This is a genomic window from Agromyces sp. NBRC 114283, from assembly GCF_030268405.1.
GTDB classification, from domain to species: domain Bacteria; phylum Actinomycetota; class Actinomycetes; order Actinomycetales; family Microbacteriaceae; genus Agromyces; species Agromyces mediolanus.
The window spans coordinates 3,074,491-3,296,851 of the sequence record NZ_BSQP01000001.1; the positions used below are offsets into that span (position 1 = coordinate 3,074,491).

The following is a 222,361-nucleotide window of genomic DNA, read 5'->3' on the forward strand; positions in this document are numbered from 1 at the left end:
CACGGTGAACTGCCGGCCGGTGCCGCCCGTGTAGCCGCCGGCGGGGGTGTTCGCGTCGGCCGGGGACACCTTCTTCTCGACCGTGAAGGTGCCGGTGTTCTGCTTCGTCGAGTTGGTGACCGTGATGGTGGTCTTCTGGTTGTCGACGATCGTCTTCGGCCCGTCGGTGGCGTACTGCACCCACTCGTAGGAGCCGTTCTTCAGGTTGCCGCTCGGCCCGTTCTCCGTCACGGTGCACTCGGCGCCGGCGGGGAGCGTGGTGCTCACGGTCTGCGCGGTGCCCGTCGAGACGGTGTAGTTGCCGCTCTGCACGACGCCCTGACCGGCGACGGTGCAGCTCCAGGTGCCGGTGAACGGCGTCGAGGCCGTGCCCGAGAAGCCCGAGGCATCCGTGATGACCTTCTTCACCTCGAGCGAACCGGTCTGGTAGCGGTTCGTGACGGTGCAGGTGACCGAGGCCTTGTCGACGAGGTCGACGCTGCCGTTGGTCACGGTCACGGCCGAGCCGTTGCCGTCGTTGGTGCAGACCCAGTTGCCCTGCTGCGTGTAGCCGCCCGGGCCGCCGGACTCGGCGAGCGCGTAGGTGCCGGCCGAGAGGTTCGCGTTGCTCACGCCCGTGCCCTGGTCGTTGCCGGAGAGCTCGGCGGCGCCGCCGCCGGTGTTCGCGGAGAGGGTCCACGCGTTCTTGTTCGCGGTGCCGGAGGCGACGACCTTCTTCAGCGTCAGCTTCGCCTTCGTGGCGTAGGTGTTCGTGAAGGTGCAGGTGATGTCGGAGTTCGCGCTCGCCGGGATGTTCGTGAGGGTCACGTTCCGGCTGCCGAGGTTCGGCGTGCCGATCGGCTGGTTCGCGCTGTCGACGCAGGCGACGCCCGTGAGCGACCACTGCGCGTCGGCGACCGCGTTCTCGGCGATCGTGATGGTCTCGCCCTGGACGGCGTCGGCCGTCTTGGACTGGCCGGCCTTCAGGGTGAAGCTGTCCTTCCACGGCGAGCCGTCGAGGTTGCTCGTGGGAGCGAAGTTGAACGTGGTGTCGGGGGCGCCGGCGCCGACGACGACCTTCTTGACCGTGAGCTTGCGGACCTGGGCGAGCTTGCCGTAGAGGCAGGCCTGGGTCTGCTGGCCTTCGTAGGTGAGCCACTCGTTGACCGCGCTGCCCGGGTCAGCGGGGCACGCCGCGCCGTTCGAGACGGTGCGGAAGCCGAGGATGACGAGCTTGTAGTCGACGCCGCCGACGGAGATCGTCGTGTCGGACGCCTGGTTCAGGAACTTGAACTGGTCGCGGTTCTGGTTGTCGTTGCCGGTGTTCGGCGTCTCCCACATCCACCAGTTGAAGTCGAACTGCTTCGACAGGCTCGGCAGCCGGTAGCTGACGGTGCCCTTGAAGTAGTCGCTCGACCCCGAGTAGTTGATGGGGTTGTTGTAGTGCGTGATCTTCCCGATGTTGAACGCCGCACCCGGCTCCGGCGCCAGCGAGCCGGCGGCCGGCTGCACGCCGATCGCGCTCTGGCTGGAGGTGCTCAGGTTGTTCGGACAGTTGCTGCCGCCACGACCGTGCGCGGTGAGGGCTTCGCTGCCGCTCGCCACCCAGTTCGACGGCCCCGTCTCGCTCGAGGAGTTCGGCGGACTGTACCGGATGCAGTAGCCGCTCGTGGTGCCCGCGTTCTGACCGGTGCTGCCGGCGTCGCCGCGGTGGTTCGAGACCTGCGCCTCCACCGTGCCGAGGTTCACGGGCGCGGCCTGGGCCGGCGCAGCGGCGAAGAGTGCGCCGCTCACCCCCATGCCGATGACGAGCGCACCGCTCGCGAGGACCGAGAGCGCCTTCTTCAGGCGGCCCTTGGGTAGGGTGTCGCGGTGCCGAGGGGTCGACGAAACACGGGTTCGGGTAAGCATGGCTGCACGCCTTCGGGTTCGACGCGGAATTTCGGGTTGCGCGTCATTCGGGTTTCGGGTTTGCAACCCACGCAGAACGTGAGTCCTTCGTAGCGTGGCAGAGATGAGGGTCGTTCGGAATACTGGCACCACCACCAAAACGGGGGTCAACTGACGGATGGCTGGCCCCCGTGCCGCCGGCAGGCTCCCCTTTCGGCGCCGCACCTGGGCATTCGCCCGGTTCTCGGCAAAAGTCGCGGCCCGATCGCCGGCACGGCGGATGCCCCAGCAGGCACGGCGGATGCCCCGGCGCGTACGCCGGGGCATCCGTTTCCAGGGTCGGCGCGGACCGGGGTCCCCCGACCCGGTCCGCCCCGACCGGGCGGGGCGCCGCCGCGCCGCTCACGGCGCGGCGGCGCGCGGGCTCAGCCCGCGTCGTCCCGTCGCTGACGGCGGGCGACGAACCAGACGCCGAGCGCGCCCACGGCGAGCAGGCCCGCCGCGAGCGGCAGCAGCCAGCCCTGGTCGAAGCCGGTCGAGGCCATGCCCGAGGGCGTCGGCTTCGGCGGCTTCGGCGAGTTCGTCGGCGCCGCGTTGCAGTCGGGCGTCGCCGGCGGGTACGCCGTGATCGTGTCCGTGGACGGGTTCACCCGGATCTCCACGACCGCCTCGTTGCGGAGGTCGTAGAACGGCGCGGACGGGTCGAGCACCCAGGTGCCGTTCGGCAGCAGGGTCCAGCCCGGCCAGTCCGTGGGGTTGCCCTCGGCGTCCACCTCGGCGCCTGGCCAAAGCTGGGCCCCCGAGATGGTGTCGCCCGGCTGCCAGCCGGGAGGCACGGTCACGTAGTCGACCTGGGAGGCTCCGTCGGCGAGGATCGCCGCTTGGTCACCGGCCGGGATCGACGGGTCGTGACCCGCGAAGGCGTCGACGGTCCACCAGATGAGCGCCACGTCGGGCAGCGTGTCGAGGTTCGACGGCGTGATCGCGTAGCTGAACCACGGGGTGTCGTTCAGGCACTGCGCGAAGCCGTCGAGGGCGATCGACTTCACCGGCGTCTCCACCTCGTCGCAGTCGGCGAGCGGGCCGTCCGGATCCGGCTCCTCGTCCGCGACCGCCGCGACGATCTCGGCGAGCGAGGCCGGGGCGAGCTCGAGCACGGGCTCCTCGGGCGGCGGCGGCACCTCGGCCGCCACGCAGGCGGTGTTGACGAGGTCCGGGATCGGCACCGTCGGGTCGGGCTGGGCGAGCTCGCCCACCTCGACGTCGAAGGTGATCGTCACTCCCGGGTAGGCCATGCTGCCGAACTCCCCCGTGTAGGAGAAGGTGAGCTCCCCCTCCACCGAGTCGTCGAGCGTCCAGCCGGCCGGCAGCACCTCGCTGCCCGGCACGAAGGTCACGCCCTCGGGCAGGGTGTCGGTCACCACCGGGTCCACGACCGCGTCGCCGTCGTTCCACACGTTGAGCGTGTAGCTGATGACGTCGGGCGGGGCGTCGCCGGAGTCGACGGGGTTCTCGCCCTCGTCGTGCGACCACAGCTTCTCGATCCGCACATCGGGCTCGGCCACCTCGTGGTCGGTCTCGCAGGAGGCGAGCACGAGCTCCTCGCCCTGTTCGAGCGGCGCGAGGTCGTCTCCACCCTCGGGCGGGCACTCCCCCACGCCGTCCGGCGTGACGACGTTGTGCAGCGTCTCGCCCCAGGCGTCGTCCGCGACGGTCACCGTGAAGGAGACCGCCGCCCCCTCACCGGGGGCGAGGTCGGGGATGGACCAGGTGAGGTCCGTGCCGTCGAGCTCCAGCTGCGGATCCAGCGGCTCCACGAGGCTCGCGTCGTCCAGCACGTCGGAGAGGTCGTCGACCGCGGTCGCGCCCGACACCTCCGCCTGCGAGAAGTTGTACGCGTGCAGCGTGTAGACCACGTCGTGACCCGGGTAGACCGTGCTGCCCGAGGCCGGGTCGGCGGTCTTCCACAGCTCCCAGCCGGGCGTCGGGTGCTCGGTGACGCACGGGCCGGGCTCGGCGTCCGGCACCGCGGCCACCGTCACCGGCGGCTGGGCGGGCGGGCAGTTCGTGAGCACGTGGTTGCGCAGCACCGCGCCGAGGTCGGCGTCGTCCCGCACCGTCACGCGGTACACGAGGTCGAGCGTCTCGCCGGGGTCGAGCTGGTCGACCTTGAGCCAGAGCTTGCCCGGCTCGTCGTCGTCCCAGCTGAACTCCGCCGGCTGCGTGCCGATGAAGCCCTCGAAGTCGACGTAGGGCGCGAGCTGCGAGATGTCGTCCTCGATCACGAGGTCGCTCACTCCGGGTCCGGAGACGTGCTGCACCGAGAGCGTGTAGTCGATCGTGTCGCCGCGCTCGACGGAGGTGCCGCTCGGCGGATCGCTCGACTTCGTCACCCCCCAGACCGGTTCGTTCTCCCGGTTCGCGACGCTGCAGTGCACGATCTCGAACTTGCCGACGTCGACGGTCCAGCCGTGGTCGCCGACGAGGGTGACCGGCCGGTCGTCCCCGCCGACCTCGCAGCTGACGGCCGCCATCTCCCAGTAGGGGCGGTCCTCCTCGGTGAAGGTGATCGCCCGGGTGTCCGCGTCGCCGTAGCCGGAGACGTCGTACGGGTCGGTCATGCCGTCGGCCGCGGTCTGCTGCGACGCCGGAGTGACGTCGGCGTCGCTCGTCGAGAACTCCCAGCCCTCGGCGGGCTGGCCGTTCACCGTCTTGTCGATGACCACCGAGCCGCCGCAGAGCGCGATCGCGACCTCCTTCAGGGAGTCCGCGAGGGTCGAGTAGTCGGTCGTGGTGAGGTAGTCGGCGGTCGTGATGTTCGTCCCGTCGAAGGCCTCCGGACCGGAGATCGCCTCGATCGGCTGGAGCGAGACGCTCCCGCCCACCGCGATCACCAGCACGTGCGATCCCGCCGCCTTGATGGCGTTCGCCTGGGCGATCGCCGGGTTCACCGCGTCGGGCGAGCCGTCGGGGAACTCGCCGCCGTCGGAGGGGTCGACTGTGTTCGGGTTGCCGTCGGTGATGACGATCGTGAGCTCGACCGGGCCGTCGGTGAAGCCGCCGAAGGTGCCGAGCCCGACTTCGAGACCGCGCTTCCAGTTCGTCCAGCCGTCGGAGCTCAGCCCGCTGTACGAGCCCTGCACCGTGCCCACGTTGCCGCTGCTGAGCTCGGTCGCGCCGAGCAGCACGGAGGCGTCCTGATCGAACGAGGTGACGGACACTTCTGAGCCCGTGTCGACGAGCGCGCCGGAGAAGGCGTCGGCCGCGTCCTTCAGGTTCGCGATGCCGCCGGCTCCGATCGAGCCCGACTTGTCGAGGATGAACGCCATGTCGAGGCCGCACACATCGGGCAGGTCGGGGTTCGCCGCCGGCTCGTCGTACGGCCAGGCGGCTGCCATCGTCCGCATCGACGACTGCTGCGAGGCGAGACACGCGTCCCGCTCGCTGCGGTCGTCATTGGCGATCGGGATCGCCATGCAGTCGATGGGTGCCGGAGGCGCGTCCGCCTCCGGCACCGTGGCCGGCGCCTGCGGGTCAGGCGCCGCCGGGGCATCCGTTTCGGGTTCTACGGCTGCGTCCGGGGGGTCTACTGGGGCGGGAGGGGGGACTTCCTCGGCCGGCGGAGCGGGCTCCTCGGCCGGTGGGACGGCGGGGTCGGGCGCCGGCGGCGTCGTCGCCGCGGCGTCGGTGCCCTCGTCGGCCGCCGGGTCGGCGACGAGCGTGTCGGCGCTCGCCGCCGAGTCGGGCAGCTCTTCGGCGGCGGCGAGCGTCGGCGCCCCGAGGAGGATGAGTGCGGGAATCGCGAGCATGGACACGAGCGCGACGGCGGGTCGCCGCCTCGGTCCGGATCGTGCGGGCGCGCTGAAGCGCCCACGACTGAGTGCGTGCATGACAGCTCCTGTGTTTCATCGGGTTGGAGCCGGCTCGAACTTCGGGTCAGCTGGCGCCAGTTCTGCCACACTTCAGCGCCATCCGCAAGGATTCCTCATCTTCGACCCCCCGAATGCGGGGTGTCCCCCGAGCGGGGTTCAGGGCGGCCACCGAGCGCGCCCCCGGGCGCGCCCGGGGTCAGCCGGGCGCCGCGCCCGATCGGGCGCCCCGCCGCGTGAGGCCCGTCGGTATGGTGAGAACGTGAGCGGACGGGATGCCTCGGGGCCGGCGCGGCGAGCGGGCGAGCCCGCGCCGAAGCTCACGCACGACGAGGCATCCGAATCGCCGCCCGCGGCGTCGCGGAGTGCGAGGATCCGCGCCGAGCTGTCGGCGGCCGGCCAGGAGGCGAAGCAGCGGATCGAGACCGCCGAGCAGCCCATCCGGCAGCGTTTCGACGAGCCGATCAAGCGGGTGACGGCGATCACCGAGCGCACGCTCGCGCTCTTCCCGGTGCGGGTCTGGCGTCGATTCCTCGACCGCAACGGCTTCATCCTCGCCGCGGGGCTCAGCTACCAGGCCCTCTTCGCGGTGTTCGCCGCGCTCTACGTCGTCTTCGCCATCGCAGGACTCTGGCTCACGAACAACCCGGACGCGCTGAACGCGCTGCTCGGACTCATCAACACCCTCGCCCCCGGGCTCGTCGGCGAGAACGGCAGCGCGGGCGTCATCTCCGAGCAGGACGTCACCGAGATCGCCCGCTCCAGCACGAGCCTCTTCGGCTGGACCGGCGCCGTCGCCCTCGCCGGCCTCATCTGGACCGCGATCGGCTGGATCACCTACACCCGCACCGCGGTGCGCTCGATCTTCGGCCTGCCCAAGGACACACGCGCCTACCTCCTCCTCAAGGCGCGCGACCTGCTGGCCGGACTCGGCTTCGGGCTGGTCCTCCTCCTCGCCTCGGTGCTCTCCCTCGCCGCGACCTCGTTCGTGAGCTGGGTCTTCTCCCTGCTCGGCTGGAGCAGCGAATCGGGCTGGTTCACCTTCTTCGTGCAGCTCGGATCGCTCGTGGCGGTCTTCCTCATCGACACGCTCGCCCTCGCGGTGCTGTTCCGCTTCCTGTCCGGGGCGGCGATGCCGTGGCGGCGGATGTGGATCGGCTCGCTGCTCGGCTCGGCGGGGCTCTCGGTGCTGCAGCTGTTCAGCAGCCTGCTGCTGTCGAGCACCTCGCGGAACCCGCTGCTCGCGACCTTCACCGTGTTCATCGGTCTGCTGCTGTGGTTCCGGCTGACGAGCATCGTGATCCTCGTCGCCTCGGCCTGGATCGCGGTCGAGGCCGGCGACGCGCACGAGTCGCTGCGGATGGTGACGCCCGAGCAGCTCGAGGCCGAGCGGCTCGCCGAGGAGCACCGGGCGCTCGTCACCGCGGCGCGGGTGCGGGTGCGCGAGGCGGAGCACGAGCTCGGCGAGGCGGGCTGGTTCGCCCGGTTCCCGGCCCGGCGCCGGCTCGAACGGGCGCGACTCGAGCTGGAGGAGATCGAGCAGGGCGGGCCGGGGCCGCACGAACGCCCGTGAGCCGCTCCGCCGAGCACGGCCGTGTCGGCGGCCTCCCGTAGGATCGTCTCCATGCCCGCTCAGCCCCTCCGCATCGCCAGTGTCAACGTCAACGGAGTGCGCGCCGCGTTCCGCAAGGGCATGGGCGACTGGCTCGCCGCCCGCGACGTCGACATCCTCGCGCTGCAAGAGGTTCGGGCCTCCACCGACGACCTCGTCGGCCTCCTCGGCGACGAGTGGGACGTGCTGCACGACCCCGCCACGGCGAAGGGCCGCGCGGGCGTCGCGCTCGCCAGCCGGCACCGTGCGAGCATCCACCGCGTCGAGCTGGGCCCGGCCGACTTCGACAGCGCGGGGCGCTGGCTCGAGGCCGACTACGAGGTCGGCGGCAAGGTGATCACCGTCGTCAGCACCTACGTGCACTCCGGCGAGGTCGACACCCCCAAGCAGGTCGAGAAGTACAAGTTCCTCGACGCGATGGTCGAGCGCCTCCCCCAGCTCGCCGCGCACTCCGAGTACGCCGTCATCATGGGCGACCTGAACGTGGGGCACCGCACCCTCGACATCAAGAACTGGAAGGGCAACGTCAAGCGCGCCGGCTTCCTGCCCGAAGAGCGCGCGTACTTCGACCGCTTCCTCGGCGCCGAGGGCGAGCCCGGCTACAACGACGGCGCCGGCCTCGGCTGGATCGACGTCGGCCGCCGGCACGCGGGCGAGGTCCCCGGGCCGTACACCTGGTGGTCGCAGCGCGGCAAGGCCTTCGACACCGACACGGGCTGGCGCATCGACTACCACCTGGCGACGCCGCAGCTCGCCGCGACCGTGCAGAACTACGTCGTCGACCGCGCCGCGGCCTACGACGAGCGATGGTCCGACCACGCCCCCGTCGTGGTCGACTACGCGATCTGACGCCCGCACCCGACCCTCGACCCGCTCCCCGCGAAACCGGCCTCCGGCCGCCCCACCGTGCGTCATCCGAACTTCATCGAGGACACCATGAGCACCGAACGACCCGTCGTCTTCTCCGGCATGCAGCCGTCGAGCGACTCCCTCCATCTCGGCAACTACCTCGGCGCGCTCGTCAACTGGGTCGCCCTGCAGGACACCGTCGACCCGATCTACTGCGTCGTCGACCTGCACGCCATCACCGTGTCGCAGGACCCGGCCAAGCTCCGCGAGAGCTCCCGACGCACCGCGGCGCAGTACCTCGCCGCCGGCATCGACCCCGAGCGCTCGACGCTCTTCGTGCAGTCGCAGGTGCCCGCCCACGCGGAGCTGGCCTGGGTGCTCGGCACCATCACCGGCTTCGGCGAGGCCGGGCGCATGACCCAGTTCAAGGACAAGTCGCAGCGCTACGGCGCCGAGTCGACCACGGTCGGGCTCTTCACCTACCCGGTGCTGATGGCGGCCGACATCCTGCTCTACGAGACGAACCTCGTGCCCGTCGGCGACGACCAGCGCCAGCACCTCGAGCTCACCCGCGACCTCGCCGGTCGCTTCAACTCCCGCTACGGCGAGACCTTCGTCATCCCCGAGGCGTACATCCCCGAGGCCTCCGCGCGCATCTACGACCTGCAGGACCCCTCGGCGAAGATGTCGAAGTCGGCCGCGTCCGAGGCCGGCCTCGTGAAGCTGCTCGACGACCCGAAGGTCACGGCGAAGAAGATCAAGAGCGCGGTCACCGACGCCGAGCGCGAGATCCGCTACGACCGGCAGGCGAAGCCCGGCATCTCGAACCTGCTCGACATCTACGCCGCGGCGAGCGGCGAGTCGATCGAGACGATCGCGGCGCGCTACGAGGGGCGTGGCTACGGCGACCTGAAGAAGGAGCTCGCCGAGCTCGTCGTCGAGCGGCTCGAGCCGTTCCGCGCGCGCACCTTCGAGCTGCTCGACGACCCGGCCGAGCTCGACCGCTTGCTCGCGATCGGCGCCGACAAGGCCTCCGAGCGCGCCGAGCGCGTGCTCGCCCAGGTGTACGAGCGTGTCGGCTTCCTCCGCCGCCGCTAGGCCGGGCGACGCCGCGGCCGGCTCGGCCGTGACGGCGGACCGGCCCGCGCCGGGCCACCCAGCGCCGAGCCACCCCGCGCCCGTCGTGCTCTTCGATCTCGACGACACCCTGATGGCGCACCGCGAGGCCGTGCGGCTCGGCATCGAGCAGCACATGCGCGTCCGGGCATACGACGCGGTCGCGGGGCTCGACGTGCCCGTGCTGTGGCACGAGTTGGAGGAGCGGCACTACCACGCCTACCTCGCGGGCGAGCTGACGTTCGAGGGCCAGCGGCGAGCGAGGGCGCGCGACTTCGCCCGCGCGCACGGCGAGTCCCTCGACGACCCGGCGGCCGGCGCCTGGTTCGACGAGTACTTCGCGCACTACCGCGCCTCGTGGAGCCTGCACGCCGACGTCGCCCCGAGCTTCGCCGCCCTCGAAGCGGGCCTGCCGGGCGTGCGCTTCGGCGTCATCACGAACGGCGAACTCGACTTCCAGGTCGCCAAGCTCGACCGGCTCGGGCTCACCGAGCGGTTCGAGCACGTCATCGCCTCCGGCGCGCTCGGCGTCGCCAAGCCCGACCCGGCGATCTTCCGTGCGGCCGTCCAGCGCTTCGCCGAGACCGGTCCGCTCGGGCCCGTCGCCTACGTCGGCGACCGGCTGCGCACCGACGCGATCGGCGCGGCCGAAGCCGGCCTCCTCGGCGTCTGGCTGAACCGCGTCGACGCCTCGCCCGAGCCCGCCGAGGCCGCCCTGGCCCAGGAGCTCGGCGTGCTCGAGGCGGCGACGCTCGACGAGGCATCCGCGCTCCTCATCGAGCGACTCGGCTGACTCGGGCAGCACCGACGCTGCTCGGCTGAAGACCACCGGGAACGCGGACGGGCCGGATGCCTCGGCATCCGGCCCGTCCTCCCCTTCGGGTCCTCCCCAGGACCCGGGTGCGCGAGATCGACGGGCGGGGCCACGGGCCCCGCCCCACCGATCAGCGCACGTCGTCGTCGACCCAGTCGAGGGTCTTCGTGACGGCCTTCTTCCAGTTGCGGTCGAGGCGTGCGCGCTCGTCCTCGTCCATGGACGGGGTCCAGCGCGTGTCCTCCTGCCAGTTGGCGCTGAGCTCGTCGAGGCCCGACCAGAAGCCGACCGCGAGGCCCGCGGCGTAGGCCGCGCCGAGCGCGGTCGTCTCCGCGACCACCGGCCGCACGACCGGCACACCGAGGATGTCGGCCTGGAACTGCAGCAGCGTGTCGTTCGCCGTCGCCCCGCCGTCGACGCGGAGCTCGGTGAGGTCCACCCCGGCGTCGGCGTTCACGGCCTCGATCACGTCGCGGGTCTGGAAGGCGATCGCCTCGAGCGCGGCGCGAGCGATGTGCCCCTTGTTGACATAGCGCGTGAGCCCGACGAGCGCACCACGGGCATCGGGACGCCAGTACGGCGCGAACAGGCCCGAGAACGCCGGCACGAAGTACGCGCCGCCGTTGTCCTCGACGCCCTTCGCGAGCTCCTCGACCTCCGCGGCGCTCGAGATGAGGCCGAGGTTGTCGCGCAGCCACTGGATGAGCGAACCGGTGACCGCGATCGAGCCCTCGAGCGCGTAGTGCACGGGGGCGTCGCCGAGCTTGTAGCCGACCGTCGTGAGCAGCCCGTTCTTCGAGTGCACGATGTCCGTGCCGGTGTTGAAGATCAGGAAGTTGCCCGTGCCGTAGGTGTTCTTCGCCTCGCCGGCCTCGAACGCGGCTTGACCGAAGGTTGCGGCCTGCTGGTCGCCAAGGATGCCCGCGATGGGCGTCTCGCGCAGCAGGCTGGATGCCTCGGCGGTGCCGTAGACCTCGGACGAGCTCTTGATCTCGGGGAGCATCGAGCGGGGCACGCCGAAGGCCGCGAGGATCTCGTCGTCCCAGGCGAGCGTCTCGAGGTCCATGAACATCGTGCGGCTCGCGTTGGTGACGTCGGTGGCGTGCACGCCGCCCTCGACGCCGCCGGTGAGGTTCCACAGCACCCAGCTGTCGGTGGTGCCGAACAGCAGATCCCCGGCCTCGGCCTTCTCGCGGGCGCCCTCGACGTTCTCCAGGATCCAGACGATCTTGGTGCCGGAGAAGTACGTCGCGAGGGGCAGGCCGACCTTGGCCTTGAAGCGCTCGACGCCGCCGTCCGCGGCGAGGCGGTCGACGATGTCCTGGGTGCGGGTGTCCTGCCAGACGATCGCGTTGTACACGGGCTCGCCGGTGGTCTTGTCCCAGACGACGGCGGTCTCGCGCTGGTTGGTGATGCCGACCGCGGCGATGTCGTGGCGGGTCAGGTCGGCCTTGGCGAGGGCCTGGCCGATGACCTCGCGGGTGTTGTTCCAGATCTCCTTCGGGTCGTGCTCGACCCAGCCGGCCTTGGGGAAGATCTGCTCGTGCTCGAGCTGCCCGGTCGAGACGATCGAGCCGGACTTGTCGAAGATGATCGCGCGCGACGAGGTCGTGCCCTGGTCGATCGCGAGGACGTAGTCAGCCATCTGAGAACTCCGTTGCTGTCAGTGCGGGTGGTGGGTGGGAATCGGTTCGGCTCAGCCGAGGATGGGGAGCAGCGGGATCGCGGCGAGGCCGGCGAGGACGCCGCCGATGATCGGGCCGAGCACGGGCACCCAGGAGTAGCTCCAGTCGCTCGAGCCCTTCCCCTTGATGGGCAGGATGGCGTGCGCGATGCGCGGGCCGAGGTCACGGGCCGGGTTGATCGCGTACCCGGTCGGGCCACCGAGCGAGGCGCCGATCCCGATCACGAGCAGCGCCACGGGCAGCGCGCCGAGCGCGGCGAGGCCGGAGGCGTCGCCGTTGCGGCCGAAGCCGATCACGACGAAGACGAGCACGAAGGTGCCGACGATCTCCGTCACGAGGTTCCAGCCGTAGGAGCGGATGGCCGGGCCGGTCGAGAAGACGCCGAGCTTGTTCGCGGCCTCGGGCTCAGCGTCGAAGTGCTGCTTGTACGCGAGCCAGGTGACGACCGCGCCGAGGAACGCGCCGAGCATCTGGGCGCCGAGGTAGGTGAGCACCGAGACGAACGACACGGCGACGGTGGTGCCCATCGCGGCGTTGCCGAACTCCTCCGCACCGTTCGCGACGAGGCCGAGCGTGACCGCCGGGTTCAGGTGCGCGCCGGAGGCGTACGAGACGACCACACCCGCGAAGACCGCGAGGCCCCAGCCGATGTTGACCATGAGGAAGCCGCCGTTGAAGCCCTTGTTGCGCACGAGCGCGACGTTGGCGACGACGCCCGTGCCGAGCAGCACGAGCAGGGCGGTACCGACGAGTTCCGAGAGGAACAGGACGCCGAGATTGTCCACGTTGACCTTCTTTCAATGGGTGGGGCGGCACGGGTCGCCGCCCCCGGTGTGACATCGGGCCGAGGGGCCCTGCTGCACGCTATCCGTCGAAGTGCCCGGTACGGGGCGTTTTCGGGTGCACATCCGTGCAGATCTGGCGCCGGCGTCCCTACTGGGCGCCGCTCACCTCGAGCGCCGGGAGCTGCACGCCGTGCCGCTCCGCGAGGAGCGCACGGGTCGCCTGCACTTCGGCGCTCTGCCGCTCCGCGTTCCAGCCGAGCACCTCGCCCGCGATGGCCGCGAGCTCCTCGAGGAGCGGCAGCGTCGCGGTGCCGGTGAAGGCGATGCTGGTGCGGCGCAGCACGAGGTCGTCGAGCCGCGCGACGCGCTCGTGCCGCACGAGCCAGGCGATCTCCTGACGGCTGTAGCCCGGGTGGTTCGCGAGCACGAGGTCCTCGGCTGGCTCGAGCTCGTCGATGAGCGCTTCGGCGCGCGTGCCGTAGCGCTCGAGCAGCTCCTCCGCCCGCGCGGCGCCGATCTCGTCGCCGTGCGAGACGAGCCAGACGCGGCGGGCGTCCGGCGTCGTCGGGTAGCCCGCGCCCCCGCCGATCGCGAGACCGGCGGTGCTACGGCTGCGCTCGGCGCCGAGGAGTTCGAGCACCTCGTTCGCGAGGTGCTCGGCGAGCGCGCGGAACGTGGTCCACTTGCCGCCGACGAGGCTCAGCACGGTCGTGCCGCGGCGGCCGGGCGCCTCGGCGCGCTCGATGCGGTAGTCGCGCGAGACGAAGCCCGGCTGGGTGTCGTCGTGGCGGGGCAGGGGGCGCACGCCCGAGAAGCGGTAGACGATCTGCGAGCGGTCGACCGCGATGTCCGGGAAAACGTGCGCGACGAGTTCGAAGAAGTAGTCGATCTCGGCCTCGGTGCACACGGCGGGCTCCCGCATGTCGTGCTCGAGGTCGGTGGTGCCGACCATCACCCGGCCCTTGAGCGGGTAGATCAGCACGATGCGGCCGTCCTCGTGCTCGAAGAAGATCTCGCGCCCGCCGGTGGCCTCGAGGAGTTCGGGGTGGTCGAGCACGATGTGCGAGCCCTTGGTGCCGCCCATGAAGCGGGTCTCCTGGCCGAGCGCCTCGTTCGTGAGATCGGTCCAGGGCCCCGAGGTGTTCACCACGACGTCGGCGGCGAGCTCGAACTCGGCCCCGCTCAGCCGGTCGCGCACGCGCACGCCGCCGGCGCCGAGGCCGACGGCCTCCAGGTGGTTCGCGGCGCGGGCGTGCGAGCCGGTGGCGAGTCCGTCGTGCAGCACGTCGAGGGCGAGCCGCTCGGGGTCGTGCATGCTCGCGTCGTAGTAGGTGGCGGTGTACTTCACGCCGGGGTTCAGCTTCGGCAGCTCGGCGAGGGTGCGCTTCCGGCCGAGGAAGCGGTGGCGCGGCACGCTGCCGCCGTCGCGGGAGAAGGAGTCGTAGATCGTGAGGCCGGTCTTGATGAGCAGCGCCCCGCGCTCCGTCGGCTTGCCGGAGCGGTGCGTGAGGAAGCGCAGCGGCGCGGAGAGGATGCCGGAGAAGGTCGAGAAGATCGGCACGGTCGTCTGCAGCGGCTTGACGTAGTGCGGCGCGAGGCGGATGAGCGCGTTCCGCTCGGTGACCGACTCCTGCACGAGGCGGAACTCGCCGTTCTCGAGGTAGCGGATGCCGCCGTGGATCATGTGCGAGGAGGCCGACGAGGCGCCGGAGACGAAGTCGTCGCGCTCGACGAGGACGACATCGACGCCCTGGAGCGCCAGATCGCGGAAGGTCGCGATGCCGTTGATGCCGCCGCCGATCACGACGACCTGCGCCGTCGGCCGGGCGCGCAGCTCGGCAATCTCGGGCCGCTCCGCGGCGGTCGGATGCGTCGACGTCGACGTGTGGCTCATCCCGGTCCTTTCGACGGTGCCGACGGGCTTGCCAGAAGCGTCCCGTCTGTGGATGAATACATCGTGAACGCGCGCGAACCTTCTTTCAACTCGCGTGCACAAACGTGCAAGGAGACCGGCGATGACCTGGACCCCGCAGGACGACCCCGACCGCAGCCCCGAGGTGCCCGCGGGCAAGACGCGCGACGCGCTGCGGGCGGCGCACCTGTACTACATGCAGGACCTCACGATGGACGCCATCGCGGCGGAGCTGCACACCTCCCGATCCTCGGTCTCGCGCCTGTTGAGCCACGCGAGGGCGAGCGGGCTCGTCGAGATCTCCATCCACTCCCCGCTCGATCTGCCGAGCCGGCTCGAGCAGGAGATCCTCGCCCGCCACGAGATCGCCGCGCACGTCGTGCCCGTTCCGGACCAGGCGAGCGACGTCGATCGACTCGACCGCGTCGCCCTCTCAGCTGCACGGATTCTCGGCCGCTTCATCGACTCGAATCAGCTCGTCGGGGTCGCCTGGGGCTCGACCATGAGCGCCGTGAGCCGGCACCTCGTGCCCAAGTCGACGCACAACAGCGAGATCGTGCAGCTGAACGGCGCGGGCAACCTCCGCACCACCGGCATCCTCTACGCGAGCGAACTGCTGCGCCGCTTCGGCGACGCCTTCGGCGCGAAGGTGCAGCAGTTCCCGGTGCCCGCTTTCTTCGACGACCCCGCCACGAAGGAGGCGTTCTGGCGCGAGCGCAGCACGAAGCGGCTGCTCGAGCTCCAGGGCCGACTCGACGTCGCCCTCTTCGGCGTCGGCTCGCCGTTCGCCGAGGTCGCGAGCCGCGTCTATCAGGGCGGCTACCTCGAGCGCGAGGACTACGCCGCGCTCAGTGCGGACGGCGTCGTCGGCGACGTCGCCACCGTCTTCTACCGGGCGGACGGCTCGAGCGAGGGCATCCCGCTGAACGAGCGGGCCACGGGTCCCGACTTCGGCGTGCTGCGCCGCGCCCCGCGCCGCATCTGCGTCGTGTCCGGTCGCGCGAAGCTGCCGAGCCTTCGCGGGGCGATCGCCGCGGGGCTCATCACCGACCTCATCACCGACGAGGGCACGGCCCGGGCGCTCGTCGAGCACGCGTAGCCGCGCGTGTCGCGGCGTGACCGCGGGAATAGTCCGGCGACCACCGCGTTGACCTAGAATCGAACACGACAACGTGCTCCGGGGTCGGTGCAATTCCGAACCGGCGGTGACAGTCCGCGAGCTGCGAGCGCCCTTCGGGGAGCGAGCGGTTGAACCGGTGGAACTCCGGTACCGACGGTGAAAGTCCGGATGGGAGGCGGCACGTGTCGGCCGAGGTGCGTTCGCGCATGCGGCCGAGATGCGGCGCGCCGCGCACCCCCGGAGCCTCGATCACGAGGACGGACATGACGGCAGGCCACGACGCGGAGCTCCGCGCGATGCGACGGGCGATCGAGCTCGCCCACCGCGGCCCCTCGACGGGAGCGAACCCGCAGGTCGGCTGCGTGCTGCTCTCCCCCGCGGGCGAGACGCTCGCCGAGGGCTGGCACCGCGGCGCCGGCACCGCGCACGCCGAGGTCGACGCCCTTGCGAAGCTGCCCGCGGGCGCCGCGCGCGGCGCGACCGCCGTCGTCACGCTCGAACCCTGCAATCACACCGGCCGCACCGGCCCCTGCGCCGAGGCCCTCATCGCGGCGGGCGTCGCCCGCGTCGTCTATGCCGTCGCCGACCCGGGCCGCGCCTCGAGCGGTGGCGCCGAGCGGCTGCGTGGCGCCGGCGTCGAGGTCGAGCGAGGGCTCCTCGCCGACGAGGTGGAGGCCGCGATCGGCGACTGGCTGTTCGCCGCCCGCGCCCGCCGCCCTCGGGTGACCGTGAAGTGGGCGTCGAGCCTCGACGGCCGCGCCGCCGCCGCCGACGGCACGAGCCAGTGGATCACGGGTCCGGCCGCCCGCGCCGATGTGCACCGCCGGCGCGCCGCCGCCGACGCGATCGCCGTCGGCACCGGCACCGTCATCGCCGACGACCCCGCGCTCACCGCGCGCGACGCCGACGGCGGGCTGCTCGAGCGGCAGCCGGTGCCCGTCGTGTTCGGCCGCCGCGAGGTGCCCGCAGGCGCTGCGCTGCGCCGCCACCCGCACGGCCTGCTGCAGTACGACGGCCACGAGCTCGCCGCGGCCCTCGAAGACCTCGCCGCGCGGGGCATCCGCTCGCTCTTCGTCGAGGGCGGCCCGACGCTCGCCTCCGCGTTCCTCGCCGCCGGCCTCGCCGACGAGCTCCTCGTCTACCTCGCGCCGACGGTGCTCGGCGGGCCCGGCCTCGCCCTCGGCGAGCTCGGCGTGCCCACGATCTCCGCGGCCCCGCGCTTCACGTTCTCCGCCGTCGAGCGTCTCGGCGACGACGTGCTCCTCGTCGCGCACCGGCCCGCACCGACCACCCCCACCGAAGGGAACTGACATGTTCACCGGCATCATCGAAGAGCTCGGCCGCATCGAGCGCATCGAGCGCGGGGCCGACGCCGCCAGGCTCACGGTCCGCGGGCCGCTCGCGGTCGAGGGCGTGGCGCACGGCGACTCCATCGCCGTCTCGGGGGTCTGCCTCACCGTCGTCGACTTCGACGCGGAGCGCTTCACCGCCGACGTCATGGGCCAGACGCTCGCCGTCTCCACCCTCGACGGCGCCCGCGAGGGCCTCGCCGTGAACCTCGAGCGCGCCGCCCGCGTCGGCGACCGCCTCGGCGGGCACATCGTGCAGGGCCACATCGACGGCACCGCGAAGGTGCTGGACGTGCGCCAGGAGGACGGCTGGCGCGTCGTGCGCTTCTCCCTCGACGACGCCCACGCCCCGCTCGTCGTCGACAAGGGCTCGATCGCCGTCGACGGCGTCTCGCTCACCGTGAGCGCGGTCGGCAGCACCGCCGCCGGACCCGACGCCGGGCACTGGTTCGAGGTGTCGCTCATCCCCGAGACGCTGCAGGCGACGACGCTGGGCGAGCGGCGGCCGGGCGAGCTCGTGAACATCGAGACCGACATCCTCGCGCGCCATGTCGCGAGGCTGCACCGCTTCGAGGGGCGCGAACTGCCGAGCTCCCTCGCCGACGAGCAGGAGGTGCGGGCATGAGCCTCGCCACCATCCCCGAAGTCCTCGACGCGCTGCGCGCGGGCAAGCCCGTGATCGTCGCCGACGACGAGGCCCGCGAGAACGAGGGCGACGCCATCATGGCGGCCGAGTTCGCGACGCAGGAGTGGATCGCCTGGATGGTGCGCCGCACGAGCGGCTTCCTCTGTGCGCCCATGCCGAACGCCTTCGCCGACCGGCTGCAGCTGCCGCCCATGGTGGCCCGCAACGAGGACGCGCGCGGCACCGCGTACACGATCTCGGTCGACGCCGCCGACCGCACCTCGACCGGCATCTCGGCGGCCGACCGGGCGCACACGCTGCGCGTGCTCGCCGACGCGGAGGCGACGCCCGAGCGGCTGATCCGGCCGGGGCACATCCTGCCGCTCCGCGCCGTCGACGGCGGCGTGCGCGAACGCGCGGGCCACACCGAGGCCGCGGTCGACCTGATGCGGCTCGCGGGGCTGTCCCCCGTCGGCGTGATCGGCGAGCTCGTGGCCGACGACGGCGAGATGATGCGCCTGCCCGGCCTCATCGAGCTCGGCGAGGAGGAGGGGCTGCCCGTCACGACCGTCGCCGCCCTCGTCGCCTGGCTCCGCGAGCACGGCGACGCCCCGGTCGGTGCGGACGCCACGGGCGGCGCGGCCCCCGCCGCCGCGATCGCCGAGTCGGCACGGGTCGACTTCGAGGTGGAGACGCTGCTGCCGACGAGCTTCGGCGAGTTCCGGGTGCGGGCGTACCGCGACCGCAAGACCGGTGCGGACCACCTCGCGATCCTGTCCGGCGACCCCGCCGCGGCCGAGGGCGGCGCCATCGTGCGGGTGCACTCCGAGTGCCTGACCGGCGAGGCGCTCGGCTCGCTGAAGTGCGAGTGCGGACCGCAGCTCGACGCGGCGCTCGAGATCGTCCAGCGCGAGGGCGGCGTCGTCGTCTACCTGCGCGGGCACGAGGGACGCGGCATCGGCCTCATCAACAAGCTGCGGGCGTACCGGCTGCAGGAGGACGGCCTCGACACCCTCGACGCGAACGTCGCGCTCGGCCTGCCGGCCGACGCCCGCGACTACGGCGCGGCGAGCGCCATCCTCGCCGAGCTCGGCGTCGCGCGCGTGCGCCTGCTGACGAACAACCCCGAGAAGGTGCGCCAGCTCGCCGAGCACGGCGTCGACGTCGCCGAGCGCCTGCCGCTCGTCGTCGGGGTCGGCCGCGGCAACCAGCGCTACCTCGAGACCAAGGCCGCCCGGATGGGCCACCAGATCGACGAACAGCAGCTCGCGGATGCCGCGGCTGAAGCACTCCTGGAAGGACACGCATCATGAGCGGAGCAGGCTCCCCCCTCGACCGCACGAACCTCGACCTCGACGGCTCCGGCCTCGAGGTGGTCGTCGTCGCCGGCAGCTGGCACGACGAGATCACCGACGGGCTGATCGCGGGCGCGACGCGCACCCTCGACGCGGCGGGCGCCGCGCACCGGCTGGTGCGGGTGCCGGGCAGCTTCGAGCTGCCGGTGGTGGCGAAGGCCGCGCTCGAGGCCGGCGCCGACGCGGTGGTCGCCCTCGGCGTCATCATCCGCGGCGGCACGCCGCACTTCGAGTACGTCTCGGCGGCCGCGACCGACGGCCTCACCCGGGTCGCGCTCGACACGGGCAAGCCCGTGGGCTTCGGCGTGCTCACCCTCGACGACGAGCCCCAGGGCCTCGACCGGGCCGGGCTCCCCGGCTCCAAGGAGGACAAGGGACGCGAGGCCGCCGAGGCCGTGATCGCCACCGCGCGCGTACTGCGCGGGCTCGCGGGCGCGTAGCCCGCGGCATCCGCCCTGCACCGCGAAGCGCCTCGGAACCGGTCGGTTCCGAGGCGCTTCGGCGTGAGCGGGCTGCCGCTACGGCTTCCAGACCATGAGCACGACGACGGCGACGAGGAGGAGCGAGACGATGCCGCTGCCCGCGGCGATCGCCGGGTAGCCGGACTTCTCGGCGGCCGCGGCGCCGCCGGCGCTCGCGGTCGCGCTCGCCTCGAGTGCGTCGGCGGCCTTGGTCATCGCGGGCACGACGACGAAGACGCTGAGGGCGAAGGCGACGACGTAGAGGATGATCGACCAGAGGATCCACGGCGTCGTGAACGTGAGGCCGTACTTCTCGTCGGCCATGCCCATGACGCCGAAGCCGAGCACGAAGACGATGAGCGAGAGCCAGCTGAAGATCGTGGTCGACTTCGCGAGCACGCGGACCTGCGCCGCGTTGCCCGCGCGCACCGCCCGCATCGCCGTCATCGGGATGATCGCCATCGGCCCGACGATGAAGACCGCGGTGACGACGTGCAGAACGGTGAAGATGGTGTCCATGGCCCCAGCCTAACGAGCCCCGCCCGACCTCGCTTCGAACCTTCGATTGACCGGCAGCCGCCGTTCGTCGCCCGGATGCGACCGCTCGTCGCAGCAGGGCCCCCCGTTCGCGGGCGACGCGCGTAAGGTTGGCGGGTTGCCACAAGCAGCAGATCATCCCGCCACCAGCGGAACCGACGCCAGACCGACGCCAGTCCGCCGGGGGCATCGAACCGCACGGAGTCTCTGCAGCATGTCAGCCCCATCGACCGCCCCCGCCGCGCCGGCCAATCCGCGCAGCCGAGTCATCCTCGCCAGCCTCATCGGCACCACGATCGAGTTCTACGACTTCTACGTCTACGCGACCGCGGCGGTCCTCGTCTTCCCGCACCTGTTCTTCCCGACCGGCGACGCGACGACCGCGCTGCTCTCCTCCTTCGCCGTCTTCGGCGCGGCGATGGTCGCCCGGCCGCTCGGCGCGGTCGTGTTCGGCCACCTCGGCGACAAGATCGGCCGCAAGGCGACGCTCGTCGGGGCGCTCCTCACGATGGGCATCGCGACGTTCCTCATCGGCGTGCTGCCGACCTACCTCGCGGTCGGCTGGTTCGCCCCGCTCCTCCTCGTGATCCTCCGCATCGCGCAGGGCTTCGCGCTCGGCGGCGAGTGGTCGGGCGCGGCGCTCGTCGCGACGGAGAACGCGCCGAAGGGCAAGCGCGCCTGGTACGGCACCTTCCCGCAGCTCGGCGCGCCGATCGGCTTCATCATCGCCAACGGGCTGTTCCTGATCATCGCGGCGGCGCTCCCCTCCGACGACCCGTCGATGCCCTCGCAGGCGTTCCTCGACTGGGGCTGGCGCATCCCGTTCCTGTTCTCGATCGTGATGGTGGCCGTCGGCCTCTGGGTGCGGCTGCGGCTCGTCGAGTCGGCCGCGTTCTCGAAGGCGGAGCAGCAGGGCCGCATCCAGCGCCTCCCGCTCGCGACGGTGTTCCGCTCGTACTGGAAGCAGCTGATCCTCGGCACTTTCTTCATGCTCGCGACCTATGTGCTCTTCTACCTGATGACGACGTTCTCGCTGAGCTACGGGCGGGCCCCGGTCGAGGCGGCCGACGGTGCGCTGCCCGGCCTCGGCTACTCGTACAACACCTTCGTGCTGATGCTCATCGGCGGCGTGCTCTTCTTCGGCGTCTTCACCCTGCTCTCCGGCCCCTGGGCCGACCGCTGGGGCCGGCGCCGCACGCTCATCTGGGTGACCCTCGGCATCATCGTGTTCGGCCTCGTCTGGGTGCCGCTGCTCTCCGCCGGCTTCGCCGGGGTGATGACCTGGCTCGTCGTCGGTTTCGCGCTCATGGGCATGACGTTCGGCCCGATGGGGGCGCTCCTGCCGGAGCTCTTCCCGACGAACGTGCGCTACACGGGCTCGGGGATCTCGTACAACGTGTCGTCGATCCTCGGCGCCGCCGTGGCCCCGTTCATCGCGGTGGCGCTCTGGCAGGCCGGCGGCGGCAGCCCGTTCTGGGTGGGCGTCTACCTCTCCGCGATGGGCGTGCTGACCCTCATCGCGCTCCTCGTCTCGAAGGAGACGCGCGACGTCGACTTCGACGAGGCGGGCCTCGAGTCCTCGGCGGTGCTCTGAGCGCGGGCGACGAGCGGCGCTCGCCGCCCGTCGCCCCGCGCTCGTCAACCCCGATTGACAACGTCCATGCCGTCAACGATGATTGACGGCATGGACGTGACCGGACTCTCCACCGCGATCGCCGCAGCCGACGGCGACGACCCCTACCGCGCGCTCCGCGAGCTGCACCGCGCCCGGGTCGAGCTCACCCGCGAGCTCGACCGGGCCGAAGCGCTCGCGGTTCGGCGCGCTCGGGCGCAGGGCGCGAGCTGGCAGCTCATCGCCCTCGCGCTCGAGGTCAGCAAGCAGGCCGTGCACAAGAAGTACGGCCGCGGCTGAGCCCGCGGAGCGCGCGGGCGCGCTCAGCGCGGGGCGAGCGCCCCCTCCCGGGAGACCCGCACCTGCGCCTCGCGCGGGACGAGCTTGACCCGCTCGCGCGGAAACCGGTCGACCTCGCCGAGCGCGCGTTCGTGCGCGTCGAGGGCGAGCCATCCCGCCCAGTCCGTGTGCTCGACCCCGCGTGCGTCGAGCAGGTCCAGCACTTCGGCCTCGGCATCCGCCACGACGGGTGCCGCGAGGCGACCCGCCGCCGCGTCCGCGACGAGGTTCGCGACGGTCTCCATCGCGTCGCTCTTGGTGTGGCCGATGAGGCCGATCGGACCGCGTTTGATCCAGCCCGTGGCGTAGAGCCCGGGCAGCGGCGCGCCGGCCCCGTCGAGCACCCGGCCCGCCTCGTTCGGCACGACGCCGCGCGCCTCGTCGAACGGCGCGCCCGCGATCGGCGAGCCGAAGTAGCCGACGGCGCGGTACACCGCCTGCACGGCGACATCGCGCTGCTCCCCGGTCGCCGCCACCACGCCGTCGCTGCGCACCTCGGTGCGTGCGAAGCGCACGCCCTCGACCCGCTCGGCGCCGAGCACCTCGAGCGGGGCGTGGTGGAAGTGCAGGTGCAGGCGGCGCGGCGCCCCGCTGCTGCGCCCGCGCCACGAATTCAGCGTGCGCAGCATGATCTTCACCTGGTTCGTGCGCCCCGCGGGGACCTCGCCGGCCGCGGCGAGCGCGTCCTCGGCGGCGAAGTCCGCCTCGTCGAGCACGATATCGACGCCCGGCACCTCGCCGAGCTCGCGGAGCTCGATCGGGGTGAACTTCACGTCGGCCGGGCCGCGCCGGCCGAAGACGTGCACGTCGGTGACGGGCGAGGCCTCGAGCCCGGCGAGCACGTTGTCCGGCACCTCGGTGCCGCGCAGGTCCACGGGATGCTTCGCGAGGATGCGGGCGACGTCGAGCGCGACGTTGCCGTTGCCGATCACTGCGACCTCGCGCGCCTCGAGCGGCCACTCGCGCGGCACGTCGGGGTGCCCGTCGTACCAGGCGACGAAGTCGGCTGCGCCGTAGGAGCCCGCCAGGCCGACGCCCGGCAGCTCGAGCGCGGCGTCGCGGATCGCCCCCGTCGCGAGGATCACCGCGTGGTACCGCGCATGCAGCTCGTCGAGGCCGAGGTCGCGGCCGATCTCGACGTTGCCGAGGAAGCGGATCCCCGGCTCGTCGAGCATCTCGTGCAGCGAGGCGACGATGCCCTTGATCCGCGGATGGTCCGGCGCGACGCCGTAGCGGATGAGGCCGTACGGCGCGGGGAGCGACTCGAAGAGGTCGATCGCGACCATGCCGCCGGCTTCGGCGACGGCCGAGCGCAGCAGGTTGCCCGCGTAGACGCCGGCCGGGCCGGCGCCGACGATCGCGACGCGGAGGGCGGGGAGGGTCATCTGGTGCCTTTCTCGGAGGGCGCGCCGGGCGACGCGGCCGGGTCGTGCGGCGCGCTCCGCGGCACGAAGGGGTCGTGCGCGACGGCGACGGCGTGGCCGTCCACGGCGAGCTCGGCGGGGGCGTAGGGGCTCAGCCGCACGACGTCGCCCACGACCACGACGGCCGGCGAGCGGACGCCGCGCCGCGCCGCCTGCGCGGCGATCGTGCCGAGGGTGCCGATCGTGACGCGCTGCCCCTCGCCGTAGCCGTCCTCGACGATCGCGACCGGGCAGCCGGCGCCGCGCTCGCCCCGGGCGAGGGTCGTCGCCGAGTTCGCGAGCGTGCCGACGCCCATCAGCAGCACGACCGTGTGGTCGCGGCCGCCGCCGAGCTCGGCGATCTGGTCGTGCCCGGTCGCGACGGTGAACGCGGTCGCGAGCCCGCGATGGGTGAGCGGGATGCCGGCGACGGCCGGCACCGAGATCGCGCTCGTGATGCCGGGCACCACCTCGACGTCGACGCCCGCGGCGCGGCACGCGGCGAGCTCCTCGCCGCCACGGCCGAAGACGTAGGGGTCGCCGCCCTTCAGCCGCACGACGCGGCGACCGGCGCGGCCGAGCTCGACGAGGAGCGCGATGATGCCCTCCTGCGGCACGGCGTGATGCCCGGGCTGCTTGCCGACGTCGACGATCTCGGCGTCGAGCGGGCGTCCGCGCTCCGTCTCGAGCTGGTCGAGCACGGCGCGGGCGCCGAGCCGGTCGGCGACGATCACCTCGGCCGCCTCGATGGCGCGCAGGCCGCGCACGGTCAGCAGGCCGAGCTCGCCGGGGCCCGCCCCGACGAGCTGCACGAGCCCCGTCCCGCCCACCGCGCGCCCGCCGCTCATCGCGCACCTCCCGCGGGGAGCAGCCCGCGCCGGCGCAGGAGCGCCCGCTCGAGCGGGGCGAAGACGGCGAGCTCCACGAGGATGCCGATAAAGAGGATGGCGAGGATCGCGACGAACACCGCCGAGAGGTCGGCGAGCTGCCGCCCCTGGTCGAGCAGCGCGCCGAGGCCGAAGCCGATGGAGCCGCCGGTCGCGATGATCTCCGCGGCCATGAGCGAGCGCCAGGAGAACGCCCAGCCCTGCTTGAGCCCGGCGAGGTACCCGGGCAGCGCGGCGGGCAGCACCACGAGCGCGGCGAGCTCGGCCCGGTTCGCGCCGAGCACCCGCCCGACGCGGCGCAGCTGCGGCGGCACCTGGCGGACGCCGGCGACGAGGCCGTTCACGATCGAGGGCACGGCGCCCATCAGGATGACGAAGTACACGGTCGCGTCCGAGAGCCCGAACCAGATGATCGCGGCGGGGACCCAGGCGACGGAGGGCAGCACCTGCAGCCCGGAGACGAACGGCCCGAAGGCGCGCTGCAACGGCCGGGACTCGGCGAGCAGCAGGCCGATCGGCGTGCCGATCGCCGCGGCGATGAGGAAGCCGAGGATGCCGCGCTCGAGGCTCGTGCCGACGGCGAGCTGCAGCCGCCCGGTGTCCCAGGCGCTGCCGATCGAGGCGAGCACGTCGAGCGGGCCGGGGTACAGGTCGGGCCGGGGCTGCGCGATGACGGTGTACGCCTGCCAGACGGCGAGCAGCACGACGAGCAGGATGATCGGGGGCAGGATGCCTCGGGCGGCCCGCCGCCACCAGGGCTCCCGCTCGGCGGGCGCGGTCTGCAGCCGGTCGAGGCCGGCCTCCAGGGCGCGCAGCTCGCCCGAGGTGGTCGAGGGCCGCGGCGCGGCCGACTCCACCGCCTCCCCCGCCGCGATCCGGCGTTCCTCCGCGATCCGGCGTTCCTCCGCGAGTGCGTCGCGCACGAGTTCAGGCGGCATTGCTCGCGATCTCCTTCCGCAGTCGCTCGGTGATCTCCCGGGCGACGGACTGGGCGTCGAGACCCGGGGCATCCGTGCGCCACTCCCCGGCGACGCGCCCCGGCCGGCTGGACAGCAGCACGATCCGCTGGGCGAGGCGCACCGCCTCGTGCACGTTGTGCGTGACGAAGAGGATGGTGCGGCCGGTCTCGCGCCAGACCCGTTCCAGCTCCTCGTGGAGCAGGTCGCGGGTGATGGCGTCGAGCGCGGCGAACGGCTCGTCCATGAGCAGCACGGTGCGGTCCTGCGCGAGCGCGCGGGCGAGCGCGACGCGCTGGCGCATGCCGCCGGAGAGCTCGTGCGGCCGCTGCTCGGCGGCGTCGGCGAGGTTCACGAGCTCGAGCAGCCGCTCGGCCTCGCCCCGGCGACCGGGCCTCGGCGCCCCGCGCAGCCGCAGGGCGAGCTCGACGTTGCGCCGGGCGGTGAGCCACGGCATCAGGGCCGACTCCTGGAACATCACCGCGGCCCCGTCGCCGGGGACCTCGATCAAGCCGGTGGTGGGCGCCTCGAGGCCCGCGACGAGGTTCAGCAGCGTCGACTTGCCGCAGCCGGAGGCGCCGAGCAGGCACACGAACTCGCCCTCGGCGACGTCGAGGTCGATGCCGTCGAGCACCAGCGGCGAGCGCGGGCCGCCGAAGCGCTTGCCCACGCCGGCCAGCCGGATCGCCGTCACGGTCAGTCCGTCCCGAGCCCGGCGGCCGAGACCGCGGGCTCGCCGCGGCCCTCGAGCACCTCGTTCAGGATGCCGAGCGCGAAGAGCCCGTCAATCGAGCCGTCCTTCGCGGTGCCTGCGGCGACGCCGTTCGCGAGCACCTCCTCGAAGGCTCCCGCGACGGGGTCGACGGTGAAGCGCACGTGCTCGAGCGCCCGGGCGAGCACGGCGTCGTCGAGCGGCTTGCCCGTGTCGGCGGCGAGCTTCGCATTGAGGTCGGCGGCGGCCCGCTGGGGCTCGTCGGCGAGGAATCGCACGGCCTCGGCGTGCCCCTCGACGAGCGCGCGCACGGTCTCGGGGTGCTCGTCGAGGAAGGTCTTCGAGACGAGCAGCACCGTCGTCGGGAAATCGCCGTCGGGCCAGAGCTCGGCCTCGTCGACGAGCACGTGCGCGCCGCCCTCGAGCACGAGCCGGGACACCCACGGCTCGGGGAGCCAGGCGCCGTCGAGCTGCCCCTGCTGGAACAAGGTGAGCGTCTGCGCGTTCTCGGTGGGGGTGATCTGCACCTCCCCGCCGCCCGTGGTGTCGGTCGCGAAGCCCTCCTCGGCGAGCCAGGTGCGCAGGGCCACGTCTTGCGTGTTGCCGAGCTGGGGCGTCGCGAGCGTCGTGCCGGCGAGGTCGGCGGGCTCGTCGATGCCGTCGCGGACGACGAGCGCCGCGCCGCCGGAGGCGGCTCCGGCGACGATCACCGCGGACTCGCCGCCGGACTTCACGAAGGTGTTGATCGCGGGGTTGGGACCGATGTAGGCGGCGTCGATCGCGCCGGCCGAGAGCGCCTCGACGGCGGCGGGCCCGGCGTTGAACACCTCGGTGCTGAGCTTCGTGTCGCCGAGCGCGTCGGCGAAGAAGGCCTCCTCGAGGCCGACGAGGGCGGGCGCGTGGGTGACGTTCGCGAAGTAGCCGAGCCGGAGCTCCGTGGCGGGGGCCGACGAGGCATCCGCTCCCCCGTCGGCGCTCGCGGTCGCGGCGCAGCCGCTCAGCAGCGCGGCCCCGGCCGCCATGATCGCGATCGCTCGGGTGATGCGGCTGGTTCGGATGGTGCGGTGGTGCATGGTGGTCGCCTCCTCGGGGATCGCGGTGGGTCGTGCTGAGTGGTCGGTGGGCCGTGGGCGGTCGGCCGTGTGCGGTCGGCGGTGGGCGGTCACGCGCTCGAGCGGGTGCCCGCGGCGAGGGTCGCGCCGTCCTGCTGGTGGATGACGAGGAAGCCGCCGGCCGCGCGGCTCGCCGCGTACTCCTCGACGGGCAGCGCCGCGCCGAGCCGCAGCACGGCCCGACCGATGTCGTTCGTCTCGAGGCGGTCGGCCGCTTCGGTGCGCAGGGTGTCGAGGTCGCGGCGGCCGGTGATCTTCGCGACGAGCGCGGGGACCGTCGCGGTGCCCGCCTTCACGAGCACCCGCGCGCCCGGCAGGAGCGGCCGGGCGTCGAGTTGGAACAGCTCCGCCTCGAGCTCGCGCACGGTCTCCGGCACCGCCGACGCGGCGACGACGACGGCGCCGCGCGCGGCATCCACCTCGTCGGCCAGTCGCAGCGCGACCGAGCGCGGCGCGCGCGCCTCGGCGAGCTCGCCGTCGGCCGTGTCGACGGCGACGACCGTGGTCGTGACGCCGGCCGGGAGCACGTGCACCCGGTCGCCGGGGCGCACGACGCCGGCCGTGATCCGGCCGGCGAAGGCACGGTAGTCGCGGTACTCGTCCTCGGCGCCCGGCACCGCCGCGAGCTCGGGCGCGAGGGCGCCCTGCGGCCGCAGCACGAGCTGCACGTCGAGGCGGAACGGTTCGCCCTCCTCCGCGGCCTCCGCCGCGAGCTCCTCGGCCGAGGGCAGCGCCTCAAGCAGCTCGAGGAGCGCCGGCCCCCGGTACCAGGGGGTGTTCGCGGAGCGCTCCACGACGTTGTCGCCGGCGAGCGCGGAGACCGGGATGACGTGTACCCCGTCGAGTCCGAGCTCGCGCGCGACCGCCGCGACCTCCTCGGCGACCCGGGCGAAGGGCTCGGCGTCGTAGCCGAGCAGGTCGATCTTGTTCACGGCGACGACGACGTGCGGCACGCGCAGCAGACGCACGACGGCGAGGTGCCGGCGGGTCTGCTCGAGCACGCCCTTCCGCGCGTCGACGAGCACGACCACCGCGTCGGCGGTCGTCGCACCGGTCACCATGTTGCGCGTGTACTGCACGTGGCCGGGGCAGTCGGCGAGGATGAACGAGCGGCGGTCGGTCGCGAAGTAGCGGTAGGCGACGTCGATCGTGATGCCCTGCTCGCGCTCGGCGCGCAGTCCGTCGGTGAGCAGGGCGAAGTCGAAGCCCCCGGCGTCGCCGCCGAAGCCGCGCGCGCGGCTCGCGGACTCGATCTGCGCGAACTGGTCGGCGAGGATCGCCTTCGCGTCGTGCAGCAGCCGCCCGACGAGGGTCGACTTGCCGTCGTCGACCGAGCCGGCGGTGGCGAAGCGCAGCAGCGTGCTCATCAGAAGTACCCGTCCTTCTTGCGGTCCTCCATGGCGGCCTCGGAGATCCGGTCGTCGGCGCGGGTCGCCCCGCGCTCGGTGAGCGTCGAGGCGGCGACCTCCGCGGTGACCGCGGCGAGGTCGGCCGCGTCGGACTCGACGGCGCCGGTGCAGCTCATGTCGCCGACGGTGCGGTAGCGCACCGTGCGCCGCTCGACGGGCTCGTCGGGGCGGGGCAGCGAGTGCTCGCCCACCGCCCGCCACATGCCGTCGCGGCGGAACACCTCGCGCTCGTGGGCGAAGTACAGCGGCGGCAGCTCGATCCGCTCCCGCTCGAGATAGCGCCACACGTCGAGCTCGGTCCAGTTCGAGATCGGGAACGCCCGCACGTGCTGCCCCGGGGTGTGCCGCCCGTTGTAGAGGCTCCACAGCTCGGGGCGCTGGTTGCGCGGATCCCACTGGCCGAACTCGTCTCGGAGGCTCAGGATGCGCTCCTTCGCCCGCGCCTTGTCCTCGTCGCGCCGCGCGCCGCCGAAGACGGCGTCGTGCCGGCCGGCGGCGATGGCGTCGAGGAGCGGCTGCGTCTGCAGCGGGTTGCGGGTGCCGTCGGCGCGCTCCTGCAGGCGGCCGTCGTCGAGGTAGTCCTGCACCCGGGCGACCTCGAGGCGGATGCCGAGACGCGCGACGGTCTCGTCGCGGAACGCCAGCACCTCGGGGAAGTTGTGCCCCGTGTCGACGTGCAGCACCGGGAACGGCACCCGGCCCGGCCAGAATGCCTTCCGCGCCAGGTGCAGCACGACGACGGAGTCCTTGCCGCCGGAGAACAGCAGCACGGGCCGTTCGAACTCCGCGACGACCTCGCGGATGATGTGGATCGCCTCGGCCTCGAGCTGGTCGAGCACCTCGAGCCGTGCCGGCGCTCCGGTCGTGGGCCGGGTTCCGGTCGCCGGCCGGGTCTCAGGCGTCGGCTCGGCCGTGAACAGTGTCGTCATCCGTGCAACCCGCATTCCGTCTTGGCGAGGCCGGCCCAGCGGCCGGACCTCGGGTCTGCGCCGGCGGCGACCGGCTTCGTGCAGGGCTCGCAGCCGATCGAGGGGTAGCCGCGACCGAGGAGCGGGTTCACCGGCACCCCGAACGCGCCCGCGTAGTCGCCGAGCTCCTCGAAGGTCCAGGCCGCGAGCGGGTTCACCTTCACGAGGCCGTTGCGTTCGTCCCAGGCGACGAGCGGCGTGCCGGTCCGGGTGGGCGCCTCGTCGCGGCGCACGCCCGTGAACCACAGCTCGTAGCCGGCGAGCGCCGCCCGCAGGGGCTCGACCTTGCGGCGCTGGCAGCAGAGGCCCGGTTCGCGGGCGAAGAGCTCGGCGCCGAACTCGGCGTCCTGCTCGCCGACGGTCTGCGCGGGGCGCACGTCGACCACGCGGACGTCGAGCCCCGCCGCCACGGCGTCGCGGGTCTCGTGCGTCTCGGCGAAGTGGTAGCCGGTGTCGAGGAAGAGCACGTCGACGCCCGGCAGCGACTGGGCGACGAGGTGCGGCAGCACGGCGTCGGCCATCGAGCAGGCGACGGCCGCGAGCTCGGCGTCGAAGTGGCGGGCGACCCAGGCGACGACGGCGTGCGCGCTCGCCTCGCGGCCGTCGCCGATGTCGGCCAGCTCCGCCGCGCCGGCCTCGGCGAGCGCGCGGAGCTCGTCGGCATCCCGCGTCCGCGCCCGCCTGGGCGCCAGCGTCGTCCCGGCTGCCGCGCTCATCGCAGCGCCTCCCCGGCGCTCGGATCCGTGTCCCGCGTCCGCGTGCGCCTGGGCGCGAGCGCCTCCCCAGCTGTCACGCTCATCGCAGCGCCTCCTCGTCGGCCCGGTGCGCCCACTCGGCGAAGGTCTCCGCCGCGGCCTCGTCGCGCTCGGCGAGGAAGCGGCGCACGATGCGCTCGACGTAGTCGGCGAGCCCGTCGGCGGTGACCTTGAGCCCGCGCACGGTGCGCCCGGTCCCGGCCTCCTCGCGGTGCGCGGAGGCGAGCCCGCCGCCGAGGTGCACCTGGAAGCCGGGCGTCTGGCCGCCGTCGCCGTCGGGCAGCAGCTGGCCCTTGAGGCCGATGTCGGCGGTCTGGATGCGCGCGCAGGAGTTCGGGCAGCCGTTCACGTGCAGGCTGATCGGGTGCGGCAGCTCGAGTCCGGCGAGCCGTTCCTCGAGCCGCACGACCGCGCGTGAGGCGGTCTCCTTCGTCTCGACGATCGCGAGCTTGCAGTACTCGATGCCGGTGCAGGCGATCGTGCCCCGCCGGATGAGGCTCGGCCGCACCTGCAGTCCGAGCCCGTCGAGCCCGGCGACGACCCGCTCGACGTCGCGCTCCTCGATGTCGAGCAGCACGAGCTTCTGGTGCGGGGTGGTCCGCAGGCGCCCCGAGCCGACGCTCTCGAGCAGCTCGGCGATCGCGGTGAGGGTCGAGCCGGAGAGCCGGCCGACGAGCGGGGTCGCGCCGAGGTAGAAGCGGCCGTCGCGCTGCCGGTGCACGCCGACGTGGTCGCCCTGGGCGATCGGCTTCGGCGCGGCGGGGCCGTCGGGCAGCGGCGTGGCGAGGTACTCGGTCTCGAGCACCTCGCGGAAGCGCTCGGCGCCCCAGTCGGCGACGAGGTACTTGAGGCGGGCGCGGTTGCGCAGCCGACGGTAGCCGTAGTCGCGGAAGATCGAGACGACGCCCTCCCACACCTCGGCGACCCGGTCCGGGGTCACGAAGGTGCCGGTGCGGACGGCGAGGTGCGCGGCCGTGGAGAGGCCGCCGCCGACCCAGAGGTCGTAGCCGACGCCGAGCTCGGGGTGCTCGACTGCGACGAAGGCGACGTCGTTGATCTCGTGCACGACGTCCTGGCTGGGATGGCCCGTGATGGCGCTCTTGAACTTGCGCGGCAGGTTCGCGAACTCGGGGTCGCCGAGGTAGCGCCGCTGGATCTCCTCGATCTGCGGCGTCGGGTCGATGAGCTCGTCGGCGGCGATGCCCGCGACGGGCGAGCCGAGGATGACCCGGGGCACGTCGCCGCACGCCTCGGTCGTGGACAGTCCGACGGATTCGAGGCGGCGCCAGATCTCGGGCACGTCCTCGACCCGCACCCAGTGCAGTTGCACGTTCTGGCGGTCGGTGAGATCGGCGGTGTCGCGGGCGAACTCGGTGGAGATACCGCCGATGGTGCGCAGCTGCTCGGTGGTGAGCTGCCCGCCGTCGATGCGCACCCGCAGCATGAAGTACTCGTCTTCGAGCTCGTGCGGTTCAAGGGTCGCGGTCTTGCCGCCGTCGATGCCGGGCTTGCGCTGCGTGTAGAGCCCCCACCAGCGGAAGCGTCCGTGCAGGTCGGTCGGGTCGATGCTGGCGAAGCCGCCGGCGGCGTACGTCTGCTCGATGCGCTCGCGCACGGCGAGCCCGCCGTCCTGCTGCTTCCACTCCTCGTTGGCGTTGAGGGGGGCGCGCCCGTCGACCTTCCACTGCCCATTGGGCTTGTTGGAGCCGCGCGCCGGGCGGACCTCGGCCGAGCGCCGGGGCGGCGCAGCCTGCTCGGCCGGCCTCGTCTCCGTCTCGCCCAGCGTCATGCCCGCTCCCTAGCTGCTCACCCCCGTCGGAGGGACGGCGGTGCTCGCCGTGGCTGCGACGCTAGGCGAGCCGGATTCGGGCGGCACGTTCGTGACGACGCGGTCGTCACGGGAGGAAACGGGATGTCTCGCTGCGCCGTTTTGCGTCACATGGTTGACATCCGGGCGGCCGCTGCGCCGAAGCGGTCGACGACGAGCTCGGCGAGTTCGTCGGGGGGCAGCACGCCCGCGCGGAGCAGCGGTTCGGTGACGGCCGCCGCCCCCGCCGCGCGGGCGGTCTCGACGGCGAGGTCCTGGAAGTACCCGGGGGCGAGCAGGTAGCTCGCGACGAGGACGCGGCGCCGGGCGCCGGCCGCTCCCCCTGCGGCGCCGGCCTCGGCGGCCGCCAGCCGGACGGCCGCCTCGAGCGTCGGCTCCGCGGCCGAGAGGTAGCCGGGCGAGACGGGGGCGCCGAGCTCGCGGGCGAGCCGCTCCGCCATCTCCGCGCAGTCGGCCACGGCGCGCGCGTCGCTCGACCCCGCGGCGGCGAGCACGACGACGTCGCCGGGCCGCCACTCCGCCTCGAGCAGGCGTCGCACGAGCACCCGCGCGAGCCGGTCGTCGGGGCCGAGGGCCGCGGCGAGCTCGACCGCCCGCGCTCCTTCCGCGGCGACCGCCTCGGCGAGGTCGACGTGCACGTGGTACCCGGCGGAGAGCAGCAGCGGCACGACGACCGCGGGCATTCCGGCGGGCAGGCTCGCGAGCGTGGCCGGTACGTCGGGCTGTTCGACGTCGACGTGGCCGAGGCGCAGCGCGGCCGCGCCCGACGCCGCGTGCCCGGCCGCGCCGGGGAGCATGCCGCCGCCCCGCATGAGCCGTGCGCCGACAGCCTTGACGAGGCCGCGGACGGCGGCGCTGCCGTCGGGCGAGGAGGTGCCGTGCGAGATCGCGACGAGCGCAGGACGGGTCATCCCTCCATCGTGCCGTACCCCGGCCGTCCCGCGGCCGCCCCTGAGCCTTCTCCGAGGCCGACGGCGTAGGCTGCTAGACCGATGAGCACCCCGACCTCTCCCGCCCGTTCCCGCTTCGGCCGCCGCGAGACGCCTCCCGGCCCGCGCGCCACCTTCCGGCAGCTGCTGCCCTTCGTGTTCGAGCACCGTCCCGTGCTCGTCTGGGTCGCGATCCTCTCCATCGTCGGCGCGCTCGCGAGCCTCGCGCAGCCGCTCCTCGTCAGCCAGGTCATCACCGTCGTCGAGGCGGGCGACCCGCTCGGCTGGATCGTGTGGGCGCTCATCGCGCTCGTCGTGGTCAGCGGCATCATCACCGGCTACCAGCACTACCTGCTGCAGCGCACGGGCGAGGGCGTCGTGCTGTCCAGCCGCAAGCAGCTCGTCGCGAAGCTGCTGCGCCTGCCGATCGCGGAGTTCGACACCCGCCGCACGGGCGACCTCGTCTCGCGCGTCGGCAGCGACACGACCATGCTGCGGGCGGTGCTCACCCAGGGCCTCGTCGAGGCCGTGGGCGGCGCGGTCACCTTCGTCGGCGCGCTCATCGCGATGCTCGTCATCGACCCGGTGCTGCTCGGGCTCACCGTGCTCGTCATCGCGGTCGCCGTCACGACGGTCACCCTGCTCTCGGCCCGCGTCCGCGAGGCGTCGCACGCCGCGCAGGCGAAGGTCGGCGACGTCGCCGCCTCCGTCGAGCGGGCGATCAGCTCTGTGCGCACCATCCGCGCGGCCGGCGCCACCGAGCGCGAGCTCGCCGATGTGCAGGCCGAGGCCGAGGGCGCCTGGCGGATGGGCGTGAAGGTCGCGAAGATCTCCGCGCTCATCGTGCCGATCGCCGGCATCGCGATGCAGGTGTCGTTCCTCGTCGTGCTCGGCGTCGGCGGCTTCCGGGTGGCGTCGGGCGCGATCACGGTCGCGAGCCTCGTCGCGTTCATCCTGTTCCTGTTCATGATGATCCTGCCGCTCGGCCAGGCCTTCGGCGCGATCACCTCCGTCAACCAGGCGCTCGGCGCACTGGGCCGCATCCAGGAGATCCTCGACCTGCCCGACGAGGACGCGCACGACCGCGAGCTCGCCCCGCTCGCCGTCGTCGTCGGCCCCGCGAACGAGGGCGTCCGCCCGGACGCCCCGGCGATCGAGTTCGACGACGTGCACTTCGCCTACGCGCAGACCTCGCCGCAGGATCCCGCCGACCCGGGCAACGACTCGGCCGACGCGCACGATCCCGAGCCCTCCGTGACCGAGCGGCAGCCCGTGCTCCGCGGCGTCTCCTTCGCGGTGCCGCGCGGCCAGCGCGTCGCCCTCGTCGGGCCCTCGGGCGCCGGCAAGTCGACGATCCTCTCGCTCGTGGAGCGCTTCTACGACCCCTCGGTCGGCGCGGTGCGGATGGGCGGGCTCGACCTGCGCTCGATCGACCGCGCCGAGCTGCGCGCGCAGATCGGCTACGTCGAGCAGGATGCCCCGGTGCTGGCCGGCACCCTCCGCGACAACCTGCTGCTCGGCAACCCGACGGCGAGCGACGAGGAGTGCGAGCACGTGCTGCAGTCCGTGAACCTCGGCGGCGTCCTCGCGCGCGACCCCGCGGGGCTCGGCGCGCAGGTCGGCGAGGACGGCATCATGCTCTCCGGCGGCGAACGGCAGCGCCTCGCGATCGCCCGGGCCCTGCTCGCGGCGCCGCCGATCCTGCTGCTCGACGAGTCCACGTCCTCGCTCGACGGGGTGAACGAGCGGATGATGCGCGAGGCGATCGACGAGGTCGCCGCCGGCCGCACGCTCATCGTCATCGCGCATCGGCTCTCGACCGTCGTCGACTCGGACCGCATCGTCGTGCTCGACGGCGGGCGCATCATCGGCGAGGGCACCCACGCGGAGCTCGTCGCCACCGTGCCGCTCTACCGCGAGCTCGCCGAGCACCAGCTGCTCGTCTGAGCCCCGCCGGTGCGACGAACGGCCCGCTTCCGATCGGAAGCGGGCCGTTCGTCGCTCAGGAAGCGAGTTTGCCGCGGGCGGTGCGCCTTCCCGTGCCCACAACGCCCGCGGCGGGTCCGTAGACCCATGGATGCCGCGGGCGGTGCGCCTTCCCGTGCCCACAGCGCCCGCAGCATCCATCGGTCTGCGCATCCCATGATGACGCATCCCGCGCCGTTTCCCGTCATCGAGCCGATCGAGCGGACGAGGATCGCGCCAGACCTGGGACCCCGGCGCGATCCTCCTCCGCTCGATCGTGCGCCCCGGTGGCCGGGACGCACGATCGACGGGACCTCGTTCAGTCGGTCACGGGCACCTGCCCGTGCTCGAGGTGGTAGCGGAGGCTCGACAGCTCGGCGCGCAGGGCGGCGGGCACCCGGTCACCGAACTGGGCGAAGTACTCCTCGGTCAGCTCGCACTCGGCGAGCCACGAGGCGGGGTCGACGTGGAAGAGCTGCTCGAGTTCGTCATCCGTGATCTCGAGGCCGTCGAGGTTCAGCGCGCCATCGGCGGGCAGCAGGCCGATCGGCGTCTCCGCGGCGCCGGCCTCGCCCTCGAGCCGGCCGACGATCCACTCGATGACGCGCGAGTTCTCGCCGAACCCGGGCCAGAGGAAGGAGCCGTCGGTGCCCTTGCGGAACCAGTTGACCTGGAAGATCTGCGGCGCGCGGTCGCCCAGCACGCGGCCCATCTTCACCCAGTGGCCCCAGTAGTCGGCCATGTTGTAGCCGCAGAAGGGCAGCATCGCGAAGGGGTCGCGGCGCAGCTCGCCGACGGTGCCCTCGGCCGCGGCGGTCTTCTCGCTCGAGATCGTCGCGCCCATGAAGACGCCGTGCTTCCACGAGCGGGCCTGCGCCACGAGCGGCACGTTGGTCGCGCGGCGACCGCCGAACAGGATGGCGTCGATCGGCACGCCGTCGTGGGCGTCCCAGTCGTCCGAGATCTGCGGGCACTGCGCGGCCGCGACCGTGAAGCGCGAGTTGGGGTGCGCGGCGGGCCGGCCGGAGGCCGGGGTCCACGGCTGGCCCTGCCAGTCGGTGAGCTCCTCGGGCACCTCGTCGGTGAGCCCCTCCCACCAGACGTCGCCGTCGGGGCGGAGCGCGACGTTCGTGAAGATCGTGTTGCCCCAGAGGGTCTGCACGGCGGTCGGGTTCGTCGTCTCGCCGGTGCCCGGCGCGACGCCGAAGAAGCCGGCCTCGGGGTTGATCGCGTAGAGGCGGCCGTCGTCGCCGGGACGCATCCACGCGATGTCGTCGCCGATCGTCTCGACGGTCCAGCCGGGGATGGTCGGGCGGAGCATGGCGAGGTTCGTCTTGCCGCACGCCGAGGGGAACGCCGCGGCGATGTGGTAGACCTTGCCGGCCGGCGAGGTGACCTTGATGAGCAGCATGTGCTCGGCGAGCCAGCCCTCGTCGCGCGCCATCACCGAGGCGATGCGCAGCGCGAAGCACTTCTTCGCGAGGAGGGCGTTGCCGCCGTAGCCCGAGCCGAACGACCAGATCTCGCGCGAGTCCGGGAACTGCACGATGTACTTGGTGGGGTTCGACGGCCACTCGATCTCGTCGCGGCGCTGGCCGACGCCGTCGACCAGCGGGTAGCCGACCGAGTGCACGGTACGCACCCAGGGCTCGCCGGCCTCGATGAGGCGGTAGACCTGCTCGCCCATGCGGGTCATGATCCCCATCGAGAGCACGACGTAGGGCGAGTCGGTGATCTCGACGCCGAGCTGCGAGATGGGGCCGCCGAGCGGGCCCATCGAGAAGGGCACCACGTACATGGTGCGGCCCTTCATCGAGCCGTCGAAGACGTCGACGAGCTCTTCGCGCATCTCGCGCGGGTCGCGCCAGTTGTTCGTGGGGCCGGCGTCTTCCTCGTAGGTCGAGCAGATGAAGGTGCGGTCCTCGACCCGGGCAACGTCGGAGGCGTCGGTGCGGGCGAGGTAGCTGTTGGGGCGCCACTCGGGGTTCAGCTTGATCAGCTTGCCCTCGGCGACGAGCTGCTTCGTGAGGAGGTCGGCCTCCTGCTTGGAGCCGTCGCACCAGACGATCTCGTCGGGCTTGGTGAGGGCGGCGATCTCGTCGACCCAGGCGCGCAGGGCCGGGTCGGTGGTGCCGCGGGGGGTCTCGCGGGCGTCGGAGTCCGTTCCGATGGAGAACTCGGAGAGGGTCATCGTCGTCGCGCCTTCCTGCTGGGTGCCGGGCGGTGTCGCTCGGCCGGACCGGAATCGGTCTGTCCTTCAAGAATGCGGGAAGACCGTCCAGTCATCTGGACGAAACAGATGGAAAGAATTGCTGATCTTTCGATATCCTTAAGGCATGAAGGCCGGTACAGCAGACCTCGCGACGCTCGGGCACCGCATCCGACACTTCCGCGGCGAGCGCGGGCTCACGCTCGACCAGCTCGGCGAACTCGTCGACCTCGCCGGCAGCCAGCTCTCCCTCATCGAGAACGGCAAGCGCGAGCCGAAGCTCTCGACCCTCGACGCCCTCGCCGCCGCCCTCGGCGTCGAGCTCGCCGAGCTACTCTCCCGCGAGGCGCCGAGCCGGCGCGCGGCGCTCGAGCTCGAACTCGGCCGCGCCCAGGCGAGCCCGCTCTATGCGAGCCTGGGCCTGCCGCCGATCCGCGCGGGCCGCGGCATCAGCGACGAGACCCTCGAGTCGATCGTCGGCCTGCACCGCGAGCTGCAGCGCCGCGCGAGCGAGGCGATCGCCACGCCGGAGGAGGCCCGGCGCGCGAACACGGAGATGCGAGAGCGGATGCGCGAGCGCGCGAACTACCTGCCGGACATCGAGCGGCTCGCCGAGGAGCAGGTGCGCGCCTCCGGGCACCGTTCGGGCGCCCTCACCCACCGCGAGGTCAGCGTGATGGCCGAGCGGCTCGGCTTCAAGCTCATCTACGTCGACGACCTGCCCGACTCGACGCGCTCGATCACCGACCTCGAGAACGGCCGCATCTACCTGCCCCCGGCGTCGATCCCCGGCGGTCATGGCCTGCGCTCGATGGCGCTGCAGGCGATGGCGCACCGGCTGCTTGGCCACACCCCGCCGGCGAGCTACGACGAGTTCCTCTGGCAGCGCCTCGAGATCAACTACTTCGCGGCCGCGTGCCTGATGCCGCAGGAGGCGTCCGTCGCCTTCCTGCAGGAGGCGAAGAAGGAGCGTCGGCTCGCGATCGAGGACTTCCGCGACGCCTTCGGCGTCACCCACGAGGCCGCGGCGCTGCGCTTCACCAACCTCGCGACCTCGCACCTCGACATGACGCTGCACTTCCTCCGTGTGGCGGGCGATGGGGCGCTGCTGAAGGGCTACGAGAACGACGGCCTGCCGCTGCCGACGGATGTGACCGGCTCGATCGAGGGGCAGTGGGTCTGCAAGAAGTGGAGCGCCCGCACCGCCTTCGAGCACACGAACCGCACGACGGAGAACTACCAGTACACCGACACCCCGGCCGGCACCTTCTGGTGCGCGACGCAGACGGGGCGCACGGATGCCGCGGAGTTCTCGATCACGGTCGGCGTGCCGTTCAATCAGGCGAAGTGGTTCCGCGGCCGCGAGACGACGCTGCGGGCGACGTCGAGCTGCCCCGACGAGAACTGCTGCCGCCGGGCGCCCGACGGGCTCGCGGAGCGCTGGGCTGGGCGGGCCTGGCCGAGCGCGCGGCTGCACGCGCACGTGCTCTCGCCACTGCCCTCCGGCACGTTCCCCGGCGTCGACGACGCGGAGGTCTACGCCTTCCTCGAGGCGCACGCCGAGCAGTGAGCCGGCACAGTGCGCACGCCGAGCAGTGAGCGGCGCGGGGCGCCACTCGCCTCCCGCGCAGCCTAGAAGCTGCCGCCCATCTCCTCGAGGCGCTTCACGCGCTCGGGGATCGGCGGGTGCGTGGCGAAGAGGCGGTCGACGATGCCGGGCTTCAGCGGGTCGGCGATCCACAGGTGCGCCATCGAGGTGTTCTGGCGTTGCATGGGCCGGCCGTACGCCTCGAGCTTGAGCAGCGCCCGAGCGAGCGCGTCGGGGTGCCGGGTGGTCATCGCACCGGTAGCGTCGGCGAGGTACTCCCGCTGACGCGACACCGCGAGCTGCACGAGCGTCGCGACGAGCGGGGCGACGAGCATCGCGACGATGCCGAAGATCATGACGATCGGGTTGCCGTTGTTGTTGCCCCGGCCGCCGAAGAACGCCATGCGCACGAGCATGTCGGAGATGAAGCCGACGGCGACGACGAGCCCGAACACGATCATCGAGAGCCGGATGTCGTAGTTGCGCACGTGCCCGAGCTCGTGCGCCATGACGCCCTCGAGCTCCGCGTCGTCCATGAGCTCGAGGAGCCCGGTGGTCGCGGCGACGGAGGCGTGCTGCGGGTCGCGGCCGGTCGCGAAGGCGTTCGGCGCCGGGTCGGAGACGACGTAGACGCGCGGCATCGGCGTGCCGGTCGTGATCGACAGGTTCTCGACGACGCGCCAGAGCCTCGGGTGCTCGGCCTTCGAGGTGATCTCGACGGCGCCGGACATGGCGAGCGCCTGCCGGTCGGCCGTGAAGTACTGGATGAGGGCGTAGCCGATCGCCACCACCAGCGTGATGATGACGATCGTCAGGTTGCCGTAGATGGCGGCCGCGAGCCAGCCGAGCCCGCCGATGATCAGCAGGAACAGCAGGATCGTGAAGACGGTGTTGCGTTTGTTCTTGGCGATTGCGCGATACATCGGGTGGCGTCAGCGCTCCACTCGCGTCAGAACTGCACGCGCGGCGGCTCGGCGATCGCCGCCGGCTCCGCGACCTCGAAGAACTCGCGCTCGTGGAAGCCGAGGCCCCGCACGAAGAGGGTGTTCGGGAAGACCTTGATCTTCGTGTTCAGCTCGCGCACGCCGCCGTTGTAGAAGCGGCGCGAGGCCTGGATCTTGTCTTCCGTGTCGACGAGCTCGGACTGCAGCTGGAGGAAGTTCTGGCTCGCCTGCAGCTGCGGGTACGCCTCGGCGACCGCGAAGATCGACTTCAGCGCCTGCTGCATGTGGTTCTCGGCGGCTCCAGCCTCGACCGGGCCCTGCGCCTGCAGGGTCTCGGCGCGGGCCTGGGTGACCGACTCGAACACGGACTTCTCGTGCGCAGCGTAGCCCTTGACGGCCTCGATGAGGTTCGGGATCAGGTCGGCACGACGCTTCAGCTGCACCGTGATGTCGCTCCACGCCTCGTCGACGCGCACGTTGAGCGTGACGAGGGAGTTGTACGTGGCCCACAGGTAGATGCCGATGATGAGGACCAGCGCGACGACGATGATGACGGGAATGAGCCATTCCATGGCTGATCAGCTCCTAGCCTGCGGGAATCGGGGTGCCGTCTCATCTTATCCGCGAGCCCCGGTGGCGGCCCGGTTTCCCATGAGACTCGAAGGCTTCTCACTCCGGCTCACCCGCGACGTGCCGCGCACGCGCAGCCGGGGCGTAGGCTCTCGCTCGTGGAGCAGGAGGGCACTCGGGTCCCCAGTCGCCGCCGCGGCCGCCCGCGGGCCGCGGAGGTCGGCGCGGCACGCGGCCGCATCGTCGCCGCCGCGACGCAGGAGTTCGCCGAGCGCGGCTACGAGGCGGCGTCGATCCGTTCGATCGCGCGGCGCGCGGAGGTCGACCCGGCGCTGATCCGGCACTACTTCGAGGACAAGCAGGCCCTCGTCGCCGCGGTGGTCGAGGTGCCGCTCCGGCCCGACCGCATCGTCCAGGGCGCGCTCGAGGGGCCGCTCGACGCCGTCGGCGCGGGGCTCGTCGCCGGCGTTCTGCGCGCCTGGGACTCCCCTGCTGTGCGTCCGGCCGCCCTCGCCGCGCTCCGCGGCGCGGTCGGGCACGGCCCCGTGTCGCGGATGCTGCGGGAGTTCCTCCGCCGCGAGCTCATGCACCGCATCGCGGCCCGGCTCGTCGAGGCCGGCGTCGACGAGGGCGAGGCGGAGCTGCGCGCCGAGCTCGCCGTCTCCCAGATCGTCGGGCTCATCATGGTGCGCTACGTGCTCGTCGCCGAGCCGCTCGCGAGCCTCGATCCCGGCGAGATCGTGCGCCGGCTCGCACCCGTCGTGCAGTTCCACCTCGACGGCGGCGCGGGTCTTGACAGCTCCGGTCTCGCGGCGAAGAATTCCCCGCATGATGAATAACGCGGATGCCTCGAGCGGCGCCGCCGTCGTCGTCCGCGGGCTGCACGTCCGCCGCGGGCGGAACGAGGTGCTCGACGGGCTCTCGCTCGCCGTGCCGCGCGGCCGCATCGTCGGGCTCCTCGGCCCGAGCGGCAGCGGCAAGACGACGCTGATGCGCGCGATCGTCGGCGTGCAGGTCGTCCGCTCGGGCGAGATCGAGGTGCTCGGGCTGCCGGCCGGCAGTGCCGCGCTGCGCACCCGCGTCGCCTACGTCACCCAGCAGCCGAGCGTGTACGACGACCTCACCGTGCGGCAGAACCTGCGCTACTTCCGCCGCGTGCTCGGCGCCCCGGCCTCCGACGTCGAGCGAGTGATCGACCGCACCGAGCTCGGCCCCGTCGCCGAGCGGCTCGTCGGCACCCTCTCCGGCGGCCAGCGCGGCCGCGTCTCCCTCGCCGCGGCCCTGCTCGGCTCCCCGGAGCTGCTCGTGCTCGACGAGCCGACGGTCGGTCTCGACCCGGTCCTGCGCGTCGAGCTCTGGGCGCTATTCCGCGCCCTCGCCGACGACGGGGTCACGGTGCTCGTGTCGAGTCATGTCATGGACGAGGCGAAGCGCTGCGACCGTCTGCTGCTCATGCGCGACGGAGAACTGCTCGCCGACGACACCGTCGACGGGGTGCTCGAGGTCACCGGCACCGACGACGTCGAGGCGGCCTTCCTCCGACTGATCGAGCGCGGCGAACCGGACCTCCGCTCCCCCGCCGAATCCGCGGAGCCCGCCGAGGCCGCCGAGGCCGCCGGCGCGGGCGGGCACGGCCGCCACGCGGCATCCGCCGGCCGAGCGGCCGAGCACGCACCGGAGGAGCCGCGATGACCCTCACCCGCACGTTCGCGACTGCGGGCCGGGTGCTCGCGCAGATCCGGCACGATCCGCGCACCATCGGCCTGCTCGTCGTGGTGCCGAGCCTGCTGATCGGCCTCGTCGCCTGGATCTTCACCGACACCGACGTCTTCAGCGGCATCGGTCCCGCGATGATCGCGCTGTTCCCCTTCATCGTGATGTTCCTCGTGACGAGCATCGCGACCCTCCGCGAGCGGCGCAGCGGCACGCTCGAGCGGTTGCTGTCGATGCCGCTCGGCAAGGGCGACTTCATCCTCGGCTACGCGCTCGCCTTCGGGCTGCTCGCCGTCGTGCAGACGGCCGTCGCGGTCTCGTTCGCCGTCTGGGTGTGCGGGCTCGAGATCTCGGGCTCGATCTGGCTGCTGTTCGCGGTGGCGGTGGCCGATGCGCTGCTCGGCACGGCGCTCGGGCTCCTCGCGAGCGCCTTCGCGCGCACCGAGTTCCAGGTCGTGCAGTTCATGCCCGTGCTGGTGTTCCCGCAGATCCTGCTCGGCGGCATCTTCATCCCCCGCGACCAGCTGCCCGCCGTGCTCGAGGCGATCAGCGAGTGGCTGCCGCTCAGCTACGCGATCGATGCGCTCCAGGCGGTCGCCGCCGACTCCGAGTCGACTGCCTGGGTCGTCGGCAAGCTGCTCGTCATCGGCGCGTGGATCGTGGGCTCCATCGTCGTCGGCTCCGTCACCCTCCGTCGCCGCACGCCCTAGCCCGGCCCCGCCTGCCCGCCGCCGCATCCCCGAGCCGCGCGGCCCGTCTACGCGCCGAGCACTCGGTCGAGGTAGTCGTTTCGGAAGCGCCGCTCCGGGTCGAGCTCCTCGCGCACGGCGAGGAAGTCGTCGAAGCGCGGGTAGCGCTCGCGCAGCGCGTCGGAGTCGAGCGTGTGCATCTTGCCCCAGTGCGGACGCCCCTCGTGGGCGAGCATGATCGCCTCGACCGCGCGGAAGTACTCCGTCGGGTCCTCGCGGAAGTAGCGGTGCACCGCGAGGTAGCCCGTCTCCCGGCCGTGCGCCGTCGACAGCCAGTTCTCGTCGGCCGCGGCCGCGCGCACCTCCACCGGGAAGCTGATCCGCCAGCCGCGGCGCTCGATGAGCCGCTGCACCTCGCGCAGCGCCTCGGGCACGGCGGCGAGCGGCACGGCGTACTCCATCTCGCGGAAGCGCACGGTGCGGTTCGTGACGAACACCTTCGGCGAGAAGTCGGCGAAGTCACGGCTGCCCTGCAGCCGCTCCACCTGGCGGGCGAAGAACGGCACCACGGGCGGCACCGCGGTGCCGAGCGCGCAGACGCCGCGGTAGACGCCGTTCGCGAGCAGCTCGTCGTCGAGGTAGCGCGACAGCCGGCCGAGCGGCTTGCGGGGCGCGTCGCCCGGCAGCCGGGTGTTCGTCTTCGTCATCGCGATCTCGGTGTGCGGGAACCAGTAGAACTCGAAGTGGTCGGCGCCGCGCACGCGCTGCTCCCAGCCGTCCAGCACCTCGGTGAGCGGCTCCGGGTGCTCGTCGGCGTGCAGCACGTACCGCGGCACGAGCTGGAGCGTGAGCTCGACGAGCACGCCGAGGGCGCCGAGGCCGAGGCGCACGGCCGGCAGGAGCTCCGGACGGGATGTCTCGTCGACGGTGAGCAGCTCCCCCGTGCCGGTGACGAGCTTCGCGCCGACGATCTGGGTCGCGAGGCCGCCGAAGCCGAGGCCGGTCCCGTGCGTACCGGTCGAGGTGGCGCCGGCGATCGACTGCCGGTCGATGTCGCCCATGTTCGGCAGCGCGAGCCCGTAGGGCGCGAGCAAGGCGGGCAGTCGGTGGAGGCGCGTGCCCGCGCCGAGCGTCACCCGGCCGCGCTCGACGTCGACATCGAGGACGCCCTCGATCGCATCGAGGTCGAGCTGCACGCCCGGGGCCACGGCGATGCCGGTGAAGCTGTGTCCGGCGCCGACGGGCTTGATCGCGAGCCCCGCGGCGGCGGCGGCGGTCACCGCGCGCTGCACCGCCTCCGCGCTCGCGGGCCGCTCGACCCGCACCGGCCGCGCCTGCTCGGTGCGCCCCCAGTTGCGCCAGATCGCGCCCGTCGCCGCCACGGCATCCCGTCCTCTCGTCACCGCTCCGCGCTCCCGCGCGCTGTCCGTCGTCGTCCCGCTCATCGCCGTCCCGGCCTCACAGGAACGCCCAGCCCTCGCCTCGGTACGTCGGCAGCTCGCCGACGACCGCGTCGCCGTCGACGACCGCGAAGGCGTTCAGGTGCTCCGCGAGCTCGCCGGACTTGGTGTGCCGGAGCCAGACCCGCTCGCCCACCCGGAGCCGCCTCGCGGCGCGGCCGGTGACGGGCGACTGCACTTCGCCGGCCATCTCGCGGGGCAGGAGCTCGAGCCCCTCGGGCCAGACGATGCGCGGCAGGCGGTCGGGACCGGGCGGGCCGGAGGCGATCCAGCCGCCGCCGAGGATCGTCGCGTGCTCGGCGCTCGGCCGGCGCACGACGTCGAGCGCGAAGGCGGCCGCAGGGGCCGGGGCGAACTGCGTGTAGCCGTCGAAGAGATGGCCGGCGAGGATGCCGGAGCCGGCGGCGATCTCGGTGATCGACGGGTCGGCGCTCGTCGCCTCGAGGGAGCCGGTGCCGCCGCCGTTCACGAACTCCAGCTCGGCGTGCTCGCGGATGCGGGCGATCGCCCTGGCGCGGCGCTCCAGCAGCTCCGGCATCGAGCGCGACTGCATCCAGCGGTTGAGGGCGCCGTCGACGGGCTTGCCGGGCGGCGCGGTCTGCACGCCGGCGATCTGCGCCTCGTACGACATGACGCCGACGAGCGCGAAGCCCGGCCGGGCCGCGAGGTAGGCCGCGAAGGCCCCGGCGTCGTCGGGCTCGTGGATCGGCGAGCGCCGGACGCCGAGGTGGCCGAGCACGGGCGCCTGCCAGGAGGCGTCGAGCTCGAGGCACACGCGAATCGTCTCGCGCTCGCCCGGCGGCAGCACCGCGTCGACGAGGTCGAGCTGGGCGGGCGAGTCGACCATGAGGGTGATCCTCGCGGCGAGCTCGGGATCGGTGGCGAGGCGCCGGATGCTGCCGCGCTCGGCCGTCGGATAGCCGACGACGACGTCGTCGACGGTGTCGGCGAGCCGGATCGCCTCGGCGAGCGTGTAGGCGAGCACGCCCCGGTACCCGGGCATCCGCAGCAGCGCCTCGATGACGCCGCGCACCCGGATCGACTTCGAGGCGACCCGGATCGGCGTGCCCTGCGCCCGGCGCACCATGTCGGCGGCGTTGTGCCGCAGCGCCCCGAGATGCAGCGCGCCGACGGGCGCGTCGAGGTGGGCGGTCGCCGCCGTCATCCGGGTCCAGTACTCCGCGGGGTCGTGCCAGACCGCGGCATCCGCCGTCGGCCGGCCGGTGAGCCGGAGATCGATGGCCGTCACGCCGGGGGCCTCCTTCGTCGTCGTGGTCTTCTTGGTCGTCATGCGGCTCGCCGTGCCGCGCGTCGCGGCCGGCCGCTTCGCGGCGCTCATGCCACGCTCCGCACCCTGGCGACCGCGAACGCGCCCGCCGCGGCGAAGGCGGCGGACAGCACGAACACGAGCACGAAGGAGCCGGTGAGCACGACCGCGGCGGCCCCGATGAGCGGCGCGATCGCCTGCGGCACGGCGGAGGCGATGTTCATGATGCCGAGGTCCTTGCCGCGGCTCGCCGCGTCCGGCAGCACCTGCGTCGCGAGCGCCTGATCGACCGAGAGGAAGCAGCCGTAGCCGGCGCCGAGAAGCCCAGCGGCGACCATCGCGACGGTGAGGTCGGGCACGAGGGCGAGCAGCAGCGCGGCGAGCGCCTGCAGCCCGGAGGCGACGAAGACGAACACCCGGCGCTTGCCGGTGCGGTCCGACCAGCGGCCGAGGCCGAGCGAGGCGAGCACGACGAACACCATGTAGATGAGCGTGAGCACGATGAGGTCGTCCTCGGCGTGCTCGTCCTTCAGCCCGAACATCAGGAAGTACAGCAACAGGCTCGTGCCGAGCGCGTTGCCGACCGAGACGAGCACGCGGCTGAGCAGCGTCCAGCCGAAGTCGGGGTAGCGCCGGGGGCTGATCCACAGGGAGGAGAGGATGCCTCGCGCGGTCACCCGCGCGCGGTCGGCGGCGAGCAGGGGCTGGTCACGGCGCAGCAGGAACGGCACGGCGAGCAGCACGAGGAGGAGCGCGAGCACCGCGTAGCCGGCCACCTGGCCCGCGACGAGCTCGGTGACGAGCAGCAGTCCCGCGATGATGCCGACCGCCTGCGGGGCCGACATCCAGCCGGACACGAAGCCGCGCTGGCCGACCGGTACCTGGTCGGAGATCGTCGCCGTGAGCGCGGCGGTCATGATGCAGAAGCCGACGGATGCCGCCACCCACGCCGCGCCGATCGCCCAGATCTCCGACTGGAAGCCGAGCAGCACGAGCGAGAGGGCGAAGACGAGCGCGCCGATCGCGATCCACGGCCGCCGCCGGCCGAAACGGCTCGTGGTGCGGTCGCTCATGGCGCCGGTGAGCGGGTAGGCGATGATCGTCGCGACGGCCGCGATGCCGGAGATGACGCCGAAGGCGAGGACCGAGTCGACCCAGTTCTCCGGGTGCAGCTCGGCGTCGATCTGGGCGGGCAGCAGCAGCTGCACGGGCGTCAGCTGCGCCATCCACACGCCGAACCAGACGGTGGCGAAGGCCGCGATCCAGCCCGCCGAGACGCGGCGGACCGGTTCGGCGAAGGCGCCGACCGCGCCGCTCGCGGTGCCCACGCCGATGCCGTGCGGGCCGGGCGCGGAGCCGGGCCCGGCGCCGGGCTCGGGCGCGCCGGGGTCGATTCGGGTCATCGGGGGTCCGCCATTCTCGAGAGGGCGTCGGCCGCGGCGGCGACGACGCGGGCGGCGGCCGCGTCGTCGCGGTCGACCAGCCAGGTGATGGTGAGGCCGTCGGTGAAGGCGACGAGCACCCGGGCGACGTGCTCGACGGGCAGCCGCCAGCGCGCGCCGGTGAGCTCGGCCGCGGCCTCGAGGGCCTCGACGACGAGCTCGGTGTAGCGGGCGTACTGCGCGACGGCGAGGGGATGCCGCTCCGGCGAGCGGAGCGCGTACTGGGTGAGCTCGAGCATGGCCTGCTCGTGCTCTGGATCGGCGCGGAGGTGCTCGAAGTAGCGCAGCAGCCCGGCCTCGACGAGCTCGGCGAGCGTCGCGCCCTCGCCCGCCGCGGCCACAAGCTCCTCTGGGGCGACGGCCTTGCGTTCGCGCGCCACGACGGTGCCGATGAGCTCGTCGACGAGCTCGTCCCGCGACTCGAAGGCGTAGTGGAAGCTCGCGAGGCTCATCCCGGCCTCGGCCACGATCGCGCGCGTCGTCGCCTGCGCGAGGCCCTCCCGGGACACGACCCGCAGCGCAGCCTCGATGAGCGCCGAGCGGCGGTCGGCGGCGGACATCCGTGCCATCGCGTCCTCCTCGCCGTCGAGTCATCACGACGACCGCGTCGCGACGAACTGGGACAGTTGACCCAGTCGCCTCAGTATGCAGCATCCGGCCTCGGATCGCTACGCTCGCTTCATGCGCCTCGGTGTTCTCGATGTCGGTTCCAACACCGTCCACCTCCTCGTGGTCGACGCCCACCCCGGCGCCCGCCCCATCCCCACGGCCTCCAACAAGTCGGTGCTGCGCCTCATGCGCTACCTCGAGCCCGACGGGGCGATCAGCTCGGAGGGCGTCCAGGCGGTGCTCTCGGCCGTCGGCGAGGCGGCGAGGGCCGCGCGGGAGGCCGGCATCGAGGAGTTGCTGGCGTTCGCCACCTCGGCGATCCGGGAGGCCGCGAACGGCGAGCATCTGCTCGACCTCGTGGAGCGCGAGACCGGCATCCGCCTCGACGTGCTCTCCGGCGAGGACGAGGCCCGGCTCACCTTCCTCGCGGTGCGCCGCTGGTACGGCTGGTCGGCCGACCGCATCCTGCTCTTCGACATCGGCGGCGGCTCGCTGGAGATCGCGCTCGGCGGCGACGAGGTGCCCGACGTGGCCCGCTCGCTCCCGCTCGGCGCGGGGCGTTCCACGATCGCCTTCCTGCCCGACGACCCGCCCTCGGTCGAGCAGGTCGGCCGGCTGCGCGAGCACGCGCGGCGCGTCATCGAGGGCGCCCTCGGCGACTTCCGCGCCTATGTCGGCCCCGACCACGTCGTCGGCTCCTCGAAGACGATCCGGTCGCTCGCCCGGCTCGCGGGCTGGACCGAGGACGGCGTGGGGTCGTCGGGCCGCGCGATGCTGAAGCGCAAGGGCCTCGACGACTGGATCCCCCGGCTCGCCCGCATCCCCGCCGACGCCCGGCCCGCGCTGCCCGGCATCACGGCCGACCGCACCTTCCAGATCGTCGCCGGCGCCGTCGTGCTCTCGGAGGCGATGCGGGTGTTCGACGTCGACGAGCTCGACGTCTCCCCCTGGGCGCTGCGCGAGGGCCTCATCCTGCGCCGGCTCGACCACCTCGACTGAGCGCGGTGGCGTGGGTCGCCGCGCCGCCTGCCCGCCCGCCGCGCCGCCTGCCCGGTGCCCAGGGGTGCCCCCACTGGGATTCGAACCCAGACTTGAGCGGGTTTAAGCCGCCTGCCTCTGCCGGTTGGGCTATGGGGGCGCGGCGGCCGGGCGCACTCGCCCGAGACGCCGAACGCGGCGCCGCCCGAGGGGCGACGCCGCGTCACAGTGTAGTCAGCTGCCGGACCGCCTACTTGGCGGCGACGACCTCCTCAGCCTTGGCCTCGGTGGCGGGCGCCTCGGCCGCGGGCTCGGCCGGAGCGGCCTTCTTCGCGGTCGTGCGCTTGGCCGGGGCCTTCTTGGGCGCGGCCTCGCCGGCCTCGGCCTTTGCGGCCGGAGCCTTCTTCGCCGCGGCCTTCGGCGCCGCCTTGGCGGGCGCGGCCTTCGACTCCGCCTTCGCGGGCGCAGCGGGCGTCGTCGGCGCGGCGTCGGCGGCCGGCTTCGGACGGGCGGCGAACTCCTCGAAGGCGGCGCGCGGGCGCTGCACGGCCGACAGCGACACGATGTCGCGGCCGAGCCAGAAGTTGTTCCACCAGCCCCAGAACACGCGGAACTTGCGCTCCCAGCTGGGCATCGCGAGACCGTGGTAGCCGCGGTGCGCGAACCAGGCGAGCAGGCCCTTGATGGCCAGCTTGCCGGACTGGAACACGCCCGAGCCGAGACCGAGGCCCGCGACCGCGCCGAGGTTCTTGTGCACGTAGTTCTTGGGCTCCTCGCCGCGGAGCACCGCGACGACGTTCTTCGCGAGCAGCTTGCCCTGACGGACGGCGTGCTGGGCGTTCGGCACGCAGTAGCCGCCGACGCCGCCACCGCTGAGGTCGGGCACGGCCGAGATGTCGCCGGCCGCCCAGGCGTCGGCCACGATGTCGTCGTCGTCGCCGACGCGGAGGTCGGCACGGGTCTTGATGCGGCCGCGCTCCTCGACGGGGAGGTCGCTCGTGCGCACGATGGCGGGGTTGGCCATGACGCCGGCGGTCCAGACGATGAGGTCGGACTCGAAGCTCTCGCCCGTGGACAGCTCGATCTTGCCGTCGACCGCGCTCGTGAGCTGCGTGTCGAGGTGGATCTGCGCGCCGCGCTGGTCGAGGTGCTTGATCACCCAGTGGCTGGTGGGGAGCGACACCTCGGGCATGATGCGGCCCATCGCCTCGATGAGGTGGAAGTGGGTGTCCTCGAAGCTGAGCTGCGGGTAGTACTCGAGCAGCGCGCTCGCGAAGGAGCGCAGTTCGGCGAACACCTCGATGCCGGCGAAGCCGCCGCCGACCACCGTGACGGTGAGCAGGCGGTCGCGCTCGGGACCGGCGGGCAGGTTGGACGCCTTGTCGAAGTTCGAGAGCAGGCGGTCGCGGATCGCGACGGCCTCTTCGATGGTCTTCAGACCGATCGCGTTCTCGGCGATGCCGGGGATCGGGAACGTGCGCGAGACGGCGCCGCCGGTGACCACGACGACGTCGTAGTCGAACTGCCACGGCTCACCCTCGGCCGGGGTGATCGTCGCGGTCTTGGCCGCGTGGTCGATCTTCGTGACCTTGGCCGTGACGACGTTCGTCTTCTTCAGGTGGCGGCGCTGCGCGACGACCGCGTGGCGGGCCTCGATCGAGCCGGCCGCGACCTCGGGCAGGAACGGCTGGTACGTCATGTAGGGCAGCGGGTCGACCACGGTGACCTCGGCTTCGCCGGGACGCAGCCACTTCTCGAGCTTCCACGCGGTGTAGAAACCTGCATACCCGCCACCGACGATGAGAATCTTGGGCACGGTGAATGGACTCCTTGATTTGTGGGGATGGGCGGTCAGTCCCCGCCGCCGCGGGTGCTCCGCCTGATATGCCGAGTGGCGCCGATGCCCAACAGCGCTGCTAGCGTACCAAATCCCGCGACCAGTGAGAGCGGGATCGTGATATATGCGAGCGTCCATGAGGTGGGCAGCAGAGTCTGGGTGCTCGCCGACTCGGGCAGCGGCGGGTCGGCGATCGGCACGATCTGCTCGTCGGGCGCCTCCGTCGCGGGCGCCTCGCCGCTCGCCCGGCGGTGCAGCCGGATCCAGTCGGAGAGGCTGCCGAGCGGGTTCGCCTCGACCTTCGGCACGTCCTCGGTGAGCGCGGCGACGGGATCGATGATGCCGTAGCCGTAGAGCGGACCGCCGACCGGGTGGCCCTTGGGATCGGCCGTGGAGATCACGCGGTTGATGACGTTCGCCGCGTCGAGCTCGGGGTACTGGGCGCGCACGAGCGCCACGAGCCCGGAGACGATAGGCGCGGCGGCGCTCGTGCCGCTCCACTGCACGTAGGAGCCGTCGGGGCGCACGCCGACGAGGTCCTCGCTGGGCGCCGCGACCGCGATCGTGATGCCCTGGGAGCTCGCGTCGAAGCTCGCGTTGCCCTCGCGGTCGACGCCGGCGACGGTGAGCACGCCCGGGATCGTCGCGGGGGCGCCGACCTCGGTGGTGCCGCTGCCCCGGTTGCCCGCCGCCGCGACGATCACGACGTCGTGCTCGAAGGCGTGCATGAACGCGGCGTCCCAGCTCTCGGGCCAGTCGCGCGTGTTGCGCGTGAGCGACATGTTGATGACGTCGGCGCCGTTGTCGACCGCCCAGACGACGGCCTCGGCGATCTGCTCGTCGTTCGAGGCGGCGGCGCCGGTGTCCTCGCCGAAGGCGACGGACGCGGTGAGGATGGATGCCTCGGGCGCGACGCCGATGACGCCGTTCCCGGGCGTCGAGCCGCGGCCGGCCAGGAGCGAGGCGACCATGGTGCCGTGCTCGGGCTTCTCCCCCACCGGGGTCTGCCCGTCGGGCGAGCCGAGGCCCGAGACATCCGTGCCGCCGGTGATCGCGCCCTTCAGCTCGACGACGGTGCCCGCGACGCCCGTGTCGATCACCGCCACCGTCACCCCCTTGCCCTTCGTCGTGTTCCAGGCGGTCGAGAAGCCGTACTCGCTGAGCCAGTACTCGAGGTCGCGCACGGTGTCCGCGTGCGCCGGGGCCGCGCCGACGCCGACGAGCGCCGCGGTCGCGGCCGCGAGCGCGAGCCCGCGCACGATCCGCGACGCGCGCCCCCCGCGCCGGCGGCCCGTCATCGGCCGGGCTCCTCGGCGGGCGGCGCGCCGCCCGCGGCAGCGGCGTCGTCCACGCCGTAGTCGGCGCACTGGCAGACCTCGGGCGTCCAGCTCGAGCGGGCGAGCGCGAGGTCGCCGATCGGGTTCGCCCCCGGCCCCGCGGCGAGCGCGTGCGCGGCGACGGCGTGCAGGCACTTCACACGCGTGGGCATGCCGCCGGCCGAGACGCCCGCGATCTCCGGCACCTCGCCGAACTGCGCGCGGTCGGCCAGGTAGTCCTCGTGGGCGCGGGCGTAGCCGGCGGCCACCTCGGCGTCGGCGTGCAACAGCTCGTTGCACTCGACCATGAGCTGCGCGGCCTCGAGGAAGCTCATCGCGGCCGTCGCGGCGGGATGGCTCAGGTAGTAGAACGTGGGGAAGGGCGTGCCGTCGGCGAGGCGGGGGGCGGTCGCGACGACCGTCGGCGCACCGCACACGCAGCGGGCGGCGATGCCGACGACGTTGCGCGCCTCACGGCCGAGCTGCGCCGAGACGATGCGGAGGTCGCGCTCGGCGACGGGCTCGAACGGGGGGCGGGTCATCGGGTACCTCCGGGGGTGGCCGCGGCGGGCGGCGTGGTCGCTGCTGGGTCGGCGGGCGGTGCGCTCGGGTCGGTCGCGCCGGGCGCGAGGCCGGCGGTCATGACGGAGTCGAGCAGGCTGGAGAGCCAGTCGTGCTCCGCCTCGGACACGTCGGCGGAGACCGCGTGCTCGGCCTCGGTCTTGTCGGCGTCGCTGCGGTCGTCGATGACGAGGTAGCTCACCTCGCCGGGCAGCACGTAGTAGAGCCGCTCGCGCGCCTGGGTGACGATGAACGTCTCGTCGCTCCAGCGCTCGCGCTCGGTGCGGAGCTTCGTGAGCTCGGCCTCCTGCTGGGAGACCTCGGCGCGCAGCTCGGCGATCTGCTGCCGCTGCGCGGCGAAGGAGGAGACGGTGGGCGCGAGCACGACGACGGCGAGCACGAGCAGGCCCATCATGATGAGCGAGAACCCCGAGAAGCGGATGCCGCCGAGCCATCCCTGCCGCACGGCTCCGGCCTCGGGCGCCTGAGCGGCCGACGAGGCGGCGCGCCGGGCGCTGCGCGGCTGGCGCTCGGGGCGGGGCTCTCGCGTTCGCTCGGGCCGGGGCTCGGCCTGCGGCTCCTGGGCCGCCGGGGTACCGGCGTCCGCCCGCTTCGCCGGCTTCGGCCGGCCGGGGCGCTGGGGGCGCTTCGGTCCGCTCATCGCGCCTCCTTCCCGGCCGATCGCCCGGGGAACGCAGCAGGGGGCGGCCGCCTGGCCACCCCCTGCTGTCGCGGCTCGCGCCGCGATCGTCTTACGCCGTGAAGCGCGGGAACGCCGTGCGGCCGGCGTACACCGCGGCCTCACCGAGCTCTTCTTCGATCCTCAGAAGCTGATTGTACTTGGCGACCCGCTCGGAGCGGGCGGGCGCGCCCGTCTTGATCTGGCCGCAGTCGGTCGCGACCGCGAGGTCGGCGATCGTCGTGTCCTCGGTCTCGCCCGAACGATGCGAGAGCACCGCGGTGTAGCCGGCGCGCTGCGCGAGCTTCACGGCGTCGAGGGTCTCGGTGAGGGTGCCGATCTGGTTCACCTTCACGAGGATCGAGTTGCCGGCGTGCTTCGCGATGCCGTCGGCGAGACGCTTCGGGTTCGTGACGAACAGGTCGTCGCCGACGAGCTGGAGCTTCTGCCCGAGCGAGGCGGTGAGCTCGGCCCAGCCGGCCCAGTCGTCCTCGGCCAGCGGGTCCTCGATCGAGACGAGCGGGTACGCCTCGGCGAGCTCGGCGTAGTACGCGTTCATCTCGGCCGCGCTGCGGTCCTTGCCCTCGAAGCGGTAGACGCCGTTCTCGAAGAACTCGGTCGACGCGACGTCGAGGCCGAGCGCGATGTCGGTGCCGAGCGTGAAGCCCGCCTTCTGCACGGCCTCGGAGATGAAGTCGAGCGCGGCGCGGTTGTGCGCGAAGTCGGGGGCGAAGCCGCCCTCGTCGCCGAGGCCGGTCGAGAGGCCGTTGGCCTTCAGCAGGCTCTTCAGCGCGTGGTAGGTCTCGACGCCCCAGCGGAGGCCCTCGGAGAAGGTCGGCGCACCGACCGGGAGGATCATGAACTCCTGGATGTCGACGCCGGTGTCGGCGTGCGCGCCGCCGTTGATGATGTTCATCATCGGCACGGGCAGCACGTGCGCGTTCGGGCCGCCGAGGTAGCGGAACAGGGGCAGGTCGGCGGCGTCGGCAGCGGCCTTCGCGACGGCGAGCGAGACGCCGAGGATGGCGTTCGCGCCGAGGCGGCTCTTGTTGTCGGTGCCGTCGGCCTCGATGAGGGCGGCGTCGACGAGGCGCTGGTCGCTCGCGTCGAGGTCCTCGATGGCCGGGCCGAGCACGTCGAGCACGGCGTCGACGGCCTTCTGCACGCCCTTGCCGAGGTAGCGGTCGGCGTCGCCGTCCCGCAGCTCGTACGCCTCGAACGCCCCGGTCGACGCCCCCGAGGGCACGGCCGCCCGGGCGAGCGATCCGTCGTCGAGGAGGACCTCGACCTCAACGGTGGGGTTGCCGCGCGAGTCGAGAATCTCGCGCGCGCCGACTGCTTCGATGAATGCCACAGTGGACTCCTCTGATGGGGGCTTCGTGGGGTTGGGAAGGTGTGGACGACGCCATCGTGATCCGCCGCCCAGTCTAGGGGCGTCGGCGGGAGCCACAACTCCGCGGGGCGCCGGCGCCGCGGGGCACCGGTTACTCGCCGAGCTCCCGGAACTCGAGCGCCGAGGCATCCGCCGTCTCGGCCGTCACGCTCGCGAAGGCGTCGAAGCCGTCGGCGGTGACCCGGTCGAGCAGCGCGCGGAAGTTCTTCACCCGGCGCTCCAGCCGGACGCGGACGCCGGAGGCGACGAGCTCGCGCTTGATCGCGAGCAGCCGTTCGGCCGGCACCGCGCCGTCGTGCACGAGGACGACGGCCCGGGGGCGGCCCGCGTCGCGGAGCTCCAGCAGGTCGACGATGCGCTCGAAGCCGATGGAGAAGCCGCAGGCCGGCACCTCCTGCCCGAGGAAGCGGCCGATCATGCCGTCGTAGCGTCCGCCGCCGCCGAGCGAGTAGCCGAACTCGGGGTGCGCGATCTCGAAGATCGTGCCCGTGTAGTAGCCCATGCCGCGCACGAGCGTCGGGTCGAACTCGATGGCTGCGCCCGGCAGCGCCTCGCGGAGGGCGCGGAGCTCGGCGTAGGCGTCGAGGTCGAGCCAGGCGGGCGGCGGGGCGACGCCGTCGTGCAGGTGCCAGTCGGCGGTGGTGAGGCCGTGCAGCGCCTCGACGACGGCGTCGGGCGAGACGACCGCGCCGGTCTCGACGAGCTCGGCGGCGACCCCGTCGACCCCGATCTTGTCGAGCTTGTCGACGGTGATGAGCGCGCGCTCGCGGAGCTCGGCGGGCACGCCCCAGGCGCCGAGGATGCCGGCGAGGATGCGCCGGTCGTTCAGGCGGATGGTGCAGCCAGCGAGGCCGAGCGCGTCGAGCGTCGCGACCGTGGCCGTCAGCAGCTCGAGCTCGGCGAGCGGGGTGGCGTCGCCGATGATGTCGATGTCGCACTGCACGAACTGGCGGTAGCGCCCCTTCTGCGGGCGCTCGGCCCGCCAGACCGGGGCGATCTGGATGGAGCGGAACACGGGCGGCAGGGCCGCGCGGTGCGTCGCGTAGAAGCGGGCGAGCGGCACCGTGAGGTCGTAGCGCAGGCCGAGGTCGGCGAGCGAGAGCGGGTCGCCCGCCGCGGCCGCGGCGCTGAGCTCGGCCTCGCCGAGGCCGCGCTTCATCACCGCGAAGGCGAGCTTCTCGTTGTCGCCGCCGAGGCCGGCGTGGAGCCTCGAGCTGTCCTCCATGACCGGCGTCTCGATCTCGTCGAAGCCGTGCGCGGCGTAGACCCCGCGGATGACGCCGAGCGCGTGCTCGCGACGGGCCTTCTCGGCGGGCAGGAAGTCGCGCATGCCGCGCGGAGGCGTGACGGTCTGGGCCATGCGCCCATTCTTCCAGGCGCCGGCCGGTGCCCGCGTCGCCGGCTTCCAGCCGCGCCGGGGCGGCTAGCGCGGCTCGCGCTGCGCGGATGCCTCGGCGGCCCGCACCTCGGCGCTGAAGCCCCGGACGGCGCCGCGCAGCGCGCGCTCGGCGTCGAGGCCCCGGTCGCGGGCCTCGGCGACGAGCCGGAGCAGCGCCTCGCCGAGCTCGGCCTCGTCCGCCGGGAAGGAGTCGCTCGGCAACGGCGCGCCCGGGAGCGTGACCCCTGGGCCATCCGCCCGCGGGCTCGGCGCGACGCCGGCCTTCTCGGCCTTCGTCAGCACCTTCGCGGCGAGCGCGAGCGCCGGCATGCCCATCGGCACGCCGTCGAGCACGCTCGTGCGGTGCGGCTTCTCGTCGGCCTTCAGCTCGTCCCAGAAGCCCACGACGTCCTCGGCGGTCTCCGCCTCGCGGTCGCCGAAGACGTGCGGATGCCGCGCCACCATCTTGGCCGTCATGTGCCGGGCGACGTCCTCGAGGTCGAAGTCCTCGCCCGGCGTGTGCGCGGCGAGATCGGCGTGGAAGAGCACCTGGTACAGCACGTCGCCGAGCTCCTCGATCATCTCGGCGCGGTCGCCGGACTCGATCGCGTCGATGAGCTCCCAGCACTCCTCGACGAGGTACTGCACAAGCGAGGCGTGCGTCTGCTCGGCGTCCCAGGGGCAGCCGCCCGGGGCGCGCAGCAGCGCGACCGTGGCGATGAGCTCGTCGAGGGCGGGGTGAGCGGCGGCGGTCATGCGCCCAGCCTAGGCGCGCGGCCGGCAGCGGGTGGGCTAGTGCACGACCGCGAGCAGCACGCCGACGCCGATGAACAGGCTGCCGAAGATGCGGTTCACGATCCGCTGCCCCCGCGCCGACGTGGTCAGCCGCCGCAGGCCCTGCGCCGCGACCGCGAAGAAGCCCCACATCACGACGACGTCGACGATCACCACGGTCGCCCCGACGACGAGGTACTGCGGCAGCAGCGGCAGGCCGGGGCGGATGAACTGCGGCAGGAAGGCGAGGAAGAAGACGATCGCCTTCGGGTTCAGCAGGTTCACCCAGAGTCCGCGGCGGAACATCGACCAGCGCGACTCGCCGCGTGCGACGGCGGCCGGCGAGGCATCCGCGTCCGTTTCCGCCGGCTCCGGCGCGACGCTCGGCTCCGGCGCGACGCTCGGCTTCGCGAGGATCTGGCGGATGCCGAGATACACGAGGTAAGCGGCGCCGGCGTAGCGGATGATCTCGAAGACGAGCGGCGAGGAGGCGACGAGCACGCCGACGCCCGCCGCGACGATCACGATGTGCACGACGAGCGCGGCCTGCTGACCGAGGATGCCCCAGACCGAGCGGCGGAAGCCGACCGCGAGCGAGTTACCCATGGTGTTGATCGCCCCGGCGCCCGGCGTGAAGCTGATCACGAAGCAGGCGGCGAGGAGCGTCGCCCAGAGCGAGAGGGTCACCGCCCCAGCGTAGGGGCCGCACAGCCCCTGCACGGTAGGATCGTTCGCGGAGTGCCGGGAAGTCTGGTCGGCGAACGAGATCGAAGACCGTACGAAAGGCTCGCATGAACCTCCTCCGATCCGAGCGCTGGGCCGCCGTGCTCCTGCTCGTCGCCGCCGCCCTCGGCCTCCTGCTCGCGAACACCTCGGCCGGCCCGGGCCTGCTCGCGCTGAAGACCGAGCACCTCGAACTGCCGTGGCTCGGCCTCGACCTCTCGATCGGCCACTGGATCAGCGACGGTCTGCTCGCGATCTTCTTCTTCATCGTCGCCGTCGAGCTCAAGCGCGAGCTCGTCATCGGCGAGCTGAACAGCCTCTCGAAGGCGCTGCTACCCGCGATCGCCGCGGTCGGCGGCGTCGTGGTGCCCGCCCTCATCTACCTGGCGTTCACCGCCGGCACGGCCACCGTCGACGGCTGGCCGATCCCGACGGCGACCGACATCGCCTTCGCGCTCGGCGTGCTCGCGGTGTTCGGCACCTGGATCCCGACCCGCGTGCGGGTGTTCCTGCTCGCGCTCGCGGTGCTCGACGACCTCATCGCGATCCTCATCATCGCGTTCTTCTTCACGAGCGACGCCGACCTCGCCTCGCTCGGCTTCGCCGGCATCGCGATCGCCCTGTTCGGCGCGGTCAGCCGCATGATGAAGCCCCGTTCGGCGTGGATCCTCTCGCGCCGCCCGCAGTGGCCCATCGTGGGCGTGCTGATCCTGCTCGGGGTGCTCGCCTGGTACTTCGTGTACCAGTCGGGGGTGCACGCGACGATCGCGGGCGTCGCCCTCGGCCTCGTCATGGCCCGTCGCCCCGGCGGCCGCGCCGTACACGCGCTCGAGCCCTGGTCGAACGGCGTGGTGCTGCCGCTCTTCGCGCTCTCCGCGGCGATGGTCGCGGTGCCGCAGCTCAGCCCCTCGCAGCTCGACCCGGCGTTCTGGGGCATCCTCATCGGCCTCCCGGTCGGCAAGATCGTCGGCATCCTGATCGGCGGCGGCATCGGCGCGCTCGTGGCGCGGCGGCGCGACAGCACGCCGCTCACCTGGGGCGATCTGCTCGTGGTCGGCGCCCTCGGCGGCATCGGCTTCACGGTGTCGCTGCTGATGAACGAGCTCGCCTTCGCCGGGCTGCCGGAGGTCGCCGACGAGGGCACGCTCGCGGTGCTGCTCGGCTCGGGCGTCGCGATCGTCGTGTCCGCCGTCGCGGTGTCGCTGCGCTCGGCGCAGTACCGCCGCCGTGGGGCGAAGGCCGGCGTGGGCGGGGCGTTCTCCCGATGAGCGCGGCCGACGTGCCGAACGACGGCCCGCCCGGCGACGGCCTGCCCGACGGCGCCGAGCCCGCGAGCGCGCACCTGCGCGCGGAGCTCCGGCCGCGTCGACTCCGGGGCCTCGGCAAGCTCGTGCACACGGCGCTCGTCGTCGCGGGCGAGGCGACGAGCCTCGGCGGCCCCTCCGTCGCCGAGCTCGTCGTGGTGCGCGCCGACACGGCGGCCCCCGTCATCCGCACGAAGGCCGGTTCGCTCGTCGAGGCCGACGTGCTGCTGCAGCAGATCCGGCTCGACCTCGAGACGATGACGGTCGCCGAGTTCCTCGCCGAGTGGGGCCATCTGAAGCCCTAGCCCCGCTCAGCCCTGCTCGGCGGGCGCCGCGGGCGCCTGCTCGAAGATGTTCGCCACGAGCCTGGACACCCACTCGATGAGGTCGCCGTCGCCCGGCGCTTCGCCGCCCGGCGTCGGGAAGGGCACGAGGATCACGTCGTTCTGGGCGAAGTGCTTCGCCCCCGGGTACAGCCGCTCGAGCCGCACCCGCTTGGAGTCGGGGATCTTCGCGGGGGCGATGCGCAGCTTCGAGCCGGTCGCGATGACCTCGGCGAGCCCGGCGAGCTGCGCCTGGCGGCGCAGCCGCGACACGGCGACGAGGTGCTCGACCGACTCGGGCGGGGTGCCGTAGCGGTCGACGAGCTCCTCGAGCACCTGGTCGATCTGGCCCTCCTTCGAGGCCGGCCCGCTCGCGGCCGAGAGCTTCTGGTACGCCTCGAGCCGCAGCCGCTCGCTGTCGACGTAGTCGTCGGGGATGTGCGCGTCGACGGGGAGTTCGAGCCGCAGCTCCGTCTGCCCCTCGGCGACCTCCCCGCGGAACGCCGACACGGCCTCGCCGATCATGCGCAGGTACAGGTCGAAGCCGACGCCCGCGATGTGCCCGGCCTGCTCGGCGCCGAGCAGATTGCCGGCCCCGCGGATCTCGAGGTCCTTCAGCGCGATCTGCATGCCGCCGCCGAGCTCGTTGTTCGCGGCGATCGTGGAGAGCCGGTCGTGCGCGGTCTCGCTGAGCGGCTTCGACGGGTCGTACAGGAAGTACGCGTACGCCCGCTCGCGGCCTCGGCCCACCCGACCGCGCAGCTGGTGCAGCTGGGAGAGGCCGTACTTGTCGGCGCGGTCGATGATGATCGTGTTCGCGTTCGAGATGTCGAGGCCGGTCTCGATGATCGTCGTCGAGACGAGCACGTCGAACTTGCGCTCCCAGAAGTCGCTCACGATCTGGTCGAGCGTGTGCTCGGGCAGCTGACCGTGCGCGACGGCGATGCGCGCCTCGGGCACGAGCTCGGCGAGCTGCGCGGCGACGCGGTTGATCGACGAGACCCGGTTGTGCACGAAGAACACCTGGCCCTCGCGCAGCAGTTCGCGGCGGATGGCCGCGGCCACCTGCTGCTCGGAGTACGGCCCGACGAAGGTGAGGATCGGGTGGCGGTCCTCGGGCGGCGTCGCGAGCGTCGACATCTCGCGGATGCCGGTGACCGCCATCTCGAGCGAGCGCGGGATGGGCGTGGCGCTCATCGCGAGGATGTCGACGTTGGTCTTCAGCTTCTTCAGCGCGTCCTTGTGCTCGACGCCGAAGCGCTGCTCCTCGTCGATGATCATGAGCCCGAGGTCTTTGAACCGCACCTTCTCGGTGAGGATGCGGTGGGTGCCGATGACGAGGTCGACGGTGCCGTCGGCGAGGCCCGCGATGGTCTCGCGCGCCTCCTTGTCGGTCTGGAAGCGGCTGAGAGCGCGCACGTGCACCGGGAAGCCGGCGAAGCGCTCTGTGAAGGTCTCGAAGTGCTGCTTCACGAGCAGCGTCGTCGGCACGAGCATCGCCGCCTGCTTGCCGTCCTGGATCGCCTTGAACGCCGCGCGCACCGCGACCTCGGTCTTGCCGAAGCCGACGTCGCCCGCGAGCAGGCGGTCCATCGGGATCGGCCGCTCCATGTCGGCCTTCACCTCGTCGATGGTCTGCAGCTGGTCGTTCGTCTCGGTGTAGGGGAACGCCTCCTCGAGCTCGTGCTGCCACGGCGTGTCGGGGCCGAAGGCGTGACCCTTGGCCGCCATCCGCGCCGAGTAGAGCTTCACGAGCTCGACGGCGATGTCGCGGACCGCCTTGCGCGCGCGGCCCTTCGCCTGCGCCCAGTCGCTGCCGCCCATCTTCGAGAGCGACGGCGCCTCGCCGCCGACGTAGCGGCTCAGCAGGTCGAGCTGGTCCATCGGCACGAACAGCCGGTCGCCGGCCTGCCCGCGCTTGGACGGCGCGTATTCGAGCACGAGGTACTCGCGCACCGTGGTCGGCTGCTGGGCGATGCCCGCCGTGCGGCTCGGCCCCTTCGGCCGGGTGCCCGTGGCGACCTCGCGCTGCACGAGCTCGACGAAGCGGCCGATGCCGTGCGTCGCGTGCACGACGTGGTCGCCGGGCTTCAGCTGGATCGGGTCGACGACGTTGCGGCGGCGCGTGGCGAGCTTCTTGCCGGCGCGCTGGTCGTACGCGGCCGAACGCCCGTAGAACTCGGCCTCGGCGAGCAGCCCGAGCTTCGCCTCGGGGACCTCGAAGCCGCGCGCGGCCTCGGCCTGCACGAGCAGGACGACGCCTGGCTCGGGCTCGGCCGGCACCTCGTCGACGAGCCGGGCGGCGAGCCCCGCCTCGGCGAGCACGTCGCGGGCGCGCTCGACGAGGCCCTGCCCGGCGGCGGCCACGACGAGCGACCAGCCCTCGCGCATGCGCTCGGCGACGTGCTCGACGGCACCGGTCACGTTGCCCTGGAAGCTCGGCACGGCGTTCGCCGCGATGCGCACGTAGCTCGCGTCGTGCTCGACGTCGTCGGCGGCCTCGCCGGCGTCGAAGGGCGACAGCGTCCACCAGACGCGCTTGAGGTCGGCCTCGCCCGGCCTGCTCAGCATGGCGGCGTCGCGCAGCTCCCGCAGGGTCAGGAAGTCGCCCGCGTCGAGGTCGATGGGCGCGCCGGCGCCGACGGTGGCGGCGCTCCATGCCGCGGCGAGGAACTCCCGGTTGGTCTCGGCGAGGCTCGCGGCCCGGCCGGCGACGCGCTCGGGCGCGATGACGGCGATCGCCGACTGCGCGGGCAGGTAGTGCGTGAGCGGCACGAGCCGTTCGGTCAGGGCCGGGGCGAGCGACTCCATGCCCTCGACGGGGATGCCCTCGGCGATCTTCTCGAGCATCTGCGACAGGCTCGGGAACTCGTGCACCATCTCGCGCGCCCGTTGGCGGACGGCGGGGGTGAGCAGCAGCTCGCGACTCGGCGCGAGCTGCACGCGCTCGACGGGCTCGGGCAGCGAGCGCTGGTCGGCGACGGAGAAGGCCCGCAGCTCCTCGACCTCGTCGCCGAAGAACTCGACGCGCACCGGGTGGTCGGCCGTCGGCGGGAAGACGTCGAGGATGCCGCCGCGCACGGCGAACTCGCCGCGGCGGGCCACCATGTCGACGCGCGCGTAGGCGAGGTCGACGAGCCGCAGCGCGAGCTCGGAGAGGTCGTGGCCGCGCGCGCCGGCGACGAGCTCGATCGGCGCGAGCGCGGCGAGGTTGTCGGCGATGGGCTGGAGGGCGGCGCGCACCGAGGCGACGACGACGAGCGGATGCCGCTCGCCCGAGGCGGCGCCCCACTCGTGCAGCCGGCGGATGGCGTGCAGCCGTCGCCCGACCGTCTCGGCGCTCGGCGAGAGCCGCTCGTGCGGCAGGGTCTCCCACGCCGGGAACTCGAGCAGCTCGGCGTCGGCCGGCAGGTAGGGCGCGAGGGAGCCGCGCAGCGACTCGCCCTCGCGGCTCGTGGCGGTCACGACGAGGAGCACGGGGGCCAGTCCGGCCGCCCTGCGGCGTTCGAGGAGCCCGGCGAGCAGCGGCGCGTCGAGGCCGGCCGGGGCCGAGAAGTCCGCGCTGTGCTGGGCCTCGCCGAGGGCGCGTTCGATCGTGGAGGCGCGCGAGAGCGCCGTGTTCAGACCCTGCAGACTCACCGGAGAAGTCTACGTCGCCCCGCCGACACGACGGCCGGGCGAGGCATCCGCCGTCCGCCGCCCGCGGTGGCTCCGGATACGATTGGCGCGGCCCGACGGAAGGACCCCACGCATGATCATCGCCGCCGCAGACGGCTCCGCTCTCGGCAACCCCGGCCCGGCCGGCTGGGCCTGGTACGTCGCCGACGATTGCTGGGCGGCGGGCGGCTGGAAGCACGCCACGAACAATCAGGGCGAGCTCACCGCCGTGCTCGAGCTGTTCCGCGCGACCGCGCACCTCGACGAGGAGCTGCTCGTGCAGTGCGACAGCCAGTACGTCATCAACTCGGTGACGAAGTGGATGCCGAACTGGAAGCGCAAGGGCTGGCGCAAGTCCGACGGCAAGCCCGTGTTGAACGTCGAGCTCCTGAAGCAGCTCGACGAGGCCATCGCCGGCCGCCGCTACCGCTTCGAGTGGGTGAAGGGCCACGTCGGGCATCCCATGAACGAGGCCGCCGACGCCCGGGCCCGCGCGGTCGCCGAGGCGTACCGGCGCGGTTCGGCGGTGCCGTCGGGGCCCGGCTGGTCGGGTGCGTGCGAGGCGGACGCCGCGGCGGCCGCGCAGGTGCTGGCGACGACCGAGCCGATCGGCGCGGCCGAGCTCTTCGAGGACGAAGCCCCCTCGCTCCACGACGACCGCTCCCCCGCCGACACCGCCCTCTTCGACTTCGACGACCCGGCGGCCGACTGGCTGGCGATGACGCTCGAGCTGACGACCGACGAGCACGCGAGGCTCGTCGAGCGCGCACGGGCCGCGGGCACGAGCCCCGAGGAGTTCCTCCGCGGGCTGATCTAGCGGGCGAGGCGGGCGGCCGCCGCGCCCGGCTCAGCTCGGCGCGTGGAAGCGCTGCTGCGCGGCGAGCAGGCCGTCGTCGGCGATGGCCTCGACCGCGTCGGCCGCGTCGGCGAGCAGGTTCGGCAGGCTCTGCCGCTCGGTGCCGGAGAAGTCCTTCAGCACGAAGTCGGCCGGGTCCTGCCGGCCGGGCGGCCGGCCGATGCCGACGCGCACGCGCAGGTAGTCGGCGCCGAGCGCCTTCGAGATGTCGCGCAGCCCGTTGTGTCCGCCGTGGCCGCCGCCCTGCTTGAGCCGCACCGTGTCGAACGGCAGATCGAGCTCGTCGTGCACGACGATGAGCCGCTCGGCGGGAACGTCGTAGAACTTCGCGAGCGCCGAGACCGGGCCGCCCGAGGTGTTCATGTAGCTGTTCGGCTTCGCGAGCACGAGCTTCGGCCCGCCGGGGCGCAGGAAGCCCTCGGCGACGCGCGACGGCGTCTTGTGGCTCTTGAAGGGCGCGCCGAGCCGGCCGGCGAGTTCGTCGAGCACCATCTGGCCCACGTTGTGCCGATTGCCCGCGTACTGCGCGCCGGGGTTGCCGAGGCCGACCACCAGCCAGGTGTTCTGCGCCACCTCGGGATCCTCTCGTCGCCGCCGCCGGAACCACGCCATGCCGCGCTCCGATCCGGTCCATCGGGCCGATCGGCCCGATGTCCGAGCGTACCGGACGACGACCGCCCGTCCCGGCCCTGCCGAACGGAGCGGACCCGGGAACGACGAGGGCCCGCCGCGATCCGGGGATCGGGGCGGGCCCTCGTGCGCTGGGCGCGGAGCTTACTCCGCGGCCGCCTCCTCGGCGGGGGCCTCGGCGGCCTCCTCGCCCTCGGCGGTCTCCTCGACGTCCGCGACCTTCTGCGGCACGTGCACGTTCACGACGAGCGCGTCGGCGTCGCTGATGAGCGAGGCGCCCTTCGGCAGGGTGACGTCCTTCGCGTGGATCTGGGTGCCCTCCTCGAGGCCCTCGACCGAGACGACGACGTTCTCGGGGATGTGGGTGGCCTCGACCTCGAGGGTCAGGGTGTGCGAGTCGAGGTCGGCGACGGTGCCCGCAGCCGACTCGCCCTCGAGGTGCACCGGCACCTCGACCTGGACCTTCTCGCCCTTCTTCACGACGATGAGGTCGAGGTGCTCGATGATCTGCAGCACCGGGTCCTTCTGCACGTCCTTGACGAGCGCGAGCTGGCTCTTGCCCGAGATCTGCAGGTCGAGCACGGCGTTCGCCTTGCGCACGATCAGGCCGATCTGGTGGGCGGGCAGGCTCACGTGCACCGGCTGGGTGCCGTGGCCGTACACGACGGCGGGGATGCGGCCGGCGGCGCGGAGCTTGCGCGCCGCACCCTTGCCGAACGAGTCGCGCTCGAGCGCTTCGACCTTGTTGTCTTCGTCCATGGTGGTTCTCCTTGCGGGCTCACGCTGCTGCGCTCCGGGATGGTGCGCTCTGCCGGCCCAGATCTGGGGTCTGTTCTCTTCAACTCGAACGCGCGGCACCCGAGGGGTGCGCGTGAGGAATCGCCGTGAGTCGCATTCGACCGCGTCGATCACGGATGCCTCGAGCCGGCTCTCGCCCGCCCGCGGCCTCCCTCGCCGAAGTTCAATCGCCCAGTCTACCCGATCGCCGGGCTACCCGATCGCCGCTTCCCGCCGAACCGCTGCGGCGGCGGACGTCGCGCGGAACACCGCGCCCGCTCCGCGCACTACGCTGAGAAGACCCCACTTTCCCGTTCCGAGGAGAATGCCTTGCCTGAAGCCGTCGCGAACATCGGAGTCGTCGGACTCGCCGTCATGGGTTCGAACCTGGCCCGAAACCTGGCCAGCCGGGAGGGCAACACCGTCGCGGTGTTCAACCGCTCCCCCGAGCGCACCCGCACCCTCGTGACCGAGCACCCCGAGGCGGGCTTCGTGGCCGCCGAGAGCTACGACGAGTTCGTCGCCTCGCTCGCGACGCCGCGCACCGCGATCATCATGGTGCAGGCCGGCCGCGGCACCGACGCCGTCATCTCCGAGCTCGTGAGCCGCTTCGAGCCCGGCGACATCATCGTCGACGGCGGCAACGCGAACTTCCACGACACCATCCGCCGCGAGGGCGAGATCAGCCCCACCGGCATCCACTTCGTCGGCACCGGCATCTCCGGCGGCGAGGAGGGCGCGCTGAACGGTCCCTCGATCATGCCCGGCGGCACCGCCGAGTCGTACGAGACGCTCGGACCGATCCTCGAGACGATCGCCGCCCGCGCCCCCGAGGACGGCGCCCCCTGCGTCACCCACGTCGGCACCGACGGCGCCGGCCACTTCGTGAAGATGGTGCACAACGGCATCGAGTACGCCGACATGCAGCTCATCGCCGAGGCGTACGACCTGATCCGTCAGGGCACCGGCAAGTCGCCGGCGGAGATCGCCGACATCTTCGCCGAGTGGAACACCGGCGAGCTCGAGAGCTACCTCATCGAGATCACCGCCGAGGTGCTGCGCCAGGTCGACGCCGACACCGGTGCGCCGCTCGTGGACGTCATCCTCGACTCGGCCGGCGCGAAGGGCACCGGCGCCTGGACGGTGCAGAACGCGCTCGACCTCGGCGTCCCCGTCTCGGGCATCGCCGAGGCCGTCTTCGCCCGCAGCCTCTCCTCGCAGCGCGCCCAGCGCGAGGCCGCCGCCTCGCTGCCCGGCCCCGACGGCGGCTGGACCGTCGCCGACGCCGACGCCTTCATCGAGGACGTCCGCCAGGCGCTCTACGCCTCGAAGATCATCGCCTACTCGCAGGGCTTCGACGAGATCATCGCGGGCGCCGCCCAGTTCGGCTGGGACGTCAAGAAGGGCGACATCGCCCGCATCTGGCGCGCCGGCTGCATCATCCGCGCCCGCTTCCTGAACCGCATCGCCGACGCCTACGCCGAGGACCCCGAGCTCGTGGCCCTCGTCGTCGCGCCGTACTTCCGCGACGCCGTGGCCGGTGCGCAGCAGGCGTGGCGCCGCGTGGTCGTGGCGGCGGCGCAGGCCGGCATCCCCGCCCCCGCGTTCGCGTCCTCGCTCGCCTATTACGACGGGCTCCGCGCCGAGCGCCTGCCCGCCGCCCTGGTGCAGGGTCAGCGCGACTTCTTCGGCGCGCACACCTACCAGCGCGTCGACAAGCCCGGCGTCTTCCACACGCTCTGGTCGGGCGACCGCAGCGAGATCGAGACCACGCCCTCCTCGCACTGAGCTCAGGACGCCCCGGCGAGCCCGGCCCCGCTGCACGCGGGCCGGGCTCGCGGCCGTTAGGCTCGCGACGACCCACGACGCAGACCGCAGACACCGCCGAGGAGGCCGCGCATGCCGGAACCCCGCTGGAAGCAGGAGGGGCAGGACCCCGACTACCGCTTCTCCCTCGCGAACGAGCGCACCTTCCTCGCCTGGATCCGTACGGCGCTCGCCCTCATCGCGGGCGGCGTGCTGCTGCACGAGTTCGCCGCCGGCATCGGCCCGCGCGCGCTCGTCACGGTGCTCTCCGTCGGCCTCGGGGTCGCCGCCGCGGGGCTCGGGCTGCTCTCGTACTTCCGCTGGCGCAGCAACGAGATCGCGATGCGGCACGACCGGCCGCTGCGCTTCAGCTGGTCGCTCCCGGTGCTCGCGGGCGTCTGCCTCGTCACCTCCGTCGTGCTCACGGTGTTCCTGATCCTGCCGTGAGCGCCGTCATCCGCGATCCGGGGCTGCAGCCCGAGCGCACGGCGCTGTCGTGGACGCGCACCGCGCTCGTCGTCGCCGTGAACGCCCTGCTGGCGCTGCGCACCGGGCTCGTCGCGGGCGAGCCGTGGCTGATCGTGACGGGCACGGTGCTCTTCTTCGCGGCCGGCGCGGTCGGCGCGGTCGGCGGCATCCGCCGTCGCGAGCTCAGCGAGGGCCGCTACACGCCCGCCCCCTGGCTCATACTCGCCGTCTCGGTGGCGACGCTCGCCGCGGCCGCGGCCGGAATCGCCTCGGTGTTCGCCGGCCGCTGAGCGCGGCGGGCTTCGCTGCATCCGCGCCCGGCCGCGGATGCGAGACTGGATCCCATGGCCCCGCGCGACCTCGAACCCCGCCACCCCGCCGAGCCCGGCGAGCCGGGCCCCCGCGGCCCGCGCGACTGGGACGAGGTGCCGGCCGAGCTCGCCTTCGCCGACGACGGCTCCGCACCAGACGGGCCGTCCCGCTGGGAACGCCGCCGCCGGGTCATCCGCTTCACCGTCATCGTCGCGCTCGTCGCGATGCTCGCCCCAATCGTGCTCTCGACCGTTTCGGTCGCGCAGTCGAGCGCGGCGCGCAGCTGCGCCGTCATCGTCTCGGCGTACGACCGCGACGCGGCCGGCTCGCACGTCGCGCTCGAGCTCTTCGGCCCGGGCGGGGCGGGCTGGATCTGCTACGCGGATGCCTCGGGCGAACCCCGCCCGGTCGCGAACCTCGGCCTCCTGCCGGGCGCCCCGCCGCGCGTGCTCGGCCCCGACGAGGTGTCGAGCTAGGACGCTTCGCCCGTCTGCGACCATCGCTCAGCGGTGAGACGCATCGTGAGGACGCCCCGATGGATCGGCTCCGCCTCGAAGCGGAGCCGCTGCGCGAGCCGGATCGACCGCTCGTTCTGCGGATGGATCGCTGCGATCACCCAGCGGACTCCGAGTTCGGTGAACGCGACCTCGAGAAGCGCCGCTGCGGCCTCGGCCGCGAACCCCCGACCGGTCCACTCGCTTCCGAGGATCCAACCGATCTCCGCCCCCTCGGGCTCCGGACCGCGCCCGCGCAGATGCAGCGAGACGTCGCCGATGAGCTGGCCCGCATGGACGACGGCGAGAGCCAGGAAGTCGCCATCGAAACTGAGCACGGTATGCCGGGTGCGATGGCGGAGGTGCACCGCGGACTGCCTGCGGCTTCGAACTGGCCAACCGAGGTATTCGAGTACCTGCGGATCAGACTGGATGGAATACCACCCCTCCACATCGTGAGCGAGATAGGGCCGCAGGGTCAATCTGCTCGTAGCGATGACATGCGCCCGGTATATTGCGCGGATTCTTGGGCCGCGCCGCCGGGCTCGGCGCCGCAGACGCAGGCGACCGAACCACTCCATGAGTGGCCATGGAAACACATTTGGCATACCAGCACGGTAGAACGCGTTCCTGCACGAGCGCCGAACGCGGCGCGACGGCGCGGGAGCGCGCCGAGGCAGCGCCTGCCCGGACTCGCACGATGGCGCGGCTGGGCGCGACGTCTGCCCGAGTGCTCAGTCCTCCGGCGCGTCGCCGTCGGGGAAGACCCGCTTGTACTTTCGCCCGTCGGGCAGCTCGACCGTGCGCGAGGCGAGCTGGCCGCGGCTGACCCGCAGGTAGATCGCCTGCGCGGTGACGCCGAGCTTCGCCGCGGCCTCGGCCACGGAGAGGCCGGGCAGCTCGCTCGGGCGGCTCGACGGCCGCTCGCGCTTGCGCCTCCGGCTTGCCTCGCGCCGCTCGGCGATGGCCGCGTCGTCGCCGGCCCAGCGCTGCTTCGCCGCCCCCTCGCTCAGCCCGGCCGCCGCGGCGACCTCGGCCCAGTCCGCCCCGCCGTCCCGGGCCTCGCGCACCGCGGCGAGCACGGCGGGCTCGGCCTCGAGCGCGCGCAGCAGCCGGCGCACGGCCCGGACGCGGTCGAGCGCCGCCGGGGCATCCCCGTGCGCATCGAGGGCCGCGAGCGCGTCGAGCGCCGCCCTGGTCTCGCCGTCGAGGAACCCCATCGAGCGATCCCGCGTCAGCCCTGGCCGGCCTCGGCGTTGATGAGGCGCGTGCGCACCTCGCGCCGGATGACCTTGCCGATGAGCGAGCGCGGCAGCTCCTCGACCGCGACGACCCGCTTGGGCACCTTGTACGGCGTCAGTTGGTCGCGCGCCGCCTGGCGGATGCCGGCCTCGTCGAGCTGCTGCCCCGGCTTCAGCACGACGACGGCGACGACCTGTTCGCCCGAGTGCGCGTCCGGCAACCCGACCACGGCGACGTCGGCGACCGAGGGGTGCGTGCGCAGCGCCTCCTCGACCTCGCTCGGCGCGACGTTGAAGCCGCCCGTGATGATGAGCTCCTTGATGCGGTCGACGATGCGCACGAAGCCCTCGTCGTCGATCGAGACGATGTCGCCCGTGCGGAACCAGGGCGCGCCGCCCTCGGGGTCCTCGACGAAGACCGCGGCGGTCTCGTCGGGCTTCTTCCAGTAGCCGGAGAAGACCTGCGGACCGCGCACGACGAGCTCGCCCTCGGCGCCGGGCTCGACGTCGCGCGTCGGCTCCTCCGGGTCGACGACGCGGCACTCCGTGCCCGGCAGGGGCAGGCCCACGGTGCCGGCCTTGCGGTTCGGCGCGACGGGATTCGCCATCAGCACCGGCGAGCACTCCGAGAGCCCGTAGCCCTCGACGAGGTAGCCGCCGGTGGCAGCCTCCCACGGCTCGACGACGGCCGGCGAGAGCGGCATGGCGCCGGAGATGGCGATGCGGATGCCGGCGAGCGGCACGCCCTCGGCGGCCGCGGCGGCGGTGAGCCGTTCGTAGATCGGCGGCACCGCCGGCAGGAAGGTCGGCGGCCGGCGCTTCACGACCTTGAGCACGAGGTCGGGGTCGAACTTGGGGAAGAGCACGAGCCGGGCGCCCATGCTCATCGCGAAGGTGAGGCAGAGGGTGAGCCCGTAGGCGTGGAACATCGGCAGCACGGCGTAGACGACGGCGCTGCCGCGCGGGATCTCGGGCACCCAGCTGCGCGACTGCGCCGCGTTCGCGATGAGGTTCGCGTGGCTGAGCGTGGCGCCCTTCGGGCTGCCGGTCGTGCCGCTCGTGTACTGGATGAGGGCGACGTCGTCGACCTCGGGCGCGATGATGTGTGCGTCGATCGGCTGGGCCTCGACGAGTTCGGGCCACGGCACCGTGCCGCGCACCTTCGTCGTGAGCGCGGCGCGGGACTCGCGGGCCTTCGCGATCGGCAGTCGGAGCGCGAGGCGGGTGCCGAACGGCATCGCCCGGGTCGGGTCGACCGAGACGATGTGCGCGAGCTTCAGGTCGGCGGGGAACGCCTGCAGCGTGTCGACCACCTTGTCCCAGGCGACGACGACGCGGGCTCCGTGGTCCTCGAACTGGTGCCGCAGCTCGCGCGGCGTGTACAGGGGGTTGTGCTCGACGACGATGCCGCCGAGGCGGAGCACAGCGTAGAACGCGACGATGTGCTGCGGGCAGTTCGGCAGCACGATGGCGACGGGGTCGCCCTTCTGCACGCCGAGGAGGCGGAGCCCCTCGGCGGCCCGTTCGATCTCGGCGCCGAGCTCGGCGTACGTCGTCTCGCGTCCGAAGAACTCGAGCGCGACGTGCTCGGGGTACGTCTCGACCGAGTGCCGGATGAGGTCGTACAGCGAGCCCTCGACGGCCGGGAGGTCGTCGGGCACGCCCTCGGCGTAGCTCGCGACCCAGGGGCGGCCGGGCAGCGCGGGGCGCCCGGATGCCTGCTCGCCGGACGCCGCCTGCTCGCCGGACGCCGCCTGCTCGCCGGACGCCGCCTGCTCGCCGGGCTCGGCCATCAGGCCGCGCCGTCGAACATGCTCGTGACCGAGCCGTCCTCGAAGACCTCGTGGATGGCGCGGGCGAGCAGCGGCGCGATCGGCAGGATCGTGAGCCGGTCCCAGTGCTTCTCCGCCGGGATCGGCAGGGTGTCGGTGACGACGACGCGGTCGATGAAGTCGGACTGCAGGATCTCGACGGCCGGGTTCGAGAACACGGCGTGGGTCGCGGCGACGACGACGCCGATCGCGCCGTTCGCCTTGAGCGCCTCGGCCGCCTTCACGATCGTGCGGCCGGTGTCGATGAGGTCGTCGACGAGGAGGCAGACGCGGCCCTTCACGTCGCCGACGATCTCGTGCACCGAGACCTGGTTCGGCACGAGCGGGTCGCGGCGCTTGTGGATGATGGCGAGCGGGGCGCCGAGCTTGTCGCTCCAGATGTCGGCGACGCGCACCCGGCCCATGTCGGGCGAGACGACCGTGAGGGTCGCCGGGTCGAGGGAGTTCTTGAACTCCTCGAGCAGCACAGGCATGGCGAAGAGGTGGTCGACGGGGCCGTCGAAGAAGCCCTGGATCTGCGCCGCGTGCAGGTCGATCGACATGATGCGGTCGGCGCCGGCGGTCTTGAACAGGTCGGCGACGAGGCGGGCCGAGATCGGCTCGCGCCCGCGGCCCTTCTTGTCCTGCCGGGCGTAGGGGTAGAACGGCGCGACGACGGTGATGCGCTTGGCCGAGGCGCGCTTCAGCGCGTCCACCATGATGAGCTGCTCCATGAGCCACTCGTTGATCGGGGAGGTGTGGGACTGGATGACGAAGGCGTCGGACCCGCGCACGCTCTCGTCGTAGCGCGCGTAGATCTCGCCGTTCGCGAAGGTGCGGGCATCGGTCGGCACCAGCTCGGCGCCCAGCTCGCGGGCGATCTGCTCGGCGAGCTCCGGATGCGCGCGCCCCGACACCAGCACGAGGCGCTTGGATCCGGTGGTCTCGATACCCGACATGTGTTCGTCCTCTCAGCCGGTCCGGCCTCGTGTCACTCGGCGTCGGTCGCGGCGGCCGTGCCGGCGGCCTCGGCCGCCTGGGCGGCCGCAGTCCCGGCACGATGCGTCGTGACCCACCCCTCGATGTTGCGTTGCGGTGCGACGTTCACGGCGAGCGCTCCGGCAGGGACGTCCTTGCGGACGACCGTTCCGGCACCCGTGTAGACGCCGTCTCCAATGGTAACGGGCGCGACGAAGACCCCGTGCGAGCCGGTGCGCACGTGGGAGCCGATCTCGGTGCGGTGCTTGTTCACCCCGTCGTAGTTCGCAGTGATCGAACCGGCGCCCACGTTCGACTGCTCGCCGATTCGCGTGTCGCCGATGTAACTCAGGTGCGGCACCTTGCTGCCACGGCCGATCTCGGCGTTCTTCGTCTCGACGAAGGTGCCGATCTTGCCGCCGTCGCCGAGGACGGTGCCCGGGCGGAGGTACGCGAACGGCCCGACCTCGGCGCCCGCGCCGATCACGGCGAGCGTGCCGTCGGTGCGCTTGACGTGCGCGCCGGCGCCGATCTCGCAGTCGACGAGGGTGGTGTCGGGGCCGACGATCGCGCCGGTGGCGATCGTCGTCGCGCCCTTCAGCTGCGTGCCGGGCCGGATGGTGGTGTCTGGCTCGATCGTCACCGCGAGGTCGATCCAGGTGGTCGCCGGGTCCTCGATCGTGACGCCGTTCAGCTGCCAGCCGCGCACGATCAGTGCGTTCAGCCGGGCCGCCGTCTCGGAGAGCTGGGCGCGGTCGTTGATGCCGGCGACGAGCCACGGCTCGGCGACGGGCACGGCCTCGACCTCGCTGCCCGCCTCGCGGAGCAGCTGGATGACGTCGGTGAGGTACTTCTCGCCCTGCGCGTTCTCGGTGGTGAGGTTCGCGAGCTGGTCGCGGAGCGCGGCGGCGCCGAAGGCGTAGATGCCGGCGTTGATCTCGGGGATGGCCCGCTCGACCTCGCTCGCGTCCTTCTGCTCGACGATGCGGTCGAAGCCGCCGGCGGGGCCGCGGACGATGCGGCCGTAGCCGTGCGGCTCGTCGTAGATGGCCGAGAGCACGGAAGCGGCGGAACCGGTGTCGCGGTGCTGCGCGAGGAACGCGGCGAGCGTGTCGGCGTCGAGCAGCGGCACGTCGCCGTTCAGCACGAGCACCTCACCGGCGAAGTCGGCGGGCAGTGCGGCGACGGCCTGCTCGACGGCGCGGCCGGTGCCGGGGATCTCGTCCTGGTCGACGATGGTGGTGCCGGGCAGCTCCGCCTCGATCGTCTCCGCGACCCGGTCGCGCTCGTGCCGCACGACGGCGAGCACGTGCGCGGCGTCGAGCGCCCGCGCGGTGCGCAGCACGTGCCCGACGACCGGCGAGCCGGCGAGCGGGTGCAGCAGCTTCGGGGTCGCCGACTTCATGCGGGTGCCCTGTCCTGCCGCCAGGACGATGATCGCGAGGTTCTGATCGCTCATGCTCCGCCACCAGGATTCGAACCTGGGCCTCACAGCTCCAAAGGCTGTCGTGCTGCCGTTACACCATGGCGGACCGCGCCGCGGCATGCCGTTGCGCGCCATCAAGTCTGCCACGGCGCGCGCCGCGGCATGACGGTCGGCGACGCGGGGGCGCGAGCGGGGTCGCGCCCCGGGCGATAATGGCCGGATGACGCACGCGGACGAGGTGGATCGGATCGTCGCCGACTGGGAGCGGGAGCGGCCGGATCTCGACTTCTCCCCGCTGCAGGTGCTCTCCCGGGTGGCGCGGCTCTCGAAGCACCTCGACCGGGAGCGCAAGCAGGCCTTCGCGCGCTCGGAGCTCGAGTCGTGGGAGTTCGACGTGCTCTCCGCCCTCCGCCGGGCGGGTGCGCCCTACCGGCTGTCGCCGAAGGCCCTGCTGCAGCAGACGCTCGTCTCGAGCGGGGCGATGACGAACCGCATCGACCGGCTCGTCGCCCGCGGGCTCGTGAGCCGGCAGACCGATCCCCACGACGGTCGGGGCATCCTCGTCGAGATGAGCCAGGCCGGCCTCACCCGGGTGGATGCCGCGATCACGCGCCTCGTCGACGCAGAGGCCGAGCTGCTTGGCAGCCTGCCGCCCGCGGAGCAGAAGCGCCTCGCCGGACTGCTGCGCAAGCTCATCGTGAGCTTCGAGGAGCCCGCCTAGGCGTCGATCGCCGCCCTGGACGCCTCGGCGAGGATGACCTCCGCGAGGTCGCCCGCTCGGCTCCACATGGGCCAGTGCCCCGTGGGGAGGTCGACGACGTCGAAGCCGTCCAGCTTCGCGAGCTCGGCGAACATGGGATGCCCCGCCCGGACCAGCTCCCGCACCTGCTCGGCCGGGATCGAGCAGCACACCAGGGTCGTCGGGACGCCGTGCCGGGCCTCGTTCGCGAGCTCGACGGGCTGGCGGAGCACCGTGGCGGGCTCCGGGACGGACCGATCGCGGAATCGCGCGAGGTCCTCGGGGCTCAGCCCGTCGAGGCTCGCCTGCTGCCCGAGTTCCTCGAACGGCGGCAGCGGCAGCTCGCCGAGCGCGTCCGGGAGGTCGGGGGCGAAGACACTGCCGTCGGCCACGGGGCCTGAGTCGACCCAGACCACGCGTGCGACGAGTTCGGGATGACGGTCGAGCACGAGGCTCGCGGGGGCGTTGGCCCCGCTGTGGGCGACGAGGACGACCGGGCGGTCGCCGTGCTGCGCGATCACGTCCCGGATGGCCGCCGCCTGCTCGTCGAGGGACCTCGACGAGCGCTCTGGATCGGCTCGGTCGAGCCCGGGCAGCGTCAGCGCGACGGCGCGGTCGGGTCCGAGGTGGGCCAGGACGTCGTCCCACGCCCAGGCGCCCAGCCAGTGGCCGGCGATGAGGACGATGGTCGGATGGTTCGCAGTGGTGGTCATGCGACCACCCTCGCAGCCTCGGCGGACATCGGTGTGTCACTATTTCTGGCATGAATTCGATTCCCGCCGGACCCTGCTGAGGCCGGGCCCATGAAGCGCGCCGAACGACTGCACGCCCTGTCCGAGATGCTGCGCCGCAGCGGTGCTCGCGGCGTTTCCGCCGACCGCCTGGCCCGGGAGTTCGAGGTGTCGGTGCGCACGGTCAAGCGCGACCTCGACGCGCTGGAGCGCAGCGGCGCGCCGGTCTGGTCCAGGCCGGGCCCCGGCGGCGGATACGGGCTCGCCGAGTACGCCACACTTCCGCCCGTCACCCTCTCCCCCGCGCAGGCCGTGGCGCTCCTCGCGGCGGCGTCCGCGGCATCCGATGCGCCGTACGCCGATCTGGCGGCCGCCGGCATCCGCAAGATCCTCGACGTCCTCGACCCGAGGACGCGAGCGCGGGCCGAGGAGCTGGCCCACCGGATCTGGGTCGATGCGCCTCCGCCGTCCTCGCGTGCCGTCAGCTCGGCGCTCGAGCAGGCGCTGGCCGAGCAGCGGGTGGTTCGCCTCAACTACACCGCGGCGGACGGCACCACGACCACGCGCGACGTCGAGCCCGTGCTGTTCGCCTCCACGAACGGCCGCTGGTACCTGGTCGGGTGGTGCCGGCTGCGCGACGCCATGCGCTGGTTCGCCGTGTCGCGCGTCGAGCGGGCCAGCGTCACCGCGATCACCTGCAGCGGCCACACCGTCGAGGAGGTCGGCGAGCCCCCGGAGCACGCCAGGCCGGTGCACAGCCGGCTCGCCTGAACGGCCGGCTCACCTGACCCGCACCCCACCGAGTTGCCCGACTTTCATGAAAGTCGGGCAACTCGGATCCACCCCATGGCTTGCCCGACTTTCATGAAAGTCGGGCAACTCGCTGGCCCGTGATTCGGTTTTGAGAATGATTATCGTTAACGATAGCGTGACGGCCATGATCACACGCACCAGTCCCCCGCCTCGCCGTCGAGGCCTCCGCCTGACCGCCGCCGCGGCGCCCGCCCTGCTCCTCGCGCTCGCCGCCTGCGCCTCCCCCGGCGGCCAGACGCCCGCCGCGCAGCCCGACTCCGCGACCGAGCCCGCTGCGCGCGAGCTCGCCGCCCCGCGCCTGGTCGCGAGCTACGACGGCGGCCTGCTCGTGCTCGAGGGCGACACCCTCGAGGTCGCGGCCGAGCTCGAGCTGCCCGGCTTCCTCCGGGTGAACCCCGCCGGCGATGGCCGGCACGTGCTCGTCTCGACGGACGCCGGCTTCCGCGTGCTCGACACCGGCCTCGAGGCGGAGCAGCACGGCGACCACGCGCACTACTACGGCGAGACGCCGCAGCTCACGGAGCTCGTGTTCGAGGCCGACCACGCGGGCCACGTCACCACGAACGAGGGCGTCACCGCCCTCTTCGCCGACGGCACCGGCGAGGTGCAGCTGTTCGAGGCATCCGGGCTCGCCGACGCGGTCGCCGCAGGCGGACTCGACCCGCTCGAGCTCCGCACCCACGAGAGCGCGGCGGCGCATCACGGCGTCGCCGTCGCCCTGCCCGGCGACGCGCTCCTCTCGACGCTCGGCACCGAGGAAGCGCGCACGGGCGTCGCCGTCTTCGATGCCTCGGGCGCCGAACTCGCCCGCGACGAGCGCTGCCCCGGCGTGCACGGCGAAACGGTCGCGGCGGGCGGGGCGATCGTCGTCGGCTGCCAGGACGGCGCCCTCGTCTTCCGCGACGGCGCCTTCACGAAGGTCGCGTCGCCCGACGCCTACGGGCGCATCGGCACGCAGGCCGGCTCGCCGGAGTCCGCCGTCGTGCTGGGCGACTACAAGACGGATGCCGAGGCCGAACTCGAGCGGCCGACCCGGGTGAGCCTCATCGACACCGAGGCCGGCACGCTGCGACTCGTCGAGCTCGGCACGAGCTACACCTTCCGCTCGCTCGCCCGCGGCCCGCACGGTGAAGCGCTCGTGCTCGGCACCGACGGCGCCATCCACGTCATCGATCCGGCCGCGGGGACCGTCACGGCGACGATCCCGGTGCTCGAGGAGTGGACCGAGCCGCTCGACTGGCAGCAGGCCCGCCCCGCGCTCTGGGTCGACGGGCACCGCGCGTACGTGACGGACCCGGCCGCCTCGACCATCCACCTCGTCGACCTCGACGCCGGCGAACTCGTCGAGAGCGTGAAGCTGCCCGCCGCGCCGATCGAGCTCGCGACGGTCGCCGCCGCGCACTGATCACCCGAGTTGCCCGACTTTCATGAAAGTCGGGCAACTCGTTCATCGGGGCCGAGAGGCGCGGGCGGCGTCGGGTGGGGCTACCGCCGCAGCACCTTGCGGGCCAGCCAGTTGCCGAGGTACTGCACGATCTGCACGAACACGATGATGAGCAGCACCGCGGCCCAGGTCACGATCGGCTCGAACTGGCGGTAGCCGTAGAGCTGGGCGAAGTAGCCGAGGCCGCCGCCGCCGAGGAAGCCGGCCATCGCCGACATGTCGATCACCGCGACGATGATGAAGGTGTAGCCGAGGATCAGCGGCCCGAGCGCCTCGCCGATGACGACCGTGGTGAGGATGCGCCAGGGGCCCGCGCCCATCGAGCGGGCCGCCTCGATGACGCCCGGCTTCACGGTGAGCAGGTTCTGCTCGACGATGCGGCCGATCGCGAAGGACGCCGCGAGCGAGAGGGCGAACACGGCGGCGTTCGTGCCGATGCCGATGCCGATGACGGCCCGGGTGAGCGGCTGCACCGCGGCGATGAAGATGATGAACGGGATCGGCCGGAAGAAGTTGATCAGCACGTTCAGCACGTTATTCACGACGGTGTTCGGCAGCAGCCCGCCCTTGCGCGTGACGTAGAGGCCGATGCCGAGCACGAGACCCGCGAGCCCGCCGAACAGCATGGTGAAGAACACCATGTAGAGGGTCTCGCCGGCGGCGGTCCAGAACTCGGGCCCGAGGTCGATGAGCTTGTCCATCAGCGGACCTCCCCGTTCTGCGCGCCGTCTCCGATCGACGGTTCGGTGACCGCCACGAGCTCGCCGATGCGGGCGAGCGCCCGGTCGATCGCGGCTTCCTCACCGCGGATCGCGAGCGTGAGATGGCCGAAGGCGCGACCGCGGATGTCGTTGATACCCCCGTACACGAGCTCGAACTCGAGCCCGGCCTGGGCGAGCTCGACGAAGACTCGGGCCTGTGAGGCATCCCCGTCGCGGAACGAGAACGTCACGATCCGGCCCGGGTGCCGCTCGCGCAGCACCGCGAGCTCCGCCGGGGACGGCACGCCCTGCACGACGGTCGAGACGAACTTGCGGGAGGAGGCGTGCTGCGGGTCGGAGAAGACGTCGAAGACGTCGCCCTGCTCGATGACCCGGCCGCCGTCCATCACGGCGACCTTCGTCGCGATCGACTGGATGACGTCCATCTCGTGGGTGATCACGACCATGGTGACGCCGTACTCCTCGTTCACGCGCTTCAGCAGCGCGAGCACCTCCTGCGTCGTCTCGGGGTCGAGCGCGCTCGTCGCCTCATCGGCGAGCAGGATCCGCGGGCGGGTGGCGAGCGCCCGGGCGATGCCGACGCGCTGCTTCTGGCCGCCCGAGAGCTGGTCCGGGTAGGCGCGCGCCTTGTCAGCGAGGCCGACGAAGTCGAGCAGTTCCTGCACGCGTGCCGTGATCTCCGCCTTGCCCCAGCCGGCGACCTTCAACGGGTAGGCGACGTTCTGCGCCACGGTCTTCGCCTCGAAGAGGTTGAACTGCTGGAAGATCATGCCGATGCCGAGCCGTACGGCGCGGAGCTCCCGCTCCGGCAGCCCGGTGATCGCGCGGCCGTCGATCGTGACGGTGCCCTCGGTCGCGGGCTCGAGCGCGTTGATCAGCCGCACGAGCGTGGACTTGCCCGCGCCGGAGTAGCCGATGATGCCGGTGACCTCGCCGGCCTCGATCTCGAGGCTGACATCGTCGACGGCGACGATGCGCGGGGCGCCCCGCTCGGGCGACGGGTACGACTTGCTGACGTTCGCGAGGCTCACGATGGCCATGCGGTTCCTCCTCGGGTGCGGCGCGGGAACGCGCCGACGGCTCCCGGGCGACGCGGGGTGCGCGCCGCCCGGGAGCCGGACGGTGATGCGTCGATCAGCCCTGCTGGGCGGCCGTGTCGGCCTCGACGTCGGCGAGGGACTTCTCGAGATCGGCGACCGGGACCTGCAGCGAGACGCCGGTGCCGCCGGATGCCTCGTCGAGGCCGGCCTGGACCTTCGCGTTCGTCTGGAAGATCTCGACGAGCTTGGCGTAGGTCTTGTTGTCCTTGTCCTCGGCACGCGCCGCGAAGATGTTCACGTACGGCAGCGCGTTGGGGTCGGCCGGGTCGTCCTGCGCGATCGCGTCGGCGAAGGTGAGGCCGGCGTCCTCGACGAAGTCGTTGTTGATGATCGCGGCGGCGACGTCGGGCAGCGAGGTCGCGGTGATGGCGGCCTCGAGCGGGGTGACCTTGACCTTCGACTTCGCCTCGTCGATGTCGGCGATGGTCGAGAAGATCGAGCCGCCGTCCTTCAGCTCGATGAGCCCGGCCGACTGCAGCACGAGGAGCGCGCGGGCGAGGTTCGAGGGGTCGTCGGGCACGGCGACGGTCTCGCCCGCCGGGATCGACTTCACGTCGTCGTACTTCGTGGAGTACAGGCCGAGCGGGTAGATCTGCGTCGAGCCGATCGGGGTGAGGTCGGCGTCGGCGTTCACGTTGTAGTCCGCGAGGTAGACGATGTGCTGGAACTGGTTGAGGTCGAGCTCGCCCTCGGTGAGCGCGGGGTTCGGCTGGTTGTAGTCGCCGAAGTCGACGAGCTCGACCGTGATGCCCTCCTCGGCGGCGGCCTCGACGAACGGCGCCCACTGCGGGTCCGACTTGCCGACGACGCCGATCTTCACGGTCTCGCCGCCGTCGTCGGCCGCGCCGGTCGAGGCGCAGGCCGCGAGCGAGGCGACGAGGGGCACCGCGGCGAGCGCGGCGATGACGGAGGTGATGCGGGAACGTCGTGACATGGTGGGTCCTCTCTGGTGGGCGCGCGTTCGAGGGCCGCCTGGCTGTGGGTCGGCATGGCTCCGCCACGGAGGATGTCGGTGGGGGCGTCGATGCCGCGAACGCGGGTGCCCTCCAACGGTAAGCGAAGGTTCTTCGCGCTGTTGACCACCTGGTTACATGACGTCACAGCTTCTGCGAACGACGTCAAATATGACGACGGATGCTTCGGGATCGCCTCCCCGATCTGCGCGTCCGGCCCCGCCGATCACCGTGTCCAGCGCTGCAGGCACCGCACCATGATCTGGAACGGCAGCACCTGCGCCTGCGTCTGGTCGACCGTGCCGGCGAGGACGACGCCGAGTTCCGGGCAGCTGAACAGCCACGTGCCGGTCGAGCCGGAGTGGCCGACGAGCGTGACGGGGCCGCGCCGGGGCAGGTTGAGCCGGCTCACGCCGAAGCTCATCGTGCCGAGGCCGTAGTGCAGGCTCGGGGCGTTCCGCAGCCGGTTGCGCCGCTCGGTCAGCAGCGCGCTCGTAGCGGGGTCCGCGAACAGCTCGCCGCTGACGAGCGCCCGCTCGAAGGCGAGGAGCTCGGCCGTCGTGCTGAACAGGTCGTGGCTCGACGCGTACACGCCGTCGAGGCGCGCCGGGCGCCGCCGCACGTGCAGCGGGAGCGGCGCCGGCGTCGCCGGGTCGGCGGGCGCGCCGGCCGGGTGCCAGGTCCTGCGGAGCCCGAGCGGCTCGGCGATGCGTTCGGCGACGAGCTGCGCGAAGCTCAGCCCCGTCACGAGCTCGAGGATGCGGATGAGCAGCAGGAAGCCGGTGTCGGAGTACGAGGCGCGCTGCCTCGGCGCCGACAGGTCCTGCGGCGGGAAGTGCGGCCGCTGCTCGTCGCGCGCGATCGCGATGGCGTCGTCGAAGCCCCAGGCGAGGTCGTGGCCGGCGCGGAGCTGCCGGTAGAGGCTCGGCCCGCCGCGGCGCCGCTCGTAGAAGTCGGGCAGGCCGGAGGTGTGGCTCGCGAGGTGGCGCACCGTGATCTCCGGCGTGCGATCGACGCCCTTCCAGACGTGCAGCCTCGTCGCCACCTCGGCGGGGAGGTACGCCATGATCGCAGCGTCGAGGTCGAGCTCGCCGCGCTCGTGGGCCTGCAGCACGAGGGTCGCGATGAAGCGCTTCGTGATCGAGGCGATGAAGAAGGGCGTCTCGGGGCTCGCGCCGGGCCCGGCCGCGCCCGACCAGCTCCGCCCGCGATCGTCGGCGACGGCGAGGATGACGTGGTGCAGGCGGCGACGGGCGGCGAGACGGTCGACGAGGGCGGTGAGCTCGCGGTCGAGCTCGCTCGGGACGGATGCCGCGTCGGCGGCGGGAGCATGGGTCATCAGGGTCCAATCTCTCTCATAGACCTGTCTAGTAGACATGTCTACGCGAGTCAACCCGGGTAGGCTCGGCGCGTGGCACACGTGATCCTGGGGCTGCTCATGCTCGCCCCGCAGAGCCTCTACGACCTCGTGAAGAGCTTCGAGGCGGGCGTCGGGCTGGTCTACAGCGCGAGCTCGGGCAGCATCAAGCGGGCGCTCGACGGGCTGCTCGCGAACGGGCTCATCGAGGTCGAGAGCGTGCAGCCCGGCGGCCGGGGCCGCAAGGTGTACCGCACGACCGACGCCGGCCGCGCGGCGTTCCGGGACTGGATCGACGGGCCGATCGAGGGCCCCGACCTCGAGACGGCGGCGCTCTCCCGGCTGTTCTTCCTCGGCCTGCTCGACCCGGCCGAGCGGGCCGCAGTGCTCGAGCGCATCCGCGAGCGGGCGGCGGCGAACGTCGCCGAGCTCGAGGCCGTCGAGCGGCACCTCGCCGTCCTCGAGGTGCCGGAGGAGTTCCGCGAGGTGCTCGCCTACCAGCGCGCCACGCTCGACTACGGCCTCTCCTCCGGCCGGCACGCGCTCGCCTGGTTCACCGAGCGCGCCGCGCGGGAGGCATCCTCCTGAAACCGGACGCTGAGCGCGCCGCCGGACCCTGAGCGCGCCGCCGGACCTGAGCGCCGCGCCGCCGGGCGCTGAGCGTTCAGCCCAGCTGCTCGGTGAGCTCGAACCAGCGCTCCTCGAGCTCGGCGACCTCCTGCTCGGCGGCGGTCACCTTCGCCATCTCGGCGTTCAGCCGCTCGTAGTCGCTCTGGTCGAGCTCGGCGAAGCCGTCGCGGGCGGCGGCGATCTGCTGCTGCAGCTTCTCGATCCGCCGCTCGACGGAGGCGAGCTCCTTCTCGGCGGTGCGCCGCTCGGCGCCCGAGAGCCCGGGAGCAGCGCTCGCGGAGGCCGGGGCGGGCGAGGCATCCGTGCCGCTCGCGGCGACCCTGGCGGCCCCGCTCGCCGCGCCGCTCCCCGCGCCTCCGCGCTGCTGCGCGGCACGGAGTTCCAGGTACTGGTCGACGCCGCCCGGCAGGTGCCGCAGCTTCGCGTCGACGATGGCGAACTGCTGATCGGTGACCCGCTCGAGCAGGTAGCGGTCGTGGCTGACGACGAGGAGCGTGCCCGGCCACGAGTCGAGCAGGTCCTCGATCGCGGCGAGCATGTCGGTGTCGAGGTCGTTCGTCGGCTCGTCGAGGATCAGCACGTTCGGCTCGGTCAGCAGGATGAGCAGCAGCTGCAGCCGTCGCTTCTGCCCGCCCGAGAGGTCGCGCACGGGCGTCGCGAGCTGCTGGTTCGTGAAGCCGAGGCGCTCCAGGAGCTGGCCCGGCGTGAGCTCGACGGCCTTCGAGCCGCTGCCGATCGTGTAGCTCGTGCGCTGCGCTGCGACGACCGCGCTGACGCGCTCATCGGCCCACTCGGCCAGCTCGGCGAGCTCCTGGCTGAGGGTCGCGATGCGCACGGTCGTGCCGCGCTTCACCCGGCCGTGGGTGGGGCTGACGGCCCCGGTGACGAGGCCGAGGAGGGTCGACTTGCCGGCGCCGTTGACGCCCAGGATGCCGGTGCGCTCCCCCGGCGCGATGCGCCACTCGACGTCGCGGAGCACGGTGCGGGTGCCGCCGCCGGGCGCCGGGTAGTCGACACCGGCGTCGAGGAGGTCGACGACGTCCTTGCCGAGCCGGGCGACGGCGAGCCGGCTGAGCTCGACCCGGTCGCGCACGGGCGGCACGTCCTCGATGAGCTGGTTGGCGGCGTCGATGCGGAACTTCGGCTTCGAGGTGCGCGCGGGGGCGCCGCGGCGCAGCCAGGCGAGCTCCTTGCGCATCAGGTTCTGCCGCTTCGCCTCGCTCGCGGCCGCCATCCGGTCGCGCTCGACCCGCTGCAGCACGTACGCCGCATAGCCGCCCTCGAACGGTTCGACGATGCCGTCGTGCACCTCCCAGGTGCCGGTGCAGACCTCGTCGAGGAACCACCGGTCGTGCGTGACGACGACGAGCGCGCCGTCGCTGCGGCTCCACCGTTCGCGCAGGTGCCGGGCGAGCCAGGCGATGCCCTCGACGTCGAGGTGGTTCGTCGGCTCGTCGAGGAAGAGCACGTCCCAGTCGCCGACGAGCAGTGCCGCGAGCCCGACGCGACGGCGCTGGCCGCCGGAGAGGTCGCCGACCCGTCCGTCCCAGGGCACGTCGCCGAGCAGGCCGGCGATGACGTCGCGCACCTTCGGGTCGCCCGCCCAGACGTGCTCGTCGATGCCGCCGACGACGGCCTCGGCGACGGTCGCGTCCGGATCGACCGTGTCGGTCTGGTCGAGCATGCCGATGCGGACGCCGCGGCGCACCGTGACCCGCCCGGCATCCGGTTCGAGCCGACCGGCGAGGAGCTTCAGCAGGGTCGACTTGCCGTCGCCGTTGCGGCCGACGATGCCGATCCGGTCGCCCTCGTCGAGGCCGAGGGTGACCTCGTCGAAGACCGTGCGCGTCGGGAACTCGAGATGCAGGCGCTCGGCGCCGAGGAGGTGTGCCATGTCCCGTCGAGCCTAGTTGCTCTCGCCGTGCGCGAGCCGTGCACCGGTCGCGATCGGCCGGGCACGCTGCCGTTCAGCGCACGACGCGGGCGCCGTGCACCGGGCCGTGCACGTGCGCGGCGGTGTGCCCGGCCGATGACAGCGTGACGGCCAGCGAGATCGCCTCGTCGGCCCCCTCGGCGAGGAAGGCGAGCGTCGGGCCCGACCCCGAGACGAGCCCGGCGAGCGCACCGGCCGAGGCGCCCAGCCGGAGCACCTCGTCGAGCTCGGGGGCGAGCCCGATCGCCGCCGCGGCGAGGTCGTTGTGCAGCGCGCCGGCGAGGAGGCCGGGATCGCCCGCGCGGAGGGCCTGCAGCACCGCCGGGTCGACGGCGGGAGCGCCGGCCGGTGCGACGGAGTCCGGAGGCACCTGCCCCTCGCCCCGCAGCCGGTCGAGCTCGCCGTACACCGCGGGGGTCGAGAGGCCGAATTCAGCGAAGACGAGCACCCAGTGGAAGGACCCGGTCGCGAGCACGGGGCTCAGCCGGTCGCCGCGACCGGTGCCGATCGCGGTGCCGCCCGCGAGCGCGAACGGCACGTCGGCGCCGAGCAGGGCGGCGAGGCCGTGCAGCTCGTCCTTCGTGAGCCCGGTGCCCCAGAGGGCGTCGCAGGCGACGAGGGCGGCCGCGGCATCCGCCGATCCGCCGCCCATGCCGCCCGCGATGGGAACGTGCTTGTCGATCGCGAGGTGCACGCCCTCGGTGACGCCGGTCTCCTCCGCGAGGAGGCGGGCGGCGCGGATCGCGAGGTTCGAGTCGTCGACGGGCAGCCCGGACACGTCGACGCTGCCCGAGAAGGAGACCTCGAAGCCCGCGGCGGGCGTCGCGACGACGTCCTCGTAGAGCGAGACCGCCTGGTAGGCCGTGGCGACGTCGTGGTAGCCGTCGTCGCCCGGTTCGGCGACGCGCATGAAGAGGTTGATTTTGCCGGGCGCCCGCACGTGCACCGACGGCTGGGCTGCGGCGATCGTCATGCGTCCACGCTAGCCGAGCTCGGCTCCGCCCGCGTCGTCACCCGCCGCCCCGCGCGCCCGCGCGATCGCGAGGAACTCCGGCATGCCGAGCTGTTCACCGCGCGCCTGCGGGTCGACCCCGGCGCGCTCGAGCACGGCGGATGCCTCGGCGGCGCTGCCGCCGAGCACACCGGAGAGCGCCTGCCGCAGCATCTTGCGGCGCTGCTGGAACGCGGCGTCGACGAGCTCGAAGGTCGTCCGCCGTTCGGCCTCGGTGCCCGGCTCCCGGTCGCGCTCGAAGCCGACCAGCACGGAGTCGACGTTCGGCACCGGCCAGAACACCTGGCGCGGCACCTGCCCGGCGATGCGCCAGTCGCCGTACCAGGCGGCCTTCACGCTCGGCGCGCCGTAGACCTTCGAGCCTGGGCCCGCGGCGAGGCGGTGCCCGACCTCGGCCTGCACCATGACGATGCCGGCGCGGAGGGAGGGGAAGTGCTCGAGCAGGTGCAGCAGCACCGGCACCGAGACGTTGTACGGCAGGTTCGCGACGAGCCGCACGGGGTCGCCCGGCAGCTCGGTGACCCGCAGCGCGTCCTGGTGCACGACGCGGAGCCCGGCGCCGGGCTGCAGCAGCTCGGCGGTCTTCGGCAGCTGCTCGGCGAGCCGGCCGTCGATCTCGACGGCGATGACGTCCGCCCCGGCTTCGGTCAGGCCGAGGGTGAGCGAGCCGAGGCCGGGGCCGATCTCCAGCACGGTCTCGCCCGGCTGCACCCCGGCGAGCTGCACGATGCGCCGCACCGTGTTGCCGTCGTGCACGAAGTTCTGCCCGAGCTTCTTCGTCGGCGTCACGCCGAGGAGTTCGGCGAGGTCGCGGATCTCGGCGGGGCCGAGCAGCGCCTGACGGGGTGCGGTCATGCGAGCCCCTCCTGCCACGAGCCGTAGACGCGCTCGGTGTTCTCCGCGAGCTGGGCGCAGAGCCCGTCGAGCGGCAGCTCGAGCAGCTCGGCCATGAACCGCACCGTGAGCGGCACGAGGTACGGGGCGTTCGGCCGGCCGCGCAGCGGCACCGGAGTCAGGTACGGGGCATCCGTCTCGACGAGGAGCAGCTCCCGCGGCAGCACCCGCAGCGCCACGCGCAAGTTCTCGGCGTTCTTGAACGTGACGTTGCCGGCGAAGGAGCAGTACCAGCCGGCGTCGGCCGCGGTGCGGGCGAGCTCCTCGCCGCCCGAGAAGCAGTGGAACACGGTGCGCTCCGGCGCCCCGACCCGGCGCAGCGTCGCGACCACGTCGTCGTGCGCGTCGCGGTCGTGGATCTGCAGCGCGATGCCGTGCCGCTTGGCGATGTCGAGGTGCGCCTCGAAGGCGCGGTGCTGGGCGTCGCGCCCCTCCTCGCCGGTGCGGAAGTAGTCGAGCCCGGTCTCGCCGATCGCCCGCACCCGGGGCTGGGCCGCGAGCTCGTCGATGACGGCGATGGCGGCGTCGAGCTCGCCCGCGGCGTCGAGCTCGGGCGCCTCGTTGGGGTGCAGCGCGACGGCGGCGAGGAGGCGCGGCTCGCGCGCGGCGATCTCGGCCGACCAGCGGCTCGTGGCGACATCCGTGCCGACCTGCACGGCGCCGGCGATGCCGACCGCCGCGGCCCGCTCGAGGTGCTCGGCGGGCGACAGCGGCAGCGCGCCGTCGGCGATCTCGAGGTGGGTGTGGTTGTCGTAGACGGGCACCGGCAGCGGCTCGGGTGCCGGCGGGTACTCGGCCGCGCGGCCGCCGTCCGACCTCCGCCGCAGGTGCTCGCTCACGTGCGCGCCTACTCCGCGACCTCGACGCGCGGGAACAGCGCCTCGAGCGGCTGCACGCGCTCGCCGAGCTCGGCCTCGTCGGCGCGGTCGATGCGCTGCGCGGTGACCTCGCCGGGCGCGCCGAGCGCCGTCCAGAGCTTCGCGCTCGCCTTCGGTACGACCGGCGAGAGCAGCACGGCGAGCGTGCCGAGGCCCCGGTAGGCGGTGGCGAGCACGGCCTCGAGCCGGTCGCGCTGCTCGGGGTCCTTCGCGAGCGCCCAGGGCTCCTCGTTCGTGAGGTAGCCGTTCAGGGCGTCGACGAGCTGCCAGACCTCAGCGATCGCCTCGTGGATCGCGAGGCGCCCGATCGCGTCCCACGAACGCTCGGTGGCGCGGCGGGCGATCGTGGCGATCTCGGCGTCGGCGGGGCTCAGCACGCCCGCGGTCGGCACGACGCCGTCGCAGTAGCGGGTGATCATCGCCACCACGCGCGAGGCGAGGTTGCCGAAGCCGTTCGCGAGCTCGGCCTGGTACCTGGCGGCCAGGTCCTCCCAGGAGAACGAGCCGTCCTGTCCGAAGGAGATCGCCGACATGAAGTAGAAGCGGAACGCGTCGGAGCCGAAGACGTCGGTGATCTGCTCGGGCGCGATGCCCGTGAGCTTGGACTTCGACATCTTCTCGCCGCCGACGAGCAGCCAGCCGTGGCCGAAGACGCCGCGGGGCACGTCGAGTCCGGCGGCCATCAGCATCGCCGGCCAGATGACGGCGTGGAAGCGCAGGATGTCTTTTCCGACGATGTGCTGGGCGGGCCAGCGGCGTGCGAACTCGGCATCGTCCTCGCCGTAGCCGACGGCGGTGATGTAGTTCAGCAGGGCGTCGAACCAGACGTAGACGACGTGCGTCTCGTCCCACGGGACCTTCACGCCCCAGTCGAACGTCGAGCGCGAGATGGAGAGGTCGGCGAGGCCCTGGCGCACGAAGCTCACGACCTCGTTGCGCGCCGACTCGGGCTGCACGAAGTCGGGGCGCTCCTCGTAGAGCGCGAGGAGCCGGTCGGCGAAGGCCGACATGCGGAAGAAGTAGTTCTTCTCGTGCAGCAGCTCGACCGGCTTCGAGTGGATGGCGCAGACGGGCTGGCCCTCGTACTCGCCGGTGCCGTCGACGAGCTCGGACTGCTGCTTGTACTCCTCGCAGCCGACGCAGTAGTAGCCCTCGTACTCGCCCGTGTAGATGTGGCCCTCATCGTAGAGCTTCTGCAGGAAGCGCTGCACGTTGCGCTCGTGCCGCTCGTCGGTCGTGCGGATGAAGTCGTCGTTCGCGATGTCGATGGTCTCGAGCAGCGGCTTCCACGCCTCGGCGACGAGCTTGTCGGCCCACTGCTTCGGGGTGACGCCGTTCGCGGTCGCGGTGCGGAGGATCTTCTGGCCGTGCTCGTCGGTGCCGGTCAGCGACCAGGTGTCCTCGCCGGCCTGGCGGTGCCAGCGCGCAGCCACGTCCGCCGCCACCTCCGTGTAGGCGTGCCCGATGTGGGGCACGTCGTTGACGTAGAAGATGGGCGTGGTGATGTAGAACGAGGAGCCGTCGGCCATGCCGTCAATCCTACGGGCGTGGCGGATGCCCCGAGCGCGGGTTACGGGAGCGGCGCCCCGCCCGCCCGGTCCGGCTGATCCGTCCCGGCGTCCGCGGGAGTCGCGTCGGCCTCCGCCTGCTGGCGCGCCTCGCGGTGGCGACGCCGCACGCTGCCGTCGCCGATCGCCGCGGGCACCGCCTCGACGGCCTCGAGCCGCTCGTGCGGCGTCGGCACGCCGAGCGTGACGTCCTGCTCCTTGATGGCGGGCTCCTTGACCCGCTGTCCGGGGTACTCCACGGTGCGCAGACCGAGCACGATCTTGCCCGCGGCATCCCGTCGGTCGAGCGCGCGGTAGGCGGCGGCGACGTCCGCCATCGCGAAGACGTCGGCGATCGGCAGGCGCACCTGCTTCGCGGCGATCGCGGCGGACACCCGGCCGAGCGCGACCAGGTCGCCCGGCTCGACCCTGGCGATGCCGTGCTCGTCGACGGCCTCCTCGTCGAGCACGGTGAGCACGCGGCCCGCGGGCACCCCGAGCTCGACCGCCTCCTCGGCCCCGCCGCCCAGGAAATCGAGGAACGCGGTGATCGGCGCCGAGGTCGCGACGCGCACGCGGGCGGCGAGGCCCGGACCGTAGCCGAGCGGCTGGATGCCGAACTGGCGCAGGAAGTCGAAGCGCGCCTCCGCGCTCGTGCCGATGACCGCGGCGCCGTGGAGCCTCGCGAACTGCGCCGCGAGGCATCCGACGCCGCCGGCCGCCGCCGTGATCACGACGGTGTCGTTCGGGCCGAGCGCGAGTCCCTCGACGGCGTTCCAGGCCATGGTGCCCGCCGTGGCCAGGGAGCCGGCGACCTCCCACGGGATCCCGGCCGGCTTGAGCATCAGCTGCGTCTCCGGGACGACGACGTGGCTCGCCTGCGTGCCCTCGCCCCAGCCCATGACTTCGTCGCCGCGGGCGAAGCGTTCGACGCCGGGCCCGGTGGCGATGACCACGCCGGCGAGGTCGCGCCCCTGCCTCGCGGGCAGCTCCGCCGTGCGGCCGGCTCTGGCCTCGCCGCGCCGCAGCGCGCTCTCGGCCGGGTTGAGCCCGGTGGCGTAGACCTCGACGAGCACTTCGGCGGGCCGGGGAAGCGGCGCCTCGATCTCGACGACCTCGAGCACCTCGGGGCCGCCATAAGCGGTGAAACGCACTGCGTTCGACATGTCGCACCTCCACGCCCGAGCGCGTTGGGACCGCTGCCGCGGCTCGGCCGGGCTCACGTCAATTGTCGCGCGTTCCTGGCGGTTCGGCGGGGCCTTGCAGGAATCGGTCAGGGATGCTTCGATGCCTCGGCCTGCGCTTCGGCTCGTGACGGCTCAGGACCCGGCGCGTTCCCGGAGCGCCGCCTCGTACAGCTCGCGCTTGCCGAGGCCCGTCGCCGCGGCGACCTCCGCCGCGGCATCCTTCAGTCGTGCGCCGCCCGCCGTCAGCTCCAGCACCCGCGCGACCGCGTCGCCGGCGTCCGCCGGCCCCGGCTCCGGAGCGCCGCCCACGACGATGCAGATCTCCCCGCGAACCCCGGCTGTGGCCCAGTCGGCGAGCTCCGCGAGCGGTCCGCGGCGCACCTCCTCGTGGAGCTTCGTCAGCTCGCGGCAGACCGCGGCGGGGCGCTCCGCCCCGAACGCCTCGGCGAGCGCGGCCAGGCTCGCGGCGAGCCGCGTCGGGGCCTCGAAGAACACGAGCGTGCGACGGTCGGCGGCGAGTTCGGCGAGCCGGCGGGCGCGCTCGCCCGCCTTGCGCGGCAGGAAGCCCTCGAACGCGAAGCGGTCCGTCGGCAGACCCGAGAGCGCGAGCGCGGTCACCACGGCGCTCGGACCGGGGATGGCGGTCACCAGCACACCCGCGGCGGCGGCCGCGGCGACGAGCGGGAAGCCCGGGTCGGAGACGGTCGGCATCCCCGCGTCGCTCAGCACGAGCAGGTCCGCGTCGCGCGCGAGCTCGACGAGCTCGGCGGCCTTCTGCCGCTCGTTGTGCTCGTGCAGCGCGATGAGTCTGGGCCGGTTCTCGATGCCGAGCGCGGCGAGCAGCCGCTGGGTGACGCGGGTGTCCTCGGATGCCACGAGGCGCGCCTCGGCGAGCGCGGTGCGCAGGCGGGGCGAGGCGTCGCCGAGGTTGCCGATGGGCGTGGCGGCGAGGATGATCATGCCTCCAAGTCTCCCGCATCGACCGCCGGAGGAGTTCTCCACAGCTCGAGACCGGGCCTCGAGTTTCGAATGTGTGTTCGATAGACTGGCGGGCATGTGGGGAATCGGTGAGCGGGCGGTGCCGCCGGGCTGGCGGGCGAATGAGCGGGGCGAACCAGATTCGGAGTGGGCCTCCGCCGAGTGGGTCTCCGCCGACTGGGTCTCCGCCGAGCCGGTCTCCGCCGACTGGGTCTCTGGCGACCCGCCTTCCGCCGACCTGGCCTCTGCTCACTTGGCCTCTGCCTGCCTAGCCTCAGCCGCCCTAGCCTCCGCCGACTGGGCCTCCGCCGACTGGGAATCGCTGGATGCCTGGCGCGCCGCCTCCGCGGCCGGCGGCTCCCGCGCGGTGTTCGCCGAGCTGCAGGCGAACCTCGACGCGGCCGAGGGCGCGCAGCTCCAGAGCAACCGTCAGTTCGCCGCCCAGCTCGACGCATTCCGACGCGCGTTCGCGCTCGCCGACGCGCACCCCGAGCTGTACCTCACCGCAGAGACGATGGCGGCCGAGACGCTGACACCCCAGGCGAGCGGGCGGGCAGCTCGCGGGCCCCGACTCGACGTGGCCGAGCTCGCCGCCAGATCGGTGGCCGCCGAACTGTCGATGCGGCTGATGCTGCCGGCCGCGACGATCCGCAGTCGTGCCTTCGAGGCGGCGCGCTGCCACGACCTCCTCCCCCGGCTGTGGGGCCGGTTCCGCGACGGACTCGCCGGCTATGCGGAGGTGCGCATCGCGCTCGACGCGATCGCCGGCCTCCCGATCCCCGCAGATTTCCGCGGTGCGTCGGCCGAGCAGCGGGCGGCCGCGCAGACCGCCGCTGCGCGGCTCGCGACGCTCGACGATGAGCTGACGGAGCTCGCCGGAACGGTACCGCGCGCGAGGTTCCGTCGCCGAGCGCGCCTGCTGCGGGCGAAGCTCGATCAGCCCGACGAGACCGCGGCCCGCCATGCGCGCGCCCTCGCCCAGCGCCGCCTCACCGTCGAGTCGGCCGACGACGGCATGGCCTGGGTCACCCTCTACGTGTCGGCGGTCGATGCCGCCCGCATCCGCGCCCGCGTCGGCGCGACGGCGACCGAACGTTCGGGGCGGGCCGACGAGACGCGCACCCTCGACCAGCTCCGCGCCGACGTCGCGACGGCGCTGCTGACCGGCGAGGGCACGCCGACCGCCGTCCGCACCGAGATCCTCGTCACGATCCCCGCACTGACCCTCATCGGCGCCGGCCAGTCCGGCGGCGCCAGCGGAGCGCACGGCATCGACGGTGCGCACGGCCCCGACGGCGCGCACGGCACGCGGCCCTATCAGGCCGCCGAGCTCGAGGGGCACGGGCCGATCGACGACGACACCGCCCGGCGACTCTTCGCCGAGGCGCCGACGTTCCTCCGACTGGCCACCGACCCGTTCACGAGCGCACCCCTCGCCCTCGACCGCACGCGCTACCGGGTGACTGACGCTCAGCGCAGATGGCTCGCGAAGCAGTACGAGGGCTGCACCCGACCGGGATGCACGAGCCCGGTCACCACCACCGATCTCGACCATCTCACCGCCTGGGCCCAGGGCGGCGCGACCGATGTCGACAACCTCGCCCCCACGTGCCGCACCGACCACACCCTGAAGCATCGGGCCCGGTTCACCGTCACCCGTTCCGCCGACGGCACGATCAGCTGGCGCAGTCCGAGCGGTCACCTCGCCCGCACCGAGCCGCTCCCGGCTCGGAGCTACCCCGATCGTGCGCCGTTCTGATGTCTTAGGGTTGGGCGCATGAGTGTCGCCGAGCCGCCGGAGCCGCCCGCGCGCGGCGGCGGCAGCCGGGGCGCGCCCCTGCCCACCGGGGCCGCCGCATCCGCCAGCGCCGCCCCGCGGCTCCCCGGCGCCGACCTCTTCGCGGCCGACCCGTTCCCGCCGGAACACGTCAAGGACCCCTCCCCCGAGCCCACTGGGTCCCGGCACGACGAGTGGTGGGACCGCTTGCTCGCCACGCCGAAGCGCCGGGCGCTCTGGTACTGGGGCGGCCCGATCCTGGTCACGCTGCTCGCAGCCGTGCTGCGCTTCTGGAATCTCGGCCACCCGCAGGCGCTCGTCTTCGACGAGACCTACTACGTGAAGGACGCGTGGACCCTCCTCCACCACGGCTACGAATCCACCTGGCCCGACGGCGCCGACGCCGACTTCGCCGCCGGCGACACCGACGGGTACCGCGATCAGGCCTCATACGTCGTGCATCCACCCCTCGGCAAGTGGATGATCGCGCTCGGCATGGCGGCGTTCGGCGCGGACTCGGCCTTCTGGTGGCGGGCCTCGACGGCCGTCGCCGGCACGATCGCGGTGTTCCTGCTGACCCTCGCCGGGCGCCGCCTGTTCGGCTCGACGATGCTCGCGGTCATCGCGGGCCTCCTCTTCGCCGTCGACGGCAACGCGATCGTCATGTCGCGGGTCGCCCTGCTCGACAACTGGCTGATGCTGTTCGCGCTGCTCGGCTTCTGGTTCGTCCTCCTCGATCGCGAGTGGAGCGCACGGCGGCTCGAACGCCGGGTCGACGCCGCCCGGGCCGCAGGCAAAGACCCGCACTACGGCCCGGTGCTCTGGGCCCGCCCCTGGGTCTTCGCCGCGGGCGCCGCGTTCGGCGCGGCCGCCGCCGTCAAGTGGTCCGGCGCGTGGTTCCTCGCCGCGTTCGGCGTCTACCTCGTCATCGTCGACGCGCTCGCCAGACGCCGCGCCGGGCTGCCGCTGTGGGCGAGCGGTGCGGTGCTGAAGCAGGCGCCCGCGACGTTCCTCCTGCTCGTCCCCGTCGCGATCGGCGTCTATCTGGCGAGCTGGACCGGATGGTTCGTCACCTCGGGCGGATACGACCGGCAGTGGGCCGAGCAGGCGGGCAATGCGGCGAGCGGATGGCTCTCCTGGGTCCCGCTCCCCCTGCAGAGCCTCTGGCACTTCCACCAGAGCGCCTACACGTATCACGTCGGCGTGCACACACCGCATCCCTGGCAGGCGAACCCGCTGACCTGGCTGTTCATGATCCGGCCCACCAACATGTACTACGCCGATTCGGCGGGGTGCGGCGGCAGCTGCACCGAATCGATCATCGGCCTCGGCAACCCGCTCATCTGGTGGGCCGGCGCGATCGCCGCGGGGTATCTCGTCTACCGGCTGATCCGTCGCCGCGAGTGGGCCGTCGGAGCCATCCTCGTCGGCCTGGCCGCCGGCTACCTGCCCTGGCTCGCGTACCTCGACCGCACGGTGTTCCAGTTCTACTCGATCGCGTTCGAGCCGTTCCTGCTGCTCGCGCTGACCTTCGTCATCGGACTCGTGCTGGGCAAGCGAGGCGACCCGCGCTGGAGACGCGAACGCGGCATCCTGACCGTCGCGATCTTCCTGATCGCCGTCGTCCTCGTGTCCGCGTTCTTCCTGCCGATCTGGACGGCGCAGCCGATCCCGCCGCTGCTCCGCCAGCTGCATTTCTGGCTGCCGAGCTGGGGGTGAGCGGGCGCCGGTTCAGCTCCGAACCGTCGGAGGATGGCCCGGCCCAGTCTCGCCCCGCAGTTCGGCGAGCCGCACTTCGAGTTGGTCGAGCACGAGGTCCAGCCCGTAGCCGAACTCGTCGCCGTAGTCGTAGTCGCGGCCCGCGAGCATCACGGACATGAACTCGGTGAGGTAGGGGTATTCGTCGGCGGGCAGCGCCAGCCCGGCCGCGAACGCCTCCGCCCCCGTCCCCGGCTCCGCGTCCGGCGCGAACGGCAGATTCGACTCGGACAGCACGAACCCGTACACGTACGCGTCGACGGCCGAGAAGGCGTGACCGGCGAGCGGCACGTCGAAGCCGTTCGTGCGGAGTACGCCCAGCACACGGTCGTGCTGCCGAAGGACGGATGGCCCGGGGTTCACCCGCGACTCCAGCAGCACGAGCGCCCACGGATGCGCCGAGAGCACCGCCCGCGCGCCGACCGCACGCTCGGTGAGCGCCGCCCGCCAGGGTGCGCCGAGCTCGGCGAGCGGGAACCGGGAGAAGATCTCCTCGGCGATCGCGTCGAGCATCGCATCCTTGCCGTCGACATGGTGGTAGAGCGACATCGCCTCGACGCCGAGCTCGCGGGCCACCGTGCGCATGCTCACCGCGGAGAGCCCGCTCGCATCGGCGACCGCCATCGCAGCGGCGACGATCCGATCGCGGGTGAGCGGCGTGCGCGGCGTGCGCGCCCGGCTCCGCACTGCCTCGGCCATGACTTCTCGCTTTCCACCCTTGCGTCCTTACGAGTGTAAGGCTACCGTGGACGCCATCAGACTTACAGGCGTAAGGGAGCAGCATGCGTGCAGTCGTCGTCGAACGCTACGGCCCGCCAGAGGTGGCGAGGCTCGTCGAGCGGCCGGACCCCGTGCCCGGGCCCGGGCAGGTGCTCGTCCGCGTGGAAGCCAGCACGGTGAACTCGGGCGACGCCCGCATCCGCGCCGGCCGCTTCCCGGATGGCTTCGGGGCGGTCGCGCGCCTCGCCTTCGGATTCCGCGGGCCTCGGCGGCCGGTGCTCGGCAACGTGGTATCCGGCGTCGTCGTCGCCGTCGGCCCGGAGCCGCGCGGACGCGCCGCCGCACGGCTCGCCGGCGCCCCCGGCGCGCGACTCGCCATCGGCGACCGGGTCTGCGGCATGACCGGGGCCGCCATGGGCGCGCACGCCGAACTGGTCGCCATCGCCCGCGGCAAGCTCGCGCCCATCCCCGCCGACGTCTCGTTCGATGACGCCGCGGGCGTGCTCTTCGGCGGCAGCACCGCGCTGCACTACCTGACCGACAAGGGCGGCGTCCGCGCCGGGCACCGCGTGCTCGTCATCGGCGCCTCCGGGGCGGTCGGCACGAGCGCGGTGCAGCTCGCGAAGCACTTCGGCGCCCAGGTGACCGCGGTCACGAGCGCCCGCAACGCCGCGCTCGCGACCGAGCTCGGCGCCGATCGCGTCCTCAACTACCGGGAGGCCCCGCCCGAGGAGCTCGACGAGCGCTTCGACCTCGTGCTCGACACCGTCGGCGCGCTCTCCCCCGCCACCGGCCGGCCCCTGCTCGCCGACGGCGGCCGGCTGCTCCTCGTCGTCGCGAGCCTCGGCGAGACGATCACCGCCAGGGGCCCGGTGAAGACCGGTCCCGCTCCCGAGCGGGCCGAGAGCTTCGCGAGCCTGCTCGAGCTCGTCGCCGAGGGGCGGCTCCGGGTCGTGCACGAAGCCGCGCTGCCGCTCGATCGGATCGCGGAGGCCTACGCCCTGGTCGACAGCGGCCGCAAGGTCGGCAATCTCGTCGTGCATCCGCAGCCCGCGAGCATCCGCCCACGATCCGCGCAGCAGCGGCCGGAACGGACCCCGTCGTGAGCGCCGAGACGGCCGAAGCGGTCGGCACGGCGGCCGGTGCCGCGGCCGGCACCGTCGTCGGCATGGACCCCGTGCGCATCGTGCTCGCCGGCGCCTGGATCTCGCTCATGCTCATCTACCTGCTCGGCGACGTGCTGCGGATCTTCTCGGGCGACGCGACCCTCGGCCGCATCGACGGCACCGCGACCACGAGCGGCATGTGGCTCGCGGCGGCGCTCATCATGCTCGTGCCGATCGCGATGATCCTCGTCTCGCTGCTCACCCCGGCCGAGCCGCTGCGCTGGACCACGGTCGTCGTCTCGGCGGCGCTCGTCGTCTTCAACCTGTTCGGGATGCCCTATCCCGGGCTCTACGACAATGTGCTGCTCATCGTGAGCTTCGGGGTGAACGGCCTGCTCATCTGGCAGGCGCTCGCCTGGCGGCCGCTCGACTGACCGACCACGGGCGAGCGCAGCCCCGGCGAGCGCGGGCCTAGTGGCCCGAGCCGCACCGGCGAGCGCGGGCCTAGTGGCCCGAGCCGCCGTCGACGAACTTCAGGCCCACGACGCAGCCGACGAGTCCGACGAGGAGCGCGATCTTGATCCACGACACCTCGGTGTCGCCCGTGACCATCGCCCAGACCACGGTGAGCGCCGCGCCGATGCCGACCCACACGGCGTACGCCGTGCCCGTCGAGATGTCGCGCATGGCCCAGGCGAGGCCGCCCATCGAGAGCGCGAGCGCGCCGAAGAAGATGACCGAGGGCCAGAGCTTCGTGAAGCCCTCGGACTTGCCGAGCGCCGTCGCCCAGACGGCCTCGAGAACACCGGATGCGATGAGGATGACCCACGCCATGACGACACACTCCTGACTCGTTCGGCATCGATCGTACGGATGCCGTGCGCCAGTCGTCGTGTCCGGGTACTGGGTGCCCTCGTCCGGTGGCCGCCCCGATCGGGCGACCCGGACTTCAGCGTAGCAATCCTCGCTGATCAGGGGCTGTGCACCCCGCGGCGCCGCCGCCCACGGAAGCCGGTGTCAAGCCAGCGCGACCCCGGTGAAGTGCTCGACGACGGGGAACGGCGCGTAGAAGCCGTGCAGCAGCTCCCGCCATCGGCCGTACTGCGCCGAGCCTCGGAAGCCGGGATCGTGCGCCTCGACCGACTCCCAGCGCACGAGCAGCAGGTACTCGTTCGGCGTCTCGATCGAGCGGGAGAGCTCGAGCCCTCCGAACCCGGGCATCGCCGCGATGATCGCCTTCGCCTCGGCGAAGGCCGCCTCGCGGCCCGGGACGACGGGCAGGATGGCGTGCTCGAGGATCATCGCGCCAGCGTAGCGGCGGGCCGGACTCCGCGAGCAGCGCGACGCGCATTGCCCCGCGTTACGGCGGGGCCCCGGACGAGCGGATGGCCCGGCTAGCGTTACGGCATGGCAGACCGCGAATACGGCTTCAAGACCCGCGCCATCCACGCGGGCAACATCCCCGACCAGGTGACGGGCTCGCGGGCCCTGCCGATCTACCAGACGAGCGCCTACGTCTTCGACGACACGGCCGACGCCGCCGCCCGCTTCGCACTGCAGAAGTACGGCAACATCTACTCGCGCCTCGCCAACCCGACCGTCGCGAGCTTCGAGGAGCGCGTCGCGAGCCTCGAGGGCGGGCTCGGCGCGGTGGCGACCGCGAGCGGCCTGAGCGCGCAGTACATCACCTTCGCGAGCCTCGTCGGCGCCGGCGACCACCTCGTCGCCTCGGCGAACCTCTACGGCGGCTCCATCACCCAGCTCGACGTGACCCTCCGCCGTTTCGGCGTCGAGACGACGTTCGTGGCGAGCTCGGATGCCGAGGCCTACGCCGCGGAGATCCGGGACTCCACCAAGGCGATCTTCGTCGAGACGATCGCGAACCCCTCGGGCGAGATCGCCGACCTCGAGGCCCTCGCGGACGTCGCGCACGCCCACGGCATCCCGCTCATCGTCGACTCGACGATCGCGACGCCCTACCTGAACCGGCCGATCGAGTGGGGCGCCGACATCGTCACGCACTCGGCGACGAAGTTCCTCGGCGGGCACGGCACGACGCTCGGCGGCGTCGTCGTCGAGTCCGGCCGATTCCACTGGCACTCGGAGAAGTTCCCGCTTTTCGGCCAGCCGGTGCCGAGCTACGGCGGACTCGAGTGGAGCGGCAACTTCGGCGAGTACGCCTTCCTCACCCGGCTGCGCGCCGAGCAGCTGCGCGACATCGGCCCCTCGCTCGCTCCGCACTCGGCGTTCCTCCTCGCCCAGGGCGTCGAGACCCTGCCGTACCGGATCCAGGCGCACGTCGACAACGCGCGCACCGTCGCGAACTGGCTCGCCGAGGACCCCCGCATCGAGCGCGTCTTCTGGGCCGGACTCGAGGGGCACCCGCATCATGAGCGTGCGAAGAAGTACCTGCCGCTCGGCCCCGGCTCCGTGTTCAGCTTCGAGGTGAAGGGCGGCCGCCAGGTCGGCCAGCAGCTCATCGAGTCGGTGAACCTCGCGAGCCACCTGGCGAACATCGGCGACGCGAAGACCCTCATCATCCACCCTGCCTCGACGACGCACGCGCAGCTCACCGAGCAGCAGCTCCTCGACGCGGGCGTCGCGCCCGGCGTCATCCGCCTCTCCGTCGGCATCGAGGACGTCGACGACATCATCTACGATCTCGACCAGGCGCTCGCGGCCGCGACAGGGGGCACCCGATGACCGACACGACGACGGCGCCCGTCGCCGAGGAGCTCGAGACCGTCCGGCTCGTGAACGGCCTCAGCTGCGAGCTGCCGGCCGACTCGCCCCTCGCGAAGCTGCTGCGCTCGCAGCGCACCTGGACCGGCCCCGACGCGAAGGCGCGGCTGCGCATCCTGAACGCCGCGAAGTCGATCGCGATCGTCGGTGCCTCGCCGAAGCCGCAGCGCTCGAGCTACTTCGTGGGCACCTACCTGCAGCAGTCGAGCGACTACCGACTGTACTTCGTGAACCCGAACGAGACGGAGATCCTGGGCGAACCGGCGTACCCGAGCCTCGCCGCCCTGCCGGAGGTGCCCGACGTCGTCGTCGTGTTCCGCCGCGGCAGCGACATCCCCCAGGTGGTCGACGAGGTCGTCGCCGCGGGCGCGAAGACGATCTGGGTGCAGCTCGGCATCTGGAACGAGGAGGCCGCCTACTACGGCGAGGAGCAGGGCCTGACCGTCGTCATGGACCGCTGCATCAAGGTCGAGCACGCCCGCTTCCACGGCGGCCTGCACCTGCTGGGCTTCGACACCGGGCAGATCAGCGCGCGCAAGACCGCCCGCTGAGGCTGGTTCGCTGAGGCTGGTTCGCTGAGCTGGTCGAAGCGCCCCTCGACCAGCTCGGGCGACCGCACGGCCGCCGGCACTAGGCTCGACCGCGTGCTGAACGCCGATCGAACGGGCGAGGGTGCGCCGAGCGTCGGCGTGCTCGGCCCCGTCGTGGTCGCGGACGCGAGCGGATGCCTCGTCGAGCCGCCGGGCGCGCTCGCGAAGGCCCTCGTCGCGGTGCTCGTCGCGATCCCCCGCCGCCCGGGCGACGTGGTCGGCATCGACACGATCATCGACGAGCTGTGGGGCGACGCCCCGCCGCGGCATCCGCGCGCCGCACTGCAGACGCTCGTGAGCCGGGTGCGCCGGCTCGCCCCCGAGCTCATCCGCTCGTCCCCCGCCGGCTACGCGCTCGCCATCGAGCCGAGCACGGTCGACCTCACCGCGGCCGAGCTCGCCGCGGAGCCGGGCGGCCCCCGCAGTGAGGAGGCGGGCGACGCGGGCGCGGAGCTCCTGGTGGTCGACGCCGTCCTCGCCCGTTGGCGCGGCGAACCCGGCGAAGACCTCGGCGGGGCACCCGTCGCCGACGCGCTGGCCGCCCGGGCCGCGACCGCGCGGGAGCGCCTCCTGCGCCGCCGAGCGGAGCTCCTCGCCGCGGGCGGCACCGCCCACGACGAGACCGCCGAGGCGTACGCGGCGCTCTCGCAGCGGCATCCGCTGGACGAGGCCGCCGTCGCCGGACGCCTCGAGGCCTTGGCCGCAGCCGGCCGCCGCGCCGAGGCGCTCGCCGAGTTCGCCGCGTTCCGCGAACGGCTCGCCGAGGAGCTCGGCGTCGACCCCTCGCCGGCGCTCGTCGAGGTGCACGCACGACTGCTGCGGGAATCGCCCCGGGCCGGCGAAGCTGAGGCGGCGACCGGCGCCGCGGCGAGCGCGCCGGCACCGGCACCGGCACTCGGCGGGGGCATCCGCCTCGGCCTCCGCGCGGCGCCGAACCCGCTCCTCGGCCGCGACGACGACGTGCGCGAGGTCGAGCGACTGCTGCGCGAGCACCGCCTGGTGACGGTGCTCGGCGCGGGCGGGCTCGGCAAGACCCGGCTCGCCCAGGCGGTCGCGGCCCGGTTCCCGGCGCCGTCGGTCGTCGTCGTCGAACTCGCGGGCGTCCGCGACGACGACGACATCGAGCTCGCGCTCGGTTCGGCGCTCGCCCTGCGCGAGGCCCGCTCCGCCAGGTTGGCCGACGCCGCGAGCCGTCCGGAGCTCCGGCAGCGGATCGAGGCGCGCCTCGGCGAGGCGCCGACCCTGCTCGTCCTCGACAACTGCGAGCAGATCATCGACGGCGCCGCCGGCTGGGCCGCCGAGCTCCTCGCCTCGGCCCCGGAGCTGACGATCCTCGCGACGAGCCGCAGCCCGCTCGCGATCGGCGCCGAGCGCGTCGTGCCGCTGGCTCCGCTCGCGGTGCGCGAGGGGGCGGCGATCGGACCGGCGGGGCGGCTGTTCCGCGACCGCGCGCTCGCCGTCCGGCCCGACGCCGCCCTGCCCGACGACGTCGTCGACCGGCTCTGCGCGCGGCTCGACGGGCTGCCCCTCGCCATCGAGCTCGCCGCCGCCCGGGTCCGCTCCATGTCGGTCGCCGAGATCGAGGCCCGCCTCGACAACCGCTTCGCACTGCTCTCGAACGGGGATCGGAGCGCGCCCGAGCGGCAGCGCACCCTGGAGGCGGTCATCGAGTGGAGCTGGGCTCTGCTCGACGAGGCCGAGCAGCACGGCCTCGCGCGCCTGTCCTGGTTCGCCGACGGCTTCGGGGTGGACGCCGCCGAGCTCGTGCTCGGCGACGATGCGCTCCGCGTGCTCGACGGGCTCGTCGCCCATTCGCTCCTCACGGTGCAGGAATCGAGCGAGGGCGCCGTGCGGTACCGGATGCTCGAGACGGTGCGCGAGTTCGGTCAGCTCCGGCTCGAGCGCGAGGGGGCCACCGTCGAGGCGAGGGACGCCATGGCCCGCTGGGCCGAGCGCGTCTCCGAGCTCCCCTTCGTCGGCGGCGGGGAGGAGCAGCTGCGGGCGCTCCGCCGCCTGCGCCTCGAGGAGGAGAACCTCGTGGAGGTGCTGCGCCGCGCCATCGCCGAGGAGCGGGTGCCCACCGTGCTCCGGGTCTACGCCGCGCTGGCCTACTTCTGGAGCGTGCGCAGCGCGCACGCCGAGGTGATGACCTTCGGCCGGGCGGCGCTCGCGGCCACCCGGCACGGCGCGCGCGGGCCGGAGCTCGCGGTGCCCGCACTGCTCACCGCCGTCTTCGCGGCCTCCACGGCCATGGCCTACGACGCGGCGACCGCCGCGCGGGCCCTCGCCCGGCTGAAGGCGCACGCGCGCGACGGCTGGCCGGTGCCGGAGTGGCTGCGCGGCATCGCGGGCTTCCTGCAGGCCGGCGATCTCGAACGGGCGGTCGGGCAGCTCGTCGCCATGAGCGAGTCCGACGACCGATCGACCGCCCTGGTCGGAGCGCTCCTGCGCACTCAGTTCGAGGAGAACGCGGGCGACCCCGAGGCCGCGACGGAGCACGCGCACCACGCGCACGCGCTCGCCCGACGGGTCGGCGACGTCTGGGCCGAGTCGATGTCCGCGATGATGCTGGCCCAGCTCGCGAGCCAGACCGGGCATCCGGAGGCGGCGCTGCGCTGGGCCGAGTCCGCCGAGGCGGGCCTCCGGCTCCTCGATTCCGAGCCCGACCTCGTGCAGCTGGAGTGGATGCGGGCGGGCAATCTGCTCTCGGCGGGACGCCTCGAGGAGGCGCGGCCCCTCATCACGGAGTTCGCATCGAGCGAGCGGCGGACCGCTGACGGGCTCGGCCTGGCCACCGTGGGCGAGCTGGGCCTGTCCGAGCTCGCGCGCGCGGAGGGCCGGATGGCGGATGCCGCGAGCCACGCCCGCACCGCGCTCGACTCCTTCGGGGTCGCCGAACGCTCCTCCCCCTGGTACCTCATGGTGCTCGCGGACCTCGTCTCCGCTGCCGCGCACGACGAGCGGGATGCGGAGGACGCCGCGTTCTGGGCCGCCCGCATCCGGTACCGCACACTCGGGCTGCACCGCGCCTGGTCGAGCTACACCGACAAGCCGGTGCTCGGCACCGCCGCCCTCGGCTGGTCGGCGTGGGCCATCCGCCGCCCCGAGCTCCGCGAGCGCGGGCTGGAGCTCCTCGCCCTGGCCGAACGCCTCCGGGCGCGCCAGGACCTGCCCGGTCTACGCCTCGCGACCCACCTCGGCGACGCCGAGGGCCTCGTCGGCCGGGCTGCGGTCGAGCAGGCGCGCTCGGCGGCGGCAGCACTCGACCCCGAGGCCCGGGTGGCGCGGACGCGCGAGCTCCTCGCACGTCCGCTGCCGACCACGGGCCCCGGGGCCTGAGTCGCGCGCAGGCGGTTAAGCCTTCCGCATGTAGGCACGCACCGTGAGCGGGGCGAACACCGCGACCACGACCGCCGCGCCCAGGAGGGTGGCGAACAGGTCGCCCGTGACGTCGGTGCCCATCGTGAGGCCGCGGGCGGCGGTCACGAGGTGCGAGACGGGGTTGATGCCGACGAACCACTGCAGCCAGTCGGGCATGGTGTCGGCCGGCACGTACGCGTTCGAGAGGAACGTCAGCGGGAACAGCACGAGGAACGAGATGCCCTGCACCGAGCCGGCCGAGCGGGCGATGACGCCGAAGAACGCGAAGATCCAGCTGAGCGCCCACGCCGCCACGATGACCACGACGCTCGCCGCGAGGACGCCGCCGAAGCCGGCCTCGGGGCGGAAGCCCATCAGGTACCCGGTGACGAACGTGAGCGTCGTCGCGATGCCGTAGCGCACCGTGTCGGCGAGCAGCGCGCCGGCGAGCGGGGCGACGCGCGCGATCGGCAGCGAGCGGAAGCGGTCGAACACGCCCTTGTCCATGTCCTCGCGCAGCTGCACGCCGGTGACGACCGAGGTCGTGATGACGGTCTGCACGAGGATGCCGGGCAGGAAGAACGGCAGGTAGCTGAGCGCGTCGCCCGCGATCGCGCCGCCGAAGATGTACGTGAACATCAGGGTGAACAGAATCGGCTGCAGCGTCACGTCGACGAGCTGCTCGGGGGTGCGCTTGATCTTCAGCAGGCCGCGGTACGCCATGCTGAGCGAGTTCCGCACGGTCTGGCCGAGACTGACATGGTTCTTCAGGCTGCGCGCGGCGCCCGGGACGATGGTGGTGGTGGTCATGCGCGGCTCCCTTCGAGCTGCGGTTCGGCCGAGGCGTCGTCGGCGGAATCGTCCGCCTCGACGCCGTGGCCGGTGAGAGTGAGGAAGACCTCGTCGAGCGTCGGCTTCTGCACGCTCAGCTCGGTCAGGTGGATGCCGGCCTCCCGGAGCGTGACGAGCAGCTCCGTGACGCGGTCGGCGTCCCGCATGGGGGCGGTGAGCCGGCCCGCTTCCGGGCTCGTGGTGGCGCGCACGCCGAGCACGCGCTCGATCGCGGCCTGCGCGTCGCCGAGGTCGCGCGGATCGGCGACCCGAAGCTGCAGGCTCGAGGAGCCGACCGAGGCCTTCAGCTCGTCCGCCGTGCCCTCGGCGACGACCCGCCCGCGGTCGATGACCGCGATGCGGTCGGCGAGCTGGTCGGCCTCGTCGAGGTACTGGGTGGTGAGCAGCACGGTCGAGCCGCTCGAGACGAGCCGGCGGATCGTGTCCCACATCTGCGCGCGGGTGCGCGGGTCGAGGCCGGTGGTCGGCTCGTCGAGGAAGATGAGCGGAGGCTGCGCGATGAGGCTCGCGGCGAGGTCGAGCCGGCGCCGCATGCCGCCGGAGAACTGCTTCAGGGGGCGCTTCGCGGCATCCGTCAGGCCGAACTCCTCGAGGAGCTCGGCGGCCTTGCGCTTCGCCTCGGCGCGGCCGAGCCCGAGCAGTCGGGAGAACAGCACGAGGTTCTCGGTCGCCGAGAGCGTCTCGTCGACCGAGGCGTACTGGCCGGTGACGCCGATGAGCTGTCGCACGAGCTGCGGCTCCTTCACGACGTCGTGCCCGAAGATGCGGGCGGCGCCGGCGTCGGGGCGCAGCAGGGTCGCGAGCATGGAGATCGTGGTGGTCTTGCCGGCCCCGTTCGGGCCGAGGACGCCGTAGACCGTGCCGCTCGCGACGCGCAGGTCCACGCCGTCGACGGCGCGGTTGGCGCCGAAGGTCTTCACGAGGCCGTCGGCCTCGATCGCCCAGCTGGGATCAGTGAGGTTCATGCCCCCAAGGCTGCCGCGGCCCGCTTGCACGGCGCTGCCACGGCGCTGTCATGCCGCGGTCGCGGCGTGTGCGGCGGGCAGCACGCACGATTCTGCGATTTCTCGAGGCATCCGTGCGCGAGAACGCGCGTACCCTGGTGTGGTGACAGCGTTCGTCTCCGCCCTCGATCTCTTCTCGATCGGCATCGGGCCCTCGAGCTCCCACACCGTCGGGCCGATGCGGGCCGCGACGGCGTTCGTCGACCGGCTCGACGAGGCCGGCCTCACCGAGCGGGTCGCCCGCGTCAGCTGCTCGCTCTACGGCTCGCTCGGCGCCACCGGCCTCGGCCACGGCACCCCCGACGCCGTCGTCGCGGGCCTCGCCGGCCTCCGGCCGCACGACTGCGACCCCGACGAGGTGCGCGGCGCCTGGCAGCGACTCGACTCCGAGGGCTCGGAGCTCCGCCTCGGCGGGCGCCACCCGATCCGGCTGCGCCCGAGCGACATCACCCTCGAACCGCGCACCCGACTGCCCGGCCACCCGAACGCCCTCACCCTGCAGGCCTGGGACGCCGACGGCGCCCTGCCGATCGCCGAGGAGACCTACTACTCCGTCGGCGGCGGCTTCATCCGCCGCGACGGCGACCCCGCCACCGAGGCCGAGGCGCTGCGGCATCCGCTTCCCTATTCGACCGCCGCCGAGCTGCTCGAGCTCTGCGACGAGCACGGCGTCTCGCTCTGCGACGTGGCCCGGCACAACGAGGTCGCCGTGCACGGCGAGGCCGGCATCGACGAGGGCCTCGACGCGATCTGGGCGGCGATGGCCGAGTGCGTCTCGCACGGCCTCGCGACGGAGGGCGAGCTGCCCGGCGGGCTCCGGGTGAAGCGCCGCGCCTCCCAGGTGCGCCGGCAGCTCGAGGCGTACGACCGCGACGAGCTCGAGGCCGCCGCGCACCGCGACACCTCGACGGAGTGGCTGCACGCCTTCGCCCTCGCCGTGAACGAGGAGAACGCCTCGGGCGGTCGCGTCGTCACCGCGCCGACGAACGGCGCGGCCGGCATCCTGCCCGCCGTCGGCCACTACTACCTGCGTTTCGTCCCCGGCGCTGACCAGGCCGGCATCCGCCGCTTCCTGCTCACCGCCTCCGCGATCGCGAGCCTCGTGAAGAAGAACGCGTCCATCTCGGGCGCCGAGGGCGGCTGCCAGGCCGAGGTGGGCTCCGCGTGCGCGATGGCGGCCGGCGCGCTCTGCGCGGTGCTCGGCGGAACGCCGCGGCAGATCGAGAACGCCGCGGAGATCGCCATGGAGCACCACCTGGGCCTCACCTGCGACCCGGTCGCCGGCCTCGTGCAGGTGCCCTGCATCGAGCGGAACGCGATCGCCGCCTCGACCGCGGTCTCGGCGGCGCGGCTCGCGCTGCACGGCGACGGCACGCACCTCGTCTCGCTCGACACCGTCATCGAGACGATGCGGCAGACGGGCCTCGACATGATGACGAAGTACAAGGAGACGAGCGAGGGCGGCCTCGCGGTGAACGTCATCGAGTGCTGAGCCGCCCGAGTGGGTAACTCGGTCGGCGCAGATGTCGCGGTCGGCGCGGATGCCTCGGTCGGCGCGGATGCCTCGTGGGTCGGGCGGACGTCCCGCGGTGTCCCGGCCGGGGGACGCCCGCCCGGGCCGTCAGCAGGCGCAGGCGATTGCGCCCGGCGCGGCCGGGTCGCCGTCGAGCTCGCGCCCGGCGGTGACGTTCGTGAGCGGATCGGCGGGCCGCACGCGCAGGCCCTCGTCGGTCTCGAAGGCGAAGCCCTCGCGCACCCAGTACTCGAAGCCCCCGATCATCTCCTTGACCGGGTGGCCGAGCCGCGCGAACTCGAGCGCCGCCCGCTGCGCCCCGTTGCAGCCGGGCCCCCAGCAGTAGACGACGACGGGGGTGCCCGCCGGGAGCGTCGCCGCCGCGTCCGCGGCGATCCGGCGGGTGGGCAGGTGCACGGCGCCCGGCACCCGCCCCTGCTGCCAGGACGCCTCGCTGCGGGTGTCCACGAGCACGAAGGCGCTGGGCTCCTCGCGGAGCGCGACGGCGACATCGGAGACGTCCGTCTCGAACGCGAGCCGCGCGGCGAAGTGGCGGGCGGCGGCATCCGGTGCGGCGACGTGCGCGAAGAGCGCTGAACTCGTGGCGGCGGGGCTCGTGGCGGCGTCGGTCATGCCTCGAGCCTGGCAGGATCCCGGCGCCGCGCCCCCGACAGATTCCGCCGACGTGCCGCGAAATCCCGCCAGATGCCAGATGCGCCCCGGCTCAGCCGGCGAAGAAGGCGGTCACCGCCGCGCCGAGCGCGACGAGGTCGTCGACGTGGGCCAGCTCGCGCGCCGAGTGCATCGAGAGCAGCGGCACGCCGACGTCGACGGTGCGGATGCCGAGCCGGGTGGCCGAGATCGGGCCGATCGTGGAGCCGCACGGCACGGTGTTGTTCGAGACGAACGGCTGCGTCGGCACGCCGGCACGCTCGCAGGCGGCAGCCCACATGGCCGAGCCGAGGGCGTCGCTCGCGTAGCGCTGGTTCGCGTTGAGCTTCAGCAGCGGGCCGCCGCCGAGCACCGGCCGGTTGACGGGGTCGTGCCGCTCGGGGTGGTTCGGGTGCACGCCGTGCCCGGCGTCGGAGGACAGCAGCCAGGAGGCGGCCGCCGCGCGGCGCCGGTCCTCGGCGGTGGCGGCGAGACCGTCGCCGATGCGCGCGAGCACGTCCTCCAGGAACGGGCCGGCCGCGCCCGAGCGCGACTCCGAGCCGAGCTCCTCATGGTCGAAGGCGGCGAGCACGCTCAGGTGGCCGGCGTCCGACGGCGCCGCCAGCAGGGCCACGAGGCCCGCGTAGACGGAGCTGAGGTTGTCCATGCGGCCGGAGGCGAAGAACACGCCGTCGCGGCCGAAGCGCTGCGGCGGGGCGGTGTCGGCGAGCAGCACGTCGTAGCCGACGACGTCGGCCGCCGGCACCCCCGCGTCGGCGGCGAGCTCGGCGAGCACGTCGCCCTCCTCGCCCGCGCCCCAGACGGGCTGCACGTGCCGCTGCTTGTCGAGGGTGAGCGCCTTGTTCTGCTCGCGGTCGAGGTGGATCGCGAGCTGCGGGATGCGCAGCATCGGCCCGGTGCGGGCGAGGTGCTCGGCGCCGTCGCGCGTGACGAGGCGGCCGGCGAGCTCGAGCTCGCGGTCGAGCCAGGAGTTCAGCAGCGGACCGCCGTAGATCTCGACGCCCGCCTGGAGCAGGCCGGCCGAGGCCGTCGACGGGCTCGGCTTCAGCTTGAACGACGGCGAGTCGGTGTGCGCCCCGAGGATGCGCACCGGCGCGGTCGGCACGGCGCCGGCCGGCTCGACCCAGGCGATGACTGCGCCGTCGCGGACGACGACGCGGCGGCCCGGACCGCTCGGCCAGGCGTCCGCCTCGTCGAGCCGCTCGAAGCCGGCCGCCTCGAGCCGGCGGGCGACCTCGGCCGCGGCGTGGTACGAGGAGGGCGAGGCCTGCACGAAGGCGGCGAAGTCGTCGAGATAGGCGGTGGCGTCGATCGCGGGCATGCCTTCGACCCTACGCGAAGCGGATGACGGCCTGCAGCCGCGAGCGGACCTCCATCACGTCCGTACCGCCGAGGCTCGGCGACCCCGGGATCCCCTCGCGGATCGCGCTCAGGAGGCGCGAACGGCGCACGAGCGCCGTCGCCGCGCCGCGGATCGAGCCGCCGAGCTCGAGCGGCTCGGCCGCGTGCTCGTCGGGCACGACGACGAGGAGCGCCGTCGGCTTGACCTTCGCGGGCCGCGTGACGGCCTTCGCTCGGGCCGCGAGCGCCCGGAACGGCCGCTCCCCGTCGAGCCCCTCGCCGATGAGCTCGTTCCGGCGGAACCGCACCTCGCTGCCCCAGTCCTCCGACTGGACGGCGAACAGCCCAGTCGGGCCGAGCACGAGGTGGTCGAGCTTCGGGGGCAGCCCCGGCCCCGCGGCATCCGTCGCGACGTCGTGCCAGATCGTGTACGCGATGCCGAGCGTCGCGAGCGAGCGCGCGGTCGCCTCCTCGGCGAGCGCGTCGGCGAGCACGTGCCGGATGTCGCGGGGCGCGGCCCGCACGAGCGCGGGGTCGTAGGGGTCGGCGAGCTCCTGCCCCCGGCCGACCCACTCGCGGATGAGGGCGAGGTAGCGTTCGCGGTCGTAGCCGCCGGGATGCCCGTGCGAGCGGGCCTGCGGCCGCGAGTCCCGCCGAGGCCTCGGGGCCGCCGGCGCCCAGCTCTCCCGGGTGGGCGCGCTCGTGCCGGCGCCGCGGTCGAAGCGCGCGCGGGCCTCCGGGGTGCCGACGAGGGTCCAGGCCAGCTGCACCGCGTGGAAGCGGGCGGCGTCGCCGCCGGTGTCCGGGTGCGCCTCGCGCAGGGCGCGGCGGTAGGCGACGCGCAGGGCGGCGTCGTCGACGTCGACCGGGACGCCGAGCAGCTCGTACGGCGACGCGGACAGTGGACTCTCGGGCATGGGCTCGCTTTCGTGTGCGAGGTCGAGGATACCGCCGTCGGGCTGGACGGCGGCGGTGGGCGGTGCGCCGAGTCAGGCTGGGCCGGTGCCGGATCGGACTGGATCGGCCGGTCGCAGCAGCCCGCCCGCGACGAGCTCGCGGAGCGTCGGCGCGAGCTCGGCCCAGAGTTCCGCGCCGTCGGCCTCGAGCAGCTGCGCGATCGCGTCGGACAGCACGCCCGCGGGCAGCTCCCCGTCGGCGGCGCCGACGAAGGCGGCGAGCGCGGTGCCGGCGTCGACGACCCGGCCGAAGCCGCCACCCTGGCGCAGCAGGATGACGGTCGGCTGCTCGGCGCCCGGCCAGTGGTGGCGCTCCTCGGTGACGTCGGGCGCGACCTCCAGGCGGATGCCTCGCAGCGCCTCGTCGTCGAGCGGCGCGAGCGCGTCCATCGCGGCGAGCGCGCGCTCGAGGTGCGCCCCGAGCCCGCCGGATTCGGCGCCGAGCGGTCCGTGCAGGCGCTCCGCGCGGGCGATCCGGGCCGGAGCGTCGCCGGCGGGGCGGCGCAGCAGCACGTAGCCGAAGCCGACCGACTCGACCCCGCGCTCGGCGAAGTCTTCGAGCCAGGCGGCGTGCAAGCGCTCGAACTCGGCGGTGCCGGGGCGGGTGCCGCCGTCGCGGATCCAGGTCTCGGCGTACTCGCTCGGGTCCTGGCGCTCACGCTCGACGAGCCAGTACTCGAGCCCCGTGCCGTCGAGCCACGCGACGACGCGCTCGAGCCCGTCGGCGATGCCCTCGCCCGTCTCGGGATCGACGATGATCCGGTACTCCCAGTTCGCGAGCAGCTGGGCGATCCCGCCGGGCTCGAGATGCGCGGCCGCCCCGCGGATCACGGCTTCGACGAGCTCGTCGCCGGCGAGCCCGCCGTCGCGGTACTCGTAGCTCGGCACCTCCGGGCGGCGCGGGGTGATCACGAACGGCGGGTTCGACACGATGCGGTCGAAGCGCTCGCCGGCGACGGGCTCGTAGAGGCTGCCGAGGCGGAACTCGATCCCGGCCACTTCATTCAGCTCGGCGGCGAAGCGCGCGAACGCGAGCGCCCGCGCGGACACATCGGTCGCGACGACCCGCTCGCTGAAGCGGGCCGCGTGCAACGCCTGGATGCCGCTGCCGGTGCCGAGATCGAGGGCGGTGCGGGCGGGGCGTTGCAGGAGCAGCCCGCTGAGCGTGGTCGTCGCCCCGCCGATGCCGAGCACGTGGTCCTCGGCGAGCGCGGGCGCCGCGCCGGCGCCCGGCCCGGCCGCCGCTTCGCCGACGAGGGCGAGTTCGCCGAGGTCGGAAGCGAGCCACCACTCCCCCTCGCCTGCGGCGTCCGCGAAGCCGTACGGGCGCAGGTCGACGAGCGCCCGCACCGTCCCCGAGTCGGTGCGGGTGACGAGGCCGAGCCGCTCGGCGCCGTCGAACCCCAGCGCCGGGAGCGCGTGCGAGAGGGCGGCCGGCTGCGCGTCGGCGCCGAGGACGAAGAGCCGCACGAGCGCGGCGAGCGCCCGGATGCGGTCGGCCTCACCGTCGGGGTCCTCGTCGGGGCCGCCGTCGAGTCGGGCCAGCACGTGGTCGAGGGCGAGGAGGGCGGGCGCCCGGTGCCCGCGCTGGAGCGAGCGGCCGGGGTGGCTGCGGCCGTCGACCGCGGTGCGCTCCCAGAGCTCCTCGATCCGGGCGACCCGGAATCCCGCGGCGCCGAGGTCCGCCCGCAACGAGGCGACGAGCGCCCCGGTCTCGGCTTCGGGCGCCGCTCCGAAGCGTCGCACGAACACCGCCGCCCGGCCGCCGCCGAGCCGCGCCGAGGGATCGGGTTCGTTCGCTTCCGGCATCCTGGCCTCCTGGTCCTGCGCGCGGCGCGCGCGATCCATTCAAGCAGGCCTGCATCAATGCGAGCGGGCGGCAACCCACCACCGCGCCGTCACACGACCGAAACCTCACGGCCACCTCGTGCGTCGTCACGCCGAACCCACCGCACCGCGCCGTCATACGACCGAAACCTCACGGCCACCTCGTGCGTCGTCACGCCGAACCCACCGCACCGCGCCGTCATACGACCGAAACCTCACGGCCACCTCGTGCGTCGTCGTGTAACCGCGCCGTCACACGGGCGGCGTACCCTTGCTACATCGACACCGCGAGGGGAGGGTCGCCATGACCGAGCCGAGACCGCTCGATCGTCTGCGTCAGGACGCGCGCGACGAGCTCGCCGCGCTCATCGAGCTGCGCTGCCGGCTCGGCGAGGACCCTTGGGTGTTCCTGCCCGAGCTGCCCTCGGTCGACGAGCAGGTCGTGGCGACGCTCCGCGAGGACCGGCTGCAGGACGGCGGCTGGGCCGTGCAGCGCGCCCGCGCCTATCACCCGACGGCCCGCCCGGGCGACGTCGAGCGCTTCGAGTTCGAGCTGCTGCGCGGGATCGCGCTCGAGCACCCCGAGCTGAGCCAGGCGGCCTGGTCGATGCTCGACCGCGTGCCGAGCGCCTGGTAGCGCTCCCTCGGTTCAGGCCTCGGCGAGCTTCGCCCGGCGCTGCACGGCCATCCAGGCGAAGAAGCCGACGATGGTGAACGCGCCGTAGAACAGGTACAGCAGCGCCGAGGCGTAGTAGCCGGCGCTCACGAGCAGCGGCACGCCGACGGCGTCGACCGCGACCCAGATCAGCCAGAACTCGGTCCAGCCGCGCGCCATCCCCCAGGTCGCGAGCAGGGAGCCGACGAAGATCCAGGCGTCGGCCCAGACGGGCTCGAAGGAGCCGAGGGCGCGGAAGATCGGTGTCAGCACGAGGGTGCCGCCGAGCAGGGCGACGACGAGCAGGATGCGGATGCGCCATCCGGCCCAGCGGGGCTCGACCGCGGCGATCGCGGACCTCCGGTGCTGCGACCAGCGCACCCACCCGTAGACCGACACCGCGATGAACATGAGCTGCCGGCCGGCCTGACCGAGCAGGTTGACCGGATTGGGGGTGTCGAAGACGGCGCCGAGGAAGACCGTAAAGAGCAGCGCGTTGCCGATGATGCCGATGGGCCAGGCCCAGACCTTGCGCCGCATGCCGCCGAGGGCGCTCGCGAGTCCGAAGAGGTTGCCGACGATCTCGCGCCAGAGGATCACCTGGTCACCGATGACCAGCTGGGCGTCGAACAGCCACTCGATGGGGTTCATGCGTGCGGCGGTGCAGCGGTCACGAGGCGGTCCGCGGGGAGCGGAGCCGGGCGACGAGCGCGACGATCGCGCGCCAGCCGAGGAGGAACAGCGCGAGCGTGCCGGTGGCCACCAGGATGAAGGGCAGCTGCGTGCCCTGCCCGCTGGCGGTGCGCAGCAGCATGCCGCCGACGAGCGTCACCGCCCAGACGATGACGCCCGTCGGCCAGACGGCGAGCGGTCGCCGCCAGGCGAGGGAGACGAGCCAGCCCAGGAGGAGCGCCACCAGGAACGGCCACGCCGTCTGCCACAGCCCGGCGAGGTCGAGCCCTTCGGCGTGGCTGCGACGGCCGATGACGACGAAGAGCGCGACGAGCAGCACGTCCGCGACGGCGGCGGCCCAGACGGCCGACTGGCGATTCATCCCTCAATCGTAGGGCTCGCGAGCGCCGCCAGCGCGTCGGGCTCCTGCACCGGCAGCGCGCAGACGAAGTGCTCGCAACGGTACGCGGTGGCACGGCCGTCGAGCGCCTCGCGCGCCGCGAAGAGCTCGAAGCCGGACTCGGCGAACTCCTGCGCCTGCGCGGGGGTCACGATCGCGCGGACCGCGACGGGCTGTCGCCTCGCCTCCTCGACGAGCGACGCGGAGGCGGCGTCGGCGGAGGCCCCGTCTGCAGGTGCCACGACGACGAGCTGCACCTCGGGCGCGCGCAGCCGGGCCATGACGGCGAGCGCTCCGCCGAAGGCGATCGGGCGGCCGGGCGCGATGCCGGCGACCGAGGCCATCGCCCGTTCCGCCGCCTCGCGGTACCGCTCCCCCGCGCCGAGCTGCGCGAGCAGCAGCGCCGCATCGGCGCAGCTCGTGAGCCCGGACGGGGCGGCGCCCTCGGCGGGGTCGTCGGGCAGCGCGAGGCCGAGCGCCTCGAGGGTGGGGTCGAGCGCCGGCGGCGCGAACGGGATGCCTCGTGCCGCCGCGCCGCCGCTCTCGGCGTCGTGCAGCGCCCGGTCGATGAGCTCGCGCGCCCGGCTCGCCCAGCTGGGCTCGCCCGTGGCGAGTGCGAGGCGGATCAGCCCGCCCGCGAGCATGCCGACGTCCTCGAGCGTCGCCGGCGCTTCGGAGACCTCGCCGTCGAGCGACGCCCGACGGAGGACCCCGTCGAGCAGCTGCCGCTCGAGCACCACCGCTGCGGCCTCGCGTGCGGCCGTGAGCGCGGCCGCTGCGGCGGACTCCTCGAGGCCGCGCTCAGCGAACGTCGACAGCGCCCCGATCGCGAGCCCGTTCCAGCCGCTCAGCACCTTCTCGTCGAGCGCGGGCGGGCTCACCGCAGCGCGAGCCTCGGCGTCGAGCCGGTAGTAGCCGCCCTCGTCGCGTCGACCGTCGAGCTCGCTCTCGGAGTCCTGCGCGCTCGCGAAGCCGCCGCCCGGCAACGCCATCGTCGTCGTGAGGAATCGCGCCAGATCGTTCGCGAGGGGTGCCGCCCAGCCGATCGAGTCAGGCCGGCGCGTGGCCGCGACGGCGAGGCCGAGCAGCTGCGCATTGTCGGGCAGCATCCGCTCGTAGTGCGGGTCGCTCCAGTCGCGCTTCGTCGCGTAGCGGAAGAAGCCGCCGTCGACCGGGTCGAACAGCGGCGAGGCCGCCATCCGCTGCAGCGTCCGGTCAGCGAGCGCTCGAGCCTCGCCGGGCAGCTCGCCGAGCAAGCTCAGCACGGTCGGCACGGGGAACTTCGGCGCCGGACCGAAGCCGCCGTACTCCCGATCCTCCTCGGCGGCGAGCGAGCGGGCGGCCTCGCCCAGCTCGGCGTCCGACGGCAGCGCACCGCCGGTCGTGGCCGCCGCCGCGCCCGCGAGTGCGTTCGCCACCTCCTCGCCCATGGTGAGGAGCTCGCCGCGCCGGCTTCGCCACGCCTCCGCGACGGCGGCGAGCACCTCACCGAACGCGGGCGTCGCACCGACCGCCGTCGGCGGGAAGTAGGTGCCCGCGTAGAAGGTGCGCCCCTCGGGCGTCGTGAAGACCGTCAGGGGCCAGCCCAGCTCCCGGGTGAAGGCGGATGCAGCGGCGAGATAGCTGCCGTCGACGCCGGGATGCTCCTCGCGGTCGACTTTGACGGCGACGAAGTCGCGGTTCAGCTGCGCCGCGATAGCGGGATCGGAGAAGCTCTGCCTGGCCATGACGTGGCACCAGTGGCACGTCGCGTAGCCGATCGAGACGAGCACCGGCACATCGCGTTCGCGCGCCGCGGCGAAGGCCTCCGGGCCCCACGGGTACCAGTCGACCGGGTTCTCGGCATGGCCGCGGAGGTAGGGGCTCACGGCGCCCTGCAGTCGGTTCGCCATGCAGCCAGCTTAAATGCCGAAAGGCCACCCCGGGGTTCGGGGTGGCCTTTCGTGAATGGGTGTCCGGCGGTGTCCTACTCTCCCACAGGGTCCCCCCTGCAGTACCATCGGCGCTGTCAGTCTTAGCTTCCGGGTTCGGAATGTGTCCGGGCGTTTCCCTGACGCTATGGCCGCCGTAACTCTTGCCCCGACACCAACCCGTGTTGGGTGGGTTGGTGGGGAAATCGTTCGAGCGTTGCTCTGTTCAATTTGGTGTTTTTGGTTCGTCTGTCGGGAACCACACAGTGGACGCGAGTCATCGGGCTCTACATCGTGCCTTTTGCAAACGTTGATGTAGATAGTGATTATCAAGTTATCGGCGTATTAGTACCAGTCAGCTGCACACCTTGCGGTGCTTCCACATCTGGCCTATCAACCCAGTCGTCTGGCTGGGCGCCTCTCCCCCCGAAGGGGATGGAAATCTCATCTTGAGGCCGGCTTCCCGCTTAGATGCTTTCAGCGGTTATCCATCCCGAACGTAGCTAACCAGCGGTGCTCCTGGCGGAACAACTGGCACACCAGAGGTTCGTCCAACCCGGTCGTCTCGTACTAGGGTCAGATCCTCTCAAATTTCCTGCGCGCGCAGAGGATAGGGTCCGAACTGTCTCACGACGTTCTAAACCCAGCTCGCGTACCGCTTTAATGGGCGAACAGCCCAACCCTTGGGACCTACTCCAGCCCCAGGATGCGACGAGCCGACATCGAGGTGCCAAACCATGCCGTCGATATGGACTCTTGGGCAAGATCAGCCTGTTATCCCCGAGGTACCTTTTATCCGTTGAGCGACAGCGCTTCCACAAGCCACTGCCGGATCACTAGTCCCGACTTTCGTCCCTGCTCGACCTGTCAGTCTCGCAGTCAAGCTCCCTTGTGCACTTACACTCGCCACCTGATTGCCAACCAGGTTGAGGGAACCTTTGGGCGCCTCCGTTACTCTTTGGGAGGCAACCGCCCCAGTTAAACTACCCACCAGGCACTGTCCCTGAACCGGATCACGGTTCGAAGTTAGATATCCAGAGTGACCAGAGTGGTATTTCAACAATGACTCCACGAACACTGGCGTGCCCGCTTCAAAGTCTCCCACCTATCCTACACAAGCCACACCGAACACCAATACCAAGCTGTAGTAAAGGTCACGGGGTCTTTCCGTCCTTCTGCGCGTAACGAGCATCTTTACTCGTACTGCAATTTCGCCGAGTTCGCGGTTGAGACAGCTGGGAAGTCGTTACGCCATTCGTGCAGGTCGGAACTTACCCGACAAGGAATTTCGCTACCTTAGGATGGTTATAGTTACCACCGCCGTTTACTGGGGCTTAACTTCTCAGCTTCGCTCCGAAGAGCTAACCGTTCCGCTTAACCTTCCAGCACCGGGCAGGCGTCAGTCCGTATACATCGACTTGCGTCTTCGCACGGACCTGTGTTTTTAGTAAACAGTCGCTTCCCACTGGTCTCTGCGGCCTTCACGCCTTCGGCAGCAAGTGCCTACAACGATCCGGCCCCCCTTCTCCCGAAGTTACGGGGGCATTTTGCCGAGTTCCTTAACCACGATTCTCTCGATCTCCTCGGTATTCTCTACCTGACCACCTGAGTCGGTTTGGGGTACGGGCGGCTAGAACCTCGCGTCGATGCTTTTCTCGGCAGCATAGGATCACCCACTTTTTATCCGCATCACGTCTCAGCCGTAATGAGTCGCGGATTTGCCTACGACTCGGCCTACACGCTTGCCCCGGGACAACCATCGCCCGGGTTGGGCTACCTTCCTGCGTCACACCTGTTAATACGCTCACCGCACCAGACCGGGTCCCATGCTCCCCGCCACGGTGTCCCCCGAAGGGAACGATGTGACAGTTCGGATGGTTAGCATTACTGGATTGGTGTGGGCGGTTCTTCGCCGGTACGGGAATATCAACCCGTTGTCCATCGACTACGCCTGTCGGCCTCGCCTTAGGTCCCGACTTACCCAGGGCAGATTAGCTTGACCCTGGAACCCTTGGTCTTCCGGAGGACGGGTTTCTCACCCGTCTTTCGCTACTCATGCCTGCATTCTCACTCGTGTACCGTCCACGGCTGGTTTCCACCGCCGCTTCACCCGACACACGACGCTCTCCTACCCATCCACACGACTGGACCACGAAGGCCTATCGATTGTATGAATGCCACGACTTCGGTGGCGTGCTTGAGCCCCGTTACATTGTCGGCGCGGAATCACTTGACCAGTGAGCTATTACGCACTCTTTCAAGGGTGGCTGCTTCTAAGCCAACCTCCTGGTTGTCTGTGCAACTCCACATCCTTTCCCACTTAGCACGCGCTTAGGGACCTTAGTCGGTGGTCTGGGTTGTTTCCCTCTCGACGATGAAGCTTATCCCCCACCGTCTCACTGCTGCGCTCTCACTTACCGGCATTCGGAGTTTGGCTGACGTCAGTAACCTGTTGAGGCCCATCGGCCATCCAGTAGCTCTACCTCCGGCAAGAAACACGCAACGCTGCACCTAAATGCATTTCGGAGAGAACCAGCTATCACGAAGTTTGATTGGCCTTTCACCCCTATCCACAGCTCATCCCCTCAGTTTTCAACCTAAGTGGGTTCGGTCCTCCACGACGTCTTACCGTCGCTTCAACCTGGCCATGGATAGATCACTTCGCTTCGGGTCTAGGACCTGCGACTGAATCGCCCTATTCAGACTCGCTTTCGCTCCGGCTACCCCACACGGGTTAACCTCGCCACAGATCACTAACTCGCAGGCTCATTCTTCAAAAGGCACGCCGTCACCCCAACACGGGAGCTCCGACGGTTTGTAAGCAAACGGTTTCAGGTACTATTTCACTCCCCTCCCGGGGTACTTTTCACCTTTCCCTCACGGTACTTGTCCGCTATCGGTCATCTGGGAGTATTTAGGCTTATCAGGTGGTCCTGACAGATTCACACGGGATTTCTCGGGCCCCGTGCTACTTGGGATCCCTCTCCGGCCGGCCAGGCATTTCGACTACGGGACTCACACCCACTCCGGTCCGCCTTTCAATGCGGTTCGTCTATACCTGACGCGTCACCGTGGCTGTCCGGCAGAACAGCCCGAAAGGTCCCACAACCCCGACCATGCAACCCCTGCCGGGTATCACACATGACCGGTTTAGCCTCATCCGCGTTCGCTCGCCACTACTTACGGAATCACTGTTGTTTTCTCTTCCTGTGGGTACTGAGATGTTTCACTTCCCCACGTTCCCTCTACCCGCCCTATATATTCAGGCGGGAGTCACCAGGTCACCCAAAGGGCCTGGCGGGGTTTCCCCATTCGGAAATCCTCGGATCACAGCTCGTTTATCAGCTCCCCGAGGCTTATCGCAGATTACGACGTCCTTCTTCGGCTCCAGATGCCAAGGCATCCACCGTTTGCTCTTAGAAACTTGAAATCACATGAGTTCAGAAACCACCAACCCCAAAAGGGCCGGCGGTGACCAATGATTAGTCGAACGCACCCCCAAAAGGGCACGTCCTACGAATCTTTGTGATCGACACTCCCGAAAGAGCGTCAATCTAAGATGCTCGCGTCCACTATGTAGTTCTCAACAGACGAACAGCACCCCCACACCCGCCCACCACAGTGAGCATCGGCAGAGGCCTGCAAGAAACCAGCCACCCCCAATCGGGGGCTGCGCCCGGTCCCTCAGGACCCAACAGCGTGCACGTACCCGCCCGGCCAGCCCCAACCGTTCCAACCCTCCCAAAAGAAGGCGTACTAGATCTGAACCATTCAGACGAGCACCTATGTCAATGTTCCACCCATGAGCAACCAGTGAGAACGTTCGCCTCAATCTGGCTGACCTGGAACCAGCAAGCTGATCCAGTGCTCCTTAGAAAGGAGGTGATCCAGCCGCACCTTCCGGTACGGCTACCTTGTTACGACTTAGTCCTAATCACCGATCCCACCTTCGACGGCTCCCTCCACAAGGGTTAGGCCACCGGCTTCGGGTGTTACCGACTTTCATGACTTGACGGGCGGTGTGTACAAGGCCCGGGAACGTATTCACCGCAGCGTTGCTGATCTGCGATTACTAGCGACTCCGACTTCATGAGGTCGAGTTGCAGACCTCAATCCGAACTGAGACCGGCTTTTTGGGATTCGCTCCGCCTTACGACATCGCAGCCCTTTGTACCGGCCATTGTAGCATGCGTGAAGCCCAAGACATAAGGGGCATGATGATTTGACGTCATCCCCACCTTCCTCCGAGTTGACCCCGGCAGTCTCACATGAGTCCCCACCATAACGTGCTGGCAACATGCGACGAGGGTTGCGCTCGTTGCGGGACTTAACCCAACATCTCACGACACGAGCTGACGACAACCATGCACCACCTGTTCACGAGTGTCCAAAGAGTTGACCATTTCTGGCCCGTTCTCGTGTATGTCAAGCCTTGGTAAGGTTCTTCGCGTTGCATCGAATTAATCCGCATGCTCCGCCGCTTGTGCGGGCCCCCGTCAATTCCTTTGAGTTTTAGCCTTGCGGCCGTACTCCCCAGGCGGGGCGCTTAATGCGTTAGCTACGACACGGAAACCGTGGAAAGGTCCCCACATCTAGCGCCCAACGTTTACGGCGTGGACTACCAGGGTATCTAATCCTGTTCGCTCCCCACGCTTTCGCTCCTCAGCGTCAGTAAGTGCCCAGAGACCTGCCTTCGCCATCGGTGTTCCTCCTGATATCTGCGCATTCCACCGCTACACCAGGAATTCCAGTCTCCCCTACACCACTCAAGTCTGCCCGTACCCACTGCAGGCTAGAGGTTGAGCCTCTAGTTTTCACAGCAGACGCGACAAACCGCCTACGAGCTCTTTACGCCCAATAATTCCGGACAACGCTCGGACCCTACGTATTACCGCGGCTGCTGGCACGTAGTTAGCCGGTCCTTTTTCTGCAGGTACCGTCACCCGAAGGCTTCTTCCCTACTAAAAGCGGTTTACAACCCGAAGGCCGTCATCCCGCACGCGGCGTTGCTGCATCAGGCTTGCGCCCATTGTGCAATATTCCCCACTGCTGCCTCCCGTAGGAGTCTGGGCCGTGTCTCAGTCCCAGTGTGGCCGGTCACCCTCTCAGGCCGGCTACCCGTCGACGCCTTGGTGAGCCATTACCTCACCAACAAGCTGATAGGCCGCGAGTCCATCCCAAACCGAAAAACTTTCCACCCCACACCATGCGGTGCAAGGTCCTATCCGGTATTAGCTCCGATTTCTCGAAGTTATCCCAGAGTCCAGGGCAGGTTACTCACGTGTTACTCACCCGTTCGCCACTAATCCCCCAGAGCAAGCTCCAAGTTCATCGTTCGACTTGCATGTGTTAAGCACGCCGCCAGCGTTCGTCCTGAGCCAGGATCAAACTCTCCAAAAAAAATGATTCAGACCAGACCCGAAAGCCCGACCCAGAGTTTGTTCACTGACAGAGAAACAACTGACTCGAAAATCAAATTGTCCATCAATCAAAGGAATCCATACCCACTCCGAAAAGCAGGCTGGGGTTCAATAAATTGGCATTGAACATAGTGCACGCTGTTGAGTTCTCAAGAAACGGACGCACCTGAACTCCGGTCAATCAGACCTTCAATCAGGGCAACCTGTCTACCGTACCACCTCTGCGAGCCGGTTGAGACCGAGCGATTCGAACCAGAGAGATCTGGACCGAGATCACAGAGGAGGAGGTTTCATCTTAGGCTTGAAATCACCGAGTCGCAATGCTGCGCCTTCGAGGTTATTTGGCTAAGATCTTCGCCGTTCGGGGCCCGTTCGCTTCTCGCGTTTTCCGGCCGCCGTGGCGACATGGAATAACTTACGCGGCTCCGGCCGCCGCAGCAAAATCCGGCCTGCATCCCGGGCGTGTCGCCTGGATTTCCGCCACTCTCGCCCGAGACGGCGCCGGGGACGAGCAGAGGCCCGCCCATCCTCACGGATGAACGGGCCTCGCTGTGCTCGCCGGTGCCGGGTCTCGTTACTCGACCTCGTCGGGGTGCGCGCTCACGCGCCCCTCCCGCTCGAGCGCGGTGATCGCCTGCATCTCGGCCTCGTCGAGCGCGAAGTCGAAGACGTCGAAGTTCTCGGCCATGCGCTCGCGCCGGTTCGACTTGGGGAAGACGATGTTGCCGCGCTGCAGGTGCCAGCGGATGACGACTTGCGCCGGGGTCTTTCCGTGCGCCGACGCGGCGCTCGTCACCTCGGGAAGTTCGAGCAGCGGGTACTTGCCCTGCCCGAGCGGCCCCCAGGCCTCGATCGCGATGCCGTGCTCGCGAGCGAACGACGCGGTCGCCGGCTGCTGATGCGCGGGGTGGAGCTCGATCTGGTCGACGGCGGGAACCACGCTCGTCTCGGACAGCAGGCGCTCGAGATGCGGCACGAGGAAGTTCGAGACGCCGATGGACCGGGCGCGACCCGACTCGCGGATGCGCTCGAACGCCTGCCACGTCTCGACGTACCGGTCGCGCGCGGGCGAGGGCCAGTGGATCAGGTAGAGGTCGACCTCGTCGAGGCCGAGTCGCTCGAGGCTCGCCTCGAAGGCGTCGAACACGGACTGCGTACCCTGATCGTCGTTCCAGAGCTTCGTCGTGATGAAGAGCTCGTCGCGCGGGACGCCGGACGCGGCGATGGCCCGGCCCACCCCCGCCTCGTTGTCGTAGATGCGGGCGGTGTCGAGGTGGCGATAGCCGACCTCGAGCGCATCGCTCACGATGCGCTCGGTCTCGACGGGATCGACCTTGAACACCCCGAACCCGAGCTGGGGAATCGAACGGCCGTCGTTGAGCTGCACCACGGGAACCTGGGTCATGACTCCATCCCACCACGCGCCGCCGACACCGGGGAGGGTCGTTCGCTGCCCGCGATCATCGCCCGCGAACGGGGCGCCGCTCCGCGTCATACGATGGAGGGCTCATGTCTCGACTCGCCCCGGTGCCGCCCATCACCTACCCGCCCGAGCTCCCCGTCTCGGCGCAGCGGGAGGAGATCGCGCGCGCCCTGCGCGAGCACCAGGTCGTGATCGTCGCCGGCGCCACCGGCTCGGGCAAGACCACGCAGCTGCCGAAGCTCTGCCTCGAACTCGGCCGCGAGCAGATCGCGCACACCCAGCCCCGCCGCATCGCGGCCCGCACGATCGCCGAGCGCATCGCCGAGGAGACCGGCACCGAGCTCGGCGGCCTCGTCGGCTACCAGGTGCGGTTCACCGACCGGGCGAGCGAGTCCACCCGGGTGAAGGTGATGACCGACGGCATCCTGCTGAACGAGATCCATCGCGACCGCGAGCTCCGCCGCTACGACACGATCATCATCGACGAGGCGCACGAGCGCAGCCTGAACATCGACTTCCTGCTCGGCTACCTGAAGCAGCTGCTCCCCCGCCGCCCCGACCTCAAGCTCATCGTCACGAGCGCGACCATCGACCCCGAGAGCTTCGCGAAGCACTTCGCCGACGCCGATGGCACCCCGGCGCCGGTGATCGAGGTGTCCGGTCGCACCTACCCCGTCGAGATCCGGTACCGCCCGCTCGTGGGCGACGCGGCCGGCGACGACGACGAGGGCGCGGCCGCCGACGACCGCGATGTGCAGCAGGGCATCCTCGACGCGCTCGACGAGCTCGATCGCGAATCCTCGGGCGACGTGCTCGTCTTCCTCTCCGGGGAGAGCGAGATCCGCGACGCCGAGCAGGCGGTGCGCGCGCATGCGGAGCGCCACGGCGGGCGGGGCGGCGCCACCGAGGTGCTGCCTCTCTACGGCCGGCTCTCCTCGGCCGAGCAGCACCGGGTCTTCGAGCCCTCGGCCGTGGCCGGGCTCCGCCGGCGGGTGGTGCTCGCCACCAACGTGGCCGAGACGAGCCTGACGGTTCCCGGCATCCGCTACGTCGTCGACGCCGGGACGGCGCGAATCAGCCGGTACTCCGCGCGTTCCAAGGTGCAGCGGCTGCCGATCGAGCCGATCTCGCAGGCCTCCGCCAACCAGCGCTCCGGCCGCTCCGGCCGCACGAGCGACGGCATCGCCATCCGCCTCTACGGCGAGGACGACTTCGAGCGCCGCCCCGAGTTCACCGACCCCGAGATCCTGCGCACGAACCTCGCCGCCGTCATCCTGCAGATGGCCGCGCTCGGGCTCGGCCCGATCGAGGACTTCCCCTTCCTCACCCCGCCGGACACCCGTGGCGTCCGCGACGGCCTCGATCTGCTCGCGGAGCTCGGTGCGCTCGAGCCCGGCGGCCGCGACGATCCGCGCGGGCCTCGGCTCACCCGCATCGGGCGCCAGCTCTCCCGGCTGCCGATCGAGCCGCGCTACGCGCGGATGGTGCTGGAGTCGAAGGCGCACGGCGTCTCCCGCGAGGTGCTCGCGATCGTCGCGGGCCTCACGATCCAGGACCCGCGCGAGCGCCCGCTCGACCGACGCGAGGAGGCGAACCAGGCGCACGCCCGCTTCGTCGACCCGACGAGCGACTTCCTCACCCTGCTGAACCTCTGGAACCACCTCGAGCAGCAGCAGCGCGAGCTCTCCGGCAGCGCGTTCCGACGCCGCTGCAAGGCCGAGTTCCTGAACTCGCTGCGGGTGCGCGAGTGGCAGGACCTCTACCGCCAGCTCGTCCGGCTCGCGAAGCCGCTCGGCCTCGAGATCGCGGCCGGCCCCACGGGCGCGGGCGCCGCCGAGGCCGGGGCGAATGCCGACGGCATCCACCGCTCGCTCCTCGCGGGGCTGCTCTCCCAGCTCGGCCTGCGCGACGACGCGAAGACCTCCTCGGGCCGGGGCGGCGCCGGCCAGGCCCGGGAGGCGGAGCGCAAGGGACGCCGGCCGCAGGCCGAGTTCCTCGGCGCCCGGGGCGCGCGCTTCGCGATCTTCCCCGGCTCCGCGCTCGCGAAGAAGCCGCCCGCCGCCGTGATGAGCGCCGAGCTCGTCGAGACGAGCCGGCTGTTCGCCCGCACGAACGCGGCGATCGACCCCGCGTGGGCCGAGCTGCTCGCCGGCCCCCTCGCGAAGCGCAGCTACTCCGAGCCGCGCTGGGAACGCCGCCAGGGCGCGGCCGTCGCGGACGAGAAGGTCACGCTCTACGGGCTCGCCATCGTGCCGAAGCGGCGCATGCAGCTCGCCCGCGCCGACGCCGAACTCGCCCGCGAGCTCTTCATCCGCCACGCCCTCGTGCTCGAGGAGTGGGACTGGAACCGGCTCGACCGGCGCGTCTACGGCTTCATTCGCGCGAACCGGGAGCTCCGCCGGGAGCTCGGCGAGGTCGAGGAGCGCACCCGCCGCCGCGACCTGCTCCTCGGAGACGAGGCCGCGGTCGCCTTCTACGAGGCGCGCGTGCCCGCCGAGGTCGTCGACGCCCGCAGCTTCGAACGCTGGTGGCGCGCCGAGCACCGGGAGCGCCCGGAGCTGCTCACCATGTCCCGTGCGGACCTCCTCGGCGAGGAGGAGGCGGATGCCGCGGCCGACGGCTTCCCCGACGGCTGGGTGCAGGGCGACCAGCGTCTGCGACTCGCCTACCGCTTCGAGCCCGGCGCACCCGACGACGGCGTCACCGTGCTGGTCCCGCTCGTGCTGCTGCCCCGGCTCGAGCCGAGCGGATTCGACTGGCAGGTCCCCGGCCTCCGCGACGAGCTCATCACGGCGATGCTGCGCACGCTGCCGAAGGTGCTCAGGCGGCAGGTCGTCCCGGCCGCCGAGTGGGCGGCGAAGATCGCCGCCGAGCTCCCGACCGGTCCGGAGGCGGGCGAGGCGCGCCCGCCGTTCGCCGAGATCGTCGCGCAGACGATCAAGCGCCTCACCTACGCACCGGTCTCGGCCGAGGACTTCGAGCTCGACCGCATCCCGCCGCACCTGCGCGTCACGTACCGCGCGGTCGACGAACGCGGCCGCGGCCTCGGCGAGTCGAAGGAGCTCGCCGAACTGCAGTCGCGGCTGGCCGAGCGGGCCGGGCGCGCCGTCGCCGCGACGTTCGCCGGCGACGAGCAGGGCGGCCGACCGGCGCGCGGCGACCGGAACGGGAGGACCCGAAGCGGCGGCGCCGGCGAGCACCGCGGCCCCGCCGCCGTCGCGGCCGCCGCGCACGAGGGGCCGAAGCCCGAGCGCGGCATCACCCGTTGGGTGTGGGACGCGCTGCCCTCGCACGTCGACACGAGGCAGGGCGGCAACACGATCCGCGCCTACCCGGCGATCGTCGACGAGGGCGACAGCGTCGCCCTCGTGCTCGTCCCCACGGCGGAGGAGCGCGACCGGGCGTCGCGCCGGGGCATCCGCCGGCTCCTCATGCTGCAGACCCCCTCACCGTCGGCCTACGTGCAGGAGCACCTCTCCAACGAGGAGAAGCTCTCCCTCGGCCAGAGCGCCTACCAGGGGCCGCGCGCGCTGCTCGAGGACTGTCTCGCGGCGGTCGTCGACGAGGAGCTGCGGCGGCGGCATCCCGACGGCCTGCTCGCGAGCCGCGCGGAGTTCGACGCGGCGCTCGCCGCGATCGGCGCCGTCGTCGTCGAGCGCATGTTCGAGACCGCCGCGCTCGTCGCGAAGATCCTGAAGGCCGCGCGCGAGGCGGACCGCGCGATCGCGAAGGCGTCCAGCCTGCAGCTGATGTCGGCGCTCGCCGACGCCAGGGCGCAGCTCGAGGCGCTGACGCCCGCCGGATTCATCCAGGCGACGGGCCTGGCGAGGCTCCGGCACCTGCCCCGCTACCTCGAGGCGATCACCGTGCGGGTGCGCCGGATGCAGGAGAACCCTGGCCGGGACCGCCAGCTCATGACCGAGTTCGCGCAGGCCGCCGAGGCCTACGCGAAGGCGGGCGGCACCGTGCCGATCGACCCGGAGGCCGATCCCGCGCTCGTGCGCGTGCGCTGGCTGCTCGAAGAGCTCCGCGTGGGCCTGTTCGCGCAGGAGCTCCGCACGGCCGAGACCGTGTCGGTCCAGCGGATCCGGAAGGCGCTCGCCGGCTGAGCCGAGCGAGCGCCCTCCGTCGCGGCACGCCGTTCGGGCGTCGCGCGGACCGCGGCTACAGGACCTTCGAGAGGAAGGCCTTGGTGCGCTGGTGCTGCGGGTTGGCGAGCACCTCGCGCGGGTCGCCGGTCTCGACGACGACGCCGCCGTCCATGAAGACGAGGGTGTCCGCGACCTCGCGCGCGAAGCCCATCTCGTGCGTCACGACGACCATGGTCATGCCGGTCTTCGCGAGCTCCTTCATGACGTCGAGCACCTCGCCGACGAGCTCGGGGTCGAGCGCGGAGGTCGGCTCGTCGAAGAGCATCAGCTTCGGGTCCATCGCGAGCGCCCGTGCGATCGCGACCCGCTGCTGCTGCCCGCCGGAGAGGTGCGCCGGGTAGTAGTCGGCGCGCTCGGCGAGCCCGACCCGGGCGAGGAGTTCCAGCGCCCTGGCCTTCGCCTTCGCCTTGGAGAGCCCCTTCACTTGCGTCGGCGCCTCCATGACGTTCTCGAGCGCCGTCATGTGCGGGAACAGGTTGAAGCGCTGGAACACCATGCCGATGTCACGGCGCTGCTTCGCGATCTCCTTCGGGTGCATCTCGTGCAGCCGGCCGCCGGCCTCGCGGTAGCCGACGAGCTGGCCGTCGACCGCGAGCCGGCCGGAGCTGACCTGCTCGAGATGATTGATGCAGCGCAGGAAGGTCGACTTGCCCGAACCGGACGGGCCGACGAGGCAGAGCACCTCGCCGCGCTTCACCTCGAGCGAGATGTCCTTCAGGACCTCGTTCGAGCCGAAGCTCTTCGACACGTGCTCGGCGCGCACCATCGGCACCGAGGCGTCCCGGGCGGCCGGGGCGCCCGCGGGCGCCGTCGTCTGCTCGCTCATCGTGCGTCTCCTCCGTGCTTGGCGGCGATGGCCGCGTCGGCGGCCGCGCTCTCGTCGAGCTCGACGGCCGACATCGAGGCCGTCACCGGACCGGGTCCGGCGTCGGGCCGGGCGCCGACGCCGCGGGCGAAGCGCTTCTCGAGGAAGAACTGGCCGACCATCAGCACCGAGGTGATGGCGAGGTACCAGATCGAGGCGACGATGAGCAGCGGGATCGGATTGAAGATCTCGACCGAGATATCCCGGGTGCGGGTGTACAGCTCGAGCGTGAACGGCACGGCTGTGGCCAGCGAGGTCGTCTTCAGCATGGAGATGACCTCGTTGCCCGTCGGCGGGATGATCACCCGCATCGCCTGCGGCAGCACGACGCGGCGCATGGTCTTGCCCCAGCCCATGCCGAGCGCCGTGGCCGCCTCGTGCTGTCCCGGGTCCACCGAGAGCAGGCCCGCGCGCACGATCTCGGCCATGTAGGCCGACTCGTTAAGACCGAGGCCGATGACCGTCAACCAGAAGGCGTTGAACAGCACCTTCGTCGGGAACGACACCCACGGTTCCATGAACGGGACACCGAGGTCGATCGAGGAGTAGATCGTGGCGAGCAGGCCCCAGAAGACGAGCTGCACGTAGACCGGGGTGCCGCGGAAGATCCAGAGGTACACCCACGCGACCGACTTCAGCACGGGGTTCGGCGACTGCCGCATCACCGCGAGGATGATGCCGAGCACGACGCCGATGATCATCGACAGGACGGTCAGCAGCAGGGTGAATCCGGCGGCCTGGGTGACGCGCTTGTCGAAGACGTACTTGCCGACGGAGGCCCAGTCGAAGGCCTCCCGCTGCGCGGCGTCGATCACGAAGACCGCGACGACGGCGAGCAGCAGCACCGCGACGACGATGCGCCAGGGGTGCCGGAGCTTCACGACCTTCTCCGGGGCGCGGGACGGGGCGGGCGCCCCGCCCGCCGGCGCGGGCGGGGCTGCCCGGCCGGCCGACGAGTCGCTCATCGTCAGGTGCCCGCGTTGATGTCGATCGTCTTCACGGCGCCGGACTCGACGCCCCATTCGGCGAGGATGTCGCCGTAGGTGCCGTCGTCGATCAGCGACTGCATCGCAGCCTGCACGGCCTTCGCGAGCTCGGAGCCCTTCTTCACGGGGAAGCCGTAGGGCGCCGAGTCGAACACCTCGCCGGCCTGCTCGAGCTTGCCGTCGGTCTGGGCGATCGCGTAGCCCGTGACCGGCGAGTCGGCGCTCATCGCGTCGGCCTGGCCGAGGACGACGGCGTTCGCCGCGGCCTCCTGGGTGTCGAAGGGCGTGATCTCGATCGCGGGCTTGCCTGCGTCGACGCAGGCCTGGCTCTTCGCCGGGAGTTCGTCGGTGTGCTCGTAGGTGGTGGCCTGCACGGCGACCTTCAGGCCGCAGGCGTCGTCGGGGTCGACGGTGCTGCCGGTGGGCGCGGCCCACAGGATGCCCGCGCTGTAGTAGTCGACGAAGTCGACCTGCTTCTGCCGCTCGGCATTGTCGGTGAAGGAGGACATGCCCATATCCATGGTGCCGCCCGTGATGGAGGGGATGATCTTGTCGAAGCTCGCGATCTCGTACTTGATCTCGAGCCCGAGCTTGGCGCCGAGCGCGTCGACGAGGTCGACGTCCCAGCCGATGGGGTTGCCATCGGCGTCCTTGTACTCGTTGGGCGGGTACGCGGCGTCGGTACCGACGACGAGCACGCCCGCGCTCTTGATCTCCTCGGGGAGGAGCGCGACCGCGGCCTCGTCCACGGCGATGGATGCGCCGGTGTCGCCGCCGGGGGCGGCGCTCGGCGGGGTGCTGTTGTCGACGCAGCCGGTGAACAGCAGCGCGGCCGCCGATGCGATGGCGGCCGGGAGGAGCAGACGTCGGGTGTTCATGATGGGACCTCTGTCGTCACGAAGTGATTGGGGACACGTACGACGACGTAGCGTATCTCCAGGGCTCCGTCGCCGTGGCCCGAGCATAGCCCGCCCGATCGCACAGACCCGAGCCCACGAACGAATACGCCGCGATTTGGCGCTTGAACGCAATGATCGAGCGCCGTTGCCAAAACGAACGCAGCGAATCGCCCATCTCGCGGGGACTTCCGCCGCCCGCCGCGCTCGCTAGGCTTGTGCAACTGTGGGGAGCTACTCGGAACTGTTGAAGACCAGGGGCGTCGCCCGCATCATCGCGGCGCAGCTGACGGCCCGATTCCCCTCCGGCATGCTCTCGCTCGCCTTCCTCCTGCACGTCGAGCAGCAGACCGGCTCGTACGGCTCCGCCGGCCTCGTGCTCGCCGCGACCTCGATCGGCCAGGCCGTCGCGGGCCCGCTCACGAGCCGGATGATGGGGCGCTTCGGCATGCGCCCCGTGCTCGTCACGACGCTCACCATCTGCGTCGCCGCGATCGTCGCCATCGGCGTCATCCCGCCGATCATGCCCCTCTACCTCGGCATCGGCCTGCTCGCCGGGCTCTCGACGCCGCCCGTCCAGCCCGCCGTGCGCACCATCTATCCGAAGATGGTGAACTCGCGCCAGCTCACGCCGCTGTTCTCGCTGGACGCCTCGGCGCAGGAGATCATCTGGGTCGTCGGCCCCGTGGTGACGACCTTCGTGTCCACGCAGATCGGCACCATCTGGGGCATCCTGCTCGCGGCGGCGCTCATGGTCGTCGGCGGCGCCTGGTTCATCTCCTCCCCCGAGCTCGGCCGGGTGCGCATCCCGCGCTCGAAGCGCCGCTTCGGGGTCGTGCTCGCCCGCCCGCCGGTGCTGCTCGCGACCGTCGTGGGGTTCCTCCTCGTGGGGGCGTGCGCCGCCATCGAAGCGGGCGTCGTCGCCGTCTTCGGCCACGGCGGCCCGGAGGCCGGCATCGTCCTCGCCATCTTCTCGATCGGCAGCCTCGCGGGCGGCCTCTTCCTCGGGCACGCACCGATCAGCCCGTGGTCGACCGCCCGGCGCATGTTCATCGTCTTCGCCGGCACCGCGCTCGCCGCCGCGGCGATGGATTTCTGGTGGCTCGCGGCCACCCTGTTCGTCGCCGGCATCGGCATCGCGCCCGCGCTCGCCGTGCTCTTCGCGATCGTCTCGTCGAGCGTGAAGTTCTCCGACACCGCCGAGGCCTACGGCTGGGTCGGCACCGGCCAGCTCATCGGCGCCGCCCTCGGCTCGGCGCTCGCAGGCTTCCTCATCGACGGCAACGGCGCCCAGGGCGCGTTCTGGGCCGCCGCGGCGCTCGCGTTCCTCGGCACGCTCGTGCCGGCGCTCGCCAAACGCTGGCACCCCGACCTCCGCGGCCGCGACGCGAGCCCGATCCCGGACACCGAGCCGGTGCCGATCACCCCCAGTTGACCAGGAGGACCGAATGTCCGCTCACCTCGCGCCCCTGCTTCCGCTGGCCGACGGGGCCGAGATCCCGCAGCTCGGCTTCGGGCTCTACAAGGTGCCCGCCGAGGACGCCGCCCGGCTCGCGCTCGCCGCGATCGACGCCGGCTACCGTCACCTCGACACGGCCGCCTTCTACGCGAACGAGGCGGAGGTCGGCCGAGCGGTGCGTGAGGCCCCCGTCGCCCGCGAGGAGCTCTTCGTCACGAGCAAGGTCTGGAAGGACGACAACGGCTACGACGAGACCCTCCGCGCCTTCGACGCCTCGATGGAGCGCTTCGGGCTGGAGCGGATCGAGCTGTACCTCATCCACTGGCCGGTGCCCTCGACCGACCGCTACGTCGACAGCTGGCGCGCGCTGGTGCGGCTCCGCGAGGAGGGACGGGTGCGCTCCATCGGCGTCGCGAACTTCCACCCACACCACCTCGAGCGGCTCATCGGCGAGACCGGCGTGGCCCCGGTCGTGAACCAGGTCGAGTTGCACCCCTGGCTGCCGCAGGCGGAGCTCCGCGCGTACGACGGCGCGCACAGCATCCTGACCGAGGCCTGGTCGCCGCTCGCCCGCGGCCGAGTGCTCGACGACCCCGTGCTCGCGGGCATCGCCGCGAAGCACGGCCGCACCCCGGCGCAGATCGTGCTGCGCTGGCACGTGCAGCTCGGCAACGTCGTGATCCCGAAGGCCTCCTCGCCCGAGCGCATCCGGGAGAACCTCGACGTCTTCGGCTTCGCGCTCGACGCGGAGGACCTCGCCGCGATCGGCGGCCTCGAGTCGGGCGAGCGCACCGGTCGCGACCCCGACGGCGACTGAACCCGGCGAGCCCCGCCTGACGAACGAGCGGGGCCCGCGGTTGTGGCCGCCGAGCGACTCCCAGCAGACGGCAACCCGATCGTGACCGGACTCCCAGCGCCCGGTCAGCCACGGCCGCCGGCGCCCGCCCTAGCGTGTGGCCATGACCACGACGACGCGACTCGCACGGCCCCTCGCGGCCCTCGCCGCGGCGGCGTTCGCCGCCCTGCTCCTCGCCGGCTGCACCGCCCAGGGCGGGGGCGCCTCGTCCCCGGCCGTGCCGGCCGCACCCGGCGCTCCGCTCGCCGACGAGTCGGCGGGCGCGGAGGCCGCCCGAGACGCCGACGGCACGAGCGAGCGCAGCGTGGTGACCACCGGCTGGCTGCAGCTCACCGTCGACGACCCGGTCGCCACGGCGGCGGATGCCTCGGCCCTCGTCGAGCGCGCCGGCGGCCGGGTCGACCACCGCTCCGAGACGCCCGGCACCGAGACGCAGCCGGCGCGCGCCTCGGTCGTGCTCCGGATCCCGGTCGACGAGCTCGACGGCACGGTCGCCGCGCTCCGCGAGCTCGGGCGCGTCGACCAGGTGTCGCTGGACGCCTCGGACGTCACGGTCGAGCGGCAGGACCTTGAGGCGAGGATCGAGGCCCTCACCGCCTCCGTCGGCCGCCTGCAGCAGCTCCTCGCGAGCGCCGCGACGACCGCCGAGCTCATCGAGATCGAGTCCGAGCTCACCACGAGGCAGGCGGAGCTCGACGGGCTCACCGCGCAGCGCGAGCTGCTCGTCGACCAGATCGAATACGCCACGGTGAGCCTGGAGCTCGTCACCGATGGCGTCGCGCCGAGCGCCGGCCCCGGGGACTTCTGGTCGGGGCTCGTCGTCGGCTGGGACTCGCTCGTCGCCTTCACGGGGGCCGCGCTCGTCGCCCTCGGCGTCGCGCTGCCGTGGCTCGGCGTGCTCGTCGTCGTGGGCGCCCTCGTCGTCGGCATCGTGCTGCTCGCGACCCGGCGCCGGGGCGGCCGGGAGGCGTAGGCTTCGGGTGTGGGCCCTGAGACGCTGCTCGATGACACCCTGCTCGACCGCATCCGCGAGCGCGCGGCCGGCTACGACCGCGACAACGGCTTCTTCACCGAAGACCTCGAGGAGCTGCGGGAGCGCGGCTACCCGCGCGCCCTCGTGCCCGTCGAGTTCGGCGGGCTCGGCTGGAGCCTCGAGGACGCGGTGCGCGCGCAGATGCGCCTCGGCGGCGCCGCCCCGGCGACCGCGCTCGCCATCAACATGCACCTCGTGTGGACGGGCGTCGCGAAGGTGCTGCACGACCGCGGCGACGACACGCTCGACTTCCTGCTCCGCGAGGCCGGCGCGGGCGAGCTGTTCGGCTTCGGCATCAGCGAGGCCGGCAACGACCTGATGCTCTTCGGCTCCCGCTCGGAGGCCGATCCGCAGCCCGACGGCGGCTACCGCTTCACCGGGCGCAAGATCTTCACCTCGCTGTCCCCCGCCTGGACCCGGCTCGGCACCATGGGGCTCGACACCGCCTCCGCCGACGCGCCCAAGCTCGTCTACGCGTTCATCGACCGCGAGGACCCCGACGTCAAGATCCTCGACGACTGGAACACGCTCGGCATGCGCGCCAGCCAGAGCCGCACCACGGTGCTCGACGGCGCGTACGCCGCCGCCGACCGGGTCGTGCGCCGGCTCGACCCCGGCCCGAACGCCGACCCCTTCGTCTTCGGCATCTTCGCGAACTTCGAGCTGCTGCTCTCGGCGGTGTACACGGGCATCGGCGGCCGGGCGATCGAGCTCGCGGTCGCCGCGGCGCGCCGGCGCACCTCGATGAAGCACGGCGGCCGGCCGCTCTCGAACGATCCCGACATCCGCTGGCGCATCGCCGACGCCGCGATCGCGCACGACGCCATCGAGCCGCAGCTGCGCTCGCTCGCCCGGGACGTCGACGAGCTCGTCGACCACGGTGCGCAGTGGTACCCGAAGCTCTCCGGCGCGAAGGTGCGCGCGACCGAGACGGCGAAGCAGGTCGTCGACCAGGCCGTGCGCGTGGCCGGCGGCTCGAGCTACTTCGCCGGCAACGAGCTCGGCCGGCTGTACCGAGACGTACTCGCCGGCATCTTCCACCCCTCTGACGACGAGTCCGCGCACGGCACCGTCGCGAACGCGCTGCTCGGCCCGGCCGAGGACTGAGCGGCCGGTCGGGCGCCACTGCCCGGCCGCGACGCCGGTGCACGCCTGGCTAGACTGGAGGAGGCGGCATCCGCCCGCACTCGCATTCTGGAGGTCGTTGTGAACGTCGTCGCTTTCCTCATCGCCATGGGCCTGTTCGTGTTCGGCATGTGGCTCATGGGCACCGCGCCGCACCTCGCGGGCGTCGAGGCGATCGTCTTCTTCGCGGGCATCATCTGCGTCTCGCTCGCGATGGCGATCCCGATGAACCTGCTCGGCCGTCGCGACGGCGTCTGAGCCGGCGATGACGCTGCCCGGCACGCCGACCCGCGTCGACTACCCGGCCGGGGCCCTCGCGGGCACCGCCACGGTGCTGCACGTCGCCCCCGCCGCCGACGGCCTCGTCGCGGTCGTCACCGACGCCACGAGCTTCCACCCGGTCGACGCCGCCTGGCCCGACCAGCCGGCGGACCGCGGCGTGCTCCGGGCGAACGGCCGAGAGCTGCCGATCGTCGGCGCCGTCGTGGCGGCGACCGACGGCACCGAGCTGCACCTCGGCGACGCCGTCCCGGTGCGCAAGGGCACCGAGGGCTGGACCTTCCTCGTGGCGCACCTCGTCGACGCGGCCGACGCGCCGAGCGAGGGCGACGAGGTCGAGATCGCTGCGGACGCCGAGCTGCGCGCCGCGCTCAGTGTCGGCCACACCGCCTGCCACCTCGCCTCCCTCGCGCTGAACCGGGCGCTCGCCGGACGCTGGTCCAAGGAGCCCCGCGAGGACGCCCTCGGCGCCCCCGACTTCGACGGCACGGCCATCCAGAGCTCGCGCATCGAGGCGAACGGCTCGGTCGACCGCTACCGGCTGAACAAGTCGCTGCGCCGCGCCGGCTTCGACACGGCCTCGCTCGACGAGGCATCCCTCCCCGCGCTCGCCGCGGAGATCGAGGCGACGCTCGCCGAGTGGGTCGCGGCGGATGCCGCGGTCCGCATCGAGGCCGAAGGTCCGACGCTCACCGACCGGCGATCCTGGGTCTGCGAGCTCCCGGACGGCACCGCGCGGATCCCCTGCGGCGGCACGCACGCCCAGTCGACGGGCGCGCTCGGCGGCCTCGACGTGCAGCTCGAGCTCGGCGACGACGCGGGCACGCCCGTGCTCGTCATGACGACGCGCGCGACACCGCGCAGCTGACCTCGCGCACGAGCCCGCGAGCGCGGCCCGAGGCGACTCGGCCGCAGCTGCCGGACCACCCCGCCGGCGGGAGTACGATGTCGCACGTGGGAATTCGCATCGAGAAGGTCGACCTGCCGGGCATCGGTGTCCGGCACGACCTCGTGACCGAGCACGGTCGTCGGATCAGCGTCGTCTCGCACCGCGACGGCGAGCGCGATCTCGGCGTCTTCGACGAGGACGACCCCGACGCCTGCCGTAACTCCGTGCCCCTGAACGACGAGGAGGCGGCGGCCCTCGCCGACGTCCTCGGCGCCTCGGTCATGCTCTCCCGCTTGACGAGCCTCTCCGACGAGACCGCCGGGCTCTACACCGAGCAGATCGCCCTGCCGACGGACTCGCCGTTCCTGAACCGCACCCTGGGCGACACGAAGGCCCGCACCCGCACGCACGCCTCCATCGTGGCGATCGTGCGCGACGGCCAGGTCATCCCCTCGCCCACCCCGGCCGAATCGCTGCGGGCGGGCGACGTGATCGTCGCCGTCGGCACCCGCGAGGGCCTCGACGGCGTCTCGCGGCTGCTCGCCAACGGACCAGACTGAGTCCGCGCCCCGTATGCACGAGACCACGCTGCTCCTGATAGAAGTCGGCGCGCTGCTTCTCGGCATGAGTCTGCTCGGGCGCCTCGCCCTGCGCATCGGCCTCTCGCCGATCCCGTTCTACCTGCTGCTCGGCCTCGCCTTCGGCCAAGGCGGCGTCGTGCCGTTCGACGCGAGCATCGAGTTCCTGCAGACCGGCTCCGAGATCGGCGTCATCCTGCTGCTCGCGCTGCTCGGTCTCGAGTACACCGCGGGCGAGCTGTTCGAGAGCCTGAAGTCCGCGCGCGCCGCGGGCATCGTCGACGGGCTGTTGAACGCCCTGCCGGGCGCCGCGCTCGCCCTGCTGCTCGGCTGGGGGCCGATCGCCGCGGTCGCCCTCGCCGGAGTGACCTGGGTCTCCTCCTCCGGCGTGATCGCGAAGCTGCTGCGCGACCTCGGGCGCCTCTCGAACCGCGAGACCCCGGCGCTGCTCGGGGTGCTCGTGCTCGAGGACCTGGCGATGGCGTTCTACCTGCCGGTGCTCTCGGCGATCGTCATCGGGGTGAGCCTCTGGCAGGGCGCCATCGCCGTCGCGATCGCGGTGACGGTGGTCGTCGTCATCCTCTACATCGCGCTGCGGCACGGCAACATCGTCTCCAAGCTCTTCCCGGCCGACCACGCCGAGCCGCTGCTGCTCGGCGTGCTCGGGCTGACCATGCTCGTCGCGGGCGTCGCGCAGGAGGTCTCGGTCTCTGCCGCGGTCGGCGCGTTCCTCGTGGGCATCGCGCTCTCGGGCCGGGTCGCGGCGGCCGCGAGCCAGGTGCTCACCCCGCTGCGGGACCTGTTCGCGGCGACCTTCTTCGTGTTCTTCGGGCTCACCACCGACTCGTCGAACCTGCTGTCGATGCTGGTGCCCGCGCTCCTGCTCGTCGTGGTCACCTCGGCGACGAAGGTCGCCACCGGCGCGTTCGCGGCGCGGCGCGCGGGAGTCGCCGCGCTCGGCCAGTGGCGGGCGGGCTTCAGCCTGATCCCGCGCGGGGAGTTCTCGATCGTGATCGCGGGACTCGCGGTCACCGCCGGGGTGACCCCGGCGCTCGCCTCGCTCGCGACGGACTACGTGCTGCTCACGATCATCCTGGGCACCTTCCTCGCCCGGATGCCCGACGCCATGTGGTTCCGCCAGGCGGTGCGCCGGCGCCGGCTCGCGAAGGAGCCGGCGCCGAGCTGAGCCGCCGCGCGGGTCTGCCAGCCCTGCTCAGCTGCGCTCAGCCTCGGCGGCCGCGTCGGCGCGGTCGGCGCGTGCGAGCCGCTCGGCGTCGGTCTCGCTCGTCTGCTCGGCGGCGGCGAGCAGCTCGCGAACGCGCGGCACGACCTCGCTGCCGTAGCGCTCGATGCTGCCCATCATCGCCTCGTGCGGCAGCGTGCCGTTCGAGTACTTCAGATCGAAGCGGACGGCGCCGACGTTGCGCAGCGCGGCGGCGATCTTCTGCGCGACGGTCTCGGCCGAGCCGGCGAAGAGCGCGCCGTGCGCGGAGGCCTCGGCCTCGAAGTGCTCCCGGGTGACCGCGCCCCAGCCGCGCTCGCGGCCGATCCGGTCGATGATCACCTGGTAGTGCGGCCAGAGCACGTCGAGCGCCTCCTCGTCGCTGTCGGCGATGAAGCCGGGCGAGTGGATGGCGACGGGCTGCTCCGGCTTGCCGAACTGGGCGAGCGCCTTGCGGTAGAGATCCGCGAGCGGCGCGAAGCGGGCGGGGCTGCCGCCGATGATCGCGAGCACGAGGGGCAGGCCGTAGTGGGCCGCGCGCACGACGGACTCGGGGCTGCCGCCGACGCCGATCCAGGTCTTCAGCCGGCCGTGCTCGACGGGCGGGAAGACGCGCTGCTCGGTGAGCGGGGCGCGGAGCGCGCCCGACCAGGTGACGGGCTCCTGCTCGAGGAGGGCGGAGAACAGCTCGAGCTTCTCCTCGAAGAGCTCCTGGTACTGCGCCAGGTCGTAGCCGAAGAGCGGGAAGGACTCGATGAACGAACCCCGGCCGAGGATGACCTCGGCGCGCCCGCCGGAGAGCCCATCGAGCGTCGCGAAGCGCTGGAAGACGCGCACCGGGTCGTCGCTCGAGAGCACGGTGACGGCGGAGCCGAGGTGGATGCGCTCGGTGCGGCCGGCGATCGTGCCGAGCACGACCTCGGGCGCGGACACGGCGAACTCGTGCCGGTGGTGCTCGCCGATGCCGAAGAAGTCGAGCCCAAGCCGGTCGGCGAGCACGGCCTCCTCGACGATGTTCCGGAGCACCTGGGCGTGACTGAGCGTCGCACCGTCGGGGCCGACCGTGACGTCGCCGAAGGTGTCGAGCCCGAATTCATACGTCTGCATGTTCTGCGGAACCTCCCCCTCGCCGAGACTATTCCCGATCCCGCCGGAGGGGAATGGTCGGGGAACCCGGAACGGCCCGCGAGCGGCGGCGGGGAATGCGCCGCGGACCGGGGGCGTTGCACCGCATGGACGGACGGGCACGACGCGCCCGCCGCATCGAACAGGAGTGGAACGCACGTGGAGCAGCGGCCGAGCATCGGCATCTTCGGCGCCGGCAAGGTCGGCACGGCACTCGCACGCCTCCTCGTCGAGGCGGGGTACGAGGTGCGCATCGCCGGCTCGCCCCGCCAGACCGCGCTCGAGCTCCTCGTCGGCGTGGTCGCGCCCGGCGCCGTCGTCGCCTCCCCCGAGGAGCTCGTCGCGGCGTCCGACGTCGTCATCGTCGCCGTGCCGTTCGGCAAGGCCGGCACGGTGCCGTGGTCGAGCTTCGACGGCCGCATCGTCGTCGACGCCATGAACTACTGGCCGCCGATCGACGGGCAGCTGCCCGAGGTCGACGCCGACCCCCGCTCGACGAGCGAGCAGCACGAGTCGCGCAATCCGTCGATGCGGCTCGTCAAGTCGCTGAACCACCTCGGCTACCACGACATGGAGGACGACGCGCTGCCCGCGGGCGATCCGCTGCGCCGCGCCCTGGCGGTCGTCGGCGACGACCCCGACGCGCGCGCCGTGCTCGCCGGCATCATCGACGCGATCGGCTTCGACGCCGTCGATGGCGGCCCGCTCGCGAATGGACGGGTGCTCGAGCCCGGTCACCCCGCCTTCGGCCGGGAGCTCTCCGCTGCCGAGCTCGCCGGCATGTTCGCGGCCGCCCGCGCCGCGGCCTGAGGCGGTCGAGGACGCGCGATCGGCGCGGCCTAGCCGAGCGCGCTGCGCCGACGGCGCCGGGCGCCGAGGTCGACGAGGCCCACCGCGAGCGCGACGGCGAGCAGCACGGCGACCGCGAGCATCGCGAGCGCGTAGGCGTCGTGGTACACGTCGATGCCCGCGTCGCCGGCGCTGCCGTCGCCGCCGGACTCCCGATAGATGGTCGCGTAGAAGATCGACAGCGTGAGCGCCGTGCCGATGGCCGTGCCGATGCGCTGGCCGAGCTGCCCGACCGAGCCGGCGAGGCCGCCCTGCTTGACCGGCACGTCGGCGAGGGTGAGCGTCTGGTTCGGCGAGACGACGAAGCCGCCGCCCGCGCCGGCGAGCACCATGGCGGCCGCCATCGCCCACGGCGTCCACGCCTCCGGCGTCGCGACGGCGGCGAGCACGAGCAGCCCGACGCCCGCGAGGAGCAGCGCGATGCCCCAGACCACGAGCGGCCGGCCCAGCCGCTCGACGAGCCGCCCGCCGATCATCGAGGTCACGGCGCTGACGAGCGCGAAGCCGATGCCCACCATGCCCGCGAAGACGGCCTGCAGGCCGAGGCCGTGCTGCAGGTAGAGCGTCGTGAGCAGGAACATCGACGGCATCGCGGCGAAGTACACCGCCGCGAGCACCGTGCCGTTGCGGAACGAGCCGACCCGGAAGAGCGCGAGCGGCACGAGCGGATGCCGCCCACGCGCCGCGTAGCGCCGCTCCCAAGCGACGAAGGCGGTGAGGCCGAGCACGAAGACGACGAGCGTCCACCAGCGGGCGGGGTCGTCGTCGGGCGAGCCCGTCGTGAACAGGAACGGCCACATCAGCGCGAGCACCGTCACGGCGAAGAGCAGCACGCCGACGGGGTCGAGCTCCAGCCGCCCGGGCGAGGGGAGCCGGGTCTGCGGCAGCAGCCACACCGCGAGGGCGATCGCGACGAGGGTGAGCGGCACGTTCATCCAGAAGATCCAGCGCCAGCCGTCGCTCGGGCCGCCGACGGCGATCGCGAGGCCGCCGAGCGTCGGGCCGAACGCCGTGGCGAGCCCGATCGTGGCGCCGAAGAGGCCGAAGGCCTTGCCGCGCTCCGCCCCCTGGAACAGCTGCTGCACGAGGCCGATCACCTGCGGCATCTGGATGCCCGCCGCGACGCCCTGCAGCAGCCGGCCGACGAGCAGCACGGCGCCGTTCGGGGCGAGGGCGCAGATCGTGCTCGTCACGAGGAACAGCGAGAGCCCGATGAGGAACATCGCCTTGCGCGAGCGCTGGTCGCCGATGCGGCCGGCGGGCACGAGCGTGAGGCCGAAGGTGAGCACGTAGCCGGCGACGACGAGCTGCAGCTCGGTCGGGCTCGCGCCGAGCGCGGTCTCGATCGACGGCAGGCCGACGTTCACCTTCGAGAGGTCGAGGATCGTGAGCGCCGCGACCGAGACGCACACCCAGTACGCGCGCCAGCGCTTGTCGGGGGTGAGCGGGATCGACTGGGTCAGCGGTGGGTTCGACATCCGCTCCAGACTATGCCCGCCCGCGTCAGCGGAAACGGGCGATGTCCTCATAAATGAGGAATAGCGCGATCCGCGCGGCGGGCGGAGGATGTACGGGTTATGTCGAGGGCACCGGTGGATGAGGGGAGCGAAGGTGTTGGGGACCCATCCACCCTGCCTCCCGTGATCGACCGGGCGGGCCTGCGAGTGCGGACCCTGCGCCCCCGCCGCACGCTCGGCTGGTCGATCGGACTGCCGATCGCGACCCTTGCGCTGCCGCTCTTGTGCCTCGCGCTCTGGGTGCTCTACCGGCCGGGCAGCACGCGCCCGTTCCTGCTCGTCGGCGTGCTCGCGGTGCTGATCGCGGGCGCCGTGGCGCTCGCCTTCCTGCAGTACCGCCGCACCCGGGCCTCGGTCAGCGCGGCCGGCATCGTCGAGCGCGGCTTCTTCGGCGGCACCAAGACGATCGCGGCGCGCGACATCTCCGGCGTGCTGCGCGTGCAGCTGTACCGCGGCGCGAGCTCGGAGACGAGCTCCCAGCTCTTCGTCGTCGACCGCCGCGGGCACTCGGTGTTCCGCATGCGCGGCGGCTTCTGGGACGAGGAGACGATGAACCTCGTCGCGCCCGTGCTCGGCGTCGACGAGGTCGTGCGCGAGGAGCCGGTCACGATGGCGGAGCTCCGCCGCAGCGACCCGCGGCTGCTCTACTGGTTCGAGCGCCGGCCGAAGCTGCGCGCCGAGGACGATCAGTCGGTGTTGATGCCGAAGAGTGGCGCCGTCGGCGTGCTCGAGGGCAGCTCGACGAAGCCCAGCCGCTCGTAGAACGCGCGCGCCCCGGTATTCGCCGGGTCGAAGCCGAGGTGCACCCCGGGGACCCCGCGACCGCGGAGCGCCGCCCGCAGCACGTCGACGAGCCGACGGCCGAGCCCCTGCCCCTGCGCCTCGGGCAGCAGGTCGATATGCAGGTGCGCGGGGTACTCGTCGAGCTCGGCCACGAGCATGCGGTCGGGGTCTCGGCCCGCTTCGAGCAGGCGCGCTTCGGTGAACGCCGGCTCGCGCCCGGTGGGCGGGCCGGGGCGCGGATGCCTCGCCGCGAACCCGGGCGCCCACTCGCGCCGCCACCACTCGACGAAGTCGCGGGTGTCGGCGACGCCGAGCACGTAGCCCACGACCCGGTGCCCGTTCGTCACGACGAAGACGAGCGAGGGGTCGTAGGCGAGGTACGGCAGCGCGAACACCTCGGGCATGAGCGCGTCGTCGGAGTAGCGGCCGCTCGCGTCGCCGCCCGCGATCGCGGTGCGGAGGCAGACGTCGGCGATGTCGTCTCGGTCGGCCGGCTGGTACTGGCGTACGAGGAGGGTCATCGCGACGCGGTTTCGGCCATGCCGCGATCCTACCGGCGGCCGGTGACGCGGGTGGCCCGGGCGGTCAGGGCGGGAAGGGGCACTCAGGCCGGGAAAGGCAGGGCGCGGCCGGTCTCCACGTAGCTCTTGAAGCTCGACAGCACGTGCGGCCAGGTGTCCGCGGTCTCCTCGGCGGCCGGGTGCCCCTCGCTCCACTCGTCGTTCGTGAACGTCGCCTTCGTGAGCCCCTCGCCCGCGCGCTCGAGCCGCCAGGTCATCCGGCTGCGCAGCTCGGCGTGGTTCTCCCGGTAGCTCGGGCCGGGGTGCTCGCTGAGCCGCAGGAGCGTCGGCGGCTCGACCTCGAGCACCTCCCCGTAGACGTGCACGGTCTCCTCGCCGTCCTGGCCGGGGCCGATGTACTCGTAGCGGGAGCCGGGGACGAGCTCGCCGCGCAGCACGCTGCCCCACATCACCGCCCGGCTGCCGGCCTCGCCGGTGATCGCCTCCCAGACGGTCTCGGGCTCGGCGGCGATGTAGATCGTCATCTCGAAGTCCATGGCTTCGCTCCATCCTCGGTGCATTCGTTCTGCGGTCGTGATCGACGCTACGGAGCCGCCGCTGCCGACGATTGAACGAACGCGACAGGGGGCGAGGTCCGGACGGGCGGCGCGGATGTCGTCGGCGCGGGGCAGACTGGCGGGATGGCGGACGAGCGGGCCGAGGCGTACTGGCGCGCGCGCACCGGCGCGCCCCGCAGCCGTGGCGTGCTCGCGCCCGCAGCGGGCGAGCCCGCCCTCGGCGGCACCGCGTCCCCGATCGGGATGACCCGGCACGCCCCCTCCCCCGCGCTCACCGAGCTCGTGCGCCACTACTGGGTGCCGCGCTGGCGACTGCCGCCCGGCCGCACGGTGACGCAGCGCGTGCTCGAGTACCCGAGCGCGAACCTCGTCGTCGAAGGAGGCGAGGGCGGCGGGGCGGCGCTCTGGGGGCCGAGCCTCGGCCTCGGCTCCCGCACGCTCGCGGGCACCGGCTGGGCGTTCGGCGTGCTGCTGCAGCCCGGCGTCGCACCGCTCCTGCTCGGCCGGCCTGCCCGCTCGCTGCTCGACCCGGTGCGCGGCGTTACGCTCGACGGCGTCGCGGGCGCCGGCCCGGCCCTCGCCCGCGTCGCCGAGGCGACCGCCGCGCTCGAGGAGGAGCGCGCCGTGAGCGAGTTCGAGTCCTGGTTCGCGGGCCTCGGGCTCGAGCCGGGCGACGACGCCCGCACCGTTCGGCGGCTCGTCGAGCGCGCCGAGCACGACCGCACGCTGACGAGGGTCGTCCAGCTCGCCGAGACCGAGGGGCTCGGCGTCCGCAGGCTGGAACGGCTCGTGCGCGAGCAGCTCGGGCTCACCCCGCGCTGGCTGATCCGCCGCTACCGCTTGCAGGAGGCCGCCGAGCGGCTCGCGAGCGCGGACTCGCCGCCCCTCGCCGAACTCGCCGCCGAACTCGGCTACGCCGACCAGGCGCACTTCACCCGCGAGTTCCGCACCGTCGTCGGCGAGACGCCCGGCGGCTACGCCCGCGCGGCGCGGGCCGCGCGGTGAACGGCGCTCCGTTCAGCGCAGCAGCACGGGCGGCGCGCTCGCCCAGGCGCGGACGAGCTCCTCGCGCACCTCGACCCCCGTGCCCGGCCCCTGCGGCACCGCGAGCTGGCCGCGATGCTCGCCCGTGCCGAGCACGAACGGCTCCGTGAGGTCCTCGGCGTAGTAGCGGTCGGAGGCCGAGGTGTCGCCCGGCAGCAGGAAGCCGGGCAGCGCCGCGAGCGCCACATTCGCGGCACGCCCGAGCCCCGTCTCGAGCATGCCGCCGCACCAGACGGGGACCTCGAGCGCCAGGCACGCCTCGTGCACCCGCAGCGACTCGAGGTAGCCGCCCATCCGGCCCGGCTTGATGTTCACGATGCTCGTCGCCCCGCGCTCGATCGCGTCGAGCGCGGTGGTGCGGTCGAGGATCGACTCGTCGAGACACACCGGGGTGTCGCAGGCGGCGGCGAGCTGCACGTGGCTCGCGAGGTCCTCCTCCGCGAAGGGCTGCTCGACGAGCAGCAGCCCGAAGCGGTCGAGCTCGGCGAGCAGCGGGATGTCGCTCTGACGGTAGGCGGTGTTCGCGTCGACCTGCAGGAGCGCGGCCGGCCCGAGGAGCTCCCGCACCGCCCCGACGGGCACGAGGTCCCAGCCCGGCTTGATCTTCAGCTTGATGCGCCGATAGCCCTGCTCGACGTAGCCGGCGACCTCGTCGAGGAGCTCCTCCAGCGTCGGCGCGATGCCGACGGAGACGCCGCAGTCGACCCAGTCGCGCACCGCGCCGAAGGCCTCCGCCATCGAGCGGCCCTGGGCGCGCAGCTCGGCGTCGAGCACCGCCGCCTCGAGCGCGGCCTTCGCCATCCGATGGCTGGCGACGACGGCGAGCGCGGGGCCGACCGCCGCGGCGGCGGGCACCGAGGCGATCGCCGCGTCGGCGCCGCCCTCGGCGGTCGACCGATGGCCCACGCCCCCGCCGCGGCCGCCGAGCGCCCCGCCCGCCGAGGCCGCGAGCAGCGCCGGGGCGAGGTAGCGCTCGATGACGGCCGCCGCGCCGTCCACGTACTCGGAGGAGTAGAAGGGCTCGCGCCCGGCGACGCACTCGGCCCAGCCGTCGCCCGCGGCGGTGCGGACCCGGACGAGCAGTGCCTCGCGCACCGTCTCGCGTCCGAAGGAGGTCTCGAAGGGCCGCACGAGGGGCACCTCGATGCGGTGCAGCTCGATCGCCTCGAGCCCCAGCTCGGCGCTCGTCTGCTCGGTCATGCGGCCTCCCGGTCGGCGTCGTCCTCGGTGAACACGTAGTCGCCCGCGGCGTCGAGCTCCGGGCGCAGGCCCGCCCGGGCCATCCGGGTGAAGGCCTCGACCGAGGCGGTGCGCAGCGCGGCCGCGTCGGCGGGCGCCTCGCGTCGCAGCGCCTCGAAGTCGGGGACGAGCGCGAAGCCCGACGTCGCGCGCCACACGGGAGCCGGCTCCCCTGCGAGCGCCCGCAGCGCGCGCGGCGAACGGAGCCGCCAGCGCACCTCGAAGCGGTCGCTGCGGTCGCTGCCGGAGATCTCGTCGCCGAGCACGCCGTAGAACTCGGGGAGGTAGTCGGCGACCTCCGCACCGAGGCGCACGAGGTTCATCCGGGCGTTGCGGCGGATCAGCGGATCGAAGGTCCAGCGGATCTCCTCGACGCCGTGCGCAAGACAGAGCGCCCGCTGGCGGAGCTTGAGCGCGGCGCCGATGCCGCGGCCGCGCGCGGCGGGCGCGACGGCATTCATGTGCGAGTGCAGGTGCACGCCGCCCGACCAGCCGAGGAAGCCGAGGGTCGCGCCGAGCACCTCGCCCGGCGCGGCGAAGGGCGGGGTGCCCGAGGCATCCACTCCGCCGTCGTCGTCGGGCACCGCGACGAGCACCGTGCCGCCGGCGTGGGCGAGCGCGCGGATCGTCGAGTGGTCGAGGCCCCGACCCTCGCCCCAGGTGGCGTCGAAGCGGGCGAGGACGGCGCCGATCTCGTCCGCCGCGGCGGCCCGGGTGCGGATGCCGCTGCGCGCGTCGACCGCGTCGGCGAGGCGGCCGGCCTCCTGCGCGCCGTCGAGCTGGGTCATGCCTCGACGCTAGCCGCTCGCACGCCCGGCCGTCGAACCCGCGGCGGGCGGGCGAGCGGGCACGACGACGGGCGCCGCGCGAGTGCGCGGCGCCCGCAGCGCCAGTCGGCAGCCCGCGTCAGCAGAAGGCGCCGACGCTCTCCCAGGCACCCGGCGCGGGCTCGAGGCCCTCGCGCGTGACCGTCGCCTCGATGAGCCCGTACGAGCGATCGGAGGCGTAGAAGACCTCGTTCGGGTTGTCGAGGCCGAACGGCGAGAGGTCGACGACGAAGTGGTGCTTGTTCGGCATCGAGAAGCGGATCTCCGCGATCTCGGGGTGCCGCTCGAGCACGGCCTGCCCCATCTCGAAGAGCGTCGTCTGCAGCGCCGCCGAGTAGCGCTCGGTGAAGGTCTCCAGGAGGATCGCCTTCACGCTCGCGTACGTCGCGTTGTAGTCGACCTCCGCTCCCGGCCGGTAGCGCCAGCGCGTCGCGACGCTCGTCGCGAGGATGCGGTCGGTCGTCTCCTGCAGGGTCGTGTAGCGGTCCTTCGGGTAGCCGACGAAGCCCGACTGCGTCGTCTTGAGCACGACGAGGTCCTTGAGGCCCGCGATGACGTGACGCTCGTCGCCGTCGGCGACGACCGCGGCGGTGCGCACCTCCTGGCCGGATCGGACGAAGGCGTGGTCGTGCTCCTGGCCGTGGGCCAGGATGCGCTCCCAGGCGTAGCTCTCGGCGAGCCAGCGGCCGCCGGTGACCCAGTCGAAGGAACCGGTGAAGTGCTCGGCGAGGCGCAGCAGGAACGCCTCGGGCGAGCCGACGCCGTCGCGCGCGAAGGCGAAGATCGTGTTCTTCTGCGTGTCGGTCGCGACGACGTGCGAGTTGTCGCCCGCGAGGTGCGCGCCGGCGAAGTCGCCGCGCAGCTGCGAGGTGACGTTCAGGTCCTCGATCTCGTGGCGATCGGTGTCGCGGGTCACCTTGACGACGCGGACCTCGGCCTTGCCGTACTGGTTCGGGCCGAGCACGATGCGCCCGCCCTCCCCGGCGGCACTCGCGGCGGTCTCGGTGGCGGTGGTCAGGATGTCGGTCATGAGCTAGCTTCCTCGATAGGTCGAATAGGCGAAGGGGCTGAGCAGCAGCGGCACGTGGTAATGCCGGCCGTCGTCCGCGACGGTGAAGCCGATCAGCACCTCGGGGTAGAAGGTGTCGGTGCCGGAGGCGGCGAAGTACGCCCCGGTGTCGAAGCGCAGGCGGTACTCGCCGCCCGGCACGCGCTCCGGGCCGAGCTGCTTCGCTCGGCCGTCGGCGTCGGTCGTGCCACTCGCGACGGGCTCCCAGCCCTCCCCCGAGCGGCGGGACAGCTCGACGCCGACGCCGGGCGCCGGGACGCCGCGCTGCGCGTCGAGCACGTGCGTGGTGATCTGCGAGACGGTCATGTCAGGGTTCCCTCCGGTGGGGTGGACTCGGGCGTCGTGGGCTGTGGCGCGGTCATGCGGTCACCGCGCCTCCCAGCCGGAGGAGGGCGATCTCGCGCAGTTGCGCCGCGACGATCTCGTCCTCCTCGGCCTCGTCGTGGCCGAGCCGTTCGGTGAGGGCGGCGAGGATCTCCGCCGCGCTGCGCCCGGCCGCGCGGATGAGGAACACCCGGCCGAAGCGCTCCTCGTAGGCGAGGTTGCCCGCGGCGAGGCGCTCGGCGAGCTCGGCGTCGGCGGGGTCCACCCCCGCCTGCTCGGAGCGTGAGAGCGTCGCCTCCCGGCTGGCGCCCGCCGCGCGCTCGCCGATCCGCGGGTGGTGGCCGAGCGCCCGCTCGACCTCCTCAGCGGTGAACGGCGAGGCCGCCCGTTCGGCCTCGGCGAGGAGCGCGGCGACGGAGGCGTAGGGCCGCCCGTCGGCGAGCTCGTCGCACCATCTCGGCACGTCGATGCATGGTCGGAGGAGCTCGATCGCCTCGCGGCGATCGGCCCCGTTGAACTGTTCAAGCTTCATCGCTTGATCCGCTTCCTGGTCTGCTGGCATCCACGGTGTACGGAATACGAAAGCTAGCTTTCATATCGTGGAACTGTTATTTCAGCATGCGACAACTTTAGCAAGCGGATGCCGCGTCGGCAATGGCTGCGACGCCGTCGGCCCAGGGACGCCGATGCGGCATCCGCCGTCTCAGACCGCGAGCCGCTCGCGGAGCCGGGCGACGTGGCCCACCGGGTCCACGTTGTACTCGACGCTCGCCACCTGGCCGTCCTCGTCGACGACGACGGTCGAGCGGATGACGCCGTCGAAGGTGCGGCCGGCGACGGTCTTCTGCCCCCAGGCGCCCCACGCTCGCGCGGTCTCGGCCCCCTCGTCGGACAGCAGCGGGAAGCTCAGCCGCTCGGCATCGGCGAACTCGGCGAGCCGGGCAACGGGATCGGGCGAGATGCCGAGCACGGCGTAGCCCGCACCCTGCAGCGAGGCGAGGTTGTCGCGGAAGTCGCACGCCTCGGTCGTGCAGCCGGGCGTGAACGCCGCCGGGTAGAAGTACACGATGACGGGGCGGCCGCGCAGCTCGGCGAGGGTGCGCACGGCGCCCGTGGCGTCGGGCAGGGCGAAGTCGGGGGCCTCGCGGCCCGGCTCGAGCTCGTCGGATGAGGCGATCATGTCGGTGCTCCCTGTCGTGTTCGTGGGGATGGCGTGGTCGTGGGAATGGCGTGTTCGTGGGGGTGGCGTGTTCGTGGGGGTGGCGTGGTCGTGCAGGTGTTCAGGCTCGGGGCAGGCCGAGGCGGAGGCGGGGCCGGGGCGGCGGCCCCGGCCCCATCGGCGGCCGGCTACTCGTCGTTCCCCACCCGGAGCAGCCGGCCCTGCGCGAGCCCCCGGTCGATCTCCGCGCCCGCGAGATAGGCGGTGCGGACGACGCCGGTGAGCTCGCGCCCGTCATAGGGGGTGACCGGGTGGCGGTGCTCGAGGGCGCCCGCCTCCACGGTGAAGTGCTCGTCGGGGGCGAACACGGCGAAGTCGGCGGCGGCGCCGACCTGGATGCGGCCCTTGCCGCGCAGCCCCGCCCGGTCGGCGGGCCGCGACGACATCCACTCGACGACGCGCTCGAGCGGGATGCCTCGGCGGCGCGCCTCGCTCCAGACGAGCGGCAGTCCGAGCTGCAGCGAGGCGATGCCGCCCCAGGCCTGCTCGAAGTCCCCGTCGCCCGCGTACTTCAGCTCGGGCGTCGCCGGCGAGTGGTCGGACACGATGAAGTCGATCGTGCCGTCGAGGAGCCCCTGCCAGAGGGCGTCGCGGTTCGCCTCGCCGCGGATCGGCGGACAGCACTTGTACGCCGTCGCGCCTTCGGGCACCGCCTCGGCGACGAGGGTGAGGTAGTGCGGGCACGTCTCGACGGTGAGGTCGACCCCGGCCGCCTTGGCCGCGCGGATCTGCGGGAGCGAGTCGGCGCTGCTCAGGTGCAGCACGTGCGCCCGGGCGCCGGTCTTCGCCGCCCGGGCGATGACCTCGGCGATCGCGACGTCCTCGGCCTCGTGCGGCCGGGAGGCGAGGAAGTCAGCGTACGCCGGCCCGCCGCGGTGCGGCGCGGCATCGATGAGGTGCGCGTCCTCGGCGTGCACGAGCAGCAGCGAGCCGCGCGCGGCGACGACCGCCATCGCCTGCTCCATCTCCTCGGGCGTCACCTGCGGGAACTCGTCGACGCCCGAGTGCAGCAGGAAGCACTTGAAACCGAAGACGCCCTCGTCGACGAGCGGGCCGAGCTCGGCCAGGTTGCCCGGCACGACGCCGCCCCAGAAGCCAACGTCGACGACCGCCTGCCCGGCCGCGACCGCGCGCTTCTCCTCGAGCGCGGCGACCGAGACGGTCGGCGGGATGCTGTTGAGCGGCATGTCGACGATCGTCGTGACGCCGCCCGCGGCGGCGGCGCGGGTCGCGGAGGCGAAGCCCTCCCACTCGGTGCGGCCCGGCTCGTTCACGTGCACGTGGGTGTCGACGAGCCCGGGAAGCAGCACCTCGCCCGCGCCGAGCTCGACGAGGCGGGCGCCGGCGAGCCCCGCGCCGAGCGGCGATATCTGCACGATGCGGCCGTCGCGGACACCGATCTCGGCACCGCGCTCGACGGGGGCGCCGCCGTCGGCCGCGAGCAGCGCGCGGGACGCGCGCAGCACGAGGTCGAAGGCCGGGGCGGCGGATCCGACGTCGCCGGACGCGGCGCCGGCCGGCTCCGCGCCGGTGCCGGATGCGGTGATGAGCTCGGTCATGAGGTCCTCCGAGAGTCGGGTGAGCAGCTCGCCGGCGTTCGCCATCGAGACAGCCGGGTCGGGTTCGAGTTCGGCGAGCGCGCGCACCGAGGCGAAGCCGGAGTCGGCGAGCGCGGCGGCGTCGAGTTCGCTGCGCCCGCAGACGGCGTGCACGGGGATGCCGGCGCGCCGCGCGGCGCGCGCCACCCCGAGCGGGGTCTTGCCCATGAGGCTCTGCGCGTCGAGGCTGCCCTCCCCCGTGATCACGAGATCGGCGTCGGCGAGCCGGGCGTCGAGGCCGGTGAGTTCCAGGACGACGTCGATGCCGGGGCGGCGCACCGCGCCGAGCACCGCGAGCGCCGCGAAGCCGACCCCGCCCGCGGCCCCGGCGCCGGGGGCCTCGGCGGCCTCCCGGGCCGGCCGGGCGAGCCGTCCGTCGTGCTCGGACAGCACCACGACGAAGCGGGCGAGGGCCGCGTCGAGCGCGGCGATGCCGGCGGCATCGGCGCCCTTCTGCGCGGCGAAGACGGCTGCGGCGCCGTGCGGCCCGAGCAGCGGGTTGTCGACATCGCTCGCGAGCACGAACTCGGTGCCGGCGAGCCGCGGGTCGAGCCCGCCGAGCTCGATGCGGTCGAGCCCGGCGAGCGCGGCGCCGCCCTCGGGGAGGTCCCGTCCCGAGGCGTCGAGCAGGCGCGCGCCGAGCCCGCGGAGGAGCCCGGCCCCACCGTCGGTGGAGGCGCTGCCGCCGATCGCGAGCACGATGCGCCTCGCCCCGGCGTCGAGGGCGGCCACGATCAGCCGCCCCGTGCCGAGGCTCGTCGCGCGGCCGGCATCCCGCTCCCCCTCGGCCAGCAGCTCGAGCCCGGAGGCACGCGCCAGCTCGACGACCGCCTCCTCGCCGCGCAGGCCGAACTCGGCGTCGAGCTCCGCGCCGAGCGGCCCGGGCACCCGGGCGCTGCGCGCGGTGAAGCCCGCGGCGAGCGCGGCGTCGAGCGTGCCCTCACCGCCGTCGGCGACCGGCACCTCGACGAGTTCGATCGCGGGGTCGGCCCGGCGCACGCCCTCGGCGACCCGCCGGACCACCTCCGGGGCGGACAGTGATCCCTTGAACTTGTCGGGGGCGATCACGACGCGCATGCTCAATCCTGCAACGCGAGGATGGCCGTCGGGGCGTCTTCCGCGGATTCGGCGAGGTCTTCGAACTCGTTCACGGCGTCGAGCTCGGCGCCCATCGCGATGTTCGTCACACGCTCGAGGATCACCTCGACGACGACCGGCACCTGGAACTCCGCCATGAGCCGCTTCGCCTCGGCGAAGCCGGCGGCGAGGTCCTCGGGCCGCTCGATGCGGATGCCCTTGCAGCCGAGCCCCTCGGCGACCTTCACGTGGTCGACGCCGTAGCCGTGGGCGACGGAGCCTTCGTCCTGCGGGGTGTTCACGTTCTCGAAGGCGAGCGAGACCTGGAAGTCCATCTCGAAGGGGCGCTGGGACTGACGGATGAGGCCCAGGTAACTGTTGTTCACCACGACGTGGAGGTACGGCAGCTGGTGCTGCGCCCCCACGGCGAGCTCCTCGATCATGAACTGGAAGTCGTAGTCGCCCGAGAGCGCGACGACGGTCTCGCCCGGCTTGCCACGGACGACGCCGAGGGCGGCGGGGCCCGTCCAGCCGAGGGGGCCGGCCTGCGCGGCGTTGATCCACTTGCGCGGCCCGTAGACGTGCAGCAGCTGCGCACCCGCGATCTGCGAGAGGCCGATCGTGGTCACGTACGTGGTGTCGCGGCCGAAGGCGCGGTTCATCTCCTGGTAGACCCGCTGCGGCTTGATCGGCACCTCGACGAAGTTCGTCTTGCGCTGCAGGCGCGCCTTGCGGTCCTGCGCGTCCGCGGCCCAGGCGGAGTAGTCGGGCAGGGTGCCGGCGGCCTGCCGCTCGCGGGCGAGCTCGAGCAGTGCCTCGATCGCCGCGCCCGCGTCGGAGACGATGCCGTAGTCGGGCGCCAACACCCGGCCGATCTGCGTCGGCTCGATGTCGACGTGCACGAAGGTACGGCCGGCCCGATAGGTGTCGAGGCCGCCGGTGTGCCGGTTCGCCCAGCGGTTGCCGAGGCCGAGCACGAAGTCGCTCGCGAGCAGGGTCTGGTTGCCGTAGCGGTGCGAGGTCTGAATGCCGACCATGCCGGCGTTCAGCGGGTGGTCGTCGGCGATCGCGCCCCAGCCCATGAGGGTGGGTACGACGGGGACGCCGAGGAGCTCGGCGAGCTCGACCAGCTGCTCGGAGGCGCCCGCGTTGATCACGCCGCCGCCCGCGATGAGGATGGGCCGCTCGTGCGCGGTGAGCAGGTCGAGCGCCTTCTCGGCCTGGGCGCGCGTGGCGCGGGGCTTCACGACGGGCAGCGGCTCGTAGGTGTCGATGTCGAACTCGATCTCGGCGAGCTGCACGTCGATCGGCAGGTCGATGAGCACGGGGCCGGGTCGGCCGGAGCGCATCAGCTGGAAGGCCTGCTGGAAGACACCGGGCACCTGCGCGGGCTCCAGCACGGTCATCGCGAGCTTCGTCAGGGGCTTCGCGATCGAGGCGATGTCGACGGCCTGGAAGTCCTCCTTGTGCAGCTTCGCCACGGGGGCCTGGCCGGTGATGCAGAGGATGGGCAGCGAGTCGGCCCAGGCCGCGTAGAGCCCGGTGATCATGTCGGTGCCGGCGGGGCCGGAGGTGCCGACGCAGATGCCGATGTTACCGTCGGCCGCCCGGGTGTAGCCGTCGGCCATGTGGCTCGCGCCCTCGACGTGCCTGGCGAGGGTGTGCCGGATGCCGCCGTGGGCGCGCATCGCGGAGTAGAAGGGGTTGATCGCGGCGCCGGGCAGGCCGAACGCCTCGGTGGCGCCCTCCCGCTCGAGGATCAGGACGGCCGCGTCGACCGTGCGCATGCGGGTCATGGGAGTGCTCCTTCCGGAGACGGTGGAGGAAGAGAGGAGGAGGAAGAGAGGAAGAGGAAGCGGAGCGCGGCTCGCGCCGGCGCTAGTCGCGCCCGGCGAGCTCGGCCGTCAGCTTGAAGAGGCCGGAGTGGTCGAGGCCGCCGTCGCCGCGGGCGACGGTCGCCTGGACGAGCTGGGCCACGGCGGAGCCGAGCGGGACGGTGATGCCGGCCTGTCGTGCGGCGGCGGTGACGATGCCCAGGTCCTTGTTGTGGAGGGCGAGACGGAATCCGGGGGCGAAGTCGCGGTCGAGCATCTTGCGCCCCTTCTGGTCGAGGACCTTCGAGCCGGCGAGTCCGCCGCCGAGGACCGTCAACGCGGCGTCGGTGTCGACGCCGAAGGCTTCGAGGAAGACGACCGCCTCGGCGAGCGCCTGGATGTTGACCGCGACGATGAGCTGGTTCGCGGCCTTCACGGTCTGGCCGGCGCCGGAGGGGCCGACGTGCACGATGGTGCGGCCGACGGCCTCGAGCACCGGGCGGGCGCGCTCGAAGTCCTCGGGCGAGCCGCCGACCATGATCGAGAGCACGCCGTCGACGGCGCCCTGCTCGCCGCCGGATACGGGGGCGTCGATCGCGCCGAGCCCGGCGGCCGTGGCCTCCTCCGCGAGTTCCTTCGCCACGTCGGGCCGAATGGAGGAGGTGTCGATCCACAGCGCACCGGCCTTCGCGTTCGCGAACACGCCGTCGTCGCCGCGGACGAGGCCCGCCACGTCGGGCGAGTCGGGCACCATCGTGACGACGACGTCGGCGTCGCGCACGGCCTCCGCGACGCTGTCGGCGGCGCGTCCGCCCGCCTCGACGAGCGCGTCGACGGGGCCGCGGCTGCGGTTGTGGCCGGTGACGTCGAAGCCCGCCTCGACGAGGTTCTTGGCCATGGGCAGGCCCATGATGCCGAGTCCGATGATCGCGATGCTGGTCATGGTGTCGTCCTTCGGGGTCGCGGTGCGTGCGTCGGTGGTGTGGCCGGATCAGGCGTCGGCGGATGCCTCGGCGAGCCAGGCGAAGGCGTCGTCGAGCTGCGCCTTGTACTCGAGGCCGATGGGACCTGCGTAGCCGAGCTCGCGGCTGCGGGCGATCCACCGCTCGAGCGGGAGGGCGCCCGTGCCGGGGGCGCCGCGGCCGGGGTCGTCGGCGATCTGGATGTGCCCGAAGCGGGCGGCGTGCGCCTCAATGACTGCGGCGACGTCGTCGCCGTTCACGGCGAGGTGGTAGAAGTCGGCGAGGAGGGCGAGGTTCGAGGCATCCGGTACCCGTGCGATGGCGGCGAGCGCGTCGGCCGCCGTCAGCAGGGGGTAGCGCGGCGCGCCCGAGACGGGCTCGACGAGCACGGTGCCGCCGATGCGGGCGACGCCGGCGGCCGCAACGGCGAGGTTCTCGGCGGCGGTCTCGTCCTGCGCGGCCGGGTCGACGCCGTCGAGGCGGTTGCCGTAGAGCGCGTTGAACGCGGGGGTGCCGAGGGCCTCGCCGATCGCGGCGACGGCGTCGACGTTGTCGCGGAACTCGGCCTCGCGGCCGGTCCAGGAGACGAGGCCGCGGTCGCCGGCGGGCATGTCGCCGGCGAAGAAGTTCAGCCCGGTCAGCTGCACGCCGGCATCGCGGATCGCGGCGATGAAGGCGTCGGCGTCGCGGTCGGCCGGCACGGCGCCGCCGAACGGCCACCAGAACTCGACCGCGTCGAAGCCCGCGGCCTTGGCGGCGGCGGGGCGCTCGAGCAGCGGGAGCTCGGTGAGGAGGATCGAGCAGTTCACCGTGTACGTCATCGTCGCGAACCCTTCATGTTTCCACTATTCGGAAGAATACTTTTGCTGTGTGAAAGCGTAGGTGAGGGCTCCCGCGACGTCAACCCCTTCGCGAGCTCATGACGCGCGACCACGACGAAGCGCCCGGCGAAGGGAGTCTGCTTCGCCGGGCGCTCCGGACGCCCCGGCCGGGAGTCACCCGGCGCGGAGCTGGTCCCCGCTGCCCAGGGGGCGCGGGAGTCGGGTCAGGTGAGCCGGATCTGCCGGTTCACGTCCTTGTAGAGCAGGTAGCGGAACGGCCCGGGGCCGCCCGCGTAGCAGGCCTGCGGGCAGAACGCCCGCAGCCACATGAAGTCGCCGGCCTCGACCTCGACCCAGTCGTCGTTCAGCCGGTAGACCGCCTTGCCCTCGAGTACGAAGAGCCCGTGCTCCATGACGTGCGTCTCGGCGAAGGGGATCACCCCGCCCGGCTGGAACGTCACGATGTTCACGTGCATGTCGTGCGCGAGGTCGTCGGGGTCGACGAAGCGGGTCGTGGCCCAGGCGCCGTCGGTGTCCGGCATCGGGCGCGGCGCGACATCCTGATCCCGCGTGACGAAGGAGGCGGGCGCGGGGATGCCGTCGACCGGCTCGTACGCCTTGCGGATCCAGTGGAAGGAGACGAGCTCCGCGCCCTCGTTCGCGATCGACCACTCGGCGCCGGCCGCGAGGTAGGCGTAGCCGCCCGCGCCGAGCACGTGGCGCTCGCCGCCGAGCGTCAGCACGAGCTCGCCCGCGGTGACGAAGACGACGCCCTCGACGCCGGCCTCCGGCTCGGGCCGCTCGGCCCCGCCGCCGGGCGCGATCTCGACGATGAGCTGCGCGAAGGTCGTCGCGAAGCCCGCGATCGGGCGCGCGATGATCCACGAGCGGGTGCCGGTGAAGCCCGGCAGATTGCTCGTCACGATGTCGCGCAGCACCCCCTTCGGGATGACGGTGTACGCCTCCTTCACGACCGCGCGATCGGTGAGGAGCTCGGACTGCGCGGGCAGTCCGCCCGCCGGGGTGTAGTAGCTCATGCTGAGGCTCCCTGGGTCGAAGAGGCGGAGGCGGCGGCGAGCCGCGGGTGCGCGAGCGCGACGAGGCCCGCCCGCTGCACACCGGCGTCGGCGGCGGCCTCCTCGGCGGAGACCGCGCCGCACTCCACCCCGCGCAGCACGAAGTCGGCGAGCGCGCGAGCCGTCGCGGGCTCGTCGAGCACGGCGCCGGGGGTCTGCTCGAGGTAGGCGCGGAGGCGGGCGGCCGCGGCCGGGTAGCCCTCGCGGAAGAAGGCGTAGCTCGCGAGGTACCGCGTCGGCAGCTGGTGCGGGTGCAGGTCCCAGCCCTGGTAGTAGCCGCGCTCCAGCGAGCGCCGCACGAGCCGCGCGTGCAGCGCCCACGCCTCCGCGGTGCGCTCACCGAGGGGCAGCACGTTCGTGGAGCCGTCGGAGAGGCGGATGCCGGTGCCCGCGACGGCGAGCTGCATGACGCCCTTCGCGAGGTCGGCGGCGGGGTGCTCCATGGACTGGTAGCCGGCCGCGATCTGCAGCGAGGCGCTGTAGTCGTAGGTGCCGTAGTGCAGGCCCGTGATGCGGCCGGGCGCGGCGTGCGGCAGCTGCGCGACCGGCGAGCGGCCGTCGGCGCCGAGCACGAGCTGCGGCGTCTCGACCTGCACCTCGAAGCGGATCCGGCCCTCGGCGAGGCCGTGCACCCGCTCGAGCTCGGCGGCGAGCGCCGCCATCGTCTCGACCTGGGCGACGGTCGTCACCTTCGGCAGGGTGAGCACGAGCCCGTCGGGCATCCCGCCGCCCTCGACGAGGGCGGTGACGAAGAGGTCGAGGGTGCGGATGCCGCGAGCCCGCGTCGGCCGCTCGAAGCACTTGAAGCGGATGCCGAGGAAGGGCGGCGCCGTTCCGGCGGCGACGGCGTCGAGCACGCGCCGGGCGGCGAGCACGGCGTCGGCGTCCTCGGCCTCGTCACCGCGGTCGCCGTAGCCGTCCTCGAAGTCGAGGCGGAGATCCTCGATGGGCTCCCGCTCGAGCTTGCGGGCGACCCGGGGCGCGAGCTCCGCGGCGAGCGCGGCGTCGAGGCCCGCGACGACGGCGACGGCCTCGAGGCCGCCCGCCTCGTCGGCGGCGGCGAGGGCGGCGGCCCCCCACTCCGCCGGGAGCGCGGGGGTGAAGCGGTCGGCCGGCACGTAGACGGTGTGCACGGGCTGCCGGGACCCGTCGTCGCCGGGGTAGCCGCGGTCGAGCAGCTCGTCGGTGGCGGCGAGGCGGCGCTCGGCGTCGGCGAGCGCGGCGGCGCCGAGGGCGGTGCCCATCAGCCCTCCAGGAGTTCGTAGGCGGGCAGGGTGAGGAAGTCGACGAAGCCGTCGTCGAGGCAGAGCTCCTCGACGAGGCGGGCGGCGGGCTCGTAGAAGCGGGCGAAGCGCTCGGCGTCCACCTGCTCGCGCAGGGCGGCGACCTCCTCGGCGAGCACGGTGCGGACGAGCTCGGGCGTGACCTGCCGACCGGTGTCGGCGAGCTCGACGCCGTTGCGCAGCTGCTGCCACACCTGCGAGCGGGAGATCTCGGCGGTCGCGGCATCCTCCATCAGGTTGTGCAGCGCGACCGCGCCGTCGCCGGAGAGCCAGACCGCCGTGTACGCGACGGCGACCGAGAGGTTCAGCCGGAGCCCGGCCTCGGTCACCCGGCCGGGGGCGGATGCCGCGTCGAGCAGCTGCTCGGCGGTGACCGCGACCTCGGGGCGCTGCCGGTCGAGCTGGTTCGGGCGGCTGCCGAGCACGCCGTCGAACACCTCCCGGCAGACCGGGACGAGGTCGGGGTGGGCGACCCAGGAGCCGTCGAAGCCGTCCTCGGCCTCGCGGGTCTTGTCGGCGCGCACCTTCTCGAAGGCGGCGCGGGTGACCTCGAGGTCGTTGCGGTTCGGCACGAAGGCCGCCATGCCGCCCATGGCGAAGGCGCCGCGGCGGTGGCAGGTCTGCACGAGCAGCTCGGTGTAGGCGCGCATGAACGGAGCCGTCATCGAGACGTCGGCGCGGTCGGGCAGCCCGAAGGCGGGACCGGCGTCGCGGAACACCTTGATGAAGCTGAAGAGGTAGTCCCAGCGGCCGGCGTTCAGGCCGGAGGCGTGCTCGCGCAGTTCGTACAGGATCTCGTCCATCTCGAACGCGGCCGGGATCGTCTCGATGAGCACGGTCGCGCGCACGGTGCCGCGCGGCAGTCCGAGCTGCTCCTGGGCGAAGACGAAGACGTCGTTCCAGAGCCGGGCCTCGAGGTGGGACTCGAGCTTCGGCAGGTAGTAGTACGGGCCGTGGCCGTTTTCGAGCAGGGGCTTCGCGGTGTGGAAGAAGTGCAGCCCGAAGTCCACGAGCGAACCGCTCGCCCGCTCGCCGTCGATCAGCACGTGCCGCTCCGGGAGGTGCCAGCCGCGCGGGCGGGTGACGACCGTCGGCCGCTCGACGTCGTTGCGCAGGGCGTACTGCTTACCCTGCGGCGAGGTGTACGCGAGGGTGCCGCGGGCGGCGTCGAGGAGGTTCCGCACGCCGGCGACGACGTTGTGCCAGGTGGGGCTCGCAGCGTCTTCGAGGTCGGCGAGCCAGACCTTGGCGCCGGAGTTCAGCGCGTTGATCGCCATCTTCGGTGGGGCCGCGGGGCCGGTGATCTCGACCCGGCGGTCGAGGAGGGCGGGCGGCGCGGGGGCGACGCGCCACTCGGATTCGCGCACCTCGCGGGTCTCGGGGAGGAAATCGAGCCGCCCGCTCGCCGCGGCCCGCTCGCGTCGTTCGCCGCGGGCCGCGAGCAGCCCCAGCCGGCGCGCCGCGAAGCGGTGGTGCAGCGCCTCGACGAAGGCGAGGGCCTCGGCCGAGAGGATCTCGTCGCCCCCCTCGACGTCGGTGGGGGTGGTGATCTCGATGGTCATGCGGCTGCTGCTCCTTCGCGGCTCGACGCGGTCCGCTCATCATCGCGTATGCACCGAGCGTCCCAAAAGTTTTCGCATTATGGACGTTAATGTTTGCTTTACGGAAACACAAGCCTCCGATGGCCGTCGTGACGCCAGCGCCCGCCTCACGGCGCCCCGCTCACGGCGGGGCCGTGCGGTATCTTGTGTCCACCCGCGTTTTCCGCGATGCGGATACTCGCCCCCGAGATGCAGAACCGAGGAGCCCCGGCATGGCCGAAGCTGAAGGCGTCAAGTCCGTCGCGCGGGTCTTCGACCTGCTCGAACTCATCGCCGACGCGGGCGGCGACGTCACGCTGAGCGAGCTGTCGACGATGGCCGAGCTGCCGCTGCCGACCATCCACCGGCTGCTGCGCACCCTCGTCTCGCTCGGCTACGCCCGCCAGCTCGCGAACCGCCGGTACGCGCTCGGCCCGCGCCTCGTGCGCCTCGGCGAGGTCGCGAACCGCCAGTTCGGGCAGCTCGCCCGGCCCCAGCTCAAGGGCCTCGTCGAACGCCTCGGCGAGACCGCGAATCTCGCCACCCTCGACGGCGACCGCGTCATCTACGTCTCCCAGGCCCCCTCGCCGCACGCCATGCGCATGTTCACCGAGGTCGGCCGCCGCTCGTACCTGCACTCCACCGGCGTCGGCAAGGCCATCCTCGCCGAGCTCGACGACGAGCAGGTGCGCGAGATCGTGGGCCGCACGGGCCTGCCCGCCGAGACGGAGCGCTCCATCACCACCCTCGAGGCGCTGCTCGCCGACCTCGCCGAGATCCGCGCGCGCGGCTACGCCATCGACGACGGCGAGCAGGAGATCGGCGTGCGCTGCTACGCCATGGCCGTGCCCGGCGCGCCCGTGCCGACGGCCGTCTCGGTCTCCGGGCCGATCGCCCGGGTCGACGAGGACTTCGCCGCCCGGGCCATCCCCGTGCTCCGCGAAGCCGTGCGCGAGATCGGCGCGCTCGCCGCCGCGGCCTGAGCCGCCGCCCGGCTCTTCACCCTCGACCATCGCCCGGGCGTTCCTTCGGCGACCCCGCACGCACTGCCCCTGCCGGATCGCGCCCGAGTCGCGTAGTATCCATATCCGTTCTGCGAAAACCGGATTCCGGATCGCAAGAACTGCCGGCTCGGCGAGCGGTACCCTGGAGGTGCCTGCCGCTGCGCAGGCGCGGTGCGAGGTGGGGCCACCGGGGCCCCGGTGCCGCAGGCGTCGACGCTGACGCCGGACCCGAGGAGTTTCGACATGGAACACCACGCCGTGACCGTCAACGGGCGCTCCCGCCCGCTCGACGGCGTCCCCGCCCACGCGACCGCCCTCGACTGGCTGCGCGACACCGGCCTCACCGGCAGCAAGGAGGGCTGCGCCGAAGGCGAGTGCGGCGCCTGCGCGATGCTGCTCGCCGCCCCAGCCGACGACGGCGGCACCGCCTGGACCGCGGTGAACGCTTGCCTCGTGCCCGTGCACGCCCTCGCCGGCCAGGAGCTCGTCACCGCGGAGGGCCTCGGCTCCCCCGAAGCCCTGCACCCCGTGCAGGAGAAGCTCGCCGAGGCCGGCGGCTCCCAGTGCGGCTACTGCACCCCGGGCTTCGCCTGCAGCATGGCGGGCGAGTTCTACCGTGCGGATCGGGTCGCGCAGGATGCCTCCGCCGAGCCCTGCCCCGTGCACGACGGCGCTCCGAGCGCCGCCGCCCCGAACGACCCGGACAGCGCCGCCGACGCCGAGCACGGGCCGAACGGCTTCGACCTGCACTCGCTGAGCGGCAACCTCTGCCGCTGCACCGGCTACCGGCCGATCCGCGACGCGGCCTACACGCTCGGCTTCCCCGAAGCCGGCGACCCGCTCGCCGAGCGCCGCGAGCGGCCGGCCCCCGTCGCCGTCCCCACCGACTACGCCCATGAGGGCGCCCGCTTCGTGCGCCCCGCCTCGCTCGCCGAGACGCTGGCGATCCTCCGCGACGACTCCGACGCGCTCCTCGTGGCCGGCTCGACCGACTGGGGCGTCGAGGTGAACCTCCGCGGCCGCCGCGCGCCGCTCGTCGTCGCCATCGAGCAGCTCGAAGAGCTGCGCACGCTGCACCTCGGCGACGACGTCGTGGAGATCGGCGCGGCGCTGCCGCTCTCGGACGTCGAGCGCCGCCTCGACGGCCGGGTGCCCCTGCTCGCGCAGCTCTTCCCGCAGTTCGCCTCCCGGCTGATCCGCAACCGCGGCACGATCGGCGGCAACCTCGGCACCGGCTCGCCCATCGGCGACACCCCGCCGGCCCTCCTCGCCCTCGGCGCCCGCGTCGTGCTGGCGAAGGCGGACGAGGCCGGCGCGGTCGTCGAGCGCGAGGTCGAACTCGCCGAGTACTTCACCGGCTATCGCCAGACGGTGCGGGAGCCGGGCGAGCTCATCCGGGCCATCCGCATCCCGCTGCCGCTCGCCGGACTCACCGCGTTCCACAAGATCGCCAAGCGCCGATTCGACGACATCTCGAGCGTCGCCGTCGCGTTCGCGCTCGACGTGGACGACGCGGGAACCGTCGCCGCCGCGCGCATCGGCCTCGGCGGTGTCGCCGCCACGCCGCTCCGCGCCTACGAGGCCGAGCAGGCGCTCGTCGGCAAGCCCTGGGACCTCGCCACCGTGCGCGCCGCCTCCGCGGTGCTGCGCGAGACCGGCACGCCGATGAGCGACCATCGGGCGAGCGCCGACTACCGCAGCGCGATGCTCGGCACCGCCCTCTTGAAGCTGTACGCCACCTCCCGCGGCTCCAGTCGCGGCATCCGGACGGAGGTCCCGGCATGAGCGCCCTCGCCGACCGCCCCGCCGACCCGGTCGTCGGGCTCCGCGCCGCGCACGAGAGCGCCGCGCTGCACGTCACCGGCGCGGCGATGTACACCGACGACCTCGCCGCCCGCGACCACGGGGTGCTCACCGCCTGGCCGGTGCAGTCGACGAACGCGCACGCGCGCGTCACGGTCGATGTCGCCCCCGCCTACGAAGTGCCCGGCGTCGTGCGCGTGCTCACCGCCGCCGACGTGCCCGGACTGAACGACGCGGGCATCAAGCACGACGAGCCGCTGTTCCCGAGCGAGGCGATGTTCCTCGGCCACGCCCTCGTCTGGGTGCTCGGCGAGACGCCCGAGGCCGCCCGTCTCGGCGCCGCCGCCGTGCGGGTCGAGTATGAGCCGCTACCCTCGCTCATCACGGTGCGCGACGCCATCGCGGCGGAGTCGTACCAGGGCATCGCCCGCACCGTCGCCCGCGGCGACGCGGCCGCCGCCCTCGCCAAGGCCCCGCGCATCTTCTCGGGGGTCACCGAGTTCGGCGGGCAGGAGCACTTCTACCTCGAGACGCAGGCCTCCTACGCGATCCGCGACTCCGAGGGCCAGTACTTCGTGCAGTGCTCGACGCAGCACCCCTCCGAGACGCAGGAGATCGTCGCGCACGTGCTCGGCGTGCCCTCGAACGAGGTCACCGTGCAGCAGCTGCGCATGGGCGGCGGCTTCGGCGGCAAGGAGATGCAGCCGCACGGACTCGCCGCGATCGCCGCGCTCGGCGCGAAGCTCACCGGCCGGCCGGTGCGGCTGCGGCTGAACCGCACCCAGGACCTGACGATGACCGGCAAGCGCCACCCCTTCCACATCGAGTGGCGGGCGGGCTTCAGCGAGGACGGCTTCATCCAGGCGCTCGAGGCCACGCTCACCGCCGACGGCGGCTGGAGCCTCGACCTCTCCGAGCCCGTGCTCGGGCGTGCGCTCTGCCACCTCGACAACGCCTACTGGATCCCGAACGTGCACGCGCACGGCCGCATCGCGAAGACGAACAAGACCTCGCAGACCGCGTTCCGCGGCTTCGGCGGCCCGCAGGGCGTCTTCCTCATCGAGGACATCCTGGGCCGGGTCGCCCCCGAGCTCGGCATCGAGGCGGCGACCCTCCGCGAGCAGAACTTCTACCGGCCCGGCCAGGCCACCCCATACGGGCAGACGGTGAAGGACGCCGAGCGGATGCCCCGCATCTGGAGCGAACTCAAGGCCGAGAGCGAATTCGACGCCCGGCGCGCCGGGATCGCCGCGTTCAACGCCGCCCACGAAGACCGCAAGCGGGCGCTCGCGATCACCCCGATCAAGTTCGGCATCTCCTTCAACTTCGCGGCGTTCAACCAGGCGGGCGCGCTCGTGCACGTCTACAAGGACGGCTCGGTGCTGATCAACCACGGCGGCACCGAGATGGGCCAGGGCCTGCACACGAAGATGCTGCAGGTCGCCGCGACGGCGCTCGGCCTCGAGCTGCACCAGGTGCGGCTCGCGCCCACCCGCACCGACAAGGTGCCGAACACCTCCGCGACCGCGGCGAGCTCCGGCGCCGACCTGAACGGCGGCGCGGTGAAGAACGCGTGCGAGCAGATCCGCGAGCGGATGGCGAAGGTCGCCGGGCGCCTCCTCGGCGTCGACGAGCGCGACGTGCGCTTCTCTGGCGGAGTCGTCACCGGCCTGGGCAACCGCGAGCAGCGGCTGAGCTTCGCCGAGGTCGCCGAGGCGGCGTACCTGCAGCGGGTGCAGCTCTGGGCCGCCGGCTACTACCGCACCGAGGGGCTGCACTGGAACCCCGACGTCATGCAGGGCTCGCCGTTCAAGTACTTCGCCTACGGTGCGGCCGCGAGCGAGGTCGAGGTCGACGGCTTCACGGGCGCCTACCGCGTGCGCCGGGTCGACATCGTGCACGACGTGGGCGACTCGCTCTCTCCCATGCTCGACATCGGGCAGATCGAGGGCGCGTACGTGCAGGGTGTCGGCTGGCTGACGCTCGAGGAACTGCGCTGGGACGAGAGCGACGGCCCCGCGCGCGGCCGCCTGCTCACCCAGTCCGCGTCGACGTACAAGCTGCCGAGCTTCTCCGAGATGCCCGAGGTGTTCAACGTGCGGCTCTTCGAGGACGCCCGCGAGGAGGGTGCCGTCTACGGTTCGAAGGCCGTCGGCGAGCCGCCCTTCATGCTCGCCTTCAGCGCTCGGGAGGCGCTGCGCGAGGCCGTCGCCGCGTTCGGCCCCGGCGGCCGCGCGGTCGAGCTCGCCTCGCCCGCGACGCCGGAGGCCGTGTTCTGGGCGGTCGAAGCGGCGCGGGCGGCCGGTGCACCCGCCGCGGCCGTCGCGCAGACGGATGCCTCGCGCGAGCTCGTCGGCGCGGACTGACGGGACCCGGATGGATTGGCTCGACGCGCTGCAGCGGCTCCGCGAGGCGCGGACGCCCGGGGTCATCGTCACGATGGCGATGGTCCGCGGGCACGCGCCGCGGAACGGCGGCGCGAAGATGGTCGTCTCCGCCGACGGCCTCTTCGGCACCGTCGGCGGCGGCAACCTCGAGGCGACGGCCGTGCGCCGCGCGCGGGAGCTCCTCGCCGCGGGCGCGGCCGAGCCGGAGCTGCTCACGCTGACCCTGAGCGACAAGGCGAACGCGGAGTACGGCGTGCAGTGCTGCGGAGGAGAGGTCACGATGCTCTTGGAACCCGTGCGCACGGTGCCCGCGGTCGCCGTCTTCGGCGTCGGCCACGTCGGCCTCGAGCTCGCCCGCCTGCTGGCGAGGCATCCGCTCGAGCTCCACCTCGTCGACTCCCGCCCGGAGATGCTCGCCGCCGAGCGGCTCGGCGAACCGGGCCGCAGCGGCCCCCTCGGCGACGCCGTCGCGGAGGTCCGGGTGCACCACGCGCCCGTGCCCGAGGCCGCCCTCGCCGAGCTGCCGCCCGGCGCGCACGTGCTCGTCATGACCCACGACCACGTCGAGGACCTTGCGATCGTCGAGACCGCGCTGCGGACGCCCGGCATCGGCTCGATCGGGCTCATCGGCTCGCGCTCCAAGTGGGCGCGGTTCCGTGGCAAGTTGCACGAGCTCGGCCACGACGACGCGGCGCTCGCGCGGGTCACGACGCCCATCGGCATCGACGGCATCGGATCGAAGCTGCCCGCCGCGATCGCCGTGAGCGTCGCCGCGCGGATGCTGCAACTCATCGAGGCGGCGGAGGGATCGGACGACCTGGCGTCGACGGACGCGGCCGAGGAGCGCGCCGAGTGAGCGCCGCCCGCTCGGCCCTCGTCACCGGCGCAGGCAGCGGCATCGGCCGCGCCTGCGCCCGCGCGCTGCTCGGGGCGGGCTGGAACGTCACGCTCGCCGGGCGCCGCCGCGCGCCCCTCGAAGAGACCGCCGCCGGCTCCGGGACGGCGCTCGTCGTCCCCGCCGACGTCACCGAGCCCGGTGACGTCGAGCGGCTCTTCGCCCGGCACGACGAGCGCTTCGGCCGGCTGGACCTGCTCTTCAACAACGCGGGAACGTTCGGGCCGAGCGCCGACGTCGGCGGGCTTGACGAGGCCGAGTGGGCGGCGACCCTCGCGGTGAACGTGACGGCGGCGGTGCGCTGCGCGGGGGCCGCGTTCCGCCGGATGGCGGCGCAGCATCCTCCCGGCGGCCGCATCGTGAACAACGGCTCCGTCTCGGCGCAGGTGCCCCGGCCCCGCTCGGCCGCCTACACGACCACGAAGCACGCGATCGCGGGGCTCTCGAAGTCGATCGAGCTCGACGGCCGGGCGCACGGCATCACCTGCACCGAGCTCGACCTCGGCAACGCCCGCACCGAACTCGTCGCCGGCCTCGTCGGCGACGGGGCCCTCCAGGCCGACGGCCGCCGCCTCGTCGAGCCGACGATGGCCGCCGACGACGTCGCCCGGCTCGTGCTCGCCCTCGCCGAGCTGCCGCTCTCGGTGAGCGTGCCGCAGCTCACGGCGACCGCGGCGGGCATGCCATTCATCGGCCGCGGCTGAGCGCGCCGGCGCCGAGGCATCCGCCGTCAGCTCAGCCGGCGCCCCCGCATGATCGCGAGCGGGAGCGTCGCGAGCGACAGCGCCGCCGCGCAGAGGAACGCGACCGGGAACGAGAAGCCCGCCGCGATCGTGCCGACGAGCACGGCGCCGAAGCCGGTGCCCGCGTCGAAGCCGATGTTCCACACCATGCTCGCGAGCAGGGTGTCGCGCGGGCCGACGGCGGCGAACGCCTCGCCCAGCGTGAGGTTCTGCAGTCCCCCGTAGCCGAGGCCGACGAGGGCGGCGCCGACGAGCAGGGCCCAGTCCGCCGGTGCCGCGGCGTCCACGACGCCCCAGGCGGTGATCGCGAGGCCCGCGGTGGTGGCGAGCACGAGCGGCCAGAGCAGCGGCCGGGCGCCGAATCGGTCGGCCGGCCCGCCGATGAGCCAGCGCGAGAGCGCCGCGAGGCCCGTGAGCAGCAGCAGCGCGGCGGCCGCGAGCAGCTGGTCGCCGGCGAGCTGGGGCAGGAAGGTGATCAGTGCGCCGCCCGCCACGGTGACGGCGAGGAGCAGCGCGACCGGGCGGAACAGCACGGCGGCCGCGGCGAGCGGGCCGTGCGAGGCGTGCGCGTGCTCGGCCGGGTGCGGCGGCTTCGCGGCGAGGTGCTTGGCGAGGCGGAGCGCGGCGGGGATGCCGAGCACGGGCAGCACCGCCACGGCGAACACCGGGGCGTAGCCGAGGTGCTCCGCCACCCAGGGTGCGAGCGGCAGCAGCACGAGCTGGGGCCCGGCGATCGCGAGCCCCCACGCGCCGATGGCCCGGCCGCGACGGGCCGGCTCGATGAGCTCGGGTACGGCGCTGCCGCCGGCCACCGTGAGCACGGCGAAGCCGAGACCGCGCACCGCGGACCAGACGAGGATGACGGGCAGCTCGGTCGAGGCGAGCATCGCCGGGGCGGGGAGGCCGAGGAGGAGGAGCCCCACCACGAGCACGGGCGCCCAGCCGAAGCGGCGCAGTGCCGCCGGCACCATCGTCTGCCCGGCCACGGTCGCGAGCATCAGCACGCCCGTGACGAGCCCGGCGCCGGCCACGTCGGCGCCGCCCGCGACCGCCCAGAGCGGGGCGACCGGCATGAGCACGGCGAAGCCGGAGAAGCCGAGGGCCGTCATCGAGATGAGCGCGGGCATCCCGGGCGCCCGCCACACCGATCCTGCGCCCGGTCCGTTCGTGGTCAAATCCTCTTCACCGTTCCCTTCCGATCCATCCCACCACGACAGCGGGGCGTGTGACGGCGGCGGCGTGCGCTGCGCGGCGGACGCGAGCGCGCCCCGGCCGGGAGTGCCGGCCGGGGCGCGTCGAACGTCGGGCTCAGCCCGCGATGAGGCTCTCGATCGGCCCGCGCACGAAGTAGAGCGCGAAGCCGGCCGCGACGACCCACATCAGCCAGTGCACCTTGCGCGCCCGGCCCGACGCCGCGTTCACGAGCGCCCAGGAGATGAAGCCGACCCCGATGCCGTTCGCGATCGAGTAGGTGAGCGGCATCGTCACGATCGTGAGGAAGGCCGGCAGAGCGACCGCGAACTTGTCGAACTTGATCTCGCGGATCTGCCCCATCATCATCGCGCCGACCACGACGAGCGCGGCCGAGCCGACCTCGATCGGCACGACGAGGGTGAGCGGCGTGAGGAACATGGACAGCAGGAACAGCAGCCCGACGACGACCGAGGCGAGCCCGGTGCGCGCGCCCTCGCCGATGCCCGAGGCGCTGTCGACGTAGACCGTGTTCGAGGAGGTCGAGGTCGCGCCGCCCGCGATGGCGCCGGCACCCTCGACGATGAAGGCGGCCCGCAGCCGCGGGAAGGTGCCGTCCTTGTGGGCGAGCCCGGCGTTCTTCGCGAGCCCCGTCATCGTGCCCATCGCGTCAAAGAAGTTCGAGAACACGAGGGTGAAGACGAGCATCGTGGCCGAGAGCGCGCCGATCCGGCCGAAGGCGCCGAACACGTCGAACTGCCCGACGAGCCCGAAGTCGGGCACCGTGAACAGGGCGGTGGGCAGCTCGGGGATGGTCATGTGCCAGCCGTTCGGGTCCTCGAAGGAGGGACCGAGCTTCAGCAGTGCCTGGGCGATGATCGCGACGATGGTGGTGACCACGATGCCGATCAGGATGCCGCCCGGCACCCGGCGCGCGACGAGGATGCCGATCAGCACGAGGCCGAGCAGGAAGATGAGCGTCGGCACCGAGGTGATCGAGCCGGCGTCGCCGAGCTGCACGGGCGGGCCGCCCGGCGTGCGGTTGACGAAGCCCGAGTCCACGAAGCCGATGAAGGCGATGAACAGGCCGATGCCGACGGTGATCGCCGCCTTCAGCGCCTGCGGCACCGCCCGGAAGATCGCGGTCCGCGCGCCGGTCGCCCCGAGCAGCACGATGATGACGCCGTTGATCACGACGAGGCCCATCGCCTCCGGCCAGGTGACCTGCCCCACGACCGAGACCGCGAGGAAGGAGTTGATGCCGAGGCCGGCCGCGATGGCGAAGGGCAGCCGGGCGAAGACGCCGAAGAGGATGGTCATGAGGCCGGCGGTGAGGCCCGTCGCCGCGCCGACCTGGGCGGCGTCGAGTGCGTTGCCGGCGACGTCCTCCGAGCCGCCGAGGATGAGCGGGTTCAGGATGACGATGTACGCCATCGTGACGAAGGTGACGATGCCGCCGCGGATCTCGCGCCCGAAGGTGGAGCCGCGCCGGGTGATCTCGAAGAAGCGGTCGATCGCGTTCTTCGGCTCGCCGTCGACCGTGGTCGTCGCGCCCGTGGGCAGCGGGTCGGGGATCGGCGTGGCGGTGCTGTCGGTGTGCTGGGTCACGTTCGGCTCCGCTCAGTACTCGATGCGGGTGGCGGTGTGCTGCCACTCGGTGAAGGGGGCGACCCGCTCGGCGGGCGGCAGCTCGATGTCGGTGACCGGCATGACGGCGCGGTCGGCGTCGTCGCCCTCGAAGTAGCGGTAGAACACGGCGTCGTCGAAGCCGGCGTCGGCCGCGTCGTGGCGGCTGGCCGCGAAGTAGACGCGGTCGATGCGCGCCCACAGCGAGGAGGCGAGGCACATCGGGCAGGGCTCGCAGCTCGTGTAGAGCACGGCGCCGGAGAGGTCGAAGTCGCCGATGCTCTGGCAGGCGGCGCGGATGGCGGAGACCTCCGCGTGCGCGGTGGGATCGAGGTTCGCGGTGACCCGGTTGACGCCCTCGAAGACGCGGCCGTCGGCGGTGACGACGATGGCGCCGAACGGGCCGCCGGAGCGGCGCACGTTCTCGGTCGCGAGCGCGACGGCTCGGGCGAGGTACTGGGCGGGCGTCGGCGCGGCGCCCTGGGGGCCCGTGTCTGCCGGAGTGGTGGTACCGAGCGATTCCATGAAAAGCATCCTTGCTCTCGGAGTCCGACCGGTCGGCTCGGCCAGCGGCGCCGGTTCGGCGCCGTCGTGATCGTCGTCGATCCGTTCGGGTCTGCTGGGCTTTGGCACCGGGCGGCTTCGTGGCGGGCCCGGCGACTGGTCGAGGCTAACAGCCGCCCCTGCCCCGGTCTACACGTTTTTGGAAGTTTGATTCTGAAATACGGAAACCTTGCTTGCAGGTCCGCAGATGCGGAACTATGGTCACTGTTATGGCGCAGTATCGGATCAGTGAGGCCGCCGATCTTCTCGGCGTGAGCGACGACACCGTTCGGCGATGGGTGCAGGAGGGGCTGCTGAGCGTCTCGAAAGACGACGCCGGCCGCCAGGTCGTGCCCGGTCGCGAGCTCGCCGCGAGGGCGCAGGCCGTCGCGGCGACCATCACCGACCGGTCCCATGTGCGCCGCAGCGCCCGCAACCGCTTCGTCGGTCTCGTCACCAAGGTCGAGATCGCCGGGCTCATGGCCCAGGTCGAGCTGCAGTGCGGCCCGAACCGGGTCGTCTCCCTCATGTCGGCCGAGGCCGCGCGCGAGATGGAGCTCGAGATCGGCTCGCGCGGCGTGGCCGTGGTCAAGGCGACCACGGTCATCATCGAGACGGAAGAGGATCCCTCGTCGTGACTCTGCAGCACCGCACGTCCCGCAGCACCCGCAGCCCCCTCCCCGCCAGCCACCGCCGCTCGAGCCTCGCTCGAGCCGGGGTGGCCGTCGCCGCCGCGGCCCTCCTCGCCGGCTGCGCGAGCGGCGCCCCCACCGAGGCGAGCCCGACCGCGAGCGCGGGCGCCGGGGAGCGAGCGCTCACGGGCGAGCTCACGATCTACGCGGCCGCCTCGCTGAGCGGCGCCTTCGACGAGCTCGCCGCGCAGTTCGAGGCCGAGCACCCTGGCCTCGACGTCGTGCCCATCACCTACGACGGCTCCTCCGTGCTCGCCACACAGCTCATCGAGGGCGCGCCCGCCGACGTCTTCGCCTCGGCCGACGAGAAGAACATGACGAAGGTGCTCGACGCCGGCCTCGCCGAGTCCGCCGACGACTTCGCCACCAACGTGCTCCAGATCGCGGTCGCCCCCGGCAACCCGCTCGGCGTGGACGGCCTCGACGCCCTCGCCGACGGCGCCACGACGACGGCCGACGGCCGCCCCGCGACGGTCGTGCTCTGCGCCCCCGAGGTGCCCTGCGGCGCCGCCTCGCAGACCCTCATCGACGCCGCCGGCCTCAGGCTGACCCCCGCGAGCGAGGAGCAGAACGTCACCGCTGTGCTCACCAAGGTGAAGTCCGGCGAGGCCGACGCGGGGCTCGTCTACGTCACCGACGTCGAGGCCGCAGGCGACGCGGTCGAGGGCGTGCGGATCGCGAACGCCGCCGACGCGACGAACGTCTACCCGCTCACCGCGCTCACCGCCGCCCCCAACCCGGAGGCGGCCGCCGCCTTCGTCACCTTCGTCACCTCGAAGGCCGGGCAGCAGGTGCTCGCCTCCTTCGGCTTCGGAGCGCCGTGACCCGAGCCGCGCACGCGCCCCGCGACGGCACCGCCGCCGCGGGGCGCTTCCCCGGCTGGCTGTACCTGCCGGCCGGCCTCGGCGCCGCGGTGCTGCTGCTGCCGCTCGCGGCGCTGCTCGTGCGGCTCGACTGGGCGGGTGTGCCCGCCGCCATCACCTCCCCCGCGGCGCTGCAGGCGCTCGGGCTCTCCCTCGCGACCGCGAGCTGGGCGACGCTCGCGTGCATCGTGCTCGGCGTCCCGCTCGCCCTCGTCATCGCCCGGAGCCGGCCCGGAGTCGCCGCGGCGCTCCGCACCCTCGTGACGCTGCCCCTCGTGCTGCCGCCGCTCGTCGGCGGCATCGCCCTGCTCGCCCTCCTCGGCCGCACCGGGCTCTTCGGCGAGGTGCTCGCGGTCTGGGGCATCCGCATCCCCTTCACGACCGCCGCCGTCGTCATCGCCCAGGTCTTCGTCGCCCTGCCCTTCCTCGTGATCTCCGTCGAGGGCGCCCTGCGCACCGCCGGCACCCGCTTCGAGGGCGTCGCGGCCGGCCTCGGCGCCGGCCGGTTCACCGTCTTCCGCCGGATCACCCTTCCCCTCGTCGCTCCGGGCCTCCTCGCCGGCGCCGTGCTCTGCTTCGCCCGGGCGCTCGGCGAGTTCGGCGCGACCGCGCTGTTCGCCGGCAACGCCGCCGGCACGACCCGCACGATGCCGCTCGCGATCTACACGGCCTTCAACGGCGCCGGGGTCAGCGAGGACACCGCGATCGCGCTGTCGCTCATGCTCATCGCCGTGGCGATCGCGGTGCTCGTGCTGATGCGCGGCTGGCGAGCGGACGCCCCGCGATGAGCGCCGCACCGCAGCGCCGGGCGGATGCCTCGGACCGGCCGGCCGCCGGCGCCGGACTCGTCGCCGAGCTCGAGGTCGAGCGGGGCGGCTTCCGGCTCGACGCCGCCGTCGCGGTCGGCCCCGACGAGGTGCTCGCCGTGCTCGGGCCGAACGGCTCCGGCAAGTCGACGATGCTCGGCGCGATCGCGGGGCACGTCCCCCTCGACCGCGGCGAGGTCCGCATCGGCGGGCGCCTCCTCGGCGGCGCCGGCGCGCGCGAGGTCCCGCTCGCGGCCCGCCGCGTCGGCCTGCTCGGCCAGCAGGCGCTGCTGTTCCCGCACCTCAGCGCACTCGAGAACGTCGCCTTCGGCCCGCGGGCCCAGGGGGCCGGCCGCCGGGAGTCGCGCGCCGAGGCCGCCGCCTGGCTCGAGCGAGTCGGCCTCGCCGGCTTCGAGCACCATCGGCCGGCCGAGCTCTCCGGCGGGCAGCAGCAGCGCGTCGCGCTCGCACGCACGCTCGCGGCCAAGCCGGCGGCGCTGCTCCTCGACGAGCCGTTCGCGGCGCTCGACGTCGAGGCGGCGGCGGGCATGCGGCGGCTCGTCCGCGAGCATCGGGCGGCGCTCGGCATCCCCATGCTGCTCGTCACTCACGACCCGCTCGACGCGCTCGTGCTCGCCGGACATGCGGCGATCCTCCAGGCCGGCCGCCTCGTCGACGAGGGCCCGATCGCGCGCGTGCTCGGGCACCCCCGCACGCCGTTCATCGCCGCCCTCGCCGGGGTGGACCTCGTCGAGGGCGTCGCGCTCGACGCGGCGACGGTGCGGGCGAGCGGCGGCCTCGTGCTGCGCGCGGCGGAGCCGGCCGGGCTCGTGCCCGGCGCGCGCGCCTCCGCCGTGTTCGCCCCCGGTGCGGTGCACGTGGCACCGGGCGCGGCCCCCGCGAGAGGCGGGGACGCCGAGGCGAACCACTGGTCCGGCACCGTCGCGAGCCTCGAGCCCACGGGCGGCGGCGTGCGCATCGTCACCGCCGAACACCCCGGCGTCGCCGTCGACGTGCCGACCGCTGCGGCCGTCGCGCTCGACCTCGAAGCGGGCGCGGCCCTCGCCTTCCGGATCGAGGCCGCCGACGTGTCGCTGCGCCCGCTCGACTGACGGAGCCCTCCCGGGGCGGTGTTACGGTAGACGCCCACGAGGGGGTGACGATGACGATCACGACGCCGGCGCGAGCCGGGACGGGCGGAGCCAGGCGGCTGCCGGCCTCCGGCGAGCTGCCCGATCGGCTCGGCCGCCCCATGCGGGACCTGCGCATCTCGATCACCGACCGCTGCAACTTCCGCTGCGTCTACTGCATGCCGAAGGCCGTGTTCGGTCGCGACTACGCCTTCCTCGACCGCGACGAGCTGCTGAGCTTCGAGGAGATCGTGCGGATCGCCCGCGTGGCCGCCGCGCACGGCGTCGAGAAGCTGCGGCTCACCGGCGGCGAGCCGCTGCTGCGCCGCGGCGTCGAGGAGCTCGTGGCCCGGCTCGCCGAGCTGCGCACCCCCGACGGGCGTCCGCTCGAGCTCGCCCTGACCACGAACGGCGCCGCCCTCGCGGTGAAGGCCCGGGCCCTCCGGGACGCCGGACTCACCCGGGTCACGGTCTCGCTGGACTCGCTCGACGACGCCAAGTTCCAGGAGATGAACGACGTGCGCTTCCCGGTGGCTCGGGTGCTCGCCGGCATCGACGCCGCGCACGAGGCGGGGCTCGGCCCGATCAAGCTGAACATGGTCGTCAAGCGCGGGCTGAACGACGACGAGGTCGTCGCCATGGCCCGGCACTTCAAGGGCACGCCCTACACGCTGCGCTTCATCGAGTACATGGACGTCGGCACCTCGAACGGCTGGGACCTCGCCGAGGTCGTCCCCTCCGCCGAGATCGTCGAGCGCATCGGCACCGAGCTGCCCCTCCTGCCCGTCGGGCGCTCCGCCCCCGGCGAGACCGCGGCGCGCTGGCGCTACGCCGACGGCGAGGGCGAGATCGGCGTCATCTCGAGCGTGACGAACGCGTTCTGCGGCACCTGCAACCGCGCCAGGATCTCGACCGAGGGCCGGCTCTTCACCTGCCTCTTCGCGAGCGAGGGCCACGATCTGCGGGCGATCCTCCGCGGCGGCGCCGACGACGCCGAGCTCGCCAGGGCCATGGGGGCGATCTGGGGCGCGCGCGACGACCGGTACTCCGAACTGCGGGCGACGCTCACGCCCGAGCTGCGGGCCGCCCGGCCGAAGATCGAGATGAGCTACATCGGCGGCTGAGGCGGCGGCAGCCCGGTCGCCGGGGCCGCTCCTACAGGCCGACCCACTCCGAGACGCCGTCGTCGAAGTGCTGCCGCTTCCAGATCGGCACCTCCTGCTTCACCAGCTCGACGAGCCGCTCGCACGCGTCGAAGGCCTGCGCCCGGTGCCCGGCGCCGGCCGCCGCGACGAGCGCGACATCGCCGATCGCGAGATCGCCGACGCGGTGGGCCGCGGCGACCGCGAAGCCCGTCTCCTCGCGGATGCGGCGCACGCAGTCGGCGAGGAAGCGCTCGGCCTCGGGGTGGCCGCGGTAGTCGAGGGCCCGCACCGCCCGCCCGCCGTCGTGGTCGCGCACGACGCCGTGGAACACGACGACCGCGCCCGAGGCGTCGTGCTCGACCGCCCGGCGCACCGCGTCCGCGTCGAGCGGGTCCTCGGAGACGACGGCGTAGAGCTCGCTGGGGTCGGGCACGGTGGGCTCGGGCTCGGTGGGCTCGGGCTCGGTGGGCTCGGATCGGGGCATCGCTGGCTCGCTTCCGCTGCGGTTCATCGGGTCTGCGTGGGTCGTCTGCTGAGGTACTCTGCGCCGAGCGCGGCGAAGCGGTCGAGGCCGCCGTCGAGCGAGACGACGTCGGCGTGCCCGCGGGCGGTGAGCGCCGCGGCGGCCCGCGCCGAGCGCATGCCGAGCTCGCAGTACACGACGAGCGGGCCCGGCGCGGCCGCGGGCTCCGCGCCGCCGAGCAGTTCCCCGAGCGGCACGAGCTCGCTGCCGGCGATCCGCCGCAGTTCGGCTTCGCCGGGCTCGCGCACGTCGAGCAGGCGCAGCGCCTCGCCGGCGCGCAGCCGGCGCAGGAGCTCCGCGGCCGAGATCGCCGCGGCCGCGGCATCCGCGGATGCCTCCCGAGGAGGCAGCCCGCAGAAGCGCTCGTAGTCGACGAGCCCCGTGATCTCGGCGGCGTCGGGGTCGGCGCCGTAGGCGATCTCGCGGCTGCGCCCGCTCAGCGCGTCGTAGCTCAGCACCCGTCCGAGCAGCGGCTCGCCGATCCCCGTGACGAGCTTCACGACCTCGCTCGCGAGCATCGCGCCGATCGTGAGGCAGAGCGTGGGCAGCACGCCGCCGAGCTCGCAGGAGGGCACGTCGCCGGGCGCGGGCGGCGTCGGGAACAGATCGCGGTAGCCCGGCCCGTGCCCCCGCCAGGCGACGCCGAGCTGGCCCTGGAAGCGCAGGATCGCGCCCCACACGAGCGGCACCCCCGCGAGGTGCGCGGCGTCGTTCGCGAGGTAGCGGGTGGGGAAGTTGTCGCTGCCGTCGACGACGAGGTCGTAGTCGGCGAGGATGCCGGGCAGGTTCGCCGCCGTCAGCCGCACCCGGTGCCGCACCACCCGGCACTCCGGGTCGATCGCCGCGACCGTGTCGGCGAGCGAGTCGACCTTCGGGCGGCCGAGGTCGGCGACGCCGTGGCTGAGCTGCCTCGGCAGGTTGCTGAGCTCGACGTCGTCGTCGTCGGCGATGCCGATCGTGCCGATGCCGGACCCGGCGAGCGCGGGCACGACGGCGCTGCCGAGGCCGCCGGCGCCGATCACGAGCACGCGGGCGGCGGCGAGCCGGCGTTGCGCGTCCTCGCCGTAGCCGGGCAGCATGAGCTGACGGCTGTGCCGGTTCACGCGCGCGGCGCTGAGCGGCGCGCCTGGCGCGACGAGCGGCTGGGTCATCCGGTCAGTGTACTCGCGGAGCTTTTCCGCGTGACGGATGCCGGATTCCGCCGTCGGGTAGCATCGAGCCCATGACCGTCGTGACCGTGCGCTACTTCGCGGCCGCCGCCGACGCCGCGGGTCGCGAGGAGGAACGCCTGGAGCTCGGCGAGGCCACCGTCGGCGCGCTCCGCGAGCTGCTCGCCGAGCGCTACGGCGAGCCCATGCGGCGCGTCCTCCGCAACGGTTCCTTCCTCGTCGACGGCACGGTGCGCCGCGACCCGGCCACGCCCATCGGGGCCGCGGTCGACCTCCTGCCGCCGTTCGCCGGCGGCTGAGCGCACGGGCTCCCGCCGGCACAGGCTCTCCCAGGCATCCGCCGTTTAGGCTGAACGCATGCGCAGCTACGCCGAACACCGTCGTGCGGTCACCGAGCTGCTCGCCCCGCTCGAGTCCCGGCTCGACGCCGAGGACGCGAGCCTCTCCGGGGGCGACGCGCTCGGTCGCGTGCTCGCCGCCGACGTCGTCTGCCCGATCGAGCTGCCCGGCTTCGACAACTCGCAGATGGACGGCTACGCCCTCCGCGCCGCCGAGCTCGCCGGCGCCGCCCCGGACTCCCCCGTGCGGCTCCCGATCGGGCCGACGAGCGCCGCGGGCGACCACGTCTTCGAGCTCGCCCCCGGCACCGCCTCGCCCGTGATGACGGGCGCGCCGATCCCCCACGGCGCGGACGCGGTCGTGCCCATCGAGGCGGCCGATCCGCCCGCGTTCATCGGCATCTCGGGCGCGCGCCACGACTCACCCGTGCAGGAGACCGTCGGCTTCGCCGCTCCCGTCGAGCCCGGCGCCTTCGTCCGCCGGGCGGGCAGCGACATCGCCGCGGGCGCGCTCCTGCTCGCCGCCGGCACCCGGCTCGGTCCGGCGCAGCTCGGTGCGCTCGCGGCCGCGGGCGTGACGACGTTCCCGGTGCGGCGGCGGCTCCGCGTGCTGCTCGTCTCGACCGGGCACGAGCTGCGGCCCCCCGCGGCCGAGCTCCGGCCCGGGCAGATCCACGACGCCAACTCGGCGATGCTCGGCGCCGCCCTGCGCGGCTGCGGCGCCGAGGTGGTCGAAGCGGTCTCCCCGGACGACGCGGCGTCCCTGCGCCAGGCCATCGCCGCCGCGGCGGACCGCGTCGACCTCGTGGTCACGAGCGGCGGCGTGAGCGAGGGCGCCTTCGAGGTCGTGCGCGAGGCGCTCGCCCCGCTCGGCGTCGCCTTCGAGAAGGTCGCGATCCAGCCCGGCGGGCCGCAGGGCCTCGGACTGGCGCGCTTCGACGACGGCGCGGCCCTCCCGGTCGTCGCGTTCCCGGGCAACCCGGTGAGCGCGCTCGTCTCCTTCGAGCTCTTCCTGCGCCCCGTGCTGCGCCGACTCGAGGGGCTCGCCCCCGACCGGCACCGGGCCACCCTCCCGCTCGCCCACGAGGTGGTGTCGCCGCTCGGCAAGCACCAGGTGCGCCGCGGCGTCCTCGACGGCGACGGCGCCGTCGAGGTCGGCGCGCCGAGCTCCCACCTGCTGCACGCCTACGCTCAGGCGACCGTGCTCGTGCACCTGCCCGTCGGCGTCGATCGGCTCCCGGCCGGCGCCCCCGTCGACATCTGGAGGATCGATGACTGACGAGTCCGCGACCGGCCTCACCCACCTGCGCGCTGACGGCTCGGCGCACATGGTGGACGTGACCGACAAGGCCGTCACCCGGCGCACGGCGAGCGCCCAGGCGGTGCTCGTCACCCGCGAGGACGTCGTCGCCCGCGTCGCCGACGGCACCCTGCCGAAGGGCGAGGCGCTCGGCACCGCGCGCATCGCCGGCATCATGGCGGCGAAGCAGACTTCGAGCCTCATCCCGCTGTGCCACCCGCTGCCCCTCACGAAGCTCGCCGTCGACTTCGAACCGGCCGGCGACCGCGTGCGCGTCGTCGCGACGGCGACGACGAACGGCGTGACCGGCGTCGAGATGGAGGCCCTCACGGCCGCGAGCGTCGCGGCGCTCACGCTCTACGACATGATCAAGGCCGTCGACCACGAGGCCGTCATCACCGACGTCTGCGTGCTCGCCAAGTCGGGCGGCAAGCGCGGCGAGTGGAACCGCGCGTGAGCGCGGGCACTCGGCACGGCGCGCACGCGGTCGTCATCGTCTCGTCCACCAGGGCCGCGGCCGGCGTGTACGAGGACCGCACCGGCCCCGTGATCGCCGACTGGCTGCGCGAACGCGGCTTCGCCGTCGAGGGCCCGATCGTCGTCGCCGACGGCCCCGACTTCGCGATCGCCCTCGACACGGCGCTCGCGACGAGCCCGGCCCTCGTCGTCTCCACCGGCGGCACGGGCATCGCCCCGGGCGACACCGTGCCCGAGGCGACCGCCGCCGTGCTCGACCGCGAGCTGACCGGCTTCGCCGAGGAGCTCCGCCGCCGCGGCGCCGCCACCACTCCGACGGCGCTGCTCAGCCGCGGCCGCACGGGCGTCGCCGCCGGGGCGCTCGTGGTGAATCTGCCCGGCTCATCGGGCGGCGTGCGCGACGGGCTCGAACTCCTCGACGAGGTGCTCGACCACGTGCTCGACCAGCTCGCCGGCGGCGATCACCCCGCCTGAGCTGTCGGGGCGGTGCCGGCCGAGGCATCCCGCCGTCGGTGCCAGCGCTGCCGCTCCTCCTCGAGCGGGCGGGCGAGGATCGCCCACACCACGAGCGCGACCCCGACGCCGACGAGCGCGCCCGCGATCGTGTCGGTGAGCCAGTGCACGCCGAGGTAGGTACGGGTGAACGCCATCAGGAGCGTGTACGCGACGCCGAGCGCCCAGACCCACACCCGCGGCGCGATGATGCCGACGACCACGGCGATCGTCGCGGCGTTCGCCACATGCCCCGAGGGGAATGAACCGAAGTCGCTCGTGACCAGCATGTCCTCGGGGCGGGCCCGGCCGAAGAGGTGCTTCAGCAGCTGCACGACGCCCGCGCTCGCGGCCGAGGCGAGGATGAAGAAGGCAGCTCCCCAGGGGCGGCGGCAGAGCAGCAGCACGATCGCGCCGCCGAGGGGCACGACGAAGACCCCGATCGCCCCGCCGCCGAGGCGGTTCATGGTGAACGCGACGGCGTCGCCGAACGCGCCGCGCAGCTCGATCACCTCGCCGGCCCAGCCTTCGTCGAGACCGATGACCCCGTTGCGCACCGCGATCAGGCCGCCGAGCAGCAGCGCCACGAAGAGCACGCCGACGCCCGCCGCGACGATGACCCGCCGGTGCAGGCGGCGGGCGGCCGGGGCATCCGCACCGTCCGCCGTGGTGGTCGGATCCGCCGGCGCGGGCGTTCCGGGGTCGCTCGACTCGTCGTGGGCCATGCGCCCACGCTAGCCGCCCGGGCTCAGTCGCCGAGCGGCGGCACGCTGCGGGGGCGCACGAGCGCCCACAGCGCGACGATCGCGACCAGGGCCGCCGCGGTCATCACGATCGCCATCGGCACGGCGCTGCCGACGCCCATCAGGCCGATGAGCGGGGAGATGAGTCCGGCGAGGCCGAAGTTCAGCGCGCCGAGCAGCGAGGCCGCCGTGCCCGCCTCGTTGCCGTGGGAGGCGAGCGCGAGGATCTGCACCGCCGGGAACGAGAAGCCGCAGGCCATGATGAACAGGAACAGCGGCACGATCGTGCCCCAGAGGCCGGCGCCGGTGCGGTCGAGCACCGCGATGGCGATGGCCGAGCCGAGCAGCACGAGCGTCGTCACCGCGAGGATCCACTGCGGCTGCACCCGGCCGCGCATGAGCCGCGAGCTCGTCTGCACGCCGATGATGATGCCGACCGAGTTCACCCCGAAGAGCAGCCCGTACTGCTGCGCTGTGAAGCCGTGCACCTCCTGGAACAGGAACGACGACGTCGAGAGGTAGCCGAACAGACCCGTGAACACCATGCCGCCGACGAGCGCCGCGCCGAGGTACACCCGGTCGCGGAACAGGGCGCGGTAGCGCTCGCGCATCGTCGAGTGCCCGGCGGCGTGCCGGCGCTGCTTCGGCAGCGTCTCGACGATGAGGAAGGAGACGCAGACCACGACGACGACCCCGTACGCCGCGAGCGCCCAGAAGACGCCGCGCCAGTCCATCACCTGCAGCAGCTGCGAGCCGATGACGGGCGCGAGCACCGGGGCGAGCCCGTTCACGAGCGCGAGGCGCGAGAGCATGCGCACGAGCGGCTTGCCGCCGAAGAGGTCGCGGACCATGGCCATCGCGACGACGCCGCCGGCCGCCGCCCCGAAGCCCTGCAGCAGGCGGAAGACCGCGAGCCAGGTGATGTCGGGCGCGAACGCGGCGCCGAGCGAGGCCGCGATGTGCAGCAGCGTCGAGAGGATGAGCGGCAGCCGCCGGCCGACCTTGTCGCTCCACGGCCCGACGATGAGCTGTCCGAAGCCGAAGCCGATCATCGTGCCCGTGAGGGTCAGCTGCACGGCGGCCGCGCCGACGCCGAGCTCGGACTGCAGCACGGGGAACGCGGGCAGGTAGAGGTCGACGGTGAACGGCCCGAGCGCGGTGAGCGCGCCGAGCACGAGCACGTAGACGAGCCGCTGGCGGCGGCTGAGCCGATCGCCGGGGTGCGCGCTGACGGCCGAGACCGAGCCGGTGTCGTCGGGGCGGATGATCGGGATGGAAGCGGTGGACATGGGCTCCTTGGGCGGATGCGGCGGCGAGGCGCGGGCGGCGGTGGATCGGCGGTGCTGGCCGGGCGGGTCGGGCGGGCCCGCCTGGGTCGGGTCCGGCGTGCCGGATCCAGGCTCGAATCGCGCACGGGTCGAGCGCCCGTGGCCGGGCCGCCGATGGCGGCCGCGGTATCGAATCGATTCGAGGAAATCCATGGTAGCGCATCGAGCGGCGGGCCGGGCGGGCGCTCAGGCGGGGTGGGTAGGGTGGCGGGCGTGTCGAGTGACTTCCGCGCCTTCCCCGCCGACCCCGCCACCGCCGCCCGTCTCGGCGGCCTCGGCCTCGACTACCGCGTGCTCTCCCCCGACGATCGCGAGGCGCTCGCCGCCTGGTCGGCGGCCGAGCACCGCGGCTTCCATCACCCCCGCCCGACGCCCGAGACCCTCGAGCGCGAGGGCGCGCTGCTGCAGGAACGCCGGGTGCAGGGCGTCTACGACCCCGCGCTCGACGACGCTACGCCCGTCGCGACGGTCGCGAGCTGGCCGACCGGTCTCAGCGTCCCCGGCGGTCGCAGCGTCGACGGCTGGGCCGTCGCGGCCGTGACGGTCGCCCCGACCCACCGGCGCCGCGGCATCGCCAGGGCGATGATGGAGGCCGAGCTCGCGAACGCCGTCACCGCGGGCGCCGCCGTCGCGATGCTCACCGCCACCGAGGCGACGCTCTACGGCCGCTACGGCTACGCGCCCGCCGCGCGCGCGGCGACCCTCGAGATCGACCGGCGTCGGGTCGAGTGGGCAGGCGCCGAGGCGTCGGGCCGGGTGCGCTTCGTGACGGATGCCGCAGCCTTCCGCCGCACCGCCGGACAGATCGTGCGCCGCCAGGTCGCCCGCACGCCCGGCGAGATCGACCGCTGGCCGGCGCTCGTCGACCGAGTGCTCGGGCTCGAGGACCCCGCCGGCGAGGCGGCCAGAGCGACGCGCGTCGCCCGCTACGACGACGAGCGCGGCCAGGCGCAGGGCTTCGTCTCGTACCGCATCACCCGCGACGGGATGGGCGCGGGCGTCCTCGAGTTCGACTTCCTGGCCGCCGCGAGCGACGACGCCGAGGCGGCGCTGTGGCGCTTCCTGCTCGAGCAGGACTTCGTGTCCACCGTGCGCGCCCGCCTCCGCTCCGTCGACGAGCCGCTGCGCTGGCTGCTCGCCGACCAGCGGGCGATCACGACGACCGTCGGCGATCACCTCTGGCTGCGCATCCTCGACCCCGTCGCCGCGCTCGAGGCGCGCCGCTACGAGGGCCCGGGCTCGCTCGTGCTCGAGCTCGACGACTCGCTGGGTCACGCGGCCGGCCGCTACGCGCTCGAGGTCTCCGCGCGCGGGGTCGCGGAGGTGCAGCGCCTCGACGGCGGGGCGGATGCCTCCTCCGCGAGCCGCGCGACGGCCGCCCCGACCCGCCGATCGAAGCCCGCGCACGGTCTCCGGCTCGGCGTCGACGCGCTCGCCGCCATGTACCTCGGCGACGCCAGGGCGAGCCTGCTGGCCCGTGCCGGCCGGGTCGAGGAGACCGGCCCCGGCTCGCTCGCGGTCGCCGACCGCCTGTTCGCGACGAACCGCGCGCCGCGGCTCAGCATCTGGTTCTGAGGCCGCCCCACGAGGAACGCCGCCGAGCAGCTCGCTCGCGCCGCCGACTGCTCGCCCGACGCAGCGCGATGACGATCGGGATCAGCACTGCGACGCCCGGGAAGACGACCGCGCCGAAGGCGAGCACGCTGCCGATCGGGAAGCGGCTCGCGCCGCCCGCCCCGAGCCCGAGACCGCCGCTGCCGAACGCGTCGCCCGCGACGAGCACCTCGGCGTCGTAGGTGTCGAGCGCGTCGCGGCAGGAGACCGTGTGAACGCCCGCCCGCTCGGCCGTGAACTGCAGCACCTGGGCGAAGCCGGGCTTCGGCGTCATCCACCAGAGCGTGTCGTCCCAGTCGAGCGAGGGGCCGGAGCGCAGCGTGAGCTCCCCGCCACCTGGTCCCGACGCACGGCACTCGACGGTGCCGAGGTTCGCGGCGATCCCGCTCGCCCACACGCCGGCGCGCTCGCCCGCGGAGAGCTGCACCGCGATCGGTTCGCCGAGCCGGTGCGGCTCGGCTGCGGCGACGGACTGCACGACCGGGGCGACCCACAACCACCAGATCAGCCCCGCCGCGATCGCGCACACGGCGGCCGTCGCGCACGCCACCTGGTCGCGATGGCGCAGCGCCGCAGCCGCGGCATCCGTCCCCGCCGGCGAGACGTCCGGCCGGCCCCGGCTCAGCGGGCGTCCTGGCGGGGGAAGACGACCTTCTCGAGGATGATGATGATCGACGCCGCGACCGGGATCGCGACGAGGGCGCCCAGCACACCGCCGAGCGTGCCGCCCGCGACCGCCGCGATGACGACGAGGGCGCCGGGCACCGCGACCGCCTTGTTCATGATGCGCGGGCTGATGACGTACGCCTCGACCTGCATGTACACGAGGTAGTAGATCGCCGCGGCGAGCGCCGTCACGGGCGAGGCCGCGAACGACACGAGCGAGATGATCACCGCGCCCGTGAGCGTGCCGATGAGGGGCACGAGCGAGCAGAGGAAGGCGACGAAGGCGAGCAGGATCGGCGCCGGCGCCCCGATGATCGTGAGGTAGATCAGGCTGAGCACGCCGTTCACGGCGCCGAGGGTGACCTGGCCGATGACGTAGCGGCCGACGGCGCCGGTGATGTCGCCGGCGACGTCGAGGTAGCCGCGGCGCGAGCTGGCCGGCACGAATCGGGCCGAGGCGCGCTTCATCGAGCGCAGCGAGGCGAGGAAGTAGAGGGTGAGGATGAGCACGATCGTCGCGCCCGTGAAGCCGCCCGCGATGCCCGCGCCCACCGCGAGAAGGCCGCCGCCGAGCGAGCCGATGTGCGCGGGATCGCTCAGCCAGTCGCCGATGGCCTGAATGGCCTGGTCGATCGAGTCGCCGCCCGTGAGCCCGTTGATCCAGCTCACGAGCTGGCTCTCGCGCACGGCGACGACGATGCGGTCCCAGTCGTTGACGATGCGGGTGCTCTCGGTGATGACGATCGGCACGATCGTCGCGATCAGGCCGACGAAGAGCCCGATCACGACGGCGAACACGATGAGGATGGCGGCCCAGCGGGGCAGGCCCCGCCGCTGCATCCAGCTGACCACCGGGTCCAGGCCGAGCGCCAGGAAGAGCGCGAGCGCCACATAGAGGATGACGGTCGAGAGCTGGCCGACGATGCCGCCGAGCGCGAGCGCGACGAGCACGCCCAGGGTCGCGGTGAAGCCGATCCGGAACGCGTTGACGCGGAACGACGGCAGTTCGACGACGTCGGGCTTGCTCGTGGCGTCGCGCACGGTGGCCTCGGCCTTCGCCGGGCCGGAGGCCGATCGGGACTTCGACGGAATCCGCATGATCCGACCGTAACCCCCGCCTGTGACGCAGCGGAAGGTCCCCCACGGCGAGTTGACAGGCCGGATCTCGTGTGCTCGGAATGAACGGGCGGCGGCCGCGTTGACCTCAAGTGGGAAGACGCGCCCATGGGCGACGCGCGCCCGCCGGAAGGAGCACCGTGACCGCAGAGACCGCCGTCGGATTCCGTTCCGAGCGAGGGCCGGTGCTCATCGCGCTCATGCTCGCGACGGGGCTCATCGCCATCGACTCGACGATCCTCGCGACGGCGGTGCCGTCGATCGTGCGCGACCTCGGCGGCTTCGCGCAATTCCCGTGGCTGTTCTCCGTCTACCTGCTCGCCCAGGCCGTCTCGGTGCCGGTGTACGCGAAGCTCGCCGACACGGTCGGGCGCAAGCCGATCATGCTCGTCGGCATCGGGCTGTTCCTCCTCGGCTCGGTGCTGTGCGGCTTCGCCTGGGACATGACCTCGCTCATCGTCTTCCGCGCGGTGCAGGGCCTCGGCGCGGGCGCGGTGATGCCGGTCTCGATCACGATCACCGGCGACATCTACACCGTGCGCGAGCGGGCCAGGGTGCAGGGCTACATCGCGAGCGTCTGGGCGGTGTCCTCGGTGATCGGGCCGACGCTCGGCGGCCTGTTCGCGGGGTACCTCGACTGGCGCTGGATCTTCTTCATCAACATCCCGCTGTGTGTCATCGCCGCCGTGGTGCTGTGGCGCCGCTACCACGAGTCGCTCGGCCGCGAGAAGCACACGATCGACGTGAGCGGTTCGATCGTGCTCACCCTCGGGCTCACGCTGCTCATCCTCGCGGTGCTCGAGGGCGGCCAGGCCTGGTCGTGGCTGTCCTGGCAGTCGCTCGGCGCGTTCGGCGTCGGCGCGGCGCTCATCGTGGCGTTCGTGTTCATCGAGCTGCGGGCCAAGGAGCCCGTGCTGCCGCTCTGGGTGTTCTCCCGCCGGCTCATCGTCACGACCTCGCTGATCTCGCTCGGCGTCGGCGCCGTGCTCATCGGGCTGACCTCCTACGTGCCGACGTTCCTCGAGGTGTCGGCGGGGTCGAGCCCGCTCGTCGCCGGCCTCGCAGTCGCGGCGCTCACGCTCGGCTGGCCGATCTCGGCGTCGCAGTCGGGGCGGCTGTACCTGCGGCTCGGCTTCCGCACCACGGCGCTCATCGGCCTCGCGATCGCGATCGCCGGCTCGGCGGCGCTCATCGCGGCGTCCTTCGTGCCGAACCCGTGGACGGCGGCCCTCGCCTGCTTCATCGTCGGCCTCGGCCTCGGCCTCGTCGCCTCGCCGACGCTCATCGCGGCGCAGTCCTCCGTGCCGTGGTCGGAGCGCGGCGTGGTCACGGGCGCGAACATGTTCCTCCGCTCGGTCGGCAGCGCGGTCGGCGTCGCCGTCTTCGGCGCGGTCGCGAACGGCGTGATCGAGCGGTCAGGGCTCGGCGACCACTCCCCCGTGGCGATGCAGGGGGCCGCGACCGCGGTGTTCGTCGCGGTGATCGTCGCCGCGGCGGCGACGATCGTCGCGGCGCTGGTGATGCCGCAGGCGCGCGTGGAGGACGTGGAGCTCGCCCCGAGCGAGCCCTCCGCCGCCGGCTGAGGCGCGAGGCGGCGCGCGGCTCGCGCTGCGCGGGCGTGGGCGCGACTACGCCCGCAGCTCGGGCAGGCGGATGCCGAAGCGCTCGCGCAGCGCGAGCCGCGCGGCGTACCAGCCGTTCATGCCGTGCACCGCGGGCCCCGGCGGCGTCGACGCCGAGCAGAGGTAGACGCCCTCGACGGGGGTGCGCCAGGGCGTGCGCGAGACGACCGGGCGCTTCACGAGCTGCGCGAGCGTCGTCGCCCCGCCGCCCAGGTCGCCGCCGACGAGGTTCGCGTTGCCGCGTTCGAGCTCGACCGCGGAGCTCGCGGTGGAGGCGAGCACGAGATCCCGGAACCCCGGCGCGAAGCGCTCCACCTCCGCGGTGATGAGCTCGCTCGCGTCGAAGGTCGAACCGGCCGGCACATGCGTGTAGGCCCAGAGCACGTGCTTGCCGGCGGGCGCGCGGCTCGCATCGAGCACGCTCGGCTGGGTCACGAGGACGAACGGATGCTTCGGCGCCCCGTCGGTGCCCGGCTGCCGCCCGGCCGCGACGGCGTTCTCGGCGGCGGCGATCTCGCTGCGGGTGCCGCCGAGGTGCACGGTCGGGGCGAGCCCGACCTCCGCGCTCGCCCAGGGCACGGGCCCGTCGAGGGCGAAGTCGACCTTCGCGACGCCGCTGCCCGGGCGGAACCGGTCGAGCGCCCGCGCGTAGCGGCGCGGCAGCTGCGCGGTGCGGAGCAGCGCCGGGCCGGTGTCGAGCAGCACGGCGCGGCTGCCGCGCACCTCGGCGAGCTCGCGCACCCGGACCCCGGTCTCGATCCGCCCGCCGAGGCGGCGGAGTTCCGCGGCGAGCGCGTCGGCGATGCGCTGCGCCCCGCCCGCGGGGAAGCCCCAGCCGGCCGCGTGCCCGTGCGCGGCGAGCAGCAGACCGGCGCCCGCCGAGGCGAGGTTCGGCAGCCGGCCGGCGGCGTGCGCGATGACCCCGGTGAACAGGGCCGACGCGACGGCGCCCGTGAAGCGCGAGCTCCAGAGGCTCGTGCCCTGGTCGACGGCCCGCGCACCGAAGCGGAGGGCGGCGACGGGGTCCCTGGGCACCCGAAGCAGCTGCGATCCGGTGAAGTCGACGACGCCCTCGATGCGGGAGACGAGCGGACCGACGAGGCGGCGCCAGTCGCCGCCGTCGGCGCCGAGCCCCGCGACGGCGCGCTCGAGGTCCCGCCAGGCGAGCCCCGCCCCGCCGCCCGGCATCGGGTGCGCGTAGGAGAGTTCGGGCACGATCCAGCGCAGGCCGCGCGCGGCCCCGGCCTCGCCGAGCAGCCCGAGCTCGCGCAGCACCGGCGAGGCGAGCGCGGCGGGATGCACCGCGGAGCCGACGTCGTGGCGGAACCCCGGCAGGGTGAGCTCGGCGGTGCGCGTCGCGCCGCCGATGGTGTCCTCGGCCTCGAGCACGAGCACGTCGAGCCCCGCCCGCGCGGCCACGACGGCGGCCACGAGCCCGTTCGGCCCGCTGCCGACGACGGTGACGTCGCTCATCTCAGAACGCCGCGAGGTACTGCCAGGGCAGCCCGGTCATGACGAGGCGGTGCCGCGGACCGTCGAGGCCCGCGCCGTGCTCGGCGCCGTCGGCGGCGAGGTACGCGGCATCCTCCTGCCAGAGGATCGTCGTGCCGGCCTCGTCGAAGCGCCCGGCGAAGCGGTGCAGCTCGCGCTGCCGGAACCTCGCGAGGGCGGCGTCGACCGAGGCCTCGGCGGCGAGCCCGTGCAGGGTCACCCAGGTCGGCGGCCAGAGCGTCATCGCGCCGGCGGCGTGCCGCTCGAGCGCCTCGGCCGGGCGGATCCAGGCCACGGCGACGAGCTCGTCCGGGGCGGGGCGCAGCTCGCCGTCGGGCATGCGGGCGGCGAAGAAGGTGGTGACGAGCCGCTTCTGCGCGATCATCGGCGGCACCCAGTGCGAGAACGCGACGAGCTCGGCGGGGTCGACGTCGATGCCGATCTCCTCCCGGGTCTCGCGGACGGCGGCGCGGCGCGCGCTCTCGACGTCGTCGATGGCCTGCCCGTGGGCATCGCCCGGGTCGACGGCGCCGCCGGGGAACACCCAGGCGCCGCGGAACGAGCCGCGATCGTGCGGGCGCTCGGCGAGGAGCACCTCGAGGCCGAGCTCGCCGTCGCGCAGCAGCACGACGGTCGCGGCGGCGCCGAGAGCGGGCGGCGCCGGGGCCGGCGGTGCCGCGGCCGGCGGTGCCGCGGCCGGTGGGACGGCGGCAGCAGGCGGTGCTTCGGGCGGAGCGGTGCTGGCCGGCACCTGCTCGTTCAGGGCGTCCATGTCGACAGCCTATGCCCGCACGCCGCGCGGGTACACTGCCTGCGTGAGCGAGCGGAACGGGACCGAGGGCGTGCGGGCGAGCGACGAAGCGACCATCGTGCTCGCGCCGAACCCCGGGCCGATGACCCTCGACGGCACCAACTCCTACGTGCTGCGCGCGCCGGGATCGCCGAGCGCGGTGGTCGTCGATCCCGGCCCCGACGACCCGGCGCACCTGGCCCGGCTCGCGGCGGCGGGCCCCGTCGAGCTCGTGCTCATCACCCACCACCACGCCGATCACGTCGCCGGTGCCCTGGGTTTCGCCGAGCTCGTCGGCGCGCCGATGCGGGCGTTCGACCCGGCTTTCTGCGCCGGGGCGGGGCCGCTCGTCGACGGCGAGACGATCCTGGCGGCGGGGCTCGCGCTCGAGGTGCTGCACACGCCGGGCCACACCGCCGACTCCGCCTGCTTCCTGGTCCGCGGCGAGGCCGGACCCGCCGTGCTCACGGGCGACACGATCCTCGGCCGCGGCACGTCGATCATCGCCGATCCCGACGGCGCGCTCGGCCCCTATCTCGACTCACTCGAGCGGCTGCGCTCGCTCGCGAGGGCGGCGGATGCCCCGGTGCCGGCGCTGCCGGCGCACGGTCAGGTGCTCCCGGACCTCGTGGCGATCTGCGACGCGTACCTCGCGCACCGCGCCGAGCGGCTCGACCAGGTGCGGGCGGCCCTCGCCGCGCTCGGCGCCGACGCCTCCGCGGAGGCGGTCACCGACGTCGTCTACCGCGACACGGATGCCTCGGTCCGCCAGGCGGCCGAGGCATCCGTCCGTGCGCAGCTCGCGTACCTCCGCGGCGAGCGGGGCTGAACCGCTTACTTGACGAGGGCGAAGCCCGCCGTCCAGGAGATGCGCTCCTGCACCGCGAGCGTGAGCTGGAGGAAGCCGACCGCCTCGAGCTCGCGGGCCCGGCCGAGGCTGCCCGCGTCGACGGCCTCGAGGCCGCCGGCGCGCACGAGCTCGGCGAGGGCGGCCTTCGCCGACTCGTCGTCGCCTGCGATGAGCACTGTCGTGGGCACGGCGCCACCGACGGTCTTCGAGGCGAGGGTGGCGGCGAAGTTCGTGTTGAACGCCTTCAGCACCTTCGAGTCGGGCAGGGCGGCGGCGAGCTCGGCCGCCGCGGAGCCGTCGGCGGGCACGACGAGGCGGTCGAAGGTCGAGAAGTCGAGGGGGTTCGTGAGGTCGACCACGATCTTGCCGGCGAGGGCGTCGCGGTGGCGCTCGACGATCTCGGCGAGCGAGGGGTACGGCACGGCGAGCACGACGATCTCGCCCGTGATGGCGGTCGCCTCGCGGCCGACCACCTCGACCGAGTTGCCGCCCGCGGCGACGATCGCGCCGATCGCACTGCCCATGTTGCCGCTGCCGATGATGCTGACCGTGGTCATTGCCGTTCCTTCCGGGCGCCGCTCGGACGCCATTAGTTGTTCTAACAACCAACACCCTACGCTCATTCAGTTGTTGCGTCAACTATTGCGGTAGACTGGCCCCATGACCGACCCGACCCCCTGGCTCTCGCCCGAGGAATCCGCCGCCTGGGTGCGCCTCGTCGCGGTCGCCGAGCTCCTGCCGACCGCGCTCGACGCGCAGCTCGGCGCCGACGTCGGGCTCACCCACTTCGAGTACGTCGCGCTCATGTCGCTCGCCGGCGCCCCCGAGCGCACCATGCGCATGACGGCGCTCGCCGCGCTCACGAACGCGACACTCCCCCGGCTCTCGCACGTCATGCGCCGCCTCGAGGCGCGCGAGCTCGTGCGCCGCTTCCCCTGCCCCGAAGACCGTCGCGCGACGAACGCCACGATCACCGAGGCGGGTCTCGCACTGCTCGAGCAGGCCGCCCCCGGCCACGTGCGCACCGTGCGCGCGAACGTGCTCGACGCGCTCACTCCCACCCAGCTCGAGCAGCTCTACGAGATCGCCGGCGCCGTGCTCGGCCGGCTCGACCCCGAGGAGCGGCTGAACGCCACCTCGTGCCAGTTCAGCGAGGGCCCGCGCACCCGCATCGCGTAGCCGCGGGCGCCGCGCCGGACCCGGGACGACGACGCCCGCCCCGGGACGGATCACCGGGACGGGCGGTTCGTGGCGGTGCGGGCGGATCGGCGCTCAGCGCACCTCGTAGGTGAGGCAGTCGGCGTCATCGGCACCGGCGCCGATGCGGACGGCCGGGGCGCTGCACTCGAGCTGCTCGTTGTGGACGCACTCCGCGCGCTGGCAGGCGCCGACGTGCGTGACGACCTTGTCGAGCCCGCCCTTCGCGCTCAGCGGGATGAAGGTCGCGCACTCGGCGTCGCCGACCGAGCCGCCGATGGTGACGGCCGCCGCGTGGCAGTGCGAGTGATCGTTGTAGGAGCAGCCGGCCACCGAACACTCGGTGACGCGGGGCAGTTCGTCGAGGGTCATGCTCATGTCGGCCTCCGGTCGTCTCGTTGCGGGCGATGCTACTCCGGCGGCGGCGGTCCCGCCACGCATTGCGCGGTGTTTTTCCGCAGATCAGGCCAGATTTCTTGATTAGGATTGCCTCACCTTTCCCGCCGCGCGAGGATGGGGGCATGGATGCCGCCGCCGCGCTCGACGAGATCGCCCTGCTGCTCGAACGGGAGCTGGCGAACCCGTTCAAGGCGAAGGCGTTCCGCCGGGCCTCGGCCGCGATCGCCGGGCTCGACGCCGAGGAGCTCGCCCGCCGCATCGCCGACGGCTCCCTGCGCCGCACGAAGGGCATCGGCGACACGAGCTACACGGTGATCGCCGAGGCCGCCGAGGGGCGGGTGCCGGACTACCTCGCCGAGCTGCGCGCCAAGCTCGGCGGCGGCGAGGCGGAGAGCGCGCTGCGCCGCGAGCTCCGCGGCGACCTGCACAGCCACACCGACTGGTCCGACGGCACCACGAGCCTGCCCGTGATGGCCGCCGCGGCCCGCGACGCGGGGCTCGAGTACCTCGTCGTCACCGATCACTCCCCCAGCCTCCGCGTAGCGAACGGGCTGAGCGCCGAGCGCCTCGAGACGCAGCTCGACCTCGTCGAGGCCCTCGACACGGGGCACGGGGAGGGTGACGGCGGCCTCGGCATCCGCCTCGTCCCGGGCATCGAGGTCGACATCCTCACCGGCGGCGAGCTCGATCAGCGCGACGAGCTGCTCGCGCGGCTCGGCATCGTCGTCGGCAGCGTGCACTCGAAGCTGCGGATGCCCGCCGAGGAGATGACCCCGCGGATGCTCCGCGCCATCGCGCATCCGCGGCTCAACGTGCTCGGCCATTGCACGGGTCGACTCGTGCGCGGCTCGCGCGGCACCCGGCCGCAGTCCGAGTTCGACGCGCACGCCGTCTTCGCCGCCTGCGCCGAGCACGGTGTCGCCGTCGAGATCAACTCCCGCCCGGAGCGGGAGGACCCGCCGGACGAGCTCATCGCGCTCGCGCTCGACGCCGGCTGCCTGTTCTCGATCGACAGCGACGCGCACGCGCCGGGGCACTTCGCGTTCCTCGGGCTCGGGGCCGCGCGCGCGGAGCGGGCCGGCGTGCCCGCCGAGCGGATCGTGAACACCTGGCCGCTCGAGCGCCTGCTCGACTGGGCGCACCGCGGCACCTGAGCCGCGCGCTCAGGCGGGCGGCTGCTCCGGGTCGAGGCTCTCCAGCTGGTCCTCCTCGACGGCGTTGTCGGCCTCGAGCTCGTCGAGCTCCTCGCCCTCGTGCGGCTCGAGCTCCTGGGCTTCCGTGTCGCGGGGGGCATCCGTGTCGCGCGCGTCGCGCGGATCATCCGTTCGATTCATGCTGCCAGCGTGCCGGGCGCGTCGGCCCACGGCAACGGGGTTGACGGAGGGCACGGCGCGGCCCCCTGGTCAAGCGCGAGCCTCAGGAGCAGAATGGCGGCAACGACCCCGGGGAGGAACCATGACGATCGAAGCGGTGCTCTGGACGGTGCTCGGACTCATCGCGCTGGTGGGCGGCGTGCTGCTGCTCAGCGCGCTCTGGTCGCTCGTGAAGGCGAAGGACTGACCCGCCCGCCCGCGGCGGTCGACCCGCGGGCCGACCGCGCCGCGTCAGAGGAGGGCGTCGGCGATCGGCGTCGAGCCGCGGTTGAATCGGATGGTGCGGCCGATCGTCGCCGGCTGTGCGAGTGTCTCCGCGATGACGGCGGCGACATCGGCCCGGTCGACGGCGCCGCTCCGCCCGGCCGTCGTGTCGATCAGCCCCGTGCCCGGGCCGTTCTCGAGCGTGCTCGGCCCGAGGATCGTCCACGCCAGCTCGCTTGCCGCGAGCTCCCGGTCGGCGGCCGCCTTCGCAGCCGCGTAGTGCCGGAACGGGCTCGTGTCGGGCTCGACCCGGTCGGGCGAGCCGAAGTACGACACCATCACGTAGCGGCGCACGCCGGCCTGCTCCGCGGCGCGCATCGAGCGGATCGCGGCATCGCGGTCGACCGCGTAGGTGCGCTCCGGATTGCCGCCACCGGCGCCGGCCGACCAGACGACGGCGTCGTGCCCGGCGATGAGTTCGGCGAGCCCGTCGACGTCGAGCTGCTCGATGTCGGCCAGCACGGCGTTCGCCCCCGCGGCGCGCACCGCCTCGGCGTGCTCGGGGTTGCGGATCACCGCGTCGACCTCGTCGCCGCGATCGGCGAGCAGCCGCTCGGTGAGGAGGGCGACCTTGCCGTGGCCGCCGATGATCAGGATGCGGGTCATGTCGGCTCCCTTCCGCCGTCCACGCTAGCGCGCGACCCTGAACGGAGGACCGGATGCCGGTGACGAGCGCCGGGCTGCTGCTGCACCGCGAGCGGGGCGATGGGCTCGAGGTCTTCCTCGGCCACATGGGCGGCCCGTTCTGGGCCAAGAAGGACGCCGCGGCGTGGTCGATCCCGAAGGGCGAACTCGACGCGGGCGAGGAGCCGCTCGCCGCCGCCCGACGGGAGTTCGCCGAGGAGATCGGCGTCGATCCGCCGGGCGGCGAGGTCATGGACCTCGGCCCCGTCCGCTACGCCTCGGGCAAGACGGTGCACGTCTTCGCCCTCGCCGCCCCGGACTTCGAGGTCGACGCGGTCGTCAGCGAGACGTTCGAGCTGGAGTGGCCGCCGCACTCGGGCCGGACGGTCGCCTTCCCCGAGGTGGACCGCGCCGAGTGGATGCCGCTCGGTCGCGCCGCCGAGCGGCTCGTCGTCGGGCAACGACCGGCGCTGTCCGCGCTCGTGGCCCGGCTCGGCGGCGGGGTGGAGGACGGCGGCAGCTGAGCCGCGGAACATGGCGTCACACGCCGGCGGCGCTGCGTATCCTGACGGAGCGCCCGCGCGGCGCGAGCCACGAGAGGACCGCATGACCCAGCCCCGAGCAGCCGCGACCGACGTCCGAGCCGAGACGGTGGCGGTGACCGCCGGACGCCCGGCCCACGAGCCGGACGAACCGCTGAACACCCCGCTGCACCTCGCCTCCACCTACGTCGCCGGCGGGGCCCTCGAGTACGGCCGCTACGGCAACCCGAGTTGGGCGGCCTTCGAGGAGGCGCTCGGAGCGCTCGAGGGCGGGCGGGCGACGAGCTTCGCCTCGGGGATCGCCGCCGTCGACGCCGTGCTCGAGCTCGTGCCGACCGGCGGTCTCGTCGTCGCGCCGCGGCACTCCTACACGGGCACCGTGCTGCAGCTCGACGCCCGGGTCGAGTCCGGGCGCATCCGCGTCGCGTACGTCGACGTCACCGACACGGCCGCCGTGGCGGCCGCTTGCGAGGGCGCCGCGCTGCTCTGGTTCGAGTCGCCGACGAACCCCGCGCTGGAGCTCGGCGACGTGCCGGCGCTCGTCGCGGGCGCGCACGCGCACGGCGCGCTCGTCGCGATCGACAACACCTTCGCGACGCCGCTGCGTCAGCGTCCGATCGCCGACGGCGCCGACCTCGTCGTGCACTCCGCGACGAAGTACCTCTCCGGGCACAGCGACGTCATCATGGGCGCGGTCGTCACGAACGACGACGCGCTCGCCCAGCGGCTCGTCGACCGCCGCTCGCTCGGCGGGGCCATCCCCTCGGCCTTCGAGGCCTTCCTCGCGCTGCGGGGCCTGCGCACCCTGCACGTGCGCCTCGACCGGGCCGAGCGCAACGCGCGCGACCTCGTCGAGCGGCTCGCCGGCCACCCCGCCCTCGAGGAGGTGCGCTATCCGGGCTTCGGCGCGGTGATCTCGCTCGTCGTGGCGGGCGGCGCCGAGGGCGCCGACCGCTTCGTCGCCGCGGCCGGCCTGTGGGTGCACGCGACAAGCCTCGGGGGCGTCGAATCGACGCTCGAGCGCCGGCGCCGCTGGGCGCCGGAGGCCGACACGATCCCGGCCGGGCTCGTGCGCCTCTCGGTCGGCATCGAGCACGTCGACGACCTCGCCGCCGACCTGCTGCAGGCCCTCGACGCCGCCCGCTGAGGCTCAGGCGGGCGAGACGCCCTCGTAGAGCAGGATCGGCAGCGCGCCGAGGGGGAAGGACCTCGCCCGCACCCGGCGCACCTCCTCCGCGAGGAAGCCGGCGTCCGCGATCGCCCGCTCGGTGTCCCGGTCGAGGTGGCAGCCGTGGCACCAGCGCGCCGAGCACGGCGTCGCGAGCCGCTGCACCGCGCGCTTCGCCGTGCCCTGCGGCGCCCCGACGTGCTCGGCGACGACGAGTCGGCCGCCCGGCACGAGCACCCGGCGCAGCTCCGCGAGCGCGACCGCCGGATCCGGCACCGTACAGAAGACGTAGCTCGCGATGACGGCGTCGAAGGCGCCGTCGGGCACCGGGATCCGCTCGGCCGACGCGGCGAGCGGCGGCTGCTCGTGCCCCCACTCGCGCGCCCGGATAGCGAGCTCGGTGCGCCGCTCCGCATCGGGTTCGAGGCCGGTCCAGACGACGTCGAGCGCGAGCGCGCCGAAGTTCTCGCCCTCGCCCGCACCGATCTCGAGCACCCGGCCGTGCACCCGGCCGAACCACGCGCGCTCGAGCTCGTCGAGGGCATCGTCGTCGACGAGGGGCGGGCGTTCCTGCTGCGGCACCCGGCCATGCGACCACGCCGGGTCCGCCGCGTCAAGCCCGCCGCCCGGCACGCCGTCAGACGCCGATCGTGAGCGCGGCGGTGTAGCCCTGCGCGACGGATCCCGACATCGAGGCGATCTGGTGGATGCCGCCGTCGTCGCCGAAGACGTTGTCGCTCGCAAGACTCACGGCGGCGGCGTTGCGCACGCTCTGCTCGTAGCCGCTCGTGGCGTACACCGCGTCGTTCGACTCGGGCGGCAGCGCGATCTGCGAGGTCTTCACGATCGGTCCGGAGGCGACGGCGTTCGCCACGTCGGCGTAGACCTCGAAGTGGATGTGCGGCCAGCGGCCGGAGTAGCACGCGGGGTAGATCGAGGTGAAGCGCACGGTGCCCGTGTCGTCGGTGGCCTGCACTCCGCGGAGGTAGTTCTCGTGCTCCAGGCCGGCGGAGTAGAGCGAGTAGCCGCCGGAGCGGTCGCAGTGCCAGAGGTAGACGCCGGCCCCGACGAGGGCGGCCCCGCTCGCCGCGTCGCGCACGGTGAGCGCGATCTGCAGCGGCACGCCCTCGGCGGTCGTCGTCGAGGCCCCGAAGCTCTGCCGGAGGTCGCTGCGGACGATCCCCGAGTCGTCGAGGACGTTCACGCCGTTCGAGCCGTCGGCGGGGTACGGGCCGCCCGTCTCGTCCGGCACCTCGCCGAGCCCGCTCGCGTCGCTCGCCGTCGGCGTGCTCGACGCGCTCGGCGCACCCGCTCCCGAGCTGCTCGAGGCGCTCGCGGTGCCGGACTCCCCCGGCCCGGCGCACGCCGCGAGGAGCGAGGTGAGGCCGATGCCGCCGAAGATGCCGAGCGCGCGGCGCCGATCGACGAGCGTGCGGATGTCGTAGACGAGTCCGCGGTGGTCCTCGTCGATCGGCTCGCCGTTCGCGTCGAGCCACCTGGGATCGGTCTCGCCCGGCTGTCGGGACGTGGTGCGCTGCGTCATTCCGTCAGCATCCTCGTGCCGCCTTTGCGGCCGCTCTGGGTCCGCTGTGCGCCGGCTCTGCACGAGGCATCCGCCCGCATCACATCGCGCGCGTGCCGTCCGAGAGCATCGGCGAGATGAAGCCGATGAGATTGCGGTCCGGGTCGAGGATCGTGGCGGTGCGGCCGACGCCCGCCATGTCCTCCGGCGGCAGCGCGTCGCTGCCGCCGAGGCCGAGCGCGCGGCGGTACGTCTCGTCGACGTCGTCGACGGCGACCACGATGTTGCAGCCGTTGACGGGCGCGCCCACCTCGGGCGGCGGCCCCTGACGCTGGGTGAGGCCGCCGTTGATGCCGTGCCCGGCCGCGCCGTCGGTGTTGCCGATCGCCCCCTCGCCGGTGTCAATCATCCAGTACGGGAAGTCGCCGAACTGGGTGAACCGCCAGCCGAACAGCTCGGAGTAGAAGTCGACGAGCCGCTGCGGCTCGCTCGCGTGGATCTCGAAGTGCACGACGAGGTCGGCCATGGTCTCCCCTTCACCGTGCGCCCGTCTCGGGCGCGTCGCGTCGGCCGACCGGGCGGACGGCCGCGGCTCACGCTACGCCGCCGGCGTCGTCGCCTCCACCCCCGTCCCGCCTAGGCTGGAACCGTGCTGAGGGAGTTCGCCGCCGGGTTCGCGCTGCTCGTCCGCGGCTTCGGCTTCTGGCGCCGCCGGCCCGACGCGATGGCGCTCGGTCTCATCCCGGCCGCCGTCGCCTTCCTCGTGCTCGCCGCCGGGCTCACCGCCCTCGGCCTCGCACTGCCCAGCCTCGTGGACTGGGCGACCCCGTTCGCCGACGGCTGGCAGGAGGGCTGGCGCGCCCTGCTGCGGATCTCGCTCGGCGTCGTCGCCCTCGGCGCAGCGGCGGTGCTCGCCGCCGTCTCCTTCACGGCGCTCACGCTCGTGATCGGCGACCCGTTCTACGAGCGCATCTGGCGCCACGTCGAGCAGGAGCTCGGCGCTCCGCCCGCGGGCGAGGGCGCAGGCTTCTGGCGCACGGTCGCGGATGCCGCGGCCCTCCTCGGCCTCGGCGTCCTCGCGGCGGCGGCGACCGCGGTCGCGGGACTCCTGCCCCTCGTCGGCACGGCGCTCGCGGCGGTGCTCGGCGTGGTGCTCACCGGACGCCTCCTCGCCCGCGAGCTGATGGGGCGGGCGTTCGACGCGCGGGCGGTCGACCCCGCACGACGGCGCGAGCTGCTCGCGTCCTCGCGCTGGCGGGTGCTCGGCTTCGGTGTGGCGACGCAGCTCTGCTTCCTCGTGCCGCTCGGCGCGGTGGCGACGATGCCGGCCGCGGTCGCGGGCGCGACGCTGCTCGCCCGGGACGTGCTGGAGCGCGGCGAGCGTCAGCGGGCGCGCCAGTAGCCGCAGAAGTCGACGTTCGCCTTCGGCACGCCGCGTTCGCCGACGAGGTGCCGCCTGGCGCCCGTCGCGAGCTTCGACTCCCCCGCCGCGAAGGCCGAGACGCCCGACCCGAAGGGCGGCAGCTCCCGGAGCGCCGCGAGGGCGGCGGCCCCGACGGCCTCGCCCGGGCGGCGGGCAACCCAGTGCAGCGCGACGCCCGCGGGCGCCTGCGCCTCCTGCTGGTCGCCGAGCTCGGGCACCTCGACGATGGCGTGGCCGCGCGCCTCGCGCGGGAGGTCGCGGAGGATGCCGAGCACGGCCGGGAGCGCGCTCTCGTCGCCGACGAGCACGACCTCGTCGCCGTCGCCGTGGCGGTAGCCGCAGCCCTGGTCGATGAGGCCCACCGTCGCGCCGAGCGGGAGCGAGCCGGCCCACGGCCCGGCCACGCCGTCCTCGCCGTGCACGACGAAGTCGATGTCGAGCTCGCGGAGCTCCGGGCGGAACTCGCGCACCGTGTAGTTGCGGATGACGGGCCTCGTCGACTTCGGCAGCGTCAGGTACTTGAGGTAGCCGCTCATGTTGAAGGTGTCGGCGAGGTTGTCGAAGCGGGTGTCGTCGTTCGTCGGCACCGCGAGCCGGAACCACTGGTCGAAGCCGAGGTGCCGCCACTCGGCGAGCGCCTCGCCCGCGACGGTGAGGCGCACGAAGTGGGGCGAGATGCGGCGGGCTGCGGTGACCTCGGCCAGCACGACGCCGAGCTCGGAATGGGTGACGGCGATGTTGCTGGATGCCACGGGTGCTCCTGCCGGGGACGAGACGAGTTAGGTAATGCTTACCTTAGCCGCATGAGCGGCATCGTGTCACGGATCGCCGTGCCATCCGTCCCGCTGCGACTGGTCGCCCCGGCCGCGGGCCGCGAGCATGGCGGCATGGGCATCATCTCGGCTGACGTGTTCCTCACCCTCGACGGCGTCTACCAGGCGCCCGGCGGTCCCGACGAGGACCCCTCCGGCGGCTTCCCCTTCGGCGGATGGCAGGGCGCCTACTGGAGCGACGAGGGCGGCGAGATCATCGGCGCCGAGCTCGCCCGGCTCGACGCGCTCCTGCTCGGCCGACGCACCTACGACATCTTCGCCGCCTACTGGCCGCAGCAGGAGGACGAGATCGGCGCGAAGTTCAACGCCGTGCCGAAGTTCGTCGCCTCGCGCACGATCGGCGAGCCCGAGTGGGCCGGCACGACCGTCGTGCGCGACCCGGCCGCCCAGCTCGCCGAGGTGAAGGAGCGCTTCGACGAGATCCACGTCATCGGCAGCGGCGAGCTGACCCGGGCGCTCATCGCCGCGGACCTCCTCGACCGGCTGCACCTGTACGTCTACCCGATCGTGCTCGGCCGCGGCCGCCGGCTCTTCGACGGCGTCGTGCCCGCGGCGTTCCGGCTGAGCGAGCCCGCGCGGACCCTGCCGAAGGGCGCCGTATCGCTCGTCTACGAACGGGACGGTGAGCCGGTCACGGGCATCGACATCGGCGCGCTCGACGGCTGAGCCTCGATTCAGGCCCCCGGCAGCAGCGCCCGGAGCGTCTGGATCGTGTCGGCCTCTTCGACCCGTTTGTCGTCGCGGTAGCGCTTCACCCGGGCGAAGCGGAGTGCCACCCCGCCGGGGTAGCGGCTCGAGCGCTGCACGCCGTCGATCGCGATCTCGACGACGAGCTCCGGGCGGATGAAGACCGCCTGCGCGGTGCGGCGCAGCTCGAGCTCGGGGAAGCGCTCGGTCTGCCAGGCGAGCAGCGCGTCGGTGAGACCCTTGAAGGTCTTGCCGACCATGACGAGCCCGCCGGGCTCACCGAACTCGCCCTCGGGGTCGAGCGCGCCGAGGTGCAGGTTCGAGAGCAGCCCGGTGCGTCGGCCGTAGCCCCACTCGGCGCCGAGCACGACGAGGTCGTAGGTGTAGACGGGCTTCACCTTCACCCAGCTCGCGCCGCGCCGGCCCGCCGCGTAGGGCGAGTCGATCGCCTTCACGACGACGCCCTCGTGGCCGGCGGCGAGCGCTTCTCGGGACACCCGCTCGGCGGCCTCGGGGTCGGCGGTGACCTCGCCGGGGATGGTCAGCTCGCCCGCGACTCGGCGCAGCTCCGCGCGGCGCACGGCGAGCGGCTCATCGATGAGGTCGCGACCGTCGACGTGCAGGACGTCGAAGAACCAGGGGCGCAGCAGGGTCTCGCGGGCCGATTCGGCGCCGAAGCGCGACATGGTCTCCTGGAAGGGGCGCGGAGCGTCGTGCTCGTCGAGCGCGAGGGTCTCGCCGTCGAGGATGACGTCGCGCACGGGCAGCGCGAGCGCCGCCTGCACGACCTCCGGCACCCGCTCGGTGATCTCGGCGAGGCTGCGGGTGAACACCCGCACCTCGTCGCCGGAGCGGTGCACCTGGATGCGCGCCCCGTCGAGCTTGAACTCGACCGAGGCCTCGCCCGTGCTCGCGACGGCGTCGGCCGCCGTGGCCGCGGTCCCCGCGAGCATCGGCAGCACCGGCCGGCCGACCACGAGGCCCACCTCGGCGAGCGCGCCCGGCGCACCGTGCAGGGCCAGCCGCGCCGTCTCGCCGAGCTCACCGGAGAGCATCGCCGCCCGGCGCACCTCGGCGAGCGGCCGCTCGGCGGCCTCGGCGACGGCGTCGAGCAGCACCCCCTCGAGGGCGCCGGTGCGCACCTCGCCGAGGAGCACGCCGCCGAGGAAGCGCTGCTCGGTCTCGGTGGCGCGGCCGGTGAGCTCCTGCAGGAGCGCCGTGCGCTCGGCCGCCGACCCCGGTCCGCCGAGGGCGGCGAGCCGGTCGAACGCGTCGTCGAGCTCGGCGAGGCTCAGCGTGGACTCGGCGGCGGACGGCGCGCTCGCCGTCTGCCAGCCGCGCCAGCCGACGCCGATGCGCCCCTGCCGCAGCCGCCCGAGCAGGATGCCGACGGCGGGCACGACCTCGTCTTCTGGCAGTCGCCGGAGCAGCGCGGCGAGCGCGGCGCGCTTCTGGAGCCGGGAGCGGGTGGCGCCCACCGCCTCGGTGGTCTCGACGAGCTCCGCGAGCAGCATGCGCCCAGTGTGGCATCCGCCGCCGACACCCGGAACGCCCGCCTCGCGGAGGAGGCGGGCGTTCGGGCTGCGGCTCAGCCCTCGCGGCGGGCGGCGAAGAAGCTGCGGAGATCGCCCGCCAGCACCTCGGGGCGCTCGAGGGCGGCGAAGTGCCCGCCCTCCTCGAAGCGGCTCCAGTGCACGATGTTCGTGTTGTCGCGCTCGGCGAACACGCGGACGGTCTGGAAGTCGTCGGCGAATACGGCGACCCCGGTCGGCGCGGCGTTCGGCCGCGGCTCCGCCTCGGCGCGGGCGTTCTCGAGGTAGCTGCGGCTCATGCCGGAGGCGGCGTTCTGGAACCAGTTCACGCTCACCTCGAGGAGGATCGCCTCGAGCGGCACGAGCGAGGTGCCGTTGCCGAAGGAGTTGAACAGCTCGCTGTAGGCGAGGAGGCCCACGGGCGAGTCGCTGAGCCCGACGGCGATCGTCTGCGGCCGGGACGCGTTCATGGTGTTGTAGCCGCCGACGGATTGGAACCACTGCATGTGCTCGAGGGCCGCGTAGTCGGCCGGCTCGAGCCGCTCGAACTCGGCCGGGTCGCCGGAGGGGAAGGAGAAGAGCTGCAGCACGTGCAGGCCGAGGAATCCCTCGGGGTTCAGCAGGCCGAGCTCCCGGGCGACCATCGCCCCGTGGTCGGAGCCGTGCACGCCGTAGCGCTCGTAGCCGAGTCCGCGCATGAGGGCGTCGTAGGCGCGGGCGACCCGGGCGTTCGTCCACCCCGCGGAGGCGAGCGGCTGGGAGAAGCCGAAGCCCGGGGCGTCGGGGATGACGAGGTGGAACGCGTCCTCGGCGCGGCCGCCGTGCGCGACCGGGTCGACGAGGGCGTCGATCATGCCGAGGTAGTCGACGGCGGAGCCCGGGTAGCTGTGGGCGAGCAGCAGCGGCGTCGCCTCGGGGTGCGGCGAGCGCACGTGCAGGAAGTGGATCGTCTGCCCCTCGATCTCGGTCGTGAAGTTCGGCACGGCGTTGATGCGGGCCTCGGCGGCGCGCCAGTCGAAGGCGAGCCAGGCCTCGACGGCTTCGCGCAGGTAGTGGTTCGGCGTGCCCGCGTCCCAGTCGTCGACCGGGGCGGGCTGCGGCAGCCGGGTGCGGGAGAGGCGCTCGTGCAGATCGGCGAGCTCGGCGTCGGGGACGGCGACGGTGAAGGGACGGAGGTCGAGCGGAGCGGTGGAGTTCGTCATGTCTCCGACGCTACGGTGGTATTAGGCACGTTCACTTCCTAATGAACCGCGAGAATCGCATCGGTCCACGATCCGTCCGGAGGAGGCATCCGCCATGGCCGACACCGCCGCACGCCTGCTCGCGCTGCTCGCCCTCCTGCAGTCTCGACCCGACTGGTCGGGGCGCGAGCTCGCGGAGCGCCTGGGCGTCTCGCCCCGCACCATCCGCAACGACGTGGAGCGCCTCCGCGCCCTCGACTACCCCGTCGACGCGAGCCGCGGCTCGGCCGGGGGCTACCGGCTCGGCGCCGGCGGCCGGCTCCCGCCGCTCCTCCTCGACGATGAGGAGGCCGTCGCCGTCGCCGTCGGGCTCCGCGCGGCGAGCGGCATCGCGGGGGTCGAGGAGTCCGGCGGGCGGGCGCTCGCGAAGCTCGAGCAGGTGCTGCCGCCCCGCTTGCGCCCCGTGGTCGACGCCCTGCACGGCACCATCGAGCGCGCCCCCGAGAACACCGGCACCGACGCCCCCGACCCCGAGGTCGATCCGGCCGCGCTGCGGGCCATCGCCGCGGCCATCCGCGACGTCGAGTGGCTGCGCTTCGAGCACGCGGGCGAGCTCCGCCTCGTCGAGCCGTACCGGCTGCTCAGCTGGCAGCGGCGCTGGCACCTCGTCGCCCGCGACCCCGAGCGCGAGGAGTGGGCGACGTTCCGGGTCGACCTCCTGGAGCTGCGGATGCCGACCCGCCGCCGATTCGCGCCGCAGCCGCTGCCGGGCGGCGACCCGGAGCACCCCGACTACACGGCCTTCGCCATGCGCACGATCGCCGCGAGCGGCTGGACGGTGCACGCCCGGCTCCGCATCGACGCCCCGGCCGAGGCGGTGCTCGCCCGGATCAACCCAGCCGTCGGCGTCGTCGAGCCCGTCGACGAGGCGCACTGCGTGCTCGTGACGGGCGCCGACAGCCTCGACACCGTGGCCGTCTACATCGGCATGCTGCAGATGGACTTCACGGTCGAGTCGCCCGCGGCGCTCGTGCCGCTCCTCGACCGGCTCGCCGCGCGCTACGCCCGGGCCGTCGCGGGCTCGGCGGACGCCTCGCCGGACGCGCGTACCCTGGAGGGATGACCCGGCTGCTCGACCCCGCCGACTGGCGCGCCCGCGAACGCGCGCACGCCGAGCGCGCCGACGCGCTCACGGCCGGGCACCGGGAGCGCAGCGCGCGCGGCGAGAAGCATCCCGTCGAGGACTTCCTCTACACCTACTACTCGTACTCCCCCGCGCAGCTTCGGCGCTGGCACCCGGGCCCCGGCGTCGAGCTCGCGGACGCCACGGACGCGGAGCGCGCCGGCTGGCGCTGGTACGCGCCGGGCGCCGCCCCGGGTTCGCTCCGCGTGGACGACGCGGCGATGCGCGTCGAGAAGGCGCCGCTGCTCGCCGCGGTCGAGCGGATGCTCCGGCTCACCGCCGCCCGGCCGGGGAGCTTCGGCTGCTTCGGCCTGCACGAGTGGGCGATGGTCTACCGCCAGGCCGAGCACCGCCACCCGGTGCCGCTGCGGCTCGGGCAGGCGGCGACGGACGCCGTCGTCGAGGCGCACGAACTGCGCTGCACCCACATCGACGCGTTCCGCTTCTTCACGCCGGACGCGGTGCCGCGCAACCGCTTCGCGCCGAGCCGCGAGACGCAGCCGGAGCTCGAACAGCCGGGCTGCCTGCACGCCGGCATGGACGTGTACAAGTGGGCGATGAAGCTCGGCCCGCTCGTGCCCGGCGAGCTGCTGCTCGACGCGTTCGAACTGGCCCGCGACATCCGCTTCCTCGATATGCAGGCCTCGCCCTACGAGATGCGCGCGTGGAGCGGCGAACCCGTGCGCATCGAGACCGCCGACGGCAAGGCCGAGTACGTGCGCCGGCAGCGCGGCTTCGCCGAGCGGGCGAACGCGCTGCGCGGCGCGGTGCACGAGGCGGCGTTCGGCGACGCGGCCGTCAGTCCAGCCACTCCTTCGCCGCGGTGACGAGCGCCGCCACCCCGACGGTGAGGGTCGGCTGCGGCAGCGGCGCGAACTCGGGCGAGTGGTTCGACGGCAGGTGCTCGGGCAGTCGGCCGTCGGCGAGGCCCGCGCCGAACAGCGCCGGGTCGGCGCCGCCCAGGAACCAGTACACGAGCGGGGCGCCGGCCGCCGTCGCGAGCACGCCGACGTCCTCGCTGCCGGACACGGCGCCCGGCTCGAGCACGCGCTCCGCGCCGAACGCCGTGCGGAGCGCCTCGGCGGTGCGGGCGCTCGCGGCCGGATCGTTCACCGTCACCGGGAAGCGCTCCTCGTAGGCGAACTCCGGCTCGCGCGGCGCCGCGGAGGCGGCCGCCTCCGCGCGGGCGATGCGCTCGATCGCGGCGAGCACACGTTCCCGCACGTGCTCGTCGAAGGTGCGGACGCTGAGGCCGAGCTTCGCGTCGGGCGGGATGATGTTGTTCTTCGTCCCGGCGTGCAGCTGCCCGACCGTCACGACCGCGGCATCCCCCGCGGCGACCTCGCGCGAGACGATGCCCTGCAGCCGCACCGCCGTCGAGGCCGCGAGGTAGACCGGGTCGACCGTCGTCTCGGGCCGCGAGCCGTGGCCGCCGGTGCCGTGCATCGTGATCGTGAGCGAGTCGGCGCCGGCCATCGCGGGCCCGGGCTGGAGGGCGACGAGTCCCGCCGGCAGCGGCGCGACGTGCTGGCCGAGCACGACGTCGGGGCGCGGCACCCGCTCGTAGAGGCCGTCGGCGAGCATCGCCTCGGCGCCGCCGCCCCATTCCTCGGCGGGCTGGAACAGCACGACGAGGGTGCCGTGCCACGAGGCATCCGCGGCGAGCGCCTCGGCCGCGCCGAGCAGGCAGGTGACGTGCACGTCGTGGCCGCACGCGTGCATGACGGGGACCTCCGCGCCCTCGTGGTCGGTGCCGGTCGCGGTGCTCGCGTAGTCGAGCCCGGTGGCCTCGCGGACCGGCAGGCCGTCCATGTCGGCGCGGAGCAGCACGGTCGGCCCCTCGCCGCGGGCGATGACGCCCGTGACGCCGGTGCGGCCGATGCCCTCGGTCACGGTGTAGCCGAGCCCGCGCAGCGCCTCGGCGACGATGCCGGCGGTGCGGTGCTCCTGGAACGACAGCTCGGGGTTGCGGTGCAGATCGCGGTAGATCGCGTCGAGGTCGAGGCTCATGGGCCGAGCCTAGCCGGGCGGGTCGCCGCCCCGCATGAAGTCACTTTCTGCGGGTGTGACGCGAGCCGGACCCGCAAGAAGTGACGTCTTGCCGGGGGTGGGCGGAGGGGCAGAGCCGAGGGGGCGGGGCGGGGCGGGAGACCGGAAGCAACGCCGCGACGCACCGACGCCCGGCCCCTCGTGGGGACCGGGCGCCGGATGGTGCTCAGGGGCGGATGCCTCGATCAGGCCTCCGACCCGTCGCCCGCCTGCCGGCGGCGGCGACGCACGGCGATCACCGCGATCACCGCGCCCGCGGCGAGCAGCGCGCCGGCGAGCCAGAGCGCCGTCTGGATCTCCGCGCCGGTGTGCGCGAGGCCGGTGCCGGCCGCGCCGGAGCCGCTCCCCGTGCCGGAGCCGGTGCCCGGCTGCCCCGTGCCGGGCCCACCGGCCCCTGGCTCACCCGTGCCCGGGCCCGTGCCCGTATCGGCCGCGAGCCGGATCGGCGCCCAGCCGATGAGCTCGCCCTCGGCCGACTGCACGACGAGCCGGTGCTCGCCCTCGGGCGCGTCGGCGGGGATCGTCGCCCGCACGTCGCCCGCGGCATCCGCCGTCGGAGTGCCCAGGAGCTGCGGCTCCGAGTGGAGCCACACGTTCACGGCGAGCTCGGCGCGCCCGGCGCCGAGGCCGATCTCGATGGCCTCGCCCGGCTCGGCGCTCGCCGGCGCGGTCACGCCGCCGCGGTTCGCCTCGGTGAGCAGGGACTCGTCGACCGGCGTCGGCTCGACCGGCGGGTTCGGGTCGACGGGCGGCTCGACGCCGGCCTCGGTGACCCACTTGCGACCGTCGTCGAGCTTCGTGACGGTGAACTCGTCGTACACGGCGCCGACGGGCAGCGTCGTCGTCGCGTTCGCCGTCTTCTCGGCGAGGTACGAGCGGTAGACGAGCTGGTTCTTCGTCACGTCGACCACCTGGTACGTCGTGACGCCCGCACCGCGGAGCACCTGGGTGGCGTTGTTGTTCGTCCAGACGTTCTTCTCGGGCGTCTCGAGCTCGTAGTGCTTCGCGCCCGAGTTCGAGACGACGTAGACGGGTCCGTCGGTGATGCCGGGGATCTCGGTGACGTCGTCGTTGTGGTAGCCGCGGGCGTAGGTGTGGTCGTGGCCCATCATCACGAGGTCGATGTCGTGCTCCTGGAACACGGGCACCCAGTACTTGCGGAGGATCGGCTCGTCACGGCCCGCGGAGGTCGAGTAGACGGGCTGGTGGAAGGTGACGACGTTCCACTTCGACGGGCTCTCGGTGAGCACGTGGTCGAGCCAGGCCGCCTGGAACTGCGTCCACAGCTCGCCGACCTTCGTCTGCGGGCACTCGACGCCAGTGCACGAGGGCAGCACGTCGGGGGTGAGGAAGGTGGTGTCCCGGGTCGCGTTCACGGTGATGAAGCGCACGCCCTGGTAGTCCGTGAAGTACACGGTCTCGGTCGCGAACGCGGTCCAGTGCGCGAAGTAGGCGGCGTACTGCTTCGCCACGTCGCTCTCGCCGACGGCGAGCTCGGCGAGCTCGCCGATCGTCTCGGTGGACGGGTTGTTGTGCGGGTACTCGAAGTTCGCCTTCCACGACTTCAGCAGCTTGTCGCCGGAGTACTCGTGGTTGCCGGGCGCAGCCATGACGTTCGTCGTCGCGGCGGAGGTCTTCATGCCCTTGAACCAGTTCAGCCACTCGGTCTCGTTCGACGAGGTGTTGATCAGGTCGCCCGCGTGCACGGAGCCGATCGAGCGCGGGGCCTTCGCCTCCGCCTGCGCGACGACGTTCGGCCAGGTCGAGTCGAGCCCGATCTGCGCGTCGCCGTAGTAGACGAACTGGAAGTCGGTGGCCTTCGGGTTCGCGGTGGTGAAGCGGGTCCAGTCGCTCCACGCGCCCTCGAGGCCGACGCGGTACTCGTAGGCGGTCGCCGCGGTGAGGCCGTCGACGGTCGCCGAGAAGTGCTGCAGCGGGTTGCCGTTGACCGTGCCCGCGGCGTACGCGTCCACGGTCCGGGTGTCGCCGCCCGCGGCGGGCCGGATCTGCACCTGGCCGCTGGTGTGCGAGACGTCGCCCGCGAGCCACGAGAACGACTGCGAGGTCGCGGGCGTCTCGGTCGGCGTGAGGATGACCCGCGTCGGCGGCACCGCGACCGGCTCGCCGGGCGCGCCGGCCTCGGGCAGCAGCGAGATCTTCGGCACGTCGAGGTAGATGTCCGAGCTCGAGGCGCGGTCCTGGAAGAGGGCGATCGCGACGGTGTTCGTGCCGTCCACGAGCACGTCGCCGTCGGCGGTGAAGGTCGAGGCGAGCGGGTCGCCGTTGCTGTCGCCCGCGTACTCGAGGTTCGTCGTGCCGGTCACCCGGCCGTCGACGAAGCCGGCGACCTTCTCACCGTTCACCCAGACCTGCACGGCGTCGTCGTAGACGAGGTCGCCGACGAGCTGGCCGACCTCGGCGGCGACGCCCGGCTCGAGCTCGAAGCTGGTGCGGAAGAAGTACGTCGGAACGGTCGGCGCCGCCGTGCCGTCGAGGTAGTGGTTCAGCAGCGTCGCGGGCAGGTGCGGGCCGACGGCGGCGAGCTTGCCGCCCTTCGCGCCGAAGCTGCCGGGCGCCTGCTTCCAGTCGGCGTCGTCGTAGCCGGTGGTCGTCCAGACCCGCAGGTTCGCGTCGCCGCGGGCGGGGTCGGTGCCGTCGTCGAGATAGTGCCAGGCGGTGGTGCCGTCGACCACCGGAGCGGTCGGCACCTCGATCGCGGGCTCGGCGGCGGCGGCCGTGGCCGGCACCGCGAGCCCGGCGACCGCGAGGCCCAGCAGCGCGGCGGTCGCCGCGCCGCGCCGGGCCCGGCGCATCGTCGTCATCGTCATCGTCGTGTCATCCTCATTCGTCTCGCGCGTTCACTCGTTCGGGCGCGCGCGACCGCACCCGCCCGGAGTGGGCGGGTGCGGAGCGCGGGCTTTCGCCCAGTGAATCGGCGGCGGATGACCCGGGGCTGACCCTCGGATGACGCGGCGGTGAACCCGGGGTGCACGAGGGAGCCTCGGCATCCCGCAGGCGTCAGCGGTCCGCGAGCCACTCCGCGAACGTCTGCCGCCCGAGCTCGGCGTCGGGACCGGGCAGCGCGGCACCGCGGCGCATCTCGCCCATGCCTCGGATGGGCAGGGACACCGGCAGCACGGGCCCGCGCCGGCCCTCGGCGCGGACGAGCCGGCGGATGAGCTCGGCCAGCTGTTCCTCGCGCGGGCCGGCGAGGTCGCGCGCGCGACCCCGCGGCGCGCCCTCGGCGAGCGCGACGAGGTGCTCGGCGACCTCGCGGGCCGCGATCGGCTGCGTGCGCATCCGCGCCGCGAGCTGGACGCCCGCGACCCGGAGCCGCCCCGCCATCTGGCCGGCGAACTCGTGGAACTGCGTCGCCCGCAGGATCGTGTAGGGCACGCCGCCGGCCTCGACCACGCCCTCCTGGGCGAGCTTCGCCTCGTAGTAGGCGTAGGGGATCCGGTCGATGCCGACGATCGAGAGCAGTACGTGATGGCCGACGCCCGCCTCGCGTTCGGCGGCGAGGAGCGTGCGCGAGGTGCCCGTGAAGAAGCGTTCGGCGGTCTCCCGGTCGATGGCGTTGACGTTCGCCGCGTCGACGACGGCGTCCACCCCGGCGAGCGCGGCGGCGAGCCCAGCGCCCGTCGTGAGGTCGACGCCGGCGGAGCGGGCGAGCACCACCGTCTCGTGCCCGCGCTCGCGCGCGACCTCGACGATGTGCCGGCCGACCGTGCCGGTCCCTCCTGCGATGGCGATCCTCACCGTGTCCTCCGTTCCGGGCCCGCGGCCCTCGGCGGGCCCGGCGCCCGCCCTCACGACTCCGACGACGCAGCGCCGTGGAATGTCAGGCGGGCGCGCCGGGCGTGGCAGGCTGGGCGCATGAGCACGGTGGATGCCTCGTCCGACGCGGTCGCCGCGGAACGCCCGGCCCTCCTCGGCCTCGCGTACCGCCTGCTCGGCTCCTTCGCCGAGGCGGAGGACGCGGTGCAGTCCGGTTACGAGCGCTGGCTGCGCCTGCCCGAGGCGGAGCGGGCGGAGATCCGCTCCCCCGGGGCATGGCTCACGAGGGTGGTCGGCCGGATCTGCCTGGACGAGCTCGGCTCGGCCCGCGCCCGCCGCGAGGCCTACGTCGGCGAGTGGCTGCCCGAGCCGCTGCCCGACGCCCCCGGCGTGTTCGGCGGCCGCTTCGCCGCGGCACCGCCGGCGGACCCCGCCGAGCACGCCGAGCTCGCCGAGGGCGTGTCGACCGCGATGCTCGTCGTCCTGGAGACGCTCACCCCCGCCGAGCGCGTCGCCTTCGTGCTGCACGAGGCCTTCGGCCTGCCGTTCGCGGAGATCGCCGAGGTCCTCGGCCGCTCGCCCGGCGCGTGCCGGCAGCTCGCTTCGAGCGCCAGGGCGCGGGTGCGCGCGGGACGCGCGGGGGCGGCGTCCGCCGAGCAGCACGCCGCGGTCGTGCACGCCTTCCTCGCGGCGGCCGCGACGGGTCGGATCGAGGCGCTCGTGGAACTGCTCGACCCCGACGCCCGGCTCGTCTCCGACGGCGGCGGCATCGTCTCGGCCGCCCGCCGGCCGGTCCTCGGTGCCGAGCACGTCGCGCGCTACGTCCTGGGCATCATCGCGAAGCGCGGCGAGCGACTGTCGATCTCGCTGCGGGACGCGGCCTCCGGTTATGTCGCAGTCTTCGCCCAGGACGGCGTCGTCGACACCGTCGTCTCGGTCGAGGTGCGCGAGGGCCGGCTCTCGGAGCTCTGGCTCGTGCGGAACCCGGAGAAGCTCACCCGCTGGCAGGGCCTCGCGGCGTAGCGACGCCCGACGGCGTGCCCTTGCGCCCGTCCGGCGGTCGCTGCTACGGTCGTCCACCTATGGGTACGCTGATCCGCCACTGAGGTGGCCCCGCCGCGTCGAGCATCGCTCCGCAGCATCCGTTCCGGGCACCGTCTGGTGCCGGCCATCCTCACCCCGATCCGTGATCGCGCGCCGCGCCCGCTCCGCGCGCCCGCCACCGGCGCTTCGACGACGAAGCCGGCCCGTGCGCCGATCGACGGATCGAGATTGCGAGTCGCACATGACCGCCCGAATCCAACTCTCCCTCCGCGGCGCGAGCCTGCGCTTCGCGGAGCACCTCGTGCTCGACCGGGTCAACCTCGAGCTCGGCGCGGGCGAGTGCATCGCGCTCGTCGGCGACAACGGCGCGGGCAAGACGACGCTGCTCCGGCTCATCGCGGGCGAGCTCGTGCCCGACGCCGGCGAACGGGTGCTCGTCGCTCCCGGCGGGGTCAGCGCGCTCGAGCAGTCGCTCGAGCTGCCCGATCGGGCGACCGTCGCCGAGGCGATCGACGCCTGCTGGCGGGAGCTGCGCGAGCTCGAGGCGGCGATCGCCTCGGCCGGCGCGGCGCTCGCCGGTCCCGATGGTGCTGGCCTCGACGGCGTGGAGCTGGAGGCCGCGCTCGCCAGCTACGCCGCACTCGTCGACCGCTACGAGGCGCGCGACGGCTACGGCGCCCCGGCGCGGCTGGACGCGGGGCTCGCCGCGCTCGGCGTCGGCGACGTGGGGCGCTCCCGGGAGTGGCGCACGCTCTCCGGCGGGGAGCGGGCTCGGATCGTGCTCGCCGCCGCGCTCGCCTCGAACGCCGAGCTGCTGCTGCTCGACGAGCCGACCAACGACCTCGACGACGATGCCTGGGACTGGCTCGTCGCGGCGCTCGCCCGGCACCGGGGCACCGTCGTCGCGGCCTCGCACGACCGCGCCTTCCTCGCGCGCTGGACGAGCGCGATCTGGGAGCTCGCCGACCGCGGCGTCACCCGCTACGGCGACGGCTACGCCGGCTATCTCACGGCGAAAGCGGCGGAGCGGGAGCGTCAGCGACTCGCGCACGAGGCGTGGCTCGCCGAGCGGGAGCGCCACCTCGCGCTGGTGGAGGCCAATGCCGGACGGCTCGCGGCCATCCCCCGCAAGCTCGACAAGCCGGGCATGGGGGCCGGGGCGTTCCGCGCGCGAGGCCGCGATCACGGGGCCATGGGCCGCATCCGCAACGCGAAGGAACGGCTCGCGCGGCTCGCGGCGGAGCCGGTCGCCCCGCCGCCGGAGCCGCTGCGGTTCACGGCGGGCGCGCTGCGGTCGCGGGCGGATACCTCGGCGGAGCAGGGTGCGGCGAGCGCGCCGCCCGCCGCGCCGATCCTCCGTGTCGCGGGGCTGACGGTGCTCGGCGAGCCGATGCCCGACCTCGAGCTCGGCCCGGGCGATCGGCTGCTCGTCACCGGCCCGAACGGCGCCGGCAAGACGACGCTGCTGCGCACCCTCGCGGGCGAGCTGCCGGCCGACACGGGCGGGGTCGCCCGACGCGGCGCCGTGGGCTGGCTGCGCCAGCAGGCGGGCCGGATCGACCATCCGCGGCGCCCGCTCGTCGAGGCGTACGCGGCAGGGCTCCGCGAGGGGCGGGATGCCGCGGCCGAGCGCCTGTTGGCGCTCGGCCTGTTCCACGAGTCCGAGCTCGAGCGCCCGCTGGGCGGTCTGTCGTACGGGCAGCGCCGCCGGCTCGAACTCGCGCTGCTCGCGAGCCGCGACGTCGAGCTGCTGCTCCTCGACGAGCCGACGAACCATCTCGCGCCGCTGCTCGTCGACGAGCTCGAGGCGGCCGTCGCGGGCTTCGCGGGGGCGGTCGTGCTCGTCACGCACGACCGGCGGCTGCGGGAGCGCTTCCGCGGCGAGCGGCTCGAACTCGGGGCGCACCTGCCTCCGACGCACCCCGGCAAGACGTCATGATTTGCTGGTCGCGCGGCACCGGCACCCGCAAAAAGTGACGACACGATCGAGTGCGCGCGGGCTGGGCGGGGCGGCGGCGGCGGGCGGCGGCGGGGCGGTCGCCGCGGCTCAGCCGAACGCGACCGCCCGCACCGGGGCTCCGTCGAGGTCGACCCGGAGCGGGAAGAAGCCCACCCGGATCCGCTCCGGCAGCCCGTCGAGGCCGCACAGGTTCTCGACGATGAGCCGGTCGCCGCCGAGCACGACCTCGTGCACGGGAAACCCGGCCTCCCCGCCGTCCGAGCTCGGGTCGGGGCTCAGCGTGTCCACGGCGAGCACGTGCATCCCGCGGCGCACGAGTTCGGCCGCGGCGGCCGGGTCGAGCGCGGGGTGATCGAGCGCCTCCTCGGTGTCGAAGCGCTCGGCCCAGCCGGTGTCGAGGACCACGATCGGCGGCACGCGCTCGGGCAGGGGGCCGCCGAGCGCCCGCTCGAGCTCGGCGAGCCCGTAGCGCTGCCCGGCGACGAGCCCGGCGAAGTGCACGACGAGGGCGTCGCCGACGAGCTCGTCGAGGCCGATGCCGCCCGTCGTGCGCCCGCCGGCGACGGTGTGCGAGGGCGCGTCGAGGTGGGTGCCGGTGTGGGAGCCGAGGTGCAGCCGGGCGACGTCGACCCCGTCGCGCTCGAGGTGCAGCGCCGGCTCGATCACGACCTCGGGGTCGCCGGGGTAGACGCGCATGCCCGATCCGATCGGGCGGCTGAGCTCACGCATCGCGACCGGTGCCCGCCGAGGCATCCGCGTCGGCTGCGGCCTTCGCGCGCCGCCTCGCCTCGATGGCGCGCTCGACGTCGCCGAGGACCGCCTCGTCCATCGCCTGGATGCCGGTGGTGTCGGCCTGCACGACCGCGTCGGCGAGGTGGACGCTCGCCTCCCTGCGGGTGCGCGCCCGCTCGGGCAGCATCGCGAGGAGGTAGATCGTGAACGTCACGACGAAGGCCGGGATCGTCGCCCCGACCGGGCTCGGCCAGACGTACACCCACAGGTAGGAGGCGGTCGCGCCGACCGCCCAGGCGCCCACCGCGATCCAGTTCACCCCGCCGAGGTACCAGTAGCGGCCGCCGCGGCGGCGCAGGAGGTCCACGGTGTAGCTCGCGCGCTTCACGAGGTAGTAGTCGACGATCATGATCGCGAACACCGGCACGAAGAACGCGCCGATCACGATGAGGAAGTTCGTGAACTGGTCGAGCAGCGCGAGCCACGTCGCCCCGAGGATCGAGATCGCCCCGACCACGAGCGCCGTCGGCAGGAAGCGCAGCTTCGCCCGCCCCGCGGCCGCGTGCACGATGGAGGTGGTCATGCCGTAGACGACCATCGAGTTCGTCGCCATCACCGAGACGAAGATGACGATCGCGATCGGGGCGCCGAACGCCGCCACGAGCACGCTCGGATCGAAGGCGAGCGGCTCCCCGCCGCTCAGGATGACGTAGCCGATCGCGGTGGCCCCGAGGGTCATCGCGATGACCGTCGAGAGCGTGTAGCCGAGGCCCGCGCCGAGGAACCCGGCCCGGCTCGTCGCGGCGAGCCGGTTGAAGTCGGCCGAGAGGACGGTCCAGCTCACCGCGGTCGCGACGACGATGTCGAGCACGATCGCGGGGCTCTGCCCGATCGAGGGGTCGGCGGGGATGGCGAAATAGTCGCCGGGCGCGAAGATCGTGAAGGCGATGAAGAAGATCCAGGCGATGATCGCGAGCATGAGCACCGCGAGCCAGGGCTCGACCTTCGCGATGCCCTCGTGGCCGAAGATCGCGAGCAGCACGACGATCGTCTGGCACAGCACGGAGAAGAGGATCGGGTTCGAGAAGCCCGTGAGGCTCGACACGAGGGCGTCGACCGTGACGCCGGCGAGCATCGCCTGCACCCAGCTCCAGCCCATCAGGATGACGAGGTTCGCCGCCATCGGCAGGAACCCGCCGCGCGTGCCGAAGGCGCCGCGGGCGAGCGCCATCGTCGGCAGGCCCGTGCGGGTGCCGATGTTGCCGATCAGGGTGAGCACGATGGCGCCCGCGACCGTGCCGGCGACGATCATCGTGATCGCCGTGCCGTACTCGACGCCCGGCACGAACAGGGTGCCGGTGAGCAGGGTCGTGACGACCAGGTTGGCCGCGAGCCAGATCATGCCGATCCGCGGCGTGGAGAGGGTACCGCGGACCGGCCCCGAGGTGTCGGACTGCTCGGCGAGGCGGTCGAGACGGCGGTACAGCGACATTGCGTGCTCCTGGGGGATGTGGGGGTCGGGGTCGGTCCGGGCGGATCAGTCGGCGGATGCCGGGGAGAGGTGCTCGTGCACGGCGAGCAGCTGCTCGCCGTCGACGCGGAAGACGATGGTCTCCCGCTCGCGATAGGCGTCCTCGCCCTCGCCCGTGTCGACCCGGGTGGCGACGTCGTGGCTGAAGACCGCGCCGCCGGGGTACGACTGCACGAGACGGGCGGTGGAGCGGCAGTCGAGGACGCGCCATCCGCCCTCGACCCAGCCCTGCCAGAGCGCCTCGTAGGCGGCGCGGTCGTCGAGCCTGGCCGACTCGGTGTGGAAGAGGAAGCTCGCCTCGGGCGCGAAGCCGGCGAAGTAGCGCTCGCCGTCGGTCGCCGCGAAGGCGTCGATGATCGCGTCGGCGGCGGCGAGCACCTCCTCGGTGCTCGGGGTTCGGGTGGTCATCGGGGGGTCTCCTTCGATCCGGTGATGCGGGGGTGGGGCTCAGCCGCGCGGGGCCATCGCGCTGATCAGCTCGTACGCGACGTGCGAGGCGGCGACGGCGGTGAGCTGGGCGTGGTCGTAGGCGGGCGCGACCTCGACCACGTCGGCGCCGACGATGCGCTGGTCGGCGAGGGCGCGGATGATCCGGAGCAGCTCGCGGCTCGTCAGCCCGCCGGCCTCGGGCGTGCCGGTGCCGGGCGCGTGCGCCGGGTCGAGCACGTCGATGTCGATGGAGACGTAGAGGGGCTTGCCGTCGACCCGGGCGCGGACGCGCTCGATCGCGGCCTCGACGCCGCGCTCCTCGATGTCCTCGCTCGTGACGACCGCGAAGCCCAGGCGAGCGTCGTCGCTCAGGTCCTCGACCCCGTAGAGCGGGCCGCGGGTGCCGACGTGCATGCTCGCCGTCAGATCGATGAGCCCTTCCTCGGACGCGCGGCGGAACGGGGTGCCGTGCGTGATCGGGGCACCGAAGTAGGTGTCCCAGGTGTCGAGGTGCGCATCGAAGTGCAGCACCGCGACGGGGCCGTGCTGCGCCGTGACCGCGCGCAGCAGCGGCAGCGCGATGGTGTGGTCGCCGCCGATGACGACGAGGCGGTCGGCCTGCTCGGCGAGCGCGCGGGCGCCGGCCTCGACGTCGGCGACGGCCTCGTCGATGCTGAACGGGTTGACGGCGAGGTCGCCGGCGTCGGCGACCTGCTGCACCGCGAAGGGCTCGACGCCCTGCGCGGGGTTGAAGGGACGGAGCAGGCGGGATGCCTCGCGCACGTGCGCCGGACCGAAGCGCGCGCCCGGCCGGTAGCTGACCCCGCTGTCGAAGGGCACGCCCACGACGGCGATGTCGGCGTGCTCGACGTCCTCGAGGCGCGGCAGCCGGGCGAAGGTGGCGATGCCCGCGAATCGCGGCACGCGGCTCGCGTCGACCGGGCCGATCGGCCGGGGATGCTCCTGGGACTTCGGCTCGGGCACGTCAGTGGGTTGCATATTGGTAAACCTTTGATATTCTGGAGGAAACTCGCGGGCCATGCTACGGCGTCGGATGCGGCGACGCAAGCATGCGGTTCGGCATCCGCGATCCGGGGCGATGGACCCGTGCCGAGTCATCCGCGATCCGCACCGAGCGAAGGAGCCCCATGCGCCGCGCCGTCCCGCCCGACCCCAGCTCCTCCCCGCTCGCGATCGGCGCCCACCTGCGCAACGCGCGCACGGCCCAGGGGCTCACCCTCGCCCAGGTGGCGGAGGCGAGCGGGCTCACCAAGGGATTCCTCAGCCGCCTCGAGCGCGACGAGACCTCCCCGTCCGTCGCGACCCTGCTGCAGCTCTGCCAGGTGCTCTCGCTCCCGATCGGCTCGCTCTTCGCCGAGCCCGAGATCCAGATCGTCGGCTACGACGACGCACCCCGGGTGAACTTCGGCGGCACGCAGGTCACCGAACGGCTCATGTCGCCGCGCAGCGAGTCGCGGGTGCAGCTCGTGCGCTCCACCATGGCGCCGGGCGCCTCCGGTGGCGAGGAGCTCTACACGATCTCGAGCGACGTGGAGGTGCTGCACGTGCTGTCCGGCGCGCTCACGGCGCGCTTCGTCGACCGCACCGTGGCGCTCGTCGCCGGCGACGCACTCACGTTCCCGGGGCGCGAACCCCACAGTTGGACGGCCGACCCCGAGCTCGGCGCCGAGGTCATGTGGGTCATCGTGCCCGCGCCGTGGAGCGGCACGAGCTAGGCGTCGGGCCGCGCGCGCCGCGCGGAGCTCCGTGTCGAGCGGCGGCGGGCCGCCTCGTGCGCCGCGCGCAGCAGCGCCACGAGCTCCTCGACGGTCGACTCGGGATTCACCACGGCCAACCAGCCGTTCGCCCCGTACACGGGGTGCGGGCCGAGCACGTCGACGGCCGCCGCGTCGCGCGGCACCGCGAGGGAGCGCGGCTCCTCCCCCGTCACCCGCCGGAACGTCGCCCGATCGACGTGCACGTTGACGCGGTACCGGCCGGGCTCGTCGAGGCGCGAAGCGGTGTCGTCGGGGGAGTCCTTCGTCACGATCGTGCCGTACGGCTGGGTGCGCTCCGGCATCCGGCCGTCGGGGGCGTGATAGAAGAAGGCGTCGCCCCAGGCGAGCTCGGGAAATGGCCCGCCCGGGACGGGTTCGACGACGAGCACGCCGTCGAAGGAGCGGACGGCGTCGAGGATCTGCTGCATACTCATACTTCGAGTGTGAACTTCAAGTGCGTATTGGGGGTTGCGCATGCCGCACGGACTGCGCACCGCCGAACTCGCCCGCGCGGCCGGGTATTCGGACCAGCAGGTGCGCGACCTGGAACGGCTCGGCGTGATCCCGGCCGCCGTGCGCTCGGCGAACGGGTACCGCAGCTACACCGACGCCCACCTCGTCGCCCTCCGCGCGTATCGCGCGCTGGCTCGGGCCATCGGGCCGGTCGCGGCCCGCGGTGCGCTCGCCGAGTTCCGCACGCGGCCGATCGCCGAGGCGGCGGCGCTCGTCGACGAGCTGCACGCCGGGCTCGCGCGGGAGCGCGAGCGGGTGCTCGCGGCGCGCGCGGGGCTGGCGGCGATCGCACCGGCGGATGCCTCGGCGGCGGGCGCGCCGAGGGATGCCTCGGCGGCGGGCGCCGGCGGCGCGATGTCGATCACCGAGCTGGCCTTGGCCCTCGACGTGCGCAGCTCGACGCTGCGGTACTGGGAGACGGAAGGGCTGCTCCGCCCCGATCGCGTCGGCTCCGTGGCGGCCCGCAGCTACTCGGCGGCCCAGATCCTCGTCGCACGCGTCGTCGCGGCACTCCGCGAGGGCGGCGCCGGCATCCCGGCCATCCGCTCCGTCGTGGCGACGCTCGGCGAGGAATCCGGCATCGCCGCAGCCGAGCGCTCGCTCGACGCGCGACTCGGCGCGCTCGCGGAGCGGAGCGTCATGCTGCTGCGCGCGAGCGGCGCGCTCGCGGAGCTACTGGACGGGGCGGACGAGGCCTCGTGATCCCGCCGCTTCGGGCATCGATCCGGCACCCCTCCGTCCCCAGGCACGCATCGCTTGGCGTTCTCCACATTCGAAGATGATTTCGAACGGTCAGGCGATTCCGGCGTAGCGTCGAAGCATGGATGTCCCGAGCGATTCGCCGCCCCGGCTCGCCGTGCTCGCCGCGCGGCTCGCCGCGGTCGAGGATGCCTGGGCGGGCGGCGTCCGGCTGAACGCGAGCGCCATTCGGGACCATCCCGCCGATCCAGCAGCCGTCGATGCGCGGGCGCTGAGCGACGACGGACTGCTCCGAGTGCTCGACGCGCTGGCGGGGCTCACCCGTGCCGCAGAAGCCGCGGCGAGCGCCTGCGCGGCTGAGCTCGCGGCCCGGTGCACCGGCATCCCGGGCGAAGATCCGGCACGCGATCGCGGCTACCCGAATCCCGCACGGCTCGTCGCCGACACGACGCGCCGCCGCGCGGGCGAGGCGCACGAGCTCATCGCCGTGGGGGCAGCCACCGCCCTGCGCAGCTCCTTCGCGGGCGAGCGCCTCGCCCCGCGACTCCCCCACCTCGCCGTTGGCCTCGCGAGCGCCGAGCTCGGGCTCCACGCCGCCGAGCGCATCCGCCGCTTCCTCGATCGGGTGGCGCCTCGCGTCGAGTCGGCGACGCTCGACGAGGCCGAGCGGTTCCTGGTCGAACAGGCAGCCTCGGTCGGGCCCGAGCGGCTCGCGCAGCTCATCACACTCCTCGAGGCGCGACTCGATCCCGACGGCGTGCGCCCGCGCGAAGACGAGCTCCGCGGCCGGAGGGGGCTCCGCATCTGGGAAGACACGGCGGGCATGGTCAACGTGCGCGGCGCGTTCGACCCCGTGAACGGTGCCACGCTGAAGGCCGCCGTCGGCGGGCTCGTCGGCGCCGAACTGCATCGTGCGCGCGACGCCCGGCGACGGCAGCACGACGACGACTCCGGCATCGCCGAGCATCGCAGCATCGCCCAGCTGAACGCCGACGCGCTCGCCGACCTCGCGCGACACGCACTCGGCTGCGCCGCGGTCCCGACGCTCAGGCAGACGACCGTCGTCGTGCGCGCCGATGCCGCGGCGCTTCTCGCCGAGCGCGGCCACGGCACGATCGACGGCCTCGATCAGCCGATCTCGATCGCGAGCGTCCGTGCGCTCGTCAGCTCGGCCGGCATCGCGCCGCTGTTCGTCGGCGAGCACGGCGAGCCGTTGCAGCTCGGGCGCTCCGCCCGCCTCTTCAGCGCCGCGCAGAAGCTCGCCCTCGCCGATCGCGACGGCGGCTGCGCGTGGCCGGGTTGCTCACGGCCCCCTTCGCACACCGAGGCCCACCACATCGCGTGGTGGCACCGCGACGACGGGCGCACCGATCTCGACAACGGCATCCTGCTGTGCAGCCACCATCACCACCGGGTGCACGACGACGGGTGGCGCATCGTCGTCCGCGACGGCGGGCGCTGGTTCATCCCGCCCCCGCATATCGACCCGCACGGCACGCCGATCGCCGCGAACACCTCGACCGATCGGCGGATGGGCCTGCTGGCGCGAGCCATGGCCGCCGCGTAGCGCGCGCGGACCCGCTCGGGTCAGGCCGGCCGCACCGGCTGACGCAGCACCGTGCGGAGCTTCTCAGGCGCCGTGCGCCGGGCATCGCTCAGGTAGATCTCGTGGTGGTCGCCGGCGAAGGTCAGCCCGTGCTCGGGCATGAACTCGTCATGCAGTCTGGCGAGCGTCGGCGCTTCGTCGTCGTACGACCCGAGGTGCAGGATCTGCACGCATCGCCCCTCATGCAGCCGCCGGAGCTCGAGACGGGCGATCGCGTCGCGCAGCTCGCTCGGCGCCTTCTCGAGGGCCCGGGCGCGGGCGGCCTCGAGGTGCGCCCCGTCGAGCCAGTCGGGCTGCACGAGCAGCATCGTCCAGCTCCACGCCGACTTGTCCCGGGTGACGAAGCTCCTGAGGTCGTCGGCCCGCCACAGCCCCTCGAGCGGCGCGACCACGAAGTCCCGGCCGAGTTCGCGCTTGCTCAGGAACTTGAGCGGGTACGCCGTCGAGTACAGCGCCTGCACGGCGGCCGCGTACTCGGGCGCCGTGTTCGGGTCGCCGTGCCCGTCGATCGCGAGCACCTGCATCGGCGGCACCTCGACGAACTCGAAGCGGGTCGCGCTCGGCGCGTACAGAGATCGGAACTCGCGCTTGACGTCGTACTTCGCTTCGGCCATCAGAACGCCGACAGCAGCGCGCTCTGCAGCAATGTCGCCACGAGGGTCGCGAGCGCCGCCCCGCCGAGCGCCACTCCGGCGCCCGCGCGAGCCCGCCCCGGCCCGCGCCGAACCAGCACGATGAGGCCCGTCGCCACGGCGACGATGGCGCACATCGCGACGAGAACGCCCTGCACGAGGTGCACGACGTTCAGCAGCGTGACAAGATCCGCCGATCCGCCGGTGGTCGAGTAGATGAGGGGCAGCACGAGCTGCACGGCCACCTGCAGCACGACGATCACGAGGCCCGCGACGAGCGACACCACGGCGAGCGCCGCCGAGGGCGGCGGCTGGGACGGGTACTGCGGCTGCACGGACTGCTCGCTGGCGCTCATGGGCCTCATGATGCCGCATCCGGGGTGGCCGGTCGAGGGGCAGAGCTACCCGTCCACCGTCCGCAGGTGCACGCGCTCGCCCTGCGCGCTCAGCAGGTTCAGCACCTCGGCGGGCTCGAGCGAGGCGCTCACCATGCCGTGCGGCACCCGGGTGTCGAACTCGGCGGCCTCGCCGGGCTCGAGCACGAGCTCCTCATCGCCGAGCGCGAGCCGCACGCGGCCGCTGAGCACGTAGATCCAGTCGTATCCGCCGTGCGTGCGCTGCGGCACCGGTGACTCGGGCGGATGGCCCGGCAGCACCATCTTGTACGCGTGCAGCCCAGGCGTGTCGCGGGTGAGCGGGATGATCGCCTTCCCGTCCCGGTAGAACGGCTTCGGCCGCACCCGCGGGTCCGCGATCTGCGGCGCGCCGACGAGATCGTCGAGGCTCACCCGGTAGGCGGTGGCGAGCCGCATCAGCAGGTCGAGGGTCGGGCGACGGCCACCCGATTCGAGGCGCGAGAGGGTGCTCACTGAGATGCCGGTGCGCTCGGCGAGCTCGGCGAGAGTCGCCTCGCGGCGCTGGCGGAGCGCCCGCAGCCGCGGTGCGACGGCGTCGAGCGAGCGCTCGAGCTCCCATTCCTGCGTCATCGTCGCCTCCCGCCGCGCAGATTTGCCACTTCGGCAAACCAGCTTGCCACAATCATCCAGCCGCCGCAGGATCGGATGCATGGAGAACCGCACCCAGCCCAAGTACGACGTCGTCATCGTCGGCGGCGGCCCCGCCGGCCTGAGCGCCGCCCTCATGCTCGGACGGTCCCGTCGGCGCGTGCTGGTCGTCGACGAGGGCCGCCCCCGCAACCGCTTCGCCGGGCACATGCACGGCGTCCTCGGGCGCGACCACACCTCCCCGCTCGAGCTGCTGGCCGAGGGGCGACGGGAGCTCGGCCGGTACGACGGCGTCGAGGTGCGGGACGGCGCGGTCGTCGGCGCGACGCGCACGGCGGGCGCCGACGCCGAGGCGACGGGCTTCCTCGTCGAGCTCGACGACGGCACGACGGTCACGACCCGCCGTCTGCTCGTCACGAGCGGGCTGCGCGACGAGCTCCCCGAGGTCCCGGGCCTCGCCGAGCTCTGGGGGCGCGGCGTCTTCGTCTGCCCATACTGCGACGGCTGGGAGGTGCGCGACCGTCGCATCGCCGTGCTCGCCGGCGAGCAGCCCAACCCGCACCAGGCGCAGCTCATGCGCCAGCTCTCCGACGACGTCGTCTTCCTCAGCGGCGGCCGTCAGATCGACGACGCCACCCGCTCCGGCCTGCTCGCCCGCGGCATCCGCATCGAGGAGCGCCCGCTCGCCCGCGTCGAGACCGACACGGAGGGCGAGCTCGCCGCGCTGGAGCTCGCCGACGGCGAGACCATCCCGGTCGACGCCCTCCTCGTCGCGCCGGTGCCCGCCCCGCTCGACGGACTCCTCCGCGCGCTCGGCGCCGCGCACGCCGAGCACCCGATGGGCGGCTCCTTCGTGGTCGTCGACGCGATGGGGCGCACGGACGTCCCCGGACTCTGGGCCGCCGGCAACGTGAGCGACCCGCGCTCCTCGGTGCCGTTCGCGATGGCGGGCGGCAACTTCACGGGCGCGGCGATGAACGCCGCGCTCGTCGAGGAGGAGATCGCGGCGGCGATCGCGGCGGCCTCCTAGGCGGGCAACCGCGGCACCACGAGCGGCGTTCCGGTGTGCGGGTCGGGCACGATGGTGCACGGCAGGCCGAACACCCGCTCGACGAGTTCCGCCGTCAGCACCTCACCCGGATCGCCGGTCGCGACGACGTCGCCGTCCCGCATGACGACGAGGTGGTCCGCGTAGCGAGCGGCCTGGTTGAGGTCGTGCAGCACGGCGACGAGCGTGCGGTCGCCCGCCCGGTGCAGGCCGCGCAGCAGCTCGAGCAGCTCGTACTGGTGCGCGATGTCGAGGAAGGTGGTCGGCTCGTCGAGTAGCAGCAGCGGTGTCTCCTGCGCGAGCACCATCGCCACCCAGACCCGCTGCCGCTGCCCGCCGGACAGCTCGTCGACCGGCCGGCCCGCGAGCTCGGCGGTGTTGGTCGCGGCGAGCGCCGCGGCGACGGCCGCCTCGTCGGCGACGCTCCACTGCCGGAAGAGCCCCTGATGCGGATGCCTCCCCCGCGCCACGAGGTCGGCCACCGTGATGCCCTCCGGCGCGATGGAGCTCTGCGGCAGCAGGCCCAGACGCCGGGCGACCTCCTTCGCCGGGTACTCGGTGATGGCACGGCCGTCGAGCACGACGCGCCCCGCGGCGGGGGCGAGCACGCGGGCCAGCGCGCGCAGCAGGGTGGATTTGCCGCAGGCGTTCGGCCCGACGACGACGGTGAAGGAACCGGTCGGGATGTCGAGCGAGAGCCGCTCCGCGATCGTGCGCCGTTCGTAGGCGAGGGTGACCGCATCGGCCGCGAGACGGGCCGGCGAGGCATCCGCACTCCCCGCGACCATCGTCCTTCCGGTCGTCGTCCCGGTCGTCGTTCGGGTCATCGTCGTCTCGCTTCCGTGATGAGCAACCAGATCAGGTAGACGCCGCCGACGCTCACCGTGACGACGCCGACGGGCAGCTGGGTGGGTGCGAACAGCCGCTGCGCCGCGTAGTCGCTCGCGGTGAGCAGCAGTGCGCCCATCGCCGCGGCCCCCGCGAGCGTCACGCCCGCCGAGCGGCTGAGCCGTCGGGCGAGCTGCGGGGCGGCGAGCGCGACGAAGGCGATCGGCCCGGCCGCGGCGACCGAGGTCGCGGTGAGGGCGACGCCGAGCACGACGAGCACGAGCCGGGCGCGCCCCGTGCGCACGCCGAGCGCCGTCGCGGCGTCGTCGCCGAGCTCCAGCAGGTGCAGACGGCGGCTCATCGCCGCGGCGACCGCCCACAGCACGAGCAGCACGGCGGCAGCGGGCACCGCCTGCGCCCAGCCGACCGCGTTCAGGGAGCCACTCGACCAGGCCGCCGCGGCGAGCGCGACGTTCAGCTCCGCGCTCAGGATGAGCCAGGTGTTCAGCGAGGCGAGCATGGCCGCGACGCCGATGCCGACGATGATGAGGCGGAAGCCGTGGAAGCCGCGCCGGTACGCGAGCAGGTACACGACGACGGCCGTCGCGAAGCCGCCGAGCAGCGCACCGGACGCGGTGGCCAGGTATCCGGTGCCGGTCGTGATGATGACGAGCAGGCCGCCCGTGTAGGCGCCGGTGTCGAAGCCGATGACATCGGGGCTGCCGAGCGGGTTGCGGGTGATGGATTGGAAGATCGCGCCCGCGGCGCCGAGCGCCGCGCCGAGCATGAGGGCGAGCAGCACCCGCGGCAGACGCCAGTCGAGCACGACGAGGTTCGTGCGGCGGTCGCCCTGCCCGAGCAGGGCGCCGACGACGTCGCCGAGCGGCACGACGAAGTCGCCGGTGCCGAGGCTGACCACGCCGACCGCGAGCGCCGCGGCGAGCAGCGCGGCGACGACGAGCGCGTGGCGCACCCCGAAGCGGATGCCGAAGCCGCCGCCGGCCGAACGGAGCACGACCGCCCGCGGCGGAGCCTGCACGCTCACAGCCCGCTCACCCGCCGACGACGCACGAGCGCGATGAGCACCGGCGCGCCCACGAAGGCGGTCACGATGCCGACGGGCAGTTCGCCGCTCGGCAGCACCACGCGGCCCGCGACGTCGCTCGCGAGCAGCAGCACGGGGGCCGCGACGGCGCTGCCGGCGAAGATCCAGCGCTGGTCGGGACCGGTGAACCAGCGCACCGCGTGCGGCACCATGAGCCCGACGAAGCCGATCGGCCCGGCGGCCGCGGTCGCGGCCCCGCAGAGCAGGGTGACGGCGACGATCGACACGATCCTGGTGCGCACGATGCGCGAGCCGAGTGCGACGGCGAGCTCGTCGCCCAGCGCGACCGCGTTGAGGGGCCCGGCGGCCCAGGCGGCGAGCACGAGTCCGACGAGGACGAACGGCGTCACCCAGGCCAGCAGCTCGGGCGGGGCGACGACGATGCTGCCGGCGTTCCAACCGCGCATGCGGTCGAAGACCTCGGGCAGGAGCAGGGTGATGCCGCTCGTGATCCCGGCGAGGAACGCCCCGATCGCGACGCCGCCGAGGGTGATCCGCAGCGGGTCGGGCCCGCCCCGGCCGGCGCTGCCGATGAGGTACACGCCGACGGTCGCGATGATCGCGCCGCCGAAGGCGAACCACACCGTCGCCCCGAGCGAGGTGAGCCCGAACGCCGCGGCCCCCGCCGTCACGGCGAACGCGGCGCCGGCGTTGACGCCGAGGAGGCCGGGGTCGGCGAGCGGGTTGCGGGTGAACGCCTGCATCACCGCGCCGGCGACGCCGAGGGCCGCCCCGACGAGGATGCCGAGCAGGGTGCGCGGCAGTCGCAGCTCGCGCACGATCGTCCCGGCCTCGTCGGCCGACCCCCCGATCGCGGCGAGCACCTCGGCGATCGACAGTCCCTTCGATCCGATCGCGAGGCTGAGCGCGACGCATCCTGCGAGCACGCCGAAGGCGACGGCGAAGCCGAGCGCCCGACGCCCGGCGAAGCCGGTCGGCGTGCGCCGGACCGACTCGGTCACGACCATCGGCGGCTCAGAGCCCGTGCGACTCGAGGACTGCGACGTACTCGTCCTGCAGCTCTTCCTCGTCGCGGGACTCGTCGTCCCACATCTCGCTGAGGCGGGCGCGCACGTCCTCGGGCAGCGCCTCGTAGCGCTCGCGCCACTGCTCGGCGCGCTCCACCCAGTAGCCGACCACCTTGTACGCGGTCGGCGGCAGCTTGAGCTCGTGGCGCAGGTACTTGCGCACGGCACGGGTCACGGCGCTCTCGCCCGCTACCCAGACGTAGCCGGGCGTCTTCGGCAGCTCACTGGCCCGCACGATCTCCTCGAGCCGGCTCGGCGCGTGCCCGTTGCCGCCGTGCACCCAGGCGAGTTCGACGTTCGCGGGCAGCTCGGGCCGGTGCTCGTCCTGATCGCCCGAAACCTCGAGCACGAGCTTCGTGCGGACGCCGGCGGGCGCCTGCTCGGCGAGCCGCACGGCGGCGGGCAGGCCGGTGGCGTCCGCGACGAGCAGCTGCCACTCGATCCCCTCGGCCGGGGCGTACAGCCCGCGCGGCGTGTTCACGCCGACGACGTGGCCTGGCTCGGCGCCGAGCGCCCAGGTGGCGGCGATGCCGCCCTCGTGCACGACGAAGTCGATGACGAGCCGGCCGGCGGCGCCGTCCCACTCGCGCACCGTGTAGGTGCGCACCTCGCAGGGCTCGACGCCCTCGGGGAACTCCCAGTAGCCGTCGTCGGTGGCGACGGGCAGCTGCGGCTCGGCGTGCCCCTCAGCCGGCAGGAACAGACGCAGGTACTCGTCGCCGACGCCCGAGGAGACGAAGCCCTCGAGGCCGGGGCCGGTGAACACGATCCGGATCATGCCGGGCGTGAGGCGGCGCACTTCGGCGACCTCGACCCGGTGCACGAGGTTGACCTCCGGGCGGCTCATCCGAGCAGCGCCTTCGCGATGACCTCGAGCAGAGCGGTCTGCCCGCTCGGCGAGCCGTAGCTCATCTCGTAGTTGTAGGGGAAGACCTGGCCGTTCGCGACGGCGGGCAGCGAGGTCCACAGCGCGTTCGACTTCAGCGCGGTCTCGTCGGTGATGAGGCCCGTGCCGTCCTCCGCGACGCCGGTGAAGA

Annotated in this window: 201 protein-coding genes, 2 tRNA genes, 3 rRNA genes, 1 pseudogene and 1 riboswitch (2 of these 208 running past the window's edge); of the genes and pseudogenes, 80 read left to right on the top strand and 127 right to left on the bottom strand. The window is 73.0% G+C overall.

The window, feature by feature from the left end; all coding sequences use genetic code 11:
• Together QSJ60_RS14775 and QSJ60_RS14780 are read right to left on the bottom strand one after the other, a co-directional pair.
• Positions 1 to 1,890: the beginning of a DUF5979 domain-containing protein gene (locus QSJ60_RS14775; protein WP_285464126.1), read on the bottom strand. Its footprint begins 5,784 nt before the window's first position; only the first 1,890 of its 7,674 coding nucleotides appear in the window; it begins with the start codon at positions 1,888 to 1,890; its stop codon lies beyond the left edge, outside the window.
• Positions 1,891 to 2,294: 404 nt separating this feature from the next.
• Positions 2,295 to 5,678, bottom strand: coding sequence for a DUF7927 domain-containing protein (locus QSJ60_RS14780; protein WP_285464128.1), 3,384 nt, complete (start codon positions 5,676 to 5,678; stop codon positions 2,295 to 2,297).
• A 322-nt stretch (positions 5,679 to 6,000) separates the two neighbouring features.
• Here QSJ60_RS14780 and QSJ60_RS14785 point away from each other — a divergent pair, with 322 nt between their 5' ends.
• The 4 genes from QSJ60_RS14785 to QSJ60_RS14800 all read left to right on the top strand — a co-directional run bounded on the left by QSJ60_RS14785 (position 6,001) and on the right by QSJ60_RS14800 (position 10,108).
• Complete coding sequence (locus QSJ60_RS14785) at positions 6,001 to 7,311, top strand: YihY/virulence factor BrkB family protein (RefSeq protein WP_285464129.1); 1,311 nt, start codon at positions 6,001 to 6,003, stop codon at positions 7,309 to 7,311.
• 51 nt (positions 7,312 to 7,362) lie between these two features.
• Complete coding sequence (locus QSJ60_RS14790) at positions 7,363 to 8,199, top strand: exodeoxyribonuclease III (RefSeq protein WP_230765854.1); 837 nt, start codon at positions 7,363 to 7,365, stop codon at positions 8,197 to 8,199.
• A gap of 87 nt (positions 8,200 to 8,286) precedes the next feature.
• Complete coding sequence (gene trpS, locus QSJ60_RS14795; protein WP_230765852.1) at positions 8,287 to 9,297, top strand: tryptophan--tRNA ligase; 1,011 nt, start codon at positions 8,287 to 8,289, stop codon at positions 9,295 to 9,297.
• Positions 9,272 to 10,108 carry an HAD family hydrolase gene (locus QSJ60_RS14800; protein ID WP_285464130.1) on the top strand — a complete coding sequence of 279 codons (837 nt, stop codon included), beginning with the start codon at positions 9,272 to 9,274 and terminating at the stop codon, positions 10,106 to 10,108. The genes trpS and QSJ60_RS14800 overlap by 26 nt, the downstream gene beginning before the upstream one ends.
• 151 nt (positions 10,109 to 10,259) lie before the next feature.
• On the opposite strand, the gene glpK is transcribed toward QSJ60_RS14800, so the two are convergent.
• The 3 genes from glpK to QSJ60_RS14815 form a co-directional block, all read right to left on the bottom strand.
• Positions 10,260 to 11,774, bottom strand: a complete 1,515-nt coding sequence (gene glpK / locus QSJ60_RS14805; RefSeq protein WP_189086213.1) for a glycerol kinase GlpK — start codon at positions 11,772 to 11,774, stop codon at positions 10,260 to 10,262.
• A 51-nt stretch (positions 11,775 to 11,825) separates the two neighbouring features.
• Positions 11,826 to 12,599, bottom strand: a complete 774-nt coding sequence (locus QSJ60_RS14810) for an MIP/aquaporin family protein (protein ID WP_285464131.1) — start codon at positions 12,597 to 12,599, stop codon at positions 11,826 to 11,828.
• A gap of 148 nt (positions 12,600 to 12,747) precedes the next feature.
• Positions 12,748 to 14,493 (bottom strand): glycerol-3-phosphate dehydrogenase/oxidase, encoded by a 1,746-nt coding sequence (locus QSJ60_RS14815; protein WP_285464133.1) that lies wholly within the window; start codon positions 14,491 to 14,493, stop codon positions 12,748 to 12,750.
• 121 nt (positions 14,494 to 14,614) lie between these two features.
• Between QSJ60_RS14815 and QSJ60_RS14820 the strand changes: the two genes are divergently transcribed.
• The 5 genes from QSJ60_RS14820 (at position 14,615) to ribH (ending at position 19,400) form a co-directional block, all read left to right on the top strand.
• Positions 14,615 to 15,610: a sugar-binding transcriptional regulator gene (locus tag QSJ60_RS14820; protein WP_189086535.1), complete on the top strand. Its 996-nt coding sequence runs from the start codon at positions 14,615 to 14,617 to the stop codon at positions 15,608 to 15,610.
• Between the two features lie 69 nt (positions 15,611 to 15,679).
• Positions 15,680 to 15,817: riboswitch (FMN riboswitch) on the top strand.
• 77 nt (positions 15,818 to 15,894) lie between these two features.
• The gene (gene ribD, locus QSJ60_RS14825; RefSeq protein ID WP_285464134.1) at positions 15,895 to 16,941 is read left to right on the top strand and encodes a bifunctional diaminohydroxyphosphoribosylaminopyrimidine deaminase/5-amino-6-(5-phosphoribosylamino)uracil reductase RibD; all 1,047 of its coding nucleotides are present in this window, start codon (positions 15,895 to 15,897) and stop codon (positions 16,939 to 16,941) included.
• A 1-nt stretch (position 16,942) separates the two neighbouring features.
• Positions 16,943 to 17,605: a riboflavin synthase gene (locus QSJ60_RS14830; RefSeq protein ID WP_285464135.1), complete on the top strand. Its 663-nt coding sequence runs from the start codon at positions 16,943 to 16,945 to the stop codon at positions 17,603 to 17,605.
• Entirely contained in the window at positions 17,602 to 18,918 is a 1,317-nt protein-coding gene (gene ribA / locus QSJ60_RS14835) for a GTP cyclohydrolase II (protein ID WP_230768050.1), read from the top strand. Before QSJ60_RS14830 ends, ribA begins: the two co-directional genes overlap by 4 nt.
• On the top strand, positions 18,915 to 19,400 hold the full coding sequence (gene ribH, locus QSJ60_RS14840) for a 6,7-dimethyl-8-ribityllumazine synthase (RefSeq protein ID WP_285464139.1): 486 nt from the start codon (positions 18,915 to 18,917) through the stop codon (positions 19,398 to 19,400). The genes ribA and ribH overlap by 4 nt, the downstream gene beginning before the upstream one ends.
• 78 nt (positions 19,401 to 19,478) lie before the next feature.
• On the opposite strand, the gene QSJ60_RS14845 is transcribed toward ribH, so the two are convergent.
• Positions 19,479 to 19,940, bottom strand: a complete 462-nt coding sequence (locus tag QSJ60_RS14845) for a DUF2269 family protein (protein ID WP_285464140.1) — start codon at positions 19,938 to 19,940, stop codon at positions 19,479 to 19,481.
• A gap of 232 nt (positions 19,941 to 20,172) precedes the next feature.
• Between QSJ60_RS14845 and QSJ60_RS14850 the strand changes: the two genes are divergently transcribed.
• Together QSJ60_RS14850 and QSJ60_RS14855 are read left to right on the top strand one after the other, a co-directional pair.
• Entirely contained in the window at positions 20,173 to 21,552 is a 1,380-nt protein-coding gene (locus QSJ60_RS14850; RefSeq protein ID WP_285464141.1) for an MFS transporter, read from the top strand.
• A gap of 90 nt (positions 21,553 to 21,642) precedes the next feature.
• A complete protein-coding gene (locus QSJ60_RS14855) occupies positions 21,643 to 21,870 on the top strand; it encodes a hypothetical protein (protein WP_189086541.1) in 228 nt (75 codons plus the stop codon).
• A 23-nt stretch (positions 21,871 to 21,893) separates the two neighbouring features.
• Here the strand turns inward: QSJ60_RS14855 and QSJ60_RS14860 are convergent, their stop codons facing one another.
• From QSJ60_RS14860 to QSJ60_RS14905, 10 genes are all read right to left on the bottom strand, one after another.
• Positions 21,894 to 23,294 (bottom strand): FAD-dependent oxidoreductase, encoded by a 1,401-nt coding sequence (locus QSJ60_RS14860; protein ID WP_285464143.1) that lies wholly within the window; start codon positions 23,292 to 23,294, stop codon positions 21,894 to 21,896.
• Entirely contained in the window at positions 23,291 to 24,160 is an 870-nt protein-coding gene (gene cobA / locus QSJ60_RS14865; protein ID WP_285464144.1) for a uroporphyrinogen-III C-methyltransferase, read from the bottom strand. Before cobA ends, QSJ60_RS14860 begins: the two co-directional genes overlap by 4 nt.
• Positions 24,157 to 25,137: an ABC transporter permease gene (locus tag QSJ60_RS14870; protein WP_285464145.1), complete on the bottom strand. Its 981-nt coding sequence runs from the start codon at positions 25,135 to 25,137 to the stop codon at positions 24,157 to 24,159. Before QSJ60_RS14870 ends, cobA begins: the two co-directional genes overlap by 4 nt.
• A complete protein-coding gene (locus QSJ60_RS14875; protein WP_352230691.1) occupies positions 25,127 to 25,849 on the bottom strand; it encodes an ABC transporter ATP-binding protein in 723 nt (240 codons plus the stop codon). The genes QSJ60_RS14870 and QSJ60_RS14875 overlap by 11 nt, the downstream gene beginning before the upstream one ends.
• A gap of 2 nt (positions 25,850 to 25,851) precedes the next feature.
• A complete protein-coding gene (locus tag QSJ60_RS14880; protein ID WP_285464147.1) occupies positions 25,852 to 26,940 on the bottom strand; it encodes an ABC transporter substrate-binding protein in 1,089 nt (362 codons plus the stop codon).
• Positions 26,941 to 27,029: 89 nt separating this feature from the next.
• Positions 27,030 to 28,346 carry a sulfate adenylyltransferase subunit 1 gene (locus QSJ60_RS14885; protein WP_285464149.1) on the bottom strand — a complete coding sequence of 439 codons (1,317 nt, stop codon included), beginning with the start codon at positions 28,344 to 28,346 and terminating at the stop codon, positions 27,030 to 27,032.
• Positions 28,346 to 29,317, bottom strand: coding sequence for a sulfate adenylyltransferase subunit CysD (gene cysD, locus QSJ60_RS14890; protein ID WP_285464151.1), 972 nt, complete (start codon positions 29,315 to 29,317; stop codon positions 28,346 to 28,348). Before cysD ends, QSJ60_RS14885 begins: the two co-directional genes overlap by 1 nt.
• Positions 29,314 to 30,072 (bottom strand): phosphoadenylyl-sulfate reductase, encoded by a 759-nt coding sequence (locus QSJ60_RS14895; protein ID WP_285464153.1) that lies wholly within the window; start codon positions 30,070 to 30,072, stop codon positions 29,314 to 29,316. Before QSJ60_RS14895 ends, cysD begins: the two co-directional genes overlap by 4 nt.
• Positions 30,073 to 30,151: 79 nt before the next feature.
• Positions 30,152 to 31,900: a nitrite/sulfite reductase gene (locus tag QSJ60_RS14900; RefSeq protein ID WP_285464155.1), complete on the bottom strand. Its 1,749-nt coding sequence runs from the start codon at positions 31,898 to 31,900 to the stop codon at positions 30,152 to 30,154.
• A 146-nt stretch (positions 31,901 to 32,046) separates the two neighbouring features.
• Positions 32,047 to 32,850 carry a sirohydrochlorin chelatase gene (locus tag QSJ60_RS14905; protein WP_285464157.1) on the bottom strand — a complete coding sequence of 268 codons (804 nt, stop codon included), beginning with the start codon at positions 32,848 to 32,850 and terminating at the stop codon, positions 32,047 to 32,049.
• 81 nt (positions 32,851 to 32,931) lie between these two features.
• On the opposite strand from QSJ60_RS14905, the gene QSJ60_RS14910 reads away from it, so the two are divergent.
• Positions 32,932 to 34,815: an ABC transporter ATP-binding protein gene (locus QSJ60_RS14910; RefSeq protein WP_285464158.1), complete on the top strand. Its 1,884-nt coding sequence runs from the start codon at positions 32,932 to 32,934 to the stop codon at positions 34,813 to 34,815.
• A 337-nt stretch (positions 34,816 to 35,152) separates the two neighbouring features.
• Here QSJ60_RS14910 and QSJ60_RS14915 read toward each other — a convergent pair whose 3' ends face one another.
• Entirely contained in the window at positions 35,153 to 37,024 is a 1,872-nt protein-coding gene (locus QSJ60_RS14915; protein ID WP_285464159.1) for a phosphoenolpyruvate carboxykinase (GTP), read from the bottom strand.
• A 145-nt stretch (positions 37,025 to 37,169) separates the two neighbouring features.
• Here QSJ60_RS14915 and QSJ60_RS14920 point away from each other — a divergent pair, with 145 nt between their 5' ends.
• Positions 37,170 to 38,612: a helix-turn-helix domain-containing protein gene (locus tag QSJ60_RS14920; RefSeq protein WP_189086553.1), complete on the top strand. Its 1,443-nt coding sequence runs from the start codon at positions 37,170 to 37,172 to the stop codon at positions 38,610 to 38,612.
• Positions 38,613 to 38,674: 62 nt separating this feature from the next.
• Here the strand turns inward: QSJ60_RS14920 and QSJ60_RS14925 are convergent, their stop codons facing one another.
• The gene (locus QSJ60_RS14925) at positions 38,675 to 39,553 is read right to left on the bottom strand and encodes a M48 family metalloprotease (RefSeq protein ID WP_189086554.1); all 879 of its coding nucleotides are present in this window, start codon (positions 39,551 to 39,553) and stop codon (positions 38,675 to 38,677) included.
• Positions 39,554 to 39,579: 26 nt separating this feature from the next.
• On the bottom strand, positions 39,580 to 40,146 hold the full coding sequence (locus QSJ60_RS14930; protein WP_189086555.1) for a LemA family protein: 567 nt from the start codon (positions 40,144 to 40,146) through the stop codon (positions 39,580 to 39,582).
• A 156-nt stretch (positions 40,147 to 40,302) separates the two neighbouring features.
• On the opposite strand from QSJ60_RS14930, the gene QSJ60_RS14935 reads away from it, so the two are divergent.
• Genes QSJ60_RS14935 through QSJ60_RS14945 form a run of 3 tightly spaced genes read left to right on the top strand, consistent with a single transcriptional unit; the run spans position 40,303 to position 42,567 of the window.
• Positions 40,303 to 40,983, top strand: a complete 681-nt coding sequence (locus QSJ60_RS14935; protein WP_285464161.1) for a TetR/AcrR family transcriptional regulator — start codon at positions 40,303 to 40,305, stop codon at positions 40,981 to 40,983.
• Entirely contained in the window at positions 40,973 to 41,836 is an 864-nt protein-coding gene (locus tag QSJ60_RS14940; RefSeq protein ID WP_285464163.1) for an ABC transporter ATP-binding protein, read from the top strand. Before QSJ60_RS14935 ends, QSJ60_RS14940 begins: the two co-directional genes overlap by 11 nt.
• Entirely contained in the window at positions 41,833 to 42,567 is a 735-nt protein-coding gene (locus QSJ60_RS14945; protein ID WP_243568964.1) for an ABC transporter permease, read from the top strand. Before QSJ60_RS14940 ends, QSJ60_RS14945 begins: the two co-directional genes overlap by 4 nt.
• Positions 42,568 to 42,614: 47 nt before the next feature.
• Here QSJ60_RS14945 and QSJ60_RS14950 read toward each other — a convergent pair whose 3' ends face one another.
• The 4 genes from QSJ60_RS14950 to QSJ60_RS14965 form a co-directional block, all read right to left on the bottom strand.
• Positions 42,615 to 43,928, bottom strand: coding sequence for a D-arabinono-1,4-lactone oxidase (locus tag QSJ60_RS14950; protein ID WP_285465343.1), 1,314 nt, complete (start codon positions 43,926 to 43,928; stop codon positions 42,615 to 42,617).
• A 76-nt stretch (positions 43,929 to 44,004) separates the two neighbouring features.
• On the bottom strand, positions 44,005 to 45,171 hold the full coding sequence (locus QSJ60_RS14955; RefSeq protein ID WP_230768060.1) for an alanine racemase: 1,167 nt from the start codon (positions 45,169 to 45,171) through the stop codon (positions 44,005 to 44,007).
• Between the two features lie 170 nt (positions 45,172 to 45,341).
• Positions 45,342 to 46,676 carry an MFS transporter gene (locus tag QSJ60_RS14960; RefSeq protein ID WP_285464165.1) on the bottom strand — a complete coding sequence of 445 codons (1,335 nt, stop codon included), beginning with the start codon at positions 46,674 to 46,676 and terminating at the stop codon, positions 45,342 to 45,344.
• Positions 46,673 to 47,284: a TetR/AcrR family transcriptional regulator gene (locus tag QSJ60_RS14965; RefSeq protein WP_285464167.1), complete on the bottom strand. Its 612-nt coding sequence runs from the start codon at positions 47,282 to 47,284 to the stop codon at positions 46,673 to 46,675. The genes QSJ60_RS14960 and QSJ60_RS14965 overlap by 4 nt, the downstream gene beginning before the upstream one ends.
• 112 nt (positions 47,285 to 47,396) lie before the next feature.
• Here QSJ60_RS14965 and QSJ60_RS14970 point away from each other — a divergent pair, with 112 nt between their 5' ends.
• Positions 47,397 to 48,323 carry a Ppx/GppA phosphatase family protein gene (locus tag QSJ60_RS14970; RefSeq protein WP_189086562.1) on the top strand — a complete coding sequence of 309 codons (927 nt, stop codon included), beginning with the start codon at positions 47,397 to 47,399 and terminating at the stop codon, positions 48,321 to 48,323.
• Positions 48,324 to 48,388: 65 nt separating this feature from the next.
• Here QSJ60_RS14970 and QSJ60_RS14975 read toward each other — a convergent pair.
• From QSJ60_RS14975 to QSJ60_RS15015, 9 genes are all read right to left on the bottom strand, one after another.
• Positions 48,389 to 48,462, bottom strand: a tRNA-Leu gene (locus tag QSJ60_RS14975).
• Positions 48,463 to 48,552: 90 nt separating this feature from the next.
• A complete protein-coding gene (locus QSJ60_RS14980) occupies positions 48,553 to 50,118 on the bottom strand; it encodes an NAD(P)/FAD-dependent oxidoreductase (protein WP_285464168.1) in 1,566 nt (521 codons plus the stop codon).
• A gap of 35 nt (positions 50,119 to 50,153) precedes the next feature.
• A complete protein-coding gene (locus QSJ60_RS14985) occupies positions 50,154 to 51,437 on the bottom strand; it encodes a S8 family serine peptidase (RefSeq protein WP_285464170.1) in 1,284 nt (427 codons plus the stop codon).
• Entirely contained in the window at positions 51,434 to 51,997 is a 564-nt protein-coding gene (locus QSJ60_RS14990; RefSeq protein WP_189086565.1) for a DUF501 domain-containing protein, read from the bottom strand. The genes QSJ60_RS14985 and QSJ60_RS14990 overlap by 4 nt, the downstream gene beginning before the upstream one ends.
• Positions 51,994 to 52,677, bottom strand: coding sequence for an FtsB family cell division protein (locus tag QSJ60_RS14995; RefSeq protein ID WP_285464172.1), 684 nt, complete (start codon positions 52,675 to 52,677; stop codon positions 51,994 to 51,996). Before QSJ60_RS14995 ends, QSJ60_RS14990 begins: the two co-directional genes overlap by 4 nt.
• A gap of 91 nt (positions 52,678 to 52,768) precedes the next feature.
• On the bottom strand, positions 52,769 to 54,049 hold the full coding sequence (eno, locus tag QSJ60_RS15000; protein WP_189086566.1) for a phosphopyruvate hydratase: 1,281 nt from the start codon (positions 54,047 to 54,049) through the stop codon (positions 52,769 to 52,771).
• A 130-nt stretch (positions 54,050 to 54,179) separates the two neighbouring features.
• On the bottom strand, positions 54,180 to 55,448 hold the full coding sequence (hisS, locus tag QSJ60_RS15005; protein ID WP_285464174.1) for a histidine--tRNA ligase: 1,269 nt from the start codon (positions 55,446 to 55,448) through the stop codon (positions 54,180 to 54,182).
• 63 nt (positions 55,449 to 55,511) lie between these two features.
• A complete protein-coding gene (locus QSJ60_RS15010; RefSeq protein ID WP_285464176.1) occupies positions 55,512 to 56,222 on the bottom strand; it encodes a nucleoside triphosphate pyrophosphohydrolase in 711 nt (236 codons plus the stop codon).
• Between the two features lie 36 nt (positions 56,223 to 56,258).
• Complete coding sequence (locus tag QSJ60_RS15015; protein ID WP_285464178.1) at positions 56,259 to 56,927, bottom strand: LysE family transporter; 669 nt, start codon at positions 56,925 to 56,927, stop codon at positions 56,259 to 56,261.
• A 104-nt stretch (positions 56,928 to 57,031) separates the two neighbouring features.
• Between QSJ60_RS15015 and QSJ60_RS15020 the strand changes: the two genes are divergently transcribed.
• On the top strand, positions 57,032 to 58,231 hold the full coding sequence (locus QSJ60_RS15020) for a Na+/H+ antiporter NhaA (RefSeq protein WP_230767991.1): 1,200 nt from the start codon (positions 57,032 to 57,034) through the stop codon (positions 58,229 to 58,231).
• The gene (locus tag QSJ60_RS15025; RefSeq protein ID WP_285464180.1) at positions 58,228 to 58,572 is read left to right on the top strand and encodes a hypothetical protein; all 345 of its coding nucleotides are present in this window, start codon (positions 58,228 to 58,230) and stop codon (positions 58,570 to 58,572) included. Before QSJ60_RS15020 ends, QSJ60_RS15025 begins: the two co-directional genes overlap by 4 nt.
• Before the next feature lie 6 nt (positions 58,573 to 58,578).
• Here QSJ60_RS15025 and mfd read toward each other — a convergent pair whose 3' ends face one another.
• Entirely contained in the window at positions 58,579 to 62,229 is a 3,651-nt protein-coding gene (mfd, locus tag QSJ60_RS15030; RefSeq protein WP_285464181.1) for a transcription-repair coupling factor, read from the bottom strand.
• A gap of 112 nt (positions 62,230 to 62,341) precedes the next feature.
• Here mfd and QSJ60_RS19145 point away from each other — a divergent pair, with 112 nt between their 5' ends.
• Positions 62,342 to 63,064, top strand: a complete 723-nt coding sequence (locus tag QSJ60_RS19145) for a ribonuclease H family protein (protein ID WP_285464182.1) — start codon at positions 62,342 to 62,344, stop codon at positions 63,062 to 63,064.
• A 30-nt stretch (positions 63,065 to 63,094) separates the two neighbouring features.
• Here QSJ60_RS19145 and pth read toward each other — a convergent pair whose 3' ends face one another.
• Together pth and QSJ60_RS15045 are read right to left on the bottom strand one after the other, a co-directional pair.
• The gene (gene pth, locus QSJ60_RS15040; RefSeq protein ID WP_230767983.1) at positions 63,095 to 63,715 is read right to left on the bottom strand and encodes an aminoacyl-tRNA hydrolase; all 621 of its coding nucleotides are present in this window, start codon (positions 63,713 to 63,715) and stop codon (positions 63,095 to 63,097) included.
• Positions 63,716 to 63,877: 162 nt separating this feature from the next.
• A complete protein-coding gene (locus tag QSJ60_RS15045; RefSeq protein WP_189086575.1) occupies positions 63,878 to 64,492 on the bottom strand; it encodes a 50S ribosomal protein L25/general stress protein Ctc in 615 nt (204 codons plus the stop codon).
• Between the two features lie 393 nt (positions 64,493 to 64,885).
• Here QSJ60_RS15045 and gnd point away from each other — a divergent pair, with 393 nt between their 5' ends.
• The 4 genes from gnd to QSJ60_RS15065 all read left to right on the top strand — a co-directional run bounded on the left by gnd (position 64,886) and on the right by QSJ60_RS15065 (position 67,572).
• A complete protein-coding gene (gene gnd / locus QSJ60_RS15050) occupies positions 64,886 to 66,298 on the top strand; it encodes an NADP-dependent phosphogluconate dehydrogenase (RefSeq protein ID WP_502871407.1) in 1,413 nt (470 codons plus the stop codon).
• 111 nt (positions 66,299 to 66,409) lie between these two features.
• Positions 66,410 to 66,763: a YidH family protein gene (locus QSJ60_RS15055; RefSeq protein WP_189086577.1), complete on the top strand. Its 354-nt coding sequence runs from the start codon at positions 66,410 to 66,412 to the stop codon at positions 66,761 to 66,763.
• Positions 66,760 to 67,074, top strand: a complete 315-nt coding sequence (locus QSJ60_RS15060) for a DUF202 domain-containing protein (RefSeq protein ID WP_285464186.1) — start codon at positions 66,760 to 66,762, stop codon at positions 67,072 to 67,074. The genes QSJ60_RS15055 and QSJ60_RS15060 overlap by 4 nt, the downstream gene beginning before the upstream one ends.
• Before the next feature lie 54 nt (positions 67,075 to 67,128).
• Positions 67,129 to 67,572 carry a hypothetical protein gene (locus tag QSJ60_RS15065; protein WP_285464188.1) on the top strand — a complete coding sequence of 148 codons (444 nt, stop codon included), beginning with the start codon at positions 67,129 to 67,131 and terminating at the stop codon, positions 67,570 to 67,572.
• Here the strand turns inward: QSJ60_RS15065 and QSJ60_RS15070 are convergent.
• From QSJ60_RS15070 to QSJ60_RS15095, 6 genes are all read right to left on the bottom strand, one after another.
• Entirely contained in the window at positions 67,569 to 68,072 is a 504-nt protein-coding gene (locus QSJ60_RS15070) for a GNAT family N-acetyltransferase (protein ID WP_285464190.1), read from the bottom strand. The genes QSJ60_RS15065 and QSJ60_RS15070 overlap by 4 nt on opposite strands.
• A gap of 252 nt (positions 68,073 to 68,324) precedes the next feature.
• Complete coding sequence (locus tag QSJ60_RS15075; protein ID WP_285464192.1) at positions 68,325 to 68,810, bottom strand: hypothetical protein; 486 nt, start codon at positions 68,808 to 68,810, stop codon at positions 68,325 to 68,327.
• A gap of 14 nt (positions 68,811 to 68,824) precedes the next feature.
• The gene (locus QSJ60_RS15080) at positions 68,825 to 70,624 is read right to left on the bottom strand and encodes a long-chain-fatty-acid--CoA ligase (RefSeq protein ID WP_285464193.1); all 1,800 of its coding nucleotides are present in this window, start codon (positions 70,622 to 70,624) and stop codon (positions 68,825 to 68,827) included.
• Positions 70,624 to 71,601, bottom strand: a complete 978-nt coding sequence (locus QSJ60_RS15085) for a ribose-phosphate diphosphokinase (protein ID WP_230767972.1) — start codon at positions 71,599 to 71,601, stop codon at positions 70,624 to 70,626. The genes QSJ60_RS15080 and QSJ60_RS15085 overlap by 1 nt, the downstream gene beginning before the upstream one ends.
• Before the next feature lie 32 nt (positions 71,602 to 71,633).
• Complete coding sequence (gene glmU / locus QSJ60_RS15090; RefSeq protein ID WP_285464194.1) at positions 71,634 to 73,079, bottom strand: bifunctional UDP-N-acetylglucosamine diphosphorylase/glucosamine-1-phosphate N-acetyltransferase GlmU; 1,446 nt, start codon at positions 73,077 to 73,079, stop codon at positions 71,634 to 71,636.
• 1 nt (position 73,080) lies between these two features.
• Positions 73,081 to 73,152 (bottom strand) — tRNA-Gln (locus QSJ60_RS15095).
• A gap of 114 nt (positions 73,153 to 73,266) precedes the next feature.
• Between QSJ60_RS15095 and QSJ60_RS15100 the strand changes: the two genes are divergently transcribed.
• Positions 73,267 to 73,767: a MarR family winged helix-turn-helix transcriptional regulator gene (locus tag QSJ60_RS15100; RefSeq protein ID WP_189086583.1), complete on the top strand. Its 501-nt coding sequence runs from the start codon at positions 73,267 to 73,269 to the stop codon at positions 73,765 to 73,767.
• Here QSJ60_RS15100 and QSJ60_RS15105 read toward each other — a convergent pair.
• Positions 73,764 to 74,498: an alpha/beta fold hydrolase gene (locus QSJ60_RS15105; RefSeq protein ID WP_285464195.1), complete on the bottom strand. Its 735-nt coding sequence runs from the start codon at positions 74,496 to 74,498 to the stop codon at positions 73,764 to 73,766. The genes QSJ60_RS15100 and QSJ60_RS15105 overlap by 4 nt on opposite strands.
• Positions 74,499 to 74,588: 90 nt before the next feature.
• Between QSJ60_RS15105 and QSJ60_RS15110 the strand changes: the two genes are divergently transcribed.
• Together QSJ60_RS15110 and aztD are read left to right on the top strand one after the other, a co-directional pair.
• On the top strand, positions 74,589 to 75,287 hold the full coding sequence (locus QSJ60_RS15110) for a helix-turn-helix transcriptional regulator (protein ID WP_285464196.1): 699 nt from the start codon (positions 74,589 to 74,591) through the stop codon (positions 75,285 to 75,287).
• Positions 75,288 to 75,453: 166 nt separating this feature from the next.
• Complete coding sequence (gene aztD, locus QSJ60_RS15115; protein ID WP_285464197.1) at positions 75,454 to 76,734, top strand: zinc metallochaperone AztD; 1,281 nt, start codon at positions 75,454 to 75,456, stop codon at positions 76,732 to 76,734.
• 80 nt (positions 76,735 to 76,814) lie between these two features.
• Here aztD and QSJ60_RS15120 read toward each other — a convergent pair whose 3' ends face one another.
• The 4 genes from QSJ60_RS15120 to QSJ60_RS15135 form a co-directional block, all read right to left on the bottom strand.
• Positions 76,815 to 77,474, bottom strand: a complete 660-nt coding sequence (locus QSJ60_RS15120; RefSeq protein WP_189086587.1) for a methionine ABC transporter permease — start codon at positions 77,472 to 77,474, stop codon at positions 76,815 to 76,817.
• Positions 77,474 to 78,535, bottom strand: coding sequence for a methionine ABC transporter ATP-binding protein (locus QSJ60_RS15125; RefSeq protein WP_285464200.1), 1,062 nt, complete (start codon positions 78,533 to 78,535; stop codon positions 77,474 to 77,476). Before QSJ60_RS15125 ends, QSJ60_RS15120 begins: the two co-directional genes overlap by 1 nt.
• A 94-nt stretch (positions 78,536 to 78,629) precedes the next feature.
• Complete coding sequence (locus QSJ60_RS15130) at positions 78,630 to 79,529, bottom strand: MetQ/NlpA family ABC transporter substrate-binding protein (protein WP_285464201.1); 900 nt, start codon at positions 79,527 to 79,529, stop codon at positions 78,630 to 78,632.
• 245 nt (positions 79,530 to 79,774) lie between these two features.
• Positions 79,775 to 80,887 carry a serine hydrolase domain-containing protein gene (locus QSJ60_RS15135; protein ID WP_285464203.1) on the bottom strand — a complete coding sequence of 371 codons (1,113 nt, stop codon included), beginning with the start codon at positions 80,885 to 80,887 and terminating at the stop codon, positions 79,775 to 79,777.
• A 72-nt stretch (positions 80,888 to 80,959) separates the two neighbouring features.
• On the opposite strand from QSJ60_RS15135, the gene QSJ60_RS15140 reads away from it, so the two are divergent.
• Positions 80,960 to 81,493: a PadR family transcriptional regulator gene (locus tag QSJ60_RS15140; RefSeq protein ID WP_285464204.1), complete on the top strand. Its 534-nt coding sequence runs from the start codon at positions 80,960 to 80,962 to the stop codon at positions 81,491 to 81,493.
• Positions 81,494 to 81,569: 76 nt separating this feature from the next.
• On the opposite strand, the gene QSJ60_RS15145 is transcribed toward QSJ60_RS15140, so the two are convergent.
• The 7 genes from QSJ60_RS15145 to rsmI form a co-directional block, all read right to left on the bottom strand.
• Positions 81,570 to 83,429: an ABC-F family ATP-binding cassette domain-containing protein gene (locus QSJ60_RS15145; protein WP_285464205.1), complete on the bottom strand. Its 1,860-nt coding sequence runs from the start codon at positions 83,427 to 83,429 to the stop codon at positions 81,570 to 81,572.
• Positions 83,430 to 83,502: 73 nt separating this feature from the next.
• Positions 83,503 to 84,441, bottom strand: coding sequence for a 4-(cytidine 5'-diphospho)-2-C-methyl-D-erythritol kinase (locus QSJ60_RS15150; protein ID WP_285464206.1), 939 nt, complete (start codon positions 84,439 to 84,441; stop codon positions 83,503 to 83,505).
• Positions 84,442 to 84,450: 9 nt separating this feature from the next.
• On the bottom strand, positions 84,451 to 85,335 hold the full coding sequence (rsmA, locus tag QSJ60_RS15155; protein WP_285464207.1) for a 16S rRNA (adenine(1518)-N(6)/adenine(1519)-N(6))-dimethyltransferase RsmA: 885 nt from the start codon (positions 85,333 to 85,335) through the stop codon (positions 84,451 to 84,453).
• A complete protein-coding gene (locus QSJ60_RS15160) occupies positions 85,332 to 86,213 on the bottom strand; it encodes a TatD family hydrolase (protein ID WP_285464209.1) in 882 nt (293 codons plus the stop codon). The genes rsmA and QSJ60_RS15160 overlap by 4 nt, the downstream gene beginning before the upstream one ends.
• A gap of 8 nt (positions 86,214 to 86,221) precedes the next feature.
• Positions 86,222 to 87,781: a methionine--tRNA ligase gene (metG, locus tag QSJ60_RS15165; protein ID WP_285464210.1), complete on the bottom strand. Its 1,560-nt coding sequence runs from the start codon at positions 87,779 to 87,781 to the stop codon at positions 86,222 to 86,224.
• Positions 87,782 to 87,822: 41 nt separating this feature from the next.
• Entirely contained in the window at positions 87,823 to 88,965 is a 1,143-nt protein-coding gene (locus QSJ60_RS15170) for an NADP-dependent oxidoreductase (protein WP_285464212.1), read from the bottom strand.
• A gap of 153 nt (positions 88,966 to 89,118) precedes the next feature.
• A complete protein-coding gene (gene rsmI / locus QSJ60_RS15175) occupies positions 89,119 to 89,946 on the bottom strand; it encodes a 16S rRNA (cytidine(1402)-2'-O)-methyltransferase (protein ID WP_285464213.1) in 828 nt (275 codons plus the stop codon).
• Positions 89,947 to 90,217: 271 nt separating this feature from the next.
• Here rsmI and QSJ60_RS15180 point away from each other — a divergent pair, with 271 nt between their 5' ends.
• Both QSJ60_RS15180 and QSJ60_RS15185 read left to right on the top strand, forming a co-directional pair.
• Positions 90,218 to 91,723: an HNH endonuclease signature motif containing protein gene (locus tag QSJ60_RS15180; RefSeq protein WP_285464215.1), complete on the top strand. Its 1,506-nt coding sequence runs from the start codon at positions 90,218 to 90,220 to the stop codon at positions 91,721 to 91,723.
• A gap of 18 nt (positions 91,724 to 91,741) precedes the next feature.
• Complete coding sequence (locus QSJ60_RS15185; protein WP_285464216.1) at positions 91,742 to 93,460, top strand: dolichyl-phosphate-mannose--protein mannosyltransferase; 1,719 nt, start codon at positions 91,742 to 91,744, stop codon at positions 93,458 to 93,460.
• A 12-nt stretch (positions 93,461 to 93,472) separates the two neighbouring features.
• On the opposite strand, the gene QSJ60_RS15190 is transcribed toward QSJ60_RS15185, so the two are convergent.
• Positions 93,473 to 94,198 (bottom strand): TetR/AcrR family transcriptional regulator, encoded by a 726-nt coding sequence (locus QSJ60_RS15190; protein WP_285464217.1) that lies wholly within the window; start codon positions 94,196 to 94,198, stop codon positions 93,473 to 93,475.
• Between the two features lie 83 nt (positions 94,199 to 94,281).
• On the opposite strand from QSJ60_RS15190, the gene QSJ60_RS15195 reads away from it, so the two are divergent.
• Together QSJ60_RS15195 and QSJ60_RS15200 are read left to right on the top strand one after the other, a co-directional pair.
• On the top strand, positions 94,282 to 95,325 hold the full coding sequence (locus QSJ60_RS15195; RefSeq protein ID WP_285464219.1) for an NAD(P)-dependent alcohol dehydrogenase: 1,044 nt from the start codon (positions 94,282 to 94,284) through the stop codon (positions 95,323 to 95,325).
• A complete protein-coding gene (locus tag QSJ60_RS15200; RefSeq protein ID WP_285464221.1) occupies positions 95,322 to 95,759 on the top strand; it encodes a hypothetical protein in 438 nt (145 codons plus the stop codon). Before QSJ60_RS15195 ends, QSJ60_RS15200 begins: the two co-directional genes overlap by 4 nt.
• Before the next feature lie 70 nt (positions 95,760 to 95,829).
• On the opposite strand, the gene QSJ60_RS15205 is transcribed toward QSJ60_RS15200, so the two are convergent.
• Positions 95,830 to 96,159: a DMT family transporter gene (locus tag QSJ60_RS15205; protein ID WP_189086603.1), complete on the bottom strand. Its 330-nt coding sequence runs from the start codon at positions 96,157 to 96,159 to the stop codon at positions 95,830 to 95,832.
• Between the two features lie 183 nt (positions 96,160 to 96,342).
• Entirely contained in the window at positions 96,343 to 96,627 is a 285-nt protein-coding gene (locus QSJ60_RS15210) for an antibiotic biosynthesis monooxygenase family protein (RefSeq protein WP_285464223.1), read from the bottom strand.
• Between the two features lie 105 nt (positions 96,628 to 96,732).
• On the opposite strand from QSJ60_RS15210, the gene QSJ60_RS15215 reads away from it, so the two are divergent.
• The 3 genes from QSJ60_RS15215 to QSJ60_RS15225 all read left to right on the top strand — a co-directional run bounded on the left by QSJ60_RS15215 (position 96,733) and on the right by QSJ60_RS15225 (position 101,996).
• The gene (locus QSJ60_RS15215) at positions 96,733 to 98,028 is read left to right on the top strand and encodes an O-acetylhomoserine aminocarboxypropyltransferase/cysteine synthase family protein (protein ID WP_285464224.1); all 1,296 of its coding nucleotides are present in this window, start codon (positions 96,733 to 96,735) and stop codon (positions 98,026 to 98,028) included.
• Positions 98,025 to 98,618 (top strand): CoA-binding protein, encoded by a 594-nt coding sequence (locus QSJ60_RS15220; RefSeq protein WP_285464226.1) that lies wholly within the window; start codon positions 98,025 to 98,027, stop codon positions 98,616 to 98,618. The genes QSJ60_RS15215 and QSJ60_RS15220 overlap by 4 nt, the downstream gene beginning before the upstream one ends.
• A 93-nt stretch (positions 98,619 to 98,711) precedes the next feature.
• Positions 98,712 to 101,996, top strand: coding sequence for an AfsR/SARP family transcriptional regulator (locus QSJ60_RS15225; protein ID WP_285464227.1), 3,285 nt, complete (start codon positions 98,712 to 98,714; stop codon positions 101,994 to 101,996).
• A gap of 15 nt (positions 101,997 to 102,011) precedes the next feature.
• On the opposite strand, the gene QSJ60_RS15230 is transcribed toward QSJ60_RS15225, so the two are convergent.
• Both QSJ60_RS15230 and QSJ60_RS15235 read right to left on the bottom strand, forming a co-directional pair.
• Positions 102,012 to 102,827 carry an ABC transporter permease gene (locus tag QSJ60_RS15230; protein ID WP_285464228.1) on the bottom strand — a complete coding sequence of 272 codons (816 nt, stop codon included), beginning with the start codon at positions 102,825 to 102,827 and terminating at the stop codon, positions 102,012 to 102,014.
• Positions 102,824 to 103,834 (bottom strand): ATP-binding cassette domain-containing protein, encoded by a 1,011-nt coding sequence (locus QSJ60_RS15235; RefSeq protein WP_285464229.1) that lies wholly within the window; start codon positions 103,832 to 103,834, stop codon positions 102,824 to 102,826. Before QSJ60_RS15235 ends, QSJ60_RS15230 begins: the two co-directional genes overlap by 4 nt.
• A gap of 142 nt (positions 103,835 to 103,976) precedes the next feature.
• Between QSJ60_RS15235 and QSJ60_RS15240 the strand changes: the two genes are divergently transcribed.
• Positions 103,977 to 105,365 carry an L-serine ammonia-lyase gene (locus QSJ60_RS15240; RefSeq protein WP_285464231.1) on the top strand — a complete coding sequence of 463 codons (1,389 nt, stop codon included), beginning with the start codon at positions 103,977 to 103,979 and terminating at the stop codon, positions 105,363 to 105,365.
• Between the two features lie 129 nt (positions 105,366 to 105,494).
• Here QSJ60_RS15240 and QSJ60_RS15245 read toward each other — a convergent pair whose 3' ends face one another.
• The 4 genes from QSJ60_RS15245 to QSJ60_RS15260 all read right to left on the bottom strand — a co-directional run bounded on the left by QSJ60_RS15245 (position 105,495) and on the right by QSJ60_RS15260 (position 110,164).
• Positions 105,495 to 106,019, bottom strand: a complete 525-nt coding sequence (locus QSJ60_RS15245; RefSeq protein WP_230767925.1) for a rhodanese-like domain-containing protein — start codon at positions 106,017 to 106,019, stop codon at positions 105,495 to 105,497.
• Positions 106,020 to 106,110: 91 nt separating this feature from the next.
• Positions 106,111 to 107,379, bottom strand: a complete 1,269-nt coding sequence (locus QSJ60_RS15250; RefSeq protein ID WP_285464235.1) for a M18 family aminopeptidase — start codon at positions 107,377 to 107,379, stop codon at positions 106,111 to 106,113.
• Between the two features lie 10 nt (positions 107,380 to 107,389).
• On the bottom strand, positions 107,390 to 108,316 hold the full coding sequence (locus QSJ60_RS15255) for a J domain-containing protein (RefSeq protein WP_285464236.1): 927 nt from the start codon (positions 108,314 to 108,316) through the stop codon (positions 107,390 to 107,392).
• 72 nt (positions 108,317 to 108,388) lie between these two features.
• Complete coding sequence (locus QSJ60_RS15260) at positions 108,389 to 110,164, bottom strand: methyltransferase (protein WP_285464238.1); 1,776 nt, start codon at positions 110,162 to 110,164, stop codon at positions 108,389 to 108,391.
• A 322-nt stretch (positions 110,165 to 110,486) separates the two neighbouring features.
• On the opposite strand from QSJ60_RS15260, the gene QSJ60_RS15265 reads away from it, so the two are divergent.
• Positions 110,487 to 110,819, top strand: a complete 333-nt coding sequence (locus QSJ60_RS15265; RefSeq protein ID WP_285464240.1) for a hypothetical protein — start codon at positions 110,487 to 110,489, stop codon at positions 110,817 to 110,819.
• Between the two features lie 12 nt (positions 110,820 to 110,831).
• On the opposite strand, the gene pnuC is transcribed toward QSJ60_RS15265, so the two are convergent.
• The 7 genes from pnuC to QSJ60_RS15300 all read right to left on the bottom strand — a co-directional run bounded on the left by pnuC (position 110,832) and on the right by QSJ60_RS15300 (position 120,644).
• Positions 110,832 to 111,488 carry a nicotinamide riboside transporter PnuC gene (gene pnuC / locus QSJ60_RS15270; protein ID WP_285464241.1) on the bottom strand — a complete coding sequence of 219 codons (657 nt, stop codon included), beginning with the start codon at positions 111,486 to 111,488 and terminating at the stop codon, positions 110,832 to 110,834.
• 19 nt (positions 111,489 to 111,507) lie between these two features.
• On the bottom strand, positions 111,508 to 111,891 hold the full coding sequence (locus tag QSJ60_RS15275; protein ID WP_285464242.1) for a DUF3054 domain-containing protein: 384 nt from the start codon (positions 111,889 to 111,891) through the stop codon (positions 111,508 to 111,510).
• Complete coding sequence (locus tag QSJ60_RS15280) at positions 111,888 to 113,801, bottom strand: thioredoxin domain-containing protein (RefSeq protein WP_285464243.1); 1,914 nt, start codon at positions 113,799 to 113,801, stop codon at positions 111,888 to 111,890. The genes QSJ60_RS15275 and QSJ60_RS15280 overlap by 4 nt, the downstream gene beginning before the upstream one ends.
• Before the next feature lie 61 nt (positions 113,802 to 113,862).
• Positions 113,863 to 113,979: ribosomal RNA gene (rrf, locus tag QSJ60_RS15285) — 5S ribosomal RNA — on the bottom strand.
• A gap of 165 nt (positions 113,980 to 114,144) precedes the next feature.
• Positions 114,145 to 117,249 (bottom strand): 23S ribosomal RNA (locus tag QSJ60_RS15290).
• 445 nt (positions 117,250 to 117,694) lie between these two features.
• A 16S ribosomal RNA gene (locus QSJ60_RS15295) occupies positions 117,695 to 119,219 on the bottom strand.
• Together the 16S, 23S and 5S rRNA genes form the textbook arrangement of a ribosomal RNA operon.
• Before the next feature lie 594 nt (positions 119,220 to 119,813).
• On the bottom strand, positions 119,814 to 120,644 hold the full coding sequence (locus QSJ60_RS15300; RefSeq protein WP_285464245.1) for an aldo/keto reductase: 831 nt from the start codon (positions 120,642 to 120,644) through the stop codon (positions 119,814 to 119,816).
• Between the two features lie 104 nt (positions 120,645 to 120,748).
• Between QSJ60_RS15300 and hrpA the strand changes: the two genes are divergently transcribed.
• Entirely contained in the window at positions 120,749 to 124,771 is a 4,023-nt protein-coding gene (gene hrpA, locus QSJ60_RS15305) for an ATP-dependent RNA helicase HrpA (protein ID WP_285464247.1), read from the top strand.
• Between the two features lie 55 nt (positions 124,772 to 124,826).
• On the opposite strand, the gene QSJ60_RS15310 is transcribed toward hrpA, so the two are convergent.
• The 3 genes from QSJ60_RS15310 to QSJ60_RS15320 are packed head-to-tail and all read right to left on the bottom strand — an operon-like array spanning position 124,827 to position 127,542.
• Positions 124,827 to 125,579, bottom strand: coding sequence for an amino acid ABC transporter ATP-binding protein (locus QSJ60_RS15310; RefSeq protein ID WP_189085996.1), 753 nt, complete (start codon positions 125,577 to 125,579; stop codon positions 124,827 to 124,829).
• A gap of 56 nt (positions 125,580 to 125,635) precedes the next feature.
• Positions 125,636 to 126,643, bottom strand: coding sequence for an amino acid ABC transporter permease (locus QSJ60_RS15315; protein ID WP_285464251.1), 1,008 nt, complete (start codon positions 126,641 to 126,643; stop codon positions 125,636 to 125,638).
• A gap of 2 nt (positions 126,644 to 126,645) precedes the next feature.
• On the bottom strand, positions 126,646 to 127,542 hold the full coding sequence (locus tag QSJ60_RS15320) for an ABC transporter substrate-binding protein (protein ID WP_285464252.1): 897 nt from the start codon (positions 127,540 to 127,542) through the stop codon (positions 126,646 to 126,648).
• A gap of 244 nt (positions 127,543 to 127,786) precedes the next feature.
• On the opposite strand from QSJ60_RS15320, the gene QSJ60_RS15325 reads away from it, so the two are divergent.
• The 8 genes from QSJ60_RS15325 to QSJ60_RS15360 all read left to right on the top strand — a co-directional run bounded on the left by QSJ60_RS15325 (position 127,787) and on the right by QSJ60_RS15360 (position 134,965).
• Positions 127,787 to 128,995, top strand: a complete 1,209-nt coding sequence (locus QSJ60_RS15325; RefSeq protein ID WP_285464254.1) for an MFS transporter — start codon at positions 127,787 to 127,789, stop codon at positions 128,993 to 128,995.
• A 13-nt stretch (positions 128,996 to 129,008) separates the two neighbouring features.
• A complete protein-coding gene (locus tag QSJ60_RS15330; RefSeq protein WP_285464255.1) occupies positions 129,009 to 129,836 on the top strand; it encodes an aldo/keto reductase in 828 nt (275 codons plus the stop codon).
• Positions 129,837 to 129,978: 142 nt separating this feature from the next.
• Positions 129,979 to 130,848 carry a DUF4349 domain-containing protein gene (locus tag QSJ60_RS15335; RefSeq protein ID WP_285464257.1) on the top strand — a complete coding sequence of 290 codons (870 nt, stop codon included), beginning with the start codon at positions 129,979 to 129,981 and terminating at the stop codon, positions 130,846 to 130,848.
• 9 nt (positions 130,849 to 130,857) lie between these two features.
• Positions 130,858 to 132,015 (top strand): acyl-CoA dehydrogenase family protein, encoded by a 1,158-nt coding sequence (locus tag QSJ60_RS15340; RefSeq protein WP_285464259.1) that lies wholly within the window; start codon positions 130,858 to 130,860, stop codon positions 132,013 to 132,015.
• Between the two features lie 99 nt (positions 132,016 to 132,114).
• Entirely contained in the window at positions 132,115 to 132,291 is a 177-nt protein-coding gene (locus QSJ60_RS15345; RefSeq protein WP_189085919.1) for a hypothetical protein, read from the top strand.
• Positions 132,292 to 132,298: 7 nt separating this feature from the next.
• Positions 132,299 to 133,180 carry an alanyl-tRNA editing protein gene (locus QSJ60_RS15350; protein WP_285464261.1) on the top strand — a complete coding sequence of 294 codons (882 nt, stop codon included), beginning with the start codon at positions 132,299 to 132,301 and terminating at the stop codon, positions 133,178 to 133,180.
• Between the two features lie 86 nt (positions 133,181 to 133,266).
• On the top strand, positions 133,267 to 133,761 hold the full coding sequence (locus QSJ60_RS15355) for a cation:proton antiporter regulatory subunit (RefSeq protein WP_189085917.1): 495 nt from the start codon (positions 133,267 to 133,269) through the stop codon (positions 133,759 to 133,761).
• A 13-nt stretch (positions 133,762 to 133,774) separates the two neighbouring features.
• Positions 133,775 to 134,965: a cation:proton antiporter gene (locus tag QSJ60_RS15360; protein ID WP_285464263.1), complete on the top strand. Its 1,191-nt coding sequence runs from the start codon at positions 133,775 to 133,777 to the stop codon at positions 134,963 to 134,965.
• Between the two features lie 27 nt (positions 134,966 to 134,992).
• On the opposite strand, the gene QSJ60_RS15365 is transcribed toward QSJ60_RS15360, so the two are convergent.
• A complete protein-coding gene (locus tag QSJ60_RS15365; RefSeq protein WP_285464264.1) occupies positions 134,993 to 136,108 on the bottom strand; it encodes an LLM class flavin-dependent oxidoreductase in 1,116 nt (371 codons plus the stop codon).
• A gap of 177 nt (positions 136,109 to 136,285) precedes the next feature.
• Between QSJ60_RS15365 and QSJ60_RS15370 the strand changes: the two genes are divergently transcribed.
• Positions 136,286 to 136,936 (top strand): NADPH-dependent F420 reductase, encoded by a 651-nt coding sequence (locus QSJ60_RS15370; RefSeq protein ID WP_285464267.1) that lies wholly within the window; start codon positions 136,286 to 136,288, stop codon positions 136,934 to 136,936.
• 29 nt (positions 136,937 to 136,965) lie between these two features.
• On the opposite strand, the gene QSJ60_RS15375 is transcribed toward QSJ60_RS15370, so the two are convergent.
• Positions 136,966 to 138,453: an MFS transporter gene (locus QSJ60_RS15375; protein WP_230764247.1), complete on the bottom strand. Its 1,488-nt coding sequence runs from the start codon at positions 138,451 to 138,453 to the stop codon at positions 136,966 to 136,968.
• Between the two features lie 162 nt (positions 138,454 to 138,615).
• Here QSJ60_RS15375 and QSJ60_RS15380 point away from each other — a divergent pair, with 162 nt between their 5' ends.
• The gene (locus QSJ60_RS15380; protein WP_230764249.1) at positions 138,616 to 139,254 is read left to right on the top strand and encodes a hypothetical protein; all 639 of its coding nucleotides are present in this window, start codon (positions 138,616 to 138,618) and stop codon (positions 139,252 to 139,254) included.
• Here QSJ60_RS15380 and QSJ60_RS15385 read toward each other — a convergent pair.
• Together QSJ60_RS15385 and QSJ60_RS15390 are read right to left on the bottom strand one after the other, a co-directional pair.
• A complete protein-coding gene (locus QSJ60_RS15385) occupies positions 139,179 to 139,796 on the bottom strand; it encodes a GNAT family N-acetyltransferase (protein WP_285464270.1) in 618 nt (205 codons plus the stop codon). The two genes, QSJ60_RS15380 and QSJ60_RS15385, sit on opposite strands and share 76 nt — an antisense overlap.
• Positions 139,797 to 139,879: 83 nt before the next feature.
• Positions 139,880 to 140,332, bottom strand: coding sequence for an SRPBCC domain-containing protein (locus QSJ60_RS15390; RefSeq protein WP_285464272.1), 453 nt, complete (start codon positions 140,330 to 140,332; stop codon positions 139,880 to 139,882).
• A gap of 144 nt (positions 140,333 to 140,476) precedes the next feature.
• On the opposite strand from QSJ60_RS15390, the gene QSJ60_RS15395 reads away from it, so the two are divergent.
• Positions 140,477 to 141,358: a helix-turn-helix domain-containing protein gene (locus tag QSJ60_RS15395; protein ID WP_285464273.1), complete on the top strand. Its 882-nt coding sequence runs from the start codon at positions 140,477 to 140,479 to the stop codon at positions 141,356 to 141,358.
• A 12-nt stretch (positions 141,359 to 141,370) separates the two neighbouring features.
• Here the strand turns inward: QSJ60_RS15395 and menC are convergent, their stop codons facing one another.
• The 14 genes and pseudogenes from menC to aceB form a co-directional block, all read right to left on the bottom strand.
• Complete coding sequence (gene menC / locus QSJ60_RS15400) at positions 141,371 to 142,597, bottom strand: o-succinylbenzoate synthase (protein WP_285464275.1); 1,227 nt, start codon at positions 142,595 to 142,597, stop codon at positions 141,371 to 141,373.
• A complete protein-coding gene (locus QSJ60_RS15405; protein WP_285464276.1) occupies positions 142,594 to 143,424 on the bottom strand; it encodes a hypothetical protein in 831 nt (276 codons plus the stop codon). The genes menC and QSJ60_RS15405 overlap by 4 nt, the downstream gene beginning before the upstream one ends.
• Positions 143,425 to 143,542: 118 nt before the next feature.
• Complete coding sequence (gene pucL, locus QSJ60_RS15410; protein WP_285464277.1) at positions 143,543 to 144,493, bottom strand: factor-independent urate hydroxylase; 951 nt, start codon at positions 144,491 to 144,493, stop codon at positions 143,543 to 143,545.
• Between the two features lie 3 nt (positions 144,494 to 144,496).
• The gene (gene uraH / locus QSJ60_RS15415) at positions 144,497 to 144,838 is read right to left on the bottom strand and encodes a hydroxyisourate hydrolase (protein WP_189085906.1); all 342 of its coding nucleotides are present in this window, start codon (positions 144,836 to 144,838) and stop codon (positions 144,497 to 144,499) included.
• Positions 144,839 to 144,890: 52 nt separating this feature from the next.
• Positions 144,891 to 145,388, bottom strand: a complete 498-nt coding sequence (gene uraD, locus QSJ60_RS15420; protein WP_285464278.1) for a 2-oxo-4-hydroxy-4-carboxy-5-ureidoimidazoline decarboxylase — start codon at positions 145,386 to 145,388, stop codon at positions 144,891 to 144,893.
• A 171-nt stretch (positions 145,389 to 145,559) separates the two neighbouring features.
• Positions 145,560 to 146,036 carry a thioredoxin-dependent thiol peroxidase gene (gene bcp / locus QSJ60_RS15425; protein ID WP_285464280.1) on the bottom strand — a complete coding sequence of 159 codons (477 nt, stop codon included), beginning with the start codon at positions 146,034 to 146,036 and terminating at the stop codon, positions 145,560 to 145,562.
• Between the two features lie 167 nt (positions 146,037 to 146,203).
• On the bottom strand, positions 146,204 to 147,634 hold the full coding sequence (allB, locus tag QSJ60_RS19150; RefSeq protein ID WP_502871408.1) for an allantoinase AllB: 1,431 nt from the start codon (positions 147,632 to 147,634) through the stop codon (positions 146,204 to 146,206).
• Positions 147,635 to 148,750 (bottom strand): annotated as a pseudogene (locus QSJ60_RS19155) (glycerate kinase); the annotation flags it as partial.
• Between the two features lie 2 nt (positions 148,751 to 148,752).
• The gene (gene gcl / locus QSJ60_RS15435; RefSeq protein ID WP_285464284.1) at positions 148,753 to 150,546 is read right to left on the bottom strand and encodes a glyoxylate carboligase; all 1,794 of its coding nucleotides are present in this window, start codon (positions 150,544 to 150,546) and stop codon (positions 148,753 to 148,755) included.
• An 82-nt stretch (positions 150,547 to 150,628) separates the two neighbouring features.
• Entirely contained in the window at positions 150,629 to 151,507 is an 879-nt protein-coding gene (locus tag QSJ60_RS15440) for a 2-hydroxy-3-oxopropionate reductase (protein ID WP_285464286.1), read from the bottom strand.
• Positions 151,508 to 151,555: 48 nt separating this feature from the next.
• Complete coding sequence (locus QSJ60_RS15445) at positions 151,556 to 152,347, bottom strand: hydroxypyruvate isomerase family protein (protein WP_285464288.1); 792 nt, start codon at positions 152,345 to 152,347, stop codon at positions 151,556 to 151,558.
• A gap of 224 nt (positions 152,348 to 152,571) precedes the next feature.
• A complete protein-coding gene (locus QSJ60_RS15450) occupies positions 152,572 to 153,384 on the bottom strand; it encodes a bifunctional allantoicase/(S)-ureidoglycine aminohydrolase (protein WP_285464290.1) in 813 nt (270 codons plus the stop codon).
• Positions 153,381 to 154,667 (bottom strand): DUF6986 family protein, encoded by a 1,287-nt coding sequence (locus QSJ60_RS15455; RefSeq protein WP_285464291.1) that lies wholly within the window; start codon positions 154,665 to 154,667, stop codon positions 153,381 to 153,383. The genes QSJ60_RS15450 and QSJ60_RS15455 overlap by 4 nt, the downstream gene beginning before the upstream one ends.
• A complete protein-coding gene (gene aceB, locus QSJ60_RS15460) occupies positions 154,667 to 156,268 on the bottom strand; it encodes a malate synthase A (RefSeq protein WP_285464292.1) in 1,602 nt (533 codons plus the stop codon). The genes QSJ60_RS15455 and aceB overlap by 1 nt, the downstream gene beginning before the upstream one ends.
• A 251-nt stretch (positions 156,269 to 156,519) precedes the next feature.
• On the opposite strand from aceB, the gene QSJ60_RS15465 reads away from it, so the two are divergent.
• The 5 genes from QSJ60_RS15465 to QSJ60_RS15485 all read left to right on the top strand — a co-directional run bounded on the left by QSJ60_RS15465 (position 156,520) and on the right by QSJ60_RS15485 (position 163,079).
• Complete coding sequence (locus QSJ60_RS15465) at positions 156,520 to 157,269, top strand: IclR family transcriptional regulator (RefSeq protein ID WP_230764274.1); 750 nt, start codon at positions 156,520 to 156,522, stop codon at positions 157,267 to 157,269.
• 264 nt (positions 157,270 to 157,533) lie between these two features.
• Positions 157,534 to 159,075: a xanthine dehydrogenase small subunit gene (locus QSJ60_RS15470; RefSeq protein WP_285464293.1), complete on the top strand. Its 1,542-nt coding sequence runs from the start codon at positions 157,534 to 157,536 to the stop codon at positions 159,073 to 159,075.
• On the top strand, positions 159,072 to 161,459 hold the full coding sequence (gene xdhB / locus QSJ60_RS15475) for a xanthine dehydrogenase molybdopterin binding subunit (RefSeq protein ID WP_285464295.1): 2,388 nt from the start codon (positions 159,072 to 159,074) through the stop codon (positions 161,457 to 161,459). The genes QSJ60_RS15470 and xdhB overlap by 4 nt, the downstream gene beginning before the upstream one ends.
• A 10-nt stretch (positions 161,460 to 161,469) precedes the next feature.
• Complete coding sequence (gene xdhC / locus QSJ60_RS15480; protein WP_285464296.1) at positions 161,470 to 162,336, top strand: xanthine dehydrogenase accessory protein XdhC; 867 nt, start codon at positions 161,470 to 161,472, stop codon at positions 162,334 to 162,336.
• Positions 162,333 to 163,079, top strand: coding sequence for an SDR family oxidoreductase (locus tag QSJ60_RS15485; RefSeq protein ID WP_285464298.1), 747 nt, complete (start codon positions 162,333 to 162,335; stop codon positions 163,077 to 163,079). Before xdhC ends, QSJ60_RS15485 begins: the two co-directional genes overlap by 4 nt.
• Before the next feature lie 26 nt (positions 163,080 to 163,105).
• Here QSJ60_RS15485 and QSJ60_RS15490 read toward each other — a convergent pair whose 3' ends face one another.
• The 3 genes from QSJ60_RS15490 to QSJ60_RS15500 form a co-directional block, all read right to left on the bottom strand.
• On the bottom strand, positions 163,106 to 164,245 hold the full coding sequence (locus tag QSJ60_RS15490; protein WP_285464299.1) for an MFS transporter: 1,140 nt from the start codon (positions 164,243 to 164,245) through the stop codon (positions 163,106 to 163,108).
• A gap of 181 nt (positions 164,246 to 164,426) precedes the next feature.
• Entirely contained in the window at positions 164,427 to 165,884 is a 1,458-nt protein-coding gene (locus tag QSJ60_RS15495) for an NCS2 family permease (RefSeq protein WP_189085994.1), read from the bottom strand.
• A 45-nt stretch (positions 165,885 to 165,929) separates the two neighbouring features.
• Positions 165,930 to 166,460 (bottom strand): nucleoside deaminase, encoded by a 531-nt coding sequence (locus QSJ60_RS15500; RefSeq protein ID WP_285464301.1) that lies wholly within the window; start codon positions 166,458 to 166,460, stop codon positions 165,930 to 165,932.
• A 248-nt stretch (positions 166,461 to 166,708) separates the two neighbouring features.
• Between QSJ60_RS15500 and QSJ60_RS15505 the strand changes: the two genes are divergently transcribed.
• Genes QSJ60_RS15505 through moaA form a run of 5 tightly spaced genes read left to right on the top strand, consistent with a single transcriptional unit; the run spans position 166,709 to position 171,093 of the window.
• On the top strand, positions 166,709 to 167,116 hold the full coding sequence (locus QSJ60_RS15505) for a TOBE domain-containing protein (RefSeq protein WP_285464303.1): 408 nt from the start codon (positions 166,709 to 166,711) through the stop codon (positions 167,114 to 167,116).
• Positions 167,113 to 167,994 (top strand): molybdate ABC transporter substrate-binding protein, encoded by an 882-nt coding sequence (gene modA, locus QSJ60_RS15510; protein WP_285464305.1) that lies wholly within the window; start codon positions 167,113 to 167,115, stop codon positions 167,992 to 167,994. Before QSJ60_RS15505 ends, modA begins: the two co-directional genes overlap by 4 nt.
• Positions 167,991 to 168,821, top strand: a complete 831-nt coding sequence (locus QSJ60_RS15515; RefSeq protein WP_502871393.1) for an ABC transporter permease — start codon at positions 167,991 to 167,993, stop codon at positions 168,819 to 168,821. Before modA ends, QSJ60_RS15515 begins: the two co-directional genes overlap by 4 nt.
• Positions 168,818 to 169,951, top strand: coding sequence for an ABC transporter ATP-binding protein (locus tag QSJ60_RS15520; RefSeq protein ID WP_285464307.1), 1,134 nt, complete (start codon positions 168,818 to 168,820; stop codon positions 169,949 to 169,951). Before QSJ60_RS15515 ends, QSJ60_RS15520 begins: the two co-directional genes overlap by 4 nt.
• 50 nt (positions 169,952 to 170,001) lie before the next feature.
• Positions 170,002 to 171,093 carry a GTP 3',8-cyclase MoaA gene (moaA, locus tag QSJ60_RS15525; protein WP_285464309.1) on the top strand — a complete coding sequence of 364 codons (1,092 nt, stop codon included), beginning with the start codon at positions 170,002 to 170,004 and terminating at the stop codon, positions 171,091 to 171,093.
• Between the two features lie 31 nt (positions 171,094 to 171,124).
• Here the strand turns inward: moaA and QSJ60_RS15530 are convergent, their stop codons facing one another.
• Together QSJ60_RS15530 and QSJ60_RS15535 are read right to left on the bottom strand one after the other, a co-directional pair.
• The gene (locus QSJ60_RS15530; protein WP_285464310.1) at positions 171,125 to 171,598 is read right to left on the bottom strand and encodes a molybdenum cofactor biosynthesis protein MoaE; all 474 of its coding nucleotides are present in this window, start codon (positions 171,596 to 171,598) and stop codon (positions 171,125 to 171,127) included.
• A 23-nt stretch (positions 171,599 to 171,621) separates the two neighbouring features.
• A complete protein-coding gene (locus QSJ60_RS15535) occupies positions 171,622 to 172,788 on the bottom strand; it encodes a ThiF family adenylyltransferase (protein ID WP_285464311.1) in 1,167 nt (388 codons plus the stop codon).
• 71 nt (positions 172,789 to 172,859) lie between these two features.
• On the opposite strand from QSJ60_RS15535, the gene QSJ60_RS15540 reads away from it, so the two are divergent.
• From QSJ60_RS15540 to QSJ60_RS15555, 4 genes are read left to right on the top strand one after another with little or no spacing between them, the layout of a single operon-like run.
• Positions 172,860 to 173,105: a MoaD/ThiS family protein gene (locus tag QSJ60_RS15540; RefSeq protein WP_189085883.1), complete on the top strand. Its 246-nt coding sequence runs from the start codon at positions 172,860 to 172,862 to the stop codon at positions 173,103 to 173,105.
• Positions 173,106 to 173,163: 58 nt separating this feature from the next.
• Positions 173,164 to 174,423, top strand: a complete 1,260-nt coding sequence (locus tag QSJ60_RS15545) for a molybdopterin molybdotransferase MoeA (protein WP_285464313.1) — start codon at positions 173,164 to 173,166, stop codon at positions 174,421 to 174,423.
• Entirely contained in the window at positions 174,416 to 174,901 is a 486-nt protein-coding gene (gene moaC / locus QSJ60_RS15550) for a cyclic pyranopterin monophosphate synthase MoaC (RefSeq protein WP_189085881.1), read from the top strand. The genes QSJ60_RS15545 and moaC overlap by 8 nt, the downstream gene beginning before the upstream one ends.
• Positions 174,898 to 175,395 (top strand): MogA/MoaB family molybdenum cofactor biosynthesis protein, encoded by a 498-nt coding sequence (locus QSJ60_RS15555; RefSeq protein ID WP_285464318.1) that lies wholly within the window; start codon positions 174,898 to 174,900, stop codon positions 175,393 to 175,395. The genes moaC and QSJ60_RS15555 overlap by 4 nt, the downstream gene beginning before the upstream one ends.
• Here QSJ60_RS15555 and QSJ60_RS15560 read toward each other — a convergent pair.
• Both QSJ60_RS15560 and QSJ60_RS15565 read right to left on the bottom strand, forming a co-directional pair.
• Positions 175,383 to 176,138: a phosphatase PAP2 family protein gene (locus tag QSJ60_RS15560; protein WP_285464320.1), complete on the bottom strand. Its 756-nt coding sequence runs from the start codon at positions 176,136 to 176,138 to the stop codon at positions 175,383 to 175,385. The two genes, QSJ60_RS15555 and QSJ60_RS15560, sit on opposite strands and share 13 nt — an antisense overlap.
• A 23-nt stretch (positions 176,139 to 176,161) precedes the next feature.
• A complete protein-coding gene (locus QSJ60_RS15565; RefSeq protein ID WP_285464322.1) occupies positions 176,162 to 177,445 on the bottom strand; it encodes a multidrug effflux MFS transporter in 1,284 nt (427 codons plus the stop codon).
• 252 nt (positions 177,446 to 177,697) lie between these two features.
• Here QSJ60_RS15565 and QSJ60_RS15570 point away from each other — a divergent pair, with 252 nt between their 5' ends.
• The gene (locus QSJ60_RS15570) at positions 177,698 to 179,059 is read left to right on the top strand and encodes a GNAT family N-acetyltransferase (RefSeq protein WP_285464323.1); all 1,362 of its coding nucleotides are present in this window, start codon (positions 177,698 to 177,700) and stop codon (positions 179,057 to 179,059) included.
• On the opposite strand, the gene QSJ60_RS15575 is transcribed toward QSJ60_RS15570, so the two are convergent.
• Positions 179,043 to 179,648, bottom strand: a complete 606-nt coding sequence (locus QSJ60_RS15575) for a hypothetical protein (RefSeq protein ID WP_285464325.1) — start codon at positions 179,646 to 179,648, stop codon at positions 179,043 to 179,045. The two genes, QSJ60_RS15570 and QSJ60_RS15575, sit on opposite strands and share 17 nt — an antisense overlap.
• Before the next feature lie 71 nt (positions 179,649 to 179,719).
• A complete protein-coding gene (locus QSJ60_RS15580) occupies positions 179,720 to 180,862 on the bottom strand; it encodes an AI-2E family transporter (protein ID WP_189085875.1) in 1,143 nt (380 codons plus the stop codon).
• A 158-nt stretch (positions 180,863 to 181,020) separates the two neighbouring features.
• Between QSJ60_RS15580 and QSJ60_RS15585 the strand changes: the two genes are divergently transcribed.
• Positions 181,021 to 182,463, top strand: a complete 1,443-nt coding sequence (locus tag QSJ60_RS15585) for an MDR family MFS transporter (RefSeq protein WP_502871394.1) — start codon at positions 181,021 to 181,023, stop codon at positions 182,461 to 182,463.
• A 45-nt stretch (positions 182,464 to 182,508) separates the two neighbouring features.
• Here QSJ60_RS15585 and QSJ60_RS15590 read toward each other — a convergent pair whose 3' ends face one another.
• Entirely contained in the window at positions 182,509 to 183,975 is a 1,467-nt protein-coding gene (locus tag QSJ60_RS15590; protein ID WP_285464327.1) for a phytoene desaturase family protein, read from the bottom strand.
• A gap of 1 nt (position 183,976) precedes the next feature.
• Positions 183,977 to 184,765 carry an NUDIX hydrolase gene (locus QSJ60_RS15595; protein ID WP_285464329.1) on the bottom strand — a complete coding sequence of 263 codons (789 nt, stop codon included), beginning with the start codon at positions 184,763 to 184,765 and terminating at the stop codon, positions 183,977 to 183,979.
• 43 nt (positions 184,766 to 184,808) lie between these two features.
• Between QSJ60_RS15595 and QSJ60_RS15600 the strand changes: the two genes are divergently transcribed.
• A complete protein-coding gene (locus QSJ60_RS15600; RefSeq protein WP_502871395.1) occupies positions 184,809 to 185,612 on the top strand; it encodes an MBL fold metallo-hydrolase in 804 nt (267 codons plus the stop codon).
• A 5-nt stretch (positions 185,613 to 185,617) separates the two neighbouring features.
• Here QSJ60_RS15600 and QSJ60_RS15605 read toward each other — a convergent pair whose 3' ends face one another.
• Entirely contained in the window at positions 185,618 to 186,190 is a 573-nt protein-coding gene (locus QSJ60_RS15605) for an NADPH-dependent F420 reductase (protein ID WP_285464331.1), read from the bottom strand.
• A gap of 103 nt (positions 186,191 to 186,293) precedes the next feature.
• Between QSJ60_RS15605 and QSJ60_RS15610 the strand changes: the two genes are divergently transcribed.
• A complete protein-coding gene (locus tag QSJ60_RS15610) occupies positions 186,294 to 186,812 on the top strand; it encodes a MarR family winged helix-turn-helix transcriptional regulator (RefSeq protein ID WP_285464332.1) in 519 nt (172 codons plus the stop codon).
• A 93-nt stretch (positions 186,813 to 186,905) separates the two neighbouring features.
• On the opposite strand, the gene QSJ60_RS15615 is transcribed toward QSJ60_RS15610, so the two are convergent.
• Complete coding sequence (locus tag QSJ60_RS15615) at positions 186,906 to 187,208, bottom strand: DUF1540 domain-containing protein (protein WP_189085869.1); 303 nt, start codon at positions 187,206 to 187,208, stop codon at positions 186,906 to 186,908.
• A 143-nt stretch (positions 187,209 to 187,351) separates the two neighbouring features.
• Between QSJ60_RS15615 and QSJ60_RS15620 the strand changes: the two genes are divergently transcribed.
• A complete protein-coding gene (locus QSJ60_RS15620) occupies positions 187,352 to 188,383 on the top strand; it encodes a PHP domain-containing protein (protein WP_285464334.1) in 1,032 nt (343 codons plus the stop codon).
• Positions 188,384 to 188,392: 9 nt separating this feature from the next.
• On the opposite strand, the gene QSJ60_RS15625 is transcribed toward QSJ60_RS15620, so the two are convergent.
• Positions 188,393 to 188,563 carry a hypothetical protein gene (locus tag QSJ60_RS15625; protein WP_285464335.1) on the bottom strand — a complete coding sequence of 57 codons (171 nt, stop codon included), beginning with the start codon at positions 188,561 to 188,563 and terminating at the stop codon, positions 188,393 to 188,395.
• 270 nt (positions 188,564 to 188,833) lie between these two features.
• On the bottom strand, positions 188,834 to 189,472 hold the full coding sequence (locus tag QSJ60_RS15630; protein ID WP_285464337.1) for an SDR family oxidoreductase: 639 nt from the start codon (positions 189,470 to 189,472) through the stop codon (positions 188,834 to 188,836).
• Positions 189,473 to 189,525: 53 nt separating this feature from the next.
• Between QSJ60_RS15630 and QSJ60_RS15635 the strand changes: the two genes are divergently transcribed.
• Positions 189,526 to 190,014: an NUDIX hydrolase gene (locus tag QSJ60_RS15635; protein ID WP_285464339.1), complete on the top strand. Its 489-nt coding sequence runs from the start codon at positions 189,526 to 189,528 to the stop codon at positions 190,012 to 190,014.
• An 82-nt stretch (positions 190,015 to 190,096) separates the two neighbouring features.
• Complete coding sequence (locus QSJ60_RS15640) at positions 190,097 to 191,179, top strand: trans-sulfuration enzyme family protein (RefSeq protein ID WP_285464341.1); 1,083 nt, start codon at positions 190,097 to 190,099, stop codon at positions 191,177 to 191,179.
• 3 nt (positions 191,180 to 191,182) lie between these two features.
• On the opposite strand, the gene QSJ60_RS15645 is transcribed toward QSJ60_RS15640, so the two are convergent.
• The 3 genes from QSJ60_RS15645 to QSJ60_RS15655 all read right to left on the bottom strand — a co-directional run bounded on the left by QSJ60_RS15645 (position 191,183) and on the right by QSJ60_RS15655 (position 193,248).
• The gene (locus tag QSJ60_RS15645) at positions 191,183 to 191,782 is read right to left on the bottom strand and encodes a class I SAM-dependent methyltransferase (RefSeq protein ID WP_285464343.1); all 600 of its coding nucleotides are present in this window, start codon (positions 191,780 to 191,782) and stop codon (positions 191,183 to 191,185) included.
• 55 nt (positions 191,783 to 191,837) lie between these two features.
• Complete coding sequence (locus QSJ60_RS15650) at positions 191,838 to 192,743, bottom strand: intradiol ring-cleavage dioxygenase (protein WP_285464345.1); 906 nt, start codon at positions 192,741 to 192,743, stop codon at positions 191,838 to 191,840.
• Positions 192,744 to 192,822: 79 nt separating this feature from the next.
• Entirely contained in the window at positions 192,823 to 193,248 is a 426-nt protein-coding gene (locus tag QSJ60_RS15655) for a VOC family protein (RefSeq protein WP_189085861.1), read from the bottom strand.
• A gap of 123 nt (positions 193,249 to 193,371) precedes the next feature.
• Here QSJ60_RS15655 and QSJ60_RS15660 point away from each other — a divergent pair, with 123 nt between their 5' ends.
• The gene (locus QSJ60_RS15660) at positions 193,372 to 194,124 is read left to right on the top strand and encodes an EI24 domain-containing protein (RefSeq protein ID WP_285464348.1); all 753 of its coding nucleotides are present in this window, start codon (positions 193,372 to 193,374) and stop codon (positions 194,122 to 194,124) included.
• On the opposite strand, the gene QSJ60_RS15665 is transcribed toward QSJ60_RS15660, so the two are convergent.
• Positions 194,106 to 194,897: a siderophore-interacting protein gene (locus tag QSJ60_RS15665; RefSeq protein WP_230764330.1), complete on the bottom strand. Its 792-nt coding sequence runs from the start codon at positions 194,895 to 194,897 to the stop codon at positions 194,106 to 194,108. The genes QSJ60_RS15660 and QSJ60_RS15665 overlap by 19 nt on opposite strands.
• Before the next feature lie 135 nt (positions 194,898 to 195,032).
• Here QSJ60_RS15665 and QSJ60_RS15670 point away from each other — a divergent pair, with 135 nt between their 5' ends.
• Positions 195,033 to 195,644, top strand: coding sequence for a dihydrofolate reductase family protein (locus QSJ60_RS15670; protein ID WP_230764671.1), 612 nt, complete (start codon positions 195,033 to 195,035; stop codon positions 195,642 to 195,644).
• Between the two features lie 8 nt (positions 195,645 to 195,652).
• On the opposite strand, the gene QSJ60_RS15675 is transcribed toward QSJ60_RS15670, so the two are convergent.
• Positions 195,653 to 197,179 carry an ATP-dependent DNA ligase gene (locus QSJ60_RS15675; RefSeq protein ID WP_285464350.1) on the bottom strand — a complete coding sequence of 509 codons (1,527 nt, stop codon included), beginning with the start codon at positions 197,177 to 197,179 and terminating at the stop codon, positions 195,653 to 195,655.
• A 74-nt stretch (positions 197,180 to 197,253) separates the two neighbouring features.
• Positions 197,254 to 198,399 carry an epoxide hydrolase family protein gene (locus tag QSJ60_RS15680; protein WP_285464352.1) on the bottom strand — a complete coding sequence of 382 codons (1,146 nt, stop codon included), beginning with the start codon at positions 198,397 to 198,399 and terminating at the stop codon, positions 197,254 to 197,256.
• A gap of 94 nt (positions 198,400 to 198,493) precedes the next feature.
• Between QSJ60_RS15680 and QSJ60_RS15685 the strand changes: the two genes are divergently transcribed.
• Entirely contained in the window at positions 198,494 to 199,501 is a 1,008-nt protein-coding gene (locus QSJ60_RS15685) for a helix-turn-helix transcriptional regulator (RefSeq protein ID WP_230764337.1), read from the top strand.
• Positions 199,498 to 200,388 carry a 3-methyladenine DNA glycosylase gene (locus QSJ60_RS15690; RefSeq protein WP_285464355.1) on the top strand — a complete coding sequence of 297 codons (891 nt, stop codon included), beginning with the start codon at positions 199,498 to 199,500 and terminating at the stop codon, positions 200,386 to 200,388. The genes QSJ60_RS15685 and QSJ60_RS15690 overlap by 4 nt, the downstream gene beginning before the upstream one ends.
• On the opposite strand, the gene QSJ60_RS15695 is transcribed toward QSJ60_RS15690, so the two are convergent.
• From QSJ60_RS15695 to QSJ60_RS15705, 3 genes are all read right to left on the bottom strand, one after another.
• Positions 200,360 to 201,571: an amidohydrolase gene (locus QSJ60_RS15695; RefSeq protein WP_285464357.1), complete on the bottom strand. Its 1,212-nt coding sequence runs from the start codon at positions 201,569 to 201,571 to the stop codon at positions 200,360 to 200,362. The genes QSJ60_RS15690 and QSJ60_RS15695 overlap by 29 nt on opposite strands.
• A gap of 224 nt (positions 201,572 to 201,795) precedes the next feature.
• Positions 201,796 to 204,438 (bottom strand): purple acid phosphatase family protein, encoded by a 2,643-nt coding sequence (locus tag QSJ60_RS15700; protein WP_285464359.1) that lies wholly within the window; start codon positions 204,436 to 204,438, stop codon positions 201,796 to 201,798.
• Positions 204,439 to 204,628: 190 nt separating this feature from the next.
• Positions 204,629 to 205,369: an SDR family oxidoreductase gene (locus tag QSJ60_RS15705; protein ID WP_285464362.1), complete on the bottom strand. Its 741-nt coding sequence runs from the start codon at positions 205,367 to 205,369 to the stop codon at positions 204,629 to 204,631.
• Between the two features lie 117 nt (positions 205,370 to 205,486).
• Here QSJ60_RS15705 and sigJ point away from each other — a divergent pair, with 117 nt between their 5' ends.
• The gene (sigJ, locus tag QSJ60_RS15710) at positions 205,487 to 206,410 is read left to right on the top strand and encodes an RNA polymerase sigma factor SigJ (protein ID WP_285464364.1); all 924 of its coding nucleotides are present in this window, start codon (positions 205,487 to 205,489) and stop codon (positions 206,408 to 206,410) included.
• 262 nt (positions 206,411 to 206,672) lie between these two features.
• Complete coding sequence (locus QSJ60_RS15715; protein ID WP_285464366.1) at positions 206,673 to 208,370, top strand: ATP-binding cassette domain-containing protein; 1,698 nt, start codon at positions 206,673 to 206,675, stop codon at positions 208,368 to 208,370.
• A gap of 108 nt (positions 208,371 to 208,478) precedes the next feature.
• Here QSJ60_RS15715 and QSJ60_RS15720 read toward each other — a convergent pair whose 3' ends face one another.
• From QSJ60_RS15720 to speB, 4 genes are read right to left on the bottom strand one after another with little or no spacing between them, the layout of a single operon-like run.
• On the bottom strand, positions 208,479 to 209,087 hold the full coding sequence (locus tag QSJ60_RS15720) for a cyclase family protein (protein ID WP_230764351.1): 609 nt from the start codon (positions 209,085 to 209,087) through the stop codon (positions 208,479 to 208,481).
• Between the two features lie 25 nt (positions 209,088 to 209,112).
• A complete protein-coding gene (locus QSJ60_RS15725) occupies positions 209,113 to 210,615 on the bottom strand; it encodes a purine-cytosine permease family protein (RefSeq protein WP_285464371.1) in 1,503 nt (500 codons plus the stop codon).
• A gap of 45 nt (positions 210,616 to 210,660) precedes the next feature.
• The gene (locus QSJ60_RS15730; protein WP_230764356.1) at positions 210,661 to 211,062 is read right to left on the bottom strand and encodes a nuclear transport factor 2 family protein; all 402 of its coding nucleotides are present in this window, start codon (positions 211,060 to 211,062) and stop codon (positions 210,661 to 210,663) included.
• Positions 211,063 to 211,101: 39 nt separating this feature from the next.
• On the bottom strand, positions 211,102 to 212,082 hold the full coding sequence (gene speB, locus QSJ60_RS15735) for an agmatinase (RefSeq protein ID WP_285464375.1): 981 nt from the start codon (positions 212,080 to 212,082) through the stop codon (positions 211,102 to 211,104).
• A gap of 149 nt (positions 212,083 to 212,231) precedes the next feature.
• Between speB and QSJ60_RS15740 the strand changes: the two genes are divergently transcribed.
• Entirely contained in the window at positions 212,232 to 212,819 is a 588-nt protein-coding gene (locus tag QSJ60_RS15740; protein ID WP_285464377.1) for a helix-turn-helix domain-containing protein, read from the top strand.
• On the opposite strand, the gene QSJ60_RS15745 is transcribed toward QSJ60_RS15740, so the two are convergent.
• On the bottom strand, positions 212,816 to 213,295 hold the full coding sequence (locus QSJ60_RS15745) for a DUF6194 family protein (protein WP_285464379.1): 480 nt from the start codon (positions 213,293 to 213,295) through the stop codon (positions 212,816 to 212,818). The two genes, QSJ60_RS15740 and QSJ60_RS15745, sit on opposite strands and share 4 nt — an antisense overlap.
• Before the next feature lie 40 nt (positions 213,296 to 213,335).
• On the opposite strand from QSJ60_RS15745, the gene QSJ60_RS15750 reads away from it, so the two are divergent.
• Both QSJ60_RS15750 and QSJ60_RS15755 read left to right on the top strand, forming a co-directional pair.
• The gene (locus QSJ60_RS15750; RefSeq protein WP_285464380.1) at positions 213,336 to 214,076 is read left to right on the top strand and encodes a MerR family transcriptional regulator; all 741 of its coding nucleotides are present in this window, start codon (positions 213,336 to 213,338) and stop codon (positions 214,074 to 214,076) included.
• 118 nt (positions 214,077 to 214,194) lie between these two features.
• Positions 214,195 to 215,640, top strand: coding sequence for an HNH endonuclease signature motif containing protein (locus QSJ60_RS15755; protein ID WP_285464382.1), 1,446 nt, complete (start codon positions 214,195 to 214,197; stop codon positions 215,638 to 215,640).
• A gap of 20 nt (positions 215,641 to 215,660) precedes the next feature.
• Here the strand turns inward: QSJ60_RS15755 and QSJ60_RS15760 are convergent, their stop codons facing one another.
• The 3 genes from QSJ60_RS15760 to QSJ60_RS15770 are packed head-to-tail and all read right to left on the bottom strand — an operon-like array spanning position 215,661 to position 217,297.
• Complete coding sequence (locus QSJ60_RS15760) at positions 215,661 to 216,293, bottom strand: GyrI-like domain-containing protein (RefSeq protein ID WP_285464384.1); 633 nt, start codon at positions 216,291 to 216,293, stop codon at positions 215,661 to 215,663.
• On the bottom strand, positions 216,293 to 216,667 hold the full coding sequence (locus tag QSJ60_RS15765) for a hypothetical protein (RefSeq protein WP_230764367.1): 375 nt from the start codon (positions 216,665 to 216,667) through the stop codon (positions 216,293 to 216,295). The genes QSJ60_RS15760 and QSJ60_RS15765 overlap by 1 nt, the downstream gene beginning before the upstream one ends.
• A gap of 45 nt (positions 216,668 to 216,712) precedes the next feature.
• Positions 216,713 to 217,297 (bottom strand): helix-turn-helix domain-containing protein, encoded by a 585-nt coding sequence (locus QSJ60_RS15770; protein WP_285464387.1) that lies wholly within the window; start codon positions 217,295 to 217,297, stop codon positions 216,713 to 216,715.
• A gap of 79 nt (positions 217,298 to 217,376) precedes the next feature.
• On the opposite strand from QSJ60_RS15770, the gene QSJ60_RS15775 reads away from it, so the two are divergent.
• Positions 217,377 to 218,345 carry an NAD(P)/FAD-dependent oxidoreductase gene (locus QSJ60_RS15775; RefSeq protein WP_285464389.1) on the top strand — a complete coding sequence of 323 codons (969 nt, stop codon included), beginning with the start codon at positions 217,377 to 217,379 and terminating at the stop codon, positions 218,343 to 218,345.
• On the opposite strand, the gene QSJ60_RS15780 is transcribed toward QSJ60_RS15775, so the two are convergent.
• The 5 genes in view from QSJ60_RS15780 to QSJ60_RS15800 are tightly spaced (at most 35 nt apart) and all read right to left on the bottom strand, a layout consistent with a single transcriptional unit that may run on beyond the window.
• The gene (locus QSJ60_RS15780) at positions 218,342 to 219,151 is read right to left on the bottom strand and encodes an ABC transporter ATP-binding protein (RefSeq protein ID WP_285465352.1); all 810 of its coding nucleotides are present in this window, start codon (positions 219,149 to 219,151) and stop codon (positions 218,342 to 218,344) included. The two genes, QSJ60_RS15775 and QSJ60_RS15780, sit on opposite strands and share 4 nt — an antisense overlap.
• A 35-nt stretch (positions 219,152 to 219,186) precedes the next feature.
• Positions 219,187 to 220,236, bottom strand: a complete 1,050-nt coding sequence (locus QSJ60_RS15785) for a FecCD family ABC transporter permease (RefSeq protein ID WP_285464390.1) — start codon at positions 220,234 to 220,236, stop codon at positions 219,187 to 219,189.
• Positions 220,233 to 221,264 (bottom strand): iron chelate uptake ABC transporter family permease subunit, encoded by a 1,032-nt coding sequence (locus tag QSJ60_RS15790; protein WP_285464392.1) that lies wholly within the window; start codon positions 221,262 to 221,264, stop codon positions 220,233 to 220,235. Before QSJ60_RS15790 ends, QSJ60_RS15785 begins: the two co-directional genes overlap by 4 nt.
• A 7-nt stretch (positions 221,265 to 221,271) precedes the next feature.
• The gene (locus QSJ60_RS15795) at positions 221,272 to 222,171 is read right to left on the bottom strand and encodes a siderophore-interacting protein (protein ID WP_285464394.1); all 900 of its coding nucleotides are present in this window, start codon (positions 222,169 to 222,171) and stop codon (positions 221,272 to 221,274) included.
• On the bottom strand, positions 222,168 to 222,361 hold the end of the coding sequence (locus QSJ60_RS15800) for an ABC transporter substrate-binding protein (RefSeq protein WP_285464395.1). 775 nt of this gene lie beyond the right edge of the window; the window shows 194 of its 969 coding nt (coding positions 776-969); its start codon lies off the right edge, out of view; its stop codon occupies positions 222,168 to 222,170. Before QSJ60_RS15800 ends, QSJ60_RS15795 begins: the two co-directional genes overlap by 4 nt.

Bases quoted from the DNA above. Each gene is read 5' to 3' on its own strand.
- QSJ60_RS14780 (WP_285464128.1), bottom strand. From the start codon at position 5,678: ATGCTCGCGATTCCCGCACTCATCCTCCTCGGGGCGCCGACGCTCGCC.
- QSJ60_RS14790 (WP_230765854.1), top strand. From the start codon at position 7,363: ATGCCCGCTCAGCCCCTCCGCATCGCCAGTGTCAACGTCAACGGAGTG.
- trpS (WP_230765852.1), top strand. From the start codon at position 8,287: ATGAGCACCGAACGACCCGTCGTCTTCTCCGGCATGCAGCCGTCGAGC.
- glpK (WP_189086213.1), bottom strand. From the start codon at position 11,774: ATGGCTGACTACGTCCTCGCGATCGACCAGGGCACGACCTCGTCGCGC.
- QSJ60_RS14815 (WP_285464133.1), bottom strand. From the start codon at position 14,493: ATGAGCCACACGTCGACGTCGACGCATCCGACCGCCGCGGAGCGGCCC.
- QSJ60_RS14820 (WP_189086535.1), top strand. From the start codon at position 14,615: ATGACCTGGACCCCGCAGGACGACCCCGACCGCAGCCCCGAGGTGCCC.
- ribD (WP_285464134.1), top strand. From the start codon at position 15,895: ATGACGGCAGGCCACGACGCGGAGCTCCGCGCGATGCGACGGGCGATC.
- QSJ60_RS14830 (WP_285464135.1), top strand. From the start codon at position 16,943: ATGTTCACCGGCATCATCGAAGAGCTCGGCCGCATCGAGCGCATCGAG.
- ribA (WP_230768050.1), top strand. From the start codon at position 17,602: ATGAGCCTCGCCACCATCCCCGAAGTCCTCGACGCGCTGCGCGCGGGC.
- ribH (WP_285464139.1), top strand. From the start codon at position 18,915: ATGAGCGGAGCAGGCTCCCCCCTCGACCGCACGAACCTCGACCTCGAC.
- QSJ60_RS14845 (WP_285464140.1), bottom strand. From the start codon at position 19,940: ATGGACACCATCTTCACCGTTCTGCACGTCGTCACCGCGGTCTTCATC.
- QSJ60_RS14850 (WP_285464141.1), top strand. From the start codon at position 20,173: ATGTCAGCCCCATCGACCGCCCCCGCCGCGCCGGCCAATCCGCGCAGC.
- QSJ60_RS14855 (WP_189086541.1), top strand. From the start codon at position 21,643: ATGGACGTGACCGGACTCTCCACCGCGATCGCCGCAGCCGACGGCGAC.
- QSJ60_RS14860 (WP_285464143.1), bottom strand. From the start codon at position 23,294: ATGACCCTCCCCGCCCTCCGCGTCGCGATCGTCGGCGCCGGCCCGGCC.
- cobA (WP_285464144.1), bottom strand. From the start codon at position 24,160: ATGAGCGGCGGGCGCGCGGTGGGCGGGACGGGGCTCGTGCAGCTCGTC.
- QSJ60_RS14870 (WP_285464145.1), bottom strand. From the start codon at position 25,137: ATGCCGCCTGAACTCGTGCGCGACGCACTCGCGGAGGAACGCCGGATC.
- QSJ60_RS14880 (WP_285464147.1), bottom strand. From the start codon at position 26,940: ATGCACCACCGCACCATCCGAACCAGCCGCATCACCCGAGCGATCGCG.
- QSJ60_RS14885 (WP_285464149.1), bottom strand. From the start codon at position 28,346: ATGAGCACGCTGCTGCGCTTCGCCACCGCCGGCTCGGTCGACGACGGC.
- cysD (WP_285464151.1), bottom strand. From the start codon at position 29,317: ATGACGACACTGTTCACGGCCGAGCCGACGCCTGAGACCCGGCCGGCG.
- QSJ60_RS14895 (WP_285464153.1), bottom strand. From the start codon at position 30,072: ATGAGCGCGGCAGCCGGGACGACGCTGGCGCCCAGGCGGGCGCGGACG.
- QSJ60_RS14900 (WP_285464155.1), bottom strand. From the start codon at position 31,900: ATGACGCTGGGCGAGACGGAGACGAGGCCGGCCGAGCAGGCTGCGCCG.
- QSJ60_RS14905 (WP_285464157.1), bottom strand. From the start codon at position 32,850: ATGACCCGTCCTGCGCTCGTCGCGATCTCGCACGGCACCTCCTCGCCC.
- QSJ60_RS14910 (WP_285464158.1), top strand. From the start codon at position 32,932: ATGAGCACCCCGACCTCTCCCGCCCGTTCCCGCTTCGGCCGCCGCGAG.
- QSJ60_RS14915 (WP_285464159.1), bottom strand. From the start codon at position 37,024: ATGACCCTCTCCGAGTTCTCCATCGGAACGGACTCCGACGCCCGCGAG.
- QSJ60_RS14920 (WP_189086553.1), top strand. From the start codon at position 37,170: ATGAAGGCCGGTACAGCAGACCTCGCGACGCTCGGGCACCGCATCCGA.
- QSJ60_RS14925 (WP_189086554.1), bottom strand. From the start codon at position 39,553: ATGTATCGCGCAATCGCCAAGAACAAACGCAACACCGTCTTCACGATC.
- QSJ60_RS14930 (WP_189086555.1), bottom strand. From the start codon at position 40,146: ATGGAATGGCTCATTCCCGTCATCATCGTCGTCGCGCTGGTCCTCATC.
- QSJ60_RS14940 (WP_285464163.1), top strand. From the start codon at position 40,973: ATGATGAATAACGCGGATGCCTCGAGCGGCGCCGCCGTCGTCGTCCGC.
- QSJ60_RS14945 (WP_243568964.1), top strand. From the start codon at position 41,833: ATGACCCTCACCCGCACGTTCGCGACTGCGGGCCGGGTGCTCGCGCAG.
- QSJ60_RS14955 (WP_230768060.1), bottom strand. From the start codon at position 45,171: ATGACGGCGGCGACCGCCCACCTCGACGCGCCCGTCGGCGCGCTGCAT.
- QSJ60_RS14960 (WP_285464165.1), bottom strand. From the start codon at position 46,676: ATGACCCGAATCGACCCCGGCGCGCCCGAGCCCGGCGCCGGGCCCGGC.
- QSJ60_RS14965 (WP_285464167.1), bottom strand. From the start codon at position 47,284: ATGGCACGGATGTCCGCCGCCGACCGCCGCTCGGCGCTCATCGAGGCT.
- QSJ60_RS14970 (WP_189086562.1), top strand. From the start codon at position 47,397: ATGCGCCTCGGTGTTCTCGATGTCGGTTCCAACACCGTCCACCTCCTC.
- QSJ60_RS14985 (WP_285464170.1), bottom strand. From the start codon at position 51,437: ATGACGGGCCGCCGGCGCGGGGGGCGCGCGTCGCGGATCGTGCGCGGG.
- QSJ60_RS14990 (WP_189086565.1), bottom strand. From the start codon at position 51,997: ATGACCCGCCCCCCGTTCGAGCCCGTCGCCGAGCGCGACCTCCGCATC.
- QSJ60_RS14995 (WP_285464172.1), bottom strand. From the start codon at position 52,677: ATGAGCGGACCGAAGCGCCCCCAGCGCCCCGGCCGGCCGAAGCCGGCG.
- hisS (WP_285464174.1), bottom strand. From the start codon at position 55,448: ATGGCCCAGACCGTCACGCCTCCGCGCGGCATGCGCGACTTCCTGCCC.
- QSJ60_RS15010 (WP_285464176.1), bottom strand. From the start codon at position 56,222: ATGACCGCCGCCGCTCACCCCGCCCTCGACGAGCTCATCGCCACGGTC.
- QSJ60_RS15020 (WP_230767991.1), top strand. From the start codon at position 57,032: ATGAACCTCCTCCGATCCGAGCGCTGGGCCGCCGTGCTCCTGCTCGTC.
- QSJ60_RS15025 (WP_285464180.1), top strand. From the start codon at position 58,228: ATGAGCGCGGCCGACGTGCCGAACGACGGCCCGCCCGGCGACGGCCTG.
- QSJ60_RS19145 (WP_285464182.1), top strand. From the start codon at position 62,342: ATGATCATCGCCGCCGCAGACGGCTCCGCTCTCGGCAACCCCGGCCCG.
- pth (WP_230767983.1), bottom strand. From the start codon at position 63,715: ATGGCGTGGTTCCGGCGGCGGCGACGAGAGGATCCCGAGGTGGCGCAG.
- QSJ60_RS15045 (WP_189086575.1), bottom strand. From the start codon at position 64,492: ATGGACGAAGACAACAAGGTCGAAGCGCTCGAGCGCGACTCGTTCGGC.
- gnd (WP_502871407.1), top strand. From the start codon at position 64,886: ATGGGTTCGAACCTGGCCCGAAACCTGGCCAGCCGGGAGGGCAACACC.
- QSJ60_RS15055 (WP_189086577.1), top strand. From the start codon at position 66,410: ATGCCGGAACCCCGCTGGAAGCAGGAGGGGCAGGACCCCGACTACCGC.
- QSJ60_RS15065 (WP_285464188.1), top strand. From the start codon at position 67,129: ATGGCCCCGCGCGACCTCGAACCCCGCCACCCCGCCGAGCCCGGCGAG.
- QSJ60_RS15075 (WP_285464192.1), bottom strand. From the start codon at position 68,810: ATGGGGTTCCTCGACGGCGAGACCAGGGCGGCGCTCGACGCGCTCGCG.
- QSJ60_RS15080 (WP_285464193.1), bottom strand. From the start codon at position 70,624: ATGGCCGAGCCCGGCGAGCAGGCGGCGTCCGGCGAGCAGGCGGCGTCC.
- QSJ60_RS15085 (WP_230767972.1), bottom strand. From the start codon at position 71,601: ATGTCGGGTATCGAGACCACCGGATCCAAGCGCCTCGTGCTGGTGTCG.
- glmU (WP_285464194.1), bottom strand. From the start codon at position 73,079: ATGAGCGATCAGAACCTCGCGATCATCGTCCTGGCGGCAGGACAGGGC.
- QSJ60_RS15100 (WP_189086583.1), top strand. From the start codon at position 73,267: ATGACGCACGCGGACGAGGTGGATCGGATCGTCGCCGACTGGGAGCGG.
- QSJ60_RS15105 (WP_285464195.1), bottom strand. From the start codon at position 74,498: ATGACCACCACTGCGAACCATCCGACCATCGTCCTCATCGCCGGCCAC.
- QSJ60_RS15110 (WP_285464196.1), top strand. From the start codon at position 74,589: ATGAAGCGCGCCGAACGACTGCACGCCCTGTCCGAGATGCTGCGCCGC.
- aztD (WP_285464197.1), top strand. From the start codon at position 75,454: ATGATCACACGCACCAGTCCCCCGCCTCGCCGTCGAGGCCTCCGCCTG.
- QSJ60_RS15120 (WP_189086587.1), bottom strand. From the start codon at position 77,474: ATGGACAAGCTCATCGACCTCGGGCCCGAGTTCTGGACCGCCGCCGGC.
- QSJ60_RS15125 (WP_285464200.1), bottom strand. From the start codon at position 78,535: ATGGCCATCGTGAGCCTCGCGAACGTCAGCAAGTCGTACCCGTCGCCC.
- QSJ60_RS15130 (WP_285464201.1), bottom strand. From the start codon at position 79,529: ATGTCACGACGTTCCCGCATCACCTCCGTCATCGCCGCGCTCGCCGCG.
- QSJ60_RS15135 (WP_285464203.1), bottom strand. From the start codon at position 80,887: ATGACCCATGCTCCCGCCGCCGACGCGGCATCCGTCCCGAGCGAGCTC.
- QSJ60_RS15145 (WP_285464205.1), bottom strand. From the start codon at position 83,429: ATGGCACACCTCCTCGGCGCCGAGCGCCTGCATCTCGAGTTCCCGACG.
- QSJ60_RS15150 (WP_285464206.1), bottom strand. From the start codon at position 84,441: ATGACGATCGCCGCAGCCCAGCCGTCGGTGCACGTGCGGGCGCCCGGC.
- rsmA (WP_285464207.1), bottom strand. From the start codon at position 85,335: ATGACCGCACCCCGTCAGGCGCTGCTCGGCCCCGCCGAGATCCGCGAC.
- metG (WP_285464210.1), bottom strand. From the start codon at position 87,781: ATGGCCGACGGCTCCTCGTTCTACATCACCACGCCCATCTTCTACGTC.
- QSJ60_RS15170 (WP_285464212.1), bottom strand. From the start codon at position 88,965: ATGTCGAACGCAGTGCGTTTCACCGCTTATGGCGGCCCCGAGGTGCTC.
- rsmI (WP_285464213.1), bottom strand. From the start codon at position 89,946: ATGATCATCCTCGCCGCCACGCCCATCGGCAACCTCGGCGACGCCTCG.
- QSJ60_RS15185 (WP_285464216.1), top strand. From the start codon at position 91,742: ATGAGTGTCGCCGAGCCGCCGGAGCCGCCCGCGCGCGGCGGCGGCAGC.
- QSJ60_RS15190 (WP_285464217.1), bottom strand. From the start codon at position 94,198: ATGGCCGAGGCAGTGCGGAGCCGGGCGCGCACGCCGCGCACGCCGCTC.
- QSJ60_RS15195 (WP_285464219.1), top strand. From the start codon at position 94,282: ATGCGTGCAGTCGTCGTCGAACGCTACGGCCCGCCAGAGGTGGCGAGG.
- QSJ60_RS15205 (WP_189086603.1), bottom strand. From the start codon at position 96,159: ATGGCGTGGGTCATCCTCATCGCATCCGGTGTTCTCGAGGCCGTCTGG.
- QSJ60_RS15210 (WP_285464223.1), bottom strand. From the start codon at position 96,627: ATGATCCTCGAGCACGCCATCCTGCCCGTCGTCCCGGGCCGCGAGGCG.
- QSJ60_RS15215 (WP_285464224.1), top strand. From the start codon at position 96,733: ATGGCAGACCGCGAATACGGCTTCAAGACCCGCGCCATCCACGCGGGC.
- QSJ60_RS15220 (WP_285464226.1), top strand. From the start codon at position 98,025: ATGACCGACACGACGACGGCGCCCGTCGCCGAGGAGCTCGAGACCGTC.
- QSJ60_RS15230 (WP_285464228.1), bottom strand. From the start codon at position 102,827: ATGACCACCACCACCATCGTCCCGGGCGCCGCGCGCAGCCTGAAGAAC.
- QSJ60_RS15235 (WP_285464229.1), bottom strand. From the start codon at position 103,834: ATGAACCTCACTGATCCCAGCTGGGCGATCGAGGCCGACGGCCTCGTG.
- QSJ60_RS15245 (WP_230767925.1), bottom strand. From the start codon at position 106,019: ATGACCGACGCCGCCACGAGCCCCGCCGCCACGAGTTCAGCGCTCTTC.
- QSJ60_RS15250 (WP_285464235.1), bottom strand. From the start codon at position 107,379: ATGCCCGCGATCGACGCCACCGCCTATCTCGACGACTTCGCCGCCTTC.
- QSJ60_RS15255 (WP_285464236.1), bottom strand. From the start codon at position 108,316: ATGCCCGAGAGTCCACTGTCCGCGTCGCCGTACGAGCTGCTCGGCGTC.
- QSJ60_RS15260 (WP_285464238.1), bottom strand. From the start codon at position 110,164: ATGCCGGAAGCGAACGAACCCGATCCCTCGGCGCGGCTCGGCGGCGGC.
- QSJ60_RS15265 (WP_285464240.1), top strand. From the start codon at position 110,487: ATGACCGAGCCGAGACCGCTCGATCGTCTGCGTCAGGACGCGCGCGAC.
- pnuC (WP_285464241.1), bottom strand. From the start codon at position 111,488: ATGAACCCCATCGAGTGGCTGTTCGACGCCCAGCTGGTCATCGGTGAC.
- QSJ60_RS15275 (WP_285464242.1), bottom strand. From the start codon at position 111,891: ATGAATCGCCAGTCGGCCGTCTGGGCCGCCGCCGTCGCGGACGTGCTG.
- QSJ60_RS15280 (WP_285464243.1), bottom strand. From the start codon at position 113,801: ATGGCGAACCGACTGCAGGGCGCCGTGAGCCCCTACCTCCGCGGCCAT.
- QSJ60_RS15300 (WP_285464245.1), bottom strand. From the start codon at position 120,644: ATGACCCAGGTTCCCGTGGTGCAGCTCAACGACGGCCGTTCGATTCCC.
- hrpA (WP_285464247.1), top strand. From the start codon at position 120,749: ATGTCTCGACTCGCCCCGGTGCCGCCCATCACCTACCCGCCCGAGCTC.
- QSJ60_RS15310 (WP_189085996.1), bottom strand. From the start codon at position 125,579: ATGGTGCGCGCCGAGCACGTGTCGAAGAGCTTCGGCTCGAACGAGGTC.
- QSJ60_RS15315 (WP_285464251.1), bottom strand. From the start codon at position 126,643: ATGAGCGACTCGTCGGCCGGCCGGGCAGCCCCGCCCGCGCCGGCGGGC.
- QSJ60_RS15320 (WP_285464252.1), bottom strand. From the start codon at position 127,542: ATGAACACCCGACGTCTGCTCCTCCCGGCCGCCATCGCATCGGCGGCC.
- QSJ60_RS15330 (WP_285464255.1), top strand. From the start codon at position 129,009: ATGTCCGCTCACCTCGCGCCCCTGCTTCCGCTGGCCGACGGGGCCGAG.
- QSJ60_RS15335 (WP_285464257.1), top strand. From the start codon at position 129,979: ATGACCACGACGACGCGACTCGCACGGCCCCTCGCGGCCCTCGCCGCG.
- QSJ60_RS15350 (WP_285464261.1), top strand. From the start codon at position 132,299: ATGACGCTGCCCGGCACGCCGACCCGCGTCGACTACCCGGCCGGGGCC.
- QSJ60_RS15360 (WP_285464263.1), top strand. From the start codon at position 133,775: ATGCACGAGACCACGCTGCTCCTGATAGAAGTCGGCGCGCTGCTTCTC.
- QSJ60_RS15365 (WP_285464264.1), bottom strand. From the start codon at position 136,108: ATGCAGACGTATGAATTCGGGCTCGACACCTTCGGCGACGTCACGGTC.
- QSJ60_RS15375 (WP_230764247.1), bottom strand. From the start codon at position 138,453: ATGTCGAACCCACCGCTGACCCAGTCGATCCCGCTCACCCCCGACAAG.
- QSJ60_RS15385 (WP_285464270.1), bottom strand. From the start codon at position 139,796: ATGACCCTCCTCGTACGCCAGTACCAGCCGGCCGACCGAGACGACATC.
- QSJ60_RS15390 (WP_285464272.1), bottom strand. From the start codon at position 140,332: ATGGACTTCGAGATGACGATCTACATCGCCGCCGAGCCCGAGACCGTC.
- QSJ60_RS15395 (WP_285464273.1), top strand. From the start codon at position 140,477: ATGGCGGACGAGCGGGCCGAGGCGTACTGGCGCGCGCGCACCGGCGCG.
- menC (WP_285464275.1), bottom strand. From the start codon at position 142,597: ATGACCGAGCAGACGAGCGCCGAGCTGGGGCTCGAGGCGATCGAGCTG.
- QSJ60_RS15405 (WP_285464276.1), bottom strand. From the start codon at position 143,424: ATGACCCAGCTCGACGGCGCGCAGGAGGCCGGCCGCCTCGCCGACGCG.
- pucL (WP_285464277.1), bottom strand. From the start codon at position 144,493: ATGACCGACATCCTGACCACCGCCACCGAGACCGCCGCGAGTGCCGCC.
- uraH (WP_189085906.1), bottom strand. From the start codon at position 144,838: ATGACCGTCTCGCAGATCACCACGCACGTGCTCGACGCGCAGCGCGGC.
- uraD (WP_285464278.1), bottom strand. From the start codon at position 145,388: ATGAAGCTTGAACAGTTCAACGGGGCCGATCGCCGCGAGGCGATCGAG.
- bcp (WP_285464280.1), bottom strand. From the start codon at position 146,036: ATGATCGCCTCATCCGACGAGCTCGAGCCGGGCCGCGAGGCCCCCGAC.
- allB (WP_502871408.1), bottom strand. From the start codon at position 147,634: ATGACCGAGCTCATCACCGCATCCGGCACCGGCGCGGAGCCGGCCGGC.
- gcl (WP_285464284.1), bottom strand. From the start codon at position 150,546: ATGACCCGCATGCGCACGGTCGACGCGGCCGTCCTGATCCTCGAGCGG.
- QSJ60_RS15440 (WP_285464286.1), bottom strand. From the start codon at position 151,507: ATGACCAGCATCGCGATCATCGGACTCGGCATCATGGGCCTGCCCATG.
- QSJ60_RS15445 (WP_285464288.1), bottom strand. From the start codon at position 152,347: ATGACGTACACGGTGAACTGCTCGATCCTCCTCACCGAGCTCCCGCTG.
- QSJ60_RS15450 (WP_285464290.1), bottom strand. From the start codon at position 153,384: ATGAGCTACTACACCCCGGCGGGCGGACTGCCCGCGCAGTCCGAGCTC.
- QSJ60_RS15455 (WP_285464291.1), bottom strand. From the start codon at position 154,667: ATGGGCACCGCCCTCGGCGCCGCCGCGCTCGCCGACGCCGAGCGCCGC.
- aceB (WP_285464292.1), bottom strand. From the start codon at position 156,268: ATGACCATCGAGATCACCACCCCCACCGACGTCGAGGGGGGCGACGAG.
- QSJ60_RS15465 (WP_230764274.1), top strand. From the start codon at position 156,520: ATGGCCGAAGCTGAAGGCGTCAAGTCCGTCGCGCGGGTCTTCGACCTG.
- QSJ60_RS15470 (WP_285464293.1), top strand. From the start codon at position 157,534: ATGGAACACCACGCCGTGACCGTCAACGGGCGCTCCCGCCCGCTCGAC.
- xdhB (WP_285464295.1), top strand. From the start codon at position 159,072: ATGAGCGCCCTCGCCGACCGCCCCGCCGACCCGGTCGTCGGGCTCCGC.
- xdhC (WP_285464296.1), top strand. From the start codon at position 161,470: ATGGATTGGCTCGACGCGCTGCAGCGGCTCCGCGAGGCGCGGACGCCC.
- QSJ60_RS15490 (WP_285464299.1), bottom strand. From the start codon at position 164,245: ATGCCCGCGCTCATCTCGATGACGGCCCTCGGCTTCTCCGGCTTCGCC.
- QSJ60_RS15500 (WP_285464301.1), bottom strand. From the start codon at position 166,460: ATGGAATCGCTCGGTACCACCACTCCGGCAGACACGGGCCCCCAGGGC.
- QSJ60_RS15505 (WP_285464303.1), top strand. From the start codon at position 166,709: ATGGCGCAGTATCGGATCAGTGAGGCCGCCGATCTTCTCGGCGTGAGC.
- QSJ60_RS15520 (WP_285464307.1), top strand. From the start codon at position 168,818: ATGAGCGCCGCACCGCAGCGCCGGGCGGATGCCTCGGACCGGCCGGCC.
- moaA (WP_285464309.1), top strand. From the start codon at position 170,002: ATGACGATCACGACGCCGGCGCGAGCCGGGACGGGCGGAGCCAGGCGG.
- QSJ60_RS15530 (WP_285464310.1), bottom strand. From the start codon at position 171,598: ATGCCCCGATCCGAGCCCACCGAGCCCGAGCCCACCGAGCCCGAGCCC.
- QSJ60_RS15535 (WP_285464311.1), bottom strand. From the start codon at position 172,788: ATGACCCAGCCGCTCGTCGCGCCAGGCGCGCCGCTCAGCGCCGCGCGC.
- QSJ60_RS15540 (WP_189085883.1), top strand. From the start codon at position 172,860: ATGACCGTCGTGACCGTGCGCTACTTCGCGGCCGCCGCCGACGCCGCG.
- QSJ60_RS15545 (WP_285464313.1), top strand. From the start codon at position 173,164: ATGCGCAGCTACGCCGAACACCGTCGTGCGGTCACCGAGCTGCTCGCC.
- moaC (WP_189085881.1), top strand. From the start codon at position 174,416: ATGACTGACGAGTCCGCGACCGGCCTCACCCACCTGCGCGCTGACGGC.
- QSJ60_RS15560 (WP_285464320.1), bottom strand. From the start codon at position 176,138: ATGGCCCACGACGAGTCGAGCGACCCCGGAACGCCCGCGCCGGCGGAT.
- QSJ60_RS15565 (WP_285464322.1), bottom strand. From the start codon at position 177,445: ATGTCCACCGCTTCCATCCCGATCATCCGCCCCGACGACACCGGCTCG.
- QSJ60_RS15580 (WP_189085875.1), bottom strand. From the start codon at position 180,862: ATGCGGATTCCGTCGAAGTCCCGATCGGCCTCCGGCCCGGCGAAGGCC.
- QSJ60_RS15590 (WP_285464327.1), bottom strand. From the start codon at position 183,975: ATGAGCGACGTCACCGTCGTCGGCAGCGGGCCGAACGGGCTCGTGGCC.
- QSJ60_RS15595 (WP_285464329.1), bottom strand. From the start codon at position 184,765: ATGGACGCCCTGAACGAGCAGGTGCCGGCCAGCACCGCTCCGCCCGAA.
- QSJ60_RS15605 (WP_285464331.1), bottom strand. From the start codon at position 186,190: ATGACCACGGTCAGCATCATCGGCAGCGGCAACATGGGCAGTGCGATC.
- QSJ60_RS15610 (WP_285464332.1), top strand. From the start codon at position 186,294: ATGACCGACCCGACCCCCTGGCTCTCGCCCGAGGAATCCGCCGCCTGG.
- QSJ60_RS15615 (WP_189085869.1), bottom strand. From the start codon at position 187,208: ATGAGCATGACCCTCGACGAACTGCCCCGCGTCACCGAGTGTTCGGTG.
- QSJ60_RS15620 (WP_285464334.1), top strand. From the start codon at position 187,352: ATGGATGCCGCCGCCGCGCTCGACGAGATCGCCCTGCTGCTCGAACGG.
- QSJ60_RS15625 (WP_285464335.1), bottom strand. From the start codon at position 188,563: ATGAATCGAACGGATGATCCGCGCGACGCGCGCGACACGGATGCCCCC.
- QSJ60_RS15630 (WP_285464337.1), bottom strand. From the start codon at position 189,472: ATGACCCGCATCCTGATCATCGGCGGCCACGGCAAGGTCGCCCTCCTC.
- QSJ60_RS15635 (WP_285464339.1), top strand. From the start codon at position 189,526: ATGCCGGTGACGAGCGCCGGGCTGCTGCTGCACCGCGAGCGGGGCGAT.
- QSJ60_RS15640 (WP_285464341.1), top strand. From the start codon at position 190,097: ATGACCCAGCCCCGAGCAGCCGCGACCGACGTCCGAGCCGAGACGGTG.
- QSJ60_RS15650 (WP_285464345.1), bottom strand. From the start codon at position 192,743: ATGACGCAGCGCACCACGTCCCGACAGCCGGGCGAGACCGATCCCAGG.
- QSJ60_RS15655 (WP_189085861.1), bottom strand. From the start codon at position 193,248: ATGGCCGACCTCGTCGTGCACTTCGAGATCCACGCGAGCGAGCCGCAG.
- QSJ60_RS15670 (WP_230764671.1), top strand. From the start codon at position 195,033: ATGGGCATCATCTCGGCTGACGTGTTCCTCACCCTCGACGGCGTCTAC.
- QSJ60_RS15675 (WP_285464350.1), bottom strand. From the start codon at position 197,179: ATGCTGCTCGCGGAGCTCGTCGAGACCACCGAGGCGGTGGGCGCCACC.
- QSJ60_RS15680 (WP_285464352.1), bottom strand. From the start codon at position 198,399: ATGACGAACTCCACCGCTCCGCTCGACCTCCGTCCCTTCACCGTCGCC.
- QSJ60_RS15685 (WP_230764337.1), top strand. From the start codon at position 198,494: ATGGCCGACACCGCCGCACGCCTGCTCGCGCTGCTCGCCCTCCTGCAG.
- QSJ60_RS15690 (WP_285464355.1), top strand. From the start codon at position 199,498: ATGACCCGGCTGCTCGACCCCGCCGACTGGCGCGCCCGCGAACGCGCG.
- QSJ60_RS15695 (WP_285464357.1), bottom strand. From the start codon at position 201,571: ATGAGCCTCGACCTCGACGCGATCTACCGCGATCTGCACCGCAACCCC.
- QSJ60_RS15700 (WP_285464359.1), bottom strand. From the start codon at position 204,438: ATGACGATGACGACGATGCGCCGGGCCCGGCGCGGCGCGGCGACCGCC.
- sigJ (WP_285464364.1), top strand. From the start codon at position 205,487: ATGAGCACGGTGGATGCCTCGTCCGACGCGGTCGCCGCGGAACGCCCG.
- QSJ60_RS15715 (WP_285464366.1), top strand. From the start codon at position 206,673: ATGACCGCCCGAATCCAACTCTCCCTCCGCGGCGCGAGCCTGCGCTTC.
- QSJ60_RS15720 (WP_230764351.1), bottom strand. From the start codon at position 209,087: ATGCGCGTCTACCCCGGCGACCCCGAGGTCGTGATCGAGCCGGCGCTG.
- QSJ60_RS15725 (WP_285464371.1), bottom strand. From the start codon at position 210,615: ATGTCGCTGTACCGCCGTCTCGACCGCCTCGCCGAGCAGTCCGACACC.
- QSJ60_RS15730 (WP_230764356.1), bottom strand. From the start codon at position 211,062: ATGACCACCCGAACCCCGAGCACCGAGGAGGTGCTCGCCGCCGCCGAC.
- speB (WP_285464375.1), bottom strand. From the start codon at position 212,082: ATGCAACCCACTGACGTGCCCGAGCCGAAGTCCCAGGAGCATCCCCGG.
- QSJ60_RS15740 (WP_285464377.1), top strand. From the start codon at position 212,232: ATGCGCCGCGCCGTCCCGCCCGACCCCAGCTCCTCCCCGCTCGCGATC.
- QSJ60_RS15745 (WP_285464379.1), bottom strand. From the start codon at position 213,295: ATGAGTATGCAGCAGATCCTCGACGCCGTCCGCTCCTTCGACGGCGTG.
- QSJ60_RS15750 (WP_285464380.1), top strand. From the start codon at position 213,336: ATGCCGCACGGACTGCGCACCGCCGAACTCGCCCGCGCGGCCGGGTAT.
- QSJ60_RS15755 (WP_285464382.1), top strand. From the start codon at position 214,195: ATGGATGTCCCGAGCGATTCGCCGCCCCGGCTCGCCGTGCTCGCCGCG.
- QSJ60_RS15760 (WP_285464384.1), bottom strand. From the start codon at position 216,293: ATGGCCGAAGCGAAGTACGACGTCAAGCGCGAGTTCCGATCTCTGTAC.
- QSJ60_RS15765 (WP_230764367.1), bottom strand. From the start codon at position 216,667: ATGAGCGCCAGCGAGCAGTCCGTGCAGCCGCAGTACCCGTCCCAGCCG.
- QSJ60_RS15770 (WP_285464387.1), bottom strand. From the start codon at position 217,297: ATGACGCAGGAATGGGAGCTCGAGCGCTCGCTCGACGCCGTCGCACCG.
- QSJ60_RS15775 (WP_285464389.1), top strand. From the start codon at position 217,377: ATGGAGAACCGCACCCAGCCCAAGTACGACGTCGTCATCGTCGGCGGC.
- QSJ60_RS15780 (WP_285465352.1), bottom strand. From the start codon at position 219,151: ATGGTCGCGGGGAGTGCGGATGCCTCGCCGGCCCGTCTCGCGGCCGAT.
- QSJ60_RS15790 (WP_285464392.1), bottom strand. From the start codon at position 221,264: ATGGTCGTGACCGAGTCGGTCCGGCGCACGCCGACCGGCTTCGCCGGG.
- QSJ60_RS15795 (WP_285464394.1), bottom strand. From the start codon at position 222,171: ATGAGCCGCCCGGAGGTCAACCTCGTGCACCGGGTCGAGGTCGCCGAA.